The following is a 230,686-nucleotide window of genomic DNA, read 5'->3' as shown; positions in this document are numbered from 1 at the left end:
ACACTACTTACGGTAAATTAGGCGTTAAAGTATGGATCTATCGTGGAGAAGTTCTTCCTACTAAGAACACTAGTGGAGGAGGAAAATAATAATGTTACTACCAAAACGTGTAAAATATCGTCGTCAACATCGTCCTAAAACAACTGGTCGTTCTAAAGGCGGTAACTACGTAACATTTGGTGAGTTTGGTTTACAAGCAACTACAACGTCTTGGATCACATCTCGTCAAATCGAATCTGCTCGTATAGCAATGACACGTTACATGAAACGTGGCGGGAAAGTTTGGATTAAAATCTTCCCACATACACCATATACTAAAAAACCTTTAGAAGTACGTATGGGTGCTGGTAAAGGTGCGGTTGAAGGCTGGATCGCAGTTGTTAAACCAGGTAGAATTTTATTCGAAGTTGCTGGCGTATCTGAAGAAGTTGCGCGTGAAGCACTACGTTTAGCAAGTCACAAACTTCCAGTAAAAACTAAGTTTGTAAAACGTGAGGAATTGGGTGGTGAAACAAATGAAAGCTAAGGAAATTAGAGACTTAACCACTTCAGAAATCGAAGAACAAATCAAATCTTCAAAAGAAGAGCTTTTTAACCTACGCTTTCAGTTAGCTACAGGTCAATTAGAAGAAACTGCACGTATTCGTACAGTAAGAAAAACGATTGCACGTCTAAAAACTGTTGCTCGTGAAAGAGAAATTGAACAAAGTAAGGCTAATCAATAATTAAGTAAGAGGAGGTTACAAAAGTGAGCGAAAGAAACGATCGTAAAGTTTATGTAGGTAAAGTTGTTTCAGACAAAATGGACAAGACTATCACAGTACTTGTTGAAACTTACAAAACACACAAATTATACGGTAAACGAGTAAAATACTCTAAAAAATACAAAACTCATGATGAAAACAATTCAGCTAAATTAGGAGACATTGTTAAAATTCAAGAAACTCGTCCTTTATCAGCAACAAAACGTTTTCGTTTAGTAGAGATTGTTGAAGAGTCAGTAATTATTTAATACAAGTTTAGAGATAAGGGAGGTTTAACTAATGATCCAACAAGAAACACGCTTGAAAGTAGCAGACAACTCTGGTGCTCGTGAAGTTCTTACAATCAAAGTATTAGGTGGATCTGGTCGTAAAACAGCAAACATCGGCGATGTTATCGTATGTACTGTTAAAAATGCAACACCAGGTGGCGTTGTTAAAAAAGGTGACGTTGTCAAAGCTGTAATCGTACGTACTAAGTCAGGTGTTCGTCGTAATGACGGTTCATATATTAAATTTGATGAAAATGCATGTGTTATCATTCGTGATGACAAAGGCCCACGTGGTACTCGTATCTTCGGACCTGTTGCTCGTGAATTACGTGAAGGTAACTTCATGAAAATCGTATCATTAGCACCAGAAGTACTTTAATAAATAACAACCAATACAAATAAGGAGGTGCCCACATGCATATCAAAAAAGGTGACAACGTTAAAGTTATCGCAGGTAAAGACAAAGGTAAAGAAGGTAAAGTAATCGCTACTCTACCTAAAAAAGACCGTGTCGTTGTGGAAGGTGTTAACATTATGAAAAAACACCAAAAACCAACTCAATTAAATCCTGAAGGTGGAATCTTAGAAACAGAGGCAGCAATCCATGTTTCTAATGTACAATTATTAGACCCTAAAACAAATGAACCAACACGTGTAGGTTACAAATTTGTTGATGGTAAAAAAGTTCGTATCGCTAAAAAATCTGGCGAAGAAATCAAAACTAATAATTAATAACAAGTTGAAAGGAGGATCCCACTTTGAACCGTTTAAAAGAAAAGTTTAATACTGAAGTTACTGAAAGCTTAATGAAAAAATTCAATTATAGTTCAGTGATGGAAGTACCAAAAATAGATAAAATCGTTGTGAACATGGGTGTAGGTGACGCAGTACAAAATTCTAAAGTATTAGACAATGCTGTTGAAGAATTAGAATTAATCACTGGTCAAAAACCATTAGTAACTAAAGCTAAAAAATCAATCGCGACTTTCCGTTTACGTGAAGGTATGCCAATCGGTGCGAAAGTAACACTTCGCGGTGAAAGAATGTATGAATTCTTAGACAAATTAATTTCAGTATCATTACCACGTGTACGTGACTTCCAAGGTGTTTCTAAAAAAGCATTTGACGGACGCGGTAACTACACTTTAGGTGTTAAAGAACAATTAATTTTCCCAGAAATCGACTATGATAAAGTAAGTAAAGTTAGAGGAATGGATATTGTTATCGTAACTACTGCTAACACTGATGAAGAAGCTCGTGAATTGTTAGCTAACTTCGGTATGCCATTCCGTAAATAATTATTTAAAGGAGGCTAATTAAGTGGCTAAAACTTCAATGGTTGCTAAGCAACAAAAAAAACAAAAATATGCAGTTCGTGAATACACTCGTTGTGAACGTTGTGGCCGTCCACATTCTGTATATCGTAAATTTAAATTATGCCGTATTTGTTTCCGTGAATTAGCTTACAAAGGCCAAATCCCTGGCGTTCGTAAAGCTAGCTGGTAATAAAAAAGAGTCTGAAAGGAGGCAACAATCAATGACAATGACAGATCCAATCGCAGATATGCTTACTCGTGTAAGAAACGCAAACATGGTGCGTCACGAGAAATTAGAATTACCTGCATCAAATATCAAAAAAGAAATTGCTGAAATCTTAAAGAGTGAAGGTTTCATTAAAAATGTTGAATACGTAGAAGATGATAAACAAGGTGTACTTCGTTTATTCTTAAAATATGGTCAAAACGATGAGCGTGTTATCACAGGATTAAAACGTATTTCAAAACCAGGTTTACGTGTTTATGCAAAAGCTAGCGAAATGCCTAAAGTATTAAATGGTTTAGGTATCGCATTAGTATCAACTTCTGAAGGTGTAATCACTGATAAAGAAGCAAGAAAACGTAATGTTGGTGGAGAAATTATCGCATACGTTTGGTAATAAAAAATAAGGAGGTGCCATAACATGAGTCGTGTTGGTAAGAAAATTATTGACATTCCTAGTGACGTAACAGTAACTTTTGATGGAAATCATGTAACTGTTAAAGGTCCTAAAGGTGAATTATCAAGAACTTTAAATGAAAGAATGACATTCAAACAAGAAGAAAACACAATTGAAGTTGTAAGACCATCTGATTCTAAAGAAGATAGAACAAACCATGGTACAACTCGTGCTTTATTAAACAATATGGTACAAGGTGTTTCTCAAGGATACGAAAAAGTACTTGAGCTTGTTGGTGTAGGTTACCGTGCTCAAATGCAAGGTAAAGACTTAATCCTTAACGTTGGTTATTCTCACCCAGTTGAAATTAAAGCTGAAGAAAATATTACTTTCTCAGTTGAGAAAAACACAGTCGTTAAAGTTGAAGGTATTTCAAAAGAACAAGTTGGAGCATTAGCTTCTAACATCCGTTCAGTAAGACCTCCAGAACCTTATAAAGGTAAAGGTATTCGTTACCAAGGTGAATATGTTCGCCGTAAAGAAGGTAAAACTGGTAAATAATAGATAAAACTCTACAGAAAGGAGTATTGAAATGATCAGTAAAATTGATAAAAACAAAGTGCGTTTAAAAAGACATGCTCGTGTTCGTACTAACTTATCAGGTACAGCTGAAAAGCCACGTTTAAACGTATATCGTTCAAACAAGCATATCTACGCTCAAATTATTGATGATAATAAAGGCGTAACATTAGCTCAAGCTTCTTCAAAAGATAGCGACATTGCTACTTCAGCAACTAAAGTTGAATTGGCAACTAAAGTCGGTGAAGCAATTGCTAAAAAAGCTGCTGACAAAGGCATTAAAGAAATCGTATTCGACCGTGGAGGATATTTATATCACGGACGTGTTAAAGCATTAGCTGAAGCTGCAAGAGAAAGCGGATTAGAATTTTAATTTAAAGGAGGGACAAATACATGGCTCGTAGAGAAGAAGAGACGAAAGAATTTGAAGAACGCGTTGTTACAATCAACCGTGTAGCAAAAGTTGTAAAAGGTGGTCGTCGTTTCCGTTTCACTGCATTAGTTGTAGTTGGAGACAAAAATGGTCGTGTAGGTTTCGGTACTGGTAAAGCACAAGAAGTACCTGAAGCAATCAAAAAAGCTGTAGAAGCAGCTAAAAAAGATTTAGTAGTTGTTCCACGTGTTGAAGGTACAACTCCACACACAATTACTGGCCGTTACGGTTCAGGAAGCGTATTTATGAAACCGGCTGCACCTGGTACAGGGGTTATCGCTGGTGGTCCTGTTCGTGCCGTGCTTGAATTAGCAGGTATTACAGATATCTTAAGTAAATCATTAGGATCAAACACTCCAATTAACATGGTTCGTGCGACAATCAATGGTTTACAAAACCTTAAAAATGCTGAAGATGTTGCGAAATTACGTGGCAAAACAGTAGAAGAATTATACAATTAAGGAGGGAAAACTAGTTATGGCTAAATTACAAATTACCCTCACTCGTAGTGTTATTGGTCGTCCTGAAACACAACGTAAAACTGTTGAAGCTTTAGGTCTTAAAAAGACTAACAGTTCAGTAGTTGTTGAAGATAACCCTGCTATTCGTGGGCAAATCAACAAAGTTAAGCACTTATTAACAGTAGAAGAAAAATAATCAAGGAGGTGCCGAAATGAAATTACATGAGTTAAAACCGGCAGAAGGTTCACGTAAAGAACGCAATCGTGTTGGACGTGGTGTTGCGACAGGTAACGGTAAAACAAGTGGTCGCGGACACAAAGGTCAAAAAGCTCGTTCAGGCGGTGGTGTAAGACCAGGATTCGAAGGTGGTCAATTACCATTATTCCGTCGTTTACCAAAACGTGGTTTTACTAACATAAATCGTAAAGAATATGCTATTGTTAACTTAGACCAACTTAATAAATTTGAAGATGGTACTGAAGTAACTCCAGCTTTATTAGTAGAATCTGGTGTTGTTAAGAATGAAAAATCTGGTATTAAAATACTAGGTAATGGTTCACTTGATAAGAAATTGACAGTGAAAGCTCATAAATTCTCAGCTTCAGCAGCAGAAGCTATTGATGCTAAAGGTGGAGCACACGAGGTGATCTAATGATTCAAACCCTTGTGAATTTCTTTAGAACAAAAGAAGTTCGTAACAAGATTTTCTTCACACTAGCAATGTTAGTAATTTTTAAAATAGGGACTTATATACCAGCTCCAGGAGTTAATCCTGCAGCTTTTGATAATCCCCAAGGTTCTCAAGGTGCCACTGAGTTATTAAATACTTTTGGTGGCGGAGCCTTGAAACGATTTTCTATTTTTGCAATGGGTATTGTGCCCTACATCACTGCATCCATCGTAATGCAATTATTACAAATGGATATTGTTCCTAAATTCTCAGAATGGGCAAAACAAGGTGAAGTAGGAAGAAGAAAGTTAAATAACGTCACTCGTTATTTAGCAATTTCTTTAGCATTTATCCAATCTATAGGTATGGCATTCCAATTTAATAATTATCTCAAAGGTGCACTGATTATTAATCAGTCAATTATGAGTTATTTATTAATTGCACTAGTTTTGACAGCAGGAACTGCTTTCTTAATATGGCTTGGTGATCAAATCACTCAGTTCGGTGTTGGTAATGGTATTTCTATTATCATATTCGCAGGTATTTTATCAACGTTACCAGCTAGTCTAATTCAATTTGGACAATCTGCGTTCGTTGGGCAAGAAGATACATCTTTAGCTTGGTTGAAAGTACTAGGACTTTTAGTGTCATTGATACTATTAACTGTCGGAGCTATTTATGTACTTGAAGCTGTTCGTAAAATTCCGATTCAATATGCTAAGAAACAAACTGCTCAAAGATTAGGTTCACAAGCAACTTATCTACCTTTAAAAGTTAACTCAGCTGGTGTTATTCCTGTAATCTTTGCAATGGCGTTCTTCTTATTGCCTAGAACATTAACATTGTTCTATCCAGATAAAGAATGGGCACAAAACATTGCGAATGCTGCAAATCCTTCAAGTAATGTAGGTATGGTAGTATATATCGTACTAATCATACTATTCACTTACTTCTATGCATTTGTACAAGTTAATCCGGAAAAAATGGCTGACAACCTTAAAAAACAAGGTAGTTACGTTCCAGGTATTAGACCTGGTGAACAAACCAAAAAATATATTACTAAAGTTTTATATCGTTTAACTTTTGTAGGTTCTATCTTCTTAGCCGTTATTTCAATCTTACCGATTTTAGCAACTAAGTTTATGGGATTACCACAATCAATTCAGATTGGTGGTACAAGTTTACTTATCGTTATCGGTGTAGCAATTGAAACAATGAAGTCTCTAGAAGCTCAAGTAACTCAAAAAGAATATAAAGGCTTTGGTGGTAGATAATTTTAGGAGGGCACTTATGAATATCATTTTGATGGGTTTACCTGGCGCAGGTAAAGGAACTCAAGCAAGTGAAATTGTCAAGAAATTCCCAATACCCCACATTTCAACTGGTGACATGTTCAGAAAAGCTATTAAAGAAGAAACTGAATTAGGTAAAGAAGCTAAGTCCTTTATGGATCGTGGCGAATTAGTTCCTGATGAAGTTACTGTAGGTATCGTTAAAGAAAGAATTTCTGAAGACGATGCAAAAAAAGGCTTTTTATTAGATGGCTTCCCAAGAACAATCGAGCAAGCTGAGGCATTAAATAACATTATGTCTGAGCTTGGCAGAAACATTGATGCTGTAATCAATATCGAAGTTCCGGAAGAAGAATTAATGAACCGTCTTACAGGTCGTCGAATCTGTGAGTCATGTGGTACAACGTATCATCTTGTATTTAATCCTCCGAAGGTCGAAGGTATTTGTGATATCGATGGTGGTAAATTGTATCAACGAGAAGATGATAATCCTGAAACGGTAGCTAATCGTTTGAGTGTTAATATTAAACAATCTAAGCCAATTTTAGAATTCTATGATAAAAAAGGCGTATTGAAAAATATTGATGGTTCAAAAGACATTAGCGACGTTACCAAAGATGTCATTGATATTTTAGATCATTTGTAATAGATCAACTTTAAGCGGTCTATTTTAAGTGAGGCATGATTTAATCATATTAGATAGATGAGAGTGGCAATTAACGATAATTAATTCCCGTAATTTTTGTTTAACTTATAAAATTAATCACTGATAGATTCGTAACAATAAAGTTGTCTATTGACGATTACCTTACTATTGCAAAAAGGGGGAAGTTAATCAATGGCTAAACAAGATGTAATTGAATTAGAAGGTACTGTATTAGATACTTTACCGAACGCAATGTTTAAAGTAGAATTAGAAAATGGTCATGAGATTTTAGCTCACGTAAGTGGTAAAATCAGAATGAATTACATTCGTATTCTACCTGGCGACAAAGTAACTGTTGAGATGTCTCCGTACGATTTAACACGCGGAAGAATTACTTATCGTTATAAATAATCGTCACTCCATAATATAGGGAGGTATAAAAATGAAAGTAAGACCATCAGTAAAACCTATTTGCGAAAAATGTAAAGTCATTAAACGTAAAGGTAAAGTAATGGTAATTTGTGAAAATCCAAAACACAAACAAAGACAAGGTTAATAAAAGAGAGGTGTAAATTAATATGGCACGTATTGCAGGAGTAGATATTCCACGTGAAAAACGCGTAGTTATCTCATTAACTTATATATACGGTATCGGTACGTCAACTGCTCAAAAAATTCTTGAAGAAGCTAACGTATCAGCAGATACTCGTGTGAAAGATTTAACTGATGACGAATTAGGTCGCATCCGTGAAGTTGTAGACGGTTATAAAGTTGAAGGTGACTTACGTCGTGAAACTAACTTAAATATCAAACGTTTAATGGAAATTTCATCATACCGTGGTATCCGTCACCGTCGTGGCTTACCAGTTCGTGGTCAAAAAACGAAAAACAACGCTCGTACTCGTAAAGGACCAGTTAAAACGGTAGCTAACAAGAAAAAATAATAGGTAAAGGAGGCAAATTTTAAATGGCACGTAAACAAGTATCTCGTAAACGTAGAGTGAAAAAGAATATTGAAAATGGTGTAGCACACATCCGTTCAACATTCAACAACACTATTGTAACTATCACTGATGAATTCGGTAATGCTTTATCATGGTCATCAGCTGGTGCATTAGGATTTAAAGGATCTAAAAAATCAACACCATTTGCAGCACAAATGGCTTCTGAAACTGCATCTAAATCAGCTATGGAGCATGGTTTAAAAACAGTTGAAGTAACAGTTAAAGGACCTGGTCCAGGTCGTGAATCAGCTATTCGTGCATTACAATCTGCAGGTTTAGAAGTAACTGCAATAAGAGACGTTACTCCAGTACCTCATAACGGTTGTCGTCCACCAAAACGTCGTCGTGTATAATTTTGATGGTATTGTTACAGGTCACTGAGCAAACATTCTAAATTAAGTCGACGTATATAAGGAGGATATTTAAATGATAGAAATCGAAAAACCTAGAATTGAGACAATTGAAATTAGTGAAGATGCTAAATTCGGTAAGTTCGTTGTTGAACCACTAGAACGTGGCTACGGTACTACACTAGGAAACTCCTTACGTCGTATCCTACTATCTTCATTACCAGGTGCAGCCGTTAAGTATATTGAAATTGAGGGAGTTTTACATGAATTCTCAGCAGTAGATAATGTAGTTGAAGATGTTTCTACAATCATTATGAACATTAAACAATTAGCATTAAAAATCTATTCTGAAGAAGATAAAACTTTAGAAATTGATGTACGTGATGAAGGCGAAGTAACTGCAAGCGACATTACACATGATAGTGATGTTGAAATTTTAAACCCAGAGCTTAAAATTGCAACAGTATCTAAAGGTGGTCACTTAAAAATTCGTCTAGTTGCTAACAAGGGTAGAGGTTACGCATTAGCAGAACAAAATAATACTAGTGATTTACCAATTGGTGTAATCCCTGTTGATTCATTGTATTCACCTGTTGAACGTGTGAACTATACTGTTGAAAATACACGTGTAGGTCAAAGCAGTGATTTTGATAAATTAACATTGGATGTTTGGACTAATGGTTCAATCACACCACAAGAATCAGTTTCATTAGCAGCAAAAATAATGACTGAACACTTGAATATCTTCGTTGGTCTTACTGATGAAGCACAAAATGCTGAAATCATGATTGAAAAAGAAGAAGATCAAAAAGAAAAAGTATTAGAAATGTCTATCGAAGAATTAGACTTATCTGTACGTTCATATAACTGCTTAAAACGCGCAGGAATTAATTCTGTTCAAGAGTTAGCTGATAAATCTGAAGCTGACATGATGAAAGTACGTAATTTAGGTCGTAAATCTTTAGAAGAAGTTAAATACAAATTAGAAGATTTAGGATTAGGATTAAGAAAAGAAGATTGATAAAGGAGGTTAACTCATGGGTTACAGAAAATTAGGTCGTACTTCTGATCAACGTAAAGCTATGTTACGTGACTTAGCTACATCACTTATTATTAGTGAGCGTATTGAAACTACAGAAGCTCGTGCAAAAGAAGTTCGCAGTGTTGTTGAGAAATTAATCACTTTAGGTAAAAAAGGAGATTTAGCTTCTCGTCGTAATGCAGCTAAAACTTTACGTAATGTTGAAATCTTAAACGAAGATGAAACTACACAAACTGCACTTCAAAAATTATTTGGTGAAATCGCTGAACGTTATACAGAACGTCAAGGTGGTTACACTCGTATCCTTAAACAAGGCCCTCGTCGCGGTGACGGTGCTGAATCAGTAATTATCGAATTAGTATAACAATTTATATAAATACACTAACTACTTTTATATAAAGCAAATGAGTGCAACGATAATGTTTGCCACATACAAATATTGTCTAGCTCAGAGTACCCCATCAACTAAATAAAGATTTAAAGCGTGAACTCAACAAACTTATGATGGGGTGCGCGCTTTTTTATTGTATAAGCTATCGGACTTATGAACAGAAATGTTTACAAGTCCGATATTTTTTTGTTTCAGTAATTTGTATTTTGAATGATGCATTACATTAAACTAATTAAGTTGAACGTTACAGTTAATAAATATTATTAAGGTTGCAATTACGCATAATCAATAAAGATAGATTAAGTTTTTCAGAAAATGTAAAATTAACGAATTTGAATTTGAAAATGAGCTAGGTAGTTGTTTAATTACTTCCAATATATCGCAAACATAATCAATGTCATATACAGCGTTTTATAAATATTGTAAAATATGATAGATACACGAATCGTAAAGGAGAGAGACAAGTGGAGGATATGAATTCAATTATTACATTTAAAAAAGTTTCATTTCAATATCAAAGTGATGCATCCTTCACATTGAAAGATGTTTCTTTTAATATTCCTAAAGGCCAGTGGACATCTATTGTTGGTCATAACGGTTCTGGAAAGTCCACTATCGCTAAATTAATGATTGGCATTGAAAAAGTTAAATCAGGTGAGATTTTTTATAATAGTCAGGTAGTTACTGACGATAATATTGAAAAGTTAAGAAAAGAAATTGGGATTGTTTTTCAGAATCCGGAAAATCAATTCGTAGGCTCGATTGTGAAATATGATGTAGCATTTGGCCTTGAAAATCATGCAGTGCCACATGATGAAATGCATAGAAGAGTCAATGAAGCACTCGAACAAGTTGATATGTTAGAACGAGCTGATTATGAACCTAATGCATTATCAGGAGGACAAAAGCAACGTGTGGCTATTGCAAGTGTGTTGGCACTTAATCCTTCGGTCATTATATTAGATGAAGCGACATCTATGTTAGATCCGAATGCTCGTCATAATCTACTTAATATAGTAAGAAAAGTTAAAGAAGAACACGATATTACAATCATTTCTATTACACATGATTTGTCTGAGGCGATGGAAGCAGACCATGTTATCGTCATGAATAAAGGATGTGTCTATAAAGAGGGAACGGCAACTGATATATTTGATCAAGCAGAATCATTAACTAAGATTGGTCTTGATTTGCCATTTCCAATAAAAATGAGTCAATTGCTTGGACACCATACATCATTTTTGACTTATGAAGGGTTGGTGAATCGACTATGAGTATTAGATTTGATGATGTGTGCTACACGTATCAGCAAGGTACACCGTACCAACATCAAGCTATTCATGATATCAATACAGAATTTGAACAAGGCAAATACTATGCAATCGTTGGACAAACAGGTAGTGGTAAGTCAACATTGATTCAAAATATTAATGCATTGATTAAACCAACTAGTGGTACAGTTACAATCGATGGTGTTACGGTTACACATAAGACTAAAGATAAATTTATTAGACCACTAAGAAAAAGAATCGGCATGGTTTTTCAATTTCCAGAATCACAATTATTTGAAGACACTGTTGAACGTGAAATGATATTTGGACCTAAGAACTTTAAAATGGATTTAGATGAAGCTAAAAGTTATGCGCATCGTTTATTGATGGATCTAGGATTTTCAAGAGATGTAATGTCACAATCACCATTTCAAATGTCAGGTGGACAAATGCGGAAAATTGCAATTGTATCTATTTTAGCAATGAACCCTGATATTATTGTTGTTGATGAACCGACAGCAGGACTTGACCCTCAAAGTAAACGACAAGTTATGAGCTTATTAAAATCTTTACAAACAGATGAAAATAAGACGATTATTTTAATTTCTCATGATATGAATGAAGTCGCGCGTTATGCCGATGAAGTCATCGTTATGAAGGAAGGCAGTATAGTGTCACAAACATCACCAAAAGAGCTCTTCAAAGATAAAGAAAAGTTGTTGGATTGGCACATTGGTCTACCAGATATCATTCAATTACAATATGACTTTGAACAAAAACATCAAACTAAATTAAAAGATATTGCCTTAACTGAAGAAGCATTTGTAAGCTTGTATAAGGAGTGGCAACATGAAAAATAAATTGATTATAGGGCGATATTTACCAATTAATTCCTTTGTTCATCATCTTGATCCAAGAGCAAAGCTAATGTTTGTCTTTCTTTTTATTATATTAATATTTTTCTGTCATTCACCATTAACATATCTTTGGGTGTTTGTACTTATCTTATTATTTATGAAGTTAGCAAAAATTCAATTTTGGTTCTTAATTAGAGGCTTAACGCCAATCTTTTTCTTTTTAATTTTTACATTATTGATGCATATATTTTTAACTAAAGGTGGGCATGTATTATTTGAATGGCACGGCATTACAATTGAGACTAATGGTATTTTAGAAGGGATATATATATCATTACGATTAATTGGTATTGTGATGATTGCAACAATTATGACACTGTCGACAAGCCCAATTGATTTAACAGATGCGTTTGAAAGATTACTTGCACCATTAAAGATGTTTAAATTACCAGTGCATCAATTAAGTATGATTATGTCGATTGCTTTAAGGTTCATTCCGACATTAATGGATGAGTTAGATAAAATTATTTTGGCACAAAAGTCACGTGGTTCTGAAATCAGTTCTGGAAATATTGCGACACGTATAAAGTCATTTATTCCATTACTAGTTCCGTTATTTATCTCAGCTTTCCAACGCGCCGAAGAATTAGCGGTTGCAATGGAGGTTAGGGGTTATGATGCCAATGTTCAAAGAACGAGCTACAGACAGCTTAAATGGCAATTGAGAGATACGTTATCTTTAATCATGATAATCCCAATTGCAATTATTTTATTCGTATTAAAATATTCAGGAGTGTAAATTCATGCGTATATTAGTAGAAATTGCGTATCAAGGAAATAATTTTCTAGGTTTTCAAATTCAACAAAATGGACGTACAGTACAGCAACAATTTGAAAAGCTATTACAACGCATGCATAAAAGACATGTGAGAATTCATCCTTCGAGTAGGACTGATAGAGGTGTACATGCGATTCAACAGTATTTTCATTTCGATACAGATTTGAACATTCCAGTGGAACAATGGCAATATGCAATGAATCGTACGTTACCTGACGATATTTATGTAAAAAATGTCGATACAGTCGATGACGATTTTCATTGTCGTTACGATTGTGTTGGTAAACATTATCGTTATAAAGTTTATCAAGCACAACATCGCGATCCATTTCAAAGTGGTTTGAAAACATTTATTCCTGAAACGTTGGATTTAGACAAAATGAACAGAGCGGCGCATCAATTCATAGGTACACATGATTTTACAGGATTTTGTTCGCAAAAAACTGAAGTAGAAAGCAAAGTTAGAACATTATACCAAAGTGAAATTGTAAAAACAGATGATGGCTTTGATTATATTGTCACTGGATCTGGATTTTTATATAACATGGTGCGAGTCTTAGTTGCATTTTTAATAGAAGTTGGAAAAGGGCGACATGAAATTTCTGATGTGCCGAAGCTTCTTGAATCAAAGAATCGTAAGAATGTTCCTTTCACTGCACCGGCTGAAGGACTATATTTAGAGAAGATTTATTTAGATGAAAATGAGTTATTAAAAGACTTTGGCAACGATATCAAAATACATCGCAAAAAATCATTACAAAATGACTGATTGCCATTGACAAAAAGCTTGTGAAATTATAAGATTATTAACGGTATTGTTTTATATCCACCCCACGATAAGCCCCGGAAACTTATTGTGTTACAAGATATATAAGCAGAAACGAACAACAGTTAACAAAATAAATGAAATTAAACGTTTTAAAAATGAAACAAATGAAATCATCTATTAGGTTATGAAACTGTTTATAGCTTGAATAGAAGCATTTATTTTTTAGGAGGACAATTATTATGCGTCAAACATTTATGGCAAATGAATCAAACATTGAGCGCAAATGGTATGTTATCGATGCTGAAGGCCAAACATTAGGTCGTTTATCATCAGAAGTAGCATCTATCTTACGCGGTAAAAATAAAGTAACTTACACACCACACGTTGATACTGGTGATTATGTAATCGTTATTAATGCATCAAAAATCGAATTTACTGGTAACAAAGAAACTGACAAAGTTTACTACCGTCACTCAAATCACCCAGGTGGTATTAAATCAATCACTGCTGGTGAATTAAGAAGAACTAACCCAGAACGTTTAATTGAAAACTCAATTAAAGGTATGTTACCAAGCACTCGTTTAGGCGAAAAACAAGGTAAAAAATTATTTGTATATGGTGGCGCTGAACATCCACACGCTGCACAACAACCAGAAAACTACGAATTACGTGGTTAATTAGAAGGAGGAAATGACTTTGGCACAAGTTGAATATAGAGGCACAGGCCGTCGTAAAAACTCAGTAGCACGTGTACGTTTAGTACCAGGTGAAGGTAACATCACAGTTAACAACCGTGACGTACGCGAATACTTACCATTCGAATCATTAATTTTAGACTTAAACCAACCATTTGATGTAACTGAAACTAAAGGTAACTACGATGTTTTAGTTAACGTTCATGGTGGTGGTTTCACTGGACAAGCTCAAGCTATCCGTCACGGAATCGCTCGTGCATTATTAGAAGCAGATCCTGAATACAGAGGTTCTTTAAAACGCGCTGGATTACTTACTCGTGACCCACGTATGAAAGAACGTAAAAAACCAGGTCTTAAAGCAGCTCGTCGTTCACCTCAATTCTCAAAACGTTAATTGTCGGACGATATATACAAAACACCTCGATGTTATGTCGAGGTGTTTTTTTGCGTTTGTGTATTTTAAAATTATTCAAAGGTTTGGGGATTTAAAACCTCAAGGTCTTTAACTAAACCACACTTCTTACAAAAAATATATTTAATATCCGATCTATTTAACGATAACTTAGACTTTTTAACCTTCATGTACTGTGTGGCTTCTGTAAACTCTTTATTTCCGCGTCTTTTACATTGCATAAATAATAACTCCTTTTATCTATAATGCAAATTCATTGTAATAATACACAACATTAATTTCAATTTAAGGTATAATTATATACAAATAATATCATTAGGGTGTTATTTATAAAATATTCAACACTAATTGTATTATCATAACATTATGAAGGAATTTTATTAAAAGTATAAAATCAGCAAATAATCTAGGAGAACCATAACAACCTATTCATTCTTGTTCTATCGCGAACTTCAGATAAAGATGAAGTGTCATAAAAAATAAAATGATACATTTAATTCTGAAGTTATTGAAACTAAGTTCTTTGATACAGCTACAGATATAGGTATTACAACAATATATTGTTTGCAAATAGCGAAATATAATAATGAAGTTGAGAACTTAATAATTTAATTTTTTGTTTTACTGAATTAGAATAACTGTTGCACATGAAATGAATAATGATGGTAGTGTATTTATAAAAGTTCATGAAAATGTAAAAGAAAAACTATGCATGTATCAAACAACAACACTTAAGATTTAGGGATATAATGATAAGAAGAATGAAAAAGATAAAAGTGTCTTACTTTCATAAATGGATGAATATTCAAAGTATGGTAAAATAATTTACCGAATTCTATAGATGTTGTAAATCAATATCCTAAATTCTCAACAGCTATTTGCATTATGTTGTATAATGACAAAGATTTGGTACATTAAGATTATAATTTTGAAAACTAATTGAAAGTGTATTCAAGCCAACGTCTTATTTTATAAAATCGGAAAGAAAATATGCTTTTCTAAAATGGATAGATGAAAATGCTTTGCATTATAAACGCCAAAGTTAAAGGTTTATAAGTAGCATTACATTTAAGGAGGATTAGAATGAATAAATTATTAAATGAAAAACTATTCGAGGAGTTTAATTATGAAAATTTATAACACAACTGTTTTTGCGTATAATAATAAAGGTGGTAATCCTTGCCCGGTGGTGTTAGAAGCTGATGAATTATCATATGATGATATGATAGATATTGCCAAAAAACTGAAATTAGAAGTAGGTTTTATTCTTAATAGTAACAATCCTTCATGTGAGTATGAATTTAAATATTTTGTTCCAAATAAAGAAATGGAAATGTGCGTTCATGCGACTATAGCATGTGTAACTATTCTTAAAAAAAATAAGTACCTTGATAAAAATAAATTTTCAGTAGAGACATTGGCAGGTGTTTTAGAGATTGAGATTATAGGGGACGATACAGATTTCAAAGTCAAAGTAAAACAGGGCAATCCTGAAATTAGTAATCAGTTAATTGATAAAGTTGATATTGCTAAAGCGTTGAATGTATCTGTAAATCAATTTACAGCTAATCCTGTAAAGAACATTTCTACTTCTAGATTCAAAACAATTATTGAATTGAAGGATGTAGTGACATTAAATAAGTTAACACCTAATTACGATTACTTATGGAAAGTGTGTGATAAAATTGGATCGACTGGATTTTATCCATTTGTAAAAGATGAAAAGAATATATATCATGCCAGACAATTCCCTAACAACACAGGATACATAGAAGATTCTGCTACCGGTGTAGCAGCTTCAGCACTAGGAATTTATAGTTAAATATGTAATGAATCAGTCTTTTAATGAATTAAAAGTATATCAAGGTTTTGCTATGAGTAGTCCAAGTGAAATTGTAGTTATGAATGATTACATATCAAATTTTGTAATTGGGAATGCAATTATTTATTAAGTGATGATTACTTTTAGGAAATTTAGTTGAATTACTGTATTAACAGTTTTTACTAGCTTAAAGTTCTTTAGTAAATATGAAAAATAAATACCTTATTAAGAATAAAGTTATGCTTGTCATAGATATCTTACTTTATAAATTGTCAGGATTTCTACTCAGGAAAGTTGCTTATTAAAAGAAAACGATTCATAAAAATTTAATATAGAAAAGTATTCTAAATTAGAAAAATAAATAAAGGGATGGATGTATATGTATATTTCTCAATTAGAAATAACAAATTTCAGAAATTTTAAAAATACAATATTTAAATTTAAACAAGGAGTAAACACGTTAATAGGCGAGAATAGTTCAGGTAAATCTAATGTTTTATATGCATTACGACTACTTTTAGATGAAAATTTACCTTTTAATGCCACAAAACTTTTAGAAACAGACTTCAATCAAAATATTGATGATTGGAAAGGGCATTGGATAATTCTAAAACTTACATTCAAGGATTTAGATTCGAGTGAAGCTGCTAGTTTTGTTGCTCATCATTCAAAAAACATTAAAAACCATGAAGAATCGATTGGTACATATGCTTTATATTTCAGACCAAATAAAATGATTAGGAAAGGTTTGTTTGATTTTACAAAACAAATTAAAAATCTTCAAAAAAATAATGGAGACATTTCAGAAGTGAAAATGGCATACCCAAGAATGATGATTTTCTCACTAGAATAGATAAATATGGTAACTATATTAATAAGAAAGAGAATTATAACAATGTGGCAAAATCATACCATCAACACTTATTAGAAAATAATTTGATTGATTTTGATCTTATTTTGTACTTTTCATATTATTTAATCACTAATTACTCTCAAATAACAAAAAATCTTGCTAGATTTTTAAAATATTTTTTCATTGACGAATTTCAAGATACACAAGACTTACAGTATGCAATTGTTGGAGAAATTATTAAAGCTTCATCAGGTAATTGTAAGATATTTTTAGTTGGTGATCCAGATCAAGCAATATTCAGTTCTTTAGGTGGAGTAGTGAAAACTCCATCACAGATTAGTGAATATATTGGTGGGTACTTTGTCAAGGAATTGGGACTAAGTAAGAACTATAGGTCTACACAACGATTAATAAATCTATTTAGTGAATTTCAAAGTACAGGTTTTGTAATAGAACCAGGAGCGGATCATCGAGATGAAGAGGGGATTATTTTATTTGATAAAGGCATACCTAAAGAAGATTTAGTGAATAGGATTACTGAAATAATTAAAGAAGAAATTGCAAAAGGTGTTCGTCCAAATGATATCTGTATTTTGGCACCTCAATGGAGTTTTTTAACATCTATAGCTAGAAAATTAAGAGCAAATTTACCTGGTTTAGACTTTGATTCACCTGGTCTAACCTTATTACCAAGAAATAATGATAATTTTTGGTTTAAGTTAGCAAGACTTATTTTAATTTCTAAGGATGTGAGTAGGTATTTAGTAAGAGTGAAATGGGCGAAAGAGTTATTAGAAGAATTAACTGCAATAACTTCCATACATAAAGAAATTGATAATGATGGTTGTAGAAAATTACTTAAAAAAATTAATTCTATTAATGTTAATAATGAAGATGCTATTAAATATCTGGAGGAGTCTTTTAATTATTTTTTTGAAATACTAGACTTTGATTATAGTTCGAGTGATTTATTACAAGAACAGTGGAATAGTTTCTTTAATGGTATAAAAAGACGTTATGAAAATCCTGATTTTAACAATATTCCTAAAGATATAAACTATATGAAAAAGATGTTTAATTCAAAAGATGGGATAGTCGTTAATACTTGCCAAGGTGTCAAAGGAGAGGAATTTCATACAGTAATAGCTTTTGGATTATTAAGAGGGCGCTTACCCCATTGGAACCAAATAATAGGACAACCTAAAAGCAATGAAATAAGTGAGTCTAAAAAATTATTATATGTTTTATGTTCTAGAGCTAAAAAAAATTTATATTTATTTGCTGAAACTGGAAGAAAGACAACTAAAGGTGGAAATTATAAAGTGAATAATGAACTGAATGAAGTAGATTTTAAAAAATTATAAGTTTAGAATCTAGATTAATAAATATAATGAAATCTACTTTCAGAAAATTTTGTTAAAAATTGCAGGAGTTTTACTACTGGCCAGCAGATTATTTAGTTAACCTTAAGTGATATTTGATGCAATTCTGTACAATCTAAAAAATCATAAATCCTTTAGTGTCAAAGTGTGCGACAGTCTATACAACTGTACGAAAACCTAAAATTTTTTGAACGTAAAAAACCAGGTCTTAAAGCAGCTCGTCGTTCACCTCAATTCTCAAAACGTTAATTGTCGGACGATATATACAAAACACCTCGATGTTATGTCGAGGTGTTTTTTTGCGTTTGTGTGGGGAATATGGAATGTGTAGAGTATAATGAATTTTCCTTTATTTAATGTCTCAGGAATAGAATAAATTCAACTATGAATTATTGATTTACACGTATAATTTGTACATGCTTACACAATCAAAAGTGTACATTATTAAATTGTCATTTAGATTGCGGAGGACGGACAATAGTGTTCTAATCATAGATATTCAAGGGAAAGGGCTATCGGATGAAAATCGGAAGATAACTCAAGAGCCTTAATTAAAAAGTATTATCAAAATAAGGAGTGACTTAATTGAAAGATTCTATATTTTGGAAGAAAGCTTTTATTCCTGTTTATTTTATTGTTGCGATGCTGGTGTTTCTACTTTTTAGGTTTTATATTAAAACAGATAACTTTTCTATATATTTAATGATTATCTTCTTAATTTGTTTAGGAACTGCTTCTATCATTTATAACTATAAAACCAATCGATAAATATAAGTATGAAATGTATAAGTCACAGTTAGATCTAAGTCTTGCTGTGGCTTTTTTTATCGAAATGACAATTTCATGTTGTTATAAAACAGCATTTTCAGTCCACCATAAAACGACAATTTCAAACCGCCATTGACTAAACACCTCATCCCAAAATATCGTAACAATCCTATACATCAATCAGTCCAACATCCCTCATAATCACAACGCACAAAATCTACTCATGCATTTTTGGAATACTTAGTATTACAAATAACGATTTTTATTCATCTAACAAAGGTTATATAATGTAATGAAGGCAATTTTTATGTATTACAAATCTAATCGTATATGTAAAATTTTGATAAATATCATTAATTTTGCGTAACAATCATTAGACGGCAAATCACAAAGTAAATACATGAAATATACATCACATTTTGAAAGGAAATGAATTTAAATGACTGATAAAAAGTACACTGCAGCCGATATGGTTATTGATACTTTGAAAAATAATGGGGTAGAATATGTTTTTGGTATTCCGGGTGCAAAGATAGACTATCTGTTTAATGCTTTAATTGATGATGGTCCTGAACTTATTGTCACTCGTCATGAACAAAATGCCGCAATGATGGCACAAGGTATTGGAAGATTAACAGGTAAACCGGGTGTAGTACTTGTCACAAGTGGTCCTGGTGTAAGTAATTTAACGACTGGACTATTAACTGCTACATCTGAAGGAGATCCTGTATTAGCGTTAGGTGGCCAAGTGAAACGTAATGATTTATTACGATTAACGCATCAAAGTATTGATAATGCTGCTTTATTAAAATATTCATCAAAATATAGTGAAGAAGTACAAGATCCTGAATCATTATCAGAAGTTATGACAAATGCAATTCGTATTGCTACTTCTGGTAAAAATGGCGCAAGTTTTATTAGTATTCCGCAAGACGTGATTTCTTCACCTGTTGAATCTAAGGCGATATCACTTTGTCAGAAACCTAATTTAGGAGTACCAAGTGAACAAGATATTAATGACGTCATTGAAGCGATTAAAAATGCATCATTTCCTGTTTTATTAGCTGGTATGAGAAGTTCAAGTGCAGACGAAACAAATGCAATTCGCAAATTAGTTGAGCGCACGAATTTACCAGTTGTAGAAACATTCCAAGGTGCGGGTGTAATTAGTCGTGAATTAGAAAATCATTTCTTCGGACGTGTGGGCTTATTCCGCAATCAAGTTGGTGATGAATTATTACGTAAAAGTGATTTAGTTGTTACAATCGGTTATGATCCAATTGAATACGAAGCTAGTAACTGGAATAAAGAATTAGAAACACAAATTATCAATATTGACGAAGTTCAAGCTGAAATTACTAATTATATGCAACCGAAAAAAGAGTTGATTGGTAATATTGCTAAAACGATTGAAATGATTTCTGAAAAAGTGGATGAGCCATTTATAAATCAACAACATTTAGATGAATTAGAACAACTAAGAACACATATTGATGAAGAAACTGGTATTAAAGCGACACATGAAGAAGGTATCTTACATCCAGTCGAAATTATTGAATCTATGCAAAAAGTTTTAACAGATGATACAACTGTGACAGTTGATGTTGGAAGTCACTATATTTGGATGGCACGTAATTTCAGAAGTTACAATCCAAGACATTTATTATTCAGTAACGGTATGCAAACGCTTGGTGTAGCATTACCGTGGGCAATTTCAGCTGCACTTGTGCGCCCTAATACGCAAGTTGTGTCAGTTGCTGGCGATGGTGGCTTTTTATTTTCATCACAAGATTTAGAAACGGCCGTACGTAAAAATCTAAATATTATCCAACTTATTTGGAACGATGGAAAATATAACATGGTTGAATTCCAAGAAGAAATGAAATATAAACGTTCATCAGGTGTAGACTTTGGTCCTGTTGATTTTGTAAAATATGCAGAATCATTTGGTGCAAAAGGTTTAAGAGTTACTAATCAAGAAGAATTAGAAGCGGCAATTAAAGAGGGCTATGAAACAGATGGTCCAGTATTAATTGATATACCTGTAAATTACAAAGATAATATCAAACTTTCAACAAATATGTTACCTGACGTATTTAACTAAAATAAAGATAAATGTTAATGAGGAGTGGGAAATTTTATGGCTAATGTTTTATATCAACATGGTACATTAGGCACATTAATGGCAGGTTTATTAAAAGGAACTGCATCAATAAATGAATTATTGCAACATGGTGACTTAGGTATCGCTACACTAACAGGTTCAAATGGTGAAGTCATCTTTTTAGATGGAAAAGCTTACCATGCAAATGAACATAAAGAATTTGTTGAATTAAAAGGCGATGAGTTAACACCATATGCAACTGTAACTAAATTCATGGCAGATACAAGCTATGAGACGAAAGATAAATCTTCTGAAGCAGTTTTTGAGGAAATTAAAGAAAAAATGTTGAGTGAAAATTTATTTTCAGCAGTAAAAATTTCAGGCTTATTTAAAAAGATGCATGTGCGTATGATGCCAGCACAAGAGCCACCATATACACGTTTAATTGATTCAGCTAGAAGACAACCTGAACAAACTGAAACGTACGTCAAAGGTTCAGTTGTTGGTTTCTTTACACCAGAACTATTCCATGGTATTGGATCAGCAGGTTTCCATGTACACTTTGCCAATGATGATCGTAACTTTGGTGGGCATGTCTTAGACTTTGAAGTAGAAGATGTTAAAGTAGAAATCCAAAATATTGAGACATTTGAACAACATTTTCCAATACATGATGAAGATTTCACAAATGCAAATATTGACTATAAAGATATTGCAGATGAAATTAGAGAAGCTGAATAATGAATGCGGAAATTTAATGATGGTTTATGAAAATTGAGATGTTGACTTTATAATGCTCGATTTGGAAATGTTAGTTTGTTAATATGATTAAGCATGACTACAATAGAGCAAATATATTTATGATCACGTATAAGTAATGAAATAAATCCCTTCACTATTATCGGTAGTGAGGGGATTTATTTGTGTTCTAGCTATTTGAAATTTGCTGTTATGTTTAGATTATAAATTGTGGTAGACACTCATATAAAATTTACTTTAGTATAGGCCAATATGTTACTACGAGAAGCAAACAATAATAAATTACAAGTTCAATAACTAAAAAGACAAACTCCAATTTTTCAGCGCTTGCCCTATAAAAATATTTTCAAATTATTATTTAACTACAATTTGTATCTGCTTGATTGTACTTGGGTCAATTGAATTTTTAGCGTCGTCATTTTTCTTTAGATTCACTACTTTTTTATTTCCATCATTCAAAGTAAGTGTGTAAGTTGCAGTTTGCGCATTATTAATTTTTTCTGTTGTAACACCACGTTGTGAAGCTAATTCATTTTTTACTTTACTGTCAATTTCTTGATAAAGAACATTTTTATTTTCTGGAAAAACAAAGTATGTTCGATGTAATGCAGTAATACCATCTACTGAAATTGTGTAAGGTACAGTGTGTTTCCCATCCATTGTCAATTCCTTATAACCGTTATTACTATCTGCAGATGCTTCATGATTCGGAAAAGCTGCACCTACTGTTGATAATAATCCCAATGCTAAAGTGGCAGTAACAAATGATTTTAGTTTCATAACTCAATCTCCTTTTTGTTTTGTAAGATATTACACTATTTGTATAACACGTTTCATAAAGTTTAAAACATACTTTTTGCATTTATTATATTTTTGATTTTTAGTAATAGTTTTTAGGAGTGATATTACAAGAGTATTTTAGGAAAGGAATTTATGATAAAGCATTTTATTACTAGGAATTTAAATTATAAATACTATTCTTTATTTAATGTTTGTAGTAATTCAAAATAATGCTTTGAATTACCAGTGCTAAAATAGTTAAACCATGCATCTAAAGTAGAATTTTTAAATTCATCTAGTTTTTGCAATATATCTTTTGTCCACATTAATGTCCCAGTTGAACTTGCAGTGATTAAATTTTTATGAGATACAGATGGTTTATCAATATATAATTTTTGTCCATGGTAATTTGAAGAAAAACTTTCTAGATATAATAAATCATTACTTGTATGATAATACTCATTTAATATACCAATATTAGCTAGTGGAATTGTTGCTCCACATATAGCACCAACATAGCCACCATTTGATAAAATTTCTTTAGCAATTTTTATTACAGGTAAATGCTTTGAATCATTCCATGTGTCTGATCCAGGTAATATTAGAAAAGTATCTTTAGAAATACTAATTTCTTCAATTAAAGATTCGGGATTAATATTGATACCTCCCATTGTAGTAATAGGTGATTTTGAGTTACTAACCATTTCTATGTTTATTGTTTGAGCATCTTTTTTAAAGAATCGCTTTGAGTTTAACTCGGCTAAAATATTACTTATTTCCCAGTCTGCCAAACCATCTATTATATAAAAATAAACATTTTTCATACATTATCCTCCTATAGTTGAATTTGATATCATTATAAGAGATAAAAGTGACCAACTGTATGGCAACAATTAGAAGGTAGGTGAATTTATATGAAAATTAGTCGACTAATTAGTATTATTTTGATACTAAACGAGAGGAAACGTGTAAGTGCTAAAGAATTGTCGGAATTAATGGAAGTATCGAAACGTACAATTTATCGAGATGTAGAAGCAATTAATATAGCAGGAATACCTGTTTATTCTATTCCTGGTGTTGGTGGCGGCTTTGAAATTATGGAAAATTTTAAATTAGACAAAAATACATTTACCGAAAATGAATTGGTAAGTCTTTTAATTAGTAACTCTAATTTTCCAGAGAAACTAAAAAATATGGATTTTTATAATACAAACCTAAAAATTAAAAGTTTAATACCAAAAGAAAAGTTAAATACAATAAACACACAAGTAGCACAATTTCACATGGATTCAAAACATTGGAATAATTTAAGAAACATTGATGACCAACTGATTAAATTTAAAAATGCTATACAAAACAATCAGGTATTGAAAGTTAAATATATTAATCATTTAGGAAATATAACAGAAAGAGAAGTAGAACCATATCAACTTATTTTAAAAGCAGGACAGTGGTATGTTTATGTTTATTGTAACTTAAGAGAGGATTTTAGATTACTTAAATTAACTCGAGTTTTAAAGATGCAAGCTTCAGGTAGCAAATTTATTAAAAAAGTATATAAAGAACCATCATTATCGACTGATTGGGTATTTGAAAAATTAAAAATGACAATTAAACTTCGCGTACACGAATCAATCGTTGAACGTTTATTAGACTTCTGTGATTACGAAAGCTTTAGGCAAGAAAATAAGCGATATTATGTAGTTGACTTCCCATTCATCGACAACTCATATTACTTTGGATTAATTTTAAGTTTTGGAGATAAGTGTGAAATAATAGAACCAGCTGAAATTCGGTATAAAATGAAGCAAATAATAAAAAAATTGGCGAATAATTATCTGTAGACATATTACAATAATTAAATGAGGGGAAATTTGTTGAAAGACCTGGAAAATCCGTTTTTTAAATAAGCGAGAACTTATCAAAGGTGATGTGATCTGCGGCTTACGAGGTGAATGATAGATATATTTATAAAATCTCGACACTATAAAAATGGTATAGTGCCGAGATTTTCTTGCTTATTTAGTTAATTCAAAGTGTACGCCGGATTCATTAGAAGTTGATGTATTTTTGTTTGTAATAGAGTATCCATTCATTGAAATTTTAGATTCAATATCTGAAGCGGTATTTGTAGATTCAGGATTATAGAAGCTACATTCATAAGTGTTATCATCTTTCTTCTTAAGTACAAACATACCTTTGGCTTTAACTTCTACTTTAGTGTTGTTAATGTCAAAAGTTTGAGTGCTATTACTATAATTGACACCAGCCCAAACCGATTCATTATCTTTCACAACGTGGAAGTCATCACCTTGTTGAATGATAGTTACTAAATCTTTTTTGGTATTAAAGACATCTTTAGATATTCCAGGATACAACACATATCCATATTTATCGTCTTTATCAGAATGCTTTTGAGTTACTTCATAATACTCATCAGTTTTTTGTGTATCCTTTTGGCTTTTATTTATTTCTTTCCAATTTCCAGTATGAGTTTCTTTTTTTATGGAGATTTTAGATTTGTTTAAAAAATGATAGCCTATATTGTTTTTAGGTTTATTGGTTGACTCTAAAAAGACTGAATTGGTTTCCTGATCATTAATATTTGAAGCGGTTGTTTGTTTATCGTCTGTAAATAACGTATACCCATTCGCTTTGCGATTTTCAATCGTTGTCACTGGATTCTTTGATGAATCAGTACTTTTAATGCCAGTTCCTAAGAAGACAATTTTATCGTTTAATATGAAATATGATTTTTTGGCAGTTAAAGTTTTGTCCTGATTTTCAAAATCCATACCAATACTAGCATGTTGGTCATCGAATTTTATTCCGCCTACAAAAGTTTTACTCGGCTTTTTAACAACCGTACCTTTAGGTTCTTCATTTTCTAAAGTTGTAGTACCTGCTAATCGTTTCATATCAGCTGTTGCCCAGAAGTTATCACGGTAGTGTTTCACATCGCTATTGTATAAATAAGACATGCCTGCACCGGTGTGCCAACCTTTTAAGTTCTCTCCATTGATACTTTCGTAACGTGCGACATTTTTCGAGGTCATACTTAAACCAAATGCAAAGTCTAGGTCTTTGTTATGATAGGTGACACGATCCATGTCATTATATATTTTAAGTTGCTGTGTTAAACCGTTAGTAGAAATAGTGCTGTCTTCCATTAAAGACTTCATTTTATCTATGTCTGAATATGAATTTAAATAATCGGTTTGTTTATAACTTGAATCTGACTCTACAGAGGTTTTGACGATTTGTTTATATTTAGTTTTTGTTGAATCATCCATGGTATCACTCAATCTCAACAATGATTTCATTACAGTTGCAGATGCTGAGTGACTCGTTTCATTTTCACGGCTAATGGCTCTACCACGTGACAAATCCATCATTTCACCTTTATAAATGAGTGGCATAAATCCTTCATCAATCCACGACTTTAATGTTGTATCATTTTGATTACTATCTTTAAAAGGTGTTTCTTTTATCATCGGCATCATTTGAGAAATACCCTCTAAGAGTACAACACCATAAGCACCAGTGTATGGGACGTCTTGATGATCAATGTAAGAGCCATCTTTATAGAATCCATTACGTTCTTTACCAGTTGCATTACTTTGAACGTAAGTGAAGACTGTATTAAATGAATCTATAGACTTTTTCATCATATCTTTATCTTCTTCGATAATACTTTCTAAAAGTTTTACTTTAGAAATGTCTACTAAATTTCCACCTTTAGCAGGTTCAGCTTTTCCTACAGAAGATAATATTTTGTCACTGTCTGGGGCGAAAGTTTTAATAGGAGCTGTATATTTTTTCTTTTCTTCATTTGAAAATTGATCATTCAGCAATATAAGTGTATTTGTTAATGCTCTTGGCGTACCAATTTCATAATCCCACCAATTCAATGAGTTATTCTTGGGTGTAGTTTGCCCCTTACGATTTTTAGTTAAATCATCGACTTTTTGAGAAGGATTCTTGCCATAAACATTTTTGTGCATCCAATCTAGGGCATCTTTTATTTTCAACTTGTTTTCATCTGTTTTTAATGAAGTGTTTTTATGTCGCATTGCTTCTGCGATTTTCTCGATATTACGATAGGTTTTGGTCATATGAGAAGAATTGGTATCAAGGTTTTCAGCTCCTGACCACAAATATGTTCTATTTGTATCAGTTTTAATTTCATCAAGTAACTTCTTGGCTTCTTTTTCTGTAGCCTCAAACTTCTTCTTCATTGCGGCATTATTCTCATCATACTGATCATAACCATAGTTAACGTCCAGCCACGTCTTCTTCAACTTTTCATAATCTGGTGTTTGAGCATTCGTATCAGCCACAGCAATATGATGTTTATCAACACTTCTGAATTCACCATCATTTAAAGTAATCACTCCGGCCATTAATAATGTAATGGTGGTTAATTTTTGCCATTTCTTCATTTTATATGTCATTGACATGTCTCCTTTGTATATTGCACGTACGCAATTAATATTATGATTAATAAATGATTCGATTTTTCAAAATTCGTTAACGCATACAATTGACTGTCCCCATTAAAAAACACTATGAATGTTGATGCATATAAACAATCGATTACCCAAAATTTCCGCATCACCCAAAAATTATAGCGAAAATTATTTTGAAAAAATTAAATATTATCAATCTTAGTGATTATAACATTTTAAATATTTAAGTTATACAATTTTAAAAGGAATTAAAAACTATAAAATGTAAAATGTTAAAAAGAGACAAATTTCAATTTGGGTAATAAAATAAGAAGTATTCAAACGAAAGTGCAATTAAAAAAGATACCATTACTTCAAATTTCCTAACCATAACTGAAAGGACAGTTCTAATGAAAACTAAAGAAGTTGTAGCACTTATGAATATATCTCAAGATACTTTAAGATATTATGAGAAGGTTGGTGTGGTTCCACCTGTTAATCGAGATAAAAATGGATATAGAATTTACACTGATAGTGATTTAAATTGGATCTATTTAGTGAAAAATTTGAGAAATGCAGGTGTTAGTATTGAGTCACTTATCGAATTTTGCAGATTAGCGCAGCTTCCTAAAAATGAAAATATTCAAGCACAGCAAAAGCAAATTTTAAATAAGCAACTCGAAGAATTAAATGAAAACTTAAAGACAATTCATGATGCGAGAGATTTACTTCAATATAAAATTGATAATTATGATAATCATATTGCTAAAATCAATGCTAGTGATAATCAGGAGACCAATGTTGAACGTCTTTGGGAGAGAAAGTAAACTTATTACTTGCTATCGAGTTAACTCCATGGTTTATAGTGAGCTTACTAGAAAAAGGAGGTTCATTTTATGAATCATATTGAAATAAGTAAAGATGTAAAGATACCAGTATTAGGTTTCGGAGTATTTCAAATTCCTCAAGAACAAACAGCAGATGCCGTTAAAGAAGCAATTAAAGCGGGTTATAGACATATTGATACAGCACAAAGCTATTTAAATGAAACTGAAGTAGGTCAAGGTATTGAAGCTTCAGGGATTGATAGAAGTGAGCTATTCATTACGACAAAAGTATGGATTGAAAATGTGAACTATGAAGGTACTATTAAATCAATCGAACGATCATTGCAACGATTAAATTTGGATTATATTGATTTAGTACTTATTCACCAGCCTTACAATGATGTATATGGCTCATGGCGTGCATTAGAAGAGTTAAAAGAAAATGGTAAAATTAAAGCAATCGGTGTATCTAACTTTGGCGTTGATCGAATTGTAGATTTAGGTATTCACAATCAAATTCAACCACAAGTGAACCAAATAGAAATTAATCCATTCCATCAACAAGAAGAAAAAGTTGCAGCACTTCAAAAAGAAAACGTTGTAGTAGAAGCTTGGGCACCGTTTGCAGAAGGTAAAAATCAATTATTCCAAAACCAATTATTGCAAGCCATTGCAGATAAATACAACAAATCAATTGCACAAGTTATTTTACGTTGGTTAGTAGAACGTGGCATCGTTGTACTTGCAAAGTCAGTGAATCCAGCGCGTATGGCTCAAAACTTAGATATATTTGATTTTGAGCTTACAGAAGAAGATAAACAACAAATTGCGACATTAGAAGAAAGTAATAGTCAATTTTTCTCACATGCTGATCCAGAGATAATTAAAGCACTTTCTAGCAGAAAATTAAATGTTTAATCATAATTTAACAAAGTAAATAATATCATTACGCTAACCTGAAACTTGGATATAAAATCTTTGTTTCAGGTATTTTTATGGCTTTTAAAAAGTAAAAAGAGCAATCAAATAAGTTATTGTGGATTTTTGTATTATACAATAACTTAACTAAAATAATAATTAAAGTATTGATAATTTCATAAAATTAAGTATATAATAAATGAACAATAAATTGTATAGGGGATAACAACATGAAATATAAACATTTTGCTATTATTACTTTAGTTACAGGTATCATCATGCTTACGACAATGTACTTTTTACCATTTGAATATCGTAAGATGCCAATATTTGTAGGAATGGCTATTATTTTTACAGTATACTTTAGTAATAAAAAATCAATTGATGAAACGAATATTTTTAGTATGAAGAATCGTAAAAAAAGCAAACAAGAGAATCTAAAATAAAAGTTATACTTGTGATTTTGGGTTTAGTTTTGAGTGTAAACAAATGAACTTTCCTCAAGTGTAAACATCACAAAGCAGCATCACTTCATTTTAATTTCAAACTCTGAAATATGGATTCCAAACTTCGAACTTTGAAATTTCAACACAAGAATGAACTCATAGCTCCTAAAGAAAAAGCATTTCCTTACCATTCGGGAAATGCTTTTTACATACTGATTACTCTGTCATTAATGCTTTTACGACTGAAACCATGTCATCATGTATGACCAAAGTAGCATCGCTATCATAAGGTGTTCGGTCTTTATTGATAATAATTAAATTGTCGCCTTTAAAGTTTGATATTAATCCTGCGGCAGGTTGTACAACGAGTGACGAACCTAATACGACAAGGGTGTCAGCATGTTCAATTTTATTTAATGCACGTATGATGGTAGGTTGATCTAACATCTCACCGTACAATACGATGTCCGGTCGAATGGTACCACCACAATTATCGCAATGTTTCAAAGTCCTATCAATGACATCTTGTTTTGAATATGATTTATGACATTCGTTACAATAAAATCGATTTAATGTGCCATGTAATTCATCAACATGTTGACTTCCAGCATCTGAGTGCAAACCATCGATATTTTGCGTGATGACACCTAATGATTTTTGATTATGTTCTAATTTTGCAATCCAATCATGTACGATATTTGGCTTCGTATCGACAAATAACAATCGCTTATGGCAGAAATTGATAAAACCTTCAGGATCATCCTCTAAATAATCGCTACTTAACAAGTATTCTGGCGAAAGCCCGCCTTTTGAAATTTCATCAAATAAGCCACCCATTGATCGAAAATCTGGAACACCGCTTGCAACAGATACACCAGCACCTGTAAAAAATGTGATACGATTCGAACTATCTATAATATGTTTTAATGTCACTAAATCATTTTCCAAATTAAACACCTCATCAAAATAATGAATGATTTATAACGTCTTTTGCTTTTATTATAGTACATCAATTTTCTATTTATCAAAGGCGCAGTTTAAACAGTTCTTTTTAAAAATGAATTATACATATAATCAAACAGTTAAAATATATTAGTTTTTACGCAATTTTTATTATAGAATAAGCATGTATATTAAAAAATAATGTCTAAACATTAAAGGTAATGCACGAACGCCTAAATAAAGGAGGCAACTTTACAGTGAATAAACATGAACGTTTGGACGAAATTGCTAAATTAGTGAATAAAAAGGGCACAATAAGAACGAATGAAATCGTTGAAGGTTTAAATGTGTCTGACATGACAGTTCGCAGAGATTTAATTGAATTGGAGAATAAAGGCATTTTAACGAAGATTCATGGTGGTGCGCGCAGTAATTCAACATTTCAGTATAAAGAAATTTCACATAAAGAAAAACATACACGTCAAATTGCAGAAAAAAGATATATTGCTAGAAAAGCTGCTTCATTAATTGAAGATGGTGATACATTATTTTTCGGTCCTGGAACAACTGTTGAATTGTTGGCTGAAGAAGTCAATCATCATACGCTGACGATTATTACGAACTGCCTACCAGTGTATAAAATTTTGTTGGAAAAACAAACAGCACATTTTCGGGTCTATTTAATTGGTGGTGAAATGCGACATATTACTGAAGCATTTGTTGGTGAAATGGCGAATGCCATGTTAGAAAAATTAAGATTCAGCAAAATGTTCTTTAGTAGTAACGCAGTGAATAAAGGTGCCGTCATGACTTCTACGCTAGATGAAGCCTATACGCAACAATTGGCACTTAGTAATTCAATAGAAAAATACTTGCTAATTGATCATACGAAAGTTGGCAAAGAAGATTTTACATCGTTTTGTCAGTTAAATGAACTCACTGCTGTTGTTATGGATTATGAAGATGAAGAAAAAGTAGAAACGATTAAATCATATATTGAAGTAGTCGAATAGATTGAAATCATAATTAGAAAAGACATTGTGAAAATAGTCTGTTAGCTCATAAGTGAATGTGAATTTGCATTCATTTATGGGCTATTTTTTTTGTGCAAATTTACGTAAATAAACGTCCCGACAAAGTCTTACTACAATTCCAAACGAACACCTAGTTAAAATAACGCCACAGCAGTAATGTTCACTTATTGTTTGAAAATATGTCAAATTCAAACAAATTACAAACATATTGTGTTGATTTATTGTTTGTTTATGTTTATAATTTAAACGTAATCAAATTGAAAGCCTTTTCTCGAAATTTTCATAACCTACATAAAAACATGTCATATTTTTAGAAAAGCATTTCAAAATTAAAGTAAAAAGGAGTCTTATTATGGCGATTATTATTGGTTCAGATGAAGCTGGCAAACGTTTAAAAGAAGTCATCAAATCATACTTATTAGACAATAAATATGACGTTGTTGACGTAACAGAAGGACAGGAAGTTGATTTTGTAGATGCAACTTTAGCTGTAGCAAAAGATGTTCAAAGTCAAGAAGGTAACTTAGGTATTGTTATCGATGCATTTGGCGCAGGTAGCTTTATGGTTGCTACAAAAATCAAAGGCATGATTGCTGCTGAAGTATCAGATGAACGCTCTGGATATATGACTAGAGGCCATAACAATTCAAGAATGATCACAATGGGATCTGAAATTGTTGGAGACACGTTAGCAAAAAATGTCGTTAAAGGTTTTGTTGAAGGTAAATACGATGGTGGTAGACACCAAATCCGCGTAGATATGCTTAATAAAATGTGCTAAGGAGGAAGACAAACTATGAAGATTGCATTAGGATGCGACCATATTGTTACAGATACAAAAATGCGTGTATCTGAATTTTTAAAATCAAAAGGACATGAAGTGATTGATGTAGGGACTTACGATTTCACAAGAACACATTATCCAATTTTCGGTAAAAAAGTTGGGGAACAAGTTGTTAGCGGTAACGCAGATTTAGGTGTTTGTATTTGTGGAACAGGTGTTGGTATTAACAACGCAGTAAACAAAGTTCCTGGTATTCGTTCGGCACTTGTACGCGATATGACATCAGCGCTTTATGCTAAAGAAGAATTAAATGCGAATGTTATCGGGTTTGGTGGACGTATTATTGGTGAGTTATTAATGTGCGATATCATCGATGCATTTATTAATGCTGAGTACAAACCAACGGAAGAAAATAAAAAATTAATCGCTAAAATTAAACATTTAGAAACAAGTAATGCTGATCAAGCTGACCCACATTTCTTTGATGAATTTTTAGAAAAATGGGACAGAGGCGAATATCACGATTAAGGGACGACGACTATGATTTTAACTTTAACATTAAATCCATCAGTCGATATTTCGTATCCATTAACATCATTGAAATTAGATGATGTGAATCGAGTTGAAGAAGTAAGTAAAACAGCTGGTGGAAAAGGTTTAAATGTAACAAGAGTTCTCGCGCAAGTTGGTGAGCCAGTCATAGCAAGTGGCTTTATTGGCGGTGAATTAGGACAATTTATTGCTAAAAAGTTAGATCAAGCTGACATCAAGCATGCATTTTACAACATTAAGGGTGAAACACGAAACTGCATTGCTATTTTACATGAAGGTCAACAAACAGAAATTTTAGAGCAGGGTCCTGAAATTGATAACGAAGAGGCGACAGGATTTATCAAACATTTTGAACAACTGTTAGAAAAAGTTGAAGCAGTCGCTATATCTGGAAGCTTACCAAAAGGGCTAAAGCAAGATTATTACACTCAAATCATTGAGCATTGTCAAAGCAAAGATATCCCTGTGATATTAGATTGTTCTGGATCCACATTACAAACTGTTTTAGAAAATCCATATAAACCAACCGTTATTAAACCAAATATTTCTGAATTATATCAGTTACTTAACCAGCCACTTGATGAAAGTATAGAAGGTTTAAAAAACGCTGTATCACAACCATTATTCGATGGTATTGAATGGATTATTGTATCTTTAGGTTCACAAGGTGCATTTGCAAAGCACAATCATACATTCTATAGAGTGAATATTCCGACAATAAGTGTTCTGAATCCTGTTGGGTCAGGTGATTCGACGGTAGCAGGAATAACATCAGCAATTATCAATCATGAAAATGAGCATGATTTACTTAAAAAAGCTAATACATTAGGCATGCTGAATGCGCAAGAAGCACAAACAGGATATGTCAATTTAAATAATTATGATGATTTATTCAATCAAATTGAAGTTTTAGAGGTGTAAATAATGTCAAAATCTAATCAAAAAATCGCATCAATTGAACAATTAAGTAATAACGAGGGAATCATTTCTGCATTAGCATTTGACCAACGTGGTGCTTTAAAACGCATGATGGCTAAACATCAAACTGAAGAACCAACTGTAGCTCAAATTGAACAATTAAAAGTATTAGTTGCGGAAGAGTTAACACAGTATGCGTCTTCAATTTTATTAGATCCAGAATACGGTTTACCAGCATCTGATGCACGTAACAAAGATTGTGGATTATTGCTTGCTTATGAAAAAACTGGTTACGACGTAAATGCTAAAGGTCGATTACCTGACTGTTTAGTTGAATGGTCTGCAAAACGTTTAAAAGAACAAGGTGCAAATGCTGTTAAATTCTTACTTTACTATGATGTAGACGATGCAGAAGAAATCAATATTCAAAAGAAAGCATATATCGAAAGAATCGGTTCAGAATGTGTAGCTGAAGATATTCCATTCTTCTTAGAAGTATTAACTTATGATGACAACATTCCTGATAACGGAAGTGTTGAATTCGCAAAAGTTAAACCTAGAAAGGTTAACGAAGCAATGAAATTATTTTCAGAACCACGCTTTAATGTTGATGTATTGAAAGTTGAAGTACCAGTAAACATGAAATATGTTGAAGGATTTGCTGAAGGTGAAGTGGTTTATACAAAAGAAGCAGCAGCACAACACTTTAAAGATCAAGATGCAGCAACTCATTTACCATACATTTACTTAAGTGCTGGTGTTTCTGCGGAATTATTCCAAGAAACTTTAAAATTTGCACACGAAGCGGGAGCTAAATTCAATGGTGTGCTTTGTGGTCGTGCTACATGGTCTGGCGCTGTTCAAGTATATATTGAACAAGGAGAAGATGCTGCGCGTGAATGGTTACGTACAACTGGTTTCAAAAACATTGATGACTTAAATAAAGTATTGAAAGATACTGCAACATCTTGGAAACAAAGAAAATAATTATAGAAGGGGATTAACGCTATGAATAGAGAAGAAGTCCAATTATTAGGTTTTGAAATTGTTGCATTTGCAGGGGATGCACGTTCTAAGTTTTTAGAAGCATTAACAGCAGCACAAGCTGGTGATTTTGCAAAAGCAGAAGCACTAATTGAAGAAGGAAACAACTGTATTGCTGAAGCACACCGAGCACAAACTAGCCTATTAGCTAAAGAAGCACAAGGTGATGATATTGCATACAGTGTAACAATGATGCATGGTCAAGACCATTTAATGACAACAATCTTATTGAAAGATTTAATGAAGCACTTATTAGAATTTTATAAAAGAGGGTGATGTCTATGATGCAAAAATTGATCGCACAAATTGAAAAAGGAAAGCCGTTTTTCGAGAAATTATCACGTAATATTTACTTAAGAGCGATCCGTGATGGATTTATTTCTGCAATGCCGGTCATCTTATTCTCTAGTATCTTTCTATTAATTGCATATGTACCAAATATTTTTGGATTTAAATGGGATAAAGGTATGGAAGCTATTTTAATGAAGCCATATAACTATACGATGGGGCTTGTAGCATTTTTAGTAGCAGGAACGACAGCGAAATCGTTAACGGATTCATATAACCGTAAGCTGGAAAGTACGAATCAAATTAACTTTATTTCTACAATGCTAGCAGCGATGTGTGGGTTCTTGTTCTTAGCTTCAGATCCAGCAAAAGATGGTGGATTCTTAAGCGCATTTATGGGAACTAAAGGTTTATTAACAGCATTCTTATCAGCATTTGTTACTGTTATTGTTTACAACTTCTGTGTGAAACGTAACATTACAATCAAAATGCCAAAAGAAGTACCGCCGAATATTTCACAAGTATTTAAAGACTTAATTCCATTTTCAGCGGTAATTATCATTCTTTATGCATTAGATTTAATTATTCGCAATAGCTTTAAAGCAAATGTTGCGGAAGGTATTTTAAAATTATTCGAACCATTATTTACAGCAGCAGATGGATGGATTGGTGTCACAATTATTTTTGGTGCCTTTGCATTATTCTGGTTTGTAGGTATTCATGGTCCGTCAATTGTAGAGCCAGCAATTGCAGCCATTACATATGCGAATATCGAAGCGAACTTCAAGTTGCTTCAAGCTGGTGAACACGCAGATAAAATTATTACATCAGGTACACAAATGTTTATCGTTACATTTGGAGGTACGGGTGCAACATTGGTCGTGCCTTTTATGTTTATGTGGATGACGAAATCTAAACGAAACAAAGCGATTGGACGTGCATCTGTTGTACCAACATTCTTTGGTGTAAACGAGCCGATTTTATTTGGTGCACCACTAGTATTGAATCCTGTGTTCTTTATTCCATTTGTATTAGCACCAATTGTGAACGTATGGATATTTAAACTTTTCGTTGAAGTGTTAGGAATGAACAGCTTTAGTGTGAACTTACCATGGACAACACCAGGTCCGCTCGGCATCATCATGGGTACTGGATTTGGTTTATGGTCATTCGTACTAGCGATTACTTTAATTGTTGTAGATATCATCATTTACTATCCGTTCCTAAAAGTTTATGACAGTGAAATTCTTGATGAAGAAGAAGGACGTAAAGAAAGTAATTCAGAGTTAAAAGATAAAGTTGCAGCAAACTTTGATACGAAAAAAGCTGATTCAATTTTAGCAGCAAGTGGTGTGTCTGATGACGCATCTAAAGCTTCAAATATTACTGAACAAACAAATGTCTTAGTACTTTGTGCCGGTGGTGGTACAAGTGGATTATTAGCCAATGCACTTAATAAAGCAGCTGAAGAATATCATGTACCAGTGAAAGCGGCAGCTGGCGGATATGGCGCACATATGGACATTATGAAAGAGTACCAATTAATCATTTTAGCGCCACAAGTTGCGTCTAACTATGAAGATATTAAGCAAGATACAGATAGATTAGGTATTAAATTAGCGAAGACTCAAGGTGCTGAATATATCAAATTGACACGAGATGGCCAAGCAGCCCTTGATTTCGTTCAAAAACAATTTGAAAATTAAGAATAGGAGTTTTTCATATGACTAAAACATTACCTGAAGATTTTATTTTTGGTGGAGCGACAGCAGCATATCAAGCAGAAGGTGCGACAAATACAGATGGTAAAGGTCGTGTTGCATGGGATACTTATTTAGAAGAAAACTATTGGTATACAGCAGAACCTGCAAGTGATTTTTATAATAGATACCCAGTGGATTTAGAGTTAAGTGAGAAATTTGGTGTAAACGGGATCCGTATTTCAATTGCATGGTCTCGTATATTTCCTAATGGCTATGGTGAAGTTAACCCTAAAGGCGTTGAATATTATCATAAGTTATTTGCAGAGTGTCACAAACGCCATGTTGAACCATTCGTAACATTACATCATTTTGATACGCCTGAAGTGTTACACAAAGATGGTGATTTTCTAAATCGTAAAACGATTGATTACTTTGTAGATTATGCTGAATTTTGTTTTAAAGAATTCCCAGAAGTAAAATATTGGACTACATTCAACGAGATTGGACCAATTGGTGATGGCCAATATTTAGTAGGTAAATTCCCTCCAGGTATTAAATATGATTTTGAAAAAGTATTCCAATCGCATCACAATATGATGTTGGCTCACGCTAGAGCAGTAAAATTATTTAAAGATGATGGATATCAAGGAGAAATTGGTGTCGTACACGCTCTACCAACAAAATATCCATTCGACCCATCAAATCCTGAAGACGTTCGTGCGGCAGAATTAGAAGATATTATTCATAACAAATTTATTTTAGATGCAACATACTTAGGTAAGTATTCTCGTGAGACTATGGAAGGTGTACAACATATCTTATCTGTTAATGGTGGTAAATTAAATATTACAGATGAAGATTATGCGATTTTAGATGCAGCCAAAGATTTAAATGACTTCTTAGGTATCAATTACTATATGAGTGATTGGATGAGAGGTTACGATGGTGAATCTGAAATTACACATAATGCAACAGGTGATAAAGGTGGATCTAAATACCAACTTAAAGGTGTTGGACAACGTGAATTTGATGTAGATGTACCACGTACAGACTGGGATTGGATGATTTATCCTCAAGGTTTATACGATCAAATTATGCGAGTAGTTAAAGATTATCCAAACTATCACAAAATTTATATCACTGAAAATGGCCTAGGATATAAAGATGAATTTATTGAATCTGAAAAAACAGTTCATGATGATGCACGTATCGATTATGTTAAGCAGCATTTAAATGTCATTGCCGATGCTATTAAAGATGGTGCCAATGTTAAAGGTTACTTTATTTGGTCATTAATGGATGTATTCTCATGGTCAAACGGTTATGAAAAACGTTATGGTTTATTCTATGTCGACTTTGAAACTCAAGAACGTTATCCTAAGAAAAGTGCTTATTGGTATAAAGAATTAGCTGAAACGAAAGAAATTAAATAATATTATTTTTTAAAGGCCTATCAGTCATATTCTGGTAGGTCTTTTTTTAGAAGAATGGAATTTAAAAGATAGATATTGAGAAATACAATACATATATTTGTTCCGCTAATTATTCATAAATAAAATATGCTGTATATTCCAAAGTATTACACTTATTAAGATGAAGGTTACAAGTGTTAAAGAAAAGAATTCCAAAATAAGATATCGTAATGTAAATGGCAATCTTTAAAGTAGGTTCGTAAAAGTTAATGATGCATTCAAAATCAACTAAAGGACATTTATTAGCACATCCTTTATACTTATAGAAAAGATATGAATGGGAGTTAAAAGTGTGAAGAAAATTTTTGTTATCAGTACAACATTATTAGCAGTAGCTATTATTATAGGTAGTATCATTACAGTCGTATTTAGTCAAAGACAAGAACAAACATATAAGTTACAACAACAGCAATTTGTTAAAAAATCTATCCCTACTTTATTCTTACATGGATATGGTGGTAGCGCCAACTCAGAAAAATTCATGGTGAAACAAGCAGAAAAAAGAGGTGTCACTAAAGATGTCATTACTGCTTATGTATCAAAAGACGGTGAAGTTACTTTTAAAGGGAAGATAAGTAAAAATGCTGTGAATCCAATTGTGAAAATTGAACTTGAAAATAATAAACAAGGATACTTAGATAAGAATGCCGCATGGTTTAAAAATGTACTTACAAAGCTACAATCAGAATACAAATTTGATAAATTTAACTTTGTTGGTCATTCAATGGGGAATTTAACATTCGCACAATATATGATGACTTATGGTAACAACAAATCATTACCACAGTTAAACAAGCAAGTGAATATTGCGGGCACATTTAACGGCGTCTTAAATATGAATGAAGATGTTAATGAAATTTCAGTGGATAAAGATGGCAAACCAAGTCGAATGAATCAACCTTATCAGCAGTTGCGAGTTTTAAAAGATATTTATAAAGGAAAAGATATAGAAGTACTTAATATTTATGGTGATTTGAAAGATGGGACACATTCAGACGGTAGGGTGTCTAACAGCTCTTCGAAATCTTTGAAATATTTACTGGGAAATAGTCCGAAAAGCTATCGAGAATCTAAATATGAAGGTGAGTCAGCGCAACATAGCCAGCTACATGAAAACGAAAACGTTGCGAACGAGCTAATTGACTTTTTATGGAAAAAATAATAACAATTACCATCCAGTTAGAATACGAGTTAATTATATAGGTTTATAAGACGAAATATTTTATATTCATAAACTTAGGAAATATAATGTGGATGAAGTTATAAGAACCAATGTTTAAGTCAAAAGCTAACAACTAAGAATATACTAGCATCACGATTACGCTATTTATACTTAAACTGAAATCAAAATAAAAAAAGTTTCTAAATATGGAAAGGTGATTAGTGATGCAAAACAAACAAATTCTTTTTAATAAAATCCCTGAAGGTATGCCACAAGATGATACATTTAAAATCGAGGAAGTTGCAACGCCTGAACTTGAAAATAATAGTATTTTAGTACAAACATTATACATTTCAGTTGATCCATATATGAGAGGTCGTATGACTAAGGCGGATTCATACGTGCAACCATTTGAAATTGGTAAGCCGATTGTCAGTCATATCGTTGCAAAGGTAATCGAATCGAAACATGAAGATTATCAAACAGGAGATGTCGTTGTAGGTATGTTACCTTGGTGTATCATCAATCAAGTCCAAGCTGAACAAATTACTAAAGTGCCAACGACAGATGTACCCCTTGACTTATATTTAAGTGTCTTAGGTATGCCTGGACAAACAGCATATCATGGGTTGCTTGATATTGGTCAACCTAAACCAGGTGAAACTGTAGTTGTTTCAGCTGCGTCTGGTGCTGTTGGTTCAGTTGTTGGCCAAATTGCTAAAATTAAGGGTTGCCGTGTTGCAGGTATAGCTGGTGGCGATAAAAAAGTAAATTATTTAACGGAGACATTGGGATTTGACGCTGGTATCGACTATAAGAAAGCGGATTTTGCAAAAAAATTAGCGCAAGCTGTACCAGATGGTGTTGATGTTTATTTTGAAAATGTTGGCGGTACAGTCGGTGATGAAGTATTTAAACATTTGAATCGTTTTGCGCGTGTACCAGTTTGTGGCGCAATTTCTTCATATAATCATCCTGAAGAAGATATTGGTCCTCGAATTCAAGGGACACTTATTAAAAAGCAAGTTATGATGAGAGGCTTCTTAGTGTCAGAATTTGCTAATGATTTTAAAGTTGCAAGTGAGCAACTCGCAAAATGGGTTCAAGAAGGCAAAATTCAGTCACAAGTAACTGTTGAAGACGGATTCGAACAAGCACCACGTGCGTTTAAAAATTTATTCACTGGTGAAAACTTTGGTAAGCAAGTGATTAAAGTTACAGAATAATAAAGGTAAATAAGGCTGACAAATCGAAATCGGTAATAGGCAAACTATAAATGAGTATTCTAGTCTAATTTGAATTTATTGAAAGTCATGTATCAGTAAGTCACCGTTTAAATCGAAACTTTTGAAAGATATGTCATTGCAATGGTAGTCTATCATCAAAATCAAAAGTTGCCCTTATTTTATCAAACAAAAAGAAGTCATTGTGTTGTGATATGAGCACACGTGGCTTCTATTTTGTATAATGAAAATAAAGTTCATATACGAGGTGAAGCAATATGAAAATGATAGGATTTGAGAAACCTTTTAAATTAGAAGAAGGAAATTTATTTAAAGAATATGAACAAGATATACCGATGCCGCAAAACGATGAAATTTTAGTTAAAGTGATTAGTATTAGCGTCAATCCAGTAGATACGAAGCAACGACAAATGGAAGTTACTCAAGCACCACGTGTACTTGGCTTCGATGCTGTTGGTACAGTTGAAGCGGTTGGACCAGATGTAACGCTATTTAGTCAAGGTGATGTGGTATTTTATGCTGGTTCACCAGATAGACAAGGATCCAATGCAACGTATCAGTTAGTACCAGAAACAATTGTAGCAAAGGCACCTCAAAATATTTCGGCTGAAGAAGCGGTTAGTCTACCGTTGACTGGTATTACGGCTTATGAAACTTTTTTTGATACATTTAGAATTTCTCATGACCCTTCTGAAAATGAAGGAAAATCAGTTTTGATCATTAATGGTGCTGGTGGTGTAGGAAGTATTGCTACGCAAATTGCTAAACGATATGGTTTAACAGTCATTACAACAGCGTCAAGACAAGAAACAACAGATTGGTGCGAAAAGATGGGCGCAGATATCGTATTAAATCATAGAGAAAATTTAGTAAGTCAGTTTGAAGAAAATGACATCTCGTTGGTAGACTACATATTTTGTACTTTCGATAGTGATATGTATTACGATACTATGATCCAATTAGTTAAACCGTTAGGACATATCACAACTATTGTCGCTTTTAATGAAAATCAAGATTTGAATGCTTTAAAATCAAAAAGTATTACATTTACTCATGAGTTTATGTTTGCACGTCCAATTCATCATACGCCAGACATGATTAAACAGCATGAGTATTTAGCAGATATTACCAAAAATATAGAAGCGGGTACTTACCAGCCTACAACGACGAAAGTTATTGATGGCTTGTCTCCTGAAAACTTATATCGTGCACATCAACTATTAGAACAACAATCAATGATAGGGAAACTAGTGATTAATTTATAAGTAAGTATATAGAGTCGCTTTATACAGTGAAAACTGTGTAAGGTGGCTCGTTTTTTATTTTTAGTCGAAAAGATCAACAGAAAGATAGCTATCACGATTTAATAATGATTGTTTTAAAGTGACAACAAAAATCTTCTGCAAGTATAAATATTGAATTTTTCGTAACCAAAAGTATTCAATAGAAAGTTTATTAATATATGATTTTTAAAAGATAAAGTGTTATTAATTGACTCTTTATAAAATTATAAATGATTAAAATGTAGCAGTTATGGGTATGTGCTAACCATTACATAGAAAGGGTTTGTATTTATGAGAAATAAATCAGTAAGTCTTGTGTTTTGGGTATCATTAGCGATATGTACAATATTCGTTGCTTTTGGTGCAATATTTCCGAAACAGTTAGAAACGCTCACGCAAAATATTACTACATTCATAGCGTTACATTTTTCGTGGTATTATTTGTTGCTTGTGTTAGTTATTTTGTTTGTCTGTGTGTATATTTTATTTTCAAGATACGCATCTATCACATTAGGTGAAGAAGGCGAAGACCCAGAGTTTTCGTTACCATCATGGTTTGCAATGTTATTTAGTGCTGGTATGGGAATAGGACTTGTATTTTGGACAACAGCTGAGCCAATCAGTCATGCTTTTAAATTAACACCGATACACAAAGCTGGGACACAATCTGCAATAAATGATGCGATGCAGTTTTCATTTTTCCATTGGGGGATTCATGCATGGACAGTCTACGGTATTGTTGCACTTGTGTTTGCATATTTTAGCTTTCATAAAGGCTATCCTGGTTTAGTCAGTGCAACATTAACACCATTATTAGGTGAAAAAGCGATGCGCGGACCTTTAGGAGGTGCGATTGATGTTTTAGCGGTTATTGCTACTGTAACAGGTGTCGCTGCAACGTTAGGTTTCGGTGCCTTGCAAATAAACGAAGGCTTACATTTTTTATTTAATGTACCGAGTAATTTTACGATGCAGGTTATTCTAATTGTTGTTGCGACTATTTTATTTACATGGTCAGCGTGGTCAGGTATTGATAAAGGTATTAAAACGTTGAGTAATATCAACATGTTATTAGCCTTTGTTGTGTTAGTTGGTTTATTCATTGTTGGACCTACACTATACATTTTAAATACATTTACTAATGGATTAGGTAATTATATTGCAAATTTCTTTAGTATGAGTTTGCGTATTCCATCGGGTGGTCAAAAATTTCAATGGTTACAAAATTGGACAATCTTTTATTGGGCTTGGTGGGTATCGTGGGCACCATTTGTAGGCATATTTATCGCGCGTGTTTCAAAGGGACGTACGATTAAAGAATTTATCTTAGGCGTGCTCTTCGTACCAGCGCTCGTATGTTTTATCTTCTTTGCGGTTTTCGGCGCATCAGCAATTTACTTGCAAGATAATCATATTGCTAACATTGCTAAAGCTGCAACAGAGACAGCCACTTTTGCGACTTTACAACATTATCCAATGGGGTTTGTATTAAGTTTAGTTACTTTAATTGTTATCATGATTTTCTTTGTTACATCTGCTGATTCTTCAACATATGTTTTAGGCATGTTAAGTTCTAGCGGTGATATTAATCCGAAATCATTTGTAAAAGTAAGTTGGGGTATTATTATGGCACTATTTGCCATTATTATGATTTACACAGGTGGAACACAAGCGATTCAAAATTTATTAATTATTGCAGCATTACCATTTTCAGTAGTTATTATCGCGATGATATGGTCACTTTTAAAATCACTTAGTGAAGAAAAACCTAGAAATAGTAACAAAGTTCTAATTAAACATCGAGATCCTGACATTTTAGAATATCGCTCATCAAAACATATTGACGAAAATTAATTAAAATTTAGGTTTTATTAACAAAAACTAGGGAATAGATTACTAAAATGGTACTTCATCTTATATATTAAAAATAAATTTAAAGTTATTAATTTATTAGGTTTAACGAATTATTAGATGGGTACATATTTAATATGTTTTTTAATTTAACTTTAACTAAGGAGGTGTCGTTAGGGGTGAAACGACTTAAAAACTTTATCCTTGGCTTATTAATAGTTGTCATTGTAGGATTCCTTTTATTCATGTATATACAAGATGGTCGTATTACTGAATATCAAGATTACTTCCTACAATTTGAATGGTTCCAACCATTGCTAATTTCGCTTGCTGCACTATTAATATTAATAGGTCTTATTCTAGTATTTAGTATCTTCAAACCTACACATCGAAAACCTGGATTATACAAAGATTTTGATGATGGACATATTTATGTGTCTAGAAAAGCGGTTGAAAAAACAGCATTTGATACAGTTGCAAAATATGATCAAGTAAGACAACCAAATGTAGTTGCAAAACTATATAACAAAAAAAATAAATCTTATATCGACATTAAAACTGATTTCTTCGTACCGAATAATGTTCAAGTACAATCATTGACAGAAGCCATTCGTGCTGATGTTAAGAAAAATGTTGAACATTTCACTGAAATGCCAGTACGAAAGTTAGAAGTTAATGTGAGAGATCAGAAAACTTCTGGTCCACGAGTGTTGTAAGGGAGGTATATCATGGCTAACAATCATAACCAAAACGGACAAGACTCTACACAACAAGTTATTAATTTATTAAAAACTTTCAAATGGAGAATCATTGGTTTCTTAGCGTTTCTATTGATTGCTATTTTATTCTTAACGCTAGGATTTTGGAAAACAATACTAATCATCGTATTATGTTTAATTGGATTAGGTATTGGGTATATGAAAGACCGTAAGCAAGATTTTATGAATTTTTTAAATAGATGGAGTTAATTCATCAATTTAGAATTTAATTAAAAAAATATAAAAAAATCAACAAGTAAAAGGAGAATTTATTATGACTGTAGATAACAATAAAGCAAAACAAGCATACGATAATCAAACTGGTGTTAACGAAAAAGAAAGAGAAGAACGTCAAAAACAACAAGAACAAAATCAAGAACCTCAATTCAAAAATAAATTAACATTTTCTGATGAAGTTGTTGAAAAAATTGCTGGTATCGCTGCACGCGAAGTTAAAGGTATCTTAGACATGAAAGGTGGCTTAACTGATACATTCACTAATGCATTCTCAAGTGGTAACAACGTAACACAAGGTGTATCAGTAGAAGTTGGCGAAAAACAAGCTGCTGTTGACTTAAAAGTAATCTTAGAATATGGTGAATCAGCACCTAAAATTTTCCGTAAAGTAACTGAATTAGTTAAAGAACAAGTTAAATATATTACTGGTTTAGATGTTGTTGAAGTTAACATGCAAGTTGACGATGTAATGACTCAAAAAGAATGGAAACAAAAACACGAAAAAAATAATGACAATAATAACCAAGAAAGACAAGGTTTACAATAAGTCATTTAATAAAAAAGCTCGGCGCTTATAAGTGCCGAGCTTTTTTGCGTTGCTTTATATAATTATTCAAACGTTAAGATTGCATGCTTCGTGTAATTATTTTGCTTTAATTGATGGTAGCAAATCTTGTCAAAGGTGAAATGCTAATCGCAAATCCATAAAGTTCTTTCTATTCTTCGCGATATAAAGGATTATTAACTTTTATATAAGTATAATGATGTGCCTCATCTTCAAGGCGCATCGTTGTAACACATTTATAATCAATCATTGATGCAAACATGGTAGCTTTAATTTCTTTTATGCGGGCATCACTTACTTTATTGAATTGATGCGTAGAATGTTCAATTTGATAAAAAATATTATCTAATACATCACGAACAATAGTCCATAATTGTTTTTCTAAATTTGAGCCAGTCGATGATTTAGATATCGTTAGAATTAATTCACCTAAGTGATTTTGTACGGTTGAATAAAAAGCTTTATTAAAGACAGAAGTTTTAGAATCAGTAAGAATTCTAGATTTTTCATGGAAATGAGAAGTATCATACCCCATTTCATTCAATTGTGCTTTGTCAATTCTTAAACCTTCAAAGTCTCTTATATACATCGTTTCTAATAGGCCATCTTCTTGGAATGTTGCAATCGCATTTTGTAGATGTGCCTCTAAAGCAATACCATATTTTGTCACTAATGGAATGACAAGACCAAGTAATGCTTTACTATAAGTTTCAATCCACCATCTTGCTGATGTTTCAAATGAAGATAGTCCTGCTGTTGACTGATATCGTTTGATTAGCGTTACAACAGGTGGTTCATTGTTAAATGGATAGGATGCAACTAAACTTGAAGGTATCATTGGTGTGACAATTTGCGGAATCATTTGGTATATGTTTTCCCTAAATAAAGTTCCTAATTGTTCACTTTTTTCAGTTTGATTTTCCGGTTCGTCTTGATTATTAAAAAAATGAATGCCAGCAACTTCATCAATAATGTTTGATGCATAACGTTTGAAAATTGCATCGCTTCTTAGAATATCATTTAAAATGCGTGTCATTAAGGGACCATTATGTGTCGTTTGTTCGGATAATGTACGAATTTCACCTGTTATATGAACATTTGTCGACAATTTTATATGTGGTAACTTTTCTGGACATTTCGGTACTAATGTTCTAAATGATAAACCTGCATAATAAGTCAAGGTGTGCTTTGATACAACAATCGCATTTTGAGTTACTTCTTCATGATAATCAGAAAGTAATACATCATCTAATTGCCAAGGATGAACAATCATGACATGGTATTCGCTAAAATTAATTTTCTTCGAGAATTCATTTTCTAATTGGTCAATTAAATTAGGGAAGAGTCGTCGCACTGTTGCATCATAATCTTCATTAAGTGACATTGTTCTACTTAATTTGTCATGAAGCAGTATGACTTTTAATTCAATTGGTTGCCCGAATTCTGATGAATACTGGTATGTTTGTAATGCATTTAAACCTTTGCGTAACTTTGCACCTGGATGTAACGGATGTCCTTCGATAACAGCTTGTTCCGAACGTAAGTAACGATCATTATCACTTTCGATAATATTAAATAAAGGTGCATTATCATGTTGCATCGTTAATGCTTGATAGCTAATCGCAAATGTCATATTATTAGCACTATTTATTAAATCTTGCTGAAATTGTTCGCTGGCTTCATTTTTTAAATGAGGTGCTTCAACTAAAATACAGTCAAGAATTTCATTTGGATGTTGTACACGTGCAATCGTATGATCGCGATTATATCTAATGTAAAAAGGACCTTCAACATCAATTCGATCAAAGGCATGTTCACCCGTAATAGGTGCATATAAAGTTCGATCAGATTGTGGAAATTGAATTTCTAGCATGTTAGGTGTGTGTATGTCTAATGTATTCAAAACAGTACTAGATAAAATCTCACTACGAGATTTAGCTTCAACTAGATTTTCTCGATGCATAGAAGTGACTAATCGTTGAGTGATTTTGTCTCGACCTTGTAAAATCATCTCTTTGAAAATACTCGCCCAATCACGATCATGTTGTTGTAAAAATAAATATGTTTCTTGTTCTTCTTTATTTAATTTTAAAATTTGTTCTTTAAAAGTTAACTTCAAATTCATAATTCACCTCTATGAAATATTTTACAAAAGCAAGATTGATTTGTATAATCCATATTAATGATAATGATTCTTATTATCAACATAATACGGGTGGAAGTTTTATGACAAAATATTTTTTTAGCAGCTCTTTTCTACTATTTTTAGGTAATTGGATTGGACAAATAGGGCTAAATTGGTTTGTGCTTACCACTTATCATAACGCAGTTTATCTAGGGATTGTCAATTTTTGCAGACTTGTACCAATTTTGTTATTAAGTGTATGGGCAGGGTCGATTGCCGATAAATATGATAAAGGCAGGTTATTAAGAATTACGATAACATCCTCGTTTTTGGTAACTGCGATTTTATGTGCACTTACTTACAGTTTTACTGCAGTTCCAATTATCGTCATCATCATATATGCGATATTAAGAGGCATTTTAAGTGCTGTAGAGACACCGTTAAGGCAAGCTATTTTACCAGATTTGTCTGACAAAATGTCTACGACACAAGCAGTATCATTTCATTCGTTCATTATAAATATTTGTCGTTCAATAGGTCCTGCTATTGCAGGTGTGATTTTAGCAGTTTATCATGCACCCACGACATTTTTAGCACAATCCATTTGTTATTTGATTGCGGTTGTATTATGTTTACCATTACATTTTAAAGTGACAAAAATGCCAGAGGAAGCGTCACAATGTACGTCTTTAAAAGTCATAATAGACTATTTCAAAATACATCTGGAAGGACGTCAAATATTTATTACATCCCTATTAATTATGGCGACTGGTTTTTCATATACAACACTATTGCCAGTTTTAACCAATAAAGTATTTCCAGGGAAATCTGAAATATTTGGTATTGCGATGACAATGTGTGCAATTGGTGGTATTGTTGCGACACTCGTTTTACCTAAAGTGTTGAAATATATTGAAATGGTGAACATGTATTATTTGAGTTCGCTTTTGTTTGGCTTCGCTTTGTTAGGCGTTGTATTTCATAATATCGTCATCATGTTTGCATGTATTACACTGATAGGACTATTTAGTCAATGGGCACGTACGACAAATCGTGTTTATTTTCAAAATAATGTTAAAGACTATGAACGAGGCAAAGTACTAAGTATTATTATGATGGATAGAGGTATGATTCCATTGGGAAGTCTTTTAATGAGCATATGCGCAGACATATTTGGCATTGTTAGAACTTTTACAATAATGGGAATAAGTACTATATGCATTACACTGATATTTTATATAATAAATAGAAAGTTGAAGTTAAAGTTGGAGGAAAGTAAGCATGGTATATCTTGAATGGACTAAAGCCGATAGAAATATTCAATACCGCGTAATTAATGCAATCATTAAAGAACGTATTTATCCCGAACAAACATTTGTGACGTATAAGGATAAAGAATCAATGATTGAGATACAATATCATATGCATGTATTAACTATTGAAGTTGAAAGAAAAAGTGCTTTAGAACGCTATGAATTTAAAGGGGATATCACATATTTAAATAAAGGTGAAAAATCTTTAATTATTACGTTAGAAGGATTGTTAGATGTATTAAATAATGATTTTGAAATCCCTATTACCGCGCAATTACGAAATGAGTTAATACACAGTCGAGATAGTTTAGTTGAAACATATAAACAAATGTCTCATAGGCAGACATTGATTAGCCAAAGTTTCAAATTTTCAAGATTACCAGAAAATATAAATTTCTTTGCATGGTTACAACATATTAAAGATAGTGGTATGACAGACGATTTAACATATTCTGAAAGTTTGGTACCAGAAGGACATCCAACACATCCTTTAACGAAAACGAAATTACCATTAACGATGGAAGAAGTACGTGCTTATGCACCTGAATTTGAAAAAGAAATTCCATTAAAAATTATGTTGATTGAGAAAGATTATATAGTTTGTACATCAATGAATGGTGATGATCAATTTATCGTTGATGAAGTCATTCCGGAATATCATAATCAAATTCGTGTATTTTTAAAAAGTTTAGGTTTAAAAAGTGAAGATTACCGTGCAATATTTGTACACCCTTGGCAATATGACCACACAATAGATCAGTATTTTGAACAGTGGATTGCTAATAAAATATTAATACCAACCCCGTTTACTGTAGCTTCAAAGGCTACCTTGTCATTTAGAACTATGTCACTCATCGATAAACCATATCATGTTAAATTACCTGTAAATGCTCAGGCGACGAGTGCTGTTAGAACGGTTTCAACCGTAACTACTGTAGATGGACCTAAATTGAGTTATGCCTTACAGGGTTTGTTAAATCAGTATCCAGAATTAAAAGTTGCAATGGAACCATTCGGTGAATATGCAAATGTTGACAAAGATATTGCACGTCAACTTGCATGTATTATTAGACAAAAGCCTGAAATTGATGGACATGGGGCAACGATTGTTAGCGCATGCCTAGTGAATAAAAATCCAATCGATCAAAAGGTAATTGTTGATAGTTACTTAGAGTGGCTGAATCAAGGTATTACTAAAGAAAGCATTACAACGTTTATAGATCGATATTCAGAAGCATTAATTACACCATTAATAGCCTTTATTCAAGAGTATGGAATTGCATTAGAAGCACATATGCAAAATACAGTCGTAAATTTAGGGCCGCATTTTGATATTCGATTTTTAGTTAGAGATCTAGGTGGCTCGAGAATTGATATAACTACATTAAAACATCAGGTGCCAGATATCGATATTACTAATCATAGTTTAATTGCAGATTCTATTGAAGCGGTTATTGCGAAATTCCAACATGCAGTTATTCAAAATCAAATGGCAGAATTAATTCATCATTTTAATCAATATGAATGTGTTGATGAAGCATCATTGTTTAAAATAGTGCAAGAGAAAGTTGCTCATGCGATTGACCCTGCAAGACCACATGCTAAAGTATTAAAAGAAATATTATTTGGACCTAAAATAACAGTTAAAGCTTTGCTAAATATGAGAATGGAAAATAAAGTTAAGCAGTATTTAAATATAGAATTAGATAATCCGATAAAAAAAGAGGTGTAGTACTATATGGCACATGTGAGCATAAATATATCGAAAATTAAATACAACGCCAAAGTACTCCAGACAATTTTTCAAAATAAAAATATGCAATTTACGCCAGTGATTAAATGTATAGCTGGAGATCGTATGATTGTAAATAGTTTAAAAGATTTAGGTATTACGCATGTTGCAGAATCAAGATTAGATAATATCGTTCAAATTGATGATGAAGATTTGTCGTATACATTAATACGTACGCCTGCACAACAAGATATACCAATGATGATTGAAAAAGTGGATATGAGTATTCAGACTGAATTATCCACAATATATAAAATAAACGAAGTAGCGGAATCTTTAGGTAAAAAACATAAAATTTTACTAATGGTTGATTGGAAAGATAGTAGAGAAGGTGTACTTACATACGACGTTTTAGAATATATTAAAAAAATCATTCATTTAAAAAATATTCATTTCGTTGGCTTAGCATTTAACTTTATGTGCTTCAAATCAGATGCGCCATCAGATGACGATATTTTCATGATTAATAGATTTGTTACGGCTGTTGAAAGAGAAATAGGATATCGTTTGAAAATTATTTCAGGTGGCAATTCGAGTATGTTGCCACAACTTTTATATAATGATCTAGGTAAGATAAATGAATTGAGAATTGGCGAAACACTGTTTAGAGGTGTTGATACAACGACTAATCAAACAATTGCAATGTTATATCAAGATGCCATTACGATAGAAGCAGAAATTCTAGAAATTAAGCCACGTATTAATGCCACAACACATGAATCTTTCTTACAAGCAATTGTTGATATAGGATATTTAGATACCAAAGTCGATAATATTTATCCAATGGATCAATATATTAATATTTTAGGTGCTTCGAGTGACCATTTAATGCTTGATTTGAATGGTCAAGGACATTATCAAGTAGGCGATCATATTAACTTTTCTTTAAATTACGAGGCATTATCACATTCGATGTATATGAAAAATTTACATAAAATTTATGTTGAAGATTCAAAGATTGATACGCTACTTCAAAACTTCGATGTCCAATCACCTGCAATGGTAAATCAATATTAACGCTATAAAATAAGTCTAAGTTGTATTAATGAGAGGCATATTTATATATGTCGACACTATACAACTTGGGCTTTTTTCTATATATAAACGAATAGCTATTTATTGATTTGTGAGGCATGAATGTCCATTAAGGACGTGTGATAGTAATATTTTTGGAGATGAAATTTGTCTCAATTATGGATTTTACGATGAGTTGAGTTAAGTATTTAATTTATATAAAAGTGATGGTGTAAAAAGAATGTAAGGATTGTTTGTAGAAGAGATTGATGGTCTGTGTAATTCACCAAAGTATTTATGACAGTGTAACGGTTAAACTGACAATTTAAAAAATCGCTAGGTTGTAAATAGGTTTAGTATGACACTTTAGATAAATAAAAATATAGAACGCTACTTGACAATGATAATTGTTATCAATAAAATAATAAATGAAGTTTATACATATTAAGGAGTGGAACGATGAGAGGTCTAAAAACTTTTAGTATATTGGGATTAATAGTTGCCTTATTTTTAGTTGCGGCTTGTGGAAATACTGATAGTAAAAAAGAAGCATCAACTAAAGATACAATTTCAGTAAAAGATGAAAATGGTACAGTAAAAGTACCTAAAGATGCAAAACGTATCGTTGTATTAGAATACTCATTTGCAGATGCATTAGCAGCATTAGATGTTAAACCAGTTGGTATTGCTGATGATGGTAAGAAAAATCGTATTATCAAACCAGTTAGAGAAAAAATTGGGGATTACACATCTGTAGGTACACGTAAACAGCCAAACTTAGAGGAAATTAGTAAATTAAAACCAGATCTAATCATCGCTGATAGCAGTAGACATAAAGGTATCAATAAAGAATTAAATAAAATTGCACCAACATTATCATTAAAGAGTTTTGATGGTGACTACAAACAAAATATCAATGCATTCAAGACAATCGCTAAAGCTTTAGATAAAGAAAAAGAAGGCGAAAAACGTCTTGCTGAACATGATAAATTAATCAAAAAATATAAAGAAGAAATTAAATTTGATAGAAATCAAAAAGTACTTCCAGCAGTTGTAGCTAAAGCTGGATTATTAGCACATCCAAATTATTCATATGTTGGTCAATTTTTAACAGAACTAGGATTTAAAAATGCGTTAAGTGACGATGTAACAAAAGGTTTAAGTAAATACTTGAAAGGACCTTACTTACAATTAGACACTGAGCATTTAGCTGACTTGAATCCAGAACGCATGATTATCATGACAGATCATGCTAAAAAAGATTCGCCTGAATTCAAAAAATTACAAGAAGATGCAACTTGGAAAAAATTAAATGCAGTTAAAAATAATCGTGTTGATATTGTCGACCGTGATGTTTGGGCAAGATCTCGTGGTTTAATTTCTTCAGAAGAAATGGCTAAAGAGCTTGTTGAATTATCAAAAAAAGAACAAAAGTAAGGTGGAAGTAAATGGCTATTAAACAAATTAGTAGCCAATCCGCTATAGATTATAAAAGAAAAAGGCGCACAACACTCACGTATATTGTGAGTGTGTGCTTTCTTTTTATTTGTGTTTATTTAAATATGGCGATTGGTTCATCAAAAATTAACTTTAGCGATATCGTACACTATCTTTCTGGTCATACCGATACAAAAGCGTCATTTTTATTACATAATGTACGCATGCCACGTATGATAGCAGGGCTATTTATTGGTGGTGCTTTAGCTGTATCAGGATTACTAATGCAAGCGATGACACGAAATCCACTTGCATCTCCAAAAATATTTGGTGTTAGTTCTGGTGCATCATTCGTCATTGTTTTAGTAACTATTATTATTCCTTCGTTAGAATATTATGCGCTATATTTAGGGGTAATTGGTGCGTTTGTAGGTGGTTTAACTGTTTACACGCTTTCAGGTGCTACAAAAGGAATGACACCAATTAAATTAGCTTTAGCTGGTATGGCAATCCATTTATTTTTTAGCAGTATGACTGAGGGAATCATTATTTTGAATGAAAACTCAAACGAGCAGGTCATGTTTTGGCTTGTCGGTTCACTATCAAGTATGAAATGGGATGAAATTTTAACAATATTACCATGGATTATTGGGGCTTTAATTGTAACTATCTTTATTGGAAGACAATTAACAATTATGGAACTCGGCGATGATATTGCTAAAGGTTTAGGACAAAATATTAATAAAGTTCGAATTATAATAGGGCTATTAGTAATTATACTTACGGGTATGTCTGTATCAGTAGCTGGGCCAATAGGATTTGTTGGTTTAATCGTGCCACATATCGTTAAACGATACGTAAGTAAGAATTATCTAGTGATGATTCCATTAACATTTATTATAGGTGCGAATTTATTACTTCTATCTGACGTTTTAAGTCGCTTAATTACGTATCCTTATGAATCACCAGTAGGTATTGTTACATCATTCGTAGGTGCACTTTACTTCTTATTTATAACAATTAGAGGGGTGAAAAGAATATGATGACAGCAAAATTGATACGTCGTTATAGTTTAATAGTAATCCTTTTAATTATTAGTATTTTCATCAGTTTATGCGTAGGGTCAGTAATGATTCATCCGATTGATGCAATAAAAGGAATATTTACGCAAGATGACTTTATTTTAAATGAGTATCGTATTCCACGAACGTTACTTGGAATTATTATAGGTAGTAGTCTTGCAATATCAGGGGCGATTATCCAAGCCGTAATTAGAAATCCGTTAGCCTCACCAGACGTCATTGGTATTTCTAAAGGTGCAAGTTTGGCAGCTGTTATCATTATTATGATTTTTCCAACAGCACCATTATTCGTGTTACCCATTGGCTCATTTTTAGGTGCATTTGCTGTAAGTTTATTTTTATCATTTTTAATTTCTAGGTATGACGTTAAAGGTTCGAAGCTGGCTTTAATTGGTTTGGCTATTGGTGCCATATGTACGGCAATCGTTCAATTTTTATTAATTAGAAATCCATTAGAAGCGAATAAAGCGCTAGTTTGGTTAACAGGTAGTTTATATGGACATGATATGTCTAATATTTATACGATATTGCCTTGGTTTATAATTACAATTCCAATTATCATTTTATTATGTTATCAATTAGATGTATTAAACTTAGGTGATGCTGTTGCTACGGCGCTTGGTTTAAAAGTTAAGACAATCAAAATGCTGTTATTAATATTAGCAGTAGTATTAGCTGGATCTGCAATATCTGTAGTAGGTGGTATTAGCTTTTTAGGTTTAATTGCACCACATATAGCGAGACAACTAATAGGGAATAAAACACTACATGTCATTATCATGTCAGGATTAATAGGGTCAATATTGTTAACGTTTGGCGATGGTTTGGCTCGTGGATTACATCCACCACTTGATATACCTGTGGGTGTTATCATTGCAATTATAGGTGCACCATACTTCTTAATATTATTACGTAGAATGAAATAATAAATATCGCTTTTTAATTTAAAGGTTAAGTACGAATGTTAAAATTGTACTTAACCTTTTTTAGAATTCACCTTGAAAAAACAGCAAGAATAGCGTATATTTAATTACTGTAATTATTCATTATTTTGCATACATAAACATTTTAGGCATTGAATTGATATGAAATATGATTGTTAAATGAATAGAATATTGTATATACTTAAAACGAATACATAGAGAAACGGATTGATTTTATGGATAGCTTTTCAAGGAAAGAGATAGTCATTGGGAGACTTAAATTTATCACGATGTCTTTAATAGGTATCTTGTTATTTCTAATACCTATACCGGTTGAACAAGATGGTCAAAAGCAAACAACATTACCAGTTGCATTCTTAGCTGGTGTACTTAAAGATGCATTAGGTGGTGTTATGCCAATATTAATTGTGACGATAATTACTTTATCAGGTATTTTAACGTTGATTTGTTCAACTATTTTAAAAGATAAATTGAAACCTGATGGTTTAATGAATAATGCTTTTAACGTAAGAATCGGATGGTTAATTTTACGTATACTAGCAGTGATATTTGCATGGATGACATTTTTACGTATTGGTTCAAAAGTAATATATTCAGATGAAACAGGCGGACTATTATTTTCAAGTTTATTGCCAACATTAGTAGCGGTATTCTTATTTGCAGCATTATTTTTACCGTTATTAATGGAATATGGATTGTTGGAGATGTTAGGTCCAATTTTTAGACCTGTTATGAGACCTTTATTTACATTACCTGGACGTTCGACAGTAGATAACTTAGCATCATTTATTGGAGATGGGACAGTTGGTGTGCTAATTACAAGTAGACAATATGGTGAGGGGTACTATTCTCGCCGTGAAGCAACAGTTATTTCAACGACATTCAGTGTTGTCTCTATAACGTTTGCCATCGTTGTTGCTGAAACAGTACACATGCAAAATCAATTTTTTGCTTTCTATTTGTCTGTTATCGTATCTTGTCTTGTTGCAGCTGTCATTATGCCAAGAATTTGGCCATTGAATAAAATTCCTGATGAATATGCTAAAGAAGTACCTGAAAGTGCGCGTACGGAAGCATTGCCAGAAGGTAAAAGTGCATTGAGACATGGGTTTGATACCGCAACAGAAGTAGGTATTAAAGCGCCAGGATTTATTGACTTTTTTAAATCTGGTTTAAAAACAGTCGTAGATATGTGGTTTGTTATTTTACCAGTCGTAATGAGTATTGGTACAATCGCTACAATTATTGCGAATTACACACCGTTTTTCGTTATTTTAGGTAAACCATTTGTGCCATTTTTAGAGTTAATGCAAATACCGGAAGCGGCACAAGCTTCCCAAACGATAATTATTGGTTTTGCTGACATGTTTTTACCTTCTATATTAATTGAAGGTGTACAAAATGATATAACTCGTTTTGTTATTGGTGCGCTTAGTATTTCACAATTAATCTACTTGTCTGAAGTAGGTGGCGTCATACTAGGTTCAAAGATTCCTGTAAGTATTGGCAAATTGTTTATGATTTTCTTAATCAGAACAATTATCACATTGCCGATTATTTCTTTGATGGCACATCTTTTGTTGTAAATATATATGGAAAAGGACAACTGTTAAAATTTGGGGAAACAGTTGTCCTTTCGTATATGTTTATGATGTTGTGTATGTCTCTGCTTGTTTAAAATGAATCAAAAAAATCATTCATGAAGCCCTCAATCATGAATGATTTTTTTATACAATTTATTTAGTTAATTCATTGTAAACTTTTTGATCGTTTTGAGTATAAATAATGTATTCGTGGTCTTCAGTATCGATAATAACGCGATTTGTTTTACCAAATGTTGAGCCGATTCTAGATACATCTTTGCTATCTAGTTTAGGAACTGCGTGAATATCTTGGTCTTGTGTAATATTTTTAATTTCACTTGTAGGAATTTTGATATCAGCAACTCTCCATTGAATACGCACTTCATTATTATCTTTCTTTACTGTCATTGCCATTATTCAAACACATCCTTTAAATATTTTGTAAATATATCATAAACGATTTTGTAATCGTTTTCAAGACTTTATGTGATACTTTTTTAAATTGTGTCATACTAATGAATTTGACACGAAAATATGTTCGTGTTTTTGGTGGAAATATGGTAAAATACGTATACTTAAGGAGAACGATTATGACAGGAAAAACACATGCATCATGCGGTATGCTCGTTGGGGCAATTACAACGCAATACTTTCAAACAGATATTTTTTCTTCAGTAACAATTATAATTTTAGCTACAATAGCTAGTTTGTTACCGGATATATGTCACACGCAAAGTAAAATTGGACGACGATTTAAGTTGGCTAGTTTTTTAATAAGATTAATTTTTGGTCATCGAACCTTTACACATTCAATATTATTTATAGGAATCATAACGATTTTATTACATATCATACAAACGCCTAGTTATTATATGGTAGCTATTATAATTGGTTTATTGTCACATGTTATACTTGATATGATGACACCTAAGGGCGTTAAGTTATTTTATCCATTACCATTTAATGTTAGGTTCCCTATACAATTTAAAACGGGTGGACTTGTAGACTTATCTTTAGCGACTGCATTAATGGTAGGGACAGTTTATGTTTTATTTCAACCTTTCATCAATGATATAATAAGCAATTGGAATACTAAGTTTTTTTAATGAAAAATGATACAAACTCATCAGGAGGCATAAAATGCTAGATAAAAATCAATTAGCTAAATATAAGCAAAATCATTTATGTGAGTATGAAAAATTAATGAGCAATAATGAAAAAGAAGCGTTAGAAGAGAAGGTGTCTTCTTTAGATTTAGAATTTATTGCTAAATTATATAATGATTTATATATCAATAAGAAAACAATTGATGATGTATCTTCAGTTTCAGAAGTGAAATACGATGTGAAATCAAAATTTAAAGATGAAGATATTAAACGTTTGGAAGAAAAAGGGTTACAAGCTATTAAAGAAGGACAGTTTGCAGTTCTTTTAATGGCTGGCGGACAAGGTACACGACTTGGTTATAAAGGGCCAAAAGGGTCATTTGAAATTGAAGGTGTTAGTTTATTTGAACTGCAAGCAAAGCAATTAAAGCAGTTGCAGCAACAAACTGGCCATGTGATTCAATGGTATATTATGACAAGTGATATTAACCATGAAGAAACATTACAATATTTTGAAGCGCATGATTACTTTGGCTATGAAAAAGAATCGATTCATTTCTTTAAACAAGACAATATTGTAGCGCTTAGCGAAGAAGGTAAATTAATTTTAAATCAGCAAGGTCGTATTATGGAAACACCAAATGGTAACGGTGGTGTATTTAAATCATTAGATAAAGCAGGATTCTTGGAAAAAATGTCAAATAATGGCGTTAAATATATTTTCTTAAATAACATAGACAATGTTTTAGTGAAAGTATTAGATCCTTTATTTGCAGGGTTTACTGTTGAACATGATTATGATATTACGTCAAAAACAATTCAACCAAATCCAGGTGAAAGTGTTGGACGTCTAGTTAATGTAGATTGTAAAGATACTGTTTTGGAGTATTCGGAGTTAGATCCAGAAGTTGCAAATCAATTTAATAATGCTAACATTGGCATTCACGCTTTCAAACTTGGTTTTATTTTAAACGCAGTAAATCGTGAATTACCTTATCATTTGGCTGTAAAAAATCTAAAACAATTAGATGAAAACTTTGGAATTATTGAACAATCAACTTTGAAATTTGAATTGTTCTATTTCGATATATTCACATATGGAACAAGTTTTGTAACACTACAAGTACCTCGAGAAGAAGAGTTTTCACCTCTTAAAAATAAAGAAGGTAAAGACAGTGTTGCTACTGCAACAGAAGATTTACGTAGAATGGGATTAATTTAATGGTAGGCGGTGACTATGATGTCCAAATCAAGAAAAAAGGCTAATGACACAATTGTAGAAACATTTAAGGATATCATTCCATTATCGTTTGGAGAAGAAATTGGTAATGCAGCATCTCATGGTGTAGCAGCGTTATTAACATTACTAGTTTTACCGTATGCGGCAGTTCATAGTTACATTATGAACGGTACTTTAGGTTCGGTAAGTATGTCCATCTATGTTATTTCAATTTTTATGATGTTTATGTCATCTACAATTTATCATTCTATGCAGAATGAAACGCCACATAAATATATATTAAGAATTATTGACCACAGCATGATTTATGTTGCAATATCAGGAACCTATACACCGATTTTATTAACAGTAGTAGGTGGATGGATTGGTTGGACAGTCTTTATTTTGCTATGGGGAACAACGCTGTGGGGTATTTTATATAAATCTATTGCAGTTAATGTCAATCATAGGCTAAGTTTAATCGTATACTTAGTAATGGGATGGGTTGGTATAATATTGCTGCCTATCATATTTATTCGTACCTCATGGATATTTATTTTATTCATATTCTTAGGTGGAGTATCTTATACAATCGGTGCATGGTTTTATGCCCAAAAGAATAGACCTTATTTCCATATGATTTGGCATATTTTTATTGTCATAGCATCAATATTGCATTTGATTGCAATTTTATATTTTATGTAAATTTGTTTTTTTGTGAAAGGTGGAGGGGACTCCGCTTTTTTTATTCCTCAAATCATTCTAATAGAGGATTGTTTAGAATTAATAATATCGTTATGATTTGAAAGTTGAAAATATATTTATATACATAAGTCGGAAAATTTTATTTTTCAAAAAAGGAGGCCTATCATGCGTTTGAAATCCATTGTAACAGTAATAGCGTTAATTTTAATCATGTTTATGGCAGCTATAGAATCATCTATTATCTCACTTGCTTTACCTACAATAAAGAAAGATTTAGATGCAGGAAATCTAATATCTTTAATATTTACAGCATATTTTATCGCGTTAGTTATTGCGAACCCGATAGTAGGAGAATTACTTTCAAGGTTTAAAATTATTTATGTCGCAATTGCTGGGTTGCTTTTATTTAGTATAGGTAGTTTAATGTCAGGTTTAAGTACCATTTTTACTATGCTAATAATTTCAAGAGTAATACAAGGGTTTGGCTCAGGTGTGTTGATGTCATTGTCGCAAATTGTGCCGAAATTAGCGTTTGCAATACCGTTACGATATAAAATAATGGGCATTGTGGGTAGCGTATGGGGCATTTCAAGTATTATTGGACCATTATTAGGAGGCGGAATTTTAGAATTTGCTTCGTGGCATTGGCTATTCTACATTAATATTCCAATCGCTATTATTGCTATCATATTAGTCATTTGGACATTTCATTTTCCTGAAGAAGAAACGGTTGCTGAAACAAAATTCGATACTAAAGGACTTTCGTTATTTTATGTATTTATTGGATTGATTATGTTCGCTTTATTAAACCAACAGGTGCTTTTCTTAAATCTTTTGAGTTTTGTCCTTGCAGTTATTGTGGTAATTCGATTATTTAAGGTTGAAAATAATGTATCTTCACCGTTTTTACCAGTAATGGAATTTAATCGATCTATAACTTTAGTATTTATAACAGATCTTTTAACGGCGATTTGCTTAATGGGATTCAATTTATACATTCCTGTATATCTCCAAGAGCAATTAGGGTTATCACCATTACAAAGTGGATTAGTTATTTTTCCTTTATCGGTAGCATGGATAACATTGAATTTTAATTTACATCATATAGAAGCTAAATTATCAAGAAAAGCACTTTATTTACTTTCATTTACGTTGTTATTATTAAGTAGTATTATCATTGCATTTGGTATTAAATTGCCATTGCTGATTGCAGCAGTATTGATATTAGCAGGGTTGAGTTTTGGATATATTTATACGAAAGATAGTGTGATCGTACAAGAAGAAACAAGCCCAATACAAATGAAAAAAATGATGTCATTTTACGGATTGACTAAAAATCTAGGTGCATCAATAGGGTCAACGATTATGGGATACCTTTATGCGTTACAATCCGGATTATTCGGTTCTAATCTTCATAATGTTTTAGGTGTTGTTTCTATAATATGTATTGGTCTTATTTTTGTCTGGATTAAATTTTTCAAAGAATATCCAACACAAACAAAAGAATAGAATTATATTTAAAATTGATGTAGTGTAATTAAAGTAAGAAATAATAAATTTACTTGACTCTAGTTAAATAGATTGCAATATATGTAATTAACTTTTGGATACTTGATATTAAGGAGGGCAATGATTGTGAACTTTTTCAAGCATAAATTTTATAATTTATTAACTACAATGATTGTTCTCTTTGTGTTTGTGTTGTCCGGTGCAATTTTTTTAACATTTCTAGGTTTTGGACTTTATGGTCTTAGCAGGATACTTATATACTTTAGGTTAGGTGATTTCACGTATAATAGAAATATGTATGATAATTTATTGTATTACGGTAGTTATATCATATTTGGTTATTTTATCATTTTTGCAGTCGAACATTTAATGGATTATTTTAGAAAGATGCTTCCTGAAAATGCATATTTTAGAGGAGCAACATTCCATTTAATATCTTATACGGTTGCTACTACATTATTTTATTTCATTATTCATTTACATTATGTGTATATTAATATTGATTTTTGGGTCATCATGGTAATCATAGGCTTTCTTTATGTATGTAAACTTCAATTTTACCCTGAAAGTAAAAATCTCAATAATAGAAAATAAACATTTGGAGTTTGGGGCATATTTAGATGTTCCAAATTCTTTTTATTAAATTGAATTATGTGACACGATGTGTTTGAGTAACTAATTAGTGGTATTTAAAATATTATATTGATATCAATGGGTTAAAATTTGTGCGTTGTTTTGGTGTATAAAAGTTAAATATAAATTTGGTGAAAGGAGGAAATACAATGTCCAATGTTCAATTATCAACTCGTAGACGAAATTTTATAGTAGCTGTCATGTTAATAAGTGCATTTGTAGCAATATTGAATCAAACCTTATTAAATACAGCACTACCTAGTATAATGAGAGAGTTAAATATTAATGAAAGTACATCACAATGGTTAGTGACAGGTTTTATGCTTGTAAATGGTGTCATGATACCTTTAACTGCATATTTAATGGATAGAATCAAAACCAAACCATTATATCTAGCGGCTATGGGAACATTTTTAATAGGTTCTATTGTAGCAGCTATAGCGCCGAACTTTGGTGTTTTGATGTTAGCTCGAGTTATACAAGCTATGGGCGCTGGTGTGCTGATGCCATTAATGCAATTTACATTATTTACGTTGTTTAGTAAAGAGCATAGAGGATTTGCCATGGGATTAGCTGGTTTAGTGATTCAATTTGCACCAGCAATCGGTCCAACAGTTACTGGTTTAATTATTGATCAAGCAAGCTGGCGAGTGCCATTCATTATAATAGTAGGTATCGCATTAGTAGCATTTGTATTCGGTTTAGTTACAATTTCAAGTTATAATGAAGTAAAATATACGAAATTAGATAAACGCTCAGTGATGTATTCAACTATCGGTTTCGGATTAATGTTATATGCGTTCAGTAGTGCAGGTGATTTAGGATTTAACAGTCCAATAGTTATCAGTGTAATGTTAATTAGTTCTTTAATCATTTATCTATTTATACGAAGACAATTTAATATAAGTAACCCACTTTTAAATTTAAGTGTTTTTAAAAATCGAACATTTGCGTTTTGCACGATGAGTTCAATGATTATTATGATGTCAATGGTAGGTCCAGCATTATTAATCCCACTTTATGTTCAAAATAGTTTAGCTTTATCTGCATTGCTATCAGGCCTCGTAATTATGCCTGGTGCGATAATAAACGGTATTATGTCGGTATTTACAGGTAAATTTTATGATAAATACGGACCTAGACCATTAATTTATACTGGTTTTACAATATTGACAATTACTACGATAATGTTATGTTTCTTACACACAGACACGTCATATACGTATTTAATTATAGTTTATGCCATTAGAATGTTTTCAGTCTCTTTATTAATGATGCCAATTAACACGACTGGTATAAATTCTTTGAAAAATGAGGAAATCTCTCATGGTACGGCAATCATGAATTTTGGTCGTGTGATGGCAGGGTCATTAGGAACAGCATTAATGGTTACATTGATGAGTTTTGGTGCAAAAATATTTTCAACTTCATCATCATCTTCGCATTTATCTGGAACTGAAATAAAGCAACAATCAATAGCAATTGGTGTAGATATTTCATTTGCGTTTGTATCAGTTTTAGTTATCATTGCATTTGCGATTTCGCTTTTTATTAAAGAATCAGAAACACTAGAAACTAATAGAAGAAAGTTTTAAAAAAATTGCAACAGTTGGTCTATTGAAATTAATAGGCTAACTTCTTTTTTTATTTAATAAAAAGTTTTATACTTTTATTGATAGACTACGTAAAAATTGATATTTGTAATTATGTAGATATTTTAAAAAGGTTAAGGGGGATTTACTTTGTTAACGGTAGATCAAGTAAAAGAATTAGTAGGAGAAATTAAAGATCCTATTATAGATGTACCTTTAAAAGAGACAGAAGGTATTGTAGAAGTTTCTATTAAAGAAGAAAAAGAACATGTAAGTGTTAAACTAGCAATGGCACAATTGGGGGGAGCACCTCAATTAGATTTACAAATGGCTGTTGTTAATGTTTTAAAAGAAAATGGTGCGAAAACTGTGGGCATTCGTTTTGAAACATTACCAGAAGATAAAGTAAATCAATTTAAACCGAAAGAAGAAAATAAGCCAAAAACTATTGAAGGACTTTTATCACAAAATAATCCAGTTGAGTTTATCGCAATAGCATCTGGTAAAGGTGGCGTTGGTAAATCTACTGTTGCAGTCAATTTAGCAGTTGCATTAGCTCGTGAAGGTAAAAAAGTAGGATTAGTCGATGCTGATATATATGGATTTAGCGTTCCAGATATGATGGGAATAGATGAAAAACCTGGTATCAAAGGAAAGGAAGTTATCCCTGTTGAACGCCACGGCGTTAAAGTTATTTCAATGGCGTTTTTTGTCGAAGAAAATGCACCAGTAATATGGAGAGGGCCAATGTTAGGTAAAATGTTAACGAATTTCTTTACAGAAGTTAAATGGGGAGACATTGAATATCTAATTCTGGATCTTCCACCTGGAACTGGTGATGTAGCACTTGATGTACATACGATGTTACCTTCAAGTAAAGAAATAATTGTTACAACGCCACATCCAACAGCAGCATTCGTTGCTGCTCGAGCTGGTGCTATGGCGAAGCATACAGAGCACTCTATTTTAGGTGTTATAGAAAACATGAGTTATTTTGAGAGTAAAGAAACAGGTAATAAAGAGTATGTATTCGGAAAAGGCGGTGGAACTAAGTTAGCTGATGAGCTAAATACACAGTTGCTTGGGGAATTACCATTAGAACAACCGTCTTGGAACCCAAAAGATTTCTCACCTTCTATTTATCAACCTGATGATCGATTAGGTAAAATATATAGCTCTATTGCACAAAAAGTTATAGCATCAACAAATAAATAGGTATAAAATAAGCTAAACGTACAAAATTACTTTTATTTTGTACGTTTTTATATTGAATTGTTATAGAATGCTGGTAAAATAAATTCTTGTGTTAAGCAGTCATGTTTTGAAAAGAAACATGAATAATAAACACGAAAAGTTTTTAAGAAAGTTATTGACTTTAAAATCTAAAGTTGGTAATATTAAAAAGTCGTCAAAAACGGCAAGTTGTTTTTAAAGAAGTATTTCAAAAGTGTAAAACTTACTATTGAAACTACTATAAAAACAATATAAAATAAATAAAGTAATCGTTCAAAAAGTTATTGACTTCCAAAAATAAACGAAGTATAATAAAAGAGATTGAACATTAATGAACATTGAAAACTGAATGACAATATGTCAACGTTAATTCCAAAAACGTAACTATTAGTTACAAACATTATTTAGTATTTATGAGCTAATCAAACATCATAATTTTTATGGAGAGTTTGATCCTGGCTCAGGATGAACGCTGGCGGCGTGCCTAATACATGCAAGTCGAGCGAACGGACGAGAAGCTTGCTTCTCTGATGTTAGCGGCGGACGGGTGAGTAACACGTGGATAACCTACCTATAAGACTGGGATAACTTCGGGAAACCGGAGCTAATACCGGATAATGTTTTGAACCGCATGGTTCAAAAGTGAAAGACGGTCTTGCTGTCACTTATAGATGGATCCGCGCTGCATTAGCTAGTTGGTAAGGTAACGGCTTACCAAGGCAACGATGCATAGCCGACCTGAGAGGGTGATCGGCCACACTGGAACTGAGACACGGTCCAGACTCCTACGGGAGGCAGCAGTAGGGAATCTTCCGCAATGGGCGAAAGCCTGACGGAGCAACGCCGCGTGAGTGATGAAGGTCTTCGGATCGTAAAACTCTGTTATTAGGGAAGAACATATGTGTAAGTAACTGTGCACATCTTGACGGTACCTAATCAGAAAGCCACGGCTAACTACGTGCCAGCAGCCGCGGTAATACGTAGGTGGCAAGCGTTATCCGGAATTATTGGGCGTAAAGCGCGCGTAGGCGGTTTTTTAAGTCTGATGTGAAAGCCCACGGCTCAACCGTGGAGGGTCATTGGAAACTGGAAAACTTGAGTGCAGAAGAGGAAAGTGGAATTCCATGTGTAGCGGTGAAATGCGCAGAGATATGGAGGAACACCAGTGGCGAAGGCGACTTTCTGGTCTGTAACTGACGCTGATGTGCGAAAGCGTGGGGATCAAACAGGATTAGATACCCTGGTAGTCCACGCCGTAAACGATGAGTGCTAAGTGTTAGGGGGTTTCCGCCCCTTAGTGCTGCAGCTAACGCATTAAGCACTCCGCCTGGGGAGTACGACCGCAAGGTTGAAACTCAAAGGAATTGACGGGGACCCGCACAAGCGGTGGAGCATGTGGTTTAATTCGAAGCAACGCGAAGAACCTTACCAAATCTTGACATCCTTTGACAACTCTAGAGATAGAGCCTTCCCCTTCGGGGGACAAAGTGACAGGTGGTGCATGGTTGTCGTCAGCTCGTGTCGTGAGATGTTGGGTTAAGTCCCGCAACGAGCGCAACCCTTAAGCTTAGTTGCCATCATTAAGTTGGGCACTCTAAGTTGACTGCCGGTGACAAACCGGAGGAAGGTGGGATGACGTCAAATCATCATGCCCCTTATGATTTGGGCTACACACGTGCTACCATGGACAATACAAAGGGCAGCGAAACGNCGAGGTCAAGCAAATCCCATAAAGTNGTTCTCAGTTCGGATTGTAGTCTGCAACTCGACTACATGAAGCTGGAATCGCTAGTAATCGTAGATCAGCATGCTACGGTGAATACGTTCCCGGGTCTTGTACACACCGCCCGTCACACCACGAGAGTTTGTAACACCCGAAGCCGGTGGAGTAACCTTTTAGGAGCTAGCCGTCGAAGGTGGGACAAATGATTGGGGTGAAGTCGTAACAAGGTAGCCGTATCGGAAGGTGCGGCTGGATCACCTCCTTTCTAAGGATATATTCGGAACATCTTCTTCAGAAGATGCGGAATAACGTGACATATTGTATTCAGTTTTGAATGTTTATTTAACATTCATTTTTATTTGTACATTGAAAACTAGATAAGTAAGTAAAATATAGATTTTACCAAGCAAAACCGAGTGAATAAAGAGTTTTAAATAAGCTTGAATTCATAAGAAATAATCGCTAGTGTTCGAAAGAACACTCACAAGATTAATAACGCGTTTAAATCTTTTTATAAAAGAAAACGTTTAGCAGACAATGAGTTAAATTATTTGAAAGCGGAGTTTACTTCTGTAAATGAGCATTTTAAATAATGAAAACGAAACAGTATGTGAGCGTTTGACTTATAAAAATGGTGGAAACATAGATTAAGTTATTAAGGGCGCACGGTGGATGCCTTGGCACTAGAAGCCGATGAAGGACGTTACTAACGACGATATGCTTTGGGGAGCTGTAAGTAAGCTTTGATCCAGAGATTTCCGAATGGGGAAACCCAACATGAGTTATGTCATGTTATCGATATGTGAATACATAGCATATCAGAAGGCACACCCGGAGAACTGAAACATCTTAGTACCCGGAGGAAGAGAAAGAAAATTCGATTCCCTTAGTAGCGGCGAGCGAAACGGGAAGAGCCCAAACCAACAAGCTTGCTTGTTGGGGTTGTAGGACACTCTATACGGAGTTACAAAGGACGACATTAGACGAATCATCTGGAAAGATGAATCAAAGAAGGTAATAATCCTGTAGTCGAAAATGTTGTCTCTCTTGAGTGGATCCTGAGTACGACGGAGCACGTGAAATTCCGTCGGAATCTGGGAGGACCATCTCCTAAGGCTAAATACTCTCTAGTGACCGATAGTGAACCAGTACCGTGAGGGAAAGGTGAAAAGCACCCCGGAAGGGGAGTGAAATAGAACCTGAAACCGTGTGCTTACAAGTAGTCAGAGCCCGTTAATGGGTGATGGCGTGCCTTTTGTAGAATGAACCGGCGAGTTACGATTTGATGCAAGGTTAAGCAGTAAATGTGGAGCCGTAGCGAAAGCGAGTCTGAATAGGGCGTTTAGTATTTGGTCGTAGACCCGAAACCAGGTGATCTACCCTTGGTCAGGTTGAAGTTCAGGTAACACTGAATGGAGGACCGAACCGACTTACGTTGAAAAGTGAGCGGATGAACTGAGGGTAGCGGAGAAATTCCAATCGAACCTGGAGATAGCTGGTTCTCTCCGAAATAGCTTTAGGGCTAGCCTCAAGTGATGATTATTGGAGGTAGAGCACTGTTTGGACGAGGGGCCCCTCTCGGGTTACCGAATTCAGACAAACTCCGAATGCCAATTAATTTAACTTGGGAGTCAGAACATGGGTGATAAGGTCCGTGTTCGAAAGGGAAACAGCCCAGACCACCAGCTAAGGTCCCAAAATATATGTTAAGTGGAAAAGGATGTGGCGTTGCCCAGACAACTAGGATGTTGGCTTAGAAGCAGCCATCATTTAAAGAGTGCGTAATAGCTCACTAGTCGAGTGACACTGCGCCGAAAATGTACCGGGGCTAAACATATTACCGAAGCTGTGGATTGTCCTTTGGACAATGGTAGGAGAGCGTTCTAAGGGCGTTGAAGCATGATCGTAAGGACATGTGGAGCGCTTAGAAGTGAGAATGCCGGTGTGAGTAGCGAAAGACGGGTGAGAATCCCGTCCACCGATTGACTAAGGTTTCCAGAGGAAGGCTCGTCCGCTCTGGGTTAGTCGGGTCCTAAGCTGAGGCCGACAGGCGTAGGCGATGGATAACAGGTTGATATTCCTGTACCACCTATAATCGTTTTAATCGATGGGGGGACGCAGTAGGATAGGCGAAGCGTGCGATTGGATTGCACGTCTAAGCAGTAAGGCTGAGTATTAGGCAAATCCGGTACTCATTAAGGCTGAGCTGTGATGGGGAGAAGACATTGTGTCTTCGAGTCGTTGATTTCACACTGCCGAGAAAAGCCTCTAGATAGAAAATAGGTGCCCGTACCGCAAACCGACACAGGTAGTCAAGATGAGAATTCTAAGGTGAGCGAGCGAACTCTCGTTAAGGAACTCGGCAAAATGACCCCGTAACTTCGGGAGAAGGGGTGCTCTTTAGGGTTAACGCCCAGAAGAGCCGCAGTGAATAGGCCCAAGCGACTGTTTATCAAAAACACAGGTCTCTGCTAAACCGTAAGGTGATGTATAGGGGCTGACGCCTGCCCGGTGCTGGAAGGTTAAGAGGAGTGTTAGCTTCTGCGAAGCTACGAATCGAAGCCCCAGTAAACGGCGGCCGTAACTATAACGGTCCTAAGGTAGCGAAATTCCTTGTCGGGTAAGTTCCGACCCGCACGAAAGGCGTAACGATTTGGGCACTGTCTCAACGAGAGACTCGGTGAAATCATAGTACCTGTGAAGATGCAGGTTACCCGCGACAGGACGGAAAGACCCCGTGGAGCTTTACTGTAGCCTGATATTGAAATTCGGCACAGCTTGTACAGGATAGGTAGGAGCCTTTGAAACGTGAGCGCTAGCTTACGTGGAGGCGCTGGTGGGATACTACCCTAGCTGTGTTGGCTTTCTAACCCGCACCACTTATCGTGGTGGGAGACAGTGTCAGGCGGGCAGTTTGACTGGGGCGGTCGCCTCCTAAAAGGTAACGGAGGCGCTCAAAGGTTCCCTCAGAATGGTTGGAAATCATTCATAGAGTGTAAAGGCATAAGGGAGCTTGACTGCGAGACCTACAAGTCGAGCAGGGTCGAAAGACGGACTTAGTGATCCGGTGGTTCCGCATGGAAGGGCCATCGCTCAACGGATAAAAGCTACCCCGGGGATAACAGGCTTATCTCCCCCAAGAGTTCACATCGACGGGGAGGTTTGGCACCTCGATGTCGGCTCATCGCATCCTGGGGCTGTAGTCGGTCCCAAGGGTTGGGCTGTTCGCCCATTAAAGCGGTACGCGAGCTGGGTTCAGAACGTCGTGAGACAGTTCGGTCCCTATCCGTCGTGGGCGTAGGAAATTTGAGAGGAGCTGTCCTTAGTACGAGAGGACCGGGATGGACATACCTCTGGTGTACCAGTTGTCGTGCCAACGGCATAGCTGGGTAGCTATGTGTGGACGGGATAAGTGCTGAAAGCATCTAAGCATGAAGCCCCCCTCAAGATGAGATTTCCCAACTTCGGTTATAAGATCCCTCAAAGATGATGAGGTTAATAGGTTCGAGGTGGAAGCATGGTGACATGTGGAGCTGACGAATACTAATCGATCGAAGACTTAATCAAAATAAATGTTTTGCGAAGCAAAATCACTTTTACTTACTATCTAGTTTTGAATGTATAAACTACGTTCATATGTCTGGTGACTATAGCAAGGAGGTCACACCTGTTCCCATGCCGAACACAGAAGTTAAGCTCCTTAGCGTCGATGGTAGTTGGACTTACGTTCCGCTAGAGTAGAACGTTGCCAGGCTATATATTATTCCACAGTAGCTCAGTGGTAGAGCTATCGGCTGTTAACCGATCGGTCGTAGGTTCGAGTCCTACCTGTGGAGCCATGGCTCCTTGGTCAAGCGGTTAAGACACCGCCCTTTCACGGCGGTAACACGGGTTCGAGTCCCGTAGGAGTCATTATTTTGGAGAATTAGCTCAGCTGGGAGAGCATCTGCCTTACAAGCAGAGGGTCGGCGGTTCGAACCCGTCATTCTCCACCATTTTGATTAATTGAATAAGCTGGAGGGGTAGCGAAGTGGCTAAACGCGGCGGACTGTAAATCCGCTCCTTCGGGTTCGGCAGTTCGAATCTGCCCCCCTCCACCATCTATATATTGGGCTATAGCCAAGCGGTAAGGCAACGGACTTTGACTCCGTCACTCGTTGGTTCGAATCCAGCTAGCCCAGCCATTAGAGCCATTAGCTCAGTTGGTAGAGCATCTGACTTTTAATCAGAGGGTCAGAGGTTCGAATCCTCTATGGCTCACTACTTGCACTTTCCATTTTTTTGGAAAGTGCTTTTTTATTCTTTTTTAGGTTAGAGGTATTGCTTGATTATAGTAAGCGCATACATTATTCTGAAATTATGTATAACAAAGGGGGGCAATTATGAGTAAGACAAAGGCTATAGATATAATTGGTGTACCATCAACATTTGGACAAAGAAAGCTTGGTGTTGACTTAGGTCCAACTGCAATTAGATATGCAGGATTAATTCCGCGCATGAAGCAATTGGATCTAGAGATTTATGATCAAGGGGATATTGAGGTACCATCATTAGATATAGAAAAATTTCAAAGTGAACAAAATGGTTTAAGAAACTATGACGAAATTTTAGAGGTTACAAAGAACCTAAATAAAAAAGTTTCAGAGTCAATTGAAAATCATAGATTCCCGCTTGTTCTTGGGGGAGACCATTCTATTGCAGTTGGTTCTGTCTCGGCGATAAGTAAACATTATAATAACTTAGGCGTGATTTGGTATGACGCTCATGGTGATTTGAATATTCCAGAAGAATCTCCAAGTGGAAATATTCATGGAATGCCTCTACGAGTTTTAACGGGTGAAGGACCTAAAGAATTATTAGAGTTTAATGTAAATAAAGTAAAACCAGAGAATATCGTTTTAATTGGTATGAGAGATTTAGATAAAGGTGAAAGACAATTTATTAAAGATAATGACATTAAAACTTTTACAATGGCTGATATAGATAAGCTAGGTATAAAAGAAGTTATTGAAAATACATTAACATATTTAAAGTCACGTAATATTGATGGTTTACATTTATCATTAGATGTTGATGCACTAGATCCTTTAGAAACACCTGGTACAGGAACAAGAGTTTTAGGAGGACTTAGTTATAGAGAAAGTCATTTCGCATTGGAGTTATTACACCAATCACAATTAGTAACTTCAATGGATTTAGTTGAAGTCAATCCACTAATCGATCACAATAATCATACTGCAGAGCAGGCAGTTTCATTAATTGGAACATTTTTTGGTGAAACATTATTATAAATAAATGATTTGTAGTGTATAAAGTATCTTTAACTTTTTGCACTACTTTTTTAATTCACTAAAAAGAAATTGGGTACTTAAAAACTTTAAAATAAATTTTTTCAATTTAAAAATGTGTTCGTATGACAGTGCTGTAAATGATTGGTATAATGGGTATTATGGAAAAATATTACCCGGAGGAGATGTTATGGATTTTTCCAACTTTTTTCAAAACCTCAGTACGTTAAAAATAGTAACGAGTATCCTTGATTTACTTATTGTTTGGTATGTACTTTATCTTCTTATTACAGTCTTTAAGGGAACTAAAGCGATACAATTACTTAAAGGGATATTAGTAATTGTTATAGGCCAACAGATAAGTATGATATTAAACTTGACTGCGACATCTAAATTATTCGATATCGTTATTCAATGGGGAGTATTGGCTTTAATAGTTATATTCCAACCAGAAATTAGACGTGCACTAGAACAACTAGGTAGAGGTAGCTTTTTAAAACGTTATACGTCAAATACGTATAGTAAAGATGAAGAGAAATTGATTCAGTCTGTTTCAAAAGCTGTGCAATACATGGCTAAGAGACGTATAGGAGCCTTAATAGTCTTTGAAAAAGAAACAGGTCTACAAGATTATATTGAAACAGGTATTGCAATGGATTCAAATATTTCACAAGAACTATTGATAAATGTTTTTATACCTAATACACCTTTACATGATGGTGCAATGATCATTCAAGGAACTAAGATAGCAGCGGCAGCAAGTTATTTACCATTGTCTGATAGTGCTAAAATTTCTAAAAGTTTAGGAACAAGACATAGAGCTGCTGTAGGTATTTCAGAGGTATCTGATGCATTTACAGTCATCGTATCTGAAGAAACAGGTGATATTTCAGTGACATTTGATGGAAAATTGCGCCGAGACATTTCAAATGAAATTTTTGAAGAATTGCTAGCTGAACATTGGTTTGGCACACGTTTTCAAAAGAAAGGTGTGAAATAATATGCTGGAAAGTAAATGGGGCTTAAGATTTATTGCCTTTCTTTTGGCATTGTTTTTCTTTTTATCTGTTAACAATGTTTTTGGAAATATCTTTAATACTGGCAACCTTGGTCAAAAATCAAATAAGACGATTCAAGATGTACCAGTTGAAATTCTTTATAATTCAAAAGACTTACATTTAACAAAAGCACCTGAGACAGTTAATGTTACTATTTCAGGTCCGCAATCTAAAATATTAAAAATTGAAAACCCAGAAGATTTAAGAGTAGTAATTGATTTAACGAATGCAAAAGCAGGAAAATATCAAGAGAAATATCAAGTTAAAGGTTTATCCGATGACATCCATTATTCCGTTAAACCTAAAGTGGCTAATATTACACTTGAAAACAAAGTTACTAAAAAAATGACTGTTCAACCGGATGTAAGTCAAAGTGATGTTGATTCACTATACAAAATTACAAAACAAGAAGTGTCTCCTCAAACTGTTAAAGTAACTGGTGGAGAAGACCAATTGAAAGAAATTGCATACTTAAAAGCAACATTTAAAGGTAATAAAAAAATTACAGGTGACACAAAAGATGTTGCAGATGTAACTGCATTTGATAAAAAATTGAATAAATTAAATGTCTCAATTCAACCTAATGAAGTGAATTTACAAGTTAAAGTAGCACCATTTAGTAAAAAAGTAAAAGTAAATGTTAAACAAAAAGGTAGTTTAGCAGATGATAAAGAATTAAGCTCGATTGATTTAGAAGATAAAGAGATAGAAATCTTTGGTAGTCGTGATGACTTGCAAAATATAAGTGAAGTGGATGCAGAAGTAGATTTAGATGGTATTTCTGAATCAACTGAAAAAACTGTTAAGATTGATCTGCCAGATGGTGTAACTAAAGCAGAGCCAAGTGAAACAAAAGCTTATATCAATGTAAAATAAATAGCTAAAATAAAGGAGAGTAAACAATGGGAAAATATTTTGGTACAGACGGAGTTAGAGGTGTCGCAAACCAAGAATTAACACCAGAATTGGCATTTAAATTAGGAAGATATGGTGGTTATGTATTAGCGCACAACAAAGGAGAAAAACATCCTCGTGTACTTGTTGGCCGTGATACAAGAGTTTCAGGTGAAATGTTAGAATCGGCGTTAATAGCTGGATTAATTTCAATCGGTGCAGAAGTTATGCGTTTAGGAATTATCTCAACACCAGGTGTTGCATATTTAACACGTGAAATGGGTGCAGAATTAGGTGTAATGATTTCAGCATCACATAATCCAGTGGCAGATAATGGAATTAAGTTCTTTGGATCAGATGGTTTTAAATTATCTGATGAACAAGAAAATGAAATTGAAGCATTATTGGATCAAGAGAATCCAGAATTACCTAGACCGGTTGGTAATGATATTGTGCATTACTCAGATTACTTTGAAGGTGCGCAAAAGTATTTAAGTTACTTAAAATCAACAGTCGATGTTAACTTTGAAGGCTTAAAAATTGTTTTAGACGGAGCAAATGGTTCAACATCATCACTAGCACCATTTTTATTCGGTGACTTGGAAGCTGATACTGAAACAATTGGTTGTAGTCCAGACGGATACAATATCAATGAAAAGTGCGGGTCGACACATCCTGAAAAATTAGCTGAAAAAGTATTAGAAACCGAAAGTGATTTTGGACTTGCTTTTGATGGCGACGGAGATAGAATTATAGCAGTAGATGAAAATGGACAAATCGTTGACGGCGATCAAATTATGTTTATAATTGGTCAAGCAATGCATAAAAACCAAGAATTAAACAATGATATGATTGTTTCAACAGTGATGAGTAATTTAGGTTTCTATAAAGCTCTTGAACAAGAAGGTATTAAATCTAATAAGACAAAAGTTGGAGACAGATACGTTGTTGAAGAAATGCGTCGTGGAAATTATAATCTTGGTGGAGAACAATCAGGACATATTGTTATGATGGATTATAATACTACAGGTGATGGATTATTAACAGGTATTCACTTAGCTTCAGTTATTAAAATGACTGGAAAATCTTTAAGCGAGTTAGCAGCACAAATGAAGAAATACCCGCAATCATTAATTAACGTACGAGTAACTGATAAATATCGCGTAGAAGAAAATGTTGATGTAAAAGAAGTTATGACAAAAGTTGAAGTAGAAATGAATGGAGAAGGTAGAATTTTAGTAAGACCTTCTGGTACTGAACCATTAGTTCGTGTCATGGTTGAAGCGGCAACTGATGAAGATGCTGAACGATTTGCACAACAAATAGCTGATGTAGTTCAAGAAAAAATGGGATTAGACAAATAATTTTATGGTGAATAAACCGATGCAAATGCATCGGTTTTTTTGTGCTTGAAGAAATAATTTATACTACAAATGTAAAATGATATAAATATAATAAAAACAAAGTAATCAATATGTAATATAAAATACACCGGTACTCAATATATAATGATGATAAAATTAATTTTAATTAGATAGAGTTGTTCTGTCTTTTTAGATGGAAGAAAGCTGTTTATATTAAAAGTTGATTAAGTGACATCATTTAACAGCAAGAATAATCAACCAGGAGGGTGACTTAATGAATTTATTCAGACAACAAAAATTTAGTATCAGAAAATTTAATGTCGGTATTTTTTCAGCCTTAATTGCTACTGTTACATTTATATCTACTAATCCGACTGCGTCTGCAGCAGAGCAAAATCAGCCAGCACAAAATCAACCAGCGCAACCAGCTGACGCTAATGCACAACCTAATGCAAATGCTGGTACACCAGGAGCACAAGCTAATCCAGCAGCGCAACCAGCGGGAACTCCAGCTAATAAACCGCAGCCAGCTGCAAATCAAGGTGGCCAAGCAGATCCAAATGCACAACCAGCAGGACAAGGTAACCAAGTAGATGCTAATAATGCAGCGCAAGCACAACCAGGAAACCAAGTAGGACAAGGAAATAATCAAACTGCACCTGCTAATAATGCAGCACCTGCCAATCAAGCACAACCAGCAAACGCAGCAGCACCTGCAGGACAACCAGCAGCGGCACAACCAGCGCCTGTAGCATCAAACACACAAACACAAGATCCTAATGCTAACAATACAGGTGAAGGTAGTATCAATACAACATTAACATTTGATGATCCTGCAATTAAAACAGATGAGAATAGACAAGATCCAACTGTAACTGTTACAGATCATGTCAATGGTTATACTTTAATTAATAATGGTAAAGTTGGTTTCGTTAATTCTGAATTACGCCGAAGTGATATGTTTGATAAAAATAGTCCGCAAAACTATCAAGCTAAAGGAAATGTAGCAGCATTAGGTCGTGTGAATGCTAATGATTCAACTGATCACGGTGACTTTAACGGTATTTCAAAAACAGTAAATGTTAAACCAGATTCAGAATTAATTATTAATTTTACAACTATGCAAACAAATAGTAAGCAAGGGGCAACAAACTTAGTTATTAAAGATGCTAAGAAAAATACTGAATTAGCAACTGTAAATGTAGCTAAGACTGGTACTGCACATTTATTTAAAGTGCCAACGGATGCTGATCGCTTAGAATTACAATTTATTCCAGACAATACAGCAGTTGCAGATGCTTCAAGAATTACAACAAATAAAGACGGTTACAAATACTACTCATTCATTGATAATGTTGGATTATTCTCAGGATCTCATTTATATGTCAAAAATAGAGATTTAGCACCGAAAGCAACAAACAACAAAGAATATACTATTAACACTGAAATTGGTAATAATGGTAATTTTGGTGCATCTTTAAAAGCAGATCAATTTAAATATGAAGTAACTTTACCACAAGGTGTAACATACGTTAATGATTCATTATCTACTACGTTCCCTGATGGAAACGAAGACAGTACAGTATTAAAAAATATGACTGTTAATTATGATCAAAATGCTAATAAATTAACATTTACAAGTCAAGGTGTGACAACAGCACGTGGTACTCATACAAAAGAAGTTTTATTCCCAGATAAATCATTAAAATTATCATATAAAGTTAATGTTGCGAATATCGATACACCTAAAAATATTGATTTTAATGAGAAATTAACATATCGTACTGCTTCAGATGCTGTAATTAATAATGCGCAGCCAGAAGTTACATTAATAGCTGATCCATTTTCAGTAGCAGTTGAAATGAATAAAGATGCGTTACAACAACAAGTGAACGTACAAATTGATGATAGTCATTATACAACTGCATCTATTGCTGAATATAACAAACTTAAACAACAAGCGGACACAATTTTAAATGAAGATGCTAATCATGTTGAAACAGCAAATCGTGCATCACAAGCTGATATTGATGGCTTAGTGACAAAGTTACAAGCGGCTTTAATCGATGATCAAGCAGCAATTGCAGAATTAGACGCTAAAGCACAGGAAAAAATCACAGCAGCACAGCAAAATACAAAAGTTACACGTGATGAAATTACAGCCTTTGTTACTAAAGTTAATAATGATAAAAATAATGCAATCGCAGAAATTAATAAACAAACAACAGCTCAAGGTGTTACAACTGAAAAAGACAATGGTATTGCAGTTTTAGAACAAGATGTAATTACACCAACGACTAAACCACAAGCGAAACAAGAGATTATCCAAGCTGTTACTACTCGTAAACAACAAATTAAAAAGTCTACTGCATCATTACAAGATGAAAAAGATGTAGCGAACAATAAAATTGGTCAAATTGAAACTAAAGCTATAAAAGATATAGATGCAGCAACGACTAATGAACAAGTAGAAGCGATTAAAACGAAAGCAATTAATGATATTAATCAAACTGCACCAACTACTTCAGCGAAAGCAGCTGCGCTAGATGAATATTATGAAGTGGTTCAAGCTCAAATTGATGAGGCACCATTAAACCCTGATACTACGAATGAAGAAGTAGCAGAAGCTATTGAACGTATAAATGCTGCTAAAGAAGCTGGTGTTAAAGCGATTGAAGCGACTACAACGGCACAAGATTTAGAACGAGTTAAAAACGAAGAAATTTTTAAAATTGAAAATCTTACTGACTCTACTGAAACTAAAATGAATGCATATAAAGAAGTTAAACAAGCGGCTGCGGCTAAAAATGCTCAAAATGCTGCAGTTACAAATGCAACTGATGAAGAAGTAGCAGAAGCAAAACAAGCCGTAGACACTGCACAAAAAGAAGGTTTACATGACATTAAAGTTGTTAAATCAAAACAAGAAGTTGCTGATACTAAAGCGAAAGTTTTAGATAAAATTAATGCAATTCAAACACAAGTGAGAGTTAAACCTGAAGCTACAGCAGCAGTAGAAAATGCATATAATACTCGTAAACAAGAAATCCAAAATAGTAATGCTTCAACAACAGAAGAAAAAGAAGCTGCATATACTCAATTGGATGCGAAAAAACAAGAAGCGTTAACAAATATAGATACTGAAAATACAAATAATGGAGTAGCAACTGCCAAAGATAATGGTATTTCTGCAATTAATCAGATTCAAGCTGCCACAACGAAAAAGACTGAAGCTAAAGCGGAAATTGCTCAAAAAGCTAGCGAACGTAAAACAGCAATTGAAGCAATGAATGCTTCAACGACTGAAGAACAACAAGCAGCCAAAGATAAAGTTGACGAAGCAGTAGTTACTGCAAATGCTGATATTGATAATGCAGCAGCAAATACTGATGTAGATAATGTCAAAACTACTAACGAAGGTACAATTGCAGCAATTACACCAGATGCAAATGTTAAACCAGCAGCGAAACAAGCTATAGCAGAAAAAGTACAAGCTCAAGAAACAGCTATAGATGCAAATAACGGAGCAACAACAGAAGAAAAAGCGGCAGCAAAACAACTAGTTCAAACTGAAAAAACAACTGCTGATACAGCTATAGATGATGCGCATTCAAATGCTGATGTTGAAGCTGCTAAAAATGCAGAGATTGCTAAAATTGAAGCGATTCAACCTGCTACTACAACTAAAGATGATGCAAAACAAGCTATTGCTACGAAAGCAAATGAACGTAAAACAGCAATCGCTCAAACACAAGACATTACTGCAGAAGAAATTGCTGCAGCAAATACTGATGTAGACAATGCTGTGACACAAGCAAATAGCAATATCGAAGCAGCAAATAGCCAAAATGATGTAGATCAAGCTAAAACAAATGGTGAAACAAGTATTGATCAAGTAACACCAACTGTTAATAAAAAAGCAACTGCACGCAATGAAATCACAACAATTTTAAATAATAAATTACAAGCAATTCAAGCTACTGCAGATGCAACTGATGAAGAAAAACAAGATGCAGAAACTGAAGCAAATACTGAAAATGCTAAAGCAAATCAAGCAATCACAGCAGCAAATACTAATGCAGAAGTCGATGAGGCGAAAGCAACTGCAGAAGCAGCGATTAATGCTGTAACGCCAAAAGTTATGAAAAAACAAGCAGCCAAAGATGAAATCGATCAATTACAAGCTGCGCAAACAACAGTGATTAATAATGATCAAAACGCTACAAATGAAGAGAAAGAAGCGGCTATTCAACAATTAGCACAAGCAGTTACAGATGCGAAAAATAATATCACAGCAGCAAATGATAATAATGGTGTAGACGCTGCGAAAGATGCAGGTAAAAATTCAATTCAAAGTACGCAACCAGCAACAGCAGTTAAATCAAATGCGAAAAATGATGTAGACCAAGCTGTTGCAACACAAAATCAAGCTATTGATAATACAACGGGTGCTACGACTGAAGAGAAAAATGCAGCAAAAGATTTAGTTACAAAAGCTAAAGAAAAAGCTTATCAAGATATCTTAAATGCGCAAACAACAAATGAAGTAACACAAATTAAAGATCAAGCAGTTACTGATATTCAAGGTATTACCGCAGATACTACTATTAAAGATGTTGCAAAAGGTGAACTAACAACAAAAGCAAATGATCAAAAAGCGCTTATTGCTCAAAGTGCAGATGCAACTACTGAAGAAAAAGATCAAGCGAATCAACAAGTAGACGCACGATTAACACAAGGTATGCAAAATATTGAAAATGCACAGTCGATTGATGATGTAAACACTGCAAAAGATGCAGGTATTCAAGCAATCGAACCAATTCAAGCATCAACAGATGTTAAAACGAATGCAAGAGCTGAATTGCTAAATGAAATGCAAAATAAAATTAATGACATTCTTAATGATAATGACACGACTAATGAAGAAAAAGAAAAGGGCATTGGACCAGTTAGAAATGCATATGAAGAAGGATTAAATAATATCAATGCAGCAAGTACTACTGTAGATGTTAATAATGCAAAAGATTTAGCCGTAAATAAAGTTCAACATATTCAAGCAACACCTGTTAAAAAACCAGCCGGTAAAACAGAATTAGAACAAGCAGCAACTGAAAGAAAACAACAAATTGAACAAACACCGAATGCGTCACAACAAGAAATCAATGATGCAAAACAAGAAGTTGATAACGAATTAAATCAAGCTAAAACAAACGTAGATCAATCGTCAACAGATGGGTATGTAGATGCAGCTGTTAAAGGTGGAAAAGCTAAAATTAACGCAGTAAAAACATTTAGTGAATACAAAAAAGATTCATTAGCTAAAATTGAAGATGCATACAATGCAAAAGTAAGTGAAGCTGATAATTCTAATGCATCAACAGCTAGCGAAATTGCAGAAGCTAAACAAAAACTTGCTGAATTCAAACAAACTGCTGAACAAAATATTAATCAAGCTACTTCAAAAGATGATATAGAAATACAAATTCATAATGATTTGGATAACATTAATAATTACGTAATTCCAAGTGCTAAAAAAGAAAGCGCAACTAATGAATTATATGCTTATGCAGATCAGAAGAGAAATAATATTTCAGCTGACACGAATGCAACACAAGATGAAAAACAAGCAGCAATAAACAAAGTAAACCAAACAGTAGAAAGTGCCCTTGAAAGCATTAATGATGGTGTGGAAAACAGTGATGTTGATGATGCATTAGCACAAGGTAAAGCAGCAATCGATGCAGTTCAAGTAGAAGCTACTGTTAAGCCTAAAGCTATCCAAGTTATTGATACAAAAGCTGAAGAAACAAAAGATTCAATTGATCATAGTGATCAACTAACTACTGAGGAAAAATCAGAAGCGTTAGCAACAATTAAGCAAATCACAGACCAAGCTAAACAAGGCATTAATGATGCAACAACAACTGCCGAAGTTGAAAAAGCTAAAGCACAAGGACTTGAAGCATTTGATAACATTCAAATTGACTCTACAGAAAAACAAAAAGCTATTGAAGAATTAGAAACTGCATTAGACCAAATTGAAGCAGGTGTAAATGTCGACGCTGATGCTACAACTGAAGAAAAAGAAGCGTTTACGAATGCTTTAGAAGACATTTTATCAAAAGCAACTGAAGATATTTCTGATCAAACTACAAATGCAGAAATCGCTACTGTCAAAAATAGTGCGCTTGAAGAACTTAAAGCACAACGTATTAATCCAGTAGTTAAGAAAAATGCTTTGGAAGCAATTAGAGAAGTGGTTAACAAGCAAATAGAAATAATTAAAAATGCAGATGCAGATGCATCGGCGAAAGAAATTGCACGTACAGATTTAGGTAGATATTTTGACAGATTTGCTGATAATTTAGATAAAACACAAACAAATACAGAAGTTGCTGAATTACAAAATGTAACGATACCTGCAATTGAAGCGATTGTGCCTCAGAATGATCCAAATGCTAATGCAACGCCAGAAAATACTGGACAACCTAATTCAACAGCAGCAACAACTAATGAAAATGTAGATGCACCATCTACAACACCAAGCAATAGTAGTATGTCAACTGATGAGTCAACAACAGCTCCATCAGCTATCAACTCATCAAGTGATAACACAACAACAAACAGTAATGGCAATGTAAATGCATCAACATCAACGGATAATGGAACAACTGATAAACCATCACCAAAAACAAATAGTGCAACGCCAACAGAAGGTACAACAAATAACAATACAACAGCAGCAACATCAGGAAATGACGCTCCATCAAATAATAGTAGTTCATCAACAGCTCCAACAGCAACTGAAAATACAGTTGCATCATCGGCTACTGAAGGAAATATGGAGCCATCAACAAATGATACAAATCAAAATGCTGATGTTAATAATAACGCTGATTCACAACCAGCTAATGGCAAAGTTGCTCAACCAAAATCTGAAGCTACACATAAGTCGGAAAAAGATGGAAAAGATTCTACTAATCAAAGCATGGTTGAATCTACAAATGAAACATTACCATCAGCAGATATAACTGAGCCAAAAGCACCTTCTGTAACTTCAAAAGATAAAGAAGGTAGTATGTCAGAACAATCTGAAGCTGGACAATCTAAGTCTGACACTAAAGTAGCATCAAACGAAACAGATGAAACAACAGGAAAAGTTGACACTGATGTATCAAATAACTCTACAGCATCAAAATCTGTTGATGCTAAAGATAATATGACTTCAAAAGATGCTAGTCAAAAAGATAATATGACAACAGCAGGTGCAACTGATAAAGCTACACAAAACGACAACACGAAGGCGTCAGTAGCATCAGTTTCTAATGAAAATAACAGTACTAATCAAGAAATGACTGAAACACGTAAGTCTAATATAGACAAATATAATGCAATGTCAGTTCAACAAAATAAAGACACTAAAGCTGAACCAAAAACTAACCAAAAAGCTAAAGCATTACCAGATACTGGTATGTCACACAATGATGATTTACCATATGCTGAATTAGCACTTGGCGCAGGAATGGCATTCTTAATTAGAAGATTTACTAAGAAAGATCGTCAAACAGAAGAGTAAAACTATTCGGGTTTAAAACGTCAAGTTATTTCAAAAAGAATAGTTTTTACGAAAATAACGAAATATTAAAGTTAATATCAATATGTTTTAGTATTCATCAATTGAAATAATTGATGATGTAAAATCAAAACAATGGATTAACGTAAAAAATACTCCTTTCATACATAGTACAATTCAAGTGTCTATGTTGAAGGGAGTATTTTTGTATCTAGAGATTTAAAATAAATAAGTTACTGTCGCAAATTAAACAAATCTTTCGTTCATAAAGGTTAAAATATATTATTTAAACAACAATCTCGATAAATTATGAAAGTGAATTGTAAGCTTCAATAATCTCATCAGCGAGACCATCATCAACTTTTGCATATTCATTTAAGAAAGCTTTTAAACCGTGCGCGTCAATATAATTATTTTTCTCAACGGTTTCTTGGTCTGCTGAATCATCATATTTTAATAATAATGCCGCTGTATTTAGCAAACCTGTTCGTTCTAAATCTTTATTGTAAAGATAAGTTAATGGTTTAATAATTCGATCTTTAGGTCCAATTTTACGTAATGTACCTCGTCCTACGCGTGTTACTTCGTCAGATAAATATGGATTATTGAAACGATCAATAATTTTTTCAACATAACCTGCTTGTTCTTCCTCAGTAAAATCAAATTCATTGGTAATATATTGACTTGTTTCTGATAAAACACGACGTAAACCAGCTTCAATTGAACTATCTTCAACAGCATCTAAAACTGTAGCTTTACCAGCAAACTGTCCAGCATAAGCTAGATAAGCATGACCCGTATTAACAGTCAGTAATTTTCGTTCAATATATGGTGTTAAATCATCAACATATTTAATATGTTCTAATTCTGGACCATACCATGCATTTTTTTCAATAACCCATTCGTAAAATGGTTCTACCATAACATCTAGTATATTTTCATTTTTTTGTAATGGTACAATTCTATCAACAGCAGAATTAGCGAAATGAATATGATCGCCAAGAGGCCCAGTGATATCAAGAACCGCTTGTTTCAAAGTATCAGTTGCCATAATGGCATTTTCACAAGCTACAATATTTACATGATTTGTTTTTTCTTTTAAAAACGGTGCAAAAGATTTAGCAATAATCGGTAAAATATTAACACCTACAGCTGTTGTAATAATATCAGCTTCTAAAATTGCTTGTTTCAATGCTTCGGAAGGTTGCATTGAATTAATTGCATCAACATTATTCACTCGTGTTGTTGTTTTAGACTCATCAGCTAAAATAACATCATATTGATGTTCAGTAGCTAAAGCATTAATGATTTCTTCATTAACATCTGCAAATGTTACTTTTACATTGTTATCTGCTAGAATATATCCAATAAATCCACGACCTATATTACCAGCACCAAAGTGAACTGCTTTCATTATGCATCTGCCTCCTCGAAAACTTGTTTAATTTCTTCTGCAGATTTTGCTTGAACGATACGATCAACATTTTCTTCTTCACTAAAAGTAATAGCAATTTTAGATAATAAGTCTAAATGCTCACCATCTTTGCCAGCGATGCCAACAACAACTTTAACTACTTCGCCATCCCAATCAACACCTTCAGGAATTTGCAATAATGTTAAACCTGAATGAATCACATTTGTTTTCGCTTCATCTGTGCCATGAGGAATAGCTAAACCATTTCCCATAAATGTTGAAACCACTTGCTCGCGATCTTTCATTGCTTGAATATAAGCATCTGTAACAGCGCCACTATCTACTAAAGCTTTACCAGCTTTTTCAATTGCTTCATTTTGGCTGTTAACATTCACATTTAAAAAGATATTATCATTACTAAATAATTCACTCATTTTTCTACACTCCTAAATAAATTGGTTTTGAATTCGTTTTAAAAATTTGTTTCTTAATAATGTTTCAAATTCCTGTGGTTTTTCCATAAAAGTATCAATAGATTCTAATTGCAAACTTAAAATTTCAGATAGGTCACTCACTAGTGACGACATAAAATCATTTTCAGGAATAAACATGGAAATCATATATTTAATTGTAAAATGGTCATTTTGAATACTAGGTAATACTAACGGTTGATCTAAACATGTAATTAAAATTATTGGATGTTGAATCATTTTGTCTTTTAGATGTGGTATTGCAACTGGATAGGGGTCTAATATCCATCCAGGGTTATCTTTCAACCGTTGCTCTAGTAGTTCAGCGAATGACGGTGCATCGTTTATCACATGATAATGAAGTAAGTAATCAGCAATATATTCGTTCCATTGATTTACATGTGTATAATCTATTTTCACTGAATCAATTAATGTTAAACCCGAACGCATATTTTGAATTAATTGTTCAGAATGATCATTGCTTAACTGATCATCATCATCTGAAAGTAATACAGCTTTTCCTTCACGGTTGTTGTCTTCAATATAAGTAAGTTTTTCTAAAGGGTTTAATTTATTCTCGTTCATTGTATAAACAGTTTCATCATGTTGAATTGATTTTGTATTTAAAAACTGAGCGACATAACTTACATCACTATCAGGCAACAGTGGATTGACCGTTAGATAGGGGGAAGTAATGTCTAAATTTACTGTTGAAATGATACCGTCAAATTGTGTTAAATCAAGTGTATTCAAATCACTAACAGATGCCTGTGTGATACGTTCAATTTCATTAAAAACTTGTTCGAGACGTGTAGATAATAGGCGACTTGTACCCATACCACTACTGCAAACGACTAGTATACTTAAAAAGCGATTACCTTGATTTTTAATTGAGCCACCAAAATGTAATACTATAAATGCGATTTCGCTTTCTGGAAAAATCAATTCAGGCCAGCAATCATTTAATGCTAATCTGACATTTTCGAATAACCTTGGATATTTGTACTTAATCATGTCTGTTAAAGGATTATACGTTTCAATATTGGCTTGCAAACGATTAATAGCTGGATTGAGATGAAGCGTTAACCCATCAACTAATGTATCTATGTCTACAAAATTCATACCTGAAATTGATTCTACTTTTTTGACAAATGATTTAATTTTATTTTCTTCACATTGATTATTTGACGACGTGTCATTAAGATTTTTACGTTTAGCACCACGTAGATGAATTGTAATAAAAGCGATTTCTGCTTGATTAAATGTCACATCATAAATTTGACCAAGCTTATCTGCAAGTTCACTTGCAACTTTATGTTCCAATGTATGTTGAACAGATTCATAAATTTCATCATTTAAAGCAACATATTCACCATTTTTTATACGTGAAATAGATAGAACAATATGAACTGTTAAAGTTAAATAACTTGATTCAGTAAGTTGATAAGGTAGGGCGCTTAAGTAATCCATTAATAAACGTTCGACATTGAAAATGCGTTCCAAATCTACAAAGTCTTGTTGGATTTGATTCAAAGAGTGATAAACGAAATGATTTTCAATAACGGAATAGACACTAGTACTATTTAAGTTATTCACCATAAGCTGACTCAAAAATTCACGTTTTTTCGATTCAGTACCTACTAGATAAATACCTTCGCCACGCTTACGTGATAAAGATAATTGGTAACCATTTAAATCTATCTCTAAGTCATCCAACATCTTCGCTAAAGTTTGGACTGAAACACCAATTTCTTGAGCTAAACTGTATTGTTTAACGGGATCTTTAGCTTGTATCAGAGCATATAAAATGATTACTTTTTGTTCTTCAACAGATAAATCAATCGTTTGATGTTGTGCGATGGATTGCTTCAAATCATGTAAATCAGAGTCTGCACCAGCGATGCGAATCCCTTTTTTATTTGCACGCTCTAAAATTAATGAAAAGGAAGTTAGATAAGCTTCAACTCCCTTTAATTCACGATGTATAGTACGAGAGGACACCGCAAGTTGCTGAGCGATGTCGTGTATAGTGACATATTGACCATTATATTTAATCAATAGGGCTATCATTTCTTTTTCACGTGTACTCAATAACATGGCGGTATCCTCCATTTATAATTTATTTAATTATTATGCTTGATCATCTTTTTTAAGATTATTTAAAAGTTCTTCATATCTTGGTGAATTAAGGAAGTTATCCACTGAAATATGAATAGCATTCGGTGTTTGTTTAATAGCACGGTCAGTTAATTTTTTCTGAGTAATAACTAATTGTGCATCTTTTGGCAATTGATTAATCGCAGTATTTGTCACTGTGATATCATTAATGCCTGCTTTTTTAAATTTATTACGTAGCATACTTGCACCCATTGCACTAGAACCCATACCCGCATCGCAGGCAAAAATAACATGATCTATATTATTGTAATTGTGCGCATCAACATCTTCAGTATTGTAATTATCCAATAATGCTTCAGGATCATCCTCTAATGTAGATGGTTCATCCGCATTCGTTTTTGCTTTAGTATTTACATTCTCTTCAACTTTCGCATCTTTATCAGAAGATACTAACTTAGAAGCAACACTAGATTTTTTACCTTTAGTAGTTTCCATTTGAGCAGTTGCGGCTTCTAAATCTTGTTTAGGTTCTTTAGTGAACTTTATAATTAAAGCTGCTACGACGAATGATACAAGTGCAGCAAGGAAGACACCGAGTAACATGTGCAAGAATTCGCCTCTAGGTGCATTTAAACAGTAAACAATAAATGAACCTGGTGACGCTGGACTTTTAAATCCGAATCCTGTTGCTTGATAAGTTGCAACACCAGTCATACCACCTAAAATAACTGCGATGAATAATAAAGGACGCATTAATACATATGGGAAATAAATTTCATGAATACCACCGAAGAAGTGGATGATTCCAGCACCATATGACGTTGCTTTTGCAGTACCTTTTCCGAAAATCATATAAGCAAGTAAGATACCTAAACCTGGTCCAGGGTTAGATTCAATTGTGTATAAAATAGATTGACCAGCTTTTGCAGCTTGATCTGCACCAAGTGGTGTGAATACACCATGGTTAATCGCATTGTTTAAAAATACAATTTTTGCAGGTTCTACTAAAATACTTACAAGTGGAAGTAGGTGAGCATGTACTAATGCTTCAACTGCCACTGATAAAATATGCATAATAAATTTCATAAGTGGTGCTAAAAGTTTAAATCCTGCAATGGTCATGATGAATCCTAAAATACCAGCTGAAAAATTATTGAATAACATTTCAAAACCTTGTGGTGTTCTAGGTTGGATAAATTGGTCAGTCTTTTTCATTAACCAACCAACTAAAGGACCCATAATCATAGCGCCAAGTAACATTGGTGTATCAGGTAATGCAACGATGACCCCCATAGTTGCCGTTGCAGCGATAATACCACCACGTAAATCATAAATTAAACGACCACCACTAAATGCGATTAATAGTGGGATTAAATAAGTAATCATTGGACCAGCCAACGTAGCTAAATCTTTATTTGGGAACCAACCATTATCTATAAAAATGGCCGCGATGAATCCCCAAGCAATGAATGCGCCAATGTTTGGCATAATCATACTACTCAAAAATGATCCGAATGCTTGAACGTGACGACCAATTCCTTTTTTCTCTTCAGTTTGCGACATATTTACACCTCTTTTTTAATGTATGTGACTATCTTTAGTGTAAAGAGCCAGAACGTAATCCTCAATATAAACAAAAATCAACTTTGTCAAAATAAATGTGACAAAATTAAATGAAGTGTCATAAATGTGACCACATAGATATTTTGAAAATGTAAAACAAAAATATTGTTTTAGGATTTTTAAAATTTTATTGTGAAAATATTTGCAAAATAAAACAACACCGTTGTACAATAATGATTAATGGAAAGGGGGAAAGTTCGGTAATACAGTTAAAGCGCCTGTGCAAATAAATAATTATGTTTGATGATTAAAGATTAATATAAGAGTGATCTTTATAGAACATCATTTATATATTTGTAGACGAGGAGGATAGTGATCGAATAGATCGGCGGATGCTATCCCGGATGTGGCTCATTCGTTAGCTTATTAAGTAAAACATTAAGGTGACTTAATGGACAAAGTTAATAAGATCGCCAGAAATTAAATATAAAAATATTAAAAAGGAAAGTACAGTGTAAGCATTTTGTGTAGTTAATAGATATAACTATGCTTAATTTGTTGTGGGATGAATGCAAAATAGTACATTCCACATTTATATTATGAAAGCAGATTGTCAATCTAAATTATCGACAATAAGTCATAATTTACGCGTACTATTCCTATATGGAGGAAAATGAAGTTATGTGTGGAATTGTAGGTTATATTGGCTATGATAATGCCAAAGAATTATTATTAAAAGGTTTAGAAAAATTAGAATACAGAGGCTACGATTCAGCAGGTATCGCTGTAGTAAATGAAGATAGTACAACTGTATTTAAAGAAAAAGGACGAATTGCAGAATTACGTAAAGTTGCTGATAGCAGTGATTTTGATGGTCCTGTTGGAATCGGTCACACACGTTGGGCAACTCACGGTGTACCTAACCATGAAAACTCTCATCCTCATCAATCTTCAAATGGCCGTTTTACTTTAGTTCACAACGGTGTTATTGAAAACTATGAAGAGTTAAAAAATGAATATTTACAAGGCGTATCATTCATTTCAGAAACAGATACAGAAGTTATTGTTCAATTAATTGAATACTTTTCAAATCAAGGTTTATCAACGGAAGAAGCATTTACAAAAGTTGTGTCATTATTACATGGTTCATATGCATTAGGTTTATTAGATGCTGAAGACAAAGACACAATCTATGTTGCTAAAAATAAATCACCATTATTATTGGGTGTAGGTGAAGGATTCAACGTTATCGCATCAGATGCACTTGCAATGTTACAAGTGACAAGCGAATATAAAGAAATCCATGACCACGAAATCGTTATTGTTAAAAAAGACGAAGTAATTATTAAAGACGCAGAAGGAAATGTTCAAGATCGTGATTCATATACTGCTGAAATTGATGCATCAGATGCCGAAAAAGGTGTTTATGCACATTATATGTTAAAAGAGATTCATGAACAGCCTGCAGTTATGCGTCGTATTATTCAAGAGTACCAAGATGCAGAAGGTAACTTGAAAATTGATCAAGATATCATTAATGATGTTAAAGAAGCAGACCGTATTTATGTAATTGCAGCTGGTACAAGTTACCACGCAGGATTAGTAGGTAAAGAATTTTTAGAAAAATGGGCTGGTGTACCAACTGAAGTACACGTTGCTTCTGAATTTGTTTACAACATGCCATTGTTATCTGAAAAACCATTATTTGTTTATATTTCGCAATCAGGTGAAACAGCAGATAGCCGTGCAGTGTTAGTTGAAACTAAAAAATTAGGTCATAAATCACTAACAATTACAAATGTTGCAGGTTCTACGTTGTCTCGTGAAGCAGACCATACATTGTTATTACACGCTGGTCCTGAAATCGCGGTTGCATCTACAAAAGCATACACTGCGCAAATTGCAGTATTATCAATTTTATCTCAAATCGTTGCGAAAGAGCACGGTCGTGAAGCGGATATTGATTTATTAAGAGAATTGGCAAAAGTAACAACAGCTATTGAAGCGATTGTTGACGATGCGCCAATTATGGAGCAAATTGCAACAGATTTCTTAGCAACAACACGTAATGCATTCTTTATCGGACGTACAATTGACTATAATGTAAGTTTAGAAGGTGCATTAAAACTTAAAGAAATTTCTTACATTCAAGCAGAAGGTTTTGCTGGTGGAGAACTTAAACATGGTACGATTGCATTAATCGAAGAAGGCACACCAGTTGTAGGTTTAGCAACACAAGAGAAAGTTAATTTATCAATTCGTGGTAACGTTAAAGAAGTAGTAGCACGTGGTGCACACCCATGTATCATTTCTATGGAAGGTCTTGAAAAAGAAGGCGACACTTATGTCATTCCACATGTACATGAATTATTAACACCATTAGTTTCAGTAGTTGCATTACAATTGATTTCATATTATGCGGCATTACACAGAGATTTAGATGTGGATAAACCACGTAACCTTGCTAAATCAGTTACTGTAGAATAATTACGTATATTTTATCAGTGCATGTTTTAGGTTTGAAATAAAGTCGTACCGTTTATAAAAAAGATGTACCGTTTTAAATAAAGTTATACCGTTTTACCCCTTTAGATTATAGTAATCTAAAGGGGTGTTTTTATGTCGAAAAGAAGGCTCTATGTCAAATTGGACTGATGAGTTCAATATCGGAAGTTAGGCAACTAAACATTGCTTAACTTCCTTTTTACTTTTTGGAGCGTAAAGTTTTGAACATAATAATATTCGATTGCGCAAATGATTGTAACTTCCATAACCAAAAGGTGTACGTTTAATTAATTTTATTTTGTTATTTATACCTTCTAAAGGACCATTTGATAAATTGTAATAACCAAATGTATTTTTTATAAAGTATGCATGTTTGTTAAGTGTCTTAATTGCTCGTTGGACAACTGAATGCGCTTGAGATAATGGCGTATGTTTTAATTCGTGAATAAAGCCTTCATAATCATTATGTTTAAGTTTGAATCGTAGTTGATTAATATATTTATAGGACTCATTTAGTGAGTCATCTTGATCTAATAAATACTTGACGATACCCTTTTGTGTCTTCCATTCCTTAAATAAAGCTACATTACGATATTCAAATGCCTCTAAATCTTCTCCAGGTTTTAATAGTAATTTCGCATATCTTTTAAACTTATTATATAAAGGTTGATTCGTCGTTCTTAATTCATTCATAACAGCGACTCGAATACCATTTAAAGCACGATTTAATAATTGAACAATATGGAATCGATCGATAACTATTTTAGCGTTCGGAAACATCTCTTTAATCAATGTCATATAGCCTTCATGCATTGAGGCGCTCCCACCTATTTTGATTGAAGATGATGTGATGGATCGATTTATGGTGGCACCACGAATAACAAATCGAGATAAGCAGAGTGCGACAAACATTCGCTATCATGTGCTTAAACGTATAAAAAATTTTATTCAGCCATTACCTATTCATTTCGAAGTAGAACGTCGATTATCTACGTTGATTCGTAGAGGTTACTTAGCCAGAAACCCTTTAGATAAAATATTTTTGGAACGTATTCGAGTTTTACACCAATTACGAGAAGATGAAGAAGATGCCCATAAATATATAGTTGAACGCTTAAATTACATTCGTTCGACAGCAGATAGCTTATCTATTATCGGCATTTCAGGTATCGGAAAAACAACAGCAATTGAACGCTTATTGTTAATGTATCCACAAGTAATTAAGCATGAGAAGTATGAAGAACAATCATTTAATCGTACACAAATTGTCTGACTGAAAATTGATTGTCCGTATGACGGCTGCCTTTCCACACTATGTAAAAGCTTCTTTAAAGCGATCGATGAAATTATTAGGAACGCGTTATTTAGAGAAATTTGGCTACTTAAACCGTGTAACATCAACCATGTTGTTACATATGACTTCATTAGCTAGTATGTATGGTGTTGGCGTACTTGTAATTGATGAGATTCAACATTTATTACATGAAAAAAACGACAAAGAAGAGATGCTTAATTTCTTTGTAACCTTGTCTAATACGGTTGGTGTTCCAACAGTTTTGATCGGTACATCTAAGGCTCAACAATTATTTAAAGGAAACTTCCGTCAGGCTCGTCGTGCAGCCAGTGAAGGTTCGATTATTTGGAATCGCATGAATGAGGATAGTGAAGAATGGGAGTTCTTTTTAGAAACATTATGGGAATTACAATGTCTTAAAACTTACTCAGAGCTTACACAGGACGTTAAAAAGGCTTTCTATAATGAATGGCAGGGGATTACTTCAGTCGCTGTTAATCTATTTATATTGGCTCAAGAAAGAGCACTATATGATGAATCGAACGAAGATGAAAAATTGATGATAAGAGTTTTAAAGAAAACGGCAAAAGAAGATATGAAAATCATTCAGCAAATGTTAAATGCTATTCGAAAAAATGATTTTAGAGCAATGTATAAGTATGAAGAAATTATGATTAATTTAGATGAATTAATGCATAGTCATAAGCAAAATACTGAGTATGAAGGTCGAATTAAAGAGGCCATGAAAGAGCGAAAAAGTACTTTAACATATAAGCGCCTAGAGTTGATTGAAGGTTTGAGTGAAGAAGTTGCAGCATTCGGTATTTTTGATGCTTTAACTCCAAGTCACATTAAAGAAACTACAAAAAAATTAGTAGAAAATTCATCGATAGAAACGGATTATAACCTACTGAAAACACAACTTATTCCTAATTTAATTGAGTTGAATAAGAAGCTTAAGGAGAAAAAAGTGAAGGTAGTACCTTCGGGTAAAGTATTACCACTATTAGATGCTAGGGAGAAAGCGTTGAACCAGAAGAAACATGTGTATGAAGGACTTAAAGAAGAAAATTATATAAAAAATCCAATGGTAGAATTTTTCGTAACTTTGGAATGAGGAGTAGAATTTTTGATGGAATTTAAAAAACAATTTCCTGATTATTTAAATTATAAAAATGAAGAGTATTTAATGAATGTTGTAACAGAGGAATTACTTAGAGAAATTGCTCAAAGACTACCAAGGGTATATATTCAGCAAAAACAGCAAAACAGGTATTTAAATTTAGATGAAACTATTAAAAATGCTTGCGATGTAGTATCGATTTACACTAATAATAAAAAAATCAAGGATATGATTTTATTATTAGAGATTTTGAAGAGCAAGTTGTAGATTTTAAAATAGGTAAATTCCATAAATTTATGGATGCCACGAGTGAATTGGCGAAGAATGATAATGTTTTCGAAGATTATAATTTTGGTTACAAATTAACAAATGAATCTAAATATAACTGGTTATGTATTAATACTAATGTTGGTGAGGTAGTGAATTTTGATGAATTGATAATTACTACTTCAGAGCTTTGTAAACAAACAGCAGAACATATTAAACAAGCACGGGAACAACTGAATAGAGTGAATGAACTTAGAGCTAGAAAAGATGCTATACGTGATTGTTTATCGGCTATGGAAGCTTTAATGACTTATTTGACAGGAACGACGGATATTTCAGCAGCTGATAAAGCTATGAGAGATGATGAAGAGACATGGGGACAAGGTTTTATTATTAAAGAGGGCATTACTATGTGGAACATGTTTCATAATAAATATAAAGATATTAGGCATGGGAACAACTTTGATATCAGTTTAATTAGTTAGGAAGAAACTATTTATTTTATCGACAAACTTCTTGTTTATGTAAAGTATCTTTCTAGTAAAGCAACAAGTACTGATATTACTAAGAACAGTAAAGAAGAGTTTCAGTTTAATTAGAAATTTTTATTGAATATAGGAGGTAATTAAATGCTACCTTTCTTCACGAATCCATATCCAAATGAATTATTGTATTCAGCAATTGCACGTTACCATTTTTATAGTGGGAATCTTGATTGTAAAGATACATTAGAAGAGTTATTTGATAGTCGTTCTGCGATACCGAGTGTGGAGATTGGTAGCCATCTTACTAATTTAGTAGAGAAATTAGTACCTCAATATTCGGTAGAGTATTTATTAGCTAACCATACGATTTATCCTTACTATGCTTCATTTTTATCTAAACAACGACAGATGGAGATTTTAGAAGATGTCAAAAATAATGGACAGGCTTTATATACAAGGCTTGGTATTGTAGCTGGAGACATTTGTCGTAAAGATGGGCTATATTACTGTGCTATGTGTGCTAAATCTGATTCAGATAAGTATAGAGAGCCGTATATTCACAGAGAACATCAATTACAAGGAATAAGTTATTGTGCACACCATGAAATTCCGTTGAGGGAGTATCCGGTAACAGGCGATAGTCGCATCGAATACATTCGTTTTGAATTACGCTACATGAATCTATCAGATTTATACGAAGTGGCGCCATATGAAGAAATAGCCATTCAATTAGCAAAGCAAACATATAAACTATTAAAAATACCGTTACATTCATTAACCAAAGTAGAAATAGATTCGATGTATAAGGCGTTAATTAGAAAGAAAAATTTAATTACAGCCGCCAATCGGGTGAGACAACAAGATTTATATCAAATGATAAAAATCGACTTATCAGAAGAGTTTTTAACGTACTATGAGAGCAATTTTAATGAAGAAAATGAATATAATTGGGTAAAAGTATTAACTCGTAATTCAACGAGGCATGTGAACCCATTACGCCATTTATTAATGTTGTTATATCTGAAGCAAGATGTAGGAGATTTGATAGTAGATAACGGTCCATTTGGAAAGGTCCTTACCCGTGTTTGAATAGAGCTGCGAAACATTACAAAAAGTTAGTTATACCATCTGTAAAAGTTACAAGGGATTTTAAAACAAAAGCTCCAATCGGTACATTTTGTTGTTCTTGTGGCTTTGTGTATGCGCGTAAAGGGCCAGATAATAATGTGGAAGATCAATATAGAATTGGTAGAATAAAAGCTTTTGGTCATGTATGGCGTAAACAACTAAAAAAATTGTTGAATACAGGAATGAGTATTCGAGCTATTGCAAAAGAGCTAGGGGTAGATTCTAAAACTGTTAAGAAATATGCAGAAGAACCAACTCTAAAAGAGGCTAAGGCAATTAAACCAGATAGATTAGAAACCTATCGTAATGATTTGTCCGAAATAATATTTACTCAACCGCAATTAACTCGAACTGAAATAAGGAATCAACTATGTAAACAGTATATGTATTTGTATAGATATGATAAAGAGTGGCTAATGGCTAACTTACCAATCCAGCGAAAGTATACAGAACCGAATAGACTTGTGGATTGGAATGCGTGAGACCGAGAATATGTTCAACGTATAAAGGCGTTACATCAGGAATTATTAACTGTTGAGAAGCCTGTTCGAAAAACAAATTCTTTAATTTGGAAGCGATTAGGTATTACAGCAAATATAGAAGGTTATTCAGCTAAGTTGCCAAGTACGACAACTTTATTGAACGAAATAACAAAACCGTTAAAGCATTTCAAATTAGACGTTGTTGTAAGGTGATTGACCAGATGCTAGAAGAAAATGAAGTGATAAAGCTTTGGAAAGTACAACGGATAGCAGCGATAAAGTCGCATCACTTTCATGAAATAAAAAAGGAATTATCTAAATACATTCAAAAAAGCCAGGGTGTGAAAAGAGATGAACAACAAAGTATATAAATTGAAAAACTGGCCATTTGCTAAAGGAGAACAAGCTCAATTAACTTGGATTAGTTCTCCATTTAGGCATGAGAAGAAAATCATGATTTATGCATATTTTAGAGCCAAAGGGAGAACTGAAAAAATCTTAATAGATTGGGGCATGTTACCTGTATTAGCTATTCAACATATGTATATAGATGGTGATTTACGTCATAGTTTGCCACCTGACAATTTAGAAGAAGTTGATTTGACGATTTTCCCGCAATTAGTACGTTATACAGAGAGAGAATGGACTGTACAAGGAACGAATGATTAGGATATGTCACGTAGTTTTATAGTGAAGTTTAATAATAAATCGTATACATTGCCGCTAATTGAAGTAGTTCGTAGTATCTTTGCGCCCAATCGCTTTTTATTATATCGCTTATTTGAAATGAACTCTTTTCCACAGTATTTTATTGAAAACTATACAGAAGGACAAATTCAGTTGAGCTTTTCTTCTCAATACAATCTGAAATACACGAAAAAAGGCTTTTTATATCAGCTAGTCTGGCTATTAGGTAATCAGGATCTAAGAAAAACGTTTGAAAATATTGCATATACATTTTTAAATAAGGGTTAATTGAAGTTTGAGTGGTTATTTAAACAACCTATTTCAATTAAAGCAGTTGTAAAAACCGGAGGGATAATTTTAAGAGTAAATGAAGTGTAGAAGAAGGAAATATTATTTGACGTTATATCATTTTCACATCCCGAATTATCAAAATATGAAAAATCTAACGAACCTAAGAAATATACGATGCATGAATTAAAATTATCTACTGAAGAAAAGGAAAAGATAATAGATGAAACGGTAGAAGGTGCAACAGAGGATTTTGAATTATCTGAAATGAATAAACAAGTTCATGAGTATGCCGAATCACCAAGTATAGTGAAAATTCAAGGTAAATCAATAAAACAAAGAACATGTGAAGATGAAAGTACGAAAAGATATACATTTAAAGATACAGGAATTCGTTCAGCATCAGATACAGGTGGTTATCGTTTAGCGAGAGGGATTGAAAATAAAGCTTTACAGAAAGTTCAGGCAGAGGGCGAATTAGGTGAGTTTGTACATGTATTGCAAGAACTAGAGGATTATAAAGAAGTACAATTAATTATTATACAGATGAGTTCATTGCCAATAGGAGATGGGAAAAGAGTATTTAGCTATTTAGATGATGGTGTAACACCTCGTCAGTATGCACTAGCGACAGTTAGTCTATTTAACGGCAATGAGTTTAAAATTTTAGAAGTAGAAAGAGAAAATTGTGCACTTTCCATGTTGATTTTATCTTCGACGGGATTGGTTAATTGGAATCCATTGATTGATAGCTTGCTGTTGAATTTAGTTAATAGTAGTGGGACATGGGTGAAAGAATCGCTTGAAATTTTAGAGAGAAGTAATGTAATCATACAAAAAGCAAAGCATAGTAAAAAGGAATATGCACATAGGGCGAAACTATTGATTCATAAAATGTTATAAATTGTAATTTAGAGGTTGATAGTTCAAATTAACTGGTATAATAAACAAATAAGATATAACTTACAGGAGGAAACAACGTGACAACAGCAAATTTAGGTTTTAAAGAAAAGTTATGGAAAATGGCATGGTCATGGAAGAAATCGCCTTCTACGATGCCTTAGCTTCACATGATACAGCTGAGCAAGTTCTAGGTGATGATACATCAAAAATCATTGCTCACGAACTAACTCAGTCTATTAAAGAAAATATGAGTATTGATTGGAACTTATGCGAATCAGCACGTGCAAAAATGCGAGTTATCGTAAGACGCCTATTGAAAAAGTACGGATATCCACCAGAAATCAGTAAACAAGCAGTAGAAACCGTCATTGAACAAGCAGAGCTGATGTCAGAGCAGCTGGCGATGGAATTATAAGAACTAGATTTAAAGCACAATTTAGAGATTCTCTTTATTGTGCTTTTATATAATTTTTTTATGAATGGAGATGGCAAAATGACTATAGATAAGAAAAAATTCATTGAAAAATATGTAAAAGCTTTAGAAAGTAATACAGCGGCTATATTTGCTGGAGCAGGATTATCTTGTGGAGCAGGTTATGTTAATTGGAAGACATTGCTTAATGAAGCAGCAGAAGAATTAGAATTAAATATAGATAAAGAAGAACATGATCTTGTAGGATTAGCACAACATTATATTAATAAGAAAAGAAGTCGTGGAAATCTAAATACAGTAATAATGGAGCAATTTTCAAGAAGAGCAGAATTAACAAAAAATCATATGCTTTTAGCAAAACTTCCCATTGATACATATTGGACAACTAATTATGATTGTATGATTGAAAAAGCTCTTGATTCTGAGGGCAGAATTGTAGATGTGAAAAGAAATCAAAATCAATTAACTGTTTCAGTAGCCGATAAGGATGCTACAGTTTATAAAATGCATGGGGATATAGACAGTATAGACAAGATTATTTTAACTAGAGATGATTATGAAAAATATAATCTAACTCATCCAAAGTTTCGTGAAATATTGGAAGGAGATTTACTTTCAAAAACTTTTCTATTCATAGGTTTTAGCTTTACAGATCCAAATATTAGTTATATCTTATCGAGAATAAGATTAGTGTTAGAAGACAATACTAGACCACATTATTGTATTTTAAAAGAAGTAGAAGAAAAGGAATATGATAATACAGAAGAATTTATGTATGCAAAGATAAAACAACAACTTCATATAGAAGATTTAAGCCGATTTTCAATAGAAACTTTATTAGTTAAAAATTATAGTGAAATCACAGAAATATTAGAAAGTATTTATAAAAGATATAGAAGAAAAACAATTTTTATCTCTGGAAGTGCTACAGAATATTTACCTTTTAATTCAGAAACAGGGAAATATTTTTTACATCAACTAAGTAAAAAATTAGTTGAAAATGATTTTAAATTAGTTACAGGTTTTGGATTAGGAGTAGGATCATATGTTATTAATGGAGTAGCTGATTATATTAATAGTAATAAGAAGTCTAAACTACAGAATCATTTAAGTATATTGCCATTTTCTCAAGATTCAAGTGGGGATTTAGACTTAAAAGAAGTATGGAAAAAAAATCGCTTGGAAATGATTTCTGAGTGTGGAATGGCATTATTTTTATTTGGAAATAAAGAAAAGGATGGAAAAATTGTTTTAGCTGATGGATTAGAAGAAGAATATAAAATAGCAAAAAGACAAGAATTGGTTAGACTCCCTATAAATGTGACAGGTTATAAAACAAAGAATCTTTCAGAACAATATAACGAAGAGATAAATAAACAATTTAAAGAGAAAATATTAAAAATGTATAACGAAATAAATGAATACAAATGTGATTTTTCAAATAAACAAAGTATTGATGAATTTGTTCAAAAAATAGTAAATTTAGTAATTGAAATAAAAAAAACAAAATAATTCATGGGGTTTTAATGCTTTAGAAAGATAGGTGAGTAATTTGGGAAAGTAAAGAGAAAACATGATCACGAAGAAGTTTATTTTAATAAAAGCTTGAAGTACCCTATACGACAAGTAGCAGAAATTTTGCCAGAGAAATATACGAGGTATATTTTACTAAAAGAATTTCAGCGATTATTTCCATACCAGTGGAATATAATTGTGGAAAGACAGCAAACTTACAAAGAAAAAGCGCAACACCTATATAAAGTTAAAAAAATCAAAAATAGATATAATACGAAAAGTGCAGAAGAATATTTTTTCTCGATTCCTCAAGTAAAATACATTCTTTCAGCAGGAAGAATGAAAAAACATAAAGAGAATTATATTGCTTCAGAGATAAAAATAAAAAAAGCAGCTTTAGAAAAGAGTAGGAAGAATAAGAATTGGAAAATTGAAGAACGTTTAATAAAAGCTAAGAGATATACTCAAAAAGTTGATCCAGAATACTTAAATATTTATATGAAAGCTTATCATAAGAAAGATATAACTACAGAAGAAAAACTAGAAATTCTAACGGAATTAAAAAAATTTGATACAGAAAATATAGTGCGTTTTTTTAGAAAATTAAATGATGCTGAACAAAATAAAATGATTAGAAATTTAGCCTTTAAATATTTACAAGATTACGGTCACTATGTGAAACTAAGGGAAAATTTTAAAGGAAAGAAGAAAGTATATCAAACTGAGAGAGCTTCTTTAGACACTAAAAAACCTGAAGATTTATATAATGATTTAACAAATAAGAATATTCAATCTCAAAAAGTCTATGATATTTTTATTTCTCATAGTACGAAAGATAAGAAGACAGTTGAAGATATTATAAGAGTTTTTAATGAACAAAATAAAACGTGTTATTGTGATTGGACTATGGATCAAGATTATTTAAAAAGGAAGTATGTTGGTGAATATACAAAACAAGTATTGAAGGCTCGTATGGAGCAAAGTAAAATGCTAGTTTTGTTGAGAACGGAGAATTCAGTTCAATCTGATTGGGTTAGTTTTGAAATAGAATACTTTGAAAATCTAAAAAAACCTATATATATAGTAGAGTCTCTTGAAGAATTATTAGAGGCTTTTTCAGATTAGATATATTAAAAATGGAGGGACTTAGAGTTGGCGCGTAAAACATTTATTTCATATAAATACTCTGAAGCAAAAGATTTAAGAGATAAAATAGTGGAATCTCTAGGAGAAGATGCTAAATATTATCAAGGAGAGACAAGTGATTCTCCTGATATGTCCGATAGAATAACAGAGTATATTAAAGAAGAATTAAAAAATAAGATATATTCAACTTCAGTAACAATTGTAGTTATTTCACCTAATATGAAAGAAAGTAATTGGATTGATTGGGAAATAGAATACTCAGTTAAACAAATGAAAAGAGGAGATAGAACATCTAGTACTAATGGTGTTGTAGGGGTTGTTATGAAGCATAATGGTGATTATTCATGGTTAAGAAATTCTGTTACTAATTCAGATGGTCATACCGCTATTCATACTGACAATAGTTATTTATATGACATAATAGTGAAGAATAGATTTAATCAAGAACCTATAGAATATACGTGTGATGAATGTAAAAATATAGATGCATTAACAGGATCTTTTATTTCTTTAGTAGAAGAAGATGAATTTTTGGGTAATCCAACTAAATATATAGAAAATGCATATGAAAAAAGTAAAAAAGCAACGAATTATAATATCTGTAGAAGAAAATAAAAAACTATAACTAAAATTGTAAGTCAATTTTAACTCATGTCTTAACTTGTTAAGTTTTAATCAATCTTTATTCCAAACCCACACATGTTTTAAAAATTTAAGTATAAAAGGCACCCTTTTAGATGATATGTCTAATAGGGTGTTTTTGTTTAATTATACTATCGTGTTTTGACTTATATAATAAATCGGACTGATGGAAAATTTTACTTTTCATCTGTCTGATTTTTGATTTTGAATATAAAAAACGAGATTCTAAATACTTTAATTTATTATAATAGTCTGACAATTCGTTATAATATGTTACGATAATTTTAAAGTATTGAACATTGCCTTAAAAAGGGAGGGGTGCATATGTTAATCACATTGAATCATGTTGGGCGTCTTAAACAAGGTAAGCCTATATTACAAGATGTTTCTTGGCAAATTAATGAAGGTGATAAATGGATTCTATATGGTTTAAATGGTGCTGGCAAGACAACACTACTAAATATTTTAAATGCATATGAACCTGCAACATCTGGAACTGTTAATCTATTCGGTAAAATACCAGGTAAATTAGGTTATTCTGCAGACGATGTACGTCAACAAATTGGATTTGTATCACATAGCTTATTGGAGAAATTTCAAGAGGGTGAAACGGTAATAGATGTTGTAATGAGTGGTGCTTTTAAATCTATAGGTATTTATAAAAACGTGGATGATGACATTATAAGTGAAGCACATCAATTGCTAAGATTAGTAGAAATGTCTGATAAAGCTCAACAATTTATAGGTTATTTATCTACTGGTGAAAAACAACGTGTAATGATTGCTAGAGCATTAATGGGGCAACCACGTATTTTAATTTTAGATGAGCCAGCAGCCGGATTAGATTTTATTGCTCGTGAGTCGCTGTTGAACATATTAGACTCACTGTCAGATACGTATCCAACACTAGCAATGATTTATGTAACGCACTTTATTGAAGAAATCACTGCCAACTTTTCCAAAATTTTACTGTTAAAAGATGGTCAGAGTATTCAACAAGGTGCTGTAGAAGAAATATTAACATCTGAAAACATGTCTCATTTCTTCCGAAAAAAAGTAAAAGTTCAACGATGGAAACAACGTTTTTCAATGATGATGTTCGAGTAAATACTTTGCAAATACTAGGTAATAATGACACAATTTAATTAATATAGTATTGATAGTGGAGGATAATATGGATAACGTAAAAGCAATATTTTTAGACATGGATGGTACGATTTTACATGAGAATAATAAGGCGACAACTTATACCAAAGATGTTATTAAGCAGTTGCGAGAAAAAGGGTTCAAAGTATTTTTAGCAACTGGTCGTTCACATTCTGAAATACATCAACTAGTTCCTCAAGATTTTGTTGTTGATGGTATTATTAGTTCAAATGGTACTATTGGTGAAGTAGATGGGCAAATTATTTTTAAACATGGTTTATCTTTAACTCAGGTAAAACAAATAGTTAATTTAGCTAAGCAACAACATATTTATTATGAAGTATTCCCATTTGAAGGAAATAGAGTAGCTTTAAAAGAAGATGAAACATGGATGCGAGAGATGATTCATAGTCAAGATCCCATTAATGGTGTGAGTCATAGTGAATGGTCTTCTCGACAAGATGCACTTGCAGGTAAGATTGAGTGGGTAAGTGAGTTTCCGAAAGGTGAATATTCCAAAATTTATCTTTTCAGTTCGAATTTAGAAAAAATCACGACATTTAGAGATGAATTAAAGCAAAATCATGTGCAACTACATATCAGTGTTTCTAATTCATCGAGATTTAATGCAGAAACAATGGCTTATCAAACTGATAAGGGGACGGGTATTAAAGAAATGATTGAACACTTTGGCATTCGTCAAGATGAAACATTGGTTATTGGAGACAGTGATAACGATAGAGCAATGTTTGAATTTGGTCATCATACAGTTGCTATGAAAAATGCACGCCCTGAAATACAAGCATTAACTTCAGACGTAACGACATATACGAATGAAGAAGATGGCGCAGCTAAATATTTAGCAGATCATTTTTTAGCTGAATAATTGTGTTTTTATATTTAATTTACAATAGTTGATGAGTAATATACACAAAAGCAGTAAAGTTATTTTCGATTAGAAAATGTCTTACTGCTTTTTTGTGTGCTTATAAATATTTTGCTTCAAACACTTGTGCTATTTCTTATTTTTCTTCTCCATGTATGGAATAAAGAACACTACAAATAGCGCGCAGAGTATAGCTATAATTGATCCATATGTCATGGTTACATCTCCTTTTTATGTTGAATGGTTATAAGTTTAAATTATCTTGTAAAACCAACACTATTTGAATCGTCTACACTTAGTTGAATGGCAATGATAATTTAATAATGTACATTTTTGATTGTTTAGACATGCACAATTTTATCATGTTTGTACTATTTTTTTATCTTTATCATCTGTAACAAATAAATAATTCCGTAATTCAGTGTCTGACAACCATTCTATCCCTTGTTTATCGAGTTGTTAACGAAATGAAAAACCTTATACTATAAATATTTAAACATGTTCATGTTCAAATATTTATAGGGCAATTTGAATAGATGATGGCTAATTTCTTAATAAAGTGGTGATGCCTATGGTTATAGTGGTTACTCCTAATCAGTTACTAAAGTTTCTCGTTTAATTAATGAGGTCGCTGTTTAACAATATTTATTCTAATAGAATTTACCCAACTATGTATAGACAATGCACTTAGTTATTTTAGAAAGGAGTTCCTAACCAGCTAAAGTAGAATAAGAGGAACACAGTTGGATGCTGCGCATCAACTGTATAAGAGCCCCAAACAACTAAAGTTGAAAAGTAGGAGCGCCTGCGCTAAACGCATGCATAAGAGCCCTTAACAACTAAAGTAGAATAAGAGGAACACAGTTGGATGCTGCGCATCAACTGCATAAGAGCCCCTAACAACTAAAGTTGAAAAGTAGGAGCGCCTGCGCTAAGCGCATGCATAAGAGCCCCTAACAACTAAAGTTGTAAGGGGCTCTAAATTTTATTTTGGTTGATTGTCTTCTGGTTTATCTGAAGTAATCGTTTTTGTAGTCTCATCTTTTAATGAATCTTGTGCTTTTTCTGTTTTTGTTTCAACAGATGTTGTCACTTTTTCATTTTCTACTTTTGTACTTTTTGGTTCAGTCACGACATTTTTGTTTTTGTCAGCTGATTTTACTTTATGTTTAGTAATTTTTTGACCACGTTTTAAGTAATATTGCACGATACCCATTAAAATGATTGCATGAATAACAACAAATAAAATGATTGTTAGTACTGTATAAACTTTTATGATATTTTCTGCAACATTTTGAGAGAGTGATTGCGTATTTAATGTAATCAAGTAACCAACAGGTACTTTAAATAAAATAGTAATTAAGTTTAATAAGAGAATTCCAATGAAAAATTTGATAAATGTTTTTTGACCATTTTTCATTGCTTTAAATCCATTAGCTAAGTGTGTTTTTACTTTATAGTTAGTTGATTCAACGAAACTAGTCATAAAGTTGAAAACAGGTATTAACAATAACCAAGTAATTATTGCTTTAATCAATGAAACAACAATGATTATGATACTTTGAGTTGTAATAGCGATACCAATCATGTGTGTACTATCTGCAGCTGATGATTGTACTGAATTCATAATCATTTCTAAAACTGGAGATAATAATTTGTACAGTAATGATGTCAGAAGTGAAAGAACGATAAGCATTGCTATAGATACAAGCCCAATAATAACGCTCTTTAAATAATTACCTTTTTTAAATGCAATAAATAGATTGGTAAATTGTACTTTCTCATTTTTCATTGCTCGTTTCATAACATTTATAATGCCGATGAAAATTTGAGTGAAAACAAACAGTGAAAGTGCAGCTGCTATAAGTAATATAGCGATAACAAACAAGTATGCATCTCCTGGCGGTTGTTGCCCAAATTGTGAATAAATTGAAATGGTTTGTACACTCTTAGCAAGCTGAAAATTAGCAAGTAAATATACAACTGCAATTACAGCAAATGCTATAAATGAATATATCAATGTTAGTAATAATTGTGGTTTAGCATTTTTTAATGCTGATTTAAAGTAAGTAAACAAAGTGGTGCCTCCTTTTCTTCATATAAATACAATAACAAAAAACACGTTATTTTCATATTAATATCTAATAAAATTTAATTAAAGTGACTAAAGTTAGAGTATTAGAATAGTAAATTGTCAAAAATATGACTAATGTGAGAAATAATAGTTGAAAATTTGATAATAAACATTGCGTCATCAAAAATCAAACGAGGCACCCCAAAAAAACCTACTCCCATTGAAAAGTTTAATCAATGGGAGTAGGTTAAAATCATTAATGTACGTGTGCGTGGTGATGAGCATGGTGGTTATGTGAATGACTATGTGTTCCTGAACATATAGTCGATTCATCATGTTTGTGATTAGGTGTTTCTAATTGAATAGTCATATGATGAATATTTAAATGTAATAAATCATGCTCAATATTTTCTAATAATAATTCACATTCTTTCATTGTCAATGTATGGTCTACAACAACATGACAGCTTAATGCATTCATATCATTCGAAATTGTCCAAACATGGCAATCATGCACGCTTTGTATTCGTGAATCCTTTTTAATAGTAGTTATAACTTCATCTATATCAACATCACTTGGTGTGCCTTCCATTAAAATATTAATTGAAGACTTTGTGATACCCCAAGCACTTTTTAAAATAATAACTGAAACTAAAATACTTGCGATAGGATCGGCGATTGTCCATCCAAATGCCCAAATTAAAATAGCTGCAGTAATGGCGCCAACTGAACCTAGTAAGTCTCCGATAACATGTAGAAAAGCACCGCGCATATTTAAATTGTGTGAAGTGTCGCCGCCTTTAAACATAAAGAATGCAACAACGATATTGACAATTAAACCAATAATACTAATGATTAACATTTCTTTTGATTGAACTTCTGAAGGAACAAAGAAACGTTTAATCGCTTCAAAAACTATCAAAATACTTATTACAAAAAGTGTTACACCATTAAATAATGCTGCAAGCACCTCGAAGCGTTTATAACCAAATGTTTTCGTAGTTGTGGCATTTTTTTCAGCATAAATAAATGCCACAAGTGCAACACCTAATGAAAATGTATCGCTAAACATATGGATACCATCAGATAATAATGCCAAACTATTAGCAAGAAGACCACCGATGATTTCGATAAACATGTATAAGCCAATAATTAAAAACGAAATAAACAATACTTTCTTATTATTTGTTGTCACATGACTGTGCATGTGGTCGTGATGATGATGTGAATGAGACATATTATAACCCACTTTCTTTAGGATGATTCGCGTGATTAATAGCTTGCTTTAACATAGTTGCTACGTGGATGTCATCTAATGAGTAAATCATTGACTGACCTTGTCGTTTTGCTTTTACAAGATGAACGCTTTTAAGTAATTTCAATTGATGAGAGACATTCGATTGAGATAAGTTTAATTGGTGTGATATGTGACCAACGCTTGCTTCGCTCACAGATAGTAAATCCATAATACGTATTCGATTGTAATCACCTAATGCCTTGAAAATATCAGTGACTCGTTCTAAAGTATCTGTATGTATTTCTGAATACTGTTCTGACATTATATGACAATCCTTTCATATGAATATTTGTTCATATATTAATTTATAATGTTCTTAATCGGATGTCAAATCTTTTTTATGGTGTTTAAAGTTTTGTAAAGTGCAGAACGTGGTATGGCATAGTGGCTATTAAAAAGGAGGAAAATGTAAATGAATATTTTAGTTATAGGTGCTAATGGTGGCGTAGGTTCATTATTAGTGCAACAATTAGCAAAAGAAAATGTGGCATTTACAGCAGGTGTTAGACAATCAGATCAATTAAACGCGTTAAAATCACAAGGTATGAAAGCAACGTTAGTTGATGTAGAAAATGATTCAATTGAGACATTAACTGAGACATTTAAACCTTTTGATAAAGTTATTTTTTCTGTAGGATCTGGAGGAAGTACGGGGGCAGATAAAACAATTATCGTTGACTTAGATGGTGCTGTTAAATCGATGATTGCTAGTAAAGAAGCGGGTGTTAAGCATTATGTCATGGTATCAACATATGATTCGAGACGACAAGCTTTCGATGCAAGTGGTGATTTAAAACCATACACGATTGCTAAACATTACGCAGATGATTACTTAAGACGTTCGGGCTTAAACTATACAATATTACATCCGGGTGCATTAACTAATGCTGCAGGATCTGGAAAAATTGAAGCTGCACAATATTTTGAAGGTAAAGGCGAAATACCTAGAGAAGATGTTGCGACTGTTTTAAAAGAAATTGTTACATCAAATCATTATAATAACCAAGAATTTCAAATTATTAGTGGTGACCAAGACATTAAAGAAGCATTAACATCATTTCAACATGACGTTGATTAATTTTGAATATACTTTTCATTTTCAACGAGTTACACTTTCGTAACTCGTTTTATTTATTTAAAGGAACGATTTATTCCAAGATAAATATTAAAAATGAATGTTTGCATGATAAACATGTATTTTACAAAGAAATTGAACAATGTATGACACAACTATTAAAGTTGTTTATTAATTGGTATAATGAGCGAGTAAATTTAATAAGAAGCATACAACAATTAATTGCGTTATATCATATTTTGTTTATGTGAGAATTGTAAATGTATAGGCGTTGTAAATTTCATTAAAGCGCTTTAATTGACGGTACTGCAATAATGTTAAATATGATACAATCACTATTAGTTAATTTTATATTGTACGAATTTATGATTCGATTTAAATGAGACAATGAAAAACATAATGGAACAACATCATCAGAGTTCTATTGCTTACTTAAATACAATGGAGGTGCAACAATGCCATTATTTTTACAACCAATTTTAAAAACAAAATTATGGGGCGGTCAACGTTTAAGTACGTTCGGATATCATCTAGACAATGATAAAACTGGAGAATGCTGGTGTGTGTCCGCACATCCAAATGGTACAAGCGAAATCATAAATGGGCCATATAAAGGGCAAACATTAGACCAAGTTTGGTCAGAACATCGCGAATTGTTTGGTGATTTTCCGAGTAAAGATTTTCCGCTACTAACTAAAATTGTGGATGCGAGAGAATCGCTATCAATTCATGTGCACCCGGATAATTCATATGCTTATGAGCATGAAAATGGGCAATATGGTAAGTCTGAATGTTGGTATATTATTGATGCGGAAGAGGATGCAGAAATTGTAATAGGCACTTTAGCAGAATCTAGAGAAGAAATTGCACATCATGTGCAACAAGGTACAGTTGAGTCAATTTTGAGATATATTAAAGTAAAGCCAGGCGAATTTTATTTTATCCCTGCAGGTACGGTACATACAATTACATCGGGCATTCTGGCCTACGAAACGATGCAATCCTCAGATATTACATATAGGCTATATGACTATAATCGTGAAGATGATTTAAACAATGAAAGGCCTTTAAATATTGAAAAAGCTTTAGATGTTATTCAATATAATGCGCCACTGCCAAATATTTTGCCAGAAAGTGAAATTATTGAAAATCATAAATGTACGCATATCGTATCTAATGATTTCTTTACGTTGGTAAAATGGGAGATTTCAGGTACGCTGAATTATATGAAACCAAGAGAGTTTTGCTTAGTGACAGTGTTGCAAGGAGAAGGTCAAATTATTGTAGATGGTGAAATATTCAAACTAACAACAGGCACTAACTTTATTTTAACTTCAGAAGATTTGGACAGTGTCTTTGAAGGTGAATTCACATTGATGATTAGTTACGTTTAGCAATTCAATAATCATTTAGGAGTTAATGAAATGAAGCAATTTCTTTATATTGCGTTAGTATGTGGTGTCATAGCCGGCCTCGGTGCTTTTTTACATATACCACAATATCCAAGTATGACGGTACCACGTATCGTAGCTATTTTAGGTATTATCAGTGCTGTAATTACATTTAAAGATAAACAAATTAGTACATCTTTAAAATTCAGTGCAGTGCTCATTAACATGTTGCCGTTATTTGGCACATTTGTAGCTACTAACTAATAATAATTAAAACGTTTTAGCTAATGTAAATTGACGAATTAACATTTAGAATAGATAACCGTTTTTTTATAGATATAATAACGCAAATGTATATACTAATAAACGAATCCCCTCGCTGATACTATAGAGAGGGGTTTTTTATATGGTGAAAAGGATTGATATCATATAATATCTAAATTTAATTGGTAAATACTACTTACTTAGGGTGTTTGTATATGATTTTTTATTTTCAGGAGCATAGTGGCTTTTAGTATCTAAGATTAATGAATACTTAACTCTGATAATTCAAAGTATGATTTATATGCAAAATAGGTTACTAAATATGTTAAACTATTTGTAACAATTTTTATTATTAAACAGGTATAAAGTCACACTTTTTGCATTGCAAAATAGGATGACTTATCTAATAGACTAAGCTATTAGGAATAATAACAATGCGAAAAAAACGCAGTGAATTAAGGAGTATTAAGATGACAGCAGAAGCAAATTATTTTTGGTTGAATTGTGGATATAACCGTTGGAATCATAATGAACCGTTAGTTGGTCAAACAGCTTTATTTGAATCGGGAGCACATTTTAATCCATCTCAAGGGTTTAGAGCATTCAAAAAAGCTAAAGTAGGAGATCAAGTCATCTTTTATCAAGTTCAAACAGATACTGGTTTACTTGGATGTGGTGAGATTATTAGTGTTGAAACAGGAGCACAAAATAAAATACGTGTAAAGTTTCGTTTTAATGAGCAATTGAAACCTTTAACGGCTGATTATTTGAAACGTAGTGAAGCATTAGAATTTCGTATAAGTAATATGAAAGAAACATTGTTCAATCAAATTACAGCTGAAGAGTTTGATTTAATTAGCGGACTTGGAAAAGGGGAAATTAAAATCCCCCGTTATTTCTTTTTAGCTGAAACAGAAGAATTTGAGCCTGGTCACCAATATACGATTTATACACATACATACAATGGTATTAAACGTAATGGTTATCATTTTTATACTCAGTTAGAAGAAGGCGACAATATTATTTTTTATAATAGAACGAAAAATCAATCTGTCGTTGGTATTGGAGAGGTATCAAAACATATTCATGAGAAACCACCAATTCCAGGTAGAACTAATAGTACGGTAATTGAAGTGTCTTATGAAAAAGATATAACTCCAATCACTTTGAGTACTTTAAATAAACATCCTAAACTGAAAAATTTATATTTCCTTCAAGAAAATGCTAAGCAAGCAATTGCAAGTATGTCACAGGCGCAGTATGATGCAATTCTTGAAGTGAGTGAAAATAATGGTTTGAAGTCACCTTTTGAAATGGTTCAGAAACCAGACTTACTTGAAGATGAAAAAGAAGAAACGTTAAAACCATTTATCATGTTAGTCGTTGACCAAAAAGAAGAAGGTTTAAAGGCTGCGAATGATTTATTACAAAAAGCTAATGCCAATCCAGTCATTACAACTGGACATCCTGATTTTTCAGAAGATATGTTATACGGCAAATATTTACCAAATGAAACAGGAGCATTATATTATCGCGAAGGTTTTATTACACAGCTCATGCCGAAAAAGGACAAAAGTTATTTAGTTATTGATAATTTTAATCGAATTGATCCGGATATTTTTCAAACATATATTAATGTTTTAGAAGGATATGAAGTAACATTGCCACGATATAATAAAGATGGCAATATGATTAAATGGTCTCGACAAAAAGATTCTTTCTATTATTTCAATCCTAATTGGCATATTGTAGGTATTACATATGATAGTTTGGAAGATATTAAGGCTAAATACTCAGAACAATTTTTGAAATATACACGTATCGTTAAGGTTAAACACGACTAGAATAGGAGTAGGACAGTTAAAAATCAATAATGATTTAATATGTAGTGGTTCTTACACATTGGCCACAGGTAATTTGTAAGTTGGGCCCGGCTGTATAGGTTGAGTAGAATTGAAAAAGCTTGTTAAAAGCGCACTTTCATTGAGTCATCAACTGTTAATATAATATTGTAGAGCCTAGGATAGTGTGAAATGCTCCTTTCTAAGTAGATATTGAAAAAATAAAAAACCACATATAAATATAAAGCGGGTAATCATAAGTTAAGTATTAAACTTATTATAGATTGCTCGTTTTTGTTTTAAGAACAGAAAACTAAAATGTTGAATGCTAATAATAGTCGTTTTTTTTATTAAAAGAAACTTTTTGTGATAAATAATGGGATTTATTAAACGAAGAAATGATGTATATATATCTGTAATTATGATGGTTACTACTGAAAATGATTAAAATTATGATTGTATTTTAAATGTGGTACGCGATAAATGCATAATATTAAATAAAACTTTATGTCAATTTCGTGTCTCTAGGACTTATAAAGTGACAACTTGGTTTAAATGTTTTTAAATAAGGAAAACTAACTATAACTATTCATAAAGGAGTTAATAAATTATGCCAATCGTATATTATGATGGGAACTGTATATACTGTTATAACTATGTCATTTGGTTAATTCAACATGACTTACCAAAAAATTATCAATTTGCTACGTTAAAAGGTGAAATCGGACAACAATTTTTTGAACAACATCCAGAAGCTGCAAATAAAAATAGTGTGATTTTGCAGAAAGGTGACAAAATATATTTTGAATCACAAGCAATTATTAAATTAATCACAGCTCTACCTAATGCAACTAAACTACTTGGCGTAGGTTTATGGATAGTACCAAAACCAATTCGTAATTTTGGATATCGAATGTTTGCTAATAATCGAAATCGAATGTGGAAAACTACGTGGCACCAACCAAATGAATATGAAAAATCATTCTTTTTAGATGATAATGCTAAAGTAAAGTTAACTGATTGATAAAATCTATCTTCTAATTGATAATATATATATAAGCATAATTACGTATAGTTAATTAGTAGATGATTATGTGATAAAACATAAAGTGCTAATTTAGAATGATTACAAAAAAGAGGATAAAAACACTTTACAGATTAGAATCATTATAATATAATAATTAATATAAACAAGGAAAGATAATTAACAATTTTAAGGAGTGTATTAAATATGAGTAATCAACAAGATGTTGTTAAAGAATTGAACCAACAAGTAGCAAACTGGACTGTAGCTTATACTAAACTACATAATTTCCACTGGTATGTGAAAGGACCTAACTTCTTCTCATTACACGTTAAATTTGAAGAATTATATAATGAAGCAAGCCAATATGTAGACGAATTAGCTGAAAGAATCTTAGCAGTAGGTGGGAACCCTGTAGGTACTTTAACTGAATGCTTAGAGCAATCAATTGTGAAAGAAGCTGCGAAAGGTTATTCTGCTGAACAAATGGTAGAAGAGTTATCTCAAGATTTTACAAACATTTCTAAACAGTTAGAAAAAGCAATTGAAATTGCTGGAAATGCCGGTGATGATGTATCAGAAGATATGTTTATTGGAATGCAAACGTCAGTGGATAAACATAACTGGATGTTTAAATCATACCTAAGCTAATTATAGATAACCAATGATATAGATAAAAGCCAACATTTAATGGTCACTTTACCATTAAATGTTGGCTTTTTATTTGGAAAAATAGGCATCAAAAATTATGATGCGCTATCGATATAATTTAATTTATTCTGCAATTTCTAGAGCAATTTCCATCATTTGCGTGAATGAATTTTGACGTTCTTCTGGTGTTGTTGCTTCGTCACGTAAAATATGGTCGCTTACTGTAAAGATACCAAGTGCTTTTTTACCAGAATGGATTGCGTTTAAATATAAACCAGCTGATTCCATTTCTATACCTAAGATACCCATCTTTTTCCAAGCATCATTGAATGTTGAATCAGCATTATAAAATGTATCAGAAGATAATACATTACCTACGTGAGTTGTAGCTCCGATTTGGTCAGCAACATTTTTAGCTTTAGTAACTAGCTCAAACTCAGCGATAGGCGCAAAATGTCCAGGAATATTGTATTGATCTACGTAATTTGAATTTGTTGATGCAGCTTGTGCAATAATTACGTCGTATAAGTTAACATTTTCTTGTAATGCGCCACAAGATCCGATACGAATGATTGTATCAACATCAAAGAAATTATATAACTCATATGAGTAAATTCCAATACTTGGAATTCCCATACCAGAACCCATTACTGATACTTCTTTTCCTTTATATGTACCTGTGTAACCAAACATGTTACGTACGTCATTAAATTGTTCAACATTTTCTAAAAAGTTATCAGCAATATATTTTGCACGTAGAGGATCGCCAGGCATTAATACAGTTTTAGCTATTTTTACTCCGTTTGGTTGAATATGTGGTGTACCTTTTGTCATTTGTTATCTTCTCCTTAATATTCATTAATAGTTTTAAGATAACATTTGTTTCCCTTTTTTGCGAATTTTTGTACTATAGAATTAAAGAATTATAAAAATATATTTCTGATTAGCTTGTTGACAAGTCATCAAATGTAAATATGGTATCATGTTCAATTGTATTTAAATGTTTTGGGAAATGAAAATGTATAACTGTTCATGTATGCGTTTACATAAATGAATGGCAAGATAATTATATTTTTAAAATAAATAGACTCATCGACAGCTAATGTTTAATTTGTATTTTTATAATCAACCATAAAGGAGGAGATTAAAATGAACGATGCAAAATTGATTGATCACACATTGTTGAAACCTGAATCAACACGCGCGCAAATCGACAAAATTATCGATGAAGCGAAAGCATACAACTTTAAATCTGTATGTGTCAATCCAACGCATGTTAAATATGCAGCGGAGCGTCTAGCTGATTCAGACGTGTTAGTTTGTACTGTGATTGGCTTCCCATTGGGAGCGTCGACAACTGCAACGAAAGCATTTGAAACAAAAGATGCGATTCAAAATGGTGCAGATGAAATTGATATGGTCATCAACATTGGCGCATTAAAAGATGAGCGTTATGATGATGTACAACAAGACATTGAAGCTGTAGTTAAAGTGGCAAAAGGACACACAGTGAAAGTAATTATTGAGACGGTATTGTTGAACCGTGATGAGATTGTAAAAGCGAGTGAGTTAACCAAAGCAGCTGGTGCAGACTTCGTTAAAACATCAACAGGTTTTGCAGGTGGCGGTGCGAAAGCAGAAGACGTTAAATTAATGAAAGACACAGTAGGTGCGGATGTAGAAGTAAAAGCATCAGGTGGCGTACGCAATTTAGAAGATTTTAACAAAATGGTTGAAGCGGGAGCAACACGTATTGGTGCGAGCGCAGGCGTTCAAATTATGCAAGGCTTAGAAGCAGATTCAGATTACTAAGTTTAAAAATAAAAATAATGAGCATGGGACATAGTGTTCATAATTTAAGCGAGTCGAAATGATCTTTAAATCATCAAACATTTCTGTGATTCGAATATACATTTATGGGAAAGTGAAATCGTAACGAATCAATCTGTTTTAGAAAAATTTTTACATTTGAAACAAGATATAGAATTTGACATCGATAGCTTACAAAAAATAATTTTCAAGTGTATATATTCAAAATGAGTATTAGAAATATAAATGCTCTGTCCTAAGCTCTAACAAAAAGGATGATAAAAATGAGAATGATAGATATTATTGAGAAAAAACGTGACGGTCATGCATTAACTACTGAAGAAATTAATTTCTTTATTGATGGATATGTAAAAGGAGACATTCCCGATTATCAAGCATCAAGTTTAGCTATGGCGATTTATTTTCAAGATATGAATGATGATGAAAGAGCTGCATTAACGATGGCGATGGTTAATTCTGGCGATATGATTGATTTAAGTGACATTAAAGGTGTGAAGGTAGATAAACATTCAACAGGTGGTGTTGGAGATACAACAACATTAGTATTAGCACCATTAGTTGCTGCAGTTGACGTTCCAGTCGCTAAGATGAGTGGTCGTGGATTAGGTCATACAGGTGGAACGATTGATAAATTAGAAGCGATAGACGGTTTCCATGTAGAAATAGACGAATCAACATTCGTTAAATTAGTGAACGATAATAAAGTAGCTGTTGTTGGACAATCAGGTAACTTAACGCCGGCAGACAAAAAATTGTATGCTTTAAGAGATGTTACAGGTACGGTTAACTCAATCCCATTAATTGCCTCTTCAATCATGAGTAAAAAAATTGCTGCGGGTGCTGATGCAATCGTATTAGATGTAAAAACAGGTAGTGGTGCTTTTATGAAAACTTTAGAAGATGCTGAAGCATTAGCGCATGCCATGGTAAGAATTGGTAATAATGTTGGAAGAAATACAATGGCAATTATTTCTGACATGAATCAACCGCTTGGTCGAGCAATAGGTAATGCGCTCGAATTAAAAGAAGCTATAGATACTTTGAAAGGTCATGGCCCAGAAGACTTAACAGAACTTGTATTAACATTAGGTTCTCAAATGGTTGTGTTAGCTAACAAAGCTGACACACTAGAAGAAGCAAGAGCGCTATTAATTAAAGCGATTGAATCTGGAGCTGCCTTAGACAAATTCAAAACTTTTGTAGAAAATCAAGGTGGCGACGAAACAGTAATCGATCATCCAGAACGTTTACCTCAAGCAGCATATCAAATTGATTACAAAGCGAAAAATTCAGGCTATGTTACGGAGTTAGTATCAAATGACATTGGTGTAGCTTCAATGATGCTAGGCGCAGGACGTTTAACAAAAGAAGATGATATTGATTTAGCAGTTGGTATTGTTTTAAATAAAAAAATTGGGGATAAAGTAGAAGCAGGCGAATCATTATTAACAATTCATAGTAACCGTCAAAATGTAGATGATGTCATCAAAAAATTAGACACAAGCATTACAATTGAAGATCAAGTGGTATCGCCTACGTTAATTCATAAAATCATAACAGAGTAGGAGAGGAAAGCGATTGAACATATTGAGATATTTATTAGGTATAGGCTTTAGTGCAATTGGCGTTTTACATTTTACAAGAGAACAACAATTTAGAAATATCATACCAAAATGTTTACCGCTTCGAAAAACAGCAGTCATAATTACAGGTGTTTTTGAAATATTATTTGGGTTAGCACTATTAGTTAAAAAACCTTCGCAATGTTTGAAAAATGTAATCAATCTGTTCTTGTTAGCAGTATTCCCAGCTAATATTTACATGGCTGTTAAAAAATTACCACTAGGTGATAAACAGTTGCCAACATGGCAGTTGTATTTAAGATTACCTATGCAATTTGTATTAATGGGAATCATTAAAAAATTATAACTACTGAATTAGATTCAATGGATGTGTAATTGAAGAAATAAAGCAGTTAGACAATGGTGAAAGTGTCATCATTGTTTAACTGCTTTTTAAATTGAGACGAATATATATATTGAAAAAAGGTTGTTTATTTTCCAGTACCGAACACGTCATGCCATTCATCGCGTTTATCTAAAAATGCTTGTGCGATTGTTTTAGCACCTTCTAAGGAATGACTTGCAGCCCAACCACATTGCACTTCGTTACATGCAGGAACTTCCGTTGCATTTAACACATCATTTAATGTTGCTTCAATAATATTTAGCACATCATCGTAATTGTCATGGTTGATAAATGACACATAGAAACCAGTTTGGCAACCCATAGGACTTAAGTCTACTACTTTATCACTATGGTTTCTAATGTTCTCAGCCATTAAATGTTCTAATGAATGTAACCCAGGCATGTCCATATGTTCTTTATTAGGCTGTTTGAAGCGAATATCATATTTATGAATCACATCTCCGTTCAAGCCTTCCATTGTCCCCGCTAATCTAATAAAAGGTGCAACCACTTTAGTATGATCTAAATTGAAACTTTCTACATTCATTTTTGTCATCTTATTTCCTCCTATTAATTTCTCAACACTATAAACCGCATATAATTTGTTACATTGTGAAACGTAAATTTGCTGTAAGTTTTACTATCTAACAATACTTTGATTGTAACAATAGCGCTAATGTTTTACAATTTGAAACTTTCGATAATATATGAGCTTTCATTTTAGTTGTTAGAAAATTTAGTAAATAAAGAAAAATTAGATGACATCACGAGATAAAACCGATAGAATAAGTAATAATTCATTTTGAAAGAACAAAATATTGTGGATGATTAAAATGGTTGTAGGGTAAAAGGGAGATAATAAAAATGAGTGAAAAACAACAAATTCTCGATTATATTGAAACGAATAAATATAGCTATATCGAAATCAGTCATAGAATTCATGAGCGTCCAGAACTTGGAAATGAAGAAATATTTGCGTCTCGAACTTTAATAGATAAATTGAAGGAAAATGACTTTAGTATAGAGACTGAAATTGCGGGTCATGCGACAGGATTTATTGCTACATATGATTCAGGCGTTGATGGTCCAGCTATTGGATTTTTGGCGGAATATGATGCTTTACCAGGATTAGGGCATGCTTGTGGACATAACATTATTGGAACAGCGAGTGTACTTAGTGCCATAGGGCTAAAGCAAGTGGTTGATCAAATAGGTGGTAAAGTTGTTGTGCTTGGATGCCCAGCTGAAGAAGGTGGAGAAAACGGGAGTGCCAAAGCTTCTTATGTTAAAGCTGGTGTTATTGATCAAATAGACATTGCTTTGATGATTCATCCTGGAAATGAAACGTATAAAACAATCGATACTTTAGCAGTTGATGTATTAGACGTTAAGTTTTATGGGAAAAGTGCCCATGCATCTGAAAATGCAGATGAAGCATTAAACGCATTAGATGCCATGATTAGCTATTTTAACGGTGTAGCACAACTCCGACAACATATTAAAAAAGGGCAACGAGTACATGGGGTTATTTTAGATGGAGGGAAAGCTGCAAATATTATTCCAGATTATACTCATGCACGTTTTTACACTCGAGCGATGACGCGAAAGGAATTGGACGTGTTGACAGAAAAAGTAAATCAAATTGCTAGAGGAGCGGCGATTCAAACTGGTTGTGACTTTGAGTTTGGTCCAATTCAAAATGGCGTAAATGAGTTTGTTAAAGCACCGAAATTAGATGATTTATTTGTAAAATATGCCGAAGAGGTTGGCGAAGCGGTAATTGAAGATGATTTTGGTTATGGCTCAACAGATACTGGAAATGTAAGTCATATCGTACCAACAATACATCCACACATTAAAATTGGCTCTCGTAATTTAGTAGGACATACACACAGATTTAGAGAAGCAGCCGCTAGTGTTCATGGGGATGAAGCATTGATTAAGGGTGCAAAAATCATGGCATTAATGGGATTAGAGTTAATAACAAATCAAGAATTATATCAAGACATAGTTGAAGAACATGCGCATTTGAAAGGGAATGGGAAGTAATGACAAAACGTGATAATAACGTAAATTTAACGTTAAGTGATTTATATGAAAACGATGTCGTATATACATCAAGACCTTCATATATTTCAAATCCGTGGTTAAAACCAGACGAACATCAATCTAACTTTTTAACAGGTAGGGAATTATTAATTGCAAATGAATTGCCAGTCATTGTTCATGAAGCAAGCGTAACAAATAAGTTACATCAATTATTTAAAATGATTGGGAAAAAAGTGCCAAGTACAATTTATAAGTTTAATAATCAGGAAACGTATGAAGCATTAATTGGACAATTGGCGCATGAAATGAATAAAAAAATTTATTTTCAATATATTCATGATGAATCGATTTTAAGTCAACAATATTATGCAATGGACAAAACGTTATTTGTTGCTTTAAATAATAAAGCGCGTATTCCTGAATGGACGAATGGTAAGTTTTTACCTAAAAGAGAAATTGTAAGTGCTGAGGATTTTGAAGAAGTAATTAAAAAATGGGATTTTCCATTTGTCATCAAGCCTGGAGATGATCTTCCGACGGCAGGTGGTTATGGTGTGATGATATGTTACCATGAAGAAGATTTACAAAAAGCAACAGCACGTATACAGGATGCGACTGCTGAAACGAAGTCTCTTATTATCGAACAAAAAATTGAAGAAAAAGCGAATTATTGTGTTCAGTTTGCCTATTCAAAAGAGATGGGTATTCATTATATTGGTGCAGCTACACAATTGACTGATCGATATGGATTCTACAATGGAAATGAAAATGCAATTGATACCCCAGAACATGTCATTGAAGCAGGAAGACAAATTATGGAAATTGGTGTGAATAAAGGGTTCTTTGGCATAGCTGGCTTTGATTTACTAGTTGATCAAAATGATGATGTATATGCAATTGATTTGAATTTTAGGCAAAATGGATCTACAAGTATGTTATTGCTGTCTAACGAATTAAATCCAGGGTATCAAAAATTTTATAGCTACCATTCAAGAGGTGATAATGCGCATTTCTTCAATACTATTTCGAAATATGTAGATGAAGGAATTTTATATCCATTGTCATATTATGATGGCGATTGGTATGGTGACAATAAAGTTAAGTCAAGGTTTGGTTGTATTTGGCATGGAGATTCAAAAGAAGCAGTATTAGAAAAAGAACAAGCATTTATAGCAGAACTTGATAACAAATAATAGTTCTTGTAGCGAATCTAGACAATTAAAAGATTGATAAACTGAAAATTTTTCTAAATATTTAAATGCCTATGATGTTAAATGTTTTAATGTTTGTGTATAAAAATATTGAGATGTGGATGGTTTCTATTAAAAGTTGATAGAAGGCATCCTCGTTTTAGTGAAAAGTGAAAGGTATTGGAAGTAGTAAGTATTATTAAATATAAGAAGTCCTAGTAGCTTATGCTTTAATTTATAAGGGGATCATTCTTAACTCGGAAACATGACATTAAATTGAACTCGAGATATGTCTCATTGACTATCATGTTGGAGTCATTTACTATTTTAAGTATTACATATTTTGAAAAGTGAGGGTCAAGGATGTCTTATAAAACATATTCGTTCTTTAGAGATATATTAATAAATGAATATATTTATTTTGCCTCTAAAAATAAAAAATTAGTACGTCTTAATTATAAAAGTAAAGACTACATAGGCGTATGGACAGATGAAAATATGGCCGAATCATTTTTAACAAGTCGAGATATTCCTTTTGATAAAGTAGTTAAAATGGATGTTGATAGATTTGCGACTTATGAATTAGATGATTTATTCGATGAACAAGATCATATAGTTATGAATCAAACGATTGAAGAAGAGGGTCATTTATTAAATGTGGTCAGTGTGACACAAGAAATTATGACAGAATTAGACAAAATCAGATTAAAGGAATTTGTGCAAGATGTCGCAAAGTATGATGAAGTCTATGGTTTAACAAAAAAAGGAAGCAAACAATTCATTCTTATTAGTGAAAATGATAATGATGAAAAAAGACCTCATATTATGCCGGTATGGAGTATAAAAAGCAGAGCATTAAAAGTAAGAGATGAAGATTTTGAAGAATGTGATCTTATTACAATCGAGGGTTCTGTCTTTAGTGAATGGCTAGATGAACTTAGAGATGATCAAAAGGCTGTCGCTATAGATTTGAAAACAGGTGTAGTTGGTACGATTGTATCAGCACAAAAGTTATCAAATGAATTAACGTTTTAATAGAATCGAATTATAAGTACTTGAGTAATCATAATTGAAATGATTAGTATTCTAAAACACAAAGAACATAAAACAAAGACCATTTATATAGCGTTTATTTATAGCAACGCTCATATAAATGGTCTTTTTCTACTTTCCTAAATTTAATGCCCCTATGGCACCTGAAAATGCGCCGTTTTCAACATAGTATGGTTTGCAACCACGTAAAACAGTATAGTCCTCAACAACTTGACGCAATAATGCGTTGTTATTAAAGGAAGAACCAATGTAAACGATATTTTCAGTTTTAAATTCACGTGCAACTGTGATTGCCATTGTTGTAACAACTTCACCTACAACACCAATTACGGCTGCTAACTTATTACTTGCTGTGAAGTCAGCATCTAAATGATGCAGTACATGTCCGAAATTAGCTGCGGTTAAGTCACCGGGAATTGGAGGTTCGGTATCTTTATAAATATGTCTAACTTTTAAATCGATGGTGTTACGATCGCCATGTTGCGCCAAGTCAGTTAATTGTTTATAGTCAGTGATTTGACTTAGTAGATAACCAAGTCCTTGAATCATGCCGCCTCCCGTACCAATACCACCAACTCGACGTTGCGAATGCCCGTCGAAGTAATGTAGTGATGTACCAGTACCGACATTTGCAAAAATATAGTCAGTTATATCATGACCTTGCTCTTTTAATAAAATACCTAAACCTTTAGATGCAGCGTCAAACTCAACAAATATTTGCGCAGGTATATTGATGTTTTCAGCGATGACACCCGCATTACCTCCAGTTAAAGCTAACTTTTCAATTTGTTGTTGATTTAGCCATTCAATAACTTGATCAATATTTTTAGTTAATTCAGTTTTATAAATGCGTTGGTTATCTTGCTCTTGAACGATTTTTATAAGTGTACCGCCAGCATCAATGCCAACTTTCATAGGATTCCCACCTCGTCATTAATATATATCCTTAAATAATAGTATAGTAAAATTACTAAAAAACAAGTGGAAATAACTACTATTTACAAAATTGATACCTTAATATTTCAAAATTGTAAGCGTTTAGCAATAAAATGACAAACATACATGTAATGTGTCATAATTTTATGTTTTTTAAGTGGGAAGAAATTACTTTTAAACATTTTCTATATACAGTGAGTGGGCAGGTATATCGCTTTATATGAACAAGGGGAATAAAGCATGTTTGAAATTATATGATAGTCAATGAAGTAGTTCCAATTAATTTTAAAATTAAAAAGTGTATCAATCAATAATAAGAAAGATGTAGGGTAAATAATGGTATCGAGTTGCAATAATCGGTAAAATAATATGGGGTTACGTTTCATATATAAAGAGATAGGGGTTAAATATATGACTAAAGAACTATATTTTGAAGGTATTACATTAAAAGTATTTGAAGAACAATATCGTTCAGATATTAATGAATTTGAGTTAAATGAAAGACAGCAAATATACTCATCTTTACCTAAAGATGTTGTTGATGATGCAATTGAGGATACTGATAGGATTGCTAATGTAGCTATTAATGATCAAAATGACGTCGTTGGATTTTTCGTATTACATCGATATTATCAACATGAAGGTTATGACACACCTGAAAACGTCGTATATATTCGTTCATTATCTATAAATGAAAAATATCAGGGCTATGGCTACGGTACTAAGATAATGATGTCATTGCCACAATACGTTCAAGGATTATTTCCTGATTTTAATCACTTATATTTGGTTGTAGATGCTGAAAATGATAGTGCTTGGAATTTGTATGAACGTGCTGGGTTTATGCATACAGCGACTAAAGAAGAAGGACCAATTGGTAAAGAACGATTATACTATTTAGATTTAGATTCGAAGCATGTTTCTTCTTTGAAACTTGAAGCGGAAAGTCGTTCTGAAGTGACTAATGTACATATCATCAATTTAATGATTGATGGTCAAAAGGTTGGTTTTATTGCTTTAGAGCAAATCGGACAACGCATGAATATTGCAGCAATTGAAGTGGATAAATCTTATCGATTTAATGGTATTGGTTCTAGCGCACTCAGACAATTGCCTACTTACTTAAGAAAAAACTATGATAATCTTAATGTTATATCAATGATTTTGTTTGGGGAAAATAACGATTTTAAACCACTTTGTATTAATAGTAATTTTGTTGAAATAGAACAAACTGAAGATTATGTAGTTTTTGAAAAATATTTAAATTACTAACAGTGATTGCGAAATATGATATTGTCATTTATAATTTAGTTTTGTTACTATATATAAATGAATTCAGACGTATAAATTTAGATTATATCCTTCGAAAGGAAGTATTGGGCAATGAAAATTCAAGATTATACTAAACAAATGGTTGATGAAAAATCATTTATCGATATGGCTTATACATTATTGAATGATAAAGGCGAAACAATGAACTTATATGATATCATCGATGAGTTTAGAGCGTTAGGTGATTATGAGTACGAAGAAATTGAAAATCGTGTTGTACAATTTTACACAGATTTAAACACAGATGGTCGTTTTTTAAATGTTGGAGAAAATTTATGGGGATTACGTGATTGGTATTCAGTAGATGATATTGAAGAGAAAATCGCACCAACTATTCAAAAATTCGATATTTTGGATGCGGATGATGAAGAAGATCAAAACTTAAAATTATTGGGCGAAGATGAAATGGATGACGACGATGATATTCCAGCTCAAACAGATGATCAAGAAGAACTAAATGATCCAGAAGACGAGCAGGTTGAAGAAGAAATCAATCATTCTGATATAGTCATTGAAGAAGATGAAGATGAACTAGACGAAGACGAAGAAGTGTTTGAAGACGAAGAAGACTTCAACGATTAATTTTTTGTTTGACTTTTAGTTGAAAGATGATAAAATTTTATTCGGGCTCCTTTAAATAGGACACGTGTATAAAATTTATACGCTCCCCTTACAGAATTTGTGAGAGGGAGCGTTTTTTTATTTAATTGAGTAAATCAAGAAATGATAACGCAAAAATCAAAGTTGTAAATGATATACATAGCGACATAACATGAAAAGTTAGTTAACGTGTAACTATGTTTAATGATAAAAACGATAGACACTTAATGTGAAATTGCTAACGTTAAAGTTATGTTTTGCGTAATTTTTACAATTGATGAGGAAGCATTCCCTTTAATAATTAGGAGGTCAGGACATGACAAAATTTATTTTTGTAACAGGTGGCGTAGTTTCATCATTAGGGAAGGGTATTACAGCATCTTCTCTAGGTAGATTATTAAAAGATAGAGGTCTAAATGTAACAATTCAAAAATTCGATCCATACTTAAATGTTGACCCAGGTACAATGAGTCCTTATCAACATGGTGAAGTATTTGTAACGGATGACGGTGCAGAAACAGACTTAGACTTAGGTCATTATGAAAGATTTATTGATATTAACTTAAATAAATTTTCAAATGTAACAGCGGGTAAAGTATATTCACACGTATTGAAAAAAGAACGTCGTGGTGACTACTTAGGTGGAACTGTGCAAGTTATTCCGCATATTACAAATGAAATTAAAGAGCGTTTATTACTTGCAGGTGAAAGTACAAATGCAGATGTTGTTATTACAGAAATCGGTGGTACAACAGGTGATATCGAATCACTTCCGTTTATCGAAGCAATTCGTCAAATTCGTAGTGATTTAGGTAGAGAAAATGTAATGTATGTACATTGTACATTGTTGCCATATATTAAAGCTGCTGGTGAAATGAAAACTAAGCCTACACAACATAGCGTTAAAGAATTAAGAGGTTTAGGTATTCAACCAGATTTAATCGTAGTAAGAACTGAATATGAAATGACACAGGATTTAAAAGATAAAATTGCATTATTCTGTGATATCAATAAAGAAAGTGTTATTGAATGTCGTGATGCAGATTCTTTATATGAAATTCCATTACAATTAAGCCAACAAAACATGGATGATATCGTAATTAAACGATTACAATTAAATGCAAAATATGAAACACAGCTTGATGAGTGGAAACAACTATTAGATATCGTTAATAATTTAGATGGTAAAATTACAATTGGTTTAGTAGGTAAATATGTTAGTTTACAAGATGCGTATTTATCAGTTGTTGAATCATTGAAACATGCTGGATATCCTTTTGCCAAAGATATTGACATTAGATGGATTGATTCAAGTGAAGTAACTGATGAAAATGCAGCAGAATACCTTGCGGATGTTGATGGTATTCTAGTACCAGGTGGTTTTGGTTTCCGTGCAAGCGAAGGTAAAATCAGTGCTATCAAGTATGCTAGAGAAAATAACGTGCCATTCTTTGGTATTTGTTTAGGTATGCAACTTGCAACTGTTGAATTCTCAAGAAATGTATTAGGTCTTGAAGGTGCACATTCTGCAGAATTAGATCCAGCAACGCCATATCCAATTATTGACCTATTGCCTGAACAAAAAGATATTGAAGATTTAGGTGGAACATTACGTTTAGGTTTATATCCATGCGCAATTAAAAATGATACTTTAGCACAATCAATTTATGATAAAGCTGAAATTGAAGAAAGACATCGTCACCGTTATGAGTTCAATAATGACTATAGAGAGCAATTAGAAGCGAACGGTATGGTTATTTCTGGTACAAGCCCAGATGGACGTTTAGTAGAAATGGTAGAAATTCCGACAAATGATTTCTTTATTGCTTGTCAATTCCATCCAGAGTTCTTATCTAGACCAAATCGTCCACATCCAATTTTTAAATCATTTATTGAAGCTTCATTAAAATACCAACAAAATAAATAAAAAGAATCATAAACATAAGTAAATACTTAAAATTTTGATATAAAGAGCCGTTACTTCCACATTATCATTTGTGAAGGTAACGGCTTTAATTTTAATGATGAATAATTTAATAAAATGATAAATGACATATATAAACAGTACATGTCTTGAAAGAGGGTGGCAAAGAACGAGTATTTATAATTCTAAATCTCTCGTCATTTCAATCATTTGTGTATAAATATCATAATATACGTAATTAAACGCCATTGCATGAGGTTGCACAATTTTATCGTAATCTTCAGTGTAGACAATTGGCCTTGGTGTAGATAAATCAATAAAATGAACGAGATAATCAGGAAAGTCATCTGTTTTAGGTTTGTTGCTAATTAAGACAATATCAATATCTAAATCGATAAGTTTTTGAATATCATTTGCAACTTGTTCCGAATAGAATGGTGCAAATAAAAATACACGATCAGTTGAATCAATGTCCTTGAAGCTATTAAGTGACTCAAGTTTACGGCTAGACTTTAATCTTTCGTCACTATATAGAACAAAGTTTTCGAAAAATTGTAAGTCATCATATCCTTTTACATAGACATAACCTTCACCGCCAATTGCTTGTACTAAGCATTGTGCTCCCATTTGAATTTCTAAAGATTGTTTTTCTAATCTATTAAAGATTCCTATTAATTGTGTGTTTAAGATTTTTGACATCTTTATCCTCCAATCTACTTATAAAATATTGTAATTAATGGGCACATATTATGCAATGACTTAAATTGCATAATAATGTATACGTTTGCATTTATTATAACTATCGCATTTTTCAAAAAATACACATTTAATATGCAGTATTTCAATGCATTGGCGCTATTTTTTTGATATAATTACTTTGAAAAATATGTGCACAAGCACTCAAGGAGGAACTTTCATGCCTTTAGTTTCAATGAAAGAAATGTTAATTGATGCAAAAGAAAATGGTTATGCGGTAGGTCAATACAATATTAATAACCTAGAATTTACTCAAGCAATTTTAGAAGCTTCACAAGAAGAAAATGCACCTGTAATTTTAGGTGTTTCTGAAGGTGCTGCTCGTTATATGAGCGGTTTCTACACAATTGTTAAAATGGTTGAAGGTTTAATGCATGACTTAAACATCACTATTCCTGTAGCTATTCATTTAGACCACGGTTCAAGCTTTGAAAAATGTAAAGAAGCTATCGATGCTGGTTTCACATCAGTAATGATCGATGCTTCACATAGCCCATTTGAAGAAAACGTAGCAACTACTAAAAAAGTTGTTGAATACGCACACGAAAAAGGTGTTTCTGTAGAAGCTGAATTAGGTACTGTAGGCGGACAAGAAGACGATGTTGTAGCAGATGGCATCATTTATGCTGACCCTAAAGAATGTCAAGAACTAGTTGAAAAAACTGGTATCGATGCATTAGCACCTGCACTTGGTTCTGTACATGGACCATACAAAGGTGAACCTAAATTAGGTTTCAAAGAAATGGAAGAAATTGGTTTATCAACTGGTTTACCATTAGTATTACATGGTGGTACTGGTATCCCAACAAAAGATATTCAAAAAGCTATTCCATTTGGTACAGCTAAAATTAACGTAAATACTGAAAACCAAATCGCTTCAGCTAAAGCAGTTCGTGACGTTTTAAATAACGACAAAGAAGTTTACGATCCTCGTAAATACTTAGGACCAGCTCGCGAAGCTATCAAAGAAACAGTTAAAGGTAAAATCAAAGAGTTCGGTACTTCTAACCGTGCTAAATAATTAATATTTAGTTTTAAAATTATTAATAACGTAGGGATATTAATTTAAAAAGAAGCAGACAGATTAATGTTTGCTTCTTTTTTATGCTGTGAAAGTCATAAAGAAGTCTTTTTTACTTTAAAATGATTTTACAAAAAGAGTGGGATATGACAAAAATGATTTGTGCTATAATTAAAAAGAAAATTATACATTCATTGAAATAGTAGTGTATACGTTAGTTGTAAAATTAAAATTGAATGGATTGTCATAATAATGTCAAAATTCAATCAAATAATCAGACTTTAGACCATGGTCAAGTGGGTACGAACATCATATATTAGTAAAGGTAAATTATTAGTTATTAATCAATGGTAAATAGAGAGAGACAAATTTAACGGTTAAAATAAACTATTTTACAAATAAAGTAAAATTAATTTATAATGCTAATAATGCAAAATTTTAAAAAGTAATGAACAAAGGAGATAAATGATATGGCTCAAGAGGTAATAAAAATAAGAGGTGGACGCACGCTGAATGGGGAAGTTAATATCAGTGGTGCGAAAAACAGTGCTGTAGCTATCATTCCTGCAACATTATTAGCTCAAGGACATGTGAAACTAGAAGGATTACCACAAATCTCTGATGTTAAAACGTTAGTAAGTTTATTAGAAGATTTAAATATTAAAGCTACATTGGAAGGTACTGAGTTAGAAGTAGATACAACTGAAATAAAAAATGCTGTGCTACCTAATAATAAAGTTGAATCATTACGTGCTTCATATTATATGATGGGAGCTATGTTAGGGCGCTTTAAAAAATGTGTAATTGGGTTGCCTGGAGGGTGTCCGCTTGGGCCACGTCCAATCGATCAACATATTAAAGGATTTAAAGCTTTGGGAGCTGAAATTGACGAATCAAGCGCAATATCTATGAAAATTGAAGCTAAAGAATTGAAAGGTGCACACATCTTTTTAGACATGGTAAGTGTAGGTGCAACAATTAATATCATGTTAGCAGCAGTCTATGCAACTGGGCAAACCGTAATCGAAAATGCTGCAAAAGAGCCAGAAGTTGTCGATGTTGCTAATTTCTTAACAAGTATGGGAGCCAATATTAAAGGTGCAGGTACATCAACAATTAAGATAACTGGTGTAGAGAAATTACATGGGTCTGAGTATCAAGTGATACCTGATCGAATCGAAGCGGGTACATATATGTGTATTGCTGCGGCATGCGGTGAAAATATAATTTTAAATAATATTGTACCTAAACATGTCGAAACATTAACTGCTAAGTTTAGTGAATTAGGTGTCAATGTAGATGTACAAGATGAAAGACTTCGTATTAATAACAATGCACCTTATCAATTTGTAGATATTAAGACTTTAGTTTATCCAGGATTTGCGACAGATTTACAACAACCGATTACACCATTGCTATTTATGGCTAATGGTCCGTCATTTGTAACGGATACAATCTATCCTGAACGATTTAAACATGTAGAAGAATTAAAACGTATGGGAGCTAATATTGAAGTTGATGAAGGTACTGCAACTATCAAACCGTCAACTTTACACGGTGCTGAAGTTTATGCGAGTGACTTAAGAGCTGGTGCATGCTTAATTATTGCTGGCTTAATTGCAGAAGGTGTTACAACAATTTACAATGTAAAACATATTTATAGAGGTTATACGGATATTGTAGAACATCTAAAAGCTTTAGGCGCTGACATTTGGACAGAAACTGTATAGATTATTGTTATTTTGTGGTATAATAATTATACTAAGTTTAAAAAGGGTGTTAATTTACATTCTAATTTTTTGATGAGAGGTGAAGATGATGGAAGTATGTCCGTATCTCGAAGAAACTTTTAAAATACTTGGTAGAAGTTGGAATGGATTAATCATTAATTATCTCTCAAGATGTAATGACTGTTCAGCACACTTTTCCGATATGAAAAGAGATTTGAAAACTATAACCCCGCGTGCATTAAGCCTTAAATTATCAGAGCTTGCACAATGGGAGTTAGTAGAAAAACAAATCATTTCTACGAGTCCAGTACAAATTATTTATGTTTTGACTGAAAAAGGTCAAGCGTTAGCAGATGCCTTACATCCAATTGAAGCATGGGCGCAAACATACGTAGAATTAACAGATCAACGTACTGCTAAATAAAATCGTAATTTATAAATATAATTTTTCTTATTAAACTATTTTCTAGTTATCGTTTTAAATACGATGATTGGAGAATAGTTTTTTATTTTCAAAAGAAGTTTATCTGATTTAAAAATCTAAGTCATTTTATTTTGAAGAATCAAAAGGGAAGCGTATCATAGTGAAATGTAATGTTTATATCGTGTGCATTACGGATAAATAACATACAAATCATTCTTGAGGAGTGAAAGAATAATGAGAGACTATACAAAGCAATATATTAATGGTGAATGGGTTAACAGTAATAGTAATGAAACGATAGAAGTTATAAATCCAGCAACTGAAGAAGTAATTGGTAAAGTTGCAAAAGGAAATAAAGAAGATGTAGATAGAGCAGTTGAGGCGGCTGACAGTGTTTATTTAGAATTCCGTCATATGCCTGTAAAAGAAAGACAAGAACTGCTAGATAAAATTGTAAAAGAATATGAAAATAGAAAAGATGACATTGTACAAGCAATTACAGATGAACTAGGTGCACCACTATCATTATCTGAACGTGTTCATTATCAAATGGGGTTAAATCATTTTGTTGCAGCAAGAGATGCTCTGAATACTTTTGAATTTGAAGAACGTCGTGGAGATGATTTAGTTGTTAAAGAAGGTATTGGTGTATCAGGTTTAATTACACCATGGAATTTCCCGACGAATCAAACGTCATTAAAGTTAGCAGCAGCATTTGCAGCGGGTAGTCCAGTGGTACTTAAACCTTCTGAAGAAACACCATTTGCAGCAGTTATTTTAGCGGAAATATTTGATAAGGTTGGTGTTCCTAAAGGGGTATTTAACCTTGTGAATGGTGATGGTGCTGGTGTAGGTAATCCATTGTCTGAACACCCGAAAGTTCGTATGATGTCATTTACTGGTTCTGGTCCAACTGGATCTAAAATTATGGAAAAGGCAGCTACTGACTTTAAAAAAGTATCACTTGAACTTGGTGGTAAGTCACCATACATCGTTTTAGAAGATGTAGATATTAAAGAAGCTGCTAAAGCAACAACAGGAAAAGTGGTTAACAATACTGGACAAGTTTGTACTGCTGGTACGCGCGTGTTAGTTCCAAATCAAATTAAAGATGCATTTTTAGCTGAGTTAAAAGAACAGTTTAGTCAAGTACGTGTTGGTAATCCGAGAGAAGAAGGAACGCAAGTCGGTCCTATAATTAGTAAAAAACAATTTGATCAAGTACAAAATTATATAAATAAAGGCATTGAAGAAGGTGCAGAATTATTCTACGGTGGCCCAGGTAAGCCTGATGGCCTTGAAAAAGGTTACTTTGCACGTCCAACAATTTTTATCAATGTTGATAATCATATGACCATTGCACAAGAAGAAATTTTTGGACCGGTGATGTCAGTCATCACATATAATGACTTAGATGAAGCAATTGAAATTGCTAACGATACTAAATATGGTTTAGCAGGTTATGTCATTGGTAATGATAAAGAAACATTGCGTAAAGTAGCGCGCTCTATTGAAGCGGGTACTGTAGAAATCAATGAAGCAGGTAGAAAACCAGATTTACCATTTGGTGGTTATAAGCAGTCTGGATTAGGTCGTGAATGGGGCGACTACGGTATTGAAGAATTTTTAGAAGTGAAATCTATTGCAGGTTACTTTAAATAAATTTGATTTTTGAATTAAAAATCGCAATAAAACAGTGCACATGACTAATTAAGTTTTGTGTACTGTTTTAATTTTGCAATTTTTATAAATAGATTTTGTAATTAAAATAAAAATTTGCTATAGTTATTCATGTATTTAAAAGGTTGGGGATTAGCATAATGATATCGTATCATCACAGTTATTTATGCATTGTCATGCCTATCTATTACTTACTAACTAAAAAATAATGAAATGGGTGTAAACTATATGCCTGAAAGAGAACGTACATCTCCTCAGTATGAATCATTCCACGAATTGTACAAGAACTATACTACCAAGGAACTCACTCAGAAAGCTAAAACTCTTAAGTTAACAAACTACAGTAAACTAAATAAAAAAGAACTTGTCCTAGCTATTATGGAAGCACAAATGGAAAAAGATGGTAACTATTATATGGAGGGTATTTTAGATGATATCCAACCAGACGGTTACGGCTTTTTAAGAACAGTTAACTATTCTAAAGGAGAAAAAGATATTTATATCTCTGCGAGTCAAATTCGTCGTTTTGAAATTAAACGTGGCGATAAGGTGACAGGGAAAGTTAGAAAGCCTAAAGACAATGAAAAATATTATGGCTTATTACAAGTTGATTTTGTCAATGATCACAATGCAGAAGAAGTGAAGAAGCGTCCGCATTTCCAAGCATTAACGCCATTGTATCCAGATGAACGAATTTTATTAGAGACAGAAACGAAAAATTATTCAACACGTATAATGGATTTAGTAACACCGATTGGTCTAGGTCAACGTGGTTTAATCGTAGCACCTCCTAAAGCGGGTAAAACGTCGTTATTAAAAGAAATTGCAAATGCAATTAGTACAAATAAACCAGATGCAAAATTATTTATATTACTTGTTGGTGAACGTCCTGAAGAGGTAACGGACTTAGAGCGTTCAGTAGAAGCAGCTGAAGTTGTACATTCGACATTTGATGAACCACCAGAACATCATGTTAAAGTAGCTGAATTATTACTTGAACGTGCAAAACGTTTAGTAGAAATTGGTGAAGATGTCATCATATTAATGGATTCTATAACAAGACTAGCACGTGCATATAACTTAGTTATTCCGCCAAGCGGTCGTACATTGTCAGGTGGTTTAGATCCTGCATCATTACACAAACCGAAAGCATTTTTCGGTGCAGCTAGAAATATAGAAGCGGGAGGAAGTTTAACAATTCTTGCAACTGCATTAGTTGATACGGGTTCACGTATGGACGATATGATTTATGAAGAATTTAAAGGTACAGGAAATATGGAGTTACATTTAGATCGTAAATTATCTGAACGTCGTATATTCCCGGCTATTGATATCGGTCGAAGCTCAACGCGTAAAGAAGAATTGTTAATTAGTAAATCTGAATTGGATACTTTATGGCAACTAAGAAATCTGTTCACTGATTCAACTGACTTCACTGAACGTTTTATTAGAAAGCTTAAAAAGTCGAAGAACAATGAAGACTTCTTTAAACAATTACAAAAATCTGCAGAAGAAAGTACTAAAACAGGTCGTCCGATAATTTAATAAACATCGCACCAGGGGCTTGCGTTTTATACTAATTACCTTTATAATTACACAGTATTGGGTAAAAACTCACAAATAACTCTGTTCCAGATGGTTCAGGGCAAAGGAGCTGAAAATAATGAAACAAGGAATTCATCCTGAGTATCATCAAGTAATCTTTTTAGATACTACTACAAACTTCAAATTCTTAAGCGGTTCTACAAAAACAACTTCAGAAATGATGGAGTGGGAAGATGGAAAAGAATACCCAGTTATTCGTTTAGATATTTCATCTGATTCACATCCATTCTACACAGGACGTCAAAAATTCGCTGCTGCGGATGGACGTGTGGAACGTTTCAACAAAAAGTTTGGTCTTAAATCAAACAACTAATATAGCGATAGTTAAACTGTCTACATTCAATTATGGATGCATAGGCAGTTTTTTTATGTTTAAAGTGTTTATAAATGTGATGAGTTTGATGAGTGTTTGTTACTTTGTACTGAAAATATAAATTCTATTGTGTTTCGTTGAAGATATGAAGATTGCGAATGAAATGACATGTATTTTATAGTTTATTAAAAACGAATGGTTTGAACATTGACTCTAACGATAATACTAGCTTAAAGTAAATTCGTTACTTAACGATAGGAATATCCTATTTAACAATATTTTGAATGATACACATTATCGATATAATTATGAAAAAGACATTTATGAATAATTGAAATATGATATAATAAAGCGATTATGTTTTGAAAAAGGTGGAACTCTCAATGTATGAAACTTACCATTCCGGTTGGATAGAATGTATTACAGGTAGTATGTTTAGCGGTAAATCCGAAGAACTGATAAGACGATTAAGAAGGGGTATATACGCTAAACAAAAAGTCGTTGTATTTAAACCGGCGATTGATGATCGATATCATAAAGAAAAAGTCGTATCTCATAATGGTAATGCCATTGAAGCGATTAATATTTCTACAGCAAGAGAAATTATGATGCATGACTTATCAAATGTTGATGTTATAGGAATAGACGAAGTGCAATTTTTTGATGATGAAATTGTAAGTATTGCAGAAAAATTATCATCTAATGGACACCGTGTTATTGTTGCTGGATTGGATATGGATTTTAGGGGCGAACCGTTCGAACCAATGCCTAAATTGATGGCTGTCAGTGAACAAGTAACGAAACTTCAAGCAGTATGTGCTGTTTGTGGTTCTTCATCTAGTAGAACACAACGATTAATAGATGGTAAACCAGCTAAAATCGACGATCCGATTATTTTAGTAGGTGCCAATGAAAGTTATGAACCACGTTGTCGTGCGCACCATATCGTAGCACCAAGTGACAATAATAAGGAGGAATTATAAGTGTTTGATCAATTAGATATTGTAGAAGAAAGATACGAACAACTTAATGAATTGTTAAGTGATCCAGATGTAGTAAATGATTCAGATAAATTACGTAAATATTCTAAAGAACAAGCGGATTTGCAAAAAACTGTAGATGTTTATAGAAATTATAAATCTAAAAAAGAAGAATTGACTGATATAGAAGAATTATTAAATGAAACAGAAGATAAAGAAGAAATCGAAATGTTAAAAGAGGAAAGCAGTGGTATTAAAGCGGAACTGCCTAACCTTGAAGAAGAACTTAAAATATTGTTGATTCCAAAAGATCCTAATGACGAAAAAGATGTTATCGTCGAAATTAGAGCTGCTGCAGGTGGAGATGAAGCGGCTATTTTCGCAGGTGACTTAATGCGTATGTATTCTAAGTATGCTGAATCGGAAGGATTTAAAACAGAAATAGTGGAAGCATCTGAAAGTGACCATGGTGGTTATAAAGAAATTAGTTTCTCAGTATCTGGTAATGGTGCATACAGTAAATTAAAATTTGAAAATGGTGCACACCGTGTTCAACGTGTTCCAGAAACTGAATCAGGTGGACGTATTCATACTTCAACAGCAACAGTTGCAGTGTTACCTGAGGTTGAAGATGTAGAAATTGAAATTCGCAATGAAGATTTAAAAATAGATACGTATCGTTCAAGTGGTGCAGGTGGTCAGCACGTCAATACAACTGACTCTGCAGTACGTATTACCCATTTGCCAACAGGCGTAATTGCAACATCTTCTGAGAAATCTCAAATTCAAAACCGTGAAAAAGCGATGAAAGTGTTGAAAGCGCGCCTATATGATATGAAAGTTCAAGAAGAACAACAAAAATATGCTTCTCAACGTAAATCGGCAGTTGGTACTGGAGATCGTTCAGAACGTATTAGAACTTACAATTACCCTCAAAGCCGTGTAACAGACCATCGTATCGGACTTACACTTCAAAAACTTGGCCAAATAATGGAAGGTCATTTAGAAGAAATTATTGATGCACTGACTTTATCAGAGCAAACAGATAAATTGAAAGAACTTAACAATGGTGAATTATAAAGAGAAGCTAGACGAAGCAATTCAATTAGCGCAGAAAAAAGGATTTGAGCAAACACGAGCAGAATGGCTAATGCTAGATGTATTTCAATGGACACGTACTGACTTTGTTGTACACATGCATGATGAAATGCCTAAAGCAATGATTATGAAATTCGATTTAGCTCTTCAACGCATGCTTTTAGGAGAACCGGTTCAGTATATTGTAGGTTTTGCTTCGTTTTTTGGAAGAACGTTTGATGTAAATACGAATTGTTTAATACCAAGACCTGAAACTGAAGAAGTTATGTTGCATTTTTTACGACAATTAAAAGATGGTGCAACAATTGCTGATATCGGAACAGGGAGCGGAGTGCTTGCGGTTTCTTTGAAATGTGAAAAGCCAGACCTAAATGTTATCGCCACTGATATCTCTCTAGATGCGCTTAATATAGCGCGTGTTAATGCAGAGAAAAATCAAACGCACATTCAATTTTTAATTGGAAATGCATTGAAACCATTGATAAAGAAAGGTATTAAGTTAAATGGTTTGATTTCAAATCCTCCATATATTGACGAAAAGGATATGGATTCAATGTCGCCAACAGTGACAAAGTTTGAACCGCATCAAGCTTTATTTGCTGATAATCATGGATATGCAATTTATGAATCAATCATTGAAGATTTACCGTACGTCATTGTACCTGGAAGTCCAATTGTGTTTGAAATTGGCTACAACCAAGGGGAGACACTTAAAAAAATTATTTCAAAAAAATATCCGGATAAAAATATAGATATTATTAAAGATATAAACGGTCAAGACAGAATCGTTTCATTTATATGGTGATTACAAGTTATGCGCTTACGATATATAGTTAAGTGCATAGCTTTTTACTTTGTATTATGATAAATAGGAAAGGTGTGATTAAGGTGGATACTAAAATTTGGGATGTTAGAGAATATAATGAAGATTTACAGCAATATCCTAAAATTAATGAAGTGAAAGATATAGTATTAAATGGTGGATTAATTGGATTGCCAACAGAAACAGTTTATGGACTTGCAGCAAATGCGAAAGATGAACAAGCTGTAACTAAAATATATGAAGCAAAAGGACGTCCGTCTGATAACCCGCTTATTATTCATATACACAGTAAAGAGCAATTAGAAGATTTTACATACGCTATAGATGAACGTATAGACAAATTAATGGATGCATTTTGGCCTGGTCCGATTTCATTTATATTACCATTAAAGAAAGGTTATTTATGTTCGAAAGTTTCGGGTGGATTATCATCAGTTGCAGTTAGGATGCCGAGTCATTCTGTTGGAAGACAATTATTACAAATTATAGATGAACCTTTAGCTGCGCCAAGTGCAAATTTAAGTGGCAGACCTTCACCAACGACGTTTAAACACGTTTTTCATGATTTGAATGGACGTATTGATGGCATTATTCAAGCAGAACAAAGTGAAGAAGGTTTAGAAAGTACAGTGTTAGATTGTACATCTTTTCCTTATAAAATTGCCAGACCTGGTTCTATTACAGCATCAATGATTAGCGAAATCATTCCAAATAGTGTTACTCATGCTGATTACAATGATACTGAAAAACCAATTGCACCAGGCATGAAATATAAACATTACGCGCCTAATACACCGTTAACGATTATTACTGAACTTAATAATAATATTGGTAATGATGAAGAGGAATGGTCGTCTATAGCTTTTATAGTCCCAAAATCTAAAGTTCACTTTATACCTAACAAAGCACAATTTATTTATTTATGCGAAGATGAAAAAGATATCAAACAAGCTAATCATAATCTATATGAAGTGTTACATACATTAGATGAAAATGAAACAATCAAACAAGCTTATATTTATGGATTTGATTTAAATGATCAGAGTGAGGCGATAATGAATCGTATGATAAAAGCAGCAGGAAATCATTTTGTTAAAGGATATGAACTATGAATATTGTATTTGTCTGCACAGGAAATACATGTCGTAGTCCGTTAGCTGAAAGTATTGCAAAAGAAATTATGCCAAATGAGCACTTTGAATCTCGAGGATTATTCGCTATGAATAATCAAGAAGTCGCCCGTCATGTTATAGATATCATTCATGAGTATAATTTAGTAAAACCAACATTATCACAACAATTTAGTGAACAAGATTTAAAAGCAGATATTATTTTGACTATGTCACGTTCTCATAAAGAAATGATATTCACGCAATATGGATTTCAAAACAATGTATATACTTTGCATGAATATGTTAAAGAAGTTGGAGAAGTAGTAGATCCTTATGGTGGTTCAAGAGAAATTTATCAATACACATACGATGAACTTACAAAGTTAATTTTAAAATTAAAAGAAATTATTTGCTAAAAGGAATTCTGTATAATTAGTATATGTTAACAGTTAAATAAGTTATAATGGAGGAGTGTAGCACTTTGCTATATTCCTTTTTTATTTTTGCGGAAGGGTGGGTTTTTATGAAAGATTTGACAATGTTACTAGACGAATTAAAAGAAATGTCTTTTTTTAAAAAAGGAGACATTTGTTTAATTGGATGTTCAACTTCTGAAGTTATTGGGGAAAGAATAGGAACAGTTGGTTCAATGGAAGTAGCAGAAGCTATTTTTAACGCATTGGATGTTGTGAGTAAAGAGACAGGCGTTTCTTTCGCTTTTCAAGGATGTGAACATATAAATAGAGCTATAACAATAGAAAGATCTCATTTTAATCCATTAACAATGGAAGAAGTTTCCGTTGTTCCGGATGTACATGCAGGTGGTAGTTTAGCGACATACGCATACCAGCATATGAAGGATCCAATCGTGGTCGAGTATATTACTGTGCCATGTGGTATTGATATTGGTCAAACATTGATAGGCATGCATATCAAACATGTTTGCGTACCAGTTAGAACAACAGTTAAACAAGTGGGGCAAGCATTAGTGACTATTGCAACCTCAAGGCCGAAAAAGATTGGTGGCGAACGTGCTAAATACCAATAAGTTTTTTGAAAGAAGGGGAGATTATATGTCTTATATCACCAAACAGGATAAAGTTATCGCAGAAGCAATCGAGAGAGAATTTCAGAGACAAAACAGCAACATTGAGTTAATCGCATCAGAAAATTTCGTATCGGAAGCAGTTATGGAAGCACAAGGTTCAGTCTTAACTAATAAATATGCTGAAGGCTATCCAGGACGCCGATATTATGGTGGTTGTGAATTTGTAGATGTTACTGAGAGTATTGCGATTGATCGTGCCAAAGCACTATTTGGAGCTGAACATGTAAATGTTCAACCACATTCAGGATCACAAGCAAATATGGCGGTATACCTTGTTGCTCTAGAAATGGGAGACACAGTTTTAGGTATGAACTTAAGCCATGGTGGTCATTTAACACATGGTGCTTCAGTAAACTTTAGTGGTAAATTCTACAATTTTGTTGAATACGGTGTGGATAAAGATTCTGAACGTATCAATTATGATGAAGTTCGTAAATTAGCACTGAAACATAAGCCTAAACTTATCGTAGCTGGCGCATCAGCTTATTCAAGAACAATTGATTTTAAAAAGTTCAAAGAAATTGCAGATGAAGTAAACGCTAAGTTAATGGTAGACATGGCACATATCGCAGGTTTAGTAGCGGCAGGATTGCATCCAAATCCAGTAGAATATGCCGATTTTGTAACAACTACAACACATAAAACATTACGTGGACCACGTGGTGGTATGATTTTATGTAAGGAAGAATATAAAAAAGACATAGATAAAACAATCTTCCCAGGTATTCAAGGTGGACCCCTTGAACATGTTATTGCAGCAAAAGCAGTTGCATTTGGTGAAGCGCTAGATAATAATTTCAAAACATATCAAGAGCAAGTGATTAAAAATGCAAAAGTCCTTGCTGAAACGTTGATTAAAGAAGGATTTAGAATAGTTTCTGGTGGTACAGATAATCATTTAGTAGCTGTTGATGTAAAAGGGTCTATAGGACTTACTGGTAAAGAAGCTGAAGAAACATTAGATTCAGTTGGTATCACATGTAATAAAAATACCATTCCGTTTGATCAAGAAAAACCATTTGTTACGAGTGGTATACGTTTAGGTACACCTGCTGCAACAACGCGTGGATTCGATGAAGATGCGTTTGAGGAAGTTGCAAAAATCATCAGTTTAGCTTTGAAAAACAGTAAAGATGAAGAAAAATTACAACAAGCTAAAGAACGCGTTGCGAAATTAACAGCTGAATATCCTCTATATCAATAAACATATACAAAGATAGGAGTAATTTTTATGAGTAAAGTACACGTTTTCGATCATCCATTAATTCAACACAAATTAAGCTATATTAGAGACGTAAATACAGGTACTAAAGAATTTAGAGAACTTGTAGACGAAGTTGGTATGTTGATGGCATATGAAGTTACTAGAGACTTAGAGCTTCAAGATGTTGATATTGAAACGCCTGTGACGAAAATGACAGCTAAACGTTTAGCTGGTAAAAAGTTAGCCATCGTTCCCATTTTAAGAGCTGGGTTAGGTATGACAGATGGTATTTTAAGTTTAGTACCTGCGGCAAGAGTTGGACATATCGGATTATATCGTGATCCAGAAACTTTAAAAGCTGTAGAGTATTTCGCTAAATTGCCTCAAGATATAACTGAAAGACAAATTATAGTGGTTGACCCTATGCTAGCAACAGGCGCATCAGCAATTGAAGCAATTACTTCATTAAAGAAACGTGGCGCTAAAAATATTCGCTTCATGTGTCTAATTGCGGCACCAGAAGGCGTAGAAAAAATGCAGGAAGCACATCCAGATGTAGATATTTATATTGCTGCACTTGATGAAAAGCTAAATGATAAAGCATATATCACACCAGGGTTAGGAGACGCTGGAGATAGATTGTTTGGTACTAAATAGAAGAATCGGAGATAAGTAGTTTGATGAAAAAGATTATGACCGTATTTGGAACAAGACCCGAAGCCATAAAGATGGCTCCTTTAGTTAAAGCTTTGGAAAAAGATGACATGCTAGAGCCAATAGTTGTAGTTACAGCACAGCATAGAGAAATGCTTGATTCAGTATTAGAAACTTTTGAAATCAAACCAAAATACGATTTGAATATTATGAAATCAGGACAGACACTTTCTGAAATTACTTCAAAATCGATTACTCAATTAGAACAAGTAATTCACTTAGAAAAGCCGGATATGGTACTTGTTCATGGTGATACGATGACTACATTTGCAGGTGGGTTAGCTTCATTTTATAATCAAGTGCCAGTTGGACATGTAGAAGCAGGTTTAAGAAGTTATGACAAATATTCACCTTTTCCAGAAGAAATGAATAGACAACTAGTCGGAGTTATAACTGATTTGCATTTTGCACCAACTAAAAATGCAGCAAAACACCTATTAAATGAAGGCAAAAAGTCAGAAAGTGTTGTTGTCACTGGTAATACAGCAATTGACGCTATGAAATACACAGTTGATGAAGATTATAAATCAAATATTATCGATCAATACCGCGATAAAAAATTTATTCTTATGACAGCGCATCGTCGTGAAAATATTGGAAAACCAATGGAAAACATTTTTAAAGCGGTTAAACGTTTAGTAGATGAAAATACAGATTTAGCATTAGTTTATCCAATGCATAAAAATCCGCAAGTTCGTAAAGTGGCGCAAAAGATTTTAGGTAATCATGAAAGAATTGAACTAATTGAACCATTAGATGTATTAGACTTTCACAATTTTGCTAAACAAGCATATTTTATTTTAACCGACTCAGGTGGCATACAAGAAGAGGCGCCATCATTTAACAAGCCTGTCCTAGTATTACGTAACGTTACAGAACGGCCTGAAGGTGTTGAAGCGGGTACATTGAAAGTAGTTGGTACGAATGAAGAAGATGTATATCAAGCTACAAAACAATTAATTAATGATAATAGAATGTATCATCAAATGTCAGAAGCACATAATCCATATGGTGATGGATTTGCTTCAGAAAGAATAGTAAATCATATTAAGTATTATTTGAATTTAATCACTGAAAAACCAAGCGATTTCAATTAAAAGAGACTTTGTGACAAAATGTGTCTAAATTGTGTCTGACTATGCTTATTTTTTTACAACAATTTGAATAGAATTGACACCACAAATCGCCTATATTATCATTTAATTTGTATGAGTGGAACGGTTTTCATGATTGATATCAGTCACACGGAGGCATATAAAATGAGTCGTTTCTACAACATTTTCAAACAGTTCATTCAATATTATTTTTATATAATAATAATATTGGCAGGATTGTACTTGTTTATACACCATGCATTTATCTTAGGATTAATCATTGGTGTTACTGGTTCTGCAATCAATACGTATGTATTTGAGAGCTATTTAGCCAAGTCTAAAAGACCAGACACTATGCATATTTCTACTGGGAATATGTGGCGATATTTAGTTGCAATTATCGCCTGTATGATTTGGTACTTTAATAAATCGCATGTAAGTATAATCGGTATCATTATTGGTTTAATGATTTCATATGTTGTAGTTATCATACGTCCTTTACTAAAGGTGAGCAAATAAATTAAGAAAGAGGTGAGATTATGGATCACAAATCCCCGCTCGTGAGTTGGAATTTATTCGGTTTCGATATCGTTTTCAATTTATCAAGTATATTGATGATACTTGTTACGGCGCTTCTTGTTTTTCTACTTGCTATCATTTGTACGCGTAATTTGAAAAAAAGACCAACTGGCAAACAAAATTTCGTTGAATGGATTTTTGATTTCGTGAGGGGAATCATTGAAGGTAACATGGCTTGGAAAAAAGGTGGTCAATTCCACTTCTTAGCGGTAACGCTTATTCTGTACATTTTTATAGCTAATATGTTGGGTCTTCCGTTTTCAATAGCGACAAAAGACCATACATTATGGTGGAAATCACCAACAGCTGATGCAACAGTTACATTAACGTTGTCTACAACGATAATACTGTTAACTCACTTTTATGGAATTAAAATGCGTGGCACGAAACAATACCTTAAAGGTTACGTACAGCCATTTTGGCCATTGGCAATCATTAATGTGTTTGAAGAATTCACTTCAACATTAACACTTGGTCTACGTTTGTACGGTAATATTTTTGCAGGTGAGATACTATTAACGTTACTTGCTGGCTTATTCTTTAACGAACCAGCATGGGGTTGGATTATTAGTATCCCAGGTTTAATTGTTTGGCAAGCATTCTCAATATTTGTAGGAACAATCCAAGCATATATCTTTATTATGCTTTCGATGGTTTATATGTCACATAAAGTGGCAGATGAACACTAAAAATTTCAATAATTATATACAATCACAGGAGGAAATTAAATTATGAATTTAATCGCAGCAGCAATCGCAATTGGTTTATCAGCATTAGGAGCAGGTATCGGTAACGGTCTTATCGTTTCAAGAACAGTTGAAGGTGTAGCACGTCAACCAGAAGCACGTGGTCAATTAATGGGTATCATGTTCATTGGTGTAGGTTTAGTTGAGGCATTACCTATCATCGGTGTAGTAATTGCATTCATGACATTTGCTGGATAATTAACAGATAAAGAGGTCGGGACAAAGCGGATAGGATATAAACATTAATGTATATAAAGTAGTGTCTATGAGCAGTATTGAATTGCAAAGATATGAAATATTGCATACCTATCGCATGAATTCAGAAGGTCCTAACCTCGTTCGTTTTTCTAAATAACACTAGCGATTATTTTAATGAAAGGAGTGTCATGAACCCGTGACTGAAACAGCTAACTTATTCGTTCTTGGTGCAGCTGGAGGCGTTGAGTGGGGGACTGTGATTGTACAGGTCCTAACTTTCATCGTATTACTTGCGTTACTTAAAAAGTTCGCATGGGGTCCATTAAAAGATGTAATGGATAAACGTGAAAGAGATATTAACAGAGATATCGATGACGCAGAACAAGCAAAGTTAAATGCACAAAAACTTGAAGAAGAAAATAAACAAAAACTTAAAGAAACACAAGAAGAAGTTCAAAAGATTTTAGAAGATGCTAAGGTTCAAGCACGACAACAGCAAGAACAAATTATTCATGAAGCTAACGTACGCGCAAACGGTATGATTGAAACAGCTCAAAGTGAAATCAATAGCCAAAAAGAACGTGCCATTGCTGATATTAATAATCAAGTATCTGAACTATCAGTGTTAATTGCTTCTAAAGTACTTAGAAAAGAAATTTCTGAACAAGACCAAAAAGCATTGGTTGACAAGTATCTAAAAGAGGCAGGCGATAAATAATGGTGAAAGTAGCTAATAAGTATGCTAAAGCATTATTTGACGTGTCATTAGATACAAATAATTTGGAAACTATTAATGAAGAATTAACAGTCATTAATGAGGCAGTAAAAGATAAAATTGAGCAATTAAAAATGGTTGATAGTAATCCTACTCAAACTGCGGAACAACGTCGAGAGTTAATTAATGGTGTATTTACAGAAATTAACCCATACATTAAAAACATGATGTATGTGTTAGCTGATAATAGACATATCTCATTAGTTGGTGATGTTTTTAAAGCTTTCCAAAGTTTATATAACAGATACTATAATCAAGATTTTGCGACAATTGAGTCAACATATGAATTGAGTCAAGAAGAGTTAGATAAGATTGTCAAACTGGTAACTCAACAAACAAAGTTATCTAAAGTAATTGTAGATACTAAAATTAATCCAGATTTAATTGGTGGATTTAGAGTTAAAGTCGGCACAACTGTACTAGATGGTAGTGTTAGAAATGATCTTGTCCAATTACAAAGAAAATTTAGAAGAGCTAATTAATAATAAAGAGGAGTGACATAGATGGCCATAAAAGCTGAAGAAATCAGTGCATTACTTCGCTCACAAATTGAAAATTATGAGTCAGAAATGTCCGTAACTGATGTAGGTACTGTATTACAAATTGGTGATGGTATTGCATTAATTCACGGATTAAATGACGTTATGGCTGGTGAGCTAGTAGAATTCCATAACGGCGTACTTGGTTTAGCACAAAACCTTGAAGAGTCAAATGTGGGTGTGGTTATTTTAGGACCATACACAGATATTACTGAAGGTGATGAAGTTAAACGTACTGGTCGTATCATGGAAGTACCAGTAGGGGAAGAACTAATCGGAAGAGTTGTAAACCCATTAGGACAACCTATTGATGGACAAGGACCGATTAACACAACTAAAACGCGTCCAGTAGAGAAAAAAGCTACTGGTGTAATGGATCGTAAATCAGTTGATGAACCATTACAAACAGGTATCAAAGCAATCGATGCTTTAGTACCAATTGGTAGAGGTCAACGTGAGTTAATTATTGGTGACCGTCAAACAGGTAAAACAACAATTGCCATTGATACAATTTTAAATCAAAAAGATCAAGGAACAATTTGTATTTATGTTGCCATTGGTCAAAAAGACTCAACAGTAAGAGCAAACGTTGAAAAATTAAGACAAGCAGGTGCTTTAGACTACACAATCGTAGTAGCAGCATCAGCTTCTGAACCTTCACCGCTACTTTATATTGCGCCATATTCAGGTGTAACAATGGGTGAAGAATTTATGTTCAACGGTAAACATGTTTTAATCGTTTATGATGATTTAACAAAACAAGCAGCAGCTTACCGTGAGTTATCATTATTATTACGTAGACCTCCAGGTCGTGAAGCATACCCAGGTGATGTATTCTACTTGCATAGTAGATTATTAGAAAGAGCAGCAAAATTAAACGATGATTTAGGTGGCGGTTCAATTACTGCATTACCAATTATCGAAACTCAAGCTGGTGATATTTCAGCTTACGTACCAACAAACGTTATTTCCATTACAGATGGACAAATCTTCTTACAATCTGATTTATTCTTCTCAGGTGTAAGACCAGCGATTAATGCCGGACAATCTGTATCTCGTGTTGGTGGTTCTGCACAAATTAAAGCAATGAAAAAAGTTGCTGGTACGTTACGTCTTGACTTAGCGTCTTACAGAGAACTTGAGTCATTCGCACAATTTGGTTCAGACCTTGATGAATTTACAGCAAGTAAATTGGAACGTGGTAAACGTACGGTTGAAGTTTTAAAACAAGATCAAAACAAACCATTACCAGTTGAATATCAAGTGTTGATTATTTATGCATTAACAAAAGGATATTTAGATGATATTCCTGTTGTAGATATCACACGTTTTGAAGACGAGTTAAACCACTGGGCAGAATCAAATGCTACTGAACTGTTAAATGAAATCAGAGAAACTGGTGGCCTACCAGCTGCTGAGAAGTTCGACACAGCTATTAACGAATTCAAAAAAAGCTTTAGCAAATCTGAATAATAAACAAGTTTAGTATAAGGTGGTGAGATAGTGGCTTCTCTTAAAGAAATAGATACTCGAATAAAATCAACCAAAAAAATGAAGCAGATTACGAAAGCAATGAACATGGTATCAAGTTCAAAACTTCGTAGAGCTGAAAAAAATACAAAACAATTCACACCATATATGGATAAAATGCAAGATGCAATTACTGCAGTTGCAGGTGCAAGTAGCAATACAAACCATCCAATGCTAAGACCTCGTAAAATAACTAGAAGTGGTTATTTAGTTATCACAAGTGATAAAGGTTTAGCTGGTGCATATAGTGCAAATGTACTTAAGAAATTGATTACTGATATTGAAGCGAAACATCAAGATAGTAGCGAATACAGTATTGTAGTTTTAGGACAACAAGGTGTTGATTTCCTAAAAAATAGAGGTTATGACATTGAGTATTCTCAAGTGGACGTACCTGATCAACCTTCTTTCAAATCTGTTCAAGCACTAGCAAATCATGCTATAGACTTATACAGTGAAGAAGAAATTGATGAATTAAATATATACTATAGTCATTATGTGAGTGTTCTTGAAAACAAACCAACATCAAGACAAGTATTACCATTATCTCAAGAAGATTCTAGTAAGGGACATGGTCATTTATCATCTTATGAATTTGAACCTGATAAAGAATCTATCTTAAGTGTAATCTTGCCTCAATACGTTGAGAGTTTGATTTACGGAACGATATTAGATGCAAAAGCAAGTGAGCATGCAACGCGTATGACTGCGATGAAAAATGCTACTGATAATGCAACTGAACTTATTGATGACTTATCATTAGAATATAACAGAGCGAGACAAGCTGAAATTACACAACAAATTACTGAAATTGTTGGTGGTTCTGCAGCGCTTGAATAATATTTAAAGGAGGAAAATAGCATGGGAATTGGCCGTGTAACTCAAGTTATGGGTCCTGTAATTGATGTTCGTTTTGAACATAACGAAGTTCCTAAAATTAACAATGCCTTGGTTATTGATGTGCCTAAAGAAGAAGGTACTGTACAACTAACATTAGAAGTTGCGCTGCAATTAGGCGACGACGTTGTTCGTACTATTGCGATGGATTCAACTGACGGTGTCCAAAGAGGTATGGATGTAAAAGATACAGGCAAAGAAATTAGTGTGCCTGTTGGTGACGAAACATTAGGTCGAGTATTTAATGTATTAGGTGAAACAATTGACCTTAAAGAAGAAATTAGTGATTCTGTTCGTCGTGACCCAATTCATCGTCAAGCACCAGCATTTGATGAACTTTCAACAGAAGTTCAAATTTTAGAAACTGGTATTAAAGTAGTAGACTTATTAGCCCCTTACATTAAAGGTGGTAAAATCGGATTATTCGGTGGTGCCGGTGTAGGTAAAACTGTATTAATTCAAGAATTAATTAATAACATCGCTCAAGAGCATGGTGGTATTTCAGTATTCGCTGGCGTAGGTGAACGTACACGTGAAGGTAATGATTTATACTTCGAAATGAGTGATAGTGGTGTAATCAAGAAAACTGCCATGGTATTCGGACAAATGAATGAACCACCTGGTGCACGTATGCGTGTAGCTTTATCTGGTTTAACAATGGCTGAATATTTCCGTGATGAACAAGGTCAAGACGTATTACTATTCATTGATAACATTTTCAGATTTACACAAGCTGGTTCAGAAGTATCTGCATTATTAGGTCGTATGCCTTCTGCGGTAGGTTACCAACCAACACTTGCAACTGAAATGGGACAATTACAAGAACGTATTACATCAACAACAAAAGGATCAGTTACATCTATTCAAGCGGTATTCGTACCTGCCGATGACTACACTGACCCAGCACCAGCGACTGCGTTTGCGCATTTAGATGCAACAACAAACTTAGAACGTAAATTAACTGAAATGGGTATTTATCCTGCCGTGGATCCATTAGCGTCTACATCAAGAGCATTGGAACCATCTATTGTAGGTCAAGAACATTATGAAGTAGCACGTGATGTACAATCAACACTTCAAAAATATCGTGAGTTACAAGATATTATTGCTATCTTAGGTATGGATGAATTATCTGATGAAGATAAGCAAACAGTTGAACGTGCACGTAGAATTCAATTTTTCTTATCTCAAAACTTCCACGTTGCGGAACAATTTACTGGTCAAAAAGGATCTTATGTACCTGTTAAAACAACAGTTGCCAACTTTAAAGATATCTTAGATGGTAAGTATGATCATATTCCAGAAGATGCATTCCGTTTAGTTGGTAGCATGGATGATGTTATTGCAAAAGCTAAAGATATGGGTGTTGAAGTATAACAATTAGGAGGAATGGATAATGAATACATTAAACCTAGATATTGTCACTCCTAATGGTTCTGTTTACGATCGTGATAATGTTGAACTCGTAGTTATGCAAACAACAGCGGGTGAGATAGGTGTCATGAGTGGACATATTCCAACTGTAGCTGCTTTAAAAACAGGCTTTGTAAAAGTGAAATTTCACGATGGAACTGAATTCATTGCTGTAAGCGATGGCTTTGTTGAAGTTAGAAAGCATAAAGTTTCAATCATTGTTCAAACTGCAGAAACTGCAAGAGAAATTGATGTTGAAAGAGCCAAATTAGCCAAAGCAAGAGCAGAGTCTCACTTGGAAAATGATGACGACAATACTGATATTCATAGAGCCGAAAGAGCTTTAGAGAGAGCAAATAACCGTTTGCGTGTGGCTGAATTAAAATAGAAAATAAAGGGTCGAAGGTGTGGTTACATATCTTCGACCCTTTTTTAGTGCGCCTGGCATGGGCAACAACTTGACGGTGAAAGTCCGTTACAGGCTAGGTAGTAGGAACTGTTAGTGAAAGATAAGGGTGTCCATTGTGAAGTGGAATCTGAAAGAAGTCGGACACAAACACTCACATTGACGAACAGAAATATTATAACTATGATTTTTATGTAAAAAGAATTATATCGTAAATAAGCATAATCTTTATTAAAAACGGGTAATAAACTTTGTATCATTATTTAACCATTTCATGTACAATGTAATACAGTAATCTTATGAGGTGATAAAATGGATTATATCGGACAATATGCAATTATCCATTTAGTGTTACATGTAGTATGTATTTGCATTGCCTATTGGGCATTGCAATCAATTCGATTAGATCAATTTTTCAAAAAAGGGTATTCAGCACAACTTCAAGTTTGCTTGATATTTGTTGCTATTTTATTAGGTACTGCAGTAAGCAATTTTATTGTAGATTTGTTACAATACTCGACGCAGGTAAAATATTTAATAAAATAAGACTAGCTCTGTTATTTGTAATCAAAACTAGATATAATTAAATAATGATTAAAAATAATTTTAAAATAGGGAAATGTAAAAGTAATAGGAGTTCTTAGTGGAGGATTTACGATGGATAAAATAGTAATCAAGGGTGGAAATAGATTAACAGGTGAGGTTAAAGTTGAAGGTGCAAAAAATGCAGTATTACCAATATTGACTGCATCATTATTAGCTTCTGACAAACCTAGTAAGCTTGTTAATGTTCCAGCCTTAAGTGATGTAGAAACAATTAATAATGTATTAACAACGTTAAATGCAGACGTAACATACAAAAAAGACGAGAATGCTGTTATCGTTGATGCAACAAAAACCTTAAATGAAGAGGCACCATATGAATATGTTAGTAAAATGCGTGCAAGTATTTTAGTTATGGGGCCTTTATTAGCTAGATTAGGTCATGCCATCGTTGCATTACCAGGTGGGTGCGCGATTGGAAGTAGACCAATTGAACAACATATTAAAGGTTTTGAAGCATTAGGTGCAGAAATCCATCTTGAAAATGGTAATATTTATGCGAATGCTAAAGATGGATTAAAAGGTACATCAATTCATTTAGATTTTCCAAGTGTAGGAGCAACACAAAATATTATTATGGCGGCATCATTAGCTAAAGGTAAAACGTTAATTGAAAATGCAGCTAAAGAACCTGAAATAGTAGATTTAGCAAATTATATCAATGAAATGGGCGGTAGAATTACTGGTGCTGGAACAGATACTATAACAATTAACGGCGTTGAATCTTTACACGGTGTTGAACATGCTATCATTCCAGATAGAATAGAAGCAGGAACGCTTCTTATCGCTGGTGCAATTACTCGTGGCGATATTTTTGTACGTGGCGCAATTAAAGAACATATGGCTAGTTTGGTTTATAAATTAGAAGAAATGGGTGTTGAACTTGATTATCAAGAAGATGGTATTCGAGTGCGTGCAGAAGGCGAATTAGAACCTGTTGATATTAAGACATTGCCACACCCAGGATTCCCAACCGATATGCAGTCACAGATGATGGCATTATTATTAACAGCAAATGGCCATAAAGTGGTTACTGAAACTGTATTTGAAAATAGATTTATGCATGTTGCAGAGTTTAAACGAATGAATGCTAATATCAATGTTGAAGGTCGTAGTGCTAAACTTGAAGGAAAGAGTCAATTACAAGGTGCACAAGTTAAAGCTACTGATTTAAGAGCTGCAGCAGCATTAATTTTAGCTGGGTTAGTGGCTGATGGTAAAACAAGTGTTACAGAATTAAAACACTTAGATAGAGGCTATGTTGACTTGCATGGTAAATTAAAACAATTAGGTGCAGACATTGAACGTATTAACGATTAATATAATGGAGGAATTCAACCATGGAAACAATTTTTGATTATAACCAAATTAAACAAATTATACCTCACAGACAACCATTTTTATTAATTGATAAAGTTGTTGAATATGAAGAAGGTCGCCGATGTGTGGCAATTAAACAAGTGTCTGGCAATGAACCATTTTTCCAAGGGCATTTTCCAGATTATGCAGTAATGCCTGGTGTATTGATAACTGAAGCATTAGCACAAACTGGTGCGGTAGCAATTTTAAACAGTGAAGAAAATAAAGGGAAAATAGCATTGTTTGCCGGTATAGATAAATGTCGATTTAAACGTCAAGTTGTACCAGGAGATACATTGACGCTTGAAGTGGAAATCACAAAAATTAAAGGTCCAATTGGCAAAGGTAGTGCAAAGGCTACTGTTGATGGACAACTAGCTTGTAGTTGTGAATTAACGTTTGCAATTCAAGACGTGAAATAAAAACTAAAAAACATTCAAAGATCTAATGAATCTCATTGTCTTTGAATGTTTTTTCTTTATTCTTCTAATTTTTCATCTTTTAACTTCGGTTTAGATTGCATCATTCTATTAAATGATTTTTTTAATTCTTCACCAGATAAGCCGTCATCGATAAGTTGTTCTAATAAACTTTCAGCATACTGTTGTCTCAAAGTATAAATATGACATTCAAATACAATAGACATCGTTGTTTTGAAATTTTTAATACTCTTAATAGTGGACTCAAATAATGCTGGGTCATTGGCTGGACGCGTAATAACAACACGTATATCAAGTAACCGTTCATTGTCTTGGTATTCTTTAAAAGTTTCATAATGTTCATTTGAAATAACAATTTCAAGTAACCAACCTGTACCACTTTCTTCTTTATTAATTATTACACCATCTTCTAACTCATATTCGATAATTCTGCCGTGTTCATTTACAATTTGGAACCTTACTGCTTTAAAAGTTTTCATATTTCCACATCCCATTTGATTTATATATATGATATTTGAAGTTTTCAGGTATTTTAAGCATTATTTCTTACTAATTTCTTTAAATATAACAAATAATAAGATGTGATAGCTATAAATAATATAAATTTTGTAATTTTGACCATACATAAGTAAATTATTAAGATATAAGCATAGGAGGTGAACCACACACTTTATGCTAAACAAAATCGTAATAGTTGGAAGACTAACGAAAGATGTACAAATCTTTGAAAAGGAGGAAAGAAAGGTTGCTACGTTTTGTGTTGCAACACAACGAAATTATAAAGATGAAAACGGAGAAATCGTTTGTGATTATATTTTTTGCAAAGCATTTGGCAAGCTAGCGTCAAACATTGATAAGTACACCAATCAAGGTACGCTAGTTGGTATTACAGGTCAAATGAGATCAAGAAAATATGATAAAGACGGTCAAACACACTTTGTTACAGAATTATATGTTGAAACTATAAAATTCATGTCCCCTAAATCCCAAAATAATGAAATTCTCTCAGATAGTATTTTAGATATTGACTCTCATAATATAGATAATCCTGACTTATTAGAAATTTAAATCCAATTATCCTAAACATCCTTAATATACATTTAATCCATCCTATTTTTTATAGATCATATTAACTTGAAATATACTCACTTAAAGATGACTTACATGACCATTGCAATTGTTGTGTAGGTCGTCTTTTTGTGTAGTTTTTCTGTGCCAAAGTATAGTTAGATTGCAAAATGATTACATATAAAAATGCAAATGAAAACCATCCGTTATTGCTATGGCGAATTTCATAGGGTATAAATTTAAATAATATAGACTAAAACTATGTAAAGTCTATGTAAAAAACATGAGTATTTTTTTATTTCGTTGTAACCTGCAATGATTTCACAGATGTTACAGTAGTTGCTGTAAAACTTTTAAAGAAACAAATTACTTGTAGGAGGATTTTAAGATTATGAAGAAAACATTACTCGCATCATCTTTAGCAGTAGGTTTAGGAATCGTAGCAGGAAATGCAGGTCATGAAGCCCATGCAAGTGAAGCGGATTTAAATAAAGCATCATTAGCGCAAATGGCGCAATCAAACGATCAAACATTAAATCAAAAACCAATTGAAGCAGGCGCTTATAATTATACATTTGACTATGAAGGGTTTACGTATCATTTTGAATCAGATGGTACACACTTCGCATGGAGTTATCATGCAACAGGTGCTAATGAAGCAACAGTAAGTGCACAAGCACCTACTAATGGAGTAGCGCCTTCAACTACACAAGCGAACCCTACACAATCACAAGAAGTGGCGGCACCACAAAATGCTCAAACACAACAGCCACAAGCATCAACATCAAATAACTCACAAATGACTGCAACACCAACAGAATCAAAAGCATCTGAAGGATCTTCAGTTAATGTGAATGATCATCTAAAACAAATTGCACAACGTGAATCTGGTGGTAATATTCATGCTGTCAATCCAACATCAGGTGCAGCAGGTAAATATCAATTCTTACAATCAACTTGGGATTCAGTAGCACCAGCTAAATATAAAGGTGTATCACCAGCAAATGCACCAGAAAGTGTCCAAGATGCTGCAGCAGTAAAATTATATAACACTGGTGGCGCTGGTCATTGGGTAACAGCTTAAGTTACACATATATAACTAATATATAGATTCATACAATTAAATTAAGGCCGGAAATATTTGGATTGACTTGCAAATATTTTCGGTCATTTTTATATGTAATAGAGAAATTAATTTTTAAAAATTAATAATAAAGCTATGCAACAATAATTGAAAATGTTGAAAACGTTTGCTAAGATAAATTTGGAATTGAATATTAACGAACTACTAGGGGAGCCTAATTAATTGGCTGAGATGAAGATTCAGACCCTTATGACCTGATTTGGTTAGTACCAACGTAGGAAAGTAGTCATTGGTTATGTGTAGCTGGACTAGTTGCATTATTATCAAACTACTTTCATTGCGTTGGAAGTAGTTTTTTTATTTAGGGAGGATTTTTACAATGGAGTTTACACAAGAATTGTACCTAGCAGCAAAGCCAATCATTGACGATATTTATGAAGATGATTTTATTCAAAAGATGTTATCTGGAAATATAGAAGCTGACGCATTACGCCATTACTTAAAAGCTGACGCTGCATATTTAAAAGAATTTACAAACTTATATGCATTGTTAATTCCAAAAATGAACAATATGGACGATGTGAAATTTTTAGTAGAACAAATTGATTTTATGGTAGAAGGTGAAGTGTTAGCGCATGATATATTAGCACAAATTGTTGGTGAATCTTATGAAGAAATTATTAAAACTAAAGTTTGGCCACCAAGTGGAGACCATTACATTAAGCATATGTATTTCCAAGCATTTAGTCGTGAAAATGCTATTTATACAATTGCCGCAATGGCTCCGTGCCCATATATATATGCAGAATTAGCGAAGCGTGCGCAAAATGATAGCTATTTAAATAGAGAGAAAGATACAGCAAAATGGTTTGATTTTTATAGTACTGAAATGGACGATGTTATCAATGTTTTTGAAGCATTGATGAATAAGTTAGCAAAATCAATGTCTGCCGAAGAACTTAAACGAGTGAAACAAGTATTTTTAGAAAGTTGTATCCATGAACGTCGATTTTTCAATATGGCTATGACTTTAGAAAAATGGGAATTTGGAGGAGATAGTCAATGAATAAACCAAAAATCGCATTAACAATTGCTGGAACAGATCCAACAGGTGGTGCTGGTGTTATGGCTGACTTAAAATCATTTCATTCGTGTGGTGTATATGGTATGGGCGTCGTTACTAGCATTGTTGCTCAAAATACGATGGGAGTTCAACATATTCATAACTTAGATAGTCGTTGGGTAGATGAGCAATTAGATAGTGTATTTAGTGATACATTACCTCACGCAATTAAAACTGGGATGATTGCTACAGCTGATACGATGGATATAATACGTCATTATTTATTGCAGCAGCCCTCTATTCCTTATGTAATTGATCCTGTGATGTTAGCTAAAAGTGGCGATTCTTTAATGGATGATGCAACTAAACAAAATTTACAACATACGTTATTGCCATTAGCTGATGTAGTGACTCCAAATTTACCAGAAGCAGAGGAAATAACAGGACTTGCAATTGATAGTGAAGAAAAGATTTTACAAGCTGGACGCATCTTTATTAATGACATAGGTAGTAAGGGGGTTGTTATTAAAGGTGGTCATTCAGATGATATCAATATTTCAAAGGATTATTTATTTACTAAAGATGGCGTTGAAACATTTGAAAGTGAAAGATTTGAAACAAAGCATACTCATGGAACTGGATGTACTTTTTCAGCAGTTATAACAGCAGAACTTGCCAAAGGTAGAACACTATCAGAAGCAGTACATAAAGCTAAAAAATTTATTTCATTGAGTATTCAATATACTCCTGAAATAGGTAGAGGTAGAGGTCCAGTCAATCATTTTGCATATTTAAAGAAAGAAGGATTAGATGATGAAATATCTAGATAAAATACGTAATGAACAACCATTAACAATTTGCTATACGAATGATGTTGTGAAAAATTTTACAGCTAATGGATTATTAAGTATTGGTGCAAGTCCTGCAATGAGTGAGGCACCAGAAGAAGCGGAAGAATTTTATAAAGTAGCTCAAGCATTGTTAATCAACATCGGAACATTAACCGCACAAAATGAACAAGATATCATTGCAATTGCTCAAACAGCTAATGAGTTAGGATTACCGATTGTCTTTGACCCTGTAGCAGTTGGTGCATCTACATATAGAAAACAGTTTTGCAAATTACTTTTACAGTCAGCAAACGTGTCAGTAATTAAAGGGAATGCATCTGAAATACTAGCATTGATTGATGACACAGCAACTATGAAAGGCACAGATAGTGATAATAATTTAGATGCAGTTGCTATTGCAAAAAAAGCTTACGAAGCATATAAAACTGCAATTGTTGTTACAGGAGAACAGGATGTTATCGTTCAAGATGGCAAAGTGGTAATGTTATCAAATGGCTCACCATTATTGACTAAAGTTACCGGTGCTGGTTGTTTATTAGGGGGAGTTATTGCGGGATTCTTATTCAGAAATACAAAACCAGATATAGATGCGTTGATTGAAGCGGTTAGTGTATTTAATATTGCTGCTGAATTAGCCGCTGAAAATGAAAATTGTAATGGACCTGGAACGTTTTCATCAATATTACTTGATACGTTATACCATTTAGATAATATGACTTATCAACAATGGATTCGTATTGAAGAGGTGGAATAACATGTTTAATAACTCACAATTGAATGTTTATTTTATTTGTGGTACACCTGATGTTCCGAGTCATCGTACTATTCATGATGTATTAGATGAAGCGCTAAAAGCAGGAATAACGCTTTTTCAATTTAGAGAAAAAGGAACTAATGCATTAAAAGGCACTGAAAAAGTGGAATTAGCCAAAGAATTACTAAATTTGTGTCATCAATATCAAGTACCTTTTATAATTAATGATGATGTTGAATTAGCAAAGGAAATTAACGCGGACGGGATCCATGTCGGCCAAGATGATGCTAAGGTTAATGAGATTGCACAGTTTTTTACAAATAAAATAATTGGACTAAGTGTTAGTGATTTAGATGAGTATTCAAAATCTGATTTAACTGATGTTGATTATATAGGTGTAGGACCAATCTATCCTACACCATCGAAAAATGACGCGCATACACCAGTAGGTCCAGAAATGATTGCAACATTAAAAAAAGTGAATCCACAACTGCCGATTGTAGCAATTGGGGGGATTAATACTGATAATGTGGCACCTATTGTAGAAGCAGGTGCCGATGGTATTTCAGTCATTTCAGCTATTTCTAAAAGTGAAAATATAGAAGGTACTGTAAAAAAATTCAAAGATTTTTTTAATAATTAGTTAAATTTTTCCACTTATTGTTTCATACGTACTCATTAATGTGATAGAATAAATCCTATGTGAATATAATGATAGAGGTGGAAAAATGAAGAAAAAAGCGTTACTACCATTGTTTTTAGGTATTATGGTCTTTTTGGCTGGTTGTGACTATTCTAAACCTGAAAAACGTAGTGGGTTTTTCTACAATACATTCGTAGATCCAATGAAAAATGTATTGGATTGGTTGGGAAATAACTTATTAAACGACAATTATGGTTTAGCTATTATTATTCTTGTATTGGTAATTCGTATTATCTTATTACCATTCATGTTGTCAAACTATAAAAATAGTCATATGATGCGTCAAAAAATGAAAGTTGCAAAGCCAGAAGTTGAAAAAATTCAAGAAAAAGTGAAGCGTGCACGTACGCAAGAAGAAAAAATGGCTGCAAACCAAGAATTAATGCAAGTTTATAAAAAGTATGACATGAACCCGATGAAGAGTATGTTAGGTTGTTTACCAATGCTAATTCAAATGCCAATCATCATGGGATTATACTTTGTACTTAAAGATCAACTTGTAGATGGTTTGTTTAAGTATCCACACTTCTTATGGTTCGATTTAGGACGTCCTGATATTTGGATTACAATTATTGCCGGAGTTTTATACTTTATCCAAGCATATGTTTCAAGTAAAACGATGCCAGACGAACAGCGTCAAATGGGTTACATGATGATGATCATTTCACCAATTATGATTATCTGGATTTCATTAAGCTCAGCATCAGCACTTGGCTTATATTGGTCAGTCAGTGCGGCATTCCTTGTAGTTCAAACACACTTTGCGAATATTCATTATGAAAAAGTTGCTAAAAAAGAAGTGCAACCTTTCATCGAAGCGTATGAAAGAGAACACAATGGCGGCAACAAAAAAGGCAAAAACACACAAGTAGTGTCTAAAAAGAAAAAGAAATAACCTCAGCAATGCCAAATCATGAGCCCCCAAAAAGTCGAAGCTAATTTTAACTTTCTAGGGGCACATGATTTTTTATTTAAATATCAAAAGTATAGCATTACATAATATAGTGTCTGAAAGGTAGAAACGGCAGTAAGATGATTTCTAATATGAAACTCATCCTACTGCCGTTTTTTTATGTGTCATAATATTTAACAAGACTATAGTATGTAAAATGGTGATAACAACAGAGTGACCTGCCTCTATTGTAATGTCATATTGGTGAAGTGCATTATTAGTACGGTAGTTAATGTCGAAACATTTCCATAACAAAGCACTAGTACATGTAACAGTGCGAAATAATAACGTCACAATGGAATAGTATCATTACCGCACGGCAACAACACTGCCCGGCAACTACACCGCATCACATAGGATCGAAACGGTAACTTCAACGCTCCGCAAAACACGCCATAAAATCAAAACGTCATCGCTCCGCAACATCACCACATCATAGAATCAAAATGTCGCAACGACATAGCAACTTCACCACATCATAACATCGACACAGCTAATCGTGATAATTCCACTCTGTAAAGAATTGCTGCAAATACATAACCATAAAATCATGTCTTTCTTTAGCAATCTTTTGCGCTGTTTCTGTATGCATTAATGATTGTAATTTTAATAATTTTTCAAAGAAGTGTTTTATGGCAGATGATGGTAACCTTTCAATTAAATCATCATTAATGTTGTTAAATGGCATTTGTTCTGTCCACATAGGCTCACCAAAATGTCCAGCGAATTGAAATGTTCGTGCAATACCAATAGCACCTATAGCATCAAGTCGATCTGCATCTCTAACAATTTGACCATCTAGTGATAAAGCAACATGATTATTTTTACCATTTCGATAACTCATGTGCGTAATTATAAATAATATATGTTCTTGAGTTTCATCTGAAAGCGATAAAGATGCCAAAAATGATTTCAATGCATCTAATTGTTTATCAACATCTACGAGTTTTTCGTCAACTGTGTCATGCAATAAAGATGCTAGCTCTATAATTAAAGTGTCTTTTATGCCTTCTTTTTTAGCAATTGATTTTGCTAACTCAGTGACACGATATACGTGCGCTATATCATGACCTGTATAATCATCTTGATGTATAGATTCCATATATTGTTGGGCGGCGTCAATGATTTTAGAATACTGCATTAAAATTACACTCCTCGTATGGCTCTTTTTATAATATTGGTGACAGTAACTGTGAAATACCTTCTTTAAATTTAATCCAAAGGCTTCGCTTAGCATAGCGCGCTTTCGTTAATTCGGATGACACTTCTAAATCATCAATAAATGCTTGCTTTAATTTTTTGGCAATTTGTTGATCATAGATAAAAGCATTAACTTCGAAATTCAATGTGAAACTACGATGGTCCATATTTGCTGTGCCAACACTTGCAATCTCATCATCGATAATCAATGTTTTAGAATGTAAGAACCCGTTATCATAATGAAACACTTTAACGCCAGCATCTAATAATGATGCAGCATTTTTTAAAGTTGCCCAAAAGACGAATGGGTGATCGGGCTTGTTAGGAATCATGATGTTGACTTCAACACCACCTAATGCAGCAATTTTAATAGAATCTAAAAATGCTTGGTCTGGAATAAAATACGGTGATTGAATATAAATGGATTTTTTAGCAGATGAAATCATTTTCAAATAACCATATTTAATTTGTTCCCATTCTTCGTCAGGTCCACTAGAAGCTATTTGCACACCAATTGTGCCTCCAGAATTTACGTCAGGGAAGTAACGGTCATCATATGAGATATGATCACGTGTTGCTTGTGAATTCCAATCTAAAATAAAACGTAATTGTAAGGCATTGACTGCATCTCCAACAATGCGTAAATGTGTATCACGCCAATAGCCAAATTTTTTCGATTTACCTAAATATTCATCGCCGACATTAAAGCCACCGACATATCCAATTTTTCCATCAATAACAACAATTTTGCGATGATTTCGATTGTTCATACGCAAGTTGATAAGAGGTAATTTTGAAGGGAAGAAAGCTTCAGCATGTCCGCCTTTACTACGAAATGCGCGTAAGCCTTTTTTACGTAAACCACGAGAACCCATGTCATCGTATAAAATTTTAACTTCTACGCCTTGTTCTGCCTTCTTAGCAAGTTCATCCAAAATGGTACGGCCTAATTCATCGCAATGAATAATATAATACTGGAAGTGAATATAATCAGTAGCATTACGAATATCTTGAATTAAGTCATCAAATTTTTCTTGTCCATCTGTATATATTTTCAAATCATTATCAGTTGTTAAAAAGGCTGCATTATTATAGAGCAGCATTTGAATCATCTCTTTAAATTTCATAATTTGATAATTGGAATTTGAAAATTTTTCGTTTTTTAAAGCAGCTAATTGTTCATCGACAATTAACTCTAAACCTTTTTTGTCTTCCTTATCTATTTTGAAAATTTGATCACGTTGAATTTGTCGTCCTAGTAGTAAATATAGAATAAAGCCGAATAGAGGCAAGAACACTAAGACAAGTAACCAAGCCCAGATAGAATTTGCAGAACGTCTTTCCATGAAAATAATGGTAAAGGCGAATAATAAGTTTAAAATAAATGCACCAATAAATATTGAATTTAAAATAATATTTGAATGTTTAAATGCAATTGTTAGTAACTCTATCATTTGAAACCTCCCACCGAAAATCTAAAACAAGTAATATAATCTTATTAATTGTATCATGAAGCAATTTAAATATCATGACAATTTAGTTTGAAAAATAGGTCTTAGTATTGACGTTAAGTTTTGTGGGATATAGTATAGTAAAGAATGCAAATAGAGGAGTGAATGCTATGACTGAACAAGATAATGCACATCATTCTGAACAAATTAAAACAAATCTTAAATCACGTTTAAATCGAATAGAAGGTCAAGTGAGAGCGATTAATCGCATGATTGAAGAAGATGTCTATTGTGATGATGTTCTTACACAAATAAGAGCGACGCGTTCTGCATTAAACAGTGTCGCAATAAAGTTATTAGAGCAACATATGAAAAGTTGTATTATGAATAAAGTAAATCAAGGTGCTCAAGAAGAAGCGATGGAAGAGTTACTAGTTACTTTTCAAAAGTTGATTAAAGATTAAAGGAGTTTAAGATGGTACATCAAAACACAATATATACTGCAGGTATTGAAACTGAAGAACAAGTAAACCAGTTGACAGAACGTATATCAAACATGATAGGTGTGCATAAAGTGAATATTAATATCATTGATGGAGAAGTAGTTGTAGCATATGAAACACCCGCAAATTTAAATAGCATTGAAAAAGAAATTTATGATACAGGCTATAAAATTGTATATTAATATATCAATGTAAAGCACACTATAGATTTTTATTTTAAAAATAATCAAAAAAGTTTGTAATTAATGTAGTAAAGGTATGGCGAATAGGGTAAGATAATACTGAAAGCGATCCAAACGAGGTGATAATAATGAAACGTCCTGAAAAGATTCAAAATGTAGTCAAACTATTGTCATCATTAGGTGTTAATATTAAAAAGACTAAATCTCGTTTAGACATTATTAATACGTTACCAACATCTAATAAAGTAAGTCACGAATTAAAATAATTGACTGTGATCATGAATCACACACCACGATAACTGCCAGTGATGCGTCACTGGTAGTTTTTTTAGTTTTTTATGTAAGAAAGTATGAAGTTAATCAAAGTTATGATTATCTATATACAATGCTACCAGCCAAACTATTTATTTTAAAAGATATATTTAAATTGTCCATGCATATACAAAAACTCCATACATATATCAAATGATATGTTAAGCATGTGGATAAAGTGTGATGTGTAAAACACTTACATTGATTAAATAAACGTTATATACAAAAACGCCCCTTTAAAGTACGCATTTCTCAATGTTTACATTAAAGGGGATTTTATTTTAACTGTTATTGTCATTTATATATACTGATGATTTGCTTAAATCTATAATATTGTAAATCATCAGTAAGATACTTGGTATATAAAGTTTAAATGTTATAAGTTAATTGCTCTTCGGATGGTATAAATCTACATATCGTTTCGGTTCATGATAATAGATTGATAAAACAATACCGATACCAGTCATCATACTCCATAAAGCACTACCACCATAACTAATAAATGGTAATGGGATACCAGTGATAGGTAACAACTGAATTGTCATCCCGATATTTTGTAAAATATGGAACACAAGCAATGTTACAAAACCTACGATAAAGATTTTGTTAAATTGATCTTCAATTTTTGCAGCAAGTCTTATTAAATGGAAGATTAAGAATAAAAATACAAGAATTAAAATAACAGATCCAATAAAGCCTAATTCTTCACCAATGACTGAAAAGATAAAATCAGTATGGTTTTCAGGAATATAAACTTCACCGTGGTTGTATCCTTTACCTAGTAATTGACCAGAACCTATGGCTTTTAGGGATTCAGTTAAATGATAGCCATCACCACTACTATAAGTATATGGATCAAGCCAAGAGTTGATACGTCCCATTTGGTATAATTGGACACCTAATAGATTTTCTATTAAGGATGGTGCATATAGGATGCCCAAAATGATAGTCATAGCCCCAACAATACCAGTTATAAAAATAGGGGCTAATATACGCCATGTAATGCCGCTTACTAACATGACGCCAGCAATAATAGCAGCTAGCACTAAAGTTGTTCCTAAATCGTTTTGCAATAATATTAAAATACTTGGTAACAACGAGACACCAATAATTTTGAAAAATAATAGCAAATCACTTTGAAAAGATTTATTAAATGTGAATTGATTATGTTTAGAAACGACACGTGCTAATGCTAGTATCAAAATGATTTTCATAAATTCCGATGGTTGAATACTGATTGGCCCGAAAGTATACCAACTTTTAGCACCGTTAATAATAGGTGTGATTGGTGATTCAGGAATAACTAGTAACCCAATTAATAATAGGCAGATTAAGAAATACAATATGTATGCATAATGTTTAATCTTTTTAGGTGAAATAAACATAATCACACCTGCAAAAATGGCACCTAAAATATAGTAAAAGATTTGTCTAATACCGAAATTAGCACTATATTGTCCGCCGCCCATAGCCGAGTTAATAAGCAGAACACTGAAAATTGCTAAAACAGCTATAGTGGCCACTAATACCCAGTCTACTTTGCGAAGCCAATGCTTATCCGGCTGTTGACGAGATGAATAATTCATTGCAAACTCCTTTTATACTCACTAATGTTTATACCAATTTTACATGACTTTTTAAAAATTAGCTAGAATATGACTGAGATATCGGCTATAGATTTCAATTTAATTTAGGAATAAAATAGAGATGAAGATTGTCCTGTATAACAATGAAACAACTAAGACAAAGGCAAGCGCCGCATCGTTTTTAAAATGCAAAATAGCCATTAAATGTGATACTATTAAGATTCAAAGATGCGAATGAATAAATTAATAACAGGATTAAAATGAATATTAACTTATATTAAGGTAGGAAGCCCTGATATATCATTGGAGGAAAACGAAATGACAAAAGAAAATATTTGTATCGTTTTTGGAGGGAAAAGTGCTGAACATGAAGTGTCGATTCTAACAGCACAAAACGTATTAAATGCAATAGATAAAGACAAATACCATGTTGATATCATTTATATTACTAATGATGGTGATTGGAGAAAGCAAAATAATATTACATCTGAAATTAAATCTACAGATGAACTTCATTTAGAAAATGGAGAAGCTCTAGAAATTTCTCAATTATTAAAAGAAAGTAGTTCAGGACAACCGTATGACGCAGTGTTCCCATTACTTCATGGACCTAATGGTGAAGATGGCACGATTCAAGGATTATTTGAAGTGCTAGATGTACCATATGTAGGTAACGGAGTATTATCAGCTGCAAGCTCAATGGATAAACTTGTGATGAAACAATTATTTGAGCATAGAGGTTTACCTCAATTACCTTATATTAGTTTCTTACGTTCTGAATATGAAAAATATGAGCATAATATTTTAAAGTTAGTGAATGATAAATTGAATTATCCAGTATTTGTTAAACCAGCCAATTTAGGTTCTAGTGTTGGTATAAGTAAATGTAATAATGAAACGGAATTAAAAGAAGGTATTAAAGAAGCGTTTCAATTTGACCGTAAACTTGTGATTGAGCAAGGTGTTAATGCACGTGAAATTGAAGTGGCAGTACTTGGAAATGATTATCCAGAAGCAACTTGGCCAGGTGAAGTTGTAAAAGATGTTGCATTTTACGATTACAAATCTAAATATAAAGATGGTAAAGTTCAATTACAAATTCCTGCTGAGCTAGATGAAGATGTAAAATTAACGCTTAGAAATATGGCGTTAGAAGCATTTAAAGCAACAGATTGCTCTGGTTTAGTCCGTGCAGATTTCTTTGTAACAGACGATAACCAAATTTATATTAATGAAACAAATGCAATGCCTGGATTTACTGCTTACAGCATGTATCCAAAATTATGGGAAAATATGGGACTATCATATTCTGAATTAATTACGAAATTAATTGAACTTGCTAAAGAACGTCATCAAGATAAACAGAAAAATAAATACAAAATTGATTAACCGAGGTTGTTATTATGATTAATGTAGCATTAAAGCAAATTAAGTCTTGGATTCCTTGTGATATTGATGATCAATTTCTGGACTGCAAAATTAATGGTGTCACTATTGATTCTAGAGCGATTAAAGAAGGAATGTTGTTTATTCCTTTTAAAGGTGAAAATGTTGATGGTCATCGTTTTGTATCTAAAGCATTGCAAGATGGTGCTGGCGCAGCATTTTATCAAAAAGGAACGCCAATAGATGATGATATAACAGGGCCTATTATTTGGGTCGAAGATACTTTAGTGGCTTTACAACAATTAGCCCAAGCATATTTAAGATATGTTAATCCTAAAGTGATTGCAGTAACTGGCTCAAATGGTAAAACAACAACAAAAGATATGATTGAAAGTGTCTTGCATACAGAGTTTAAAGTTAAAAAAACACAAGGCAATTATAATAATGAAATTGGATTGCCACTAACTATTTTAGACTTAGATAATGACACGGAAATCTCTATATTAGAAATGGGAATGTCAGGTTTCCATGAGATTGAGTTATTATCAAACCTTGCACAACCAGATATCGCGATTATTACTAATATTGGTGAATCACATATGCAAGATCTAGGCTCGCGTGAGGGTATTGCTAAAGCGAAATCTGAGATAACAATAGGCCTTAAAGATAATGGCACATTTATATATGATGGCGATGAACCATTGTTAGAGTCGCATGTTAAGGAAGTTCAAAGTGCGAAATGTATGAGTATCGGTGTGGATACTGATAACGATTTAGTTTGTTCAGTTGATGACAGAGACACTACAGGTATAGCGTTCACTATTAATGGTAAAGAGCATTTTGATTTGCCGATTTTAGGCGTGCATAATATGAAAAATGCAACTATTGCCATAGCAGTTGGTTATGAATTAGGTTTATCATATGACACGATTTATCGTAATTTAAAATATGTTACATTGACAGGTATGCGGATGGAACAACATGAATTAGATAATGATATTACTGTTATTAATGATGCTTATAATGCTAGTCCTACAAGTATGAGAGCTGCTATTGATACTTTAAGTAGTCTTAATGGACGTCATATTTTAATTTTAGGCGATGTTTTAGAATTAGGTGAGAACAGTAAATCTATGCACTCGCAAGTAGGTACATATTTGCAAGATAAACAAATAGAGGTGCTGTATACATTTGGTGATGAAGCGAGTTATATTAATGAAACTGGGAAACAATTTGTTGATAAAGCGCAACACTTTGATTCTAAAGAAGCGTTAATTGAGGTATTAAAACAAGACTTAAAACCACATGATCGTGTATTAGTTAAAGGATCACGAGGTATGAAATTAGAAGACGTAGTTAATGCAGTAATATCATCAAATTAAAAACGACGACATAGCACGTTTGTATAAATGGTAAACGCAATGACAAGCGTTTGAAGAGAAGAGGTGGTTTTGTTTTTTACGAAACCATCTTTTCTTTTTTGATTGACGTTTCATGATTGGAAATTGATTGGAATTAAATCATTGCGTATGTATTGTTAGTGACATACTTTTATATAGGAAGTAATAAGTTGCTATTGGTTTTGCACATTCAAAACTTGATATGAGTATTTTTGCATATTGCGATTTTATGTAGATCAAGGTGAAAGTTGTTGCGTAATGTTAACGAAATACGTATTTTATAAAAAAATTTTTATAATGATTATTCGAATTATGAGTAACGCTTACATCACACTTAATGCTAGCTTTTTGACAAAAATATGACAATCAATTAATGTGTTTCTGCTAAATATTCGCAAATTGCTTTATTGCGATTAAATTTTTTTGGTGGTACTATATAGAAGTTGATGAAATATTAATGAACTTATATGCAAAAGTATATTGAGAAATAAACAGGTAAAAAGGAGAATTATTTTGCAAAATTTTAAAGAACTAGGGATTTCGGATAATACGGTTCAGTCACTTGAATCAATGGGATTTAAAGAGCCGACACCTATCCAAAAAGACAGTATCCCTTATGCGTTACAAGGAATTGATATCCTTGGACAAGCTCAAACCGGTACAGGTAAAACAGGAGCATTCGGTATTCCTTTAATTGAAAAAGTAGTAGGGAAACAAGGGGTTCAATCGTTAATTTTAGCACCTACAAGAGAATTGGCAATGCAGGTAGCTGAACAATTAAGAGAATTTAGCCGTGGACAAGGTGTCCAAGTTGTTACTGTATTCGGTGGTATGCCTATCGAACGCCAAATTAAAGCCTTGAAAAAAGGGCCACAAATCGTAGTCGGAACACCAGGACGTGTTATCGATCACTTAAACCGTCGTACATTGAAAACGGATGGTATCCATACATTAATTTTAGACGAAGCAGATGAAATGATGAACATGGGATTCATCGATGATATGAGATTTATTATGGATAAAATTCCTGCTGCCCAACGTCAAACGATGTTATTCTCAGCAACTATGCCTAAAGCAATTCAAGCTTTAGTACAACAATTCATGAAGTCACCTAAAATTATTAAGACAATGAATAATGAAATGTCAGATCCACAAATCGAAGAATTCTATACAATTGTTAAAGAATTAGAGAAATTTGATACATTTACAAATTTCCTAGATGTTCATCAACCAGAATTAGCAATCGTATTTGGACGTACAAAACGTCGTGTTGATGAGTTAACAAGTGCTTTGATTTCTAAAGGCTATAAAGCTGAAGGATTACATGGTGATATCACTCAAGCGAAACGTTTAGAAGTATTAAAGAAATTTAAAAATGACCAAATCAATATTTTAGTCGCTACAGACGTAGCAGCAAGAGGGCTAGATATTTCTGGTGTAAGTCATGTTTATAACTTTGATATTCCTCAAGATACTGAAAGCTATACGCACCGTATTGGTCGTACTGGCCGTGCTGGTAAAGAAGGTATCGCGGTTACTTTTGTAAATCCAATCGAGATGGATTATATTAGACAAATCGAAGATGCAAACGGTAGAAAAATGAGTGCACTACGTCCACCACACCGCAAAGAAGTACTTCAAGCACGTGAAGATGATATTAAAGAAAAAGTTGAAAACTGGATGTCAAAAGACACAGAATCACGTTTGAAACGTATTTCAACTGAATTATTAAATGAATATAACGACGTTGATTTAGTTGCTGCACTTTTACAAGAGTTAGTAGAAGCAAACGACGAAGTTGAAGTTCAATTAACATTTGAAAAACCATTAGCACGTAAAGGCCGTAATGGTAAACCAAGTGGTTCTCGTAATAGAAATAGCAAACGTGGTAACCACAAGTTTGACGGTAAGAGTAAACGTTCAAAAGGTTACTCAAGCAAGAAAAAAGGCAACAAAAAATTCGACCGCAAAGAGAAGAGTAGCGGTGGAAGTAGACCGATGAAAGGTCGCACATTTGCTGACCATCAAAAATAATAAATTGATTAAGAGCTTTAAGATGTCATGTCTTAAGCTCTTTTTTTAGTTCTATCATAATTTAGACTCATGAAAAACGAAAATTTTCCATTTATCCGATATATAGTTCGATTTAAGTATTGTACAAAAGATTTGGCGAAATTGACGGAGAATTCGAATAGAGGAAAATTGTATTAGTTTTGATTCGACTAATAACGAGCATGTTTTCAGTAGAAATAAGTCATAAATATTATGATAATCTCACATCAAAATGAATGGATGTAAAAAAGGACACTGCATATCTATGTTAATGACAGTGACCTTTTCAAAATAAATTATTTATCTTTCCATTGCAACATTTGATAACCGATACGTGGATGTGTTTTGATAATATCTTTAGCATCTGTATGACATTGAGAAAGTTTTTGTCTTAAAGAAGTCATATGAACGCGTAAGCTAGGCATTTCAGTTTTATTTACATAACCATAAATTCGTTTAAGTATCATTTCGTATGTTAGCACTTTACCCTTATGTTTTGATAACAATTCCAGTAAACTAAATTCATTTGGTGTCAAATGGACTTCTTGGTTATTGATAATAACTGATTTGGAATCAAAGTCGATAACTAGTAAACCGTTTGTAAAAATAATATTAGTTTCTTGGTTAGATTTGGCAATTCTTTCGATAACTCTAATTCTTGCACGAAGCTCATCAACGTTAAATGGTTTTGTCATATAGTCATTTGCACCATTATCTAATGCTTGAATAATAGTTTGTTCTTCTTGTCTAGCACTTATCACAATAATAGGAATATCTGTATGCTGTCTAATCTCGGTAATTAAGCATAAACCGTCTTTATCTGGTAAGCCTAAGTCTAGTAATATAATATCTGGTTTATCAATTTGAATTTTAAAATGTGCACTTGTGGCATTTTCAGCTGTAGTTACAGTGTAATAATCTAAAGTTAAAGCGACATCTAGTAAATGTGTAATTGCATGATCATCTTCAATAATTAATATTTTAGATTGCATTATACGTCTCCTTCACTAAAATCTATATCAATATTGAAATAAAATATACTACCATGTGGTTGATTCGTTTTATATTGTAGAATTGAATGATGTTTATGCAGTATAGTCTGCACTAAATATAGTCCAAGTCCCATACTTTCTTTTTGATTATCTTTAAAATGTTTATTCGCACCAGTATAAAAAGGTTCAAAAATCTTTTGTTGTTCTTGTGCACTTATACCTGGACCTTCATCAATAACAGAAAATTGAACTTGTTTATCGTTTGGCCTATGAATACATAATTTAATAGTCGTGTTGGACGACGAATGTTTTATTGCATTTTCAATTAAATTAAATATTGCTTGAAGTATTAATTTACTGTCAATTCTCACAAAATGTAAATCTTCAGTTAACGCGATTGTTACATCATCTTTTAAATGACGACGTTTTAAAATAGTGTCAATTTCCTCTACTAATTCGCTAACTAAATATGGTTGCAACTTGATATGAACATTAGAAGATTGTAATCGAGTTAGAGACAATATATTGGTTACTAAATGATATAAATACTGACTTTCTTGGTAACTGTTTAACAGTAACTGCTGTTGCTCATTGAACGGCATTAGTTTATTATGTGTCATTAAAATATCTAAATTCCCCATAATAGTTGTTAAAGGAGTACGTATATCATGAGAAATTGAGCGCAAAAAATTAGAATGTGTAAGTTGGCGCTCAGCTTGTAACATAGACTCTCTCGTTTGTTTTAATAATGTCACATTCTCAACTGCTAAGGACAATTCGTTTAGCATAGATTCAAGTATGGATGCATCATACGGATTAATAGTTTGTGATTGTTGACAATTTATTGCAACTACACCTTTAACAGGGGAAGCACCTATCGGAATTAACCATTGATTGATGCCTGGAAAGGTATCTGTTGTTGCACCTGCTTGCCTTTCGTTTTTGATAACCCAACTTAACACTTGTTCATAATGTTGGTTTTTATAGTCGGCGTCTTGTTGTAATGGAATGGTTTTGCTGACTTTAGAGTCATCTATTACATAAATTGTAATTGGTTGTTGCAATAATTGATGAATTTGATGTCCTGCATTTACCAATAAATCTTTTACTGTATATGTTTGTTTAATCGAATCATTAAACTGTAATAATAAATCTGTTCGATAGAGCTGCTTTTTAGTAATTGAATACTGAAATTTAATTTCTTTTAATAAAGCACTCGTTAAAATACTGACAATAAATGTAATTGGATAATCAAAACGATATACTTCAAACGTAAATCTTGGTTCTGTAAAAAAGTAATTAAAAACAAAGACATTCAGTATTGCCGCTATAAACCCAACCATATACGATTGTGTCCAAATTGATACTAATATGATGCCAATGAGGAAGAGCATTAAGATAATAGTACTGGATTCATGTTTATCAAGCTCGTATACCCATAACCCCATTAATATGCATATCATTTGAATCAAAAGCATTTTTAACATATCTTTAGCGAATCGCTTACTTTTAGGGCGATAAGGTATTTTATTCGTATTTAACGCGACAGGAATTTGTTTAATAGGAACAATTTCAATTTTATAGTGATGATCAAACGACATTAAACGATCAATCAATGGTGTATTAAAAAAGTCTACCCATTTATTTCTAATATGTTGCCCAATAATTAATTTAGTAACATCTTGATTTTTGCACCATTCGTCTAAACCCGATGCCACACTTTGACTGTAGACAACTTTTACTTTAGCGCCTAATGATTTTGCTAGCATAAGATGACGATGTACATGCTTTTGACTATCATGGTGCTGCCTATTTTTTTCAAAAATATCTATATAGATAGCTGTAAACTTTGCATGTTCTTTTTGGGCAATGTGAAAAGCCTCTTTTATTACCGCTTCATTATAAATACTGCCACTAATAGCTACAGCAATATGTGGTGTCATAATTGCTTTATTATTATGGCGTAATTTTTCCTTATCACTCATTAAATCAGCGACAGTGCGTAACGTTAGCGTTCTAAGTTCACTCAAGTGTTCGTAAGTAAAAAAATTGCTAAATGCAACTTCAAGACGATCTTTTTTATATACTTTCCCAGCTTTTAACCTTTTTATTAATTGATTAGGTGAAATATCTACAACTTCTAAGACATCTGCGCCAATTATAAAATAATCAGGCACACGTTCTTTTACTTGGACACCAGTCATCATTTCGATTTGACTACTTAAACTTTCTATATGTTGAATATTTAATGTTGTATGCACATCTATACCGTGGTTTAGAATTTCTTCAATGTCCATGTATCGTTTTTCATGGCGCTCTCTTGATATATTTGTGTGCGCTAACTCATCGATTAGAACAATCGTCGGCGCTTCTTCGAGAATACGATCTATATTCAAATCTTGAAAACTGTGGCTACCATGTTTTGTGACATTAGTTGCGATTTCGGGTAATTTTTTTGCCAATGCTTCGGTTTCACGACGTTGATGGGGTTCGATATATCCGATTTTTATATCAGCACCATTTTGATATAAATCAATCGCATTCGATAACATTTCAAACGTTTTACCAACACCAGGACTATAACCAATATAGATGGTTAGAGTTCCACGCGTCTTTCCTATTTTTAGCGATTCAGTGTTCGTCATAACCTTCACCTCGATAGCAATATCATAATATTCTTCGCAATTTAATGCTATAAAATTTCTTTCTGTATGAGTATCTTAATGAATTCTTAATAACTAAGTTTGAAAATTAATATTTAACTCATAAACATCTTGTTACGATGTGGATGGGTTAAAGGAGGTCAGAACAATGATTATTTGTTTGATTTTAATTGTTATCACATTAGTGATGTACTTATTTTTTGCTTTAATTCACAGTGAAAAATTTTAAAAACATGTTAGGTGAGAACTATGGTAGAAATAATTTTATTCTTAGTAATTATAGTTTTTATTGCTTATGTATTTAGTAAGTATCTTTATCGTGTAGCATTAATTCAACCAACATTTGCTGATGGGATATTTAGAAATTTTGAAAATGTATGTTTTAAAATAATCGGAACAGATTTAGAGCATATGTCAGCTAAAAGATACTTAAAGCACTTTTTAGCATTTAATGCATTAATGGGTTTAATTGCATTTGTGTTGTTGTTAACGCAACAGTGGCTTTTTTTAAATCCAAATCATAATTTGAATCAGTCGTTTATTTTAGCGCTTAATACGGCAGCATCATTTTTAACAAATACTAATTTACAACATTATAGTGGCGAAACTGGAGCTACGTATTTAACGCAAATGATTGTTATGACTTATTTAATGTTTACATCAAGTGCATCAGGTTATGCCGTATGTATTGCAATGTTGCGTAGGTTAACGGGATTGACAGATATTATAGGAAATTTCTATCAGGATATTATTAGGTTTATAGTGCGTGTACTATTACCAATTTCATTTTTACTAAGTATTTTATTAATGATTCAAGGAGTACCACAAACATTGCATGGCAATTTAATGATTTGCACATTAAGTGGTCAAATACAGCATATTGCTATTGGACCAATAGCTTCACTTGAATCTATTAAACACCTTGGTACCAATGGTGGAGGGTTTTTAGGAGGTAATGCATCAACACCTTTTGAAAATCCAAATATATGGAGTAATTTTATTGAAATGGGCAGTATGATGCTACTTCCGCTAGCAATATTATTTTTATTTGGGCGTATGTTGACTAAAAATGGTAGACACGTACATCGTCATGTTTGGGTATTATTTGTAACAATGTTCATCATTTTTATTAGTGGAATAATTTTAACGATGTGGAGTGAGTACCATGGTAATCCACTATTTAATCATTTAGGTATTCATGATGCTAATTTTGAAGGCAAGGAGGTACGATTTGGTATTGGATTATCATCAGTATTTTCGATTATAACGACTGCTTTTACTACTGGATCTGTTAATAATATGCATGATAGTTTAACGGCATTAGGTGGTTTAGGGCCAATGATATTTATGATGTTAAATATTGTATTTGGTGGAGAAGGTGTCGGATTAATGAATCTATTAATCTACGTATTGTTAACTGTATTTATTTGCAGTTTGATGGTTGGAAAAACACCAGAATATTTAAATATGCCTATCGGAGGTCGTGAGATGAAATGTATAGTGTTAGCATTTCTCATTCATCCAATTTTAATATTAGTTTTCTCTGCACTCGTGTATGTCATTCCTGGTGTTAGTGACACTATTACGAATCCATCATTTCATGGCGTATCTCAAGTACTTTATGAAATGACATCTGCATCTGCAAATAATGGCTCAGGGTTTGAAGGGTTAAAAGACAATACACCGTTTTGGAATATTTCAACAGGTATCATAATGATATTTGCTAGATATATACCAATTATCTTGCAATTGATGATTGCGTCTAGCCTAGTTAGGAAAAAATCTTACCACCAAGAAAAGTATACGATTGCAATTGATAAACCTTATTTTGGTGTATCACTAGTTGTCTTTATCATTTTACTTAGTGGATTAACATTTGTTCCTGTGTTACTTCTCGGTCCAATCGGTGAATTTTTAACTTTAAAATAATGAAAAGGATGAAAATATATGCATCATGTAAATAAATATTTTAATCATGCAATATTAATAGAAGCGTTTAAAATGAGTGTCATAAAGTTAAATCCTAAACTGTTGGTTAAAAATCCAATTATGTTTGTTGTAGAAATAGGAATGCTATTGATGATGATACTCATATGTTTGCCCGATATTTTTGGACAAAGTCAGTTGTCGAGAGGTTATTTAATTACAATTTTCATCATCTTATTATTAACAATCTTATTTGCGAATTTTTCTGAAGCGATTGCTGAAGGTAGAGGTAAGGCGCAAGCGGATAGTTTACGAGAAGCACAATCAAATTTGACTGCACGTGTCATAGACTCGAACGGTCTATTTAAAATAGTGAACGCTTCTGAATTAAAAAAAGGGCAACATATACGAGTTGAAAATGGAGAGACCATTCCTGCTGATGGTGTAGTCATTAATGGATTGGCGACTGTAGATGAGTCTGCTATTACTGGTGAGTCTGCACCTGTCATTAAAGAATCCGGTGGTGATTTTTCCGGTGTAATTGGCGGAACGGTTGTAACTTCTGACTGGTTGGAGATACGTGTTGAAAGTGAAATCGGGACATCATTTTTAGATAAAATGATTGCACTAGTAGAAGGTGCTGAAAGGACTAAAACACCAAATGAAATTGCCTTATTTACATTATTAACGACGCTAACAATAATTTTTCTAGTCGTTATTGCTACATTGTATCCAATTGCAGCACATTTACATGTAATCTTACCGATTGCCTTGCTTATTGCCTTAACTGTTTGTTTAATACCGACAACAATTGGTGGGCTGTTGTCTGCTATAGGCATTGCAGGGATGGATAGGGTTACTCAGTTTAATGTTTTGGCAAAAAGTGGCCGTGCTGTTGAAGTGTGTGGTGATGTTGATGTCATGATTTTAGATAAGACTGGCACAATTACTTATGGCAATCGAATTGCTAGTGCATTTTTACCGGTGAATGAACATTTAAAGACTAAGTTGATTAAAGCAGCATATATGTCATCGTTATATGATGACACTCCAGAAGGAAAAAGTATTGTAACTTTAGCAAAGGACATGCATAGAGGTAATTTGCCAGAACAAATTGAAGGTACATACAAACCCTTTACAGCTGAAACTAGGATGAGTGGCATTGAAACAAACGGCGTATCGATTTTTAAAGGTGCACCTGATAGCATGATTAAACTTATTAAGCAGCAACAAGGTATTATTCCATCTAATATAGAAATATTGTGTAGCGATGTATCTAGCAAAGGTGGTACGCCATTAATTGTCATTGAGGAAAACGTTATGCTTGGAGTCATTTATTTGAAAGATATGATTAAGGAAGGATTGGTTGAGCGTTTTGCCGAGTTGCGTGAAATGGGTATTGAAACAGTAATGTGTACAGGTGATAATGCGTTGACTGCTGCAACTATAGCTAAAGAAGCAGGAGTAGATAGATTTATAGCAGAATGTAAGCCTGAAGATAAGATAAAAGTAATAAAAGGTGAACAAGAAAAAGGACATATCGTAGCAATGACGGGCGATGGCACCAATGATGCACCAGCATTAGCACAGGCAAATATAGGGTTAGCAATGAATTCTGGAACTATAAGTGCCAAGGAAGCGGCAAACCTTATTGATTTAGATTCGAACCCAACAAAAATAATAGAAGTCGTTAAAATTGGGAAACAATTATTAATGACAAGGGGCTCATTAACAACATTCAGTTTAGCGAATGATATTGCTAAATACTTTGCAATATTGCCAGCTCTTATGATGTCAACGATTCCTGAAATGGCTCGATTAAACCTAATGCAATTATCATCGCCACAGTCAGCTATTATTTCAGCATTGTTATTTAATGCATTAATTATTGTTGCTTTAATACCAGTTGCGTTGAAAGGTGTAAAAGTAAAAAGTTATTCAATAGATCGGGTGTTCATAAATAATATGGTGACCTATGGTTTAGGTGGCATAATTGTTCCATTCGTAGGCATTAAAGTAATAGATTTAATTGTACAATTTTTTGTGTGAAAAGGAGTGACAATAAACAAATGAGAGCACTTCGAAGTAGTATATGTTTAACGATGATAACTATGATTTTATGTGGCATATTATATCCACTAACTTTAACCTTGATTGGCCAAATATTTTTTCATCAACAAGCTAATGGTAGTTTAATACTATATGATCACCGTATCGTAGGATCTAAAATTGTTGGGCAATTATGGACGGAGGATCACTATTTTCATGGGCGTCCAAGCGCAGTTGATTATAATATGAATCCTGAAAAATTTTATAAAACTGGAGTGTCGTCTGGAGGGACTAATGAATCTAATAGTAATGTGAAGTTAATGAAACGAGCGAAACATCTTATTGAAAATGATAAAGGAAACTTAGCGATAGATGCCATTACAAGTTCTGGATCAGGTTTGGATCCGCATATTACTGTTGAAAATGCACGTAAACAAGCACAACGTATTGCGACTGCACGACACATATCTATGATAAAAGTAATTGATTTGATTGATCGCAATAAGCGACGTGGAGTATTAACCTATGACTATGTGAACGTATTAGAACTCAATATTGGACTAGATAAATTGAAGAGATGATATAGTTGCAAGATATGGGAGTGGGACAGAAATGATATTTTCACAAAATTTATTTCGTTGTCCCACCCCGGCAAGGTTGACTAGAATTGAAAAAAGCTTGTTGCAAGCGCATTTTCATTCAGTCAACTACTGCCAATATAATATTATAGAGCTTAGGACATTGTTTTATGTCCCAAGCTCGTGTCTTTTTTAATCGTCAATATTTTAAGATGCATCGTAAATAATGTTAATTTAAACTATTTTACTTAAAAACTTTTAATCCATATAAATTAAATAGTCGAGTTAGCTTCAATTTCGTCATATGCTATAATTAGCAACATATAAAAATAAAAATGAATAGAAAATAAATTTATAGATTCTTGATTTTGAGGAGTGTGACATATGTCTAATCAACTTATAAAGTCTAAAAGTCCTAAGCAGGCATTGCTATATTACTATATTACAAATGGTTTAGATTTTTTGTTGAGCGTTATTATTTATGCCATTTTTTATTTAGTATGGTTAAAGTTTGAATGGTCGCAGTATTTACTTTATATCTTGTTTGTTTTTTGCACTTTTACCGTTTTAAAATTAATTATTAAACCATTATGGCAATATCACTGTCGTTATTATCAAGTAGATCAATCAAGTATTCAGTATCGTACATCTTTTCTAATATATAAAGAAAAAACGAGTCGAATTGAACGTTTACAATATTTGTCGATTAAATCTAATCCATTAAGTCAAATGCTTAATTTATATCAAGTTGAGTTTGTGACAGCAGGTCATTCAATTCGATTACCAATGATGTCAGATAGTGATGTTAAAATTATCGAAGAACAAACTCTGTCAAATTTGAAAGGGGTTGAAAGTGATGTCTAAACCTCAAAAGCTACATCCAATTTCTTATTTTAACGGTTTGATTAATGCGATTAAACAAAACATTGTTGTTTTTATTATTTTCATCATCTTTCAATTAAAAGATTTTGATTTTTCTAATCCAGCATCATATTCATGGTCTGGTATTGTACTAGTTTTCTTTTTATTATCATACATTCCTCAAATTATCCGAATTATGAATACACGCTATTGGATTGAGAATAATACTTTTATTTTGACAACAGGCTTTTTTAATAAGAAGCGTAAAGAATTAAATATTAAACGTATTCAGTCTATCGATATGTCACAAGGGGTGGTCAATCAAATTATAGGTGGCGTGGATTTGCAAATTAAAACGCCAAGCGATGGTATCGTATTAAGTGTAATATCAAAGAAGCAAGGCGAATATCTTGAAAACTATATTGACCAATTGCAAACAGAGTTGAAGACAGAAATGGCGCAAAAGTCTAGTACTGAACAGAATGACAACCGTAATCATGACATTGAAAGTAATGTGGAAGACATCGCAGAAGGTCGTCTAGATGAAATGCAGAACTCTGATAGTAAGCTTAATCAGAAAAATAAACGCATTCCTATATATCAAATGAATTTTAAAGAATCGCTATTTATGGCAATGACCAGTGGTGCCATTGGTGTTACGTTAGCAGCCTTAGTTCCAGTTTATGGCGCTGTAAGAGAGTTAATTCCATGGTCAAAACTTAGTTATCAATTGAGTCAATTGGTTCAATTTATAAGTATTACGATTTTGATTATCATTTTGGTAGTGTTATTAGTGGCATATATTATAGGCACTATTATTACCATGGTAAGATTTTATGGCTTCACAGTTATGCTGGAAAATGAACAGCTTAAAATTGAATATGGCTTCTTTAATAAGAAAAGAATGACTGTACCAACGAAAAGATTGCAAGCTGTCGTTGAGCATCAATCACATATACGAAAATTATTTGGCTATACAGCAATACATTTTATAATTACGAGTGACTTTGAAAACAAAAAAATAGATGATGATGAAAATGATACTGGTAGTGTGATGATTTTGCCGTTTATCAAAAGGGACAAAGCGTATCAAATTATCCAGCATTTAGTACCAAATTTATCTTATCAACAAGTAAATGAAGGTATGCCTTTGTCAGGCTTTCACAGACATTTTTTAATACCAAGCATTATTGTAATTTCTTTGGTAGCAATTTGCTGGTATTTTTGGAATCAATTATTATGGTTATTTGTGATAATAAGTATATTGATTATTGGTTTACTTGTTCTTAAAGGATATCTTTATGTTAAACATGCTGGTTTTAAAATGATTGAAGATCAAATGACCATACAAAATTTCGGATTATTTAAACGAAATATTTATTATTTTAAAGAAAATCATATTTTAGGATTTGATACATGGCAACATCCATTGCTTAAAAGCAATGGGTTAAGTAATTTTAATTTCATCATTGCTAAAGGTATGGCAAATGAGTCAATTAAACTTAAATATGCGCGTAATGAAGATGTGCAAATGTTGAAGTCATGGTATTTGAGAGGTGAAAAGAATGAGTCATTATAATTTTATGTCACCATATGCTAAAAAAGTGATGAGGTTAAGTGCTATACTGGTTTGTGTGCCAATTACGCTAGTACTTTTAATAGCATTTAATATTTTGAACTGGCTATTTTGGCAGATACTTGACACCTATCTAACCATTGCTAGTAGTATAATTATCATTTTACTTGTAGTTATTTTTACGATTATCATCGTGCCGTTCTATCGATATAAGCATTGTCGATATGCATTTGAAAAACACCATTTGCGCGTTCGAAACGGCATCTTATTTTTAGATGAAAAGGTGATACCATATTTTCGTATTCAAAATATAGATATAGATATTGGGCCAATAATGAAGCATTACCGTTTAGCTACTTTAACGCTCTACACAGCAGGTGGTACAGCAAAAATTCCATTAATTGATAGAAGTGAAGCACGTAAATTAAAAAAATGGTTAAATAATGAGATGCATATAGAAAAAACAAATGAGTATAATAAAAATGAGGAATAATCAATGATACATGGTATTGGTATAGATTTAATCGAAATTGAACGAATTAAAGTGTTATACAATAAGCAACCAAAACTTGTTGACCGTATTTTAACTGAAAATGAACAGCGCAAATTCTATGGTTTTACAAATGAACAACGAAAAATTGAATTTTTAGCAGGCAGGTTTGCGACTAAAGAAGCATTTAGCAAAGCCTTAGGCACTGGTTTAGGAAAACATGTAGCCTTTAATGATATAGACTGTTATAACGATGATCTTGGAAAGCCAAACATTGACTATGATGGTTTCATCGTTCACGTGAGTATTTCGCATACTGAACATTATGCAGTGAGTCAGGTTATTTTAGAAAAAGAAGAATCTTAAGATTTAAAAAGTAAGACTTTTAATTTAGCAATGGAATGGAAACATGAGGATTATATTGGAGGAAGTAATATGTCAGATAAATACTATAGATCTGCGTATATGAATGTAGATTTAAATGCTGTAGCAGCGAATTTTAAAGTATTCAGTACATTACATCAAAATAAAACGATTATGGCTGTCGTAAAAGCAAATGCCTATGGACTAGGTAGTGTTAAAGTTGCACGCCATTTAATGGAACAAGGTGCAACATTTTTTGCAGTGGCTACATTAGATGAAGCGATAGAATTAAGAATGCATGGAATAACTGCTAAAATTTTAGTTTTAGGTGTACTACCCACTAAAGATATCGATAAAGCTATTCAACATCGTGTTGCCTTAACAGTTCCGTCTAAGCAATGGTTAAAAGAAGCGATTAAAAACATTTCCGGAGAGCAACAGAAAAAATTATGGTTGCATATTAAATTAGATACGGGTATGGGAAGATTAGGTATTAAAGATATAAAATCATATCAAGAAGTAATCGAAATTATTCAACAATATGATCAACTTGTCTTTGAAGGTGTCTTTACTCATTTTGCGTGTGCAGATGAACCTGGCGATATGACTAATGAACAGTATCAACGCTTTAAAGATATGGTTAATGAGGCGGATAAACCTGAGTATATACATTGTCAAAACTCAGCCGGTGCATTATTAATGGATTGTCAATTTTGTAATGCTGTAAGACCGGGAATCTCATTATATGGTTACTACCCTTCTGAATATGTAAGACAAAAAGTTAAAGTACATTTGAGACCAAGCGTTCAATTAATTGCAAATGTAGTTCAAACAAAAACGTTACAAGCGGGAGAATCTGTAAGTTACGGTGCAACATATACTGCTACAGAACCTACGACAATAGCTTTATTACCAATCGGGTATGCTGATGGTTATCTACGTATAATGCAAGGTAGTATTGTAAATGTAAATGGATACCAATGTGAAGTCGTCGGCAGAGTTTGTATGGATCAAACAATTGTAAAAGTGCCGGAACAAGTGAAAACAGGTGATTCGGTTATTTTAATAGACAATCATAGAGATAGTCAGCAAGCCGTTGAAGTTGCAGCTGAAAAGCAACATACGATTAATTATGAGGTACTTTGCAACTTATCTAGACGATTACCTCGTATATACCATGACAATGATCAAGTTTTTGTAACAAATGAATTGTTAAAATAATATGGTCAGTGCATATAAAATTTGTTATTATTAGAGTAATTAAAGGTCATTTAATAACTTTTGGAATCAATTGGAGGTTCTCATATGTTACCTTTTAGTCAAAATAGAAGTCATAGCTTAGAACAATCTTTAAAAGAAGGATATTCACAAATGGCTGATTTAAATCTCTCCCTAGCGAACGAAGCTTTTCCAATAGAGTGTGAAGCATGCGATTGCAACGAAACATATTTATCTTCTAATTCAACGAATGAATGATTAGACGAGGAGATGTTTATTTAGCAGATTTATCACCAGTACAGGGATCTGAACAAGGGGGAGTCAGACCTGTTGTCATTATTCAAAATGACACTGGTAATAAATATAGTCCTACAGTTATTGTTGCGGCAATAACTGGTAGGATTAATAAAGCCAAAATACCGACCCATGTAGAGATTGAAAAGAAAAAATATAAACTGGATAAAGATTCAGTTATATTATTAGAACAAATTCGGACACTTGATAAAAAACGTTTAAAAGAAAAACTGACGTACTTATCAGACAACAAAATGAAAGAAGTAGATAATGCACTAATGATTAGTTTAGGGCTAAACACAATGGCTCATCAGAAAAATTAGGCGTCTATTATATGTATTTTTCAGAGATAAATAAAATATTGATATAAAAGACAATAACTTTATAATAATTATAACTATTGCTATGTTCATGGAACGAAATGTTTTTAGAAATAAAGACATTAATCATTTTCAGTTATGATATTCATATTTTTTATTATAAAAGGATGTCTTAAGTTTTTTAGGCTTTAGGTATTCCATCCTAAAGTTTTTTTTAGCTTAAAAGTGTCATTTACAGCAAAATTGTAGACGACAATTGTAAATGTGCAATTAATTAAAGTTAGTACGTGAATCATAATTATCCTTGCTCAAGCATTGGCTTTGTAAGGGAAGTGAGGAGGCAACTAATCGTGGAAGAGTTTAAACAACATTATAAAGGTTTAATAGATGAAAGTTTGACTTGCCAAGATAAGGCTGAATTGATAAAGAAGTGTGAAAAATATACTGATGAAGTTATTCGTAAAGATGTATTGCCTGAAGACATTGTTGATATACACAAAAACTATATATTGACTTTAAATTTAACGCGTGAAGATGTGTTCAAGACATTAGATGTTTTACAAGAAATCGTTAAAGGCTTTGGGTATAGTTATCGAGATTATCAAAGATTAGTAGATAAACTCCAAGTTCACGATAAGGAAATAGACTTAGCTTCTAGCTTACAACAAACGATGCTTAAAACAGATATCCCACAATTTGATAGTATTCAAATTGGTGTTATTTCAGTAGCAGCGCAAAAGGTTAGTGGTGATTATTTCAACTTAATCGATCATAACGATGGTACGATGAGCTTTGCTGTTGCAGACGTTATTGGAAAAGGGATACCAGCTGCTTTAGCGATGAGTATGATTAAATTTGGCATGGATTCATATGGACATTCACAATTGCCTAGTGATGGCTTAAAGCGTTTAAATAGAGTAGTTGAAAAAAATATTAATCAAAATATGTTTGTAACGATGTTTTACGGATTGTATGAAGAAATGAACCATCTACTGTATTGTAGTTCTGCAGGTCATGAGCCAGGTTATATTTATCGCGCTGAAAAAGAAGAATTTGAAGAAATTTCAGTTAGAGGTAGAGTTTTAGGGATTAGTTCTCAGACACGATATCAACAACAAGAAATTCCAATATATCTTGACGATTTGATTATCATTTTAACGGACGGTGTAACAGAAGCGAGAAATAGTGAAGGTACATTTATTGATAAACAAAGACTTTTAGAATATATAAAAAAACATAAACATATGCATCCACAAGATATTGTTCAAATTATCTATGAAGCAATTTTAAAACTTCAAAACCCGCATAAAAAAGATGACATGACCATTTTGATTATAAAAAGAGTAAATTAATTTTAAAAAGAAGATTAGAAATTATTTCAATGGGTATATAATAATTTGAAATATATATGGTGAATACAACACTTAAAATGAAGTTAAATATATTTAATAAGTAGGAGTGTAACGAAATGAATCTTAATATAGAAACAACCACTCAAGATAAATTTTACGAAGTTAAAGTCGGTGGAGAGTTAGATGTTTATACTGTGCCTGAATTAGAAGAGGTTCTAACACCTATGCGCCAGGATGGAACTCGTGACATTTACGTTAACTTAGAAAATGTAAGTTATATGGATTCAACAGGATTAGGTTTATTCGTAGGTACCTTAAAAGCATTAAACCAAAATGATAAAGAGCTATACATTTTAGGTGTGTCAGATCGTATCGGTAGACTATTTGAAATTACTGGTCTAAAGGATTTAATGCATGTTAATGAAGGAACGGAGGTCGAATAACATGCAATCGAAAGAAGATTTTATCGAAATGCGCGTGCCAGCGTCTGCAGAATATGTAAGTTTAATTCGTTTAACACTTTCTGGCGTGTTTTCGAGAGCAGGTGCTACATATGATGATATTGAAGATGCCAAGATTGCAGTGAGTGAAGCTGTTACAAATGCAGTTAAGCATGCATATAAAGAAAAAAATAGTATTGGTATCATAAACATATACTTTGAAATTTTAGAAGATAGAATTAAAATTGTGATTTCTGATAAAGGAGATAGTTTTGATTACGAAACTACTAAATCTAAAATAGGCCCATATGATAAAGATGAAAATATAGACTTTTTGCGTGAGGGTGGATTAGGTTTATTTTTAATAGAATCTTTAATGGATGAAGTGACAGTATATAAAGAATCTGGTGTGACAATCAGTATGACTAAGTATATTAAAAAAGAGCAGGTGCGAAATAATGGCGAAAGAGTCGAAATCAGCTAATGAAGTTTCACCTGAGCAAATTAACCAGTGGATTAAAGAACACCAAGAACATAAGAATACAGATGCACAAGACAAATTAGTTAAACATTACCAAAAACTAATTGAATCACTAGCATATAAATATTCTAAAGGACAATCACATCATGAAGATTTAGTTCAAGTTGGTATGGTTGGTTTAATAGGTGCCATAAATAGATTCGATATGTCCTTTGAACGGAAGTTTGAAGCCTTTTTAGTACCTACTGTAATCGGTGAAATTAAAAGATATTTACGAGACAAAACATGGAGTGTCCATGTTCCAAGACGAATTAAAGAAATAGGACCTAGAATAAAAAAGGTAAGCGATGAACTAACGGCAGAATTAGAACGTTCGCCGTCAATTAGTGAAATAGCTGATCGTTTAGAAGTTTCAGAAGAAGAAGTACTCGAAGCGATGGAAATGGGACAAAGTTATAACGCATTAAGTGTCGATCATTCTATCGAAGCGGATAAAGATGGATCAACTGTTACTTTGTTAGATATTATGGGTCAACAAGATGACCATTATGATTTAACGGAGAAACGTATGATACTTGAAAAAATCTTACCGATATTATCAGATCGTGAGCGAGAGATTATTCAATGTACGTTTATTGAAGGCTTAAGTCAAAAAGAAACTGGTGAACGAATCGGTCTAAGTCAAATGCATGTATCAAGACTACAAAGAACAGCAATTAAGAAATTACAAGAAGCGGCACATCAATAATTTTTTGTACTATTGATGTGTTTTATCATGAAAAATTCATACAATTACCTCTTGATTAGAATATAAGAATCAAGGGGTAATTTTTAATTTGAAAGATTTTAAAAGTATATATGAGGAAGATATATTGATATATTTTAAAGACATATTGATTCTAAATGTTATAACAGATTGTTAATTTTCAAGTGCCATTGTAATTTAGCATTTGGCAAAGTGTTATTTTAGCGAAATTGGCTAATGTTACTTCAAATAATTATAAGCAGATTGATGCGAAAAATTTTTCAATAACCAATGAATGAATTTAAATATGTTTTGACTTAATGTTTTAGATTTTAGAGATTTGAATTTGATAGTTGTAATTAACACCTTTATTCAATTGGGCTTTTGAATAATATGTTAAAATGAATGAGTAAATTTTAGAAAAGTGTGGGTTTAGTAAATGGACAATCAATTGATTAATTCAATCATAGAGAAATATCAATTTAGTAAAAAACAAATTGAAGCGGTACTAAAATTACTAGAAGAAAAAAATACAGTACCATTCATTGCGAGATATCGAAAAGAGCAAACAGGCGGCCTAGATGAAGTTCAAATTAAGCAAATTGATGACGAATATCAATACATGGTCAATTTACAAAAACGTAAAGAAGAAGTAATCAAAAATATAGACCAACAAGGTTTACTTACTGAAGATTTAAAGAAAGATATTTTAAAACAGAACAAATTGCAACGTGTTGAAGACTTGTATCGACCTTTTAAACAAAAGAAAAAGACAAGAGCGACTGAAGCGAAACGTAAAGGTTTAGAACCGTTGGCTATTTGGATGAAAGGGCGCAAACACAGTGTGTCAATAGAAGAAAAGGCACAACAGTTTATTAATGATGAAGTTAAAACTGTTGAAGACGCTATAAAAGGCGCACAAGATATCATTGCAGAATTAGTTTCAGATAATCCAAAATATAGAACTAAAATATTAAAAGATATGTATCACCAAGGTGTGTTAACTACATCTAAAAAGAAAAATGCTGAAGATGAAAAAGGTATTTTTGAAATGTACTATGAATACAGTGAGCCGATAAAACGTATCGCAAACCATAGAGTGTTAGCTGTAAACCGTGGTGAAAAAGAGAAGGTCTTATCTGTTAAGTTTGAGTTTGATACTACGACAGTTGAAGACTTCATTGCGCGTCAAGAAATCACTCAAGACAATGCGAATCGTAGTTATATTTTGGATGCGATTAAGGACAGTTTGAAACGTTTAATTGTACCTTCAATCGAGAGAGAGATTCATGCTGATTTAACTGAAAAAGCTGAAAACCATGCAATTGATGTATTTAGTGAAAATTTAAGAAATTTATTATTGCAACCACCAATGAAAGGTAAACAAATATTAGGCGTCGATCCGGCGTTTAGAACAGGTTGTAAATTAGCAGTCATTAATCCATTCGGAACATTTATAGCTAAGGGTGTGATTTATCCTCATCCACCTGTATCAAAAAAAGAAGCTGCAGAGAAAGATTTTGTACAAATGGTTAAGGCGTATGATGTACAATTAATCGCAATCGGTAATGGTACAGCAAGTCGAGAAACAGAACAATTTGTTGCAGACACGATTAAAAAGTATGCATTGCCAGTACAATTCATTATTGTTAATGAAGCAGGTGCTTCAGTATATTCAGCATCAGAAATTGCTAGAGATGAATTTCCAGATTTTCAAGTTGAAGAGAGAAGTGCAGTATCAATTGGAAGACGTGTACAAGATCCGTTAAGTGAATTAGTTAAGATAGATCCTAAATCAATAGGTGTTGGACAGTATCAACACGATGTTAATCAGAAATCATTAGAAAATGCATTAACTTTTGTTGTTGAAACAGCAGTTAACCAAGTAGGTGTGGATGTTAATACAGCATCATCCTCATTATTACAATATGTTTCAGGTTTAAGTTCACAAATAGCTAAAAATATCATTGCATATAGAGAAGAAAATGGTGCAATCAAACACAATAGAGAATTAAGTAAGATTAAACGTTTAGGCGCAAAAACATTCGAGCAAAGTATCGGATTTTTAAGAATTGTAGATGGTACTGAGCCATTAGATAATACATCAATTCATCCAGAAAGTTATAAAGTCACATATCAACTACTAGAAAAACTTGGATTTAGTGGTAATGATTTAGGAAGCGATGCATTAAAATCTAAGTTAAACTCTTTAAATATGGATACACTTGCGGATGAACTGAAAATTGGTAAGCCTACACTTGAAGATATTATTAAATCATTGAAAGCACCTAATAGAGATCCAAGGGACGAGTTTGAAACGCCAATTCTTAAATCAGATGTATTATCAATTGAAGATTTAAAAGAAGGTATGAAATTAAGCGGGACAGTTCGAAATGTAGTTGATTTTGGAGCGTTTGTTGATATTGGTGTAAAGCAAGATGGTCTTGTACATGTTTCAAAACTGTCTAAGAAATTTGTGAAAAATCCAATGGATATAGTAAGCGTTGGTGATATTGTTGACGTTTGGATTTATAGTATCGATAAAAATAAAGATAAAGTATCATTAACAATGATTGATCCACATGAATAATGAAACATTACAACAAATGGTTGAGAAGCTTTCTGAAGAAAAATTTGGATGCAAGTTTCAGCATCGAGCATACTTTAATAAAAGGTTACGTACAACAGGTGGACGTTATCTTTTAAAGTCACATGATATAGAAATTAATCCTAAGCAATATGAACATTATGGCAAAGAAGCAGTTGTTAAAATTATATTGCATGAATTGTGCCATTATCATTTGCATATTGCTGGTAAAGGTTATCAACATAAAGATCAAGATTTTAAACGATTGAGTCAGCAAGTAGGTGCGCCAAGATTTTGTAACAGCATTGAAAGCTATCAACAACGTGCAAATTATGAATATTACTGTACTAAATGTCATGCAAAATATTTAAGAATCCGTAGAATTGATACGAAACGAATGCGTTGTGGGCATTGCAATGGCCATTTAAGATTAAAAAAGCATTTGAAGTAAAATAAAATGAATAGAACAGGTGAGTCTATACAATCTATTGATTGAATTCTAGTGAAACATACGCAGATAGTATAGCAATAAAATAGTGTGCTGTTTGATTCTTAAATATTTCAACTGTACTATGTGATGCTATATAACTATCATTTGTGGCCAAGATTATCGTAATATGATACTGCGTTAATCTTGGCGTTTTTTATTTTATTGAAGATAATGATTAAAATCTATATAGGTACCTTGTTGAATGAAGAGGGAAACAGTGAGTTTAGAGAATTAAAAAGTGATTAAACAATCGCAATGAAGAATATCATTGAGAAGAATTGAAAAACGTAGATAATCAATGTTGAAATGGAAAATAGCATACGAGACATGTTGAGTGTAAACATCTATGTGGTATTTTATTTAAGGAGGATAGAAAATTGGCGTAAATAATTGATTAATTATAAGCGAACTTTACTCAATTAAAGTATTAAAGTGTTATAAAAGATAATAATACAATTTTAATGCTATTTTGACTGAACTTTTCTATTGACTGAATGAGTTATAGTTAGTATGATTAAACACGTTCCTTAAAAAAGAACGAATTAAATAACATCTCATTTAAACAGATAATTATTATAAAAATAAGTTATAAAATGTATTGACAGTAAGTTCTAAATGTTTTACAATAAATAATGTTGTATTAAGAACTGATAACGCAAATTAATTTAATGTAAAAAAACGATTAAAAGTTATTGACAAATATTTCTAAACATAATATAATAAATATCGTTCTGAAAAAACGAAAGATGTTTTAAATGCCTTTATCCGCGGTCGTGGCGGAATGGCAGACGCGCTAGGTTGAGGGCCTAGTGGGAGAAATCCCGTGGAGGTTCAAGTCCTCTCGGCCGCATCACAATTACTTAATTTAATAAGCGGGTGTAGTTTAATGGCAAAACCTCAGCCTTCCAAGCTGATGTTGTGGGTTCGATTCCCATCACCCGCTCCATAGATGAATTTAATGAACATTGAAAACTGAATGACAATATGTCAACGTTAATTCCAAAAACGTAACTATTAGTTACAAACATTATTTAGTATTTATGAGCTAATCAAACATCATAATTTTTTATGGAGAGTTTGATCCTGGCTCAGGATGAACGCTGGCGGCGTGCCTAATACATGCAAGTCGAGCGAACGGACGAGAAGCTTGCTTCTCTGATGTTAGCGGCGGACGGGTGAGTAACACGTGGATAACCTACCTATAAGACTGGGATAACTTCGGGAAACCGGAGCTAATACCGGATAATGTTTTGAACCGCATGGTTCAAAAGTGAAAGACGGTCTTGCTGTCACTTATAGATGGATCCGCGCTGCATTAGCTAGTTGGTAAGGTAACGGCTTACCAAGGCAACGATGCATAGCCGACCTGAGAGGGTGATCGGCCACACTGGAACTGAGACACGGTCCAGACTCCTACGGGAGGCAGCAGTAGGGAATCTTCCGCAATGGGCGAAAGCCTGACGGAGCAACGCCGCGTGAGTGATGAAGGTCTTCGGATCGTAAAACTCTGTTATTAGGGAAGAACATATGTGTAAGTAACTGTGCACATCTTGACGGTACCTAATCAGAAAGCCACGGCTAACTACGTGCCAGCAGCCGCGGTAATACGTAGGTGGCAAGCGTTATCCGGAATTATTGGGCGTAAAGCGCGCGTAGGCGGTTTTTTAAGTCTGATGTGAAAGCCCACGGCTCAACCGTGGAGGGTCATTGGAAACTGGAAAACTTGAGTGCAGAAGAGGAAAGTGGAATTCCATGTGTAGCGGTGAAATGCGCAGAGATATGGAGGAACACCAGTGGCGAAGGCGACTTTCTGGTCTGTAACTGACGCTGATGTGCGAAAGCGTGGGGATCAAACAGGATTAGATACCCTGGTAGTCCACGCCGTAAACGATGAGTGCTAAGTGTTAGGGGGTTTCCGCCCCTTAGTGCTGCAGCTAACGCATTAAGCACTCCGCCTGGGGAGTACGACCGCAAGGTTGAAACTCAAAGGAATTGACGGGGACCCGCACAAGCGGTGGAGCATGTGGTTTAATTCGAAGCAACGCGAAGAACCTTACCAAATCTTGACATCCTTTGACAACTCTAGAGATAGAGCCTTCCCCTTCGGGGGACAAAGTGACAGGTGGTGCATGGTTGTCGTCAGCTCGTGTCGTGAGATGTTGGGTTAAGTCCCGCAACGAGCGCAACCCTTAAGCTTAGTTGCCATCATTAAGTTGGGCACTCTAAGTTGACTGCCGGTGACAAACCGGAGGAAGGTGGGGATGACGTCAAATCATCATGCCCCTTATGATTTGGGCTACACACGTGCTACAATGGACAATACAAAGGGCAGCGAAACCGCGAGGTCAAGCAAATCCCATAAAGTTGTTCTCAGTTCGGATTGTAGTCTGCAACTCGACTACATGAAGCTGGAATCGCTAGTAATCGTAGATCAGCATGCTACGGTGAATACGTTCCCGGGTCTTGTACACACCGCCCGTCACACCACGAGAGTTTGTAACACCCGAAGCCGGTGGAGTAACCTTTTAGGAGCTAGCCGTCGAAGGTGGGACAAATGATTGGGGTGAAGTCGTAACAAGGTAGCCGTATCGGAAGGTGCGGCTGGATCACCTCCTTTCTAAGGATATATTCGGAACATCTTCTTCAGAAGATGCGGAATAACGTGACATATTGTATTCAGTTTTGAATGTTTATTTAACATTCATTTTTATTTGTACATTGAAAACTAGATAAGTAAGTAAAATATAGATTTTACCAAGCAAAACCGAGTGAATAAAGAGTTTTAAATAAGCTTGAATTCATAAGAAATAATCGCTAGTGTTCGAAAGAACACTCACAAGATTAATAACGCGTTTAAATCTTTTTATAAAAGAAAACGTTTAGCAGACAATGAGTTAAATTATTTGAAAGCGGAGTTTACTTCTGTAAATGAGCATTTTAAATAATGAAAACGAAACAGTATGTGAGCGTTTGACTTATAAAAATGGTGGAAACATAGATTAAGTTATTAAGGGCGCACGGTGGATGCCTTGGCACTAGAAGCCGATGAAGGACGTTACTAACGACGATATGCTTTGGGGAGCTGTAAGTAAGCTTTGATCCAGAGATTTCCGAATGGGGAAACCCAACATGAGTTATGTCATGTTATCGATATGTGAATACATAGCATATCAGAAGGCACACCCGGAGAACTGAAACATCTTAGTACCCGGAGGAAGAGAAAGAAAATTCGATTCCCTTAGTAGCGGCGAGCGAAACGGGAAGAGCCCAAACCAACAAGCTTGCTTGTTGGGGTTGTAGGACACTCTATACGGAGTTACAAAGGACGACATTAGACGAATCATCTGGAAAGATGAATCAAAGAAGGTAATAATCCTGTAGTCGAAAATGTTGTCTCTCTTGAGTGGATCCTGAGTACGACGGAGCACGTGAAATTCCGTCGGAATCTGGGAGGACCATCTCCTAAGGCTAAATACTCTCTAGTGACCGATAGTGAACCAGTACCGTGAGGGAAAGGTGAAAAGCACCCCGGAAGGGGAGTGAAATAGAACCTGAAACCGTGTGCTTACAAGTAGTCAGAGCCCGTTAATGGGTGATGGCGTGCCTTTTGTAGAATGAACCGGCGAGTTACGATTTGATGCAAGGTTAAGCAGTAAATGTGGAGCCGTAGCGAAAGCGAGTCTGAATAGGGCGTTTAGTATTTGGTCGTAGACCCGAAACCAGGTGATCTACCCTTGGTCAGGTTGAAGTTCAGGTAACACTGAATGGAGGACCGAACCGACTTACGTTGAAAAGTGAGCGGATGAACTGAGGGTAGCGGAGAAATTCCAATCGAACCTGGAGATAGCTGGTTCTCTCCGAAATAGCTTTAGGGCTAGCCTCAAGTGATGATTATTGGAGGTAGAGCACTGTTTGGACGAGGGGCCCCTCTCGGGTTACCGAATTCAGACAAACTCCGAATGCCAATTAATTTAACTTGGGAGTCAGAACATGGGTGATAAGGTCCGTGTTCGAAAGGGAAACAGCCCAGACCACCAGCTAAGGTCCCAAAATATATGTTAAGTGGAAAAGGATGTGGCGTTGCCCAGACAACTAGGATGTTGGCTTAGAAGCAGCCATCATTTAAAGAGTGCGTAATAGCTCACTAGTCGAGTGACACTGCGCCGAAAATGTACCGGGGCTAAACATATTACCGAAGCTGTGGATTGTCCTTTGGACAATGGTAGGAGAGCGTTCTAAGGGCGTTGAAGCATGATCGCAAGGACATGTGGAGCGCTTAGAAGTGAGAATGCCGGTGTGAGTAGCGAAAGACGGGTGAGAATCCCGTCCACCGATTGACTAAGGTTTCCAGAGGAAGGCTCGTCCGCTCTGGGTTAGTCGGGTCCTAAGCTGAGGCCGACAGGCGTAGGCGATGGATAACAGGTTGATATTCCTGTACCACCTATAATCGTTTTAATCGATGGGGGGACGCAGTAGGATAGGCGAAGCGTGCGATTGGATTGCACGTCTAAGCAGTAAGGCTGAGTATTAGGCAAATCCGGTACTCATTAAGGCTGAGCTGTGATGGGGAGAAGACATTGTGTCTTCGAGTCGTTGATTTCACACTGCCGAGAAAAGCCTCTAGATAGAAAATAGGTGCCCGTACCGCAAACCGACACAGGTAGTCAAGATGAGAATTCTAAGGTGAGCGAGCGAACTCTCGTTAAGGAACTCGGCAAAATGACCCCGTAACTTCGGGAGAAGGGGTGCTCTTTAGGGTTAACGCCCAGAAGAGCCGCAGTGAATAGGCCCAAGCGACTGTTTATCAAAAACACAGGTCTCTGCTAAACCGTAAGGTGATGTATAGGGGCTGACGCCTGCCCGGTGCTGGAAGGTTAAGAGGAGTGGTTAGCTTCTGCGAAGCTACGAATCGAAGCCCCAGTAAACGGCGGCCGTAACTATAACGGTCCTAAGGTAGCGAAATTCCTTGTCGGGTAAGTTCCGACCCGCACGAAAGGCGTAACGATTTGGGCACTGTCTCAACGAGAGACTCGGTGAAATCATAGTACCTGTGAAGATGCAGGTTACCCGCGACAGGACGGAAAGACCCCGTGGAGCTTTACTGTAGCCTGATATTGAAATTCGGCACAGCTTGTACAGGATAGGTAGGAGCCTTTGAAACGTGAGCGCTAGCTTACGTGGAGGCGCTGGTGGGATACTACCCTAGCTGTGTTGGCTTTCTAACCCGCACCACTTATCGTGGTGGGAGACAGTGTCAGGCGGGCAGTTTGACTGGGGCGGTCGCCTCCTAAAAGGTAACGGAGGCGCTCAAAGGTTCCCTCAGAATGGTTGGAAATCATTCATAGAGTGTAAAGGCATAAGGGAGCTTGACTGCGAGACCTACAAGTCGAGCAGGGTCGAAAGACGGACTTAGTGATCCGGTGGTTCCGCATGGAAGGGCCATCGCTCAACGGATAAAAGCTACCCCGGGGATAACAGGCTTATCTCCCCCAAGAGTTCACATCGACGGGGAGGTTTGGCACCTCGATGTCGGCTCATCGCATCCTGGGGCTGTAGTCGGTCCCAAGGGTTGGGCTGTTCGCCCATTAAAGCGGTACGCGAGCTGGGTTCAGAACGTCGTGAGACAGTTCGGTCCCTATCCGTCGTGGGCGTAGGAAATTTGAGAGGAGCTGTCCTTAGTACGAGAGGACCGGGATGGACATACCTCTGGTGTACCAGTTGTCGTGCCAACGGCATAGCTGGGTAGCTATGTGTGGACGGGATAAGTGCTGAAAGCATCTAAGCATGAAGCCCCCCTCAAGATGAGATTTCCCAACTTCGGTTATAAGATCCCTCAAAGATGATGAGGTTAATAGGTTCGAGGTGGAAGCATGGTGACATGTGGAGCTGACGAATACTAATCGATCGAAGACTTAATCAAAATAAATGTTTTGCGAAGCAAAATCACTTTTACTTACTATCTAGTTTTGAATGTATAATCTACATTCATATGTCTGGTGACTATAGCAAGGAGGTCACACCTGTTCCCATGCCGAACACAGAAGTTAAGCTCCTTAGCGTCGATGGTAGTTGGACTTACGTTCCGCTAGAGTAGAACGTTGCCAGGCAGAAAATGGATGCGATGAGCCGCATTGAGACCGCAAGGTCTCTTTTTTTATATCTAAAACAACAAAGTAAAAAAGTAGATACGAAGAAGAATGGCTTGGCGAAGTGAAAACGTTTGAATCTGACGAAACGAGAAGCGAGCGCAACGAGTTTAGTTGGGCTAAGTGAGTAAGCGAGAGCCGAAGAAGAGGAAAGAAGCAAGCGATTGGCACAAGTCAAGAAAGGTCCATAGCGTCGATGGTAGCAGACTTACGTTCCGCTAGAGTAGAACGTTGCCAGGCAAAAATGGATGCGATGAGCCGCATTGAGACCGCAAGGTCTCTTTTTTTATGCCAAATAAAAAGTAGATACGAAGAAGAATGGCTTGGCGAAGTGAAAACGTTTGAATCTGACGAAACGAGAAACGAGCGCAACGATTTTAGTTGAGCTAAATGAGTAAGCGAGAGCCGAAGAAGAGGAAAGAAGCGAGCGATTGCCACAAGTCAAGAAAGGTCTATAGCGTCGATGGTAGCAGACTTACGTTCCGCTAGAGTAGAACGTTGCCAGGCAAATCGAGACTATAAGGATTTTTAAATACTAAATATACATGTAAGAATGAATGGTTGAAAGTTGAAAGGAGAACGGATTTGAAAATATTTATTGGTACGATGTTAACTTTTTTATTTTTATGCTCATTGATAGTGTGTGGATTTTTTGCTTATAAAATATATTTTCCTGCAGATGCTAAAAATAAGTCAGAAGTCCCGAATCATATGCAAGAAAACAAACATGAAAAAGAAAACACGCATAATATTAATAATAATGGTAGTGAAGCTAATGAGAATTTTAATAATAAGAAGAACCGTATAGAAAACATTGAAGATAAACAAAAAGCATATGCTTTGATGAGTATACCACGACATAATTTACCAGAAAGTGAGAAGGCTATTTATGACAAAGTAATTTCAACTGCCATTCAAAATATAAATAATGGGGTGGGGAATGAAGAAGACTTTAGGCTCAAAGAAATATACGATGGTATACAAAGCGTGCAACCTCAATAATGTAAAGCATAATAAAAAGCAGTCATAAGATGATTTCAATTAGAAACCAATTTATGACTGCTTTTCTTACTATATTGTTAAATTAGCAATGAATATAACATTTTATTTTCATTAATATAAATATTGGAAGGATCGAAATGATTTACTCGTTGTTTAAGTTGTAATAAATCATTATGATCTTTAAGTTGAATACCGATAATGACAGTACCTGTATTTTGAGAAGATTTTTTTAAGTATTCAAATTTTGTAATATCGTCTTGTGGGCCTAAAACGTCATTTACAAATTCTCTCAATGCGCCAGGGCGTTGAGGGAAGTTTAAAATAAAATAATGCTTCATTTCTTCGTACAATAAAGAACGTTCTTCAATTTCCTTCATACGATTAATATCATTATTGCCTCCACTAATGACACAAACAACTGTTTTGCCCTTAATATGATCTTTGTAGTTTTCAAGAGCACTCACACTTAATGCGCCAGCAGGTTCAGCTACAATTGCTTGTTTTGAATACATATCTAAAATTGTAGAACAAACTGCACCTTCATCTACTTGAACGTAATCATCTACGTTTTCCTTTGCAATTTCAAATGTAATATCACCAACTCTAGCTACTGAAGCACCGTCGACAAATTTATCGATATTAGGCAATGTGACAACCTGTTTATTTACAACAACAGATTCATACATACTACTTGCACCTGAAGGTTCAACACCTATAATTTTCGTAGCAGGCGAATAGGTTTTAAAGTAAGTACTAATACCTGAAATTAAGCCACCACCACCAATTGCGGCGAATAGATAATCAAAAGTGACATTGTCTGACTTTGCTTGTTCTAACATTTCTTTAGCAAGCGTACCTTGTCCAGAAATTGTATATACATTATTAAAAGGGTCTATAAAGTTCATACCATGTTTACTAGTATATGTTAATGCTTCGGCTAAACAATGATCGAAGGTATCACCTGTTAGAACGACTTCAACATTACTGTTTCCAAAGAACTTTACTTGGTTTACTTTTTGTAATGGTGTAGTGACTGGCATAAAGATAACAGCTTTTAAATTAAGTTTTTTAGCGGTATAGGCAACACCTTGTGCATGATTACCTGCACTCGCACATGTAATTCCTTTACTTTTGGCTTCTTCTGACAAAACAGAAATTGCGTTGTAAGCACCCCTTAATTTAAAAGAACGTACCCACTGTAAATCTTCTCGTTTTAAATAAACTTTACAATCATACTTTTGAGATAAGTAATGGTCTAATTGTAAAGGCGTTTCTTTGACGATATCTTTAAGCCTTAAAAATGCTTCATCGATATCTTTCGTCGAAACTGTAGTTTTGACTGTCATAATATTCAACTCCCTTAAAGTGATTTTTCATATTTTTCTATTAATGATTCATATTGTAGGGTTATTGCAATGTCATCTAAACCATTAACTAATTTGTTTTTCCATGTTTCATCGATATCGAAATGGAAAGTTTTGTCTGACGATGACACAGTTTGATTTGGTAAATCGATTTCAATTTCCTCATATTGTGCAAGATGTTCACGTGCACTTTTTTCTAAAACGATAGGCAACATCGCATTTTTAGTGCAATTCATATAAAATATGTCACTGAAACTTCCAGCAATAATAATATGAAAACCATAGTCCTTTAGGGCCCAAGCAGCATGTTCACGACTTGAACCGCATCCAAAATTATCTCCTGTAATTAAAATGGATGCACCTTTATATTGTGGTTTGTTAGGATTGAAATCAGGATTATCTGAACCATCCGGTAAATAACGCCATTCATCAAAAGCGAATGGACCGAAACCACTTTTTGAAATTCTTTTTAAGTGAACTTTAGGAATAATTTGATCCGTATCAATATTGTCGTTGAAAAGTGGAACAATTTTTCCTTTATATGTTGTAATAGGTTTGATTGCTGACATATTAAACAACCACCTTTCTTACATCCACAAACTTACCGTGAATAGCTGCAGCCGCTGCCATAGCAGGGGATACAAGATGTGTTCTGGCACCTTTACCTTGTCGTCCTTCAAAGTTTCTGTTACTTGTAGAAGCGCAATGTACACCATCAGGCACTTGGTCTGGATTCATACCTAAACACATTGAACAACCTGGCTCGCGCCATTCAAATCCGGCATTTTTAAATATAGTATCTAGACCTAGTTTTTCAGCTTCTTTTTTAACAGTACGAGATCCTGGAACGACAATAGCTGTAATGTTTGGATGAACTTTATTACCTTTAACAATATGACTAGCTTCAATCAAATCTGATAGTCTAGCATTTGTACATGAACCAAGGAAAACGTAACCTAATTCGATATCTTCAGCTTTTTGACCAGGTTGTAATCCCATATAATCATACGCACGTTGATCGTTGATATCATTTATTTCTGGAAAAGGTTCGCTGAAATTAACACCCATTTCAGGATTTGTACCCCAAGTTACTTGTGGTTCTAATGTGCTAACATCAAGTTCGATAACGCGATCAAATATTGCATCGTCATCAGAATAAAGTTCTCGCCAACTATCGACTGATTTAGAAAAGTTCTCGGCAAAGGGGCGGTCTTTAACATATTCAAATGTAGTTTCATCAGGTTGAATAATGCCGTATTTTGCACCACCTTCAATGGCCATATTACATATAGTCATTCTGCCATCCATTGAAAGAGTTTTAATAGTTTCTCCAGTAAACTCCAATGCATAACCAGTACCAAAATCAACACCATATGTTTTGATTAAATGTAGAATAATGTCTTTAGCATAGACACCTGTAGGCAAGGTGCCATTTATATCAATTTTCAAATTTTTTGGCTTCGTTTGCCAAAGTGTTTGTGTTGCAAAGACATGTTCAACTTCACTTGTCCCAATTCCGAAAGCAATGGCCCCAAATGCACCATGTGTGGCTGTATGAGAATCGCCACAAACAATCGTTTTACCTGGTTGTGTTAATCCTGTTTCAGGGCCGACCATGTGCACGATTCCTTGTTCATCAGAGCCCATATCAAAAATATGTACACCAAAATCTGTAGCATTTTTTTTGTAGTGTTGTGATTTGTTTATTAGCAATTTCATCTTTAATATTAAAAATATCAATGGTAGGAACATTGTGATCAAGTGTTGCAAATGTTAAATCTGGGCGTCTTAATTTTCTATTTTGAAGTCTAAGTCCTTCAAATGCTTGAGGAGAAGTAACTTCATGTATAAGGTGTAAATCAATGTATAATAGTTGAGGTTCGCCCAATTTACCATATAACACATGTCTATCCCATACCTTGTCAAATAATGTTTGACCCATTTACATCTCCCCCTTAATGATTCAATTTTGTTGATAACTTGGTGAAAATTTCAGAAGTATGAAGTTGCCCGCCTAAATCTACTGTTGTTTGTCCATTTTCAATCATGCTATAAATAAGTTGTTCTAATTCATCTGCAGCATCAGGTTGATGTAAACTTTCACGTAAACACATTGCTAAAGATAGAATCATCCCAAACGGGTTAGCGATATCTTGACCTGCTATATCAGGCGCAGATCCATGAATAGGCTCATATAATCTTGGACCATCATAACTAAAACTAGCAGAAGGTGATAGACCAAGAGAACCGGGAATGACTGATGCTTCATCACTTAAAATATCACCAAATAAGTTTTCACAAACAATGACGTCAAATTGTTTAGGGTTTGTGATTAAGTGCATACTACAAGCATCAACTAGTAAGTGATTTACCGATACTTCTGGATATAATACACTCACTTCATTTACGACTTTTCGCCATAATTTACTTGAAGCTAATACGTTTTCTTTATCAACAGATGTTAATTTTCCACGTCTTGAAGCTGCTAATTTAAATGCTACATGAACAATACGTTCTATTTCTTCTCTTGTATATGTTAGTGAATCGAGCGCATCTTGATCGTTGAAATGTCTCGGTTCTCCAAAATAAATACCACTTGTTAATTCACGCACAATGACTAGGTCAGTACCTTCAACATGTTCTTCTTTTAAAGGTGAAAAGGAACTAGCACCTTTTACTACTGTAGTAGGGCGAATATTGGCAAATAAATTTAAAGATTTACGTAATTTTAATAAACCTTGTTCAGGTCGATTATTAGGATCTGTCCATTTTGGTCCGCCAATAGCACCTAGTAAGATAGCATCTGCCTTTTTACAAGCATTTAATGTAACTTCAGTAAGTGGTTCACCAAAAGTATCAATAGAGGCACCACCGAAATCATGGCGCTCTATTTGATAGTTAAAGTTATATTTAGTACTAATAATTTCAAGTAACGATAAAGTACCATTTAGAATTTCAGGTCCGATACCGTCACCAGGTAGAGCAACAATTTTATAAGTCATTTTTAGTTACCTACCTTTTCAACATTTTCAGCAGCAAATTTAGCATGTGCTTCAACATAAGCTTTACAAGAAGCTTGTAAAATATCGTGATCAATACCAAATCCATTGACTGATTTGCCTTCAATCAATAAATTTACATGCACTTCTGCTTGGGCATCAGTACCTTCAGTAACAGAATTAATACGATAATCAATTAATTCTGTTTCTTTTTTGAAAATACGGTCAACAGCATTATATATTGCAACGATTGATCCAGTTCCGATACTTGAGTCTTGATACGTATGTCCTTCTTTATCTTTAATTACAACAACTGCACTTTGAAGCCCACTAGATACATATTGCAATTGCAACGTTTCTAATTTATATAGCGCTTGATGTTCGTGTTCAGAACCTTGAATAATTGCATGGATATCTCTATCAGATACCGATTTCTTTTTATCTGCAACAGCTTTAAATTGCTTAAATAGCTCAACTTGTGCGTCTTTATCGATGTCGTAACCTAGTGCTTTTAATTTTTCAGAGAAAGCATGTTTACCTGACAATTTACCTAACGGCAATTCAGTTGTATTTACGCCAACTAATTGTGGTGTCATAATTTCATAAGTTTCCCGATGCTTTAATACACCATCTTGGTGAATACCTGATTCATGACTAAAAGCATTTTGACCAACAACAGCTTTATTTCTAGGAACTCGAATTCCTGAATATCTTGAAATCAAGTCAGATGTTTTTTTAGTTTCTGAAAGATTTAGAGCAGTTTGAACACCATAGTGATCATTTCTGACGTATAGTGCAAGCGCTACTTCTTCTAAAGCTGCATTACCTGCGCGTTCTCCAATACCATTTACTGTACCTTCAATACGTCTTGCACCGCCTTCGATTGCTGCTAAACTATTAGCAACAGCCATTCCTAAATCATCGTGACAATGTGCACTATAGATAATTTCATTTGTTGATGTTACAGATTCTGTTAAGGTTTTGAAAATATGTGCATATTCATCGTGGTAACTGTAGCCGACAGTATCAGGAATATTAATAATAGTAGCGCCTGCATCGACAGCAGTTTGAACACATTCTACTAAGAACGGTAATTCAGTGCGTGTTGCATCTTCTGGTGAAAATTGAACTACTTCAAATAATTGTTTCGCATAAGTGACATGTTCTATAATTGCTTCTAAAACTTCTTCTTGAGACATTTTAAGTTTATGTTCAAGGTGAATAGGTGAAGTAGCTATAAATACATGTATAACTGGTTTCACTGCATCTTTTGTTGCTTCATATACAGCATCGATGTCAGATTTTTTACATCTAGCTAAACCACATACAGCGGTTGTTGTTAATGTCTGTGCTATAGCTTGAACAGATTTAAAGCTACCTGTACTTGAAGCGGGGAATCCAGCTTCTATAACATCAACACCCCATTTTTCTAATTGCAATGCAATGCGTAAACGTTCATCAAAAGTAAAATTCACTCCAGGTGTTTGTTCACCATCTCTTAGTGTCGTATCAAAAATTTGAATATGACTACTCATATTTAACAACTCCTCACTGTAGGTCTATCTTATTTTTCGATGCTTTTAGATTTAATAAATGGCATCATTTCACGTAGTTCACGACCAACTTTTTCAATTTGATGACCGTGTTGTTCTTCACGTAATTTGTAGAATTCTTTAAATCCATTTTTATTGTCTTCGATAAAACGATTGCTGAAGTTACCATTTTGGATATCAGTTAATACAGCTTTCATATTTTCTTTAACATCTGGTGTGATGACACGAGGACCAGATACATAGTCACCAAATTCAGCAGTATTTGAAATTGAATAACGCACATTTTCCATACCGCCCTCATACATTAAATCAACGATTAATTTCATTTCATGTAATACTTCAAAGTAAGCCAATTCTGGTTGATAACCCGCTTCTACCAAAGTTTCGAATCCACTTTGAATTAATTTAGATACACCACCGCAAAGTACTGCTTGTTCACCGAATAAATCTGTTTCAGTTTCTTCTTTGAATGTTGTTTCGATTACACCAGCACGAGTTGCACCAATACCTTTTGCATAACTTAAAGCAATATTACGTGCTTGGCCCGAAGCATCTTGTTGAACGCCAAATAATGATGGTACAGCTGATCCTTCTACAAATGTACGTCTAACTAAATGACCAGGTCCTTTAGGTGCTACTAAAAACACATCAACATCAGCTGGGGGTTGGATAACACCAAAATGAATATTGAATCCATGTGCAAATGCTAAAGCGTTATGTTTTTCTAAGTTTGGTTCGATTTCATTTTTATAAACATCACCTTGAATTTCATCAGGTAATAACACCATAATTACATCAGCTTGTTTAACTGCTTCTGCAACAGGGAACACATCGAAGCCATCTTCTTTAGCTTTGTCAAAAGAACGTCCAGGGCGAATACCGATGACAACATCATACCCGTTGTCTTTTAAGTTTTGTGCATGTGCATGGCCTTGTGAACCATAACCAACTACTGCAATTTTTTTACCTTGTAAAGCATCTGTTTTTACATCTTGATCATAATAAACTGTTGTCATAATAAATTCCTCCAAATAATTAAAAGTTTTGTTTTTCGAAAATTCTGAAATATATAGTGATAATATAGGCAGATGTTAATTAGTGACTTAAGGTATATCTCTAACTAATTAGCGCATCATTGCCATGTATATTTAAAATTAAGCTTCATTATCTACTAAGTCATAACATTCTACGGTTAAAACATTGATTTGTTGTTTTAACTTTTTTAATAAAATATGAAGTGATATTTCATCCTGGATATCCACTTGAATTTCCATATTAGAAATACCTGGTCGTTCTGAATGGGTGACATGTAACGTATCGATATTATATTGCAAGCGAACAAATGCACTTGTAATTCGATTTAGAGTACTCACTTGGTCTGCAACTTGTAATTTAATAATTCTTGTCATTATAAGCCCTCCATCTCATGATTTGATTTACCACTTGGAACCATTGGGTTAACAGCTTCAGTAGGGGAGATTCGCACCTCAATTAAAGCTGGTCCTTGATAATTAAATGCGGCATCTAATTGCTCTTCAAGTTTGTTTGGTTTATCAATTAAGAAGCCTTTGACACCATATGCTTCAGCCATTTTCATGAAATCAGGTTGTCCATTAAACACAGAATGAGAGAAACGCTTGTTAAAGAATTTGTCTTGCCATTGTTTAACCATTCCTAATGTACCGTTATTAATTAATACAATTTTGACATCTAAATCATATTCTGGTAGAAGTGCCATTTCTTGGTTAGTCATTTGGAATCCACCATCGCCTACAAAACATACGACTGTTTTATCTGGACTGGCTAATTTTGCACCAATTGATGATGGGATACCAAAGCCCATTGTTCCTAATCCACCACTAGTAACCCATTGACCATGATCTTTAAAAGGATAAAATTGAGCTGCCCACATTTGATGTTGTCCTACATCAGTTGTAACTATGGCTTCACCATTTGTCAGCTTACCGATATATTCAATGGTTTGTTGTGGTTTGCAAAATACTTGATCATCTTCACCAAGTTTAAATGGATGTTTCAGCTTGTTATTTTGACAATGTTTAACCCAAGCGCTATGTTCAGTGGTTTGAACATTATACTCATTTAAACATTCTAAAAATCTTTTACAGTCTGCAATAATACCTAAATCAACTTGGATAACTTTATTAATTTCTGATGGATCAATATCAACATGAACAATTTTTGCATTTGGTGCGAATTCATCAGGTTTACTTGCTAATCTATCATCGAAACGGCTTCCTAAGTTAATAAGCAAGTCACACTCAGTTAATGCCATGTTACTTGCATATGAACCATGCATACCTCCCATGCCTAAAAATAGTGAGTTTTCATAAGGTACAGCACCTAAACCAAGTAAAGTTGTGACAGTCGGAATTTGATGATTGTTAACGAACTTTGTTAATAATTGATTTGATTTTGATTGATTAATTCCAGCTCCTGCTAAAATAACAGGTTTTTTTGCTTCTTTTAAAAGTGAGATGAAAGTGTCTATGTCTTTAGTGTCAGGTTCAGTAACAACGTCATAACCTGGAATATTAATGTCGTCGCATAAATCAACATTTGTAGCTAACACACCCATATCTTTTGGGAAGTCGATAACAACTGGACCTTTTCGTCCCGAATTGGCAACATGAAATGCTTCATGAACAATTCTAGGAATATCGTCTACATGTTTAACTTGATAGTTTTGTTTTGTAATAGGTGAAGTCATCGATAATATATCTGCTTCTTGGAACGCATCTTTACCAATACCTGGTGTAGCAACTTGGCCCGTAAATACAACAAGAGGCAAAGAGTCACAATGTGCATCTGTAATACCAGTCATAACATTCGTAGCACCTGGACCACTAGTTACAACGACGACACCAGTTTTGCCAGATACACGTGCATATCCTTCTGCAGCATGAACGGCACCTTGTTCATGTCTAGCTAAAATATGTTTGATTTTTCCATCATAAAATGTGTCGTATAACGGTAATACTGCACCACCTGGATAACCAAATAAATAATCTACGTTTTCTTTAAGTAATGCTTCTACTAATAGTTCTGATCCTGAACGCATTTCTTTTAACGTTTTTTCATTTAGTTGTTCAGGTTCAAGTGATTCAGCGATTTTTAAAGGGTCAATATTTTGGTTTACTTCGTGTTGAGTTTTAGACATTTCAATCATCTCCATAGTTAAATTAAATTCTCAGGCACTTGCATGACGCCACCTGTATTTGCACTAGTCACGAGAGCAGTATATCTAGCTAAGTAACCTGTTTTCACTTTTGCTTTAAATGGTTCTAAAGATGCTCTTCGCTCTTCTAAGACATCATTAGGTTGATTTACATTTAATGTTCGATTTGTTAAATCTATAGTAATCTCATCACCGTCTTTAATTAGACCAATTGGTCCTCCAGCTGCAGCTTCAGGGGAAATATGTCCAACTGCAATACCTCTTGTTGCACCTGAAAATCGACCATCTGTAATTAAAGCTACATCTTTACCTAAACCTCGACCAACGATTGACGAAGTAGGTGCTAACATTTCAGGCATACCTGGGCCACCTTTAGGACCTTCATATCTTATAACAACGACATGTCCAGCACGTACTGTACGATTATCAATTGCTTCTACAGCTTCATCATGTGAGTTGAAGCAAATTGCTTTACCAGTAAATGTCTTAATTGAAGGGTCAACACCACCAACTTTAATGACTGCGCCTTTTGGTGCGATGTTTCCAAATAAAATGGATAGACCTCCTTGTGCATCATAAGGTGCGTCAAGTGGGTGAATAACGTCGAAGTTCTTAATTTCTTTACCTTCATTGTTTTCTCGTAATGTTTTTCCAGTGACTGTGATTCGATCTGGGTGTAGGGTACCTTCTTTTTTCATCAGTTCATTTATAATTGCCGGGACACCACCTGCTTCATGTACATCATGCATTGAATAAGATGAACTCGGTGCAATTTTTGATAAGTACGGTGTGCGTTTTGCAATTGCATTGATTCGTTCTAAGTCATAATCAATTCCAGCTTCGTTTGCAATTGCTAATGTGTGCAATACTGTATTAGTTGAGCCACCCATAGCCATATCAAGAGCAAATGCATCATCAATAGCTTCTCGAGTAACGATATCACGAGGTTTCAAATCGTTTTTAATATTTTCGACTAATTTAAAAGCGGCTTCTCTAATCATTTCACGTCGCTGATCACTGATAGCAAGTGCCGTACCATTATAAGGTAGCGCTAGTCCTAAAACTTCCATCAAACAGTTCATTGAATTTGCTGTAAACATTCCTGCACAAGAGCCACAAGTAGGGCAGGCATTTTGTTCCATATCTAAAAATTCTTCTTTAGAAATTGAACCTTCTTTAAATGCACCGACTGCTTCAAACATCGATGAAAGTGTGAGTGCTTTACCATGTGCTGATAAACCAGCTTTCATTGGACCGCCAGAGCAAAAGATTGCTGGTACATTGGTTCTCATTGCAGCTAAAATCATACCAGGTGTAATCTTGTCGCAATTAGGAATATAAAAAACGCCATCAAACCAATGTGCATTGATTACAGTTTCAGCAGCATCAGCAATAATTTCACGTGATGGTAATGAGTACCTCATGCCAATATGTCCCATGGCTATACCATCATCAACACCAATCGTATTAAATTCAAATGGGATAGCACCGGCTTCTCTAATAGCTTCTTTTGCTATATCTGCGAGTTCTCTTAAATGAACATGTCCTGGAACAATATCAATATAAGAGTTACAAATAGCTACAAATGGTTTATTCATATCAGTTGGACTTTTAAGTGCGCCCGTAGCATGTAAAAGACTTCTTGCTGGTGCTTGGTGATCTCCTTTTTTGATCATGTCGCTTCGCATAGTAAATTCCCCCGTAATTTTATTGATTTAACAAATTTAAATAAGTTAATAGTGATAAAAGTTAAAATTCAACAGTTAAAACATAAAAAAACGTCCCAATATTATTGGGACGTTTACAAGTCCCATTCAAACAGAAATAGGACTTAAAGCGTTTAGTATATGTATACTAACGTTCGAGTCCTAAAGAGTATAATAAAATAATAATATTTGAAGTTGTCGGTTGATGTTCAGTATATTGATAAGTCATTTTATTATACTCCTTCCGTGAATGGTTTATATCATTATAATAGTTAGAATTGTCTAAAAATTTGATAAATTTAATTTACTATATCTATTTCGTTATGTCAACAAGTATTTTAAATTTTCTTACAATTAACTTCAGAGATATAATCTGTTTCAAAGATAAGAAATTTAAGTTGAAATTTGTTACAATATAAAGGTTAATTATAAAGTTAAATTCGAATGATAAAGTACTTTTTATTTTACTGATGAAAATCATATTATAGGAGAATCAACATTGATAAAGATAAACAGTTTAGATGAAATGAATCAATTTGCTATGTTTTTAGTTGAACAATTGAAGTGTGGCGATTTGATTTTACTTAATGGAGATTTAGGTGCAGGCAAAACAACGTTAACGCAATTTATAGGTAAAGCATTAGGTGTCAAACGTACGATTAATTCACCAACATTTAATATTATTAAATCATACAAAGGTACAAATTTAAAATTGCACCATATGGATTGTTATCGCTTAGAAGATTCTGAAGAAGATTTAGGGTTTGATGAATTTTTTGAAGATAGGGCGATTACAGTTATTGAATGGAGTCAATTTATTAAAGACTTACTTCCTGCAAATCATTTAACAATAAATATTACAACTCTATCTGAAACAAGCAGAGAAATAGAGCTTATAGCACTAGGTGAACATTATGAAAATATTAAGGAGGTAATGGAACATGAATTCGTTGCTCATTGATACATCCAACCAACCATTATCAGTGGCAATTATGGAAGATGATAAAGTTAAAGCTGAAATAACAACTGATTCAAAGCAAAATCATTCAGTCCAATTAATGCCAGCAATTAGCGAATTATTTAAGCAGTGTCAAATAACAAAACATCAATTAGATGCAATTGTTGTTGCTGAAGGTCCAGGGTCATATACAGGATTACGAATAGGTGTAACGGTAGCAAAAACATTAGCTTATGCCTTAAATATAAAGTTATACGGTGTTTCCTCATTAAAAGCGTTAGCAGCAACAATTAATCATACTGATAAATTGTTAGTTCCAATTTTTGATGCAAGAAGAAAAGCTGTGTATACAGGTGTTTATCAATGGCAACAAAATGAATTGAAAACTATATTAGAAGATCAATATATGACAATTGAAGATTTACAAACATTTTTAAAAGGCTCAAATCAACCTTATGTATTTATAGGTAAAGACACTGTGCAATTGCAAGATGATTTACAAGGAGATACTGTAGCACAATTACCAAATGCTTCAGTAATGTATCATTTAATAGAGGAGCCTTCTGATATTCATACATTCACACCTAAATACCATAAATTAGCTGAGGCGGAACGAAATTGGATCAACAGTCAAAAGAGCAATTAAATATTAGAGCAATGACTAAGGAAGATGTGCCACAAGTTTTTGATATAGAGCGTCATAGTTTTAATGATAGTTCATGGACAATTGATGCATTTTATCATGAAATTGAACAAAATAACTTTGCGAAGTATTTTGTTTTAGAATTTGAACAACAAATTATAGGTTATTTAGGTTTATGGATAGTGATTGATCAAGCACAAATTACAACAGTCGCTATAGATAATCAATATAGAGGCTATGGTTTAGGTCAAATGTTATTAAAATATGGTAAAAATTACGCGAGTCATACATGTGATGTAATGAGTCTAGAAGTAAGAGTAAATAATAAAGTAGCACAACACGTATATGAAAATTTAGGTTTTCAATATGGTGGTAAACGTAAAAATTATTATGGTGAAGGTGAAGATGCAATGGTAATGTGGGTGAATTTAAATGACTAATAATACTTTAATCCTTGCTGTGGAAACGAGTTGCGATGAAACAAGTGTTAGCATTATAAAAAATGGTAGAGATGTATTATCGAATACCGTCTTAAGTCAGATTGAAAGTCATAAACGATTTGGCGGTGTAGTTCCAGAAGTAGCAAGTAGACATCATGTTGAAGGTATTACAACAACAATTGATGAGGCTCTTCAAGAAGCAAATGTATCAATGGAAGATATAGATGCAGTGGCGGTAACAGAAGGCCCAGGGTTAATTGGTGCGTTGTTAATTGGAGTCAACGCAGCTAAAGCATTAGCGTTTGCATATGATAAACCATTAATACCGGTTCATCATATCGCAGGACATATTTATGCTAATCATATTGAAACATCATTGACATTTCCGCTTATTGCACTCATTGTTTCAGGTGGTCATACAGAGTTAGTTTATATGAAAAATCATTTAACATTCGAAGTGATAGGTGAGACCCGTGATGACGCAGTAGGTGAAGCGTATGATAAAGTGGCACGAACAATTGGATTAAGTTATCCAGGTGGTCCACAAGTTGATCGTTTAGCTGCAAGTGGTGAGGATACATATGCTTTTCCTCGTGTATGGTTAGATAAAGATAGTTATGATTTTAGTTTTAGCGGCTTAAAAAGTGCTGTGATTAATCAGTTGCATAATCAACGACAAAAAAATATTCCAATCATAGCAGAAAATGTAGCAACCAGTTTTCAAAATAGCGTCGTAGATGTATTAACTTATAAAGCAATTCAAGCTTGCAAAGACTATGGAGTGCAACGACTAATAGTTGCTGGTGGTGTTGCAAGTAACAAAGGTTTACGACAATCATTAACAAATCAATGTAAAGATAATGATATTGAATTAACAATACCAAGTCCTAAATTATGTACAGACAATGCGGCTATGATAGGTGTTGCCGGTTATTATTTATATCAGTACGGTAAATTTTCAGATTTAGCATTAAATGGACATAGTAATATCGATTTAGAAGATTATTCTATAGAATAAATAAACGTCAGTTATTAACATGTTAACGGTGAACCAGTTTTTAATGGTGACATCGTCATTGTCATGTGATAACTGACGTTTTTATGTTTAATTTTATATTCTAAATTTTCGGCACATTATCTTTTGCACGTTGATATATTTGTTCTGGGAATGAAGTGATTCTTAGTAGCTCGATGGCATTTCGAGTATTGGCTTTTCCAGGTTTAATCTTATAGTCAAAATGAATTTTATTATTTTCTATAACTTCATTAAAATGATAATTCGAATATTGATTTTTTAATAATTCGGCTAACTCTATGTCGTGTGTAGCTGCAATGACCTTAAAGTTAGGTTTTTGATTTAAAAATGATAAAACTGATTCAGAAGCGGCAATTCGTTCAGTAGTATTGGTACCTTTGAAAATTTCATCAATAAAGCAATAGATATTTTGATTTCCAGAAATATTGACGATTCTCTTAATTGACTTTAATTCTGCCATAAAGTAACTATCACCAGATAATACACTATCGGCATTTGCCATAGATGTGAACACATTACCTGGTTGATATACAAACTTGGTTGCAGTAACAGTATGAGTCGTTTTTGCAAGTATAAGGTTTATCGCAATAGCTTTCATAAATGTAGATTTTCCCGATGCATTAGACCCAGTTAACAATATATTTTGTGATAATGAAAAATCATTGGCAATAGCATCTGAAATGAGTGGATGCGTTAATTCAGTGAATTCAATACTATTTTTAGTTTCATCAATACGCGGTTCTGTATAAACATCTAAAGTTCTTCGATACATAGCTAACGAATAGTGGTTATCTAGCTCTGCGATATAGTCAAAACAGTTTTTCAGCTCTTTCATATGTGTTGTGTAGCTTTTTTGAATTGTATGGAATAAAAGATAATCGAGCATGAAAATGAGTTTAACAAGTTTAATTACCATGGCACCAATATCTTCTTCGTTTACTTCAGCTAAAACACTCGTGAGATGACGAGCCGTTCTAAAATGTTTAAAATTGACCTCTGGTTGTGGTGCATGTTTAACTTTTGAAATAGCATAGCCATGTTTTAAAACATTTGATGCATAAAAAATTGATTTTAAGTCATCCTCGTACGTACGCTTTAAAATGGCAGATAAAATGATATTGAATAAACAGCTTAATAAAAATAACAAAATGCCGACTTGCGCATTTATAAAAATAATTGCGAATGTAATGATTGGTAAAAACGGACAAAGCATTAAGAGTGTATGACGTTTTACGGGTGTAATTTGATCAGGAAAAGTTGGGTAAACTGATTTACCTAACAAAGCTAAATGAAAAGTTACATGCTGTCTGAATTCTGCGTTGTCATTAAATAAATTGAGTAATGATTTATTTGTAATTGTTAACATACCACGCAAACAACTGTAAAGTTTCATTTCGCCAATAGCTGTTAAGTTATAGTTCATCTGGTGAAATATCGCAGACATGTTTAAATCTGACCAGGTTTTATCATCAACCAATGTATAGGGCTTGTAGTTAACTTTATAAAGTTGATATTCATAGTCGTAATGTGAATTTGGTCTTATAAAAGTTTCTAGTGGTGAAATCGTTTGCCATAATGTTTCCATAGATTTAAACAATTTTTGACGACTCATATATCGTCCAATAATTCCTACAATTGAAGCAATTAATATTACCGCAACAACAAATATTAAAAACGTTTGATTTGTGCTCATATGTAACTCCTTATATTTTTTGAATTATAATAAATAACCAGTTTAATAATATTATTATTTCATATTTGAGATTAATAAACAAAGTTATTTAAAAAAATGAATGTCAATAGGGAACATGCGTACTTATCAACAAAGTGTTCATAACTTGTGGACAACTGATGTGAATAATGGGTTTTATTGTGGATATTAAGTGGGGAAAGTAAAAATTAATTGTGTATTAGTGTTAATTTACTTGTGGATAACTAGGATAACTTTGTGGATAGCTATTATATCAACATTCTCAATGTGAATAAAAAAATTTGAAATTTGTTAAAAAATAACTCTAACTAATGAGTTTTCATAGTTAGAGTTATGGTTATTTTTATAATTTTTGTTGTAATTCTTCCCAATTCGTCATGGCTTGTTCTAATTTTTGTTCGCTTTCTTCTTTTTCGAGAGCTAATTCATTTGCTTTTTGTGGGTTACTATAAATATCTGGTTGAGTTAATTGTTCATCAATCAAAGCGATAGCAGCTTCTAAAGATTCTATTTCGTTTTCACAATCATTAATTTGTCTTTCTAGTTTTCGCTGTTCACGTCTTTGTTCTTTTTGATTATGATACGATGAATGCTCCGGCGACTTTTCATGTGATTCGTTATAAACAGATTGTTCATTTTGCTGAGCATTTAATGCAGCTGCTTCTTCAATTTTTTCAATATAATATTGGTAATCACCAAGATACATTTTGCCGCCATCTTTGGTTAAATCAAATACTTTATTGGCTAATTGATTTATAAAATAACGATCGTGAGAAACAAATAATATTGTTCCTTCAAAATTTTGAAGTGCTTGTTCTAACATTTCTTTTGAATCGATATCAAGATGATTGGTAGGCTCATCTAAAATGAGGACGTTGTCACGTTGTAACATTAGAAGTGCTAACTGTAATCTTGCTTTTTCGCCACCCGATAAATCGTTGATAATTTTTTTGACATCATCTTGTACGAATAAGAAACGTCCAAGTACTGCACGTATATCTTTTTCATTCATTAAAGGATATTGATCCCATACATAATCTAAAATGGATTTATTAGATTTAAATTCAGCTTGCTTTTGGTCATAATAACCAATTTGCAAATTTGCTCCAAAAGTAATATTGCCACCAAGTGCTTGTTGTTCATTAGCGATTGTTTTAATCAATGTTGATTTTCCAATACCGTTAGGCCCGATAATAGCAATATGGTCACCTTTTGAAACTTCAATGTTAATAGGTTGGGTAATAGGTGTTTGGTAACCAATTTCTAAATGTTTAATGTGCATGACATCGTTGCCTGTATTACGGTCAAAGCCGAATTGTATATTCGCACTTTTAGCATCTAACATTGGTTTATCAATACGTTCCATTTTTTCTAAAATTTTACGTCTACTTTTTGCCATGCCACTAGTGGAGGCACGTGTAATATTCTTCTCAACAAATGTTTCTAAACGTTTAATTTCTTCTTGTTGATTTTCATATTCTTGCATCCGCTTTTCATAATATAAATCACGTTGCTTAATAAATTGATCATAGTTACCAACATAGCGTTTGACGTCACCCAAGGCTACATCATAAATTTGAGTTACAATTTTATCTAAAAAGTAACGATCGTGACTGATAATTACGATTGCACCTTTAAAATAACGTAAATAATCTTCAAGCCACTTAGTTGTTTCTAAGTCTAAATGGTTAGTAGGCTCATCTAAAAGTAATAAATCAGGTTCATTTAATAACATTTGAGCTAATGAAAGGCGTGTTTTTTGACCACCACTAAAGTTATTTATGGGTTTATTAAAATCGTTTTCAGTGAAATTTAAACCATGCAACACAGTTTTAATTTTACTCTCGTATTGATACCCATCTAATTGTTCAAATTGATTTGATAAAGATTCATATCGTGACATATGAGCTTTATATGAATCGCTATCATAATCATCTGCATGTTTAGCTAACCAATCGGTTTCTTCTTTAATTAATGCTTCCATGTTTTTAATATGTTCAAATGGTTTGGACATTTCTTCAAAAACCGTTGCGTTAGAGTTGAGTGTCATTTGTTGAGTTAAATAGCCAAGCTTTAGGTTTTTGATTTTGGACATATTTCCTGAATCGTAGTTTTCTACACCAGCTATAATTTTCATTAATGTTGATTTACCGGCACCATTTCTTCCTACTATACCTATACGTTCTCCTGTTTTTACTTCAAAATCAACATCAGTAAATATATCTTCACCATCGAACGATTTTGATATATGATTAAGTTGTAAAAGTATCATTCGATCTTCACCTTTCGTATTTCGTCAATTAGTTTTAGTTTACGATTTCAATCGTAATCATTACATTAATAACCATTTTACAGTATAAAACGCCGTCATGAAACTAAGATATTTATTTTTAAAATTCAATAATGTATAATATTTAAGTATTCATTGTAATCAATTATTTGTTTTTTAATAATCTAACAACTACGCTCTAACTCGTTTGAATACATAGATATAATTCATTCAAACACGAAGGAGGAAATAGCGAATGAGTGACCAAGTTAAAATTCCTCGAGCAACTTTAAAACGTTTACCGTTATATTATAGATTTGTGAGTTCATTAAAATCTAAAGGTATAGATCGTGTAAATTCAAAAGCGATTAGCGATGCGTTACAAATTGACTCGGCAACAATTCGTCGTGATTTTTCATATTTTGGCGAATTAGGTAAAAAAGGGTACGGATATAATATAGATAGTTTATTAGATTTCTTTAAATCTGAACTTAGCGAAAGTGATATGATAAAAATCGCAATTGTCGGAGTCGGGAACCTAGGGAAAGCATTACTCACATATAACTTTTCAATTCATGACGATATGACTATTACTGAAGCATTTGATATTAAAGAAGATATTATTGGCCAAAAAATAGGGAATGTTATTGTAAAAGATAATAATGAATTAATAGCGACATTGAAGAAAGAAGAAATCGATGTTGTGATCTTAACGACACCAGAGAGAGTAGCTCAAAAAATAGCAGATGAACTTGTTCAAGCTGGTGTAAAAGGGATATTAAACTTTACGCCTGGCAGAATAAATACACCTTCAGATGTGCAAGTACATCAAATCGACTTAGGTATAGAATTACAGTCATTACTATTCTTTATGAAAAATTACAGTGAATAAATGTGATGTAGCTTTAAAGATTAACCTTGTTATATCTTAAATTATTTTTAAAGTCTGGGACAAAGTCTCAGGCTTTTTCTTATTGAATCTGAAATTTTAGTGGTAAATTAATGTATTGTTATGTCTTAATACAAGAAAATAATCATGTAAATTTATTGTTAAACAATCAACACAATCACTATTGGTTACAGATAGATAATATTCTATTGTATAGCAAAAATATTGTGTATAAGGTTGAAAATGAGGAAATCATCGCCTATAATACATACTAAACTTATCGGAAATAGGTGGTATTATAATGGTTTGGATGATTGTTAGTGGTTTATTAGTCGGGGGACTTTTAGGATTTGTTATGCAACGTACAAGATTTTGTTTAACAGGTGGTTTTCGTGATATGTACGTGCAAAAGAATAATAAAATGTTTTACGCATTATTAATAGCTATTACTATTCAAAGTGTCGGACTTTTAATTTTGACGGCAACTGGCGTTTTACAAATTCCTACACACAGTTTTCCTATATTAGGAACGATTATCGGCTCATTTATTTTTGGGATTGGAATTGTGCTAGCAGGCGGGTGTGCAACTGGTACATGGTATCGTGCCGGTGAAGGTTTGATAGGAAGTTGGATTGCTTTAATTTTGTATGCTATTACTGCTGCGATAACTAAGACAGGAATTTTGAAACCAGTAATGTATCAAATTAATCAATCAACGAATGTGAATAGTGATATATCTCAAACGACTGGAATACCTTTTTGGGTGTTAGTAGCAGCATTATCTATCATAACTACTGTACTTGTAGTTAGAACACTTAATAATAAAAAATCAAAAGTAGCAATTCCTAAATTGAAGCAGCGATATAGAGGTATCAGACATTATCTTTTCGAAAAGCGATATCATCCATTTATAGCTGCAATCGCAATAGGACTTATTGCTTTATTAGCATGGCCAATGAGTACATCGACTGGTAGGAATGCAGGGCTTGGAATTACAACGCCATCAGCAAATTTAGTCCATTTTTTAATTACCGGCGAAACAAAATTTATTGACTGGGGTGTCCTATTAGTTTTAGGGATATTTTTAGGTTCTTACATTGCAGCTAAAGGATCAAAAGAATTTAAATGGCGTTTGCCTGATAAGTTGACGATTCGTAACAGCGCTATAGGTGGTATATGTATGGGCTTCGGTGCTTCAGTAGCAGGGGGATGTTCCATAGGTAATGGTCTAGTTGAAACTGCCATGATGACTTGGCAAGGATGGATTGCACTAGCAGCGATGATTGCTGGCGTATGGACAATCAGTCATTTTATGTTTGTTCGTCCAATGAAGAAAGTTCAACAACAAGTTGATAAGGCGCAACAACAAACACAACTAGTATAAATGTGAGGAATTTCAAGAACAGGAAAGTAGGAAAAATCCATTTAATAATTTAATTGAAAAGAGGAGTGTTAATTATGATATATGAATTAGGTACAGTAGGTATGGTGTGTCCATTTCCATTGATTGAAGCACAAAAGAAAATGGCGACATTATCATCTGGAGATGAATTGAAAATTGATTTTGACTGTACACAAGCGACTGAAGCTATACCGAATTGGGCAGCAGAAAATGGATATCCCGTAACTAGTTTCGAACAAGTTGACAATGCTTCTTGGACGATTACAGTTCAAAAAGTATAACGATATTTATTGTTGCTAACACAAACATTAAAAAGGCTATTTTCTCTATATTAAAAGTGAGAAAATAGCCTTTTTATTATGGAAATATCAGGAATAAGTAAGTGTTAACAAAAAAAGGTTGTGTCATATTTTATTTCAATAGATGTCATATAATCTTACGCATTTTTGCATTTTATAAATTATCAGATTATTATGAAAACAAGGGAGTGGTAAGTATGAATCTTAACGACACAATATTTATGTTTTTATGTACATTATTAGTTTGGTTAATGACGCCAGGATTAAGTTTGTTTTATGGCGGATTAGTTCAATCTAAAAATGCACTTAATACTGTTATGCAAAGTATGGCAGCAATTGTTCTAGTAACATTTGTTTGGATAACAGTTGGTTTTACTATTAGTTTTGGAGATGGGAGCCTATGGTTTGGAAATTGGCAATATACACTTCTTAATCATGTAGGTTTTGCTACACAAGAAGATATAAGTCCACATATACCACTGGCATTATTTATGTTATTTCAAATGATGTTTTGTACGATTGCAATCTCAATTTTATCAGGTTCAATCGCTGAAAAAATGAAATTTATCCCGTATCTATTATTTGTAGTTATTTGGACAGCACTTGTTTATAGCCCGGTAGCACACTGGGTATGGGGTGGCGGTTGGATCAATAAACTTGGCGTATTAGATTTCGCTGGTGGTACAGTCGTTCATATTACATCAGGTGTTTCAGGTTTGGTACTGGCAATTATGATTGGAAAAGGTAACAAACAATCTGAATCTACACCTCATAATTTAATTATTACCTTAATTGGTGGTATTTTTGTGTGGATTGGATGGTACGGATTTAATGTAGGTAGTGCATTTACATTTGATCAAATTGCAATGCTAGCATTTACAAACACAGTTATTGCTGCAAGCGCAGGTGCTATAGGTTGGTTAATTTTAGAATATATTTTCAAAAAGACTACAAGTTTACTTGGGCTATTACTAGGTGCACTGGCTGGTCTTGTTGTCATTACGCCTGCAGCTGGATATGTAACATATCTTAGTGCAACAATTATGGCATTAATTGGTGGTATTTGTTGTTATATCGTCATTAATTATATAAAAGTGAAACTAAAATATCATGATGCGTTAGATGCATTTGGTATTCATGGTGTAGGTGGTATTATTGGTGCAGTATTAACAGCATTTTTCCAAAGTAAAAAAGCAAATCCGGATATTGATAATGGATTTATTTATACAGGTGATGTTCATATTATGTTAGTGCAAATACTTTGTGTTACAGCAGTAGTAATTTTTAGCGTAGTTATGACATTTATTATTGCGAAGGTAATTAAATTGATTACGCCGTTGTCTGTGACAGAGCAAGAAACAAATATAGGATTAGATAAAATTGTGCATGGTGAGCATGCTTATTTTGAAGGCGAGCTAAATAGGTTTAATAAACATATTCGATATTAAATTAAAAATACATAGAAAATAAATTGTCCTGACATCTGTTTAGAAAAATGATGTTAGGACATTTTCTGTTTTGTTAAATATTTTTTAGAAAGGAGATGAAATGTTATTTGAAGCGGTTACATATATGCTAAAATAAACTAAGCGTCATAAATAATGATAGGTGAGTAATTATGAAAAATATATCCGATATTGCCAAATTAGCAGGTGTTTCAAAAAGTACAGTATCTAGGTTTTTAAATAATGGATCTGTCAGTAAAAAAACAAGTGAAAAATTAACAAAAATTATCGCTGAGCATGACTATCAACCGAATCAGTTTGCACAAAGTTTAAGAGCCCGACAAACACATCTTATTGGCGCAATCATACCGAGAATGAATTCATACGCTGTAGATGAGACAATCAAAGGGTTAGCAAAACAATGTGAAAAATATGGATCTCAGTTAATCTTAAATTATACTGGACTAAACATTGAAGCAGAAATCCAAGCACTTGAAACATTAGCACGTAGTAAAGTAGATGGCATTGTTTTAATGGCTACAGATATTACTAATAAGCATATTGAAGTTATAAATAAAATGAAAGTTCCAACGGTTATTGTTGGACAACAGCATGAACAGCTTCATAGTATTGTGCATGATGATTACAAAGCAGGGCAAATCATTGGTGAATGGATTGGGCAACAAGATTATCGACAAGTTGAAGTATTTAGTGTAAGTGAAAAAGATATTGCAGTCGGTATACATAGAAAACGTGGTTTACTTGATCAATTAGCTAAATATCAAATTACACCTAATGTACATGAAACAAATTTCACATATAAGGATGCACAACAAGATGTTGCTCAAGTATTAAAGAATGTAAATCAAGTAGATGCAATTGTTGGTGCGACGGATACGATTGCGTTAGCAGCTTATAAATATTATTCTGGGAAAGAAGATGCCATGAAACCGAAACAAATTTATGGTTTTGGTGGAGACCCTATGACTCAGTTAGTATCTCCGACGATTAAAACAATTCATTACAACTACTATGAAGCGGGTCAATGCGCAATGGAAGAAATTCAACAAATGCTAAAAAATAAAGATATGCCATATAGCGTCACTGTAGATGTTAGCATTTAGACGCTGTATTTTTTAAAATAAGGGTGGAACCGATACCACAAAGTATGAAATATTATAGCGCAATAATTAAAGAACGTAAGTAAAATTTGCTATAATAGAATATAAATTGTTAGCATCATAAATGTTAAAGGAGGACTGGACAAGTATTATGACCGAATGGACTAGAGAAGAACGTTATCAACGTATCGAAGACGTTGATACGGAATATTTCAAAAATTTAAAACAACAAGTTGATCAATCTAAATTTCGTCAACAATTTCATATTCAACCTGAAACTGGATTATTGAACGATCCGAATGGGCTTATTTTTTATAATGGAAAATATTATGTGTCACATCAATGGTTCCCGTTAGGTGCAGTTCATGGGTTAAAATATTGGTTTAATTATACAAGTGATGATTTAGTTACTTTTAAAGCAGAAGGACCTATATTAAATCCAGATTCAAAATATGATAGTCATGGTGTGTATAGTGGTAGTGCTTTCGAATATAACGGACATTTATATTATATGTATACTGGGAATCATCGAGATAACCATTGGCAAAGACATTCGAGTCAAATGATGGCACGTATGAAAGATGATGGAACAGTAGAAAAGTTTCCAAAGCCTGTAATTAATCAGCAACCAGAAGGATATACAAGTCATTTTAGAGATCCGAAGGTATTTAAAAAAGATGATAAGTATTATGCAGTCATTGGCGCACAAAATACTGAACATCAAGGTCGATTATTATTATATAGCACTGAAGATATAATTAACTGGCATTATTTAGGTGAAATTAAAACTGAATTAGATGATTTTGGATATATGTGGGAGTGTCCAGATTACTTTAATATCGATGGTCAAGATGTCATACTTATTTGTCCACAAGGTGTTGATTCGCAAGCTGATCAATTTAAAAATATTTATCAAAGTGGTTATATGTTAGGTCAATTAGATATTGAAAACTTAACTTTTGAGCATGAAGATTTTGTTGAACTTGATAATGGTTTTGACTTTTATGCACCTCAAACATTTTTAGATGAAAAGGGGCAACGTGTATTAATCGGATGGATGGGATTGCCGGAAATCGAATATCCTACAGATAATGAAGGTTGGGCTCATTGTTTAACTATTCCTCGAGTATTAACTGTGGAAAATGGGCGACTTATGCAACGTCCGTATCCAGCATTAGAAAAGTTACGCCATAATAAAGAGACAGCATTAGGCTACGCAAATAAATTTACACGAAAGCTACATCCTTATGAAGGTAAGCAATATGAACTAATTATTGATATTTTAGATAATGATGCAACTGAAGTATATTTCGAACTACGTACATCAAAAACAACTTCAACTTTAATCTCTTATAATAAACGCGAAAATAAAATTACATTGGATCGAAGTGATAGTGGTCTATTACCAGCGAATGTAGAAGGTATGACACGTAGCACAACGTTAGATACACCATTGAAACAATTACAAATATATGTTGATACATCGAGTATTGAAATTTTCTGTAATGATGGTGAACGTGTATTAACATCTCGAATTTTCCCAACTGACGATGCGGTTGGTATTAAAACATCAACAGAATCAGGACAAGTTTATTTACAATTTACTAAATATGATTTGAAGGATGATCAAGAATGAGACGTTTATTTGCAATAGGTGAAGCGTTAATTGATTTTATTCCAAATGTGACGAATGCCAATTTGAAAGATGTTGAAACCTTTACGAAGCAAATTGGTGGAGCCCCATGCAATGTAGCATGTGCTGTTCAAAAGTTAGGACAGCAAGCACATATAATTACACAGTTAGGTGACGATGCTTTTGGAGATAGTATTGTTGAAACAATTTCTAAAATAGGTGTGGATGTAAAGCATGTCTATCGTACGAACGAAGCTAATACGGCATTAGCTTTTGTGAGTCTAACTGAAGCAGGTGAACGAGACTTTTCATTCTACCGAAAGCCATCTGCAGATATGCTATTTGAGCCGAGTTATGTGGATAATATTGAAGTGAGTGAAAATGATATAGTACATTTTTGTTCTGTGGATTTAGTTGAAAGTCCGATGAAAAATGCGCATCATAAATTAATTACTAAAGTATTAGATGCAAATGGCACGGTTGTTTTTGATCCCAATGTAAGGCTACTTTTGTGGGATAACCCAGAAGATTTGAGGCATGCAATTCATTCATTTTTACCTTTGGCACATATAGTAAAAGTTTCTGATGAAGAATTAGAATTTATAACAGGTATACATGATGAAAATGAAGCAATTCAATCTTTATTCTTAGGCAACGTCAAAGTAGTTATTTATACAAAAGGTTCAGATGGTGCTGCTGTCTATTTGAAAAATGGAAATACATTTAATCACGCTGGTTACAAAGTAAATGCTGTTGATACAACTGGAGCTGGAGATGCCTTTATTGGTGCGGTGATTAGTCGAATTTTAGCGTCTCCAACTTTAGATTTAATCCATCTTTTTGAAAATGAAGGTGAAGGTATTTTATCATTTAGTAATCGTGTTGCTGCAATGGTGACAACGAAATATGGTGCTATTAACAGTTTGCCTAACATACAAGAAGTTGAAGACTCATTATAATGTTAATATTTTATGCAGTGTTAGAAACTAAGGAAATAGATAGTTTCACACTGCTTTTTTATGATTAATTTGAAAAATAGGGAATATAATATTGATTCAAAGTAGAAGTTGATGTCAAATATAGAATATTTTGTTAAAACGCAAGGTAAAGCATTGTGCAGATATTAAGAAATTGATAAGTTATGTGTAATAAGAACATGTTTGTAACTTGCAGTGGCGGAACGATTGGTGGAAATGATAATTAAAATTAGACATAAAAAAGCCAGCTATACAAAGCGTTGAAAAGTTACACTGTTAATGTTAAACAGTATACACAAAAGGATTTACGCCGTTAACTGACTTAGTTATCATATTATATTTTTTTAACGTTTCTTACCGATGCATAACAATGTTCTTTATTTTTAAAATAGACAATTCGTTCTTTCGAATCAATGGATTCGATATTATGACGATTGACAACAAAACTATTATGACATCTGAAAAAACGATCATCTAATTGACTCAATTCTTTTAAATTACCATAAAATTCAATTTGACGATTATCTAAATGGGCGATGAGTCTATGCGATTTGGTAGATGATTCGAAAAACATAATATCATCGTATTGAACATACACTGAATTACTGCCACGTTTTAACTCTATCGTTTCAACGCTATTATCTTTTGATAATAATTGTAAGCGTGTATGTGCAGTTTCTAGACAATCTATAATTCGTGTTTTTAATTCAGCAGGATCATCTTTAAAAATAAAATCCATTGCTGCAACTTTGTAGACAAATGTTAAATAAGTAAGTTCACTATGACTAGTAACAAATATTATATTGCCAACAGGGTCATGCTTACGTATTTCACTACCTAATTTAATACCATTAATGTCTGTTGAAAGTTGAATATCTAAAAAGTAACAACCTATATCATTCATATTTTTAGATTGCTCAAGCACCTCATAAGGATCATCAGTTGCGAGGGCAATTTCCATAGGTTTTTCTTCTATCATTATATAATTTTTAATAATGGTAACCATGTTTTCTCTTTGTTTTGGATCGTCTTCGCAAATGAAAATTTTCATTCTTTCACATCCTTATGGCTAGTTGTTAATAATTTCAACTTTTTGAATAAAGAAACCATTTTCGATAATCGTATCTAACAAGACATTATCCGCATTATCAGCAATTTCTTTTAAAGTTGATAGACCTAAACCACGACCTTCACCTTTAGTAGAAAAACTTTCTTGGAATAATTCATGAATACGTGGTATATCATCAGCACATTTATTCATAACAATAAACGTTACCGAATTTTCGCTTTCAATAAATGCTACCCTAATGATAGGGTCATCAATTTCTGTTGATGCCTCAATTGCGTTATCAAGAATAATACCAATACTGCGACTTAAATCGATCATATTCAAATTAATGCGAGTCACTTCATCAGGTATTTCTATACTTATAGGAATATTCATTTCTTGTGCACGTAAAATTTTGGCAGTAATTAGCCCTTTAATCTCACGTACTTTAAGATTCTCAATACCATTTAATTTAATAGCATTCATTTGCAAGTTATCCTTCATCGGCACAATATTTTTATTGAAATAGTCACGCAAACCAGGCATGTCATCTTCGCAAATATATTCAGAAAGCGTTGTTAATATATTGACATAATCATGACGGAACTTGCGCATTTCATTATTGATTGCTTCGATTTTTAAAGTGTATTCGTAATATGTTTCAATTTCTTCTTGGTTTCGTTTGTATTTCATTTCTTTGAGAAGAAATTGTGAAATAACAAATGTTAATATACTTAAAAATATAGTAATTCCAATAAAAATAAATGAATACTGCCTTATTACTTTTGCTTCATCTGAATTTATTTGTGAATAAAAGAAAAACAAAGAAAAAGTAAGCAGTAAGATGGTCGAAATAACTATTAAAAATCCTTTATTTAGAACTAGATAAGAAGAGCTAACTTTTTTTAATACTCTATTTATAATATAAGAAAATAGTAAACTAATCGTCACATAAATAGCAAAAAAGCTTGGAAATATTACAAATATACTATCAGAAATTTTGCCAATATAGGCATACATAACTATAAACATATAGTTAGCACAGTACAAAATTATTTGTGAAGTCATAATCAGTAAAATAGAATACCATTTGATTTTGACGAAATACATTATTATTATGAATGAAGTTAATATTATAAGGGATGCGCTATCAAACATTTTAAATAGAAATAACGATAATGACGAGATTGCTACAATACATACATAATCAAATTTACTATATTTGATTCCACTAATAATAGCTGGTATTGTAAACATTAATATCATTTGAGTTAATACGAATAAAACAAAACTATAACTATTTATTAATTCCACCTATTATCACACTCTCTATTTAAATTATTCGTGTAATTGAGTTAATTCTTTTGGTACTTCAACTTCATCCATTATAAAGTCGCATGTACTGTATGCTGCAATGTTACCAATGTTTTTTAAAATCCCAGTAATAAGTTCAAATAATAAGTTAAATAAAGTATTCATTTTAATTCCTCCTAATAAAGAAAATGGGTAATAATGTAATGGCTTCAATTATGATACCCAATTGAATAAATTGGGCAAACGGTTCTTTGATGATAAGTGTGATAATGAAAAAGACTAAACTAACAATAGTCGCATAATATTTTTTTCGCTTTATAAGTCGAACAGGAATGGGTTTCTTTTTAGTAGCTGCAGGAGCATATTTTATTATTAAACCTATAGCAATAATAGTCAAAATAATCATTATAAACGGGTTAATATGAAAATTTATTATTGCTAATGGTAAAAATATAAACAATATAATACTCTCTACATAACACCAAAAAGAAGTAGGCGCGTGTGCACCGTGTGCGTGCCGTCTTATTAAATAAAATGATAAATTTGTGATTAACGTGTAAATAAAAATGCCTAAAATATAAGCAAGGATATACATAACAATCAATTTGCCTATATTTTTAGCTAAGACCTGCATCCCTAATCGTACTTGCAAAAATTGAATATGATCTAAGTTATTTCTCTTTTGAAGATACGTGGCGAACTGGTCAATTTTATTATCAAAATAATTCAATTTTACACCACTCTCCTCACTCGTATTATACGATTTAGTACAATCTTTTATCATTATATTGCCTAACTGTCGAAAATAAATACTTAACTGTTAAATGTAATTTGTATTTAATATTTTAACATAAAAAAATTTACAGTTAAGAATAAAAAATGGCTAGTTAAGAAAAAATCGAAAACAAATGCTTTTTGCATGTTTTAATGTAAATAGATCACAGAGATGTGATGGAAAATAGTTGATGAGTTGTTTAATTTTAAGAATTTTTATCTTAATTAAGGAAGGAGTGATTTCAATGGCACAAGATATCATTTCAACAATCAGTGACTTAGTAAAATGGATTATCGACACTGTGAATAAATTCACTAAAAAATAAGACGAATAATTAATTACTTTCATTGTAAATTTGTTATCTTCGTATAGTACTAAAAGTATGAGTTATTAAGCCATCCCAACTTAATAACCATGTAAATTTAGCAAGTGAGTAACATTTGCTAATAGAGTTAGTTTCCTTGGACTCAGTGCTATGTATTTTTCTTAATTATCATTACAGATAATTATTTCTAGCATGTAAGCTATCGTAAACAACATCGATTTATCATTATTTGATAAATATAATTTTTTTCATAATTAATAACATCCCCAAAAATAGATTGAAAAAATAACTGTAAAACATTCCCTTAATAATAAGTATATGGTCGTGAGCCCCTCCCAAGCTCGCGGCCTTTTTTTGTTGCAACAAAAGAGGGGATAAAAGCATTTTATCAAGAAATCATTATATAAAATGATAAGAAGATTTGTTTGATATGATGGAGGTCTTTACATAAAAATAGACTAATGAAGTAGTTCTTCATAAGCCTAAGTATTATTATGAGTATTTTTAAAATCAATGAAACTTACTTATATAGATTTAAGTTAATACTTTTAAACACTGGAATGTTTTCTCGTTGTTGATCTACTTCGTCTAAATTTAAGTCTACAGTTAAAACATCCGAGTTGGTTGTTAATTCCGCAATTATATCTCCGTTTGGATTAATAACCATTGAATGACCAGCATACTCGGTATTGCCATCAAATCCTGTGCTATTAGTTCCAACGACAAACATATTATTTTCAATGGCACGTGCCTTTAATAAGGACTGCCAATGTTTAAGTCTAGAAAATGGCCATTGAGCAACATAAAATGCAATTTTTGCCCCACAACGTGCTGGATATCTTAATAATTCTGGAAAGCGCAAGTCATAACATATAAGCTGAGTCACTAAAGTACCATTAGATAAATGGAATGGTTCTGCAACATTTTCACCAGCTGTTAAAAATTCATGTTCTCTTAACATAGGTACCAAATGAATTTTGTCATATTCATTAATTAGCTGGCCATTGCGATTTACACTAAAAGCGGTATTATATATTTTATTATTTTTAATATTAGAAACAGAACCTGCTATGATATCAATACCATATTTTTCAGCTAATTGTTTAATAAACGAAAAACTTCTATCTAAATTTTTATCTGCTTTGTCATTTAAGTGTTCTAAATCATAACCATTGTTCCACATTTCAGGTAAGACAACGACCTCTATGTCATCATTTACATGTTCCTCAAACCATTGAGTTATTTGTATCTCATTTTTATGACTATCTCCTAAAATGATTGGTACTTGATAAATTTGAACTTTCATAACGTCACATCCTTGATAAATCCTACTTATAACTTACTAAAAGATTTATTGAAACGCAAAAAAAGCTGACAAAAAATTAATTTGTCAGCAGATATACATATTATTTCTTAATTATGAAACGATCTTCGATAGGATGAAATGATTTCTCGCCGGCATCTTCGCGAACATCACCGAATGGCATTTGTGCATAGAGCTTCCAGTTTTTAGGAATATCAAATTCATTTGCTGCCATTTCATCAACTAGTGGATTATAGTGTTGTAAAGAAGCGCCAATACCTTTAGTTGCTAACGCAGTCCAAATAGCGTATTGGTGCATTGCATTGGTTTGTGTAGACCAAATAGCAAAGTTATCATAGTAATTTGGCATTTGCTCTTGTAAGCCACTCACAACATCTTGATCTTCATAAAATAAAATAGTGCCATATGAATGTTTAAAATTATTTATTTTTTGTTCAGTAGGGTTGAAATCTCGATCTTCACCCATAACTTCTTTTAAAATAGCTTTTGTGTTATCCCAAAATTTATTATTGTTGTCATTTAAAAGTAATACGATTCTTGTTGATTGAGAATTAAATGATGAAGGAACATGCTTAACTGCATGTGCAATAATTGCTTCTAATTCGTCATCACTAATTGAAATAGATTCTTTTAAATTATATATTGAACGTCTTTCTTCCATTGCATCATTAAAAGTCATTGCTGTTTTATCTTTTTTAAATAAACCCATGATAATTGCTCCTTTTGTGTAAAGAATATTTAACAAACTAAGTATAAAATTTATACCTAAACTTGTAAAGTAATATTTACGAAAGTTTCAAGAATATTAATATTCATTTTCAAATTTCAAATATAAATGCATTTTCAACGCATATTTATTATACTTAGATTAATACTTACATGAAAAAGGGAGGTGTCTCGTGAAATGACATGTCATTGGGTTAAGAAAATGTTACTTTCAACAAGTATATTTGTTTTAAGTAGTTCAGGAGTCGGTATTGTGACGCATACAGTTGAAGCGAAAACTAACGTAAATGAAGAAACGCCTGCTCCAAATATGAATAATGATTCAACATCAACATCTCCATCCAATGAACTAAATGAAAGTAATAATGGGACTGGGGCACCTCATCAACCAAGTCCTTCTGATAATGGAGGAACAGGCTCGAATAATCGAGATGCCAATTCTGATTCAAACCAAGTGAATCCAGATAACTCGAAACCAAACCCGGATCCGAAACCAGATCCAGATAAACCGAAGCCAAATCCGGATCCGAAACCAGACCCAGATAAACCGAAGCCAAATCCGGATCCGAAACCAGACCCAGATAAACCGAAACCAAATCCGGATCCGAAACCAGATCCAGATAAACCGAAACCAAATCCGGATCCGAAACCAGATCCAGATAAACCAAAGCCGAATCCGGATCCAAAACCAGACCCAGATAAACCAAAGCCGAATCCGCTTCCTAATCCCAATCAACCTGGGGATTCCAATCATTCTGGTGGCTCGAAAAATGGAGGAACATGGAATCCGAATGCTTCGGATGGATCTAATCAAGGTCAATGGCAATCAAATGGAAATCAAGGGAACTCACAAAAACCTAATAACAATGATTTTGTATCACAACGATTTTTAGCATTGGCAAATGGGGCTTATAAATATAATCCATATATTTTAAATCAAATTAATAAGTTGGGTAAAGATTTTGGCGAAGTTACTGATGAAGACATTTATAATATTATTCGCAAACAAAACTTTAGCGGAAATGCATATTTAAATGGATTACAACAGCAATCGAATTACTTTAGGTTCCAATATTTCAACCCGTTGAAATCAGAAAGATACTATCGTAATTTGGATGAACAAGTTTTGGCTTTAATTACTGGTGAAATTGGATCGATGCCAGATTTAAAAAAACCAGAAGATAAGACAGACACGAAACATCGTGCATTTGAACCACATGAAAAAGATGATTTTACAGTTGTAAAAAAACAAAAAGAAAATAAGAAAAGCGAAACAACAGTGTATGGTAAAAGTTGGATAGCTATTATTTGTTCAATGATTTTAATTTTTACAACGATGTTAATCTTTATTATAAAACGTCATAAAAAGCAAAATAAAAACGAATCACAACGACTTTAATCCGTCAGTGATTCGTTTTGTTATGTTATGGCATAAAAATATGATAAATAAAACTTGCTTGCTCGGTTGTCTTTTTCATTGTTTCTGGATTTAGTAATTGGAATATGACTACAAATCCGTTTTGTAACATATGGATAATAATTGGAACAGCAAGTCGTTTTGTCCATACATATGCTAATGAAAAAATGACACCCATACCAAAATAAACTGGAATAAATTTGAAATCATTATGAGCTAATGCAAATATTAATGAACTTACTGTTGTAGCAATAACAAATGCCACGATACGATTGCCTTTAATCGCATTAAATAATTCTCCAAAGATGACTTTTCTGAATACGTATTCTTCTAATAAAGGACCGATAATAGATACAAAGAAGATAAATATAGGTATTTTTCGAGCAATAATAATTAGCTTTTCTGTATTAGGACTTACTTGTTGTCCACCATAAATTTGCGTTAATACAATGCTCACTATAAATTGATAAACCATGACAAGTGCAAATCCAAGTAATGCCCATGGAATAATGTATTTATTAGGTTCCTTTACTTCGGATTCTAATCTTGTAGGGTCTTTGATTTTAAAATTAATAAAAATAATCGTAGTAGCCGCAATTAAAAATAGAACGAGTTGAATATAGATGCCGGCTTTTTGTTGTTCCAAACCACTATATTGTGCAAATTGTGGTGCTTTTAAAATGACTGCCGGTAAAAATTGCGACAATAAATATATAATAACAGTTAGCAATGATGCCCATAGTCTTGTCATAATTTTCCTCCATATATTTTATTTATAACTTATTTTATCTTAAATAACATGAAGTTACAAAACTTAATCAAATGGTTATGACTTGAAATTTTGACCAAATTTGATTATTATAAATGTATGTTAGCACTCTTTAATGTTAAGTGCTAAACTTTAGGTTTTTTTAAGGAGGAACAATCATGCTAAAACCAATTGGAAATCGTGTGATTATTGAGAAAAAAGAACAAGAACAAACAACTAAAAGTGGTATTGTTTTAACTGATAGTGCTAAAGAAAAATCAAACGAAGGCGTTATCGTTGCAGTAGGAACTGGACGTCTATTAAATGATGGTACAAGAGTGACTCCTGAAGTGAAAGAAGGGGACCGTGTCGTGTTCCAACAATATGCTGGTATAGAAGTTAAACGAGATAATGAAACATATCTGGTATTAAATGAAGAAGATATTTTAGCAGTTATTGAATAATACAGAACTTAATTCATAAATAAATTATTAAGAACAATAATCAAACATTAAAAAATGGAGGTTTATTATATATGGCTAAACAATTGAAATTCTCTGAAGATGCACGTCAAGCAATGTTGCGTGGTGTTGATCAACTTGCAAATGCTGTTAAAGTTACAATTGGTCCTAAAGGACGTAACGTTGTTTTAGATAAAGAGTTTACAGCACCTTTAATTACGAATGATGGTGTAACGATTGCCAAAGAAATTGAATTAGAAGATCCATATGAAAATATGGGTGCGAAATTAGTTCAAGAAGTAGCAAATAAAACAAACGAAATTGCAGGTGACGGTACTACAACTGCGACAGTATTAGCTCAAGCAATGATTCAAGAAGGATTGAAAAATGTCACAAGTGGTGCTAATCCAGTAGGTTTACGTCAAGGTATTGATAAAGCAGTGAAAGTTGCTGTAGAAGCATTACATGAAAATTCTCAAAAAGTTGAAAATAAAAATGAAATAGCGCAAGTAGGTGCAATTTCTGCAGCAGATGAAGAAATTGGACGTTATATTTCAGAAGCGATGGAAAAAGTAGGTAATGATGGTGTCATTACAATTGAAGAGTCAAATGGTTTGAATACTGAACTAGAAGTAGTTGAAGGTATGCAGTTTGATCGTGGTTATCAATCACCGTATATGGTTACTGATTCAGATAAAATGGTTGCTGAATTAGAACGCCCGTACATTTTAGTGACAGATAAAAAAATCTCATCATTCCAAGATATCTTACCTTTATTAGAACAAGTAGTTCAATCAAATCGTCCTATCTTAATTGTTGCAGATGAAGTTGAAGGAGATGCGTTAACAAATATCGTGCTAAACCGCATGCGTGGTACATTTACAGCTGTTGCTGTTAAAGCACCAGGATTTGGTGATCGCCGTAAAGCAATGTTAGAAGATTTGGCTATTTTAACTGGTGCACAAGTAATTACTGATGATTTAGGACTAGACCTTAAAGATGCAACGATTGATATGTTAGGTACTGCAAGTAAAGTTGAGGTTACTAAAGATAATACGACTGTTGTTGATGGTGATGGTGATGAAAACAGTATTGATGCACGCGTAAGCCAATTGAAATCTCAAATTGAAGAAACTGAATCTGACTTTGATCGTGAAAAATTACAAGAGCGCTTAGCTAAGTTAGCAGGCGGTGTTGCAGTTATTAAAGTAGGTGCAGCGAGTGAAACAGAACTTAAAGAACGTAAATTACGTATTGAAGATGCATTAAACTCAACACGTGCAGCTGTAGAAGAAGGTATTGTTGCAGGTGGTGGTACTGCATTAGTAAATGTTTACCAAAAAGTAAGTGAAATTGAAGCAGAAGGTGATATTGAAACAGGTGTGAATATTGTACTTAAAGCTTTAACTGCACCAGTTCGCCAAATTGCTGAAAATGCAGGACTAGAAGGTTCTGTTATTGTAGAACGTTTGAAAAATGCAGAACCGGGTGTTGGATTTAACGCTGCTACAAATGAATGGGTGAACATGTTAGAAGCAGGTATCGTTGACCCAACGAAAGTAACACGCTCAGCATTACAACATGCAGCAAGTGTTGCAGCAATGTTCTTAACAACTGAAGCGGTTGTAGCATCAATCCCAGAAAAAAATAATGACCAACCAAATATGGGTGGCATGCCAGGAATGATGTAAAACTGTTTTTAGTTTTACCTTACTAGAAAATTACATTACGGATGAGTATGATTCATTATAAGTAAATATTAGATGCACAAATAGCATGTTTTAGAAAGACGTCTTCCATAAGTTGACTAAGCTTATGGGAGGCGTCTTTTTTATGTGCTAATTTGTTATTGAGATTCATAATGGTATTTAGAGGGGTATTTATATCTTTGTGGCGTAATCGTTCTTGTAATTTTTTAATTTGTACAACATCCTCAATAAGTAATGTACATTGCGAATGACGAAATGGATAAGTGCTTGATGAAATTTTTAATGGATGGGTGACATCATTGATTGAATTCACATTGAATCATTTTAAACCACAAGTGGATAGTCATTAATATCAGTAAAAACAAAATTATATACATGTAGCTCGTTCTGCCACTAATCTAGTACATTGGCAAGGTTGACTAAAATTGAAAAAGCTTGTTACAAGAGCATTTTTATTTAGTCAATAAATGCCAATATTACATTGTAGAGCCTAGAACATTGATTTATGTCCCAGACTCTAAATAAAATGTATTCATTACACTAGATGATTTCTCAGTATAGATTGATAGTTATTTTTATAGATAAATTTGTCCTTTAGTGTAGCGGAATTTTTTAGGACTTTTAGGTGGTATAAATGTTCTTAATAAAGTTAATAGTCCTACTTTACCGCAGAGCATAACCAATATAATAATCATTTTAGTTATACCATGATATTCTGTGGTAAGGTTCATAGTTAAACCTACTGTTCCAAATGCAGAAACCACTTCGAATAATAACTTGATTAATGATATATTCGGATTAATTATCGATAATATAAAAGTAATTATACTGATAAATAGAAATGAGATATTAATGGTAACAATAGATAGCTTTATGTGTTTATCAGATATTTCTTTATTGAATACTGAAACATTATTTTCTTTACGTATATAATTTAGAACAAATATAAACGCCACTGCAAAAGTAGTTATTTTAATTCCCCCAGCTGCACTAAGAGGCGCACCACCAATAAACATAAGTAGCATTAACATTAAGGCGGTAGATTTGTTAATGTTTGCTATATCAATAGTGTTAAAACCGGCTGTACGTGTTGTTACTGATTGGAAAATAGAATTTCCGATTTTTT

The 230,686-nt window shown here is 33.3% G+C and carries 219 protein-coding genes, 8 tRNA genes, 6 rRNA genes, 7 pseudogenes and 1 riboswitch (2 of these 241 cut by a window edge); of the genes and pseudogenes, 194 read left to right on the top strand and 46 right to left on the bottom strand.

Annotation, left to right across the window (positions count from 1 at the left end):
- The 34 genes from rpsC to SAMSHR1132_RS10870 all read left to right on the top strand — a co-directional run.
- A protein-coding gene (gene rpsC, locus SAMSHR1132_RS11025) for a 30S ribosomal protein S3 (RefSeq protein ID WP_000529877.1) crosses the window boundary here: on the top strand, positions 1-89 show its final stretch. 565 nt of this gene lie to the left of the window's left edge; 89 of the gene's 654 nt are visible here — the last part of the coding sequence; its start codon lies off the left edge, out of view; it ends in the stop codon at positions 87-89.
- A 2-nt stretch (positions 90-91) separates the two neighbouring features.
- Positions 92-526, top strand: coding sequence for a 50S ribosomal protein L16 (gene rplP, locus SAMSHR1132_RS11020; RefSeq protein ID WP_000926310.1), 435 nt, complete (start codon positions 92-94; stop codon positions 524-526).
- Positions 516-725 (top strand): 50S ribosomal protein L29, encoded by a 210-nt coding sequence (rpmC, locus tag SAMSHR1132_RS11015; RefSeq protein WP_000644737.1) that lies wholly within the window; start codon positions 516-518, stop codon positions 723-725. Before rplP ends, rpmC begins: the two co-directional genes overlap by 11 nt.
- 23 nt (positions 726-748) lie before the next feature.
- Positions 749-1,012, top strand: a complete 264-nt coding sequence (gene rpsQ, locus SAMSHR1132_RS11010) for a 30S ribosomal protein S17 (RefSeq protein WP_000004086.1) — start codon at positions 749-751, stop codon at positions 1,010-1,012.
- Between the two features lie 31 nt (positions 1,013-1,043).
- Positions 1,044-1,412 carry a 50S ribosomal protein L14 gene (gene rplN / locus SAMSHR1132_RS11005; RefSeq protein WP_000615921.1) on the top strand — a complete coding sequence of 123 codons (369 nt, stop codon included), beginning with the start codon at positions 1,044-1,046 and terminating at the stop codon, positions 1,410-1,412.
- A 35-nt stretch (positions 1,413-1,447) separates the two neighbouring features.
- Positions 1,448-1,765 carry a 50S ribosomal protein L24 gene (gene rplX / locus SAMSHR1132_RS11000; protein WP_000547688.1) on the top strand — a complete coding sequence of 106 codons (318 nt, stop codon included), beginning with the start codon at positions 1,448-1,450 and terminating at the stop codon, positions 1,763-1,765.
- A 26-nt stretch (positions 1,766-1,791) separates the two neighbouring features.
- Entirely contained in the window at positions 1,792-2,331 is a 540-nt protein-coding gene (gene rplE, locus SAMSHR1132_RS10995; RefSeq protein WP_001080826.1) for a 50S ribosomal protein L5, read from the top strand.
- A gap of 22 nt (positions 2,332-2,353) precedes the next feature.
- Positions 2,354-2,539 carry a type Z 30S ribosomal protein S14 gene (locus SAMSHR1132_RS10990; RefSeq protein WP_001140799.1) on the top strand — a complete coding sequence of 62 codons (186 nt, stop codon included), beginning with the start codon at positions 2,354-2,356 and terminating at the stop codon, positions 2,537-2,539.
- Positions 2,540-2,570: 31 nt separating this feature from the next.
- Positions 2,571-2,969 carry a 30S ribosomal protein S8 gene (gene rpsH / locus SAMSHR1132_RS10985; protein ID WP_000178881.1) on the top strand — a complete coding sequence of 133 codons (399 nt, stop codon included), beginning with the start codon at positions 2,571-2,573 and terminating at the stop codon, positions 2,967-2,969.
- Positions 2,970-2,993: 24 nt separating this feature from the next.
- Complete coding sequence (gene rplF, locus SAMSHR1132_RS10980) at positions 2,994-3,530, top strand: 50S ribosomal protein L6 (RefSeq protein ID WP_000091973.1); 537 nt, start codon at positions 2,994-2,996, stop codon at positions 3,528-3,530.
- A gap of 31 nt (positions 3,531-3,561) precedes the next feature.
- On the top strand, positions 3,562-3,921 hold the full coding sequence (gene rplR / locus SAMSHR1132_RS10975) for a 50S ribosomal protein L18 (RefSeq protein ID WP_000623879.1): 360 nt from the start codon (positions 3,562-3,564) through the stop codon (positions 3,919-3,921).
- 20 nt (positions 3,922-3,941) lie between these two features.
- Positions 3,942-4,442, top strand: coding sequence for a 30S ribosomal protein S5 (rpsE, locus tag SAMSHR1132_RS10970; protein WP_000113852.1), 501 nt, complete (start codon positions 3,942-3,944; stop codon positions 4,440-4,442).
- A 16-nt stretch (positions 4,443-4,458) separates the two neighbouring features.
- A complete protein-coding gene (gene rpmD / locus SAMSHR1132_RS10965; protein WP_001096576.1) occupies positions 4,459-4,638 on the top strand; it encodes a 50S ribosomal protein L30 in 180 nt (59 codons plus the stop codon).
- Between the two features lie 16 nt (positions 4,639-4,654).
- Positions 4,655-5,095, top strand: coding sequence for a 50S ribosomal protein L15 (gene rplO, locus SAMSHR1132_RS10960; protein ID WP_000766074.1), 441 nt, complete (start codon positions 4,655-4,657; stop codon positions 5,093-5,095).
- On the top strand, positions 5,095-6,387 hold the full coding sequence (secY, locus tag SAMSHR1132_RS10955) for a preprotein translocase subunit SecY (protein ID WP_000616781.1): 1,293 nt from the start codon (positions 5,095-5,097) through the stop codon (positions 6,385-6,387). The genes rplO and secY overlap by 1 nt, the downstream gene beginning before the upstream one ends.
- 16 nt (positions 6,388-6,403) lie before the next feature.
- A complete protein-coding gene (locus SAMSHR1132_RS10950; RefSeq protein WP_001021467.1) occupies positions 6,404-7,051 on the top strand; it encodes an adenylate kinase in 648 nt (215 codons plus the stop codon).
- Positions 7,052-7,243: 192 nt separating this feature from the next.
- Positions 7,244-7,462, top strand: a complete 219-nt coding sequence (infA, locus tag SAMSHR1132_RS10945; RefSeq protein WP_001118443.1) for a translation initiation factor IF-1 — start codon at positions 7,244-7,246, stop codon at positions 7,460-7,462.
- A gap of 31 nt (positions 7,463-7,493) precedes the next feature.
- A complete protein-coding gene (gene rpmJ / locus SAMSHR1132_RS10940; protein ID WP_000868342.1) occupies positions 7,494-7,607 on the top strand; it encodes a 50S ribosomal protein L36 in 114 nt (37 codons plus the stop codon).
- Between the two features lie 22 nt (positions 7,608-7,629).
- A complete protein-coding gene (gene rpsM / locus SAMSHR1132_RS10935) occupies positions 7,630-7,995 on the top strand; it encodes a 30S ribosomal protein S13 (RefSeq protein ID WP_000090796.1) in 366 nt (121 codons plus the stop codon).
- A 23-nt stretch (positions 7,996-8,018) separates the two neighbouring features.
- Complete coding sequence (gene rpsK, locus SAMSHR1132_RS10930) at positions 8,019-8,408, top strand: 30S ribosomal protein S11 (protein WP_000101625.1); 390 nt, start codon at positions 8,019-8,021, stop codon at positions 8,406-8,408.
- 73 nt (positions 8,409-8,481) lie between these two features.
- Positions 8,482-9,426 carry a DNA-directed RNA polymerase subunit alpha gene (locus tag SAMSHR1132_RS10925; RefSeq protein ID WP_000569649.1) on the top strand — a complete coding sequence of 315 codons (945 nt, stop codon included), beginning with the start codon at positions 8,482-8,484 and terminating at the stop codon, positions 9,424-9,426.
- A 16-nt stretch (positions 9,427-9,442) separates the two neighbouring features.
- Positions 9,443-9,811: a 50S ribosomal protein L17 gene (gene rplQ / locus SAMSHR1132_RS10920; RefSeq protein WP_000542274.1), complete on the top strand. Its 369-nt coding sequence runs from the start codon at positions 9,443-9,445 to the stop codon at positions 9,809-9,811.
- Positions 9,812-10,302: 491 nt separating this feature from the next.
- Positions 10,303-11,112, top strand: a complete 810-nt coding sequence (locus SAMSHR1132_RS10915; RefSeq protein ID WP_000389912.1) for an energy-coupling factor transporter ATPase — start codon at positions 10,303-10,305, stop codon at positions 11,110-11,112.
- Positions 11,109-11,969: an energy-coupling factor transporter ATPase gene (locus SAMSHR1132_RS10910; protein ID WP_000027570.1), complete on the top strand. Its 861-nt coding sequence runs from the start codon at positions 11,109-11,111 to the stop codon at positions 11,967-11,969. Before SAMSHR1132_RS10915 ends, SAMSHR1132_RS10910 begins: the two co-directional genes overlap by 4 nt.
- Positions 11,959-12,765, top strand: a complete 807-nt coding sequence (locus SAMSHR1132_RS10905) for an energy-coupling factor transporter transmembrane component T family protein (protein ID WP_000791627.1) — start codon at positions 11,959-11,961, stop codon at positions 12,763-12,765. Before SAMSHR1132_RS10910 ends, SAMSHR1132_RS10905 begins: the two co-directional genes overlap by 11 nt.
- A 4-nt stretch (positions 12,766-12,769) precedes the next feature.
- Positions 12,770-13,573, top strand: coding sequence for a tRNA pseudouridine(38-40) synthase TruA (gene truA / locus SAMSHR1132_RS10900; protein WP_001221842.1), 804 nt, complete (start codon positions 12,770-12,772; stop codon positions 13,571-13,573).
- Between the two features lie 239 nt (positions 13,574-13,812).
- A complete protein-coding gene (rplM, locus tag SAMSHR1132_RS10895) occupies positions 13,813-14,250 on the top strand; it encodes a 50S ribosomal protein L13 (RefSeq protein ID WP_001250038.1) in 438 nt (145 codons plus the stop codon).
- 19 nt (positions 14,251-14,269) lie between these two features.
- On the top strand, positions 14,270-14,662 hold the full coding sequence (rpsI, locus tag SAMSHR1132_RS10890) for a 30S ribosomal protein S9 (protein WP_001790547.1): 393 nt from the start codon (positions 14,270-14,272) through the stop codon (positions 14,660-14,662).
- Between the two features lie 1,144 nt (positions 14,663-15,806).
- Complete coding sequence (locus tag SAMSHR1132_RS10885; RefSeq protein ID WP_014373888.1) at positions 15,807-16,502, top strand: PhzF family phenazine biosynthesis protein; 696 nt, start codon at positions 15,807-15,809, stop codon at positions 16,500-16,502.
- Between the two features lie 7 nt (positions 16,503-16,509).
- Positions 16,510-16,632 carry a hypothetical protein gene (locus SAMSHR1132_RS14365; protein ID WP_255308555.1) on the top strand — a complete coding sequence of 41 codons (123 nt, stop codon included), beginning with the start codon at positions 16,510-16,512 and terminating at the stop codon, positions 16,630-16,632.
- A gap of 249 nt (positions 16,633-16,881) precedes the next feature.
- Positions 16,882-17,355 (top strand): ATP-dependent nuclease, encoded by a 474-nt coding sequence (locus SAMSHR1132_RS10880; protein WP_042355622.1) that lies wholly within the window; start codon positions 16,882-16,884, stop codon positions 17,353-17,355.
- Positions 17,322-18,719: a UvrD-helicase domain-containing protein gene (locus SAMSHR1132_RS10875; RefSeq protein WP_103205725.1), complete on the top strand. Its 1,398-nt coding sequence runs from the start codon at positions 17,322-17,324 to the stop codon at positions 18,717-18,719. The genes SAMSHR1132_RS10880 and SAMSHR1132_RS10875 overlap by 34 nt, the downstream gene beginning before the upstream one ends.
- Before the next feature lie 165 nt (positions 18,720-18,884).
- Entirely contained in the window at positions 18,885-18,986 is a 102-nt protein-coding gene (gene rpsI, locus SAMSHR1132_RS14140) for a 30S ribosomal protein S9 (RefSeq protein ID WP_115338834.1), read from the top strand.
- A 336-nt stretch (positions 18,987-19,322) separates the two neighbouring features.
- Positions 19,323-19,505 (top strand): hypothetical protein, encoded by a 183-nt coding sequence (locus SAMSHR1132_RS10870; protein WP_000655242.1) that lies wholly within the window; start codon positions 19,323-19,325, stop codon positions 19,503-19,505.
- Here the strand turns inward: SAMSHR1132_RS10870 and SAMSHR1132_RS13915 are convergent.
- Positions 19,487-19,719: pseudogene (locus SAMSHR1132_RS13915) on the bottom strand (hypothetical protein). The gene SAMSHR1132_RS10870 and the pseudogene SAMSHR1132_RS13915 overlap by 19 nt on opposite strands.
- A gap of 225 nt (positions 19,720-19,944) precedes the next feature.
- On the opposite strand from SAMSHR1132_RS13915, the gene alsS reads away from it, so the two are divergent.
- Together alsS and budA are read left to right on the top strand one after the other, a co-directional pair.
- A complete protein-coding gene (gene alsS, locus SAMSHR1132_RS10865) occupies positions 19,945-21,609 on the top strand; it encodes an acetolactate synthase AlsS (protein WP_000130145.1) in 1,665 nt (554 codons plus the stop codon).
- Positions 21,610-21,645: 36 nt separating this feature from the next.
- The gene (gene budA / locus SAMSHR1132_RS10860; RefSeq protein WP_000024499.1) at positions 21,646-22,350 is read left to right on the top strand and encodes an acetolactate decarboxylase; all 705 of its coding nucleotides are present in this window, start codon (positions 21,646-21,648) and stop codon (positions 22,348-22,350) included.
- Between the two features lie 372 nt (positions 22,351-22,722).
- On the opposite strand, the gene SAMSHR1132_RS10855 is transcribed toward budA, so the two are convergent.
- Both SAMSHR1132_RS10855 and SAMSHR1132_RS10850 read right to left on the bottom strand, forming a co-directional pair.
- Positions 22,723-23,148 (bottom strand): MAP domain-containing protein, encoded by a 426-nt coding sequence (locus SAMSHR1132_RS10855; RefSeq protein ID WP_014373886.1) that lies wholly within the window; start codon positions 23,146-23,148, stop codon positions 22,723-22,725.
- A gap of 194 nt (positions 23,149-23,342) precedes the next feature.
- A complete protein-coding gene (locus SAMSHR1132_RS10850; RefSeq protein WP_000800344.1) occupies positions 23,343-23,972 on the bottom strand; it encodes a DJ-1/PfpI family protein in 630 nt (209 codons plus the stop codon).
- A 90-nt stretch (positions 23,973-24,062) separates the two neighbouring features.
- Here SAMSHR1132_RS10850 and SAMSHR1132_RS10845 point away from each other — a divergent pair, with 90 nt between their 5' ends.
- Positions 24,063-24,992 carry a helix-turn-helix transcriptional regulator gene (locus tag SAMSHR1132_RS10845; protein ID WP_000703975.1) on the top strand — a complete coding sequence of 310 codons (930 nt, stop codon included), beginning with the start codon at positions 24,063-24,065 and terminating at the stop codon, positions 24,990-24,992.
- A 174-nt stretch (positions 24,993-25,166) separates the two neighbouring features.
- On the opposite strand, the gene SAMSHR1132_RS10840 is transcribed toward SAMSHR1132_RS10845, so the two are convergent.
- Together SAMSHR1132_RS10840 and SAMSHR1132_RS14385 are read right to left on the bottom strand one after the other, a co-directional pair.
- On the bottom strand, positions 25,167-27,602 hold the full coding sequence (locus SAMSHR1132_RS10840; RefSeq protein ID WP_000221420.1) for a polysaccharide lyase 8 family protein: 2,436 nt from the start codon (positions 27,600-27,602) through the stop codon (positions 25,167-25,169).
- Positions 27,599-27,763, bottom strand: a complete 165-nt coding sequence (locus SAMSHR1132_RS14385) for a hypothetical protein (protein WP_042355618.1) — start codon at positions 27,761-27,763, stop codon at positions 27,599-27,601. Before SAMSHR1132_RS14385 ends, SAMSHR1132_RS10840 begins: the two co-directional genes overlap by 4 nt.
- Before the next feature lie 243 nt (positions 27,764-28,006).
- Here SAMSHR1132_RS14385 and SAMSHR1132_RS10830 point away from each other — a divergent pair, with 243 nt between their 5' ends.
- The 3 genes from SAMSHR1132_RS10830 to SAMSHR1132_RS10820 all read left to right on the top strand — a co-directional run bounded on the left by SAMSHR1132_RS10830 (position 28,007) and on the right by SAMSHR1132_RS10820 (position 29,787).
- Positions 28,007-28,423: a MerR family transcriptional regulator gene (locus SAMSHR1132_RS10830; protein ID WP_000850017.1), complete on the top strand. Its 417-nt coding sequence runs from the start codon at positions 28,007-28,009 to the stop codon at positions 28,421-28,423.
- A gap of 69 nt (positions 28,424-28,492) precedes the next feature.
- Positions 28,493-29,341, top strand: a complete 849-nt coding sequence (locus SAMSHR1132_RS10825) for an aldo/keto reductase (RefSeq protein WP_001015491.1) — start codon at positions 28,493-28,495, stop codon at positions 29,339-29,341.
- A gap of 230 nt (positions 29,342-29,571) precedes the next feature.
- On the top strand, positions 29,572-29,787 hold the full coding sequence (locus SAMSHR1132_RS10820; protein ID WP_000875478.1) for a hypothetical protein: 216 nt from the start codon (positions 29,572-29,574) through the stop codon (positions 29,785-29,787).
- A 216-nt stretch (positions 29,788-30,003) separates the two neighbouring features.
- Here the strand turns inward: SAMSHR1132_RS10820 and SAMSHR1132_RS10815 are convergent, their stop codons facing one another.
- A complete protein-coding gene (locus tag SAMSHR1132_RS10815) occupies positions 30,004-30,744 on the bottom strand; it encodes an NAD-dependent protein deacylase (RefSeq protein ID WP_096001325.1) in 741 nt (246 codons plus the stop codon).
- Positions 30,745-30,986: 242 nt separating this feature from the next.
- On the opposite strand from SAMSHR1132_RS10815, the gene SAMSHR1132_RS10810 reads away from it, so the two are divergent.
- The 15 genes from SAMSHR1132_RS10810 (at position 30,987) to SAMSHR1132_RS10740 (ending at position 45,606) form a co-directional block, all read left to right on the top strand.
- Positions 30,987-31,742: a DeoR/GlpR family DNA-binding transcription regulator gene (locus SAMSHR1132_RS10810; RefSeq protein WP_001032745.1), complete on the top strand. Its 756-nt coding sequence runs from the start codon at positions 30,987-30,989 to the stop codon at positions 31,740-31,742.
- A 373-nt stretch (positions 31,743-32,115) separates the two neighbouring features.
- The gene (gene lacA, locus SAMSHR1132_RS10805; protein ID WP_000974608.1) at positions 32,116-32,544 is read left to right on the top strand and encodes a galactose-6-phosphate isomerase subunit LacA; all 429 of its coding nucleotides are present in this window, start codon (positions 32,116-32,118) and stop codon (positions 32,542-32,544) included.
- 15 nt (positions 32,545-32,559) lie between these two features.
- On the top strand, positions 32,560-33,075 hold the full coding sequence (gene lacB, locus SAMSHR1132_RS10800; protein ID WP_000684741.1) for a galactose-6-phosphate isomerase subunit LacB: 516 nt from the start codon (positions 32,560-32,562) through the stop codon (positions 33,073-33,075).
- Positions 33,076-33,087: 12 nt separating this feature from the next.
- Complete coding sequence (lacC, locus tag SAMSHR1132_RS10795; protein ID WP_000604152.1) at positions 33,088-34,020, top strand: tagatose-6-phosphate kinase; 933 nt, start codon at positions 33,088-33,090, stop codon at positions 34,018-34,020.
- A gap of 3 nt (positions 34,021-34,023) precedes the next feature.
- A complete protein-coding gene (gene lacD, locus SAMSHR1132_RS10790; protein WP_000047008.1) occupies positions 34,024-35,004 on the top strand; it encodes a tagatose-bisphosphate aldolase in 981 nt (326 codons plus the stop codon).
- A gap of 21 nt (positions 35,005-35,025) precedes the next feature.
- A complete protein-coding gene (locus tag SAMSHR1132_RS10785) occupies positions 35,026-35,337 on the top strand; it encodes a PTS lactose/cellobiose transporter subunit IIA (protein WP_001078312.1) in 312 nt (103 codons plus the stop codon).
- 5 nt (positions 35,338-35,342) lie between these two features.
- On the top strand, positions 35,343-37,055 hold the full coding sequence (locus tag SAMSHR1132_RS10780; RefSeq protein WP_000983340.1) for a lactose-specific PTS transporter subunit EIIC: 1,713 nt from the start codon (positions 35,343-35,345) through the stop codon (positions 37,053-37,055).
- Positions 37,056-37,072: 17 nt separating this feature from the next.
- Positions 37,073-38,485, top strand: a complete 1,413-nt coding sequence (gene lacG / locus SAMSHR1132_RS10775) for a 6-phospho-beta-galactosidase (RefSeq protein WP_000169212.1) — start codon at positions 37,073-37,075, stop codon at positions 38,483-38,485.
- Positions 38,486-38,816: 331 nt separating this feature from the next.
- Positions 38,817-39,686 (top strand): alpha/beta hydrolase, encoded by an 870-nt coding sequence (locus tag SAMSHR1132_RS10770; protein ID WP_000719336.1) that lies wholly within the window; start codon positions 38,817-38,819, stop codon positions 39,684-39,686.
- A 224-nt stretch (positions 39,687-39,910) separates the two neighbouring features.
- Complete coding sequence (locus tag SAMSHR1132_RS10765) at positions 39,911-40,912, top strand: NADP-dependent oxidoreductase (RefSeq protein WP_001180202.1); 1,002 nt, start codon at positions 39,911-39,913, stop codon at positions 40,910-40,912.
- 275 nt (positions 40,913-41,187) lie between these two features.
- Positions 41,188-42,195, top strand: a complete 1,008-nt coding sequence (locus tag SAMSHR1132_RS10760) for a zinc-binding alcohol dehydrogenase family protein (RefSeq protein ID WP_000781929.1) — start codon at positions 41,188-41,190, stop codon at positions 42,193-42,195.
- Positions 42,196-42,504: 309 nt separating this feature from the next.
- Positions 42,505-44,067, top strand: coding sequence for a BCCT family transporter (locus tag SAMSHR1132_RS10755; RefSeq protein WP_001244921.1), 1,563 nt, complete (start codon positions 42,505-42,507; stop codon positions 44,065-44,067).
- 176 nt (positions 44,068-44,243) lie between these two features.
- Positions 44,244-44,780, top strand: coding sequence for an alkaline shock response membrane anchor protein AmaP (amaP, locus tag SAMSHR1132_RS10750; RefSeq protein WP_000825816.1), 537 nt, complete (start codon positions 44,244-44,246; stop codon positions 44,778-44,780).
- A 12-nt stretch (positions 44,781-44,792) separates the two neighbouring features.
- Entirely contained in the window at positions 44,793-45,032 is a 240-nt protein-coding gene (locus SAMSHR1132_RS10745; RefSeq protein WP_000002684.1) for a DUF2273 domain-containing protein, read from the top strand.
- 64 nt (positions 45,033-45,096) lie between these two features.
- Positions 45,097-45,606 (top strand): Asp23/Gls24 family envelope stress response protein, encoded by a 510-nt coding sequence (locus tag SAMSHR1132_RS10740; protein ID WP_000215235.1) that lies wholly within the window; start codon positions 45,097-45,099, stop codon positions 45,604-45,606.
- A gap of 169 nt (positions 45,607-45,775) precedes the next feature.
- On the opposite strand, the gene SAMSHR1132_RS10735 is transcribed toward SAMSHR1132_RS10740, so the two are convergent.
- Positions 45,776-47,749, bottom strand: coding sequence for an IucA/IucC family protein (locus SAMSHR1132_RS10735; protein ID WP_001049829.1), 1,974 nt, complete (start codon positions 47,747-47,749; stop codon positions 45,776-45,778).
- Positions 47,750-47,850: 101 nt separating this feature from the next.
- On the opposite strand from SAMSHR1132_RS10735, the gene SAMSHR1132_RS10730 reads away from it, so the two are divergent.
- The 7 genes from SAMSHR1132_RS10730 (at position 47,851) to SAMSHR1132_RS10700 (ending at position 56,917) form a co-directional block, all read left to right on the top strand.
- Positions 47,851-49,044, top strand: a complete 1,194-nt coding sequence (locus tag SAMSHR1132_RS10730) for an MFS transporter (RefSeq protein WP_000170417.1) — start codon at positions 47,851-47,853, stop codon at positions 49,042-49,044.
- Positions 49,031-50,794 (top strand): IucA/IucC family protein, encoded by a 1,764-nt coding sequence (locus tag SAMSHR1132_RS10725; RefSeq protein ID WP_000262653.1) that lies wholly within the window; start codon positions 49,031-49,033, stop codon positions 50,792-50,794. The genes SAMSHR1132_RS10730 and SAMSHR1132_RS10725 overlap by 14 nt, the downstream gene beginning before the upstream one ends.
- A 6-nt stretch (positions 50,795-50,800) precedes the next feature.
- Positions 50,801-51,871, top strand: a complete 1,071-nt coding sequence (gene sfnaC, locus SAMSHR1132_RS10720; RefSeq protein ID WP_000951648.1) for an ornithine racemase SfnaC — start codon at positions 50,801-50,803, stop codon at positions 51,869-51,871.
- A gap of 456 nt (positions 51,872-52,327) precedes the next feature.
- A complete protein-coding gene (locus SAMSHR1132_RS10715; protein WP_001214658.1) occupies positions 52,328-53,305 on the top strand; it encodes an ABC transporter substrate-binding protein in 978 nt (325 codons plus the stop codon).
- Positions 53,306-53,316: 11 nt separating this feature from the next.
- Positions 53,317-54,348, top strand: a complete 1,032-nt coding sequence (locus SAMSHR1132_RS10710; RefSeq protein WP_000985690.1) for a FecCD family ABC transporter permease — start codon at positions 53,317-53,319, stop codon at positions 54,346-54,348.
- Positions 54,345-55,313 (top strand): FecCD family ABC transporter permease, encoded by a 969-nt coding sequence (locus tag SAMSHR1132_RS10705; protein ID WP_000987999.1) that lies wholly within the window; start codon positions 54,345-54,347, stop codon positions 55,311-55,313. Before SAMSHR1132_RS10710 ends, SAMSHR1132_RS10705 begins: the two co-directional genes overlap by 4 nt.
- A gap of 233 nt (positions 55,314-55,546) precedes the next feature.
- Positions 55,547-56,917 (top strand): YjiH family protein, encoded by a 1,371-nt coding sequence (locus tag SAMSHR1132_RS10700; RefSeq protein ID WP_014373885.1) that lies wholly within the window; start codon positions 55,547-55,549, stop codon positions 56,915-56,917.
- Between the two features lie 150 nt (positions 56,918-57,067).
- Here SAMSHR1132_RS10700 and SAMSHR1132_RS10695 read toward each other — a convergent pair whose 3' ends face one another.
- Complete coding sequence (locus SAMSHR1132_RS10695; protein WP_001251935.1) at positions 57,068-57,328, bottom strand: SunI/YnzG family protein; 261 nt, start codon at positions 57,326-57,328, stop codon at positions 57,068-57,070.
- A gap of 176 nt (positions 57,329-57,504) precedes the next feature.
- On the opposite strand from SAMSHR1132_RS10695, the gene SAMSHR1132_RS10690 reads away from it, so the two are divergent.
- The 22 genes and pseudogenes from SAMSHR1132_RS10690 (at position 57,505) to fmtB (ending at position 82,814) form a co-directional block, all read left to right on the top strand.
- Entirely contained in the window at positions 57,505-58,020 is a 516-nt protein-coding gene (locus SAMSHR1132_RS10690) for a metal-dependent hydrolase (RefSeq protein WP_000147087.1), read from the top strand.
- A 34-nt stretch (positions 58,021-58,054) separates the two neighbouring features.
- Entirely contained in the window at positions 58,055-59,242 is a 1,188-nt protein-coding gene (locus tag SAMSHR1132_RS10685; protein WP_000884748.1) for a UTP--glucose-1-phosphate uridylyltransferase, read from the top strand.
- A gap of 18 nt (positions 59,243-59,260) precedes the next feature.
- Positions 59,261-59,944, top strand: a complete 684-nt coding sequence (gene trhA / locus SAMSHR1132_RS10680) for a PAQR family membrane homeostasis protein TrhA (protein WP_000047053.1) — start codon at positions 59,261-59,263, stop codon at positions 59,942-59,944.
- Positions 59,945-60,109: 165 nt separating this feature from the next.
- Positions 60,110-61,453 (top strand): multidrug efflux MFS transporter SdrM, encoded by a 1,344-nt coding sequence (sdrM, locus tag SAMSHR1132_RS10675; protein WP_001237521.1) that lies wholly within the window; start codon positions 60,110-60,112, stop codon positions 61,451-61,453.
- Positions 61,454-61,573: 120 nt separating this feature from the next.
- Positions 61,574-62,047: a multidrug efflux transporter SepA gene (sepA, locus tag SAMSHR1132_RS10670; RefSeq protein ID WP_042355600.1), complete on the top strand. Its 474-nt coding sequence runs from the start codon at positions 61,574-61,576 to the stop codon at positions 62,045-62,047.
- A gap of 188 nt (positions 62,048-62,235) precedes the next feature.
- Positions 62,236-63,681 carry an MDR family MFS transporter gene (locus SAMSHR1132_RS10665; protein WP_000073287.1) on the top strand — a complete coding sequence of 482 codons (1,446 nt, stop codon included), beginning with the start codon at positions 62,236-62,238 and terminating at the stop codon, positions 63,679-63,681.
- A gap of 147 nt (positions 63,682-63,828) precedes the next feature.
- A complete protein-coding gene (locus SAMSHR1132_RS10660) occupies positions 63,829-64,893 on the top strand; it encodes an Mrp/NBP35 family ATP-binding protein (protein WP_000958535.1) in 1,065 nt (354 codons plus the stop codon).
- 118 nt (positions 64,894-65,011) lie between these two features.
- Positions 65,012-65,166: pseudogene (locus SAMSHR1132_RS14470) on the top strand (hypothetical protein).
- A 182-nt stretch (positions 65,167-65,348) separates the two neighbouring features.
- A 16S ribosomal RNA gene (locus tag SAMSHR1132_RS10650) occupies positions 65,349-66,899 on the top strand.
- A 380-nt stretch (positions 66,900-67,279) separates the two neighbouring features.
- Positions 67,280-70,201 (top strand): 23S ribosomal RNA (locus SAMSHR1132_RS10645).
- Between the two features lie 72 nt (positions 70,202-70,273).
- Positions 70,274-70,388 (top strand): 5S ribosomal RNA (rrf, locus tag SAMSHR1132_RS10640).
- The 16S, 23S and 5S rRNA genes sit together here with 6 tRNA genes alongside, the layout of an rRNA operon.
- A 10-nt stretch (positions 70,389-70,398) precedes the next feature.
- Positions 70,399-70,473 (top strand) — tRNA-Asn (locus SAMSHR1132_RS10635).
- A gap of 1 nt (position 70,474) precedes the next feature.
- A tRNA-Glu gene (locus tag SAMSHR1132_RS10630) sits at positions 70,475-70,546 on the top strand.
- Positions 70,547-70,553: 7 nt separating this feature from the next.
- Positions 70,554-70,629, top strand: a tRNA-Val gene (locus SAMSHR1132_RS10625).
- A gap of 21 nt (positions 70,630-70,650) precedes the next feature.
- A tRNA-Tyr gene (locus SAMSHR1132_RS10620) sits at positions 70,651-70,734 on the top strand.
- Between the two features lie 9 nt (positions 70,735-70,743).
- Positions 70,744-70,818 (top strand) — tRNA-Gln (locus tag SAMSHR1132_RS10615).
- A gap of 3 nt (positions 70,819-70,821) precedes the next feature.
- Positions 70,822-70,894 (top strand) — tRNA-Lys (locus SAMSHR1132_RS10610).
- Between the two features lie 122 nt (positions 70,895-71,016).
- A complete protein-coding gene (rocF, locus tag SAMSHR1132_RS10605) occupies positions 71,017-71,925 on the top strand; it encodes an arginase (RefSeq protein WP_000047585.1) in 909 nt (302 codons plus the stop codon).
- A gap of 187 nt (positions 71,926-72,112) precedes the next feature.
- Entirely contained in the window at positions 72,113-72,922 is an 810-nt protein-coding gene (gene cdaA, locus SAMSHR1132_RS10600) for a diadenylate cyclase CdaA (protein ID WP_000347894.1), read from the top strand.
- 1 nt (position 72,923) lies between these two features.
- Complete coding sequence (locus tag SAMSHR1132_RS10595; protein WP_000894024.1) at positions 72,924-73,856, top strand: CdaR family protein; 933 nt, start codon at positions 72,924-72,926, stop codon at positions 73,854-73,856.
- Positions 73,857-73,882: 26 nt separating this feature from the next.
- Positions 73,883-75,238 (top strand): phosphoglucosamine mutase, encoded by a 1,356-nt coding sequence (glmM, locus tag SAMSHR1132_RS10590; RefSeq protein WP_000521500.1) that lies wholly within the window; start codon positions 73,883-73,885, stop codon positions 75,236-75,238.
- 274 nt (positions 75,239-75,512) lie between these two features.
- Positions 75,513-82,814, top strand: a complete 7,302-nt coding sequence (gene fmtB, locus SAMSHR1132_RS10585) for an LPXTG-anchored DUF1542 repeat protein FmtB (protein ID WP_001048248.1) — start codon at positions 75,513-75,515, stop codon at positions 82,812-82,814.
- Positions 82,815-83,118: 304 nt separating this feature from the next.
- Here the strand turns inward: fmtB and SAMSHR1132_RS10580 are convergent, their stop codons facing one another.
- From SAMSHR1132_RS10580 to SAMSHR1132_RS10565, 4 genes are read right to left on the bottom strand one after another with little or no spacing between them, the layout of a single operon-like run.
- Positions 83,119-84,225, bottom strand: a complete 1,107-nt coding sequence (locus SAMSHR1132_RS10580; protein WP_000648735.1) for a mannitol-1-phosphate 5-dehydrogenase — start codon at positions 84,223-84,225, stop codon at positions 83,119-83,121.
- Positions 84,225-84,659, bottom strand: a complete 435-nt coding sequence (locus tag SAMSHR1132_RS10575) for a PTS sugar transporter subunit IIA (protein WP_001292149.1) — start codon at positions 84,657-84,659, stop codon at positions 84,225-84,227. Before SAMSHR1132_RS10575 ends, SAMSHR1132_RS10580 begins: the two co-directional genes overlap by 1 nt.
- A 12-nt stretch (positions 84,660-84,671) precedes the next feature.
- Positions 84,672-86,792, bottom strand: a complete 2,121-nt coding sequence (locus tag SAMSHR1132_RS10570) for a BglG family transcription antiterminator (RefSeq protein WP_000927372.1) — start codon at positions 86,790-86,792, stop codon at positions 84,672-84,674.
- 33 nt (positions 86,793-86,825) lie between these two features.
- Positions 86,826-88,376 carry a PTS mannitol transporter subunit IICB gene (locus SAMSHR1132_RS10565; RefSeq protein WP_000083788.1) on the bottom strand — a complete coding sequence of 517 codons (1,551 nt, stop codon included), beginning with the start codon at positions 88,374-88,376 and terminating at the stop codon, positions 86,826-86,828.
- A gap of 681 nt (positions 88,377-89,057) precedes the next feature.
- Here SAMSHR1132_RS10565 and glmS point away from each other — a divergent pair.
- A complete protein-coding gene (glmS, locus tag SAMSHR1132_RS10560; RefSeq protein WP_000334475.1) occupies positions 89,058-90,863 on the top strand; it encodes a glutamine--fructose-6-phosphate transaminase (isomerizing) in 1,806 nt (601 codons plus the stop codon).
- A 140-nt stretch (positions 90,864-91,003) separates the two neighbouring features.
- A pseudogene (locus SAMSHR1132_RS14300) lies at positions 91,004-91,072 on the top strand (hypothetical protein); the annotation flags it as partial.
- Here SAMSHR1132_RS14300 and SAMSHR1132_RS10555 read toward each other — a convergent pair.
- Positions 91,050-91,703 (bottom strand): annotated as a pseudogene (locus SAMSHR1132_RS10555) (transposase); the annotation flags it as partial. The pseudogenes SAMSHR1132_RS14300 and SAMSHR1132_RS10555 overlap by 23 nt on opposite strands.
- A gap of 28 nt (positions 91,704-91,731) precedes the next feature.
- On the opposite strand from SAMSHR1132_RS10555, the gene SAMSHR1132_RS14295 reads away from it, so the two are divergent.
- The 15 genes and pseudogenes from SAMSHR1132_RS14295 to SAMSHR1132_RS10485 all read left to right on the top strand — a co-directional run bounded on the left by SAMSHR1132_RS14295 (position 91,732) and on the right by SAMSHR1132_RS10485 (position 103,306).
- On the top strand, positions 91,732-92,154 hold the full coding sequence (locus SAMSHR1132_RS14295) for an ATP-binding protein (protein ID WP_231845224.1): 423 nt from the start codon (positions 91,732-91,734) through the stop codon (positions 92,152-92,154).
- A 19-nt stretch (positions 92,155-92,173) separates the two neighbouring features.
- Positions 92,174-93,292 (top strand): ATP-binding protein, encoded by a 1,119-nt coding sequence (locus tag SAMSHR1132_RS10545; RefSeq protein ID WP_225996259.1) that lies wholly within the window; start codon positions 92,174-92,176, stop codon positions 93,290-93,292.
- A gap of 15 nt (positions 93,293-93,307) precedes the next feature.
- Positions 93,308-93,565: a hypothetical protein gene (locus SAMSHR1132_RS10540; protein WP_000394603.1), complete on the top strand. Its 258-nt coding sequence runs from the start codon at positions 93,308-93,310 to the stop codon at positions 93,563-93,565.
- Positions 93,566-93,612: 47 nt separating this feature from the next.
- The gene (locus SAMSHR1132_RS10535; protein WP_225996258.1) at positions 93,613-94,050 is read left to right on the top strand and encodes a hypothetical protein; all 438 of its coding nucleotides are present in this window, start codon (positions 93,613-93,615) and stop codon (positions 94,048-94,050) included.
- A 144-nt stretch (positions 94,051-94,194) separates the two neighbouring features.
- Positions 94,195-95,660, top strand: a pseudogene (locus SAMSHR1132_RS14465) (TnsD family Tn7-like transposition protein).
- Between the two features lie 221 nt (positions 95,661-95,881).
- Positions 95,882-96,031: a hypothetical protein gene (locus tag SAMSHR1132_RS14280; RefSeq protein WP_207323309.1), complete on the top strand. Its 150-nt coding sequence runs from the start codon at positions 95,882-95,884 to the stop codon at positions 96,029-96,031.
- Positions 96,012-96,329, top strand: coding sequence for a hypothetical protein (locus SAMSHR1132_RS14275; protein ID WP_001060955.1), 318 nt, complete (start codon positions 96,012-96,014; stop codon positions 96,327-96,329). The genes SAMSHR1132_RS14280 and SAMSHR1132_RS14275 overlap by 20 nt, the downstream gene beginning before the upstream one ends.
- Before the next feature lie 21 nt (positions 96,330-96,350).
- Complete coding sequence (locus SAMSHR1132_RS14135; protein ID WP_142381634.1) at positions 96,351-96,635, top strand: hypothetical protein; 285 nt, start codon at positions 96,351-96,353, stop codon at positions 96,633-96,635.
- 177 nt (positions 96,636-96,812) lie between these two features.
- Positions 96,813-97,538: a Tn7-like element transposition protein TnsE gene (locus SAMSHR1132_RS14270; RefSeq protein ID WP_000544862.1), complete on the top strand. Its 726-nt coding sequence runs from the start codon at positions 96,813-96,815 to the stop codon at positions 97,536-97,538.
- 115 nt (positions 97,539-97,653) lie between these two features.
- Positions 97,654-97,953: pseudogene (locus SAMSHR1132_RS10510) on the top strand (type I restriction enzyme endonuclease domain-containing protein); the annotation flags it as partial.
- 78 nt (positions 97,954-98,031) lie between these two features.
- Complete coding sequence (locus tag SAMSHR1132_RS10505; protein WP_000150994.1) at positions 98,032-99,483, top strand: SIR2 family protein; 1,452 nt, start codon at positions 98,032-98,034, stop codon at positions 99,481-99,483.
- A gap of 93 nt (positions 99,484-99,576) precedes the next feature.
- A complete protein-coding gene (locus SAMSHR1132_RS10500) occupies positions 99,577-100,611 on the top strand; it encodes a toll/interleukin-1 receptor domain-containing protein (protein WP_042355580.1) in 1,035 nt (344 codons plus the stop codon).
- Between the two features lie 27 nt (positions 100,612-100,638).
- Positions 100,639-101,247: a TIR domain-containing protein gene (locus SAMSHR1132_RS10495; RefSeq protein ID WP_000101713.1), complete on the top strand. Its 609-nt coding sequence runs from the start codon at positions 100,639-100,641 to the stop codon at positions 101,245-101,247.
- A gap of 351 nt (positions 101,248-101,598) precedes the next feature.
- The gene (locus tag SAMSHR1132_RS10490) at positions 101,599-102,381 is read left to right on the top strand and encodes an ABC transporter ATP-binding protein (RefSeq protein ID WP_000909237.1); all 783 of its coding nucleotides are present in this window, start codon (positions 101,599-101,601) and stop codon (positions 102,379-102,381) included.
- A 67-nt stretch (positions 102,382-102,448) separates the two neighbouring features.
- On the top strand, positions 102,449-103,306 hold the full coding sequence (locus SAMSHR1132_RS10485; protein WP_000370916.1) for an HAD family hydrolase: 858 nt from the start codon (positions 102,449-102,451) through the stop codon (positions 103,304-103,306).
- A 985-nt stretch (positions 103,307-104,291) separates the two neighbouring features.
- Here the strand turns inward: SAMSHR1132_RS10485 and SAMSHR1132_RS10475 are convergent.
- The 3 genes from SAMSHR1132_RS10475 to czrA all read right to left on the bottom strand — a co-directional run bounded on the left by SAMSHR1132_RS10475 (position 104,292) and on the right by czrA (position 106,939).
- Entirely contained in the window at positions 104,292-105,383 is a 1,092-nt protein-coding gene (locus tag SAMSHR1132_RS10475; protein WP_000495697.1) for a hypothetical protein, read from the bottom strand.
- 253 nt (positions 105,384-105,636) lie between these two features.
- On the bottom strand, positions 105,637-106,617 hold the full coding sequence (gene czrB, locus SAMSHR1132_RS10470) for a CDF family zinc efflux transporter CzrB (protein ID WP_000019747.1): 981 nt from the start codon (positions 106,615-106,617) through the stop codon (positions 105,637-105,639).
- A gap of 1 nt (position 106,618) precedes the next feature.
- Positions 106,619-106,939: a Zn(II)-responsive metalloregulatory transcriptional repressor CzrA gene (gene czrA / locus SAMSHR1132_RS10465; RefSeq protein ID WP_000003754.1), complete on the bottom strand. Its 321-nt coding sequence runs from the start codon at positions 106,937-106,939 to the stop codon at positions 106,619-106,621.
- 150 nt (positions 106,940-107,089) lie between these two features.
- On the opposite strand from czrA, the gene SAMSHR1132_RS10460 reads away from it, so the two are divergent.
- The 6 genes from SAMSHR1132_RS10460 (at position 107,090) to SAMSHR1132_RS10435 (ending at position 112,923) form a co-directional block, all read left to right on the top strand.
- Positions 107,090-107,755, top strand: a complete 666-nt coding sequence (locus SAMSHR1132_RS10460; protein WP_001024087.1) for an SDR family oxidoreductase — start codon at positions 107,090-107,092, stop codon at positions 107,753-107,755.
- Between the two features lie 452 nt (positions 107,756-108,207).
- Positions 108,208-109,146, top strand: coding sequence for a type I phosphomannose isomerase catalytic subunit (locus SAMSHR1132_RS10455; RefSeq protein WP_001127968.1), 939 nt, complete (start codon positions 108,208-108,210; stop codon positions 109,144-109,146).
- Between the two features lie 30 nt (positions 109,147-109,176).
- Complete coding sequence (locus tag SAMSHR1132_RS10450; protein WP_000808819.1) at positions 109,177-109,407, top strand: hypothetical protein; 231 nt, start codon at positions 109,177-109,179, stop codon at positions 109,405-109,407.
- Positions 109,408-109,877: 470 nt separating this feature from the next.
- Positions 109,878-111,251, top strand: a complete 1,374-nt coding sequence (locus tag SAMSHR1132_RS10445; RefSeq protein WP_000123110.1) for an EVE domain-containing protein — start codon at positions 109,878-109,880, stop codon at positions 111,249-111,251.
- A 607-nt stretch (positions 111,252-111,858) separates the two neighbouring features.
- Positions 111,859-112,272, top strand: coding sequence for a thiol-disulfide oxidoreductase DCC family protein (locus tag SAMSHR1132_RS10440; RefSeq protein WP_001123296.1), 414 nt, complete (start codon positions 111,859-111,861; stop codon positions 112,270-112,272).
- 207 nt (positions 112,273-112,479) lie between these two features.
- On the top strand, positions 112,480-112,923 hold the full coding sequence (locus tag SAMSHR1132_RS10435; RefSeq protein WP_000070865.1) for a Dps family protein: 444 nt from the start codon (positions 112,480-112,482) through the stop codon (positions 112,921-112,923).
- Positions 112,924-113,046: 123 nt separating this feature from the next.
- Here SAMSHR1132_RS10435 and deoD read toward each other — a convergent pair whose 3' ends face one another.
- Entirely contained in the window at positions 113,047-113,757 is a 711-nt protein-coding gene (gene deoD / locus SAMSHR1132_RS10430) for a purine-nucleoside phosphorylase (protein ID WP_000160307.1), read from the bottom strand.
- 315 nt (positions 113,758-114,072) lie between these two features.
- Between deoD and deoC the strand changes: the two genes are divergently transcribed.
- From deoC to SAMSHR1132_RS10415, 3 genes are all read left to right on the top strand, one after another.
- Positions 114,073-114,735, top strand: a complete 663-nt coding sequence (deoC, locus tag SAMSHR1132_RS10425; RefSeq protein WP_000996041.1) for a deoxyribose-phosphate aldolase — start codon at positions 114,073-114,075, stop codon at positions 114,733-114,735.
- Between the two features lie 281 nt (positions 114,736-115,016).
- Complete coding sequence (locus SAMSHR1132_RS10420; protein ID WP_001242296.1) at positions 115,017-116,318, top strand: pyrimidine-nucleoside phosphorylase; 1,302 nt, start codon at positions 115,017-115,019, stop codon at positions 116,316-116,318.
- Between the two features lie 13 nt (positions 116,319-116,331).
- Positions 116,332-116,682, top strand: a complete 351-nt coding sequence (locus tag SAMSHR1132_RS10415) for a DoxX family protein (RefSeq protein WP_001024027.1) — start codon at positions 116,332-116,334, stop codon at positions 116,680-116,682.
- A gap of 124 nt (positions 116,683-116,806) precedes the next feature.
- Here SAMSHR1132_RS10415 and SAMSHR1132_RS10410 read toward each other — a convergent pair whose 3' ends face one another.
- Positions 116,807-117,277, bottom strand: a complete 471-nt coding sequence (locus SAMSHR1132_RS10410; RefSeq protein ID WP_000164419.1) for an S-ribosylhomocysteine lyase — start codon at positions 117,275-117,277, stop codon at positions 116,807-116,809.
- A 308-nt stretch (positions 117,278-117,585) separates the two neighbouring features.
- Between SAMSHR1132_RS10410 and SAMSHR1132_RS10405 the strand changes: the two genes are divergently transcribed.
- The 3 genes from SAMSHR1132_RS10405 (at position 117,586) to SAMSHR1132_RS10395 (ending at position 120,995) form a co-directional block, all read left to right on the top strand.
- Positions 117,586-118,770: a M20 family metallopeptidase gene (locus tag SAMSHR1132_RS10405; RefSeq protein WP_001291489.1), complete on the top strand. Its 1,185-nt coding sequence runs from the start codon at positions 117,586-117,588 to the stop codon at positions 118,768-118,770.
- Entirely contained in the window at positions 118,770-119,963 is a 1,194-nt protein-coding gene (ldmS, locus tag SAMSHR1132_RS10400; RefSeq protein WP_000166616.1) for an L-aspartate--L-methionine ligase LdmS, read from the top strand. The genes SAMSHR1132_RS10405 and ldmS overlap by 1 nt, the downstream gene beginning before the upstream one ends.
- A gap of 360 nt (positions 119,964-120,323) precedes the next feature.
- Entirely contained in the window at positions 120,324-120,995 is a 672-nt protein-coding gene (locus SAMSHR1132_RS10395) for a DUF2750 domain-containing protein (protein ID WP_000120748.1), read from the top strand.
- A gap of 129 nt (positions 120,996-121,124) precedes the next feature.
- On the opposite strand, the gene coaW is transcribed toward SAMSHR1132_RS10395, so the two are convergent.
- The gene (coaW, locus tag SAMSHR1132_RS10390) at positions 121,125-121,928 is read right to left on the bottom strand and encodes a type II pantothenate kinase (RefSeq protein WP_000862723.1); all 804 of its coding nucleotides are present in this window, start codon (positions 121,926-121,928) and stop codon (positions 121,125-121,127) included.
- 432 nt (positions 121,929-122,360) lie between these two features.
- Between coaW and SAMSHR1132_RS10385 the strand changes: the two genes are divergently transcribed.
- From SAMSHR1132_RS10385 to SAMSHR1132_RS10375, 3 genes are all read left to right on the top strand, one after another.
- The gene (locus tag SAMSHR1132_RS10385) at positions 122,361-123,221 is read left to right on the top strand and encodes a GNAT family N-acetyltransferase (RefSeq protein ID WP_000159616.1); all 861 of its coding nucleotides are present in this window, start codon (positions 122,361-122,363) and stop codon (positions 123,219-123,221) included.
- 111 nt (positions 123,222-123,332) lie between these two features.
- Complete coding sequence (gene rpoE / locus SAMSHR1132_RS10380; RefSeq protein ID WP_000701483.1) at positions 123,333-123,863, top strand: DNA-directed RNA polymerase subunit delta; 531 nt, start codon at positions 123,333-123,335, stop codon at positions 123,861-123,863.
- Between the two features lie 334 nt (positions 123,864-124,197).
- The gene (locus SAMSHR1132_RS10375; protein WP_000159957.1) at positions 124,198-125,808 is read left to right on the top strand and encodes a CTP synthase; all 1,611 of its coding nucleotides are present in this window, start codon (positions 124,198-124,200) and stop codon (positions 125,806-125,808) included.
- Positions 125,809-125,982: 174 nt separating this feature from the next.
- On the opposite strand, the gene SAMSHR1132_RS10370 is transcribed toward SAMSHR1132_RS10375, so the two are convergent.
- Complete coding sequence (locus SAMSHR1132_RS10370) at positions 125,983-126,504, bottom strand: DUF2529 domain-containing protein (RefSeq protein ID WP_000036010.1); 522 nt, start codon at positions 126,502-126,504, stop codon at positions 125,983-125,985.
- Positions 126,505-126,721: 217 nt separating this feature from the next.
- Between SAMSHR1132_RS10370 and fdaB the strand changes: the two genes are divergently transcribed.
- The 27 genes from fdaB (at position 126,722) to fabZ (ending at position 150,934) form a co-directional block, all read left to right on the top strand.
- Positions 126,722-127,582, top strand: a complete 861-nt coding sequence (fdaB, locus tag SAMSHR1132_RS10365; protein WP_001131841.1) for a class IIb fructose-bisphosphate aldolase FdaB — start codon at positions 126,722-126,724, stop codon at positions 127,580-127,582.
- A gap of 470 nt (positions 127,583-128,052) precedes the next feature.
- The gene (locus SAMSHR1132_RS10360) at positions 128,053-129,312 is read left to right on the top strand and encodes a UDP-N-acetylglucosamine 1-carboxyvinyltransferase (protein WP_000046616.1); all 1,260 of its coding nucleotides are present in this window, start codon (positions 128,053-128,055) and stop codon (positions 129,310-129,312) included.
- 88 nt (positions 129,313-129,400) lie between these two features.
- Positions 129,401-129,736, top strand: coding sequence for a winged helix-turn-helix transcriptional regulator (locus tag SAMSHR1132_RS10355; protein ID WP_000451439.1), 336 nt, complete (start codon positions 129,401-129,403; stop codon positions 129,734-129,736).
- 234 nt (positions 129,737-129,970) lie between these two features.
- Positions 129,971-131,398 carry an aldehyde dehydrogenase family protein gene (locus SAMSHR1132_RS10350; RefSeq protein WP_001206116.1) on the top strand — a complete coding sequence of 476 codons (1,428 nt, stop codon included), beginning with the start codon at positions 129,971-129,973 and terminating at the stop codon, positions 131,396-131,398.
- 246 nt (positions 131,399-131,644) lie between these two features.
- On the top strand, positions 131,645-132,961 hold the full coding sequence (rho, locus tag SAMSHR1132_RS10345) for a transcription termination factor Rho (protein ID WP_001115104.1): 1,317 nt from the start codon (positions 131,645-131,647) through the stop codon (positions 132,959-132,961).
- 118 nt (positions 132,962-133,079) lie between these two features.
- On the top strand, positions 133,080-133,334 hold the full coding sequence (locus tag SAMSHR1132_RS10340) for a type B 50S ribosomal protein L31 (RefSeq protein ID WP_000808972.1): 255 nt from the start codon (positions 133,080-133,082) through the stop codon (positions 133,332-133,334).
- A gap of 383 nt (positions 133,335-133,717) precedes the next feature.
- Positions 133,718-134,317 (top strand): thymidine kinase, encoded by a 600-nt coding sequence (locus tag SAMSHR1132_RS10335; protein WP_000273359.1) that lies wholly within the window; start codon positions 133,718-133,720, stop codon positions 134,315-134,317.
- Entirely contained in the window at positions 134,318-135,394 is a 1,077-nt protein-coding gene (prfA, locus tag SAMSHR1132_RS10330; protein WP_000460246.1) for a peptide chain release factor 1, read from the top strand.
- Positions 135,381-136,217: a peptide chain release factor N(5)-glutamine methyltransferase gene (gene prmC / locus SAMSHR1132_RS10325; RefSeq protein ID WP_000248738.1), complete on the top strand. Its 837-nt coding sequence runs from the start codon at positions 135,381-135,383 to the stop codon at positions 136,215-136,217. The genes prfA and prmC overlap by 14 nt, the downstream gene beginning before the upstream one ends.
- Positions 136,218-136,300: 83 nt before the next feature.
- Positions 136,301-137,347 carry an L-threonylcarbamoyladenylate synthase gene (locus SAMSHR1132_RS10320; protein ID WP_000379904.1) on the top strand — a complete coding sequence of 349 codons (1,047 nt, stop codon included), beginning with the start codon at positions 136,301-136,303 and terminating at the stop codon, positions 137,345-137,347.
- Positions 137,344-137,763: a low molecular weight protein arginine phosphatase gene (locus tag SAMSHR1132_RS10315; protein ID WP_001028193.1), complete on the top strand. Its 420-nt coding sequence runs from the start codon at positions 137,344-137,346 to the stop codon at positions 137,761-137,763. Before SAMSHR1132_RS10320 ends, SAMSHR1132_RS10315 begins: the two co-directional genes overlap by 4 nt.
- Positions 137,764-137,870: 107 nt before the next feature.
- Positions 137,871-138,395, top strand: a complete 525-nt coding sequence (locus SAMSHR1132_RS10310; protein WP_000654190.1) for a TIGR01440 family protein — start codon at positions 137,871-137,873, stop codon at positions 138,393-138,395.
- 25 nt (positions 138,396-138,420) lie between these two features.
- The gene (glyA, locus tag SAMSHR1132_RS10305; protein WP_000120498.1) at positions 138,421-139,659 is read left to right on the top strand and encodes a serine hydroxymethyltransferase; all 1,239 of its coding nucleotides are present in this window, start codon (positions 138,421-138,423) and stop codon (positions 139,657-139,659) included.
- A 27-nt stretch (positions 139,660-139,686) separates the two neighbouring features.
- Complete coding sequence (gene upp / locus SAMSHR1132_RS10300; protein ID WP_000048713.1) at positions 139,687-140,316, top strand: uracil phosphoribosyltransferase; 630 nt, start codon at positions 139,687-139,689, stop codon at positions 140,314-140,316.
- 23 nt (positions 140,317-140,339) lie between these two features.
- Complete coding sequence (gene wecB, locus SAMSHR1132_RS10295; protein WP_000723429.1) at positions 140,340-141,470, top strand: non-hydrolyzing UDP-N-acetylglucosamine 2-epimerase; 1,131 nt, start codon at positions 140,340-140,342, stop codon at positions 141,468-141,470.
- Between the two features lie 63 nt (positions 141,471-141,533).
- Positions 141,534-141,986, top strand: a complete 453-nt coding sequence (locus tag SAMSHR1132_RS10290) for an ATP synthase subunit I (RefSeq protein ID WP_072324275.1) — start codon at positions 141,534-141,536, stop codon at positions 141,984-141,986.
- Between the two features lie 20 nt (positions 141,987-142,006).
- On the top strand, positions 142,007-142,735 hold the full coding sequence (gene atpB, locus SAMSHR1132_RS10285) for a F0F1 ATP synthase subunit A (protein ID WP_000349658.1): 729 nt from the start codon (positions 142,007-142,009) through the stop codon (positions 142,733-142,735).
- A 42-nt stretch (positions 142,736-142,777) separates the two neighbouring features.
- Positions 142,778-142,990: a F0F1 ATP synthase subunit C gene (atpE, locus tag SAMSHR1132_RS10280; RefSeq protein ID WP_001048816.1), complete on the top strand. Its 213-nt coding sequence runs from the start codon at positions 142,778-142,780 to the stop codon at positions 142,988-142,990.
- Positions 142,991-143,186: 196 nt separating this feature from the next.
- Complete coding sequence (locus tag SAMSHR1132_RS10275; protein WP_000140679.1) at positions 143,187-143,708, top strand: F0F1 ATP synthase subunit B; 522 nt, start codon at positions 143,187-143,189, stop codon at positions 143,706-143,708.
- Entirely contained in the window at positions 143,708-144,247 is a 540-nt protein-coding gene (locus SAMSHR1132_RS10270) for a F0F1 ATP synthase subunit delta (protein WP_000241349.1), read from the top strand. The genes SAMSHR1132_RS10275 and SAMSHR1132_RS10270 overlap by 1 nt, the downstream gene beginning before the upstream one ends.
- 21 nt (positions 144,248-144,268) lie before the next feature.
- Complete coding sequence (gene atpA / locus SAMSHR1132_RS10265) at positions 144,269-145,777, top strand: F0F1 ATP synthase subunit alpha (protein WP_000974878.1); 1,509 nt, start codon at positions 144,269-144,271, stop codon at positions 145,775-145,777.
- A 30-nt stretch (positions 145,778-145,807) separates the two neighbouring features.
- The gene (atpG, locus tag SAMSHR1132_RS10260) at positions 145,808-146,674 is read left to right on the top strand and encodes an ATP synthase F1 subunit gamma (protein ID WP_000157603.1); all 867 of its coding nucleotides are present in this window, start codon (positions 145,808-145,810) and stop codon (positions 146,672-146,674) included.
- A 21-nt stretch (positions 146,675-146,695) separates the two neighbouring features.
- Positions 146,696-148,108 (top strand): F0F1 ATP synthase subunit beta, encoded by a 1,413-nt coding sequence (atpD, locus tag SAMSHR1132_RS10255; RefSeq protein ID WP_000511140.1) that lies wholly within the window; start codon positions 146,696-146,698, stop codon positions 148,106-148,108.
- Between the two features lie 19 nt (positions 148,109-148,127).
- Positions 148,128-148,532, top strand: coding sequence for a F0F1 ATP synthase subunit epsilon (locus SAMSHR1132_RS10250; protein ID WP_001094393.1), 405 nt, complete (start codon positions 148,128-148,130; stop codon positions 148,530-148,532).
- A 330-nt stretch (positions 148,533-148,862) separates the two neighbouring features.
- Positions 148,863-149,096, top strand: coding sequence for a DUF1146 family protein (locus SAMSHR1132_RS10245; RefSeq protein ID WP_000384521.1), 234 nt, complete (start codon positions 148,863-148,865; stop codon positions 149,094-149,096).
- A gap of 111 nt (positions 149,097-149,207) precedes the next feature.
- Complete coding sequence (gene murA / locus SAMSHR1132_RS10240; RefSeq protein WP_000358013.1) at positions 149,208-150,473, top strand: UDP-N-acetylglucosamine 1-carboxyvinyltransferase; 1,266 nt, start codon at positions 149,208-149,210, stop codon at positions 150,471-150,473.
- A gap of 20 nt (positions 150,474-150,493) precedes the next feature.
- Complete coding sequence (gene fabZ / locus SAMSHR1132_RS10235; RefSeq protein ID WP_000447680.1) at positions 150,494-150,934, top strand: 3-hydroxyacyl-ACP dehydratase FabZ; 441 nt, start codon at positions 150,494-150,496, stop codon at positions 150,932-150,934.
- Between the two features lie 56 nt (positions 150,935-150,990).
- On the opposite strand, the gene SAMSHR1132_RS10230 is transcribed toward fabZ, so the two are convergent.
- Positions 150,991-151,431: a YwpF-like family protein gene (locus SAMSHR1132_RS10230; protein WP_000846749.1), complete on the bottom strand. Its 441-nt coding sequence runs from the start codon at positions 151,429-151,431 to the stop codon at positions 150,991-150,993.
- A 193-nt stretch (positions 151,432-151,624) separates the two neighbouring features.
- Here SAMSHR1132_RS10230 and SAMSHR1132_RS10225 point away from each other — a divergent pair, with 193 nt between their 5' ends.
- The 7 genes from SAMSHR1132_RS10225 (at position 151,625) to yidC (ending at position 157,370) form a co-directional block, all read left to right on the top strand.
- Positions 151,625-152,020: a single-stranded DNA-binding protein gene (locus tag SAMSHR1132_RS10225; protein ID WP_000932697.1), complete on the top strand. Its 396-nt coding sequence runs from the start codon at positions 151,625-151,627 to the stop codon at positions 152,018-152,020.
- Between the two features lie 391 nt (positions 152,021-152,411).
- Complete coding sequence (locus SAMSHR1132_RS10220; protein ID WP_000752010.1) at positions 152,412-153,104, top strand: transglycosylase family protein; 693 nt, start codon at positions 152,412-152,414, stop codon at positions 153,102-153,104.
- 196 nt (positions 153,105-153,300) lie between these two features.
- Positions 153,301-153,402, top strand: a riboswitch (TPP riboswitch).
- An 81-nt stretch (positions 153,403-153,483) separates the two neighbouring features.
- Positions 153,484-154,170 (top strand): thiaminase II, encoded by a 687-nt coding sequence (tenA, locus tag SAMSHR1132_RS10215; protein WP_000397288.1) that lies wholly within the window; start codon positions 153,484-153,486, stop codon positions 154,168-154,170.
- A complete protein-coding gene (thiD, locus tag SAMSHR1132_RS10210) occupies positions 154,167-154,997 on the top strand; it encodes a bifunctional hydroxymethylpyrimidine kinase/phosphomethylpyrimidine kinase (RefSeq protein ID WP_001039676.1) in 831 nt (276 codons plus the stop codon). The genes tenA and thiD overlap by 4 nt, the downstream gene beginning before the upstream one ends.
- A complete protein-coding gene (gene thiM, locus SAMSHR1132_RS10205; protein WP_000876112.1) occupies positions 154,981-155,772 on the top strand; it encodes a hydroxyethylthiazole kinase in 792 nt (263 codons plus the stop codon). Before thiD ends, thiM begins: the two co-directional genes overlap by 17 nt.
- Position 155,773: 1 nt before the next feature.
- A complete protein-coding gene (gene thiE, locus SAMSHR1132_RS10200; RefSeq protein WP_000482953.1) occupies positions 155,774-156,415 on the top strand; it encodes a thiamine phosphate synthase in 642 nt (213 codons plus the stop codon).
- An 85-nt stretch (positions 156,416-156,500) separates the two neighbouring features.
- On the top strand, positions 156,501-157,370 hold the full coding sequence (gene yidC, locus SAMSHR1132_RS10195) for a membrane protein insertase YidC (RefSeq protein ID WP_000725805.1): 870 nt from the start codon (positions 156,501-156,503) through the stop codon (positions 157,368-157,370).
- A gap of 550 nt (positions 157,371-157,920) precedes the next feature.
- Here the strand turns inward: yidC and SAMSHR1132_RS10190 are convergent.
- Both SAMSHR1132_RS10190 and cls read right to left on the bottom strand, forming a co-directional pair.
- The gene (locus SAMSHR1132_RS10190) at positions 157,921-158,568 is read right to left on the bottom strand and encodes an HD domain-containing protein (protein WP_001200135.1); all 648 of its coding nucleotides are present in this window, start codon (positions 158,566-158,568) and stop codon (positions 157,921-157,923) included.
- A 28-nt stretch (positions 158,569-158,596) separates the two neighbouring features.
- Positions 158,597-160,081, bottom strand: a complete 1,485-nt coding sequence (gene cls / locus SAMSHR1132_RS10185) for a cardiolipin synthase (RefSeq protein ID WP_000571570.1) — start codon at positions 160,079-160,081, stop codon at positions 158,597-158,599.
- 167 nt (positions 160,082-160,248) lie between these two features.
- Here cls and csoR point away from each other — a divergent pair, with 167 nt between their 5' ends.
- The 3 genes from csoR (at position 160,249) to SAMSHR1132_RS10170 (ending at position 161,029) form a co-directional block, all read left to right on the top strand.
- Positions 160,249-160,542 carry a copper-sensing transcriptional repressor CsoR gene (gene csoR / locus SAMSHR1132_RS10180; protein WP_000138932.1) on the top strand — a complete coding sequence of 98 codons (294 nt, stop codon included), beginning with the start codon at positions 160,249-160,251 and terminating at the stop codon, positions 160,540-160,542.
- Positions 160,543-160,553: 11 nt separating this feature from the next.
- Positions 160,554-160,763 carry a putative copper chaperone CsoZ gene (gene csoZ / locus SAMSHR1132_RS10175; protein ID WP_000233591.1) on the top strand — a complete coding sequence of 70 codons (210 nt, stop codon included), beginning with the start codon at positions 160,554-160,556 and terminating at the stop codon, positions 160,761-160,763.
- A gap of 128 nt (positions 160,764-160,891) precedes the next feature.
- Positions 160,892-161,029, top strand: coding sequence for an Lmo0850 family protein (locus SAMSHR1132_RS10170; protein ID WP_000828355.1), 138 nt, complete (start codon positions 160,892-160,894; stop codon positions 161,027-161,029).
- Between the two features lie 429 nt (positions 161,030-161,458).
- Here the strand turns inward: SAMSHR1132_RS10170 and SAMSHR1132_RS10165 are convergent, their stop codons facing one another.
- Positions 161,459-162,661: an FtsW/RodA/SpoVE family cell cycle protein gene (locus SAMSHR1132_RS10165; RefSeq protein ID WP_001109945.1), complete on the bottom strand. Its 1,203-nt coding sequence runs from the start codon at positions 162,659-162,661 to the stop codon at positions 161,459-161,461.
- A 318-nt stretch (positions 162,662-162,979) separates the two neighbouring features.
- On the opposite strand from SAMSHR1132_RS10165, the gene SAMSHR1132_RS10160 reads away from it, so the two are divergent.
- The 3 genes from SAMSHR1132_RS10160 (at position 162,980) to cshA (ending at position 167,481) form a co-directional block, all read left to right on the top strand.
- Positions 162,980-164,050 carry a D-alanine--D-alanine ligase gene (locus SAMSHR1132_RS10160; RefSeq protein ID WP_000159636.1) on the top strand — a complete coding sequence of 357 codons (1,071 nt, stop codon included), beginning with the start codon at positions 162,980-162,982 and terminating at the stop codon, positions 164,048-164,050.
- Between the two features lie 14 nt (positions 164,051-164,064).
- The gene (locus SAMSHR1132_RS10155) at positions 164,065-165,429 is read left to right on the top strand and encodes a UDP-N-acetylmuramoyl-tripeptide--D-alanyl-D-alanine ligase (RefSeq protein WP_000611229.1); all 1,365 of its coding nucleotides are present in this window, start codon (positions 164,065-164,067) and stop codon (positions 165,427-165,429) included.
- A gap of 531 nt (positions 165,430-165,960) precedes the next feature.
- Complete coding sequence (gene cshA, locus SAMSHR1132_RS10150) at positions 165,961-167,481, top strand: degradosome RNA helicase CshA (RefSeq protein WP_001178934.1); 1,521 nt, start codon at positions 165,961-165,963, stop codon at positions 167,479-167,481.
- A 314-nt stretch (positions 167,482-167,795) separates the two neighbouring features.
- Here the strand turns inward: cshA and SAMSHR1132_RS10145 are convergent, their stop codons facing one another.
- Together SAMSHR1132_RS10145 and SAMSHR1132_RS10140 are read right to left on the bottom strand one after the other, a co-directional pair.
- Positions 167,796-168,491, bottom strand: coding sequence for a response regulator transcription factor (locus SAMSHR1132_RS10145; RefSeq protein WP_001190846.1), 696 nt, complete (start codon positions 168,489-168,491; stop codon positions 167,796-167,798).
- On the bottom strand, positions 168,491-171,136 hold the full coding sequence (locus tag SAMSHR1132_RS10140) for a sensor histidine kinase (protein ID WP_000185541.1): 2,646 nt from the start codon (positions 171,134-171,136) through the stop codon (positions 168,491-168,493). Before SAMSHR1132_RS10140 ends, SAMSHR1132_RS10145 begins: the two co-directional genes overlap by 1 nt.
- Before the next feature lie 166 nt (positions 171,137-171,302).
- On the opposite strand from SAMSHR1132_RS10140, the gene SAMSHR1132_RS14460 reads away from it, so the two are divergent.
- From SAMSHR1132_RS14460 to SAMSHR1132_RS10015, 23 genes are all read left to right on the top strand, one after another.
- A complete protein-coding gene (locus SAMSHR1132_RS14460; RefSeq protein ID WP_042355536.1) occupies positions 171,303-171,383 on the top strand; it encodes a potassium-transporting ATPase subunit F in 81 nt (26 codons plus the stop codon).
- Positions 171,384-171,403: 20 nt separating this feature from the next.
- Positions 171,404-173,083 carry a potassium-transporting ATPase subunit KdpA gene (gene kdpA / locus SAMSHR1132_RS10130; protein ID WP_000229289.1) on the top strand — a complete coding sequence of 560 codons (1,680 nt, stop codon included), beginning with the start codon at positions 171,404-171,406 and terminating at the stop codon, positions 173,081-173,083.
- A gap of 18 nt (positions 173,084-173,101) precedes the next feature.
- Entirely contained in the window at positions 173,102-175,129 is a 2,028-nt protein-coding gene (gene kdpB / locus SAMSHR1132_RS10125; protein WP_000546582.1) for a potassium-transporting ATPase subunit KdpB, read from the top strand.
- A 20-nt stretch (positions 175,130-175,149) separates the two neighbouring features.
- Positions 175,150-175,710 (top strand): K(+)-transporting ATPase subunit C, encoded by a 561-nt coding sequence (gene kdpC / locus SAMSHR1132_RS10120; RefSeq protein WP_001202354.1) that lies wholly within the window; start codon positions 175,150-175,152, stop codon positions 175,708-175,710.
- Positions 175,711-176,091: 381 nt separating this feature from the next.
- Positions 176,092-176,571 (top strand): PH domain-containing protein, encoded by a 480-nt coding sequence (locus tag SAMSHR1132_RS10115; RefSeq protein ID WP_000070747.1) that lies wholly within the window; start codon positions 176,092-176,094, stop codon positions 176,569-176,571.
- Complete coding sequence (locus SAMSHR1132_RS10110) at positions 176,564-178,147, top strand: PH domain-containing protein (protein ID WP_000042905.1); 1,584 nt, start codon at positions 176,564-176,566, stop codon at positions 178,145-178,147. The genes SAMSHR1132_RS10115 and SAMSHR1132_RS10110 overlap by 8 nt, the downstream gene beginning before the upstream one ends.
- Positions 178,134-178,637: a PH domain-containing protein gene (locus SAMSHR1132_RS10105; protein WP_000020263.1), complete on the top strand. Its 504-nt coding sequence runs from the start codon at positions 178,134-178,136 to the stop codon at positions 178,635-178,637. Before SAMSHR1132_RS10110 ends, SAMSHR1132_RS10105 begins: the two co-directional genes overlap by 14 nt.
- Positions 178,638-178,640: 3 nt before the next feature.
- Positions 178,641-179,000: a holo-ACP synthase gene (gene acpS / locus SAMSHR1132_RS10100; protein WP_000581192.1), complete on the top strand. Its 360-nt coding sequence runs from the start codon at positions 178,641-178,643 to the stop codon at positions 178,998-179,000.
- Positions 179,001-179,069: 69 nt separating this feature from the next.
- Positions 179,070-180,218 (top strand): alanine racemase, encoded by a 1,149-nt coding sequence (gene alr, locus SAMSHR1132_RS10095; protein ID WP_001281137.1) that lies wholly within the window; start codon positions 179,070-179,072, stop codon positions 180,216-180,218.
- Positions 180,219-180,302: 84 nt separating this feature from the next.
- Entirely contained in the window at positions 180,303-180,473 is a 171-nt protein-coding gene (gene mazE, locus SAMSHR1132_RS10090; protein WP_000936600.1) for a type II toxin-antitoxin system antitoxin MazE, read from the top strand.
- Positions 180,470-180,832 carry a type II toxin-antitoxin system PemK/MazF family toxin gene (locus tag SAMSHR1132_RS10085; RefSeq protein WP_000621178.1) on the top strand — a complete coding sequence of 121 codons (363 nt, stop codon included), beginning with the start codon at positions 180,470-180,472 and terminating at the stop codon, positions 180,830-180,832. Before mazE ends, SAMSHR1132_RS10085 begins: the two co-directional genes overlap by 4 nt.
- A 347-nt stretch (positions 180,833-181,179) precedes the next feature.
- Complete coding sequence (locus SAMSHR1132_RS10075) at positions 181,180-182,181, top strand: SpoIIE family protein phosphatase (RefSeq protein WP_000390825.1); 1,002 nt, start codon at positions 181,180-181,182, stop codon at positions 182,179-182,181.
- Positions 182,182-182,297: 116 nt separating this feature from the next.
- Positions 182,298-182,624, top strand: coding sequence for an anti-sigma factor antagonist (locus tag SAMSHR1132_RS10070; RefSeq protein ID WP_001052491.1), 327 nt, complete (start codon positions 182,298-182,300; stop codon positions 182,622-182,624).
- Position 182,625: 1 nt separating this feature from the next.
- Positions 182,626-183,105: an anti-sigma B factor RsbW gene (rsbW, locus tag SAMSHR1132_RS10065; RefSeq protein ID WP_001190826.1), complete on the top strand. Its 480-nt coding sequence runs from the start codon at positions 182,626-182,628 to the stop codon at positions 183,103-183,105.
- Positions 183,080-183,850, top strand: a complete 771-nt coding sequence (gene sigB / locus SAMSHR1132_RS10060; protein ID WP_001041104.1) for an RNA polymerase sigma factor SigB — start codon at positions 183,080-183,082, stop codon at positions 183,848-183,850. The genes rsbW and sigB overlap by 26 nt, the downstream gene beginning before the upstream one ends.
- A 436-nt stretch (positions 183,851-184,286) precedes the next feature.
- On the top strand, positions 184,287-186,437 hold the full coding sequence (locus tag SAMSHR1132_RS10055; RefSeq protein ID WP_000370107.1) for a Tex family protein: 2,151 nt from the start codon (positions 184,287-184,289) through the stop codon (positions 186,435-186,437).
- Entirely contained in the window at positions 186,430-186,885 is a 456-nt protein-coding gene (locus tag SAMSHR1132_RS10050; protein WP_001058566.1) for a SprT family protein, read from the top strand. The genes SAMSHR1132_RS10055 and SAMSHR1132_RS10050 overlap by 8 nt, the downstream gene beginning before the upstream one ends.
- Before the next feature lie 806 nt (positions 186,886-187,691).
- Positions 187,692-187,774, top strand: a tRNA-Leu gene (locus SAMSHR1132_RS10045).
- Positions 187,775-187,796: 22 nt separating this feature from the next.
- A tRNA-Gly gene (locus SAMSHR1132_RS10040) sits at positions 187,797-187,870 on the top strand.
- A 119-nt stretch (positions 187,871-187,989) separates the two neighbouring features.
- Positions 187,990-189,541: ribosomal RNA gene (locus SAMSHR1132_RS10035) — 16S ribosomal RNA — on the top strand.
- 380 nt (positions 189,542-189,921) lie between these two features.
- Positions 189,922-192,844: ribosomal RNA gene (locus tag SAMSHR1132_RS10030) — 23S ribosomal RNA — on the top strand.
- Between the two features lie 72 nt (positions 192,845-192,916).
- A 5S ribosomal RNA gene (rrf, locus tag SAMSHR1132_RS10025) occupies positions 192,917-193,031 on the top strand.
- Between the two features lie 624 nt (positions 193,032-193,655).
- Positions 193,656-194,072: a hypothetical protein gene (locus SAMSHR1132_RS10015; RefSeq protein ID WP_000688532.1), complete on the top strand. Its 417-nt coding sequence runs from the start codon at positions 193,656-193,658 to the stop codon at positions 194,070-194,072.
- Between the two features lie 77 nt (positions 194,073-194,149).
- Here the strand turns inward: SAMSHR1132_RS10015 and ilvA are convergent, their stop codons facing one another.
- From ilvA to SAMSHR1132_RS14255, 10 genes and pseudogenes are all read right to left on the bottom strand, one after another.
- Complete coding sequence (gene ilvA, locus SAMSHR1132_RS10010) at positions 194,150-195,418, bottom strand: threonine ammonia-lyase IlvA (protein ID WP_000216861.1); 1,269 nt, start codon at positions 195,416-195,418, stop codon at positions 194,150-194,152.
- Between the two features lie 14 nt (positions 195,419-195,432).
- On the bottom strand, positions 195,433-196,005 hold the full coding sequence (gene leuD / locus SAMSHR1132_RS10005; RefSeq protein WP_001274114.1) for a 3-isopropylmalate dehydratase small subunit: 573 nt from the start codon (positions 196,003-196,005) through the stop codon (positions 195,433-195,435).
- 1 nt (position 196,006) lies between these two features.
- Positions 196,007-197,378 (bottom strand): annotated as a pseudogene (gene leuC / locus SAMSHR1132_RS10000) (3-isopropylmalate dehydratase large subunit).
- A 13-nt stretch (positions 197,379-197,391) separates the two neighbouring features.
- Entirely contained in the window at positions 197,392-198,438 is a 1,047-nt protein-coding gene (leuB, locus tag SAMSHR1132_RS09995) for a 3-isopropylmalate dehydrogenase (RefSeq protein ID WP_000221335.1), read from the bottom strand.
- Positions 198,439-198,440: 2 nt separating this feature from the next.
- On the bottom strand, positions 198,441-199,970 hold the full coding sequence (locus tag SAMSHR1132_RS09990; RefSeq protein ID WP_000094591.1) for a 2-isopropylmalate synthase: 1,530 nt from the start codon (positions 199,968-199,970) through the stop codon (positions 198,441-198,443).
- A 29-nt stretch (positions 199,971-199,999) separates the two neighbouring features.
- Positions 200,000-201,004: a ketol-acid reductoisomerase gene (gene ilvC / locus SAMSHR1132_RS09985; protein WP_000214558.1), complete on the bottom strand. Its 1,005-nt coding sequence runs from the start codon at positions 201,002-201,004 to the stop codon at positions 200,000-200,002.
- Positions 201,005-201,142: 138 nt separating this feature from the next.
- Complete coding sequence (locus tag SAMSHR1132_RS09980; RefSeq protein WP_000196758.1) at positions 201,143-201,397, bottom strand: ACT domain-containing protein; 255 nt, start codon at positions 201,395-201,397, stop codon at positions 201,143-201,145.
- A complete protein-coding gene (gene ilvB / locus SAMSHR1132_RS09975; RefSeq protein ID WP_014373872.1) occupies positions 201,397-203,166 on the bottom strand; it encodes a biosynthetic-type acetolactate synthase large subunit in 1,770 nt (589 codons plus the stop codon). Before ilvB ends, SAMSHR1132_RS09980 begins: the two co-directional genes overlap by 1 nt.
- Positions 203,167-203,183: 17 nt before the next feature.
- The gene (ilvD, locus tag SAMSHR1132_RS09970; RefSeq protein ID WP_001255776.1) at positions 203,184-204,872 is read right to left on the bottom strand and encodes a dihydroxy-acid dehydratase; all 1,689 of its coding nucleotides are present in this window, start codon (positions 204,870-204,872) and stop codon (positions 203,184-203,186) included.
- Between the two features lie 331 nt (positions 204,873-205,203).
- Positions 205,204-205,353, bottom strand: coding sequence for a hypothetical protein (locus tag SAMSHR1132_RS14255; RefSeq protein ID WP_047432561.1), 150 nt, complete (start codon positions 205,351-205,353; stop codon positions 205,204-205,206).
- Between the two features lie 36 nt (positions 205,354-205,389).
- On the opposite strand from SAMSHR1132_RS14255, the gene tsaE reads away from it, so the two are divergent.
- From tsaE to tsaD, 4 genes are read left to right on the top strand one after another with little or no spacing between them, the layout of a single operon-like run.
- On the top strand, positions 205,390-205,851 hold the full coding sequence (gene tsaE / locus SAMSHR1132_RS09960; RefSeq protein WP_000590815.1) for a tRNA (adenosine(37)-N6)-threonylcarbamoyltransferase complex ATPase subunit type 1 TsaE: 462 nt from the start codon (positions 205,390-205,392) through the stop codon (positions 205,849-205,851).
- Positions 205,832-206,494 (top strand): tRNA (adenosine(37)-N6)-threonylcarbamoyltransferase complex dimerization subunit type 1 TsaB, encoded by a 663-nt coding sequence (gene tsaB, locus SAMSHR1132_RS09955; RefSeq protein WP_001086727.1) that lies wholly within the window; start codon positions 205,832-205,834, stop codon positions 206,492-206,494. The genes tsaE and tsaB overlap by 20 nt, the downstream gene beginning before the upstream one ends.
- Positions 206,467-206,931 (top strand): ribosomal protein S18-alanine N-acetyltransferase, encoded by a 465-nt coding sequence (gene rimI, locus SAMSHR1132_RS09950; protein ID WP_000372752.1) that lies wholly within the window; start codon positions 206,467-206,469, stop codon positions 206,929-206,931. The genes tsaB and rimI overlap by 28 nt, the downstream gene beginning before the upstream one ends.
- Positions 206,924-207,949, top strand: coding sequence for a tRNA (adenosine(37)-N6)-threonylcarbamoyltransferase complex transferase subunit TsaD (gene tsaD, locus SAMSHR1132_RS09945; RefSeq protein WP_000184032.1), 1,026 nt, complete (start codon positions 206,924-206,926; stop codon positions 207,947-207,949). The genes rimI and tsaD overlap by 8 nt, the downstream gene beginning before the upstream one ends.
- A gap of 100 nt (positions 207,950-208,049) precedes the next feature.
- On the opposite strand, the gene SAMSHR1132_RS09940 is transcribed toward tsaD, so the two are convergent.
- Together SAMSHR1132_RS09940 and SAMSHR1132_RS09930 are read right to left on the bottom strand one after the other, a co-directional pair.
- Positions 208,050-209,660 (bottom strand): MutS-related protein, encoded by a 1,611-nt coding sequence (locus SAMSHR1132_RS09940; protein ID WP_000106337.1) that lies wholly within the window; start codon positions 209,658-209,660, stop codon positions 208,050-208,052.
- A 361-nt stretch (positions 209,661-210,021) separates the two neighbouring features.
- Positions 210,022-211,950 carry an ABC-F family ATP-binding cassette domain-containing protein gene (locus SAMSHR1132_RS09930; protein WP_000602048.1) on the bottom strand — a complete coding sequence of 643 codons (1,929 nt, stop codon included), beginning with the start codon at positions 211,948-211,950 and terminating at the stop codon, positions 210,022-210,024.
- 253 nt (positions 211,951-212,203) lie between these two features.
- Here SAMSHR1132_RS09930 and SAMSHR1132_RS09925 point away from each other — a divergent pair, with 253 nt between their 5' ends.
- The 7 genes from SAMSHR1132_RS09925 to SAMSHR1132_RS09895 all read left to right on the top strand — a co-directional run bounded on the left by SAMSHR1132_RS09925 (position 212,204) and on the right by SAMSHR1132_RS09895 (position 219,695).
- On the top strand, positions 212,204-212,839 hold the full coding sequence (locus tag SAMSHR1132_RS09925; RefSeq protein WP_001283609.1) for a redox-sensing transcriptional repressor Rex: 636 nt from the start codon (positions 212,204-212,206) through the stop codon (positions 212,837-212,839).
- 298 nt (positions 212,840-213,137) lie between these two features.
- Positions 213,138-214,220, top strand: coding sequence for a YeeE/YedE family protein (locus SAMSHR1132_RS09920; RefSeq protein WP_000262215.1), 1,083 nt, complete (start codon positions 213,138-213,140; stop codon positions 214,218-214,220).
- A gap of 74 nt (positions 214,221-214,294) precedes the next feature.
- Positions 214,295-214,519 (top strand): sulfurtransferase TusA family protein, encoded by a 225-nt coding sequence (locus SAMSHR1132_RS09915; protein WP_000638824.1) that lies wholly within the window; start codon positions 214,295-214,297, stop codon positions 214,517-214,519.
- A 215-nt stretch (positions 214,520-214,734) separates the two neighbouring features.
- The gene (locus tag SAMSHR1132_RS09910) at positions 214,735-215,985 is read left to right on the top strand and encodes an ammonium transporter (protein ID WP_001052255.1); all 1,251 of its coding nucleotides are present in this window, start codon (positions 214,735-214,737) and stop codon (positions 215,983-215,985) included.
- Positions 215,986-216,155: 170 nt separating this feature from the next.
- Positions 216,156-217,106, top strand: coding sequence for a LacI family DNA-binding transcriptional regulator (locus SAMSHR1132_RS09905; RefSeq protein ID WP_000790316.1), 951 nt, complete (start codon positions 216,156-216,158; stop codon positions 217,104-217,106).
- 148 nt (positions 217,107-217,254) lie between these two features.
- On the top strand, positions 217,255-218,739 hold the full coding sequence (locus tag SAMSHR1132_RS09900) for a sucrose-6-phosphate hydrolase (RefSeq protein ID WP_000141408.1): 1,485 nt from the start codon (positions 217,255-217,257) through the stop codon (positions 218,737-218,739).
- Complete coding sequence (locus tag SAMSHR1132_RS09895; RefSeq protein WP_001253278.1) at positions 218,736-219,695, top strand: carbohydrate kinase family protein; 960 nt, start codon at positions 218,736-218,738, stop codon at positions 219,693-219,695. The genes SAMSHR1132_RS09900 and SAMSHR1132_RS09895 overlap by 4 nt, the downstream gene beginning before the upstream one ends.
- A 352-nt stretch (positions 219,696-220,047) precedes the next feature.
- On the opposite strand, the gene agrA is transcribed toward SAMSHR1132_RS09895, so the two are convergent.
- Genes agrA through SAMSHR1132_RS09875 form a run of 4 tightly spaced genes read right to left on the bottom strand, consistent with a single transcriptional unit; the run spans position 220,048 to position 222,805 of the window.
- The gene (agrA, locus tag SAMSHR1132_RS09890; RefSeq protein WP_000688486.1) at positions 220,048-220,764 is read right to left on the bottom strand and encodes a quorum-sensing response regulator AgrA; all 717 of its coding nucleotides are present in this window, start codon (positions 220,762-220,764) and stop codon (positions 220,048-220,050) included.
- 18 nt (positions 220,765-220,782) lie between these two features.
- A complete protein-coding gene (gene agrC / locus SAMSHR1132_RS09885) occupies positions 220,783-222,075 on the bottom strand; it encodes a quorum-sensing sensor histidine kinase AgrC (protein ID WP_000420350.1) in 1,293 nt (430 codons plus the stop codon).
- A 24-nt stretch (positions 222,076-222,099) separates the two neighbouring features.
- Positions 222,100-222,240, bottom strand: coding sequence for a cyclic lactone autoinducer peptide AgrD (gene agrD, locus SAMSHR1132_RS09880; protein WP_001093930.1), 141 nt, complete (start codon positions 222,238-222,240; stop codon positions 222,100-222,102).
- A gap of 1 nt (position 222,241) precedes the next feature.
- Positions 222,242-222,805 carry an accessory gene regulator AgrB gene (locus tag SAMSHR1132_RS09875; protein ID WP_001105703.1) on the bottom strand — a complete coding sequence of 188 codons (564 nt, stop codon included), beginning with the start codon at positions 222,803-222,805 and terminating at the stop codon, positions 222,242-222,244.
- 289 nt (positions 222,806-223,094) lie between these two features.
- On the opposite strand from SAMSHR1132_RS09875, the gene hld reads away from it, so the two are divergent.
- Entirely contained in the window at positions 223,095-223,175 is an 81-nt protein-coding gene (gene hld, locus SAMSHR1132_RS14455; RefSeq protein WP_000046023.1) for a delta-hemolysin, read from the top strand.
- 520 nt (positions 223,176-223,695) lie between these two features.
- On the opposite strand, the gene SAMSHR1132_RS09865 is transcribed toward hld, so the two are convergent.
- Positions 223,696-224,481, bottom strand: coding sequence for a carbon-nitrogen family hydrolase (locus SAMSHR1132_RS09865; RefSeq protein ID WP_000867961.1), 786 nt, complete (start codon positions 224,479-224,481; stop codon positions 223,696-223,698).
- Between the two features lie 100 nt (positions 224,482-224,581).
- Complete coding sequence (locus tag SAMSHR1132_RS09860) at positions 224,582-225,208, bottom strand: nitroreductase family protein (protein ID WP_000522390.1); 627 nt, start codon at positions 225,206-225,208, stop codon at positions 224,582-224,584.
- Between the two features lie 195 nt (positions 225,209-225,403).
- Between SAMSHR1132_RS09860 and SAMSHR1132_RS09855 the strand changes: the two genes are divergently transcribed.
- Positions 225,404-226,624 (top strand): SdrH family protein, encoded by a 1,221-nt coding sequence (locus tag SAMSHR1132_RS09855; protein WP_000128235.1) that lies wholly within the window; start codon positions 225,404-225,406, stop codon positions 226,622-226,624.
- A 25-nt stretch (positions 226,625-226,649) separates the two neighbouring features.
- Here SAMSHR1132_RS09855 and mroQ read toward each other — a convergent pair whose 3' ends face one another.
- Positions 226,650-227,393: a CPBP family intramembrane glutamic endopeptidase MroQ gene (gene mroQ / locus SAMSHR1132_RS09850; RefSeq protein WP_000197642.1), complete on the bottom strand. Its 744-nt coding sequence runs from the start codon at positions 227,391-227,393 to the stop codon at positions 226,650-226,652.
- Positions 227,394-227,569: 176 nt separating this feature from the next.
- Between mroQ and groES the strand changes: the two genes are divergently transcribed.
- Entirely contained in the window at positions 227,570-227,854 is a 285-nt protein-coding gene (gene groES / locus SAMSHR1132_RS09845) for a co-chaperone GroES (RefSeq protein ID WP_000917286.1), read from the top strand.
- A gap of 71 nt (positions 227,855-227,925) precedes the next feature.
- A complete protein-coding gene (gene groL, locus SAMSHR1132_RS09840; RefSeq protein ID WP_001118817.1) occupies positions 227,926-229,542 on the top strand; it encodes a chaperonin GroEL in 1,617 nt (538 codons plus the stop codon).
- Positions 229,543-230,135: 593 nt separating this feature from the next.
- On the opposite strand, the gene SAMSHR1132_RS09835 is transcribed toward groL, so the two are convergent.
- On the bottom strand, positions 230,136-230,686 hold the end of the coding sequence (locus SAMSHR1132_RS09835; RefSeq protein ID WP_001045060.1) for a TrkH family potassium uptake protein. It continues 757 nt past the right edge of the window; the window shows 551 of its 1,308 coding nt (coding positions 758-1,308); the start codon falls outside the window, past its right edge; it ends in the stop codon at positions 230,136-230,138.

This window comes from Staphylococcus argenteus (assembly GCF_000236925.1).
Lineage (GTDB): Bacteria > Bacillota > Bacilli > Staphylococcales > Staphylococcaceae > Staphylococcus > Staphylococcus argenteus.
Note: the sequence above shows the minus strand (reverse complement) of the source record. Positions and strands in the feature narration are given on the sequence as shown.

Coding starts and splice junctions, on each gene's coding strand:
- rplP (WP_000926310.1), top strand. CDS start 92: ATGTTACTACCAAAACGTGTAAAATATCGTCGTCAACATCGTCCTAAA.
- rpmC (WP_000644737.1), top strand. CDS start 516: ATGAAAGCTAAGGAAATTAGAGACTTAACCACTTCAGAAATCGAAGAA.
- rplN (WP_000615921.1), top strand. CDS start 1,044: ATGATCCAACAAGAAACACGCTTGAAAGTAGCAGACAACTCTGGTGCT.
- rplX (WP_000547688.1), top strand. CDS start 1,448: ATGCATATCAAAAAAGGTGACAACGTTAAAGTTATCGCAGGTAAAGAC.
- rpsH (WP_000178881.1), top strand. CDS start 2,571: ATGACAATGACAGATCCAATCGCAGATATGCTTACTCGTGTAAGAAAC.
- rplF (WP_000091973.1), top strand. CDS start 2,994: ATGAGTCGTGTTGGTAAGAAAATTATTGACATTCCTAGTGACGTAACA.
- rplR (WP_000623879.1), top strand. CDS start 3,562: ATGATCAGTAAAATTGATAAAAACAAAGTGCGTTTAAAAAGACATGCT.
- rpsE (WP_000113852.1), top strand. CDS start 3,942: ATGGCTCGTAGAGAAGAAGAGACGAAAGAATTTGAAGAACGCGTTGTT.
- rpmD (WP_001096576.1), top strand. CDS start 4,459: ATGGCTAAATTACAAATTACCCTCACTCGTAGTGTTATTGGTCGTCCT.
- rplO (WP_000766074.1), top strand. CDS start 4,655: ATGAAATTACATGAGTTAAAACCGGCAGAAGGTTCACGTAAAGAACGC.
- secY (WP_000616781.1), top strand. CDS start 5,095: ATGATTCAAACCCTTGTGAATTTCTTTAGAACAAAAGAAGTTCGTAAC.
- SAMSHR1132_RS10950 (WP_001021467.1), top strand. CDS start 6,404: ATGAATATCATTTTGATGGGTTTACCTGGCGCAGGTAAAGGAACTCAA.
- infA (WP_001118443.1), top strand. CDS start 7,244: ATGGCTAAACAAGATGTAATTGAATTAGAAGGTACTGTATTAGATACT.
- rpmJ (WP_000868342.1), top strand. CDS start 7,494: ATGAAAGTAAGACCATCAGTAAAACCTATTTGCGAAAAATGTAAAGTC.
- rpsM (WP_000090796.1), top strand. CDS start 7,630: ATGGCACGTATTGCAGGAGTAGATATTCCACGTGAAAAACGCGTAGTT.
- rpsK (WP_000101625.1), top strand. CDS start 8,019: ATGGCACGTAAACAAGTATCTCGTAAACGTAGAGTGAAAAAGAATATT.
- SAMSHR1132_RS10925 (WP_000569649.1), top strand. CDS start 8,482: ATGATAGAAATCGAAAAACCTAGAATTGAGACAATTGAAATTAGTGAA.
- rplQ (WP_000542274.1), top strand. CDS start 9,443: ATGGGTTACAGAAAATTAGGTCGTACTTCTGATCAACGTAAAGCTATG.
- SAMSHR1132_RS10910 (WP_000027570.1), top strand. CDS start 11,109: ATGAGTATTAGATTTGATGATGTGTGCTACACGTATCAGCAAGGTACA.
- SAMSHR1132_RS10905 (WP_000791627.1), top strand. CDS start 11,959: ATGAAAAATAAATTGATTATAGGGCGATATTTACCAATTAATTCCTTT.
- truA (WP_001221842.1), top strand. CDS start 12,770: ATGCGTATATTAGTAGAAATTGCGTATCAAGGAAATAATTTTCTAGGT.
- rplM (WP_001250038.1), top strand. CDS start 13,813: ATGCGTCAAACATTTATGGCAAATGAATCAAACATTGAGCGCAAATGG.
- SAMSHR1132_RS10885 (WP_014373888.1), top strand. CDS start 15,807: ATGAAAATTTATAACACAACTGTTTTTGCGTATAATAATAAAGGTGGT.
- SAMSHR1132_RS14365 (WP_255308555.1), top strand. CDS start 16,510: ATGAATCAGTCTTTTAATGAATTAAAAGTATATCAAGGTTTTGCTATG.
- SAMSHR1132_RS10880 (WP_042355622.1), top strand. CDS start 16,882: ATGTATATTTCTCAATTAGAAATAACAAATTTCAGAAATTTTAAAAAT.
- alsS (WP_000130145.1), top strand. CDS start 19,945: ATGACTGATAAAAAGTACACTGCAGCCGATATGGTTATTGATACTTTG.
- budA (WP_000024499.1), top strand. CDS start 21,646: ATGGCTAATGTTTTATATCAACATGGTACATTAGGCACATTAATGGCA.
- SAMSHR1132_RS10855 (WP_014373886.1), bottom strand. CDS start 23,148: ATGAAACTAAAATCATTTGTTACTGCCACTTTAGCATTGGGATTATTA.
- SAMSHR1132_RS10850 (WP_000800344.1), bottom strand. CDS start 23,972: ATGAAAAATGTTTATTTTTATATAATAGATGGTTTGGCAGACTGGGAA.
- SAMSHR1132_RS10845 (WP_000703975.1), top strand. CDS start 24,063: ATGAAAATTAGTCGACTAATTAGTATTATTTTGATACTAAACGAGAGG.
- SAMSHR1132_RS10840 (WP_000221420.1), bottom strand. CDS start 27,602: ATGACATATAAAATGAAGAAATGGCAAAAATTAACCACCATTACATTA.
- SAMSHR1132_RS14385 (WP_042355618.1), bottom strand. CDS start 27,763: ATGCGGAAATTTTGGGTAATCGATTGTTTATATGCATCAACATTCATA.
- SAMSHR1132_RS10830 (WP_000850017.1), top strand. CDS start 28,007: ATGAAAACTAAAGAAGTTGTAGCACTTATGAATATATCTCAAGATACT.
- SAMSHR1132_RS10825 (WP_001015491.1), top strand. CDS start 28,493: ATGAATCATATTGAAATAAGTAAAGATGTAAAGATACCAGTATTAGGT.
- SAMSHR1132_RS10820 (WP_000875478.1), top strand. CDS start 29,572: ATGAAATATAAACATTTTGCTATTATTACTTTAGTTACAGGTATCATC.
- lacA (WP_000974608.1), top strand. CDS start 32,116: ATGGCGATTATTATTGGTTCAGATGAAGCTGGCAAACGTTTAAAAGAA.
- lacB (WP_000684741.1), top strand. CDS start 32,560: ATGAAGATTGCATTAGGATGCGACCATATTGTTACAGATACAAAAATG.
- lacC (WP_000604152.1), top strand. CDS start 33,088: ATGATTTTAACTTTAACATTAAATCCATCAGTCGATATTTCGTATCCA.
- lacD (WP_000047008.1), top strand. CDS start 34,024: ATGTCAAAATCTAATCAAAAAATCGCATCAATTGAACAATTAAGTAAT.
- SAMSHR1132_RS10785 (WP_001078312.1), top strand. CDS start 35,026: ATGAATAGAGAAGAAGTCCAATTATTAGGTTTTGAAATTGTTGCATTT.
- SAMSHR1132_RS10780 (WP_000983340.1), top strand. CDS start 35,343: ATGATGCAAAAATTGATCGCACAAATTGAAAAAGGAAAGCCGTTTTTC.
- lacG (WP_000169212.1), top strand. CDS start 37,073: ATGACTAAAACATTACCTGAAGATTTTATTTTTGGTGGAGCGACAGCA.
- SAMSHR1132_RS10765 (WP_001180202.1), top strand. CDS start 39,911: ATGCAAAACAAACAAATTCTTTTTAATAAAATCCCTGAAGGTATGCCA.
- SAMSHR1132_RS10760 (WP_000781929.1), top strand. CDS start 41,188: ATGAAAATGATAGGATTTGAGAAACCTTTTAAATTAGAAGAAGGAAAT.
- SAMSHR1132_RS10755 (WP_001244921.1), top strand. CDS start 42,505: ATGAGAAATAAATCAGTAAGTCTTGTGTTTTGGGTATCATTAGCGATA.
- SAMSHR1132_RS10745 (WP_000002684.1), top strand. CDS start 44,793: ATGGCTAACAATCATAACCAAAACGGACAAGACTCTACACAACAAGTT.
- SAMSHR1132_RS10740 (WP_000215235.1), top strand. CDS start 45,097: ATGACTGTAGATAACAATAAAGCAAAACAAGCATACGATAATCAAACT.
- SAMSHR1132_RS10735 (WP_001049829.1), bottom strand. CDS start 47,749: ATGAATTTGAAGTTAACTTTTAAAGAACAAATTTTAAAATTAAATAAA.
- SAMSHR1132_RS10730 (WP_000170417.1), top strand. CDS start 47,851: ATGACAAAATATTTTTTTAGCAGCTCTTTTCTACTATTTTTAGGTAAT.
- SAMSHR1132_RS10725 (WP_000262653.1), top strand. CDS start 49,031: ATGGTATATCTTGAATGGACTAAAGCCGATAGAAATATTCAATACCGC.
- sfnaC (WP_000951648.1), top strand. CDS start 50,801: ATGGCACATGTGAGCATAAATATATCGAAAATTAAATACAACGCCAAA.
- SAMSHR1132_RS10715 (WP_001214658.1), top strand. CDS start 52,328: ATGAGAGGTCTAAAAACTTTTAGTATATTGGGATTAATAGTTGCCTTA.
- SAMSHR1132_RS10710 (WP_000985690.1), top strand. CDS start 53,317: ATGGCTATTAAACAAATTAGTAGCCAATCCGCTATAGATTATAAAAGA.
- SAMSHR1132_RS10705 (WP_000987999.1), top strand. CDS start 54,345: ATGATGACAGCAAAATTGATACGTCGTTATAGTTTAATAGTAATCCTT.
- SAMSHR1132_RS10700 (WP_014373885.1), top strand. CDS start 55,547: ATGGATAGCTTTTCAAGGAAAGAGATAGTCATTGGGAGACTTAAATTT.
- SAMSHR1132_RS10695 (WP_001251935.1), bottom strand. CDS start 57,328: ATGGCAATGACAGTAAAGAAAGATAATAATGAAGTGCGTATTCAATGG.
- SAMSHR1132_RS10690 (WP_000147087.1), top strand. CDS start 57,505: ATGACAGGAAAAACACATGCATCATGCGGTATGCTCGTTGGGGCAATT.
- SAMSHR1132_RS10685 (WP_000884748.1), top strand. CDS start 58,055: ATGCTAGATAAAAATCAATTAGCTAAATATAAGCAAAATCATTTATGT.
- trhA (WP_000047053.1), top strand. CDS start 59,261: ATGTCCAAATCAAGAAAAAAGGCTAATGACACAATTGTAGAAACATTT.
- sdrM (WP_001237521.1), top strand. CDS start 60,110: ATGCGTTTGAAATCCATTGTAACAGTAATAGCGTTAATTTTAATCATG.
- sepA (WP_042355600.1), top strand. CDS start 61,574: ATGATTGTGAACTTTTTCAAGCATAAATTTTATAATTTATTAACTACA.
- SAMSHR1132_RS10665 (WP_000073287.1), top strand. CDS start 62,236: ATGTCCAATGTTCAATTATCAACTCGTAGACGAAATTTTATAGTAGCT.
- rocF (WP_000047585.1), top strand. CDS start 71,017: ATGAGTAAGACAAAGGCTATAGATATAATTGGTGTACCATCAACATTT.
- cdaA (WP_000347894.1), top strand. CDS start 72,113: ATGGATTTTTCCAACTTTTTTCAAAACCTCAGTACGTTAAAAATAGTA.
- SAMSHR1132_RS10595 (WP_000894024.1), top strand. CDS start 72,924: ATGCTGGAAAGTAAATGGGGCTTAAGATTTATTGCCTTTCTTTTGGCA.
- glmM (WP_000521500.1), top strand. CDS start 73,883: ATGGGAAAATATTTTGGTACAGACGGAGTTAGAGGTGTCGCAAACCAA.
- fmtB (WP_001048248.1), top strand. CDS start 75,513: ATGAATTTATTCAGACAACAAAAATTTAGTATCAGAAAATTTAATGTC.
- SAMSHR1132_RS10580 (WP_000648735.1), bottom strand. CDS start 84,225: ATGAAAGCAGTTCACTTTGGTGCTGGTAATATAGGTCGTGGATTTATT.
- SAMSHR1132_RS10575 (WP_001292149.1), bottom strand. CDS start 84,659: ATGAGTGAATTATTTAGTAATGATAATATCTTTTTAAATGTGAATGTT.
- SAMSHR1132_RS10570 (WP_000927372.1), bottom strand. CDS start 86,792: ATGTTATTGAGTACACGTGAAAAAGAAATGATAGCCCTATTGATTAAA.
- SAMSHR1132_RS10565 (WP_000083788.1), bottom strand. CDS start 88,376: ATGTCGCAAACTGAAGAGAAAAAAGGAATTGGTCGTCACGTTCAAGCA.
- glmS (WP_000334475.1), top strand. CDS start 89,058: ATGTGTGGAATTGTAGGTTATATTGGCTATGATAATGCCAAAGAATTA.
- SAMSHR1132_RS14295 (WP_231845224.1), top strand. CDS start 91,732: ATGGATCGATTTATGGTGGCACCACGAATAACAAATCGAGATAAGCAG.
- SAMSHR1132_RS10545 (WP_225996259.1), top strand. CDS start 92,174: ATGACGGCTGCCTTTCCACACTATGTAAAAGCTTCTTTAAAGCGATCG.
- SAMSHR1132_RS10540 (WP_000394603.1), top strand. CDS start 93,308: ATGGAATTTAAAAAACAATTTCCTGATTATTTAAATTATAAAAATGAA.
- SAMSHR1132_RS14280 (WP_207323309.1), top strand. CDS start 95,882: ATGCTAGAAGAAAATGAAGTGATAAAGCTTTGGAAAGTACAACGGATA.
- SAMSHR1132_RS14275 (WP_001060955.1), top strand. CDS start 96,012: ATGAACAACAAAGTATATAAATTGAAAAACTGGCCATTTGCTAAAGGA.
- SAMSHR1132_RS14270 (WP_000544862.1), top strand. CDS start 96,813: ATGCATGAATTAAAATTATCTACTGAAGAAAAGGAAAAGATAATAGAT.
- SAMSHR1132_RS10505 (WP_000150994.1), top strand. CDS start 98,032: ATGACTATAGATAAGAAAAAATTCATTGAAAAATATGTAAAAGCTTTA.
- SAMSHR1132_RS10490 (WP_000909237.1), top strand. CDS start 101,599: ATGTTAATCACATTGAATCATGTTGGGCGTCTTAAACAAGGTAAGCCT.
- SAMSHR1132_RS10485 (WP_000370916.1), top strand. CDS start 102,449: ATGGATAACGTAAAAGCAATATTTTTAGACATGGATGGTACGATTTTA.
- czrB (WP_000019747.1), bottom strand. CDS start 106,617: ATGTCTCATTCACATCATCATCACGACCACATGCACAGTCATGTGACA.
- czrA (WP_000003754.1), bottom strand. CDS start 106,939: ATGTCAGAACAGTATTCAGAAATACATACAGATACTTTAGAACGAGTC.
- SAMSHR1132_RS10460 (WP_001024087.1), top strand. CDS start 107,090: ATGAATATTTTAGTTATAGGTGCTAATGGTGGCGTAGGTTCATTATTA.
- SAMSHR1132_RS10455 (WP_001127968.1), top strand. CDS start 108,208: ATGCCATTATTTTTACAACCAATTTTAAAAACAAAATTATGGGGCGGT.
- SAMSHR1132_RS10450 (WP_000808819.1), top strand. CDS start 109,177: ATGAAGCAATTTCTTTATATTGCGTTAGTATGTGGTGTCATAGCCGGC.
- SAMSHR1132_RS10445 (WP_000123110.1), top strand. CDS start 109,878: ATGACAGCAGAAGCAAATTATTTTTGGTTGAATTGTGGATATAACCGT.
- SAMSHR1132_RS10440 (WP_001123296.1), top strand. CDS start 111,859: ATGCCAATCGTATATTATGATGGGAACTGTATATACTGTTATAACTAT.
- SAMSHR1132_RS10435 (WP_000070865.1), top strand. CDS start 112,480: ATGAGTAATCAACAAGATGTTGTTAAAGAATTGAACCAACAAGTAGCA.
- deoD (WP_000160307.1), bottom strand. CDS start 113,757: ATGACAAAAGGTACACCACATATTCAACCAAACGGAGTAAAAATAGCT.
- deoC (WP_000996041.1), top strand. CDS start 114,073: ATGAACGATGCAAAATTGATTGATCACACATTGTTGAAACCTGAATCA.
- SAMSHR1132_RS10420 (WP_001242296.1), top strand. CDS start 115,017: ATGAGAATGATAGATATTATTGAGAAAAAACGTGACGGTCATGCATTA.
- SAMSHR1132_RS10410 (WP_000164419.1), bottom strand. CDS start 117,277: ATGACAAAAATGAATGTAGAAAGTTTCAATTTAGATCATACTAAAGTG.
- SAMSHR1132_RS10405 (WP_001291489.1), top strand. CDS start 117,586: ATGAGTGAAAAACAACAAATTCTCGATTATATTGAAACGAATAAATAT.
- ldmS (WP_000166616.1), top strand. CDS start 118,770: ATGACAAAACGTGATAATAACGTAAATTTAACGTTAAGTGATTTATAT.
- SAMSHR1132_RS10395 (WP_000120748.1), top strand. CDS start 120,324: ATGTCTTATAAAACATATTCGTTCTTTAGAGATATATTAATAAATGAA.
- coaW (WP_000862723.1), bottom strand. CDS start 121,928: ATGAAAGTTGGCATTGATGCTGGCGGTACACTTATAAAAATCGTTCAA.
- SAMSHR1132_RS10385 (WP_000159616.1), top strand. CDS start 122,361: ATGACTAAAGAACTATATTTTGAAGGTATTACATTAAAAGTATTTGAA.
- rpoE (WP_000701483.1), top strand. CDS start 123,333: ATGAAAATTCAAGATTATACTAAACAAATGGTTGATGAAAAATCATTT.
- SAMSHR1132_RS10375 (WP_000159957.1), top strand. CDS start 124,198: ATGACAAAATTTATTTTTGTAACAGGTGGCGTAGTTTCATCATTAGGG.
- SAMSHR1132_RS10370 (WP_000036010.1), bottom strand. CDS start 126,504: ATGTCAAAAATCTTAAACACACAATTAATAGGAATCTTTAATAGATTA.
- fdaB (WP_001131841.1), top strand. CDS start 126,722: ATGCCTTTAGTTTCAATGAAAGAAATGTTAATTGATGCAAAAGAAAAT.
- SAMSHR1132_RS10360 (WP_000046616.1), top strand. CDS start 128,053: ATGGCTCAAGAGGTAATAAAAATAAGAGGTGGACGCACGCTGAATGGG.
- SAMSHR1132_RS10355 (WP_000451439.1), top strand. CDS start 129,401: ATGGAAGTATGTCCGTATCTCGAAGAAACTTTTAAAATACTTGGTAGA.
- SAMSHR1132_RS10350 (WP_001206116.1), top strand. CDS start 129,971: ATGAGAGACTATACAAAGCAATATATTAATGGTGAATGGGTTAACAGT.
- rho (WP_001115104.1), top strand. CDS start 131,645: ATGCCTGAAAGAGAACGTACATCTCCTCAGTATGAATCATTCCACGAA.
- SAMSHR1132_RS10340 (WP_000808972.1), top strand. CDS start 133,080: ATGAAACAAGGAATTCATCCTGAGTATCATCAAGTAATCTTTTTAGAT.
- SAMSHR1132_RS10335 (WP_000273359.1), top strand. CDS start 133,718: ATGTATGAAACTTACCATTCCGGTTGGATAGAATGTATTACAGGTAGT.
- prmC (WP_000248738.1), top strand. CDS start 135,381: ATGGTGAATTATAAAGAGAAGCTAGACGAAGCAATTCAATTAGCGCAG.
- SAMSHR1132_RS10315 (WP_001028193.1), top strand. CDS start 137,344: ATGAATATTGTATTTGTCTGCACAGGAAATACATGTCGTAGTCCGTTA.
- SAMSHR1132_RS10310 (WP_000654190.1), top strand. CDS start 137,871: ATGAAAGATTTGACAATGTTACTAGACGAATTAAAAGAAATGTCTTTT.
- glyA (WP_000120498.1), top strand. CDS start 138,421: ATGTCTTATATCACCAAACAGGATAAAGTTATCGCAGAAGCAATCGAG.
- upp (WP_000048713.1), top strand. CDS start 139,687: ATGAGTAAAGTACACGTTTTCGATCATCCATTAATTCAACACAAATTA.
- wecB (WP_000723429.1), top strand. CDS start 140,340: ATGAAAAAGATTATGACCGTATTTGGAACAAGACCCGAAGCCATAAAG.
- atpB (WP_000349658.1), top strand. CDS start 142,007: ATGGATCACAAATCCCCGCTCGTGAGTTGGAATTTATTCGGTTTCGAT.
- atpE (WP_001048816.1), top strand. CDS start 142,778: ATGAATTTAATCGCAGCAGCAATCGCAATTGGTTTATCAGCATTAGGA.
- SAMSHR1132_RS10270 (WP_000241349.1), top strand. CDS start 143,708: ATGGTGAAAGTAGCTAATAAGTATGCTAAAGCATTATTTGACGTGTCA.
- atpA (WP_000974878.1), top strand. CDS start 144,269: ATGGCCATAAAAGCTGAAGAAATCAGTGCATTACTTCGCTCACAAATT.
- atpD (WP_000511140.1), top strand. CDS start 146,696: ATGGGAATTGGCCGTGTAACTCAAGTTATGGGTCCTGTAATTGATGTT.
- SAMSHR1132_RS10250 (WP_001094393.1), top strand. CDS start 148,128: ATGAATACATTAAACCTAGATATTGTCACTCCTAATGGTTCTGTTTAC.
- SAMSHR1132_RS10245 (WP_000384521.1), top strand. CDS start 148,863: ATGGATTATATCGGACAATATGCAATTATCCATTTAGTGTTACATGTA.
- murA (WP_000358013.1), top strand. CDS start 149,208: ATGGATAAAATAGTAATCAAGGGTGGAAATAGATTAACAGGTGAGGTT.
- fabZ (WP_000447680.1), top strand. CDS start 150,494: ATGGAAACAATTTTTGATTATAACCAAATTAAACAAATTATACCTCAC.
- SAMSHR1132_RS10230 (WP_000846749.1), bottom strand. CDS start 151,431: ATGAAAACTTTTAAAGCAGTAAGGTTCCAAATTGTAAATGAACACGGC.
- SAMSHR1132_RS10225 (WP_000932697.1), top strand. CDS start 151,625: ATGCTAAACAAAATCGTAATAGTTGGAAGACTAACGAAAGATGTACAA.
- SAMSHR1132_RS10220 (WP_000752010.1), top strand. CDS start 152,412: ATGAAGAAAACATTACTCGCATCATCTTTAGCAGTAGGTTTAGGAATC.
- tenA (WP_000397288.1), top strand. CDS start 153,484: ATGGAGTTTACACAAGAATTGTACCTAGCAGCAAAGCCAATCATTGAC.
- thiD (WP_001039676.1), top strand. CDS start 154,167: ATGAATAAACCAAAAATCGCATTAACAATTGCTGGAACAGATCCAACA.
- thiM (WP_000876112.1), top strand. CDS start 154,981: ATGAAATATCTAGATAAAATACGTAATGAACAACCATTAACAATTTGC.
- thiE (WP_000482953.1), top strand. CDS start 155,774: ATGTTTAATAACTCACAATTGAATGTTTATTTTATTTGTGGTACACCT.
- yidC (WP_000725805.1), top strand. CDS start 156,501: ATGAAGAAAAAAGCGTTACTACCATTGTTTTTAGGTATTATGGTCTTT.
- SAMSHR1132_RS10190 (WP_001200135.1), bottom strand. CDS start 158,568: ATGCAGTATTCTAAAATCATTGACGCCGCCCAACAATATATGGAATCT.
- cls (WP_000571570.1), bottom strand. CDS start 160,081: ATGATAGAGTTACTAACAATTGCATTTAAACATTCAAATATTATTTTA.
- csoR (WP_000138932.1), top strand. CDS start 160,249: ATGACTGAACAAGATAATGCACATCATTCTGAACAAATTAAAACAAAT.
- csoZ (WP_000233591.1), top strand. CDS start 160,554: ATGGTACATCAAAACACAATATATACTGCAGGTATTGAAACTGAAGAA.
- SAMSHR1132_RS10170 (WP_000828355.1), top strand. CDS start 160,892: ATGAAACGTCCTGAAAAGATTCAAAATGTAGTCAAACTATTGTCATCA.
- SAMSHR1132_RS10165 (WP_001109945.1), bottom strand. CDS start 162,661: ATGAATTATTCATCTCGTCAACAGCCGGATAAGCATTGGCTTCGCAAA.
- SAMSHR1132_RS10160 (WP_000159636.1), top strand. CDS start 162,980: ATGACAAAAGAAAATATTTGTATCGTTTTTGGAGGGAAAAGTGCTGAA.
- SAMSHR1132_RS10155 (WP_000611229.1), top strand. CDS start 164,065: ATGATTAATGTAGCATTAAAGCAAATTAAGTCTTGGATTCCTTGTGAT.
- SAMSHR1132_RS10145 (WP_001190846.1), bottom strand. CDS start 168,491: ATGCAATCTAAAATATTAATTATTGAAGATGATCATGCAATTACACAT.
- SAMSHR1132_RS10140 (WP_000185541.1), bottom strand. CDS start 171,136: ATGACGAACACTGAATCGCTAAAAATAGGAAAGACGCGTGGAACTCTA.
- SAMSHR1132_RS14460 (WP_042355536.1), top strand. CDS start 171,303: ATGATTATTTGTTTGATTTTAATTGTTATCACATTAGTGATGTACTTA.
- kdpA (WP_000229289.1), top strand. CDS start 171,404: ATGGTAGAAATAATTTTATTCTTAGTAATTATAGTTTTTATTGCTTAT.
- kdpB (WP_000546582.1), top strand. CDS start 173,102: ATGCATCATGTAAATAAATATTTTAATCATGCAATATTAATAGAAGCG.
- kdpC (WP_001202354.1), top strand. CDS start 175,150: ATGAGAGCACTTCGAAGTAGTATATGTTTAACGATGATAACTATGATT.
- SAMSHR1132_RS10115 (WP_000070747.1), top strand. CDS start 176,092: ATGTCTAATCAACTTATAAAGTCTAAAAGTCCTAAGCAGGCATTGCTA.
- SAMSHR1132_RS10110 (WP_000042905.1), top strand. CDS start 176,564: ATGTCTAAACCTCAAAAGCTACATCCAATTTCTTATTTTAACGGTTTG.
- SAMSHR1132_RS10105 (WP_000020263.1), top strand. CDS start 178,134: ATGAGTCATTATAATTTTATGTCACCATATGCTAAAAAAGTGATGAGG.
- acpS (WP_000581192.1), top strand. CDS start 178,641: ATGATACATGGTATTGGTATAGATTTAATCGAAATTGAACGAATTAAA.
- alr (WP_001281137.1), top strand. CDS start 179,070: ATGTCAGATAAATACTATAGATCTGCGTATATGAATGTAGATTTAAAT.
- mazE (WP_000936600.1), top strand. CDS start 180,303: ATGTTACCTTTTAGTCAAAATAGAAGTCATAGCTTAGAACAATCTTTA.
- SAMSHR1132_RS10085 (WP_000621178.1), top strand. CDS start 180,470: ATGATTAGACGAGGAGATGTTTATTTAGCAGATTTATCACCAGTACAG.
- SAMSHR1132_RS10070 (WP_001052491.1), top strand. CDS start 182,298: ATGAATCTTAATATAGAAACAACCACTCAAGATAAATTTTACGAAGTT.
- rsbW (WP_001190826.1), top strand. CDS start 182,626: ATGCAATCGAAAGAAGATTTTATCGAAATGCGCGTGCCAGCGTCTGCA.
- sigB (WP_001041104.1), top strand. CDS start 183,080: ATGGCGAAAGAGTCGAAATCAGCTAATGAAGTTTCACCTGAGCAAATT.
- SAMSHR1132_RS10055 (WP_000370107.1), top strand. CDS start 184,287: ATGGACAATCAATTGATTAATTCAATCATAGAGAAATATCAATTTAGT.
- SAMSHR1132_RS10050 (WP_001058566.1), top strand. CDS start 186,430: ATGAATAATGAAACATTACAACAAATGGTTGAGAAGCTTTCTGAAGAA.
- ilvA (WP_000216861.1), bottom strand. CDS start 195,418: ATGACAGTCAAAACTACAGTTTCGACGAAAGATATCGATGAAGCATTT.
- leuD (WP_001274114.1), bottom strand. CDS start 196,005: ATGTCAGCAATCAAACCTATTACAACATATAAAGGAAAAATTGTTCCA.
- leuB (WP_000221335.1), bottom strand. CDS start 198,438: ATGACTTATAAAATTGTTGCTCTACCTGGTGACGGTATCGGACCTGAA.
- SAMSHR1132_RS09990 (WP_000094591.1), bottom strand. CDS start 199,970: ATGAGTAGTCATATTCAAATTTTTGATACGACACTAAGAGATGGTGAA.
- ilvC (WP_000214558.1), bottom strand. CDS start 201,004: ATGACAACAGTTTATTATGATCAAGATGTAAAAACAGATGCTTTACAA.
- SAMSHR1132_RS09980 (WP_000196758.1), bottom strand. CDS start 201,397: ATGACAAGAATTATTAAATTACAAGTTGCAGACCAAGTGAGTACTCTA.
- ilvB (WP_014373872.1), bottom strand. CDS start 203,166: ATGTCTAAAACTCAACACGAAGTAAACCAAAATATTGACCCTTTAAAA.
- ilvD (WP_001255776.1), bottom strand. CDS start 204,872: ATGCGAAGCGACATGATCAAAAAAGGAGATCACCAAGCACCAGCAAGA.
- tsaB (WP_001086727.1), top strand. CDS start 205,832: ATGAATTCGTTGCTCATTGATACATCCAACCAACCATTATCAGTGGCA.
- tsaD (WP_000184032.1), top strand. CDS start 206,924: ATGACTAATAATACTTTAATCCTTGCTGTGGAAACGAGTTGCGATGAA.
- SAMSHR1132_RS09940 (WP_000106337.1), bottom strand. CDS start 209,660: ATGAGCACAAATCAAACGTTTTTAATATTTGTTGTTGCGGTAATATTA.
- SAMSHR1132_RS09930 (WP_000602048.1), bottom strand. CDS start 211,950: ATGATACTTTTACAACTTAATCATATATCAAAATCGTTCGATGGTGAA.
- SAMSHR1132_RS09925 (WP_001283609.1), top strand. CDS start 212,204: ATGAGTGACCAAGTTAAAATTCCTCGAGCAACTTTAAAACGTTTACCG.
- SAMSHR1132_RS09920 (WP_000262215.1), top strand. CDS start 213,138: ATGGTTTGGATGATTGTTAGTGGTTTATTAGTCGGGGGACTTTTAGGA.
- SAMSHR1132_RS09915 (WP_000638824.1), top strand. CDS start 214,295: ATGATATATGAATTAGGTACAGTAGGTATGGTGTGTCCATTTCCATTG.
- SAMSHR1132_RS09910 (WP_001052255.1), top strand. CDS start 214,735: ATGAATCTTAACGACACAATATTTATGTTTTTATGTACATTATTAGTT.
- SAMSHR1132_RS09905 (WP_000790316.1), top strand. CDS start 216,156: ATGAAAAATATATCCGATATTGCCAAATTAGCAGGTGTTTCAAAAAGT.
- SAMSHR1132_RS09900 (WP_000141408.1), top strand. CDS start 217,255: ATGACCGAATGGACTAGAGAAGAACGTTATCAACGTATCGAAGACGTT.
- SAMSHR1132_RS09895 (WP_001253278.1), top strand. CDS start 218,736: ATGAGACGTTTATTTGCAATAGGTGAAGCGTTAATTGATTTTATTCCA.
- agrA (WP_000688486.1), bottom strand. CDS start 220,764: ATGAAAATTTTCATTTGCGAAGACGATCCAAAACAAAGAGAAAACATG.
- agrD (WP_001093930.1), bottom strand. CDS start 222,240: ATGAATACTTTATTTAACTTATTATTTGAACTTATTACTGGGATTTTA.
- hld (WP_000046023.1), top strand. CDS start 223,095: ATGGCACAAGATATCATTTCAACAATCAGTGACTTAGTAAAATGGATT.
- SAMSHR1132_RS09865 (WP_000867961.1), bottom strand. CDS start 224,481: ATGAAAGTTCAAATTTATCAAGTACCAATCATTTTAGGAGATAGTCAT.
- SAMSHR1132_RS09860 (WP_000522390.1), bottom strand. CDS start 225,208: ATGGGTTTATTTAAAAAAGATAAAACAGCAATGACTTTTAATGATGCA.
- SAMSHR1132_RS09855 (WP_000128235.1), top strand. CDS start 225,404: ATGACATGTCATTGGGTTAAGAAAATGTTACTTTCAACAAGTATATTT.
- mroQ (WP_000197642.1), bottom strand. CDS start 227,393: ATGACAAGACTATGGGCATCATTGCTAACTGTTATTATATATTTATTG.
- groES (WP_000917286.1), top strand. CDS start 227,570: ATGCTAAAACCAATTGGAAATCGTGTGATTATTGAGAAAAAAGAACAA.
- groL (WP_001118817.1), top strand. CDS start 227,926: ATGGCTAAACAATTGAAATTCTCTGAAGATGCACGTCAAGCAATGTTG.